The organism is Xanthobacter lutulentifluminis, from assembly GCF_043194675.2.
GTDB lineage: Bacteria > Pseudomonadota > Alphaproteobacteria > Rhizobiales > Xanthobacteraceae > Xanthobacter.
In genome coordinates this window covers 1918578-2143899 of sequence record NZ_CM195525.1, presented here as the reverse complement: position 1 = coordinate 2143899, position 225322 = coordinate 1918578, and the positions used below count along the sequence as shown (strand labels likewise).

General features: G+C 69.7%; 212 protein-coding genes, 2 tRNA genes and 3 pseudogenes (2 of these 217 only partly in view). 113 read left to right on the top strand and 104 right to left on the bottom strand.

Annotated elements, in window-relative coordinates:
- The 3 genes from V5F49_RS09760 to V5F49_RS09750 form a co-directional block, all read right to left on the bottom strand.
- Positions 1 to 3044 carry the 5' portion of a hybrid sensor histidine kinase/response regulator gene (locus V5F49_RS09760; protein WP_394117504.1) on the bottom strand. Its footprint begins 454 nt before the window's first position, so 3044 of the gene's 3498 nt are visible here — the first part of the coding sequence; it begins with the start codon at positions 3042 to 3044; its stop codon lies off the left edge, out of view.
- A gap of 96 nt (positions 3045 to 3140) precedes the next feature.
- The gene (locus V5F49_RS09755; protein ID WP_394117505.1) at positions 3141 to 3842 is read right to left on the bottom strand and encodes an alpha/beta hydrolase; all 702 of its coding nucleotides are present in this window, start codon (positions 3840 to 3842) and stop codon (positions 3141 to 3143) included.
- 68 nt (positions 3843 to 3910) lie between these two features.
- Positions 3911 to 4399, bottom strand: coding sequence for a MarR family winged helix-turn-helix transcriptional regulator (locus V5F49_RS09750; RefSeq protein ID WP_394117506.1), 489 nt, complete (start codon positions 4397 to 4399; stop codon positions 3911 to 3913).
- 146 nt (positions 4400 to 4545) lie between these two features.
- Here V5F49_RS09750 and V5F49_RS09745 point away from each other — a divergent pair, with 146 nt between their 5' ends.
- Positions 4546 to 4974, top strand: a complete 429-nt coding sequence (locus tag V5F49_RS09745; RefSeq protein WP_394117507.1) for an organic hydroperoxide resistance protein — start codon at positions 4546 to 4548, stop codon at positions 4972 to 4974.
- Positions 4975 to 5070: 96 nt separating this feature from the next.
- On the opposite strand, the gene rpoN is transcribed toward V5F49_RS09745, so the two are convergent.
- The 5 genes from rpoN to V5F49_RS09720 form a co-directional block, all read right to left on the bottom strand.
- A complete protein-coding gene (gene rpoN / locus V5F49_RS09740) occupies positions 5071 to 6627 on the bottom strand; it encodes an RNA polymerase factor sigma-54 (RefSeq protein ID WP_394117508.1) in 1557 nt (518 codons plus the stop codon).
- 37 nt (positions 6628 to 6664) lie between these two features.
- Positions 6665 to 7609 (bottom strand): LPS export ABC transporter ATP-binding protein, encoded by a 945-nt coding sequence (gene lptB / locus V5F49_RS09735; RefSeq protein ID WP_394117509.1) that lies wholly within the window; start codon positions 7607 to 7609, stop codon positions 6665 to 6667.
- Positions 7610 to 7836: 227 nt separating this feature from the next.
- Complete coding sequence (locus tag V5F49_RS09730; RefSeq protein WP_394117510.1) at positions 7837 to 8469, bottom strand: LptA/OstA family protein; 633 nt, start codon at positions 8467 to 8469, stop codon at positions 7837 to 7839.
- Positions 8466 to 9299: a hypothetical protein gene (locus V5F49_RS09725; RefSeq protein WP_394117511.1), complete on the bottom strand. Its 834-nt coding sequence runs from the start codon at positions 9297 to 9299 to the stop codon at positions 8466 to 8468. Before V5F49_RS09725 ends, V5F49_RS09730 begins: the two co-directional genes overlap by 4 nt.
- 167 nt (positions 9300 to 9466) lie before the next feature.
- Positions 9467 to 10087 (bottom strand): ribonuclease D, encoded by a 621-nt coding sequence (locus tag V5F49_RS09720; protein WP_394117512.1) that lies wholly within the window; start codon positions 10085 to 10087, stop codon positions 9467 to 9469.
- Positions 10088 to 10211: 124 nt separating this feature from the next.
- Here V5F49_RS09720 and V5F49_RS09715 point away from each other — a divergent pair, with 124 nt between their 5' ends.
- Positions 10212 to 10667, top strand: coding sequence for a CVNH domain-containing protein (locus tag V5F49_RS09715; protein ID WP_394117513.1), 456 nt, complete (start codon positions 10212 to 10214; stop codon positions 10665 to 10667).
- A 72-nt stretch (positions 10668 to 10739) separates the two neighbouring features.
- Here V5F49_RS09715 and ilvD read toward each other — a convergent pair whose 3' ends face one another.
- On the bottom strand, positions 10740 to 12593 hold the full coding sequence (gene ilvD / locus V5F49_RS09710) for a dihydroxy-acid dehydratase (protein ID WP_394117514.1): 1854 nt from the start codon (positions 12591 to 12593) through the stop codon (positions 10740 to 10742).
- A 311-nt stretch (positions 12594 to 12904) separates the two neighbouring features.
- Here ilvD and V5F49_RS09705 point away from each other — a divergent pair, with 311 nt between their 5' ends.
- The gene (locus V5F49_RS09705; protein ID WP_394117591.1) at positions 12905 to 14317 is read left to right on the top strand and encodes a pyridoxal phosphate-dependent decarboxylase family protein; all 1413 of its coding nucleotides are present in this window, start codon (positions 12905 to 12907) and stop codon (positions 14315 to 14317) included.
- Positions 14318 to 14523: 206 nt separating this feature from the next.
- On the opposite strand, the gene V5F49_RS09700 is transcribed toward V5F49_RS09705, so the two are convergent.
- The 6 genes from V5F49_RS09700 to coaBC all read right to left on the bottom strand — a co-directional run bounded on the left by V5F49_RS09700 (position 14524) and on the right by coaBC (position 19548).
- On the bottom strand, positions 14524 to 15105 hold the full coding sequence (locus tag V5F49_RS09700; protein ID WP_394117592.1) for a DUF6456 domain-containing protein: 582 nt from the start codon (positions 15103 to 15105) through the stop codon (positions 14524 to 14526).
- Between the two features lie 269 nt (positions 15106 to 15374).
- Positions 15375 to 15641, bottom strand: a complete 267-nt coding sequence (locus V5F49_RS09695) for a helix-turn-helix domain-containing protein (protein ID WP_394117515.1) — start codon at positions 15639 to 15641, stop codon at positions 15375 to 15377.
- 689 nt (positions 15642 to 16330) lie between these two features.
- A complete protein-coding gene (gene cysK, locus V5F49_RS09690) occupies positions 16331 to 17314 on the bottom strand; it encodes a cysteine synthase A (RefSeq protein ID WP_394117516.1) in 984 nt (327 codons plus the stop codon).
- 93 nt (positions 17315 to 17407) lie between these two features.
- Positions 17408 to 17848 carry an RrF2 family transcriptional regulator gene (locus V5F49_RS09685; RefSeq protein WP_394117517.1) on the bottom strand — a complete coding sequence of 147 codons (441 nt, stop codon included), beginning with the start codon at positions 17846 to 17848 and terminating at the stop codon, positions 17408 to 17410.
- A 9-nt stretch (positions 17849 to 17857) separates the two neighbouring features.
- Positions 17858 to 18334 carry a dUTP diphosphatase gene (gene dut / locus V5F49_RS09680; protein ID WP_394117518.1) on the bottom strand — a complete coding sequence of 159 codons (477 nt, stop codon included), beginning with the start codon at positions 18332 to 18334 and terminating at the stop codon, positions 17858 to 17860.
- A complete protein-coding gene (coaBC, locus tag V5F49_RS09675) occupies positions 18331 to 19548 on the bottom strand; it encodes a bifunctional phosphopantothenoylcysteine decarboxylase/phosphopantothenate--cysteine ligase CoaBC (RefSeq protein WP_394117519.1) in 1218 nt (405 codons plus the stop codon). Before coaBC ends, dut begins: the two co-directional genes overlap by 4 nt.
- A 184-nt stretch (positions 19549 to 19732) precedes the next feature.
- On the opposite strand from coaBC, the gene V5F49_RS09670 reads away from it, so the two are divergent.
- The 17 genes and pseudogenes from V5F49_RS09670 (at position 19733) to V5F49_RS09590 (ending at position 40032) form a co-directional block, all read left to right on the top strand.
- Positions 19733 to 22099, top strand: a complete 2367-nt coding sequence (locus tag V5F49_RS09670; RefSeq protein ID WP_394117520.1) for a putative bifunctional diguanylate cyclase/phosphodiesterase — start codon at positions 19733 to 19735, stop codon at positions 22097 to 22099.
- A 326-nt stretch (positions 22100 to 22425) separates the two neighbouring features.
- Entirely contained in the window at positions 22426 to 24189 is a 1764-nt protein-coding gene (gene nifA / locus V5F49_RS09665; protein ID WP_394117521.1) for a nif-specific transcriptional activator NifA, read from the top strand.
- A gap of 360 nt (positions 24190 to 24549) precedes the next feature.
- A complete protein-coding gene (locus V5F49_RS09660; RefSeq protein ID WP_394117522.1) occupies positions 24550 to 24744 on the top strand; it encodes a 4Fe-4S binding protein in 195 nt (64 codons plus the stop codon).
- A 191-nt stretch (positions 24745 to 24935) separates the two neighbouring features.
- Complete coding sequence (gene sufB, locus V5F49_RS09655) at positions 24936 to 26420, top strand: Fe-S cluster assembly protein SufB (protein ID WP_394117523.1); 1485 nt, start codon at positions 24936 to 24938, stop codon at positions 26418 to 26420.
- Positions 26421 to 26525: 105 nt separating this feature from the next.
- A pseudogene (sufC, locus tag V5F49_RS09650) lies at positions 26526 to 27239 on the top strand (Fe-S cluster assembly ATPase SufC); the annotation flags it as partial.
- Between the two features lie 4 nt (positions 27240 to 27243).
- Complete coding sequence (gene sufD, locus V5F49_RS09645; RefSeq protein WP_394117525.1) at positions 27244 to 28602, top strand: Fe-S cluster assembly protein SufD; 1359 nt, start codon at positions 27244 to 27246, stop codon at positions 28600 to 28602.
- 5 nt (positions 28603 to 28607) lie between these two features.
- Positions 28608 to 29867, top strand: coding sequence for a cysteine desulfurase (locus V5F49_RS09640; RefSeq protein ID WP_394117526.1), 1260 nt, complete (start codon positions 28608 to 28610; stop codon positions 29865 to 29867).
- Between the two features lie 471 nt (positions 29868 to 30338).
- On the top strand, positions 30339 to 31223 hold the full coding sequence (gene nifH / locus V5F49_RS09635; RefSeq protein WP_394117527.1) for a nitrogenase iron protein: 885 nt from the start codon (positions 30339 to 30341) through the stop codon (positions 31221 to 31223).
- Between the two features lie 76 nt (positions 31224 to 31299).
- Positions 31300 to 32805: a nitrogenase molybdenum-iron protein alpha chain gene (gene nifD / locus V5F49_RS09630; RefSeq protein WP_394117528.1), complete on the top strand. Its 1506-nt coding sequence runs from the start codon at positions 31300 to 31302 to the stop codon at positions 32803 to 32805.
- Positions 32806 to 32890: 85 nt separating this feature from the next.
- Positions 32891 to 34450 carry a nitrogenase molybdenum-iron protein subunit beta gene (nifK, locus tag V5F49_RS09625; protein WP_394117529.1) on the top strand — a complete coding sequence of 520 codons (1560 nt, stop codon included), beginning with the start codon at positions 32891 to 32893 and terminating at the stop codon, positions 34448 to 34450.
- Between the two features lie 118 nt (positions 34451 to 34568).
- Positions 34569 to 36464 (top strand): nitrogenase iron-molybdenum cofactor biosynthesis protein NifE, encoded by a 1896-nt coding sequence (gene nifE, locus V5F49_RS09620; protein WP_394117530.1) that lies wholly within the window; start codon positions 34569 to 34571, stop codon positions 36462 to 36464.
- Positions 36465 to 36473: 9 nt separating this feature from the next.
- Positions 36474 to 37880, top strand: coding sequence for a nitrogenase iron-molybdenum cofactor biosynthesis protein NifN (nifN, locus tag V5F49_RS09615; protein WP_394117531.1), 1407 nt, complete (start codon positions 36474 to 36476; stop codon positions 37878 to 37880).
- An 18-nt stretch (positions 37881 to 37898) separates the two neighbouring features.
- On the top strand, positions 37899 to 38297 hold the full coding sequence (gene nifX / locus V5F49_RS09610; protein WP_394117532.1) for a nitrogen fixation protein NifX: 399 nt from the start codon (positions 37899 to 37901) through the stop codon (positions 38295 to 38297).
- A gap of 9 nt (positions 38298 to 38306) precedes the next feature.
- Positions 38307 to 38774 (top strand): NifX-associated nitrogen fixation protein, encoded by a 468-nt coding sequence (locus tag V5F49_RS09605; RefSeq protein ID WP_394117533.1) that lies wholly within the window; start codon positions 38307 to 38309, stop codon positions 38772 to 38774.
- A gap of 15 nt (positions 38775 to 38789) precedes the next feature.
- The gene (locus V5F49_RS09600; RefSeq protein WP_394117534.1) at positions 38790 to 38990 is read left to right on the top strand and encodes a CCE_0567 family metalloprotein; all 201 of its coding nucleotides are present in this window, start codon (positions 38790 to 38792) and stop codon (positions 38988 to 38990) included.
- Positions 38991 to 39038: 48 nt separating this feature from the next.
- The gene (gene fdxB, locus V5F49_RS09595; RefSeq protein ID WP_394117535.1) at positions 39039 to 39332 is read left to right on the top strand and encodes a ferredoxin III, nif-specific; all 294 of its coding nucleotides are present in this window, start codon (positions 39039 to 39041) and stop codon (positions 39330 to 39332) included.
- A 40-nt stretch (positions 39333 to 39372) separates the two neighbouring features.
- Positions 39373 to 40032 (top strand): nitrogen fixation protein NifQ, encoded by a 660-nt coding sequence (locus V5F49_RS09590; RefSeq protein WP_394117536.1) that lies wholly within the window; start codon positions 39373 to 39375, stop codon positions 40030 to 40032.
- 571 nt (positions 40033 to 40603) lie between these two features.
- On the opposite strand, the gene V5F49_RS09585 is transcribed toward V5F49_RS09590, so the two are convergent.
- From V5F49_RS09585 to V5F49_RS09570, 4 genes are all read right to left on the bottom strand, one after another.
- Positions 40604 to 40921 carry a hypothetical protein gene (locus V5F49_RS09585; protein WP_394117537.1) on the bottom strand — a complete coding sequence of 106 codons (318 nt, stop codon included), beginning with the start codon at positions 40919 to 40921 and terminating at the stop codon, positions 40604 to 40606.
- A gap of 5 nt (positions 40922 to 40926) precedes the next feature.
- Positions 40927 to 41178: a hypothetical protein gene (locus tag V5F49_RS09580; RefSeq protein ID WP_394117538.1), complete on the bottom strand. Its 252-nt coding sequence runs from the start codon at positions 41176 to 41178 to the stop codon at positions 40927 to 40929.
- A 17-nt stretch (positions 41179 to 41195) separates the two neighbouring features.
- Complete coding sequence (locus V5F49_RS09575) at positions 41196 to 42053, bottom strand: sulfurtransferase (protein ID WP_394117539.1); 858 nt, start codon at positions 42051 to 42053, stop codon at positions 41196 to 41198.
- A gap of 92 nt (positions 42054 to 42145) precedes the next feature.
- Positions 42146 to 42607, bottom strand: coding sequence for a hypothetical protein (locus V5F49_RS09570; protein WP_394117540.1), 462 nt, complete (start codon positions 42605 to 42607; stop codon positions 42146 to 42148).
- A 322-nt stretch (positions 42608 to 42929) separates the two neighbouring features.
- Here V5F49_RS09570 and V5F49_RS09565 point away from each other — a divergent pair, with 322 nt between their 5' ends.
- Both V5F49_RS09565 and V5F49_RS09560 read left to right on the top strand, forming a co-directional pair.
- Complete coding sequence (locus tag V5F49_RS09565) at positions 42930 to 44546, top strand: flavin monoamine oxidase family protein (protein WP_394117541.1); 1617 nt, start codon at positions 42930 to 42932, stop codon at positions 44544 to 44546.
- A gap of 11 nt (positions 44547 to 44557) precedes the next feature.
- The gene (locus V5F49_RS09560; RefSeq protein WP_394117593.1) at positions 44558 to 45028 is read left to right on the top strand and encodes a Rieske (2Fe-2S) protein; all 471 of its coding nucleotides are present in this window, start codon (positions 44558 to 44560) and stop codon (positions 45026 to 45028) included.
- Between the two features lie 508 nt (positions 45029 to 45536).
- Here V5F49_RS09560 and V5F49_RS09555 read toward each other — a convergent pair.
- A complete protein-coding gene (locus tag V5F49_RS09555; protein WP_394117542.1) occupies positions 45537 to 46124 on the bottom strand; it encodes a hypothetical protein in 588 nt (195 codons plus the stop codon).
- A gap of 469 nt (positions 46125 to 46593) precedes the next feature.
- On the opposite strand from V5F49_RS09555, the gene V5F49_RS09550 reads away from it, so the two are divergent.
- The 5 genes and pseudogenes from V5F49_RS09550 (at position 46594) to V5F49_RS09530 (ending at position 49893) form a co-directional block, all read left to right on the top strand.
- A complete protein-coding gene (locus V5F49_RS09550) occupies positions 46594 to 46914 on the top strand; it encodes a HesB/IscA family protein (protein ID WP_394117543.1) in 321 nt (106 codons plus the stop codon).
- A gap of 45 nt (positions 46915 to 46959) precedes the next feature.
- Positions 46960 to 47226: pseudogene (locus V5F49_RS09545) on the top strand (NifU family protein); the annotation flags it as partial.
- A gap of 142 nt (positions 47227 to 47368) precedes the next feature.
- Complete coding sequence (gene nifS, locus V5F49_RS09540; protein ID WP_394117544.1) at positions 47369 to 48580, top strand: cysteine desulfurase NifS; 1212 nt, start codon at positions 47369 to 47371, stop codon at positions 48578 to 48580.
- Between the two features lie 216 nt (positions 48581 to 48796).
- Entirely contained in the window at positions 48797 to 49012 is a 216-nt protein-coding gene (nifT, locus tag V5F49_RS09535) for a putative nitrogen fixation protein NifT (RefSeq protein ID WP_394117545.1), read from the top strand.
- A gap of 5 nt (positions 49013 to 49017) precedes the next feature.
- Complete coding sequence (locus V5F49_RS09530) at positions 49018 to 49893, top strand: SIR2 family NAD-dependent protein deacylase (protein WP_394117546.1); 876 nt, start codon at positions 49018 to 49020, stop codon at positions 49891 to 49893.
- Between the two features lie 68 nt (positions 49894 to 49961).
- On the opposite strand, the gene V5F49_RS09525 is transcribed toward V5F49_RS09530, so the two are convergent.
- Positions 49962 to 50216 carry a hypothetical protein gene (locus tag V5F49_RS09525; protein ID WP_394117547.1) on the bottom strand — a complete coding sequence of 85 codons (255 nt, stop codon included), beginning with the start codon at positions 50214 to 50216 and terminating at the stop codon, positions 49962 to 49964.
- Between V5F49_RS09525 and nifB the strand changes: the two genes are divergently transcribed.
- The 12 genes from nifB (at position 50215) to V5F49_RS09465 (ending at position 57159) form a co-directional block, all read left to right on the top strand.
- The gene (nifB, locus tag V5F49_RS09520; RefSeq protein WP_394117548.1) at positions 50215 to 51786 is read left to right on the top strand and encodes a nitrogenase cofactor biosynthesis protein NifB; all 1572 of its coding nucleotides are present in this window, start codon (positions 50215 to 50217) and stop codon (positions 51784 to 51786) included. The two genes, V5F49_RS09525 and nifB, sit on opposite strands and share 2 nt — an antisense overlap.
- A 30-nt stretch (positions 51787 to 51816) precedes the next feature.
- Positions 51817 to 52041 (top strand): 4Fe-4S binding protein, encoded by a 225-nt coding sequence (locus V5F49_RS09515; protein WP_203194502.1) that lies wholly within the window; start codon positions 51817 to 51819, stop codon positions 52039 to 52041.
- Positions 52042 to 52052: 11 nt separating this feature from the next.
- Positions 52053 to 52367: a HesB/IscA family protein gene (locus V5F49_RS09510; RefSeq protein ID WP_394117549.1), complete on the top strand. Its 315-nt coding sequence runs from the start codon at positions 52053 to 52055 to the stop codon at positions 52365 to 52367.
- 87 nt (positions 52368 to 52454) lie between these two features.
- On the top strand, positions 52455 to 52994 hold the full coding sequence (locus V5F49_RS09505) for a hypothetical protein (protein WP_394117550.1): 540 nt from the start codon (positions 52455 to 52457) through the stop codon (positions 52992 to 52994).
- On the top strand, positions 52984 to 53766 hold the full coding sequence (locus tag V5F49_RS09500) for a 4Fe4S-binding leucine-rich repeat protein (protein ID WP_394117551.1): 783 nt from the start codon (positions 52984 to 52986) through the stop codon (positions 53764 to 53766). Before V5F49_RS09505 ends, V5F49_RS09500 begins: the two co-directional genes overlap by 11 nt.
- Entirely contained in the window at positions 53763 to 54080 is a 318-nt protein-coding gene (locus tag V5F49_RS09495) for a nitrogen fixation protein NifZ (RefSeq protein WP_394117552.1), read from the top strand. The genes V5F49_RS09500 and V5F49_RS09495 overlap by 4 nt, the downstream gene beginning before the upstream one ends.
- A gap of 5 nt (positions 54081 to 54085) precedes the next feature.
- On the top strand, positions 54086 to 54325 hold the full coding sequence (locus V5F49_RS09490; RefSeq protein ID WP_394117553.1) for a nitrogen fixation protein NifZ: 240 nt from the start codon (positions 54086 to 54088) through the stop codon (positions 54323 to 54325).
- Between the two features lie 54 nt (positions 54326 to 54379).
- A complete protein-coding gene (locus V5F49_RS09485) occupies positions 54380 to 54709 on the top strand; it encodes a DUF3024 domain-containing protein (protein WP_394117554.1) in 330 nt (109 codons plus the stop codon).
- 72 nt (positions 54710 to 54781) lie between these two features.
- Positions 54782 to 55045, top strand: a complete 264-nt coding sequence (locus V5F49_RS09480; protein ID WP_394117555.1) for a DUF6129 family protein — start codon at positions 54782 to 54784, stop codon at positions 55043 to 55045.
- Positions 55045 to 56250 carry a DegT/DnrJ/EryC1/StrS family aminotransferase gene (locus V5F49_RS09475; RefSeq protein ID WP_394117556.1) on the top strand — a complete coding sequence of 402 codons (1206 nt, stop codon included), beginning with the start codon at positions 55045 to 55047 and terminating at the stop codon, positions 56248 to 56250. The genes V5F49_RS09480 and V5F49_RS09475 overlap by 1 nt, the downstream gene beginning before the upstream one ends.
- Before the next feature lie 53 nt (positions 56251 to 56303).
- The gene (locus V5F49_RS09470; RefSeq protein ID WP_394117557.1) at positions 56304 to 56618 is read left to right on the top strand and encodes a ferredoxin; all 315 of its coding nucleotides are present in this window, start codon (positions 56304 to 56306) and stop codon (positions 56616 to 56618) included.
- A gap of 319 nt (positions 56619 to 56937) precedes the next feature.
- A complete protein-coding gene (locus tag V5F49_RS09465) occupies positions 56938 to 57159 on the top strand; it encodes a hypothetical protein (RefSeq protein WP_394117558.1) in 222 nt (73 codons plus the stop codon).
- A 191-nt stretch (positions 57160 to 57350) separates the two neighbouring features.
- Here V5F49_RS09465 and grxD read toward each other — a convergent pair whose 3' ends face one another.
- Both grxD and V5F49_RS09455 read right to left on the bottom strand, forming a co-directional pair.
- Entirely contained in the window at positions 57351 to 57683 is a 333-nt protein-coding gene (gene grxD / locus V5F49_RS09460) for a Grx4 family monothiol glutaredoxin (RefSeq protein ID WP_394117559.1), read from the bottom strand.
- A 51-nt stretch (positions 57684 to 57734) separates the two neighbouring features.
- A complete protein-coding gene (locus tag V5F49_RS09455) occupies positions 57735 to 57968 on the bottom strand; it encodes a BolA/IbaG family iron-sulfur metabolism protein (RefSeq protein WP_394117560.1) in 234 nt (77 codons plus the stop codon).
- Between the two features lie 267 nt (positions 57969 to 58235).
- On the opposite strand from V5F49_RS09455, the gene V5F49_RS09450 reads away from it, so the two are divergent.
- The 3 genes from V5F49_RS09450 to V5F49_RS09440 all read left to right on the top strand — a co-directional run bounded on the left by V5F49_RS09450 (position 58236) and on the right by V5F49_RS09440 (position 60099).
- Positions 58236 to 59087 (top strand): xanthine dehydrogenase, encoded by an 852-nt coding sequence (locus tag V5F49_RS09450; RefSeq protein ID WP_394117561.1) that lies wholly within the window; start codon positions 58236 to 58238, stop codon positions 59085 to 59087.
- A 45-nt stretch (positions 59088 to 59132) separates the two neighbouring features.
- Positions 59133 to 59612 (top strand): hypothetical protein, encoded by a 480-nt coding sequence (locus V5F49_RS09445; protein ID WP_394117562.1) that lies wholly within the window; start codon positions 59133 to 59135, stop codon positions 59610 to 59612.
- Between the two features lie 91 nt (positions 59613 to 59703).
- Positions 59704 to 60099 (top strand): DUF59 domain-containing protein, encoded by a 396-nt coding sequence (locus V5F49_RS09440; protein ID WP_394117563.1) that lies wholly within the window; start codon positions 59704 to 59706, stop codon positions 60097 to 60099.
- A 54-nt stretch (positions 60100 to 60153) separates the two neighbouring features.
- Here the strand turns inward: V5F49_RS09440 and V5F49_RS09435 are convergent, their stop codons facing one another.
- On the bottom strand, positions 60154 to 60804 hold the full coding sequence (locus tag V5F49_RS09435) for a glutathione S-transferase family protein (protein WP_394117594.1): 651 nt from the start codon (positions 60802 to 60804) through the stop codon (positions 60154 to 60156).
- 220 nt (positions 60805 to 61024) lie between these two features.
- Here V5F49_RS09435 and V5F49_RS09430 point away from each other — a divergent pair, with 220 nt between their 5' ends.
- From V5F49_RS09430 to V5F49_RS09415, 4 genes are read left to right on the top strand one after another with little or no spacing between them, the layout of a single operon-like run.
- On the top strand, positions 61025 to 61474 hold the full coding sequence (locus tag V5F49_RS09430; RefSeq protein WP_394117564.1) for a Rieske (2Fe-2S) protein: 450 nt from the start codon (positions 61025 to 61027) through the stop codon (positions 61472 to 61474).
- Positions 61475 to 61516: 42 nt separating this feature from the next.
- Entirely contained in the window at positions 61517 to 61849 is a 333-nt protein-coding gene (locus V5F49_RS09425) for a DUF6156 family protein (protein WP_394117565.1), read from the top strand.
- A gap of 36 nt (positions 61850 to 61885) precedes the next feature.
- Entirely contained in the window at positions 61886 to 62053 is a 168-nt protein-coding gene (locus tag V5F49_RS09420) for a hypothetical protein (RefSeq protein WP_394117566.1), read from the top strand.
- A 49-nt stretch (positions 62054 to 62102) separates the two neighbouring features.
- Positions 62103 to 62537 (top strand): group II truncated hemoglobin, encoded by a 435-nt coding sequence (locus V5F49_RS09415; protein ID WP_394117567.1) that lies wholly within the window; start codon positions 62103 to 62105, stop codon positions 62535 to 62537.
- A gap of 31 nt (positions 62538 to 62568) precedes the next feature.
- Here the strand turns inward: V5F49_RS09415 and V5F49_RS09410 are convergent, their stop codons facing one another.
- From V5F49_RS09410 to nifH (V5F49_RS09365), 10 genes are all read right to left on the bottom strand, one after another.
- On the bottom strand, positions 62569 to 62808 hold the full coding sequence (locus tag V5F49_RS09410) for a hypothetical protein (protein WP_394117568.1): 240 nt from the start codon (positions 62806 to 62808) through the stop codon (positions 62569 to 62571).
- Between the two features lie 98 nt (positions 62809 to 62906).
- Positions 62907 to 63152: a hypothetical protein gene (locus V5F49_RS09405; protein ID WP_394117569.1), complete on the bottom strand. Its 246-nt coding sequence runs from the start codon at positions 63150 to 63152 to the stop codon at positions 62907 to 62909.
- A gap of 243 nt (positions 63153 to 63395) precedes the next feature.
- The gene (locus V5F49_RS09400; protein WP_394117570.1) at positions 63396 to 63722 is read right to left on the bottom strand and encodes a hypothetical protein; all 327 of its coding nucleotides are present in this window, start codon (positions 63720 to 63722) and stop codon (positions 63396 to 63398) included.
- Between the two features lie 74 nt (positions 63723 to 63796).
- A complete protein-coding gene (locus V5F49_RS09395) occupies positions 63797 to 64558 on the bottom strand; it encodes a dienelactone hydrolase family protein (RefSeq protein ID WP_394117571.1) in 762 nt (253 codons plus the stop codon).
- A 163-nt stretch (positions 64559 to 64721) separates the two neighbouring features.
- The gene (locus V5F49_RS09390) at positions 64722 to 65489 is read right to left on the bottom strand and encodes a 4Fe4S-binding leucine-rich repeat protein (protein ID WP_394117572.1); all 768 of its coding nucleotides are present in this window, start codon (positions 65487 to 65489) and stop codon (positions 64722 to 64724) included.
- A 120-nt stretch (positions 65490 to 65609) separates the two neighbouring features.
- Entirely contained in the window at positions 65610 to 65909 is a 300-nt protein-coding gene (locus tag V5F49_RS09385; protein WP_394117573.1) for a ferredoxin family protein, read from the bottom strand.
- Positions 65910 to 66016: 107 nt separating this feature from the next.
- A complete protein-coding gene (locus tag V5F49_RS09380; RefSeq protein ID WP_394117574.1) occupies positions 66017 to 67324 on the bottom strand; it encodes an FAD-dependent oxidoreductase in 1308 nt (435 codons plus the stop codon).
- Positions 67325 to 67337: 13 nt separating this feature from the next.
- On the bottom strand, positions 67338 to 68447 hold the full coding sequence (locus V5F49_RS09375) for an electron transfer flavoprotein subunit alpha/FixB family protein (protein ID WP_394117575.1): 1110 nt from the start codon (positions 68445 to 68447) through the stop codon (positions 67338 to 67340).
- Positions 68448 to 68482: 35 nt separating this feature from the next.
- Complete coding sequence (locus V5F49_RS09370) at positions 68483 to 69331, bottom strand: electron transfer flavoprotein subunit beta/FixA family protein (protein WP_394117576.1); 849 nt, start codon at positions 69329 to 69331, stop codon at positions 68483 to 68485.
- Positions 69332 to 69846: 515 nt separating this feature from the next.
- The gene (gene nifH, locus V5F49_RS09365) at positions 69847 to 70731 is read right to left on the bottom strand and encodes a nitrogenase iron protein (RefSeq protein WP_394117577.1); all 885 of its coding nucleotides are present in this window, start codon (positions 70729 to 70731) and stop codon (positions 69847 to 69849) included.
- Positions 70732 to 71166: 435 nt separating this feature from the next.
- Between nifH (V5F49_RS09365) and V5F49_RS09360 the strand changes: the two genes are divergently transcribed.
- The 16 genes from V5F49_RS09360 (at position 71167) to lpdA (ending at position 89352) form a co-directional block, all read left to right on the top strand.
- Positions 71167 to 71601, top strand: a complete 435-nt coding sequence (locus V5F49_RS09360; protein WP_394117578.1) for a response regulator — start codon at positions 71167 to 71169, stop codon at positions 71599 to 71601.
- Positions 71602 to 71608: 7 nt separating this feature from the next.
- Positions 71609 to 72046, top strand: coding sequence for an ArsC/Spx/MgsR family protein (locus tag V5F49_RS09355; protein ID WP_394117579.1), 438 nt, complete (start codon positions 71609 to 71611; stop codon positions 72044 to 72046).
- 18 nt (positions 72047 to 72064) lie between these two features.
- Positions 72065 to 73723 carry a SagB/ThcOx family dehydrogenase gene (locus V5F49_RS09350; RefSeq protein WP_394117580.1) on the top strand — a complete coding sequence of 553 codons (1659 nt, stop codon included), beginning with the start codon at positions 72065 to 72067 and terminating at the stop codon, positions 73721 to 73723.
- 16 nt (positions 73724 to 73739) lie between these two features.
- Entirely contained in the window at positions 73740 to 74540 is an 801-nt protein-coding gene (locus V5F49_RS09345; protein WP_394117581.1) for an ankyrin repeat domain-containing protein, read from the top strand.
- Positions 74541 to 74646: 106 nt separating this feature from the next.
- On the top strand, positions 74647 to 75492 hold the full coding sequence (gene modD / locus V5F49_RS09340; protein WP_394117582.1) for a ModD protein: 846 nt from the start codon (positions 74647 to 74649) through the stop codon (positions 75490 to 75492).
- Positions 75493 to 75849: 357 nt separating this feature from the next.
- Positions 75850 to 77016: a homocitrate synthase gene (gene nifV / locus V5F49_RS09335; RefSeq protein ID WP_394117583.1), complete on the top strand. Its 1167-nt coding sequence runs from the start codon at positions 75850 to 75852 to the stop codon at positions 77014 to 77016.
- Positions 77017 to 77019: 3 nt separating this feature from the next.
- Entirely contained in the window at positions 77020 to 77802 is a 783-nt protein-coding gene (gene cysE / locus V5F49_RS09330) for a serine O-acetyltransferase (RefSeq protein ID WP_394117584.1), read from the top strand.
- A gap of 32 nt (positions 77803 to 77834) precedes the next feature.
- A complete protein-coding gene (nifW, locus tag V5F49_RS09325) occupies positions 77835 to 78176 on the top strand; it encodes a nitrogenase stabilizing/protective protein NifW (RefSeq protein WP_394117585.1) in 342 nt (113 codons plus the stop codon).
- A gap of 439 nt (positions 78177 to 78615) precedes the next feature.
- Entirely contained in the window at positions 78616 to 79383 is a 768-nt protein-coding gene (locus V5F49_RS09320) for a DUF1003 domain-containing protein (protein ID WP_394117586.1), read from the top strand.
- A 222-nt stretch (positions 79384 to 79605) separates the two neighbouring features.
- Positions 79606 to 80571 carry a malate dehydrogenase gene (gene mdh, locus V5F49_RS09315; protein WP_394117587.1) on the top strand — a complete coding sequence of 322 codons (966 nt, stop codon included), beginning with the start codon at positions 79606 to 79608 and terminating at the stop codon, positions 80569 to 80571.
- A 244-nt stretch (positions 80572 to 80815) separates the two neighbouring features.
- On the top strand, positions 80816 to 82018 hold the full coding sequence (gene sucC / locus V5F49_RS09310) for an ADP-forming succinate--CoA ligase subunit beta (RefSeq protein WP_509210767.1): 1203 nt from the start codon (positions 80816 to 80818) through the stop codon (positions 82016 to 82018).
- On the top strand, positions 82018 to 82902 hold the full coding sequence (sucD, locus tag V5F49_RS09305; protein ID WP_509210766.1) for a succinate--CoA ligase subunit alpha: 885 nt from the start codon (positions 82018 to 82020) through the stop codon (positions 82900 to 82902). Before sucC ends, sucD begins: the two co-directional genes overlap by 1 nt.
- Before the next feature lie 324 nt (positions 82903 to 83226).
- Positions 83227 to 86181: a 2-oxoglutarate dehydrogenase E1 component gene (locus V5F49_RS09300; protein WP_394118156.1), complete on the top strand. Its 2955-nt coding sequence runs from the start codon at positions 83227 to 83229 to the stop codon at positions 86179 to 86181.
- Between the two features lie 18 nt (positions 86182 to 86199).
- On the top strand, positions 86200 to 86526 hold the full coding sequence (locus V5F49_RS09295) for a YciI family protein (protein ID WP_394118155.1): 327 nt from the start codon (positions 86200 to 86202) through the stop codon (positions 86524 to 86526).
- A 27-nt stretch (positions 86527 to 86553) separates the two neighbouring features.
- Positions 86554 to 87771, top strand: coding sequence for a 2-oxoglutarate dehydrogenase complex dihydrolipoyllysine-residue succinyltransferase (gene odhB, locus V5F49_RS09290; RefSeq protein ID WP_394118154.1), 1218 nt, complete (start codon positions 86554 to 86556; stop codon positions 87769 to 87771).
- A 177-nt stretch (positions 87772 to 87948) separates the two neighbouring features.
- Positions 87949 to 89352 carry a dihydrolipoyl dehydrogenase gene (gene lpdA / locus V5F49_RS09285; RefSeq protein ID WP_394118153.1) on the top strand — a complete coding sequence of 468 codons (1404 nt, stop codon included), beginning with the start codon at positions 87949 to 87951 and terminating at the stop codon, positions 89350 to 89352.
- A 577-nt stretch (positions 89353 to 89929) separates the two neighbouring features.
- On the opposite strand, the gene V5F49_RS09280 is transcribed toward lpdA, so the two are convergent.
- A complete protein-coding gene (locus V5F49_RS09280) occupies positions 89930 to 90370 on the bottom strand; it encodes a VOC family protein (RefSeq protein WP_394118152.1) in 441 nt (146 codons plus the stop codon).
- Positions 90371 to 90495: 125 nt separating this feature from the next.
- Complete coding sequence (locus tag V5F49_RS09275; protein ID WP_394118151.1) at positions 90496 to 91509, bottom strand: tyrosine recombinase XerC; 1014 nt, start codon at positions 91507 to 91509, stop codon at positions 90496 to 90498.
- A 172-nt stretch (positions 91510 to 91681) separates the two neighbouring features.
- Here V5F49_RS09275 and V5F49_RS09270 point away from each other — a divergent pair, with 172 nt between their 5' ends.
- The 8 genes from V5F49_RS09270 to V5F49_RS09235 all read left to right on the top strand — a co-directional run bounded on the left by V5F49_RS09270 (position 91682) and on the right by V5F49_RS09235 (position 100489).
- Positions 91682 to 92278 (top strand): PadR family transcriptional regulator, encoded by a 597-nt coding sequence (locus tag V5F49_RS09270; protein WP_394118158.1) that lies wholly within the window; start codon positions 91682 to 91684, stop codon positions 92276 to 92278.
- A 741-nt stretch (positions 92279 to 93019) separates the two neighbouring features.
- Complete coding sequence (locus V5F49_RS09265; protein ID WP_394118150.1) at positions 93020 to 93292, top strand: helix-turn-helix domain-containing protein; 273 nt, start codon at positions 93020 to 93022, stop codon at positions 93290 to 93292.
- A 3-nt stretch (positions 93293 to 93295) separates the two neighbouring features.
- Complete coding sequence (hyfB, locus tag V5F49_RS09260) at positions 93296 to 95341, top strand: hydrogenase 4 subunit B (RefSeq protein WP_394118149.1); 2046 nt, start codon at positions 93296 to 93298, stop codon at positions 95339 to 95341.
- On the top strand, positions 95332 to 96285 hold the full coding sequence (locus tag V5F49_RS09255; protein WP_394118148.1) for a respiratory chain complex I subunit 1 family protein: 954 nt from the start codon (positions 95332 to 95334) through the stop codon (positions 96283 to 96285). Before hyfB ends, V5F49_RS09255 begins: the two co-directional genes overlap by 10 nt.
- 2 nt (positions 96286 to 96287) lie before the next feature.
- The gene (locus V5F49_RS09250) at positions 96288 to 96965 is read left to right on the top strand and encodes a hydrogenase-4 component E (protein ID WP_394118147.1); all 678 of its coding nucleotides are present in this window, start codon (positions 96288 to 96290) and stop codon (positions 96963 to 96965) included.
- Entirely contained in the window at positions 96962 to 98428 is a 1467-nt protein-coding gene (locus V5F49_RS09245; RefSeq protein WP_394118146.1) for a hydrogenase 4 subunit F, read from the top strand. The genes V5F49_RS09250 and V5F49_RS09245 overlap by 4 nt, the downstream gene beginning before the upstream one ends.
- A 9-nt stretch (positions 98429 to 98437) precedes the next feature.
- On the top strand, positions 98438 to 99970 hold the full coding sequence (locus tag V5F49_RS09240) for a hydrogenase large subunit (RefSeq protein ID WP_394118145.1): 1533 nt from the start codon (positions 98438 to 98440) through the stop codon (positions 99968 to 99970).
- 9 nt (positions 99971 to 99979) lie between these two features.
- On the top strand, positions 99980 to 100489 hold the full coding sequence (locus V5F49_RS09235; protein ID WP_394118144.1) for an NADH-quinone oxidoreductase subunit B family protein: 510 nt from the start codon (positions 99980 to 99982) through the stop codon (positions 100487 to 100489).
- A gap of 305 nt (positions 100490 to 100794) precedes the next feature.
- Here V5F49_RS09235 and adh read toward each other — a convergent pair whose 3' ends face one another.
- Positions 100795 to 102315, bottom strand: a complete 1521-nt coding sequence (gene adh / locus V5F49_RS09230) for an aldehyde dehydrogenase (protein ID WP_394118143.1) — start codon at positions 102313 to 102315, stop codon at positions 100795 to 100797.
- Positions 102316 to 102573: 258 nt separating this feature from the next.
- Between adh and V5F49_RS09225 the strand changes: the two genes are divergently transcribed.
- A complete protein-coding gene (locus V5F49_RS09225; RefSeq protein WP_394118142.1) occupies positions 102574 to 104505 on the top strand; it encodes a sigma-54-dependent Fis family transcriptional regulator in 1932 nt (643 codons plus the stop codon).
- A 982-nt stretch (positions 104506 to 105487) separates the two neighbouring features.
- Here the strand turns inward: V5F49_RS09225 and V5F49_RS09220 are convergent.
- The 5 genes from V5F49_RS09220 to V5F49_RS09200 form a co-directional block, all read right to left on the bottom strand.
- On the bottom strand, positions 105488 to 106618 hold the full coding sequence (locus V5F49_RS09220) for a hypothetical protein (protein WP_394118141.1): 1131 nt from the start codon (positions 106616 to 106618) through the stop codon (positions 105488 to 105490).
- 127 nt (positions 106619 to 106745) lie between these two features.
- Entirely contained in the window at positions 106746 to 107315 is a 570-nt protein-coding gene (locus V5F49_RS09215; protein WP_394118140.1) for a winged helix DNA-binding protein, read from the bottom strand.
- A gap of 81 nt (positions 107316 to 107396) precedes the next feature.
- A complete protein-coding gene (locus tag V5F49_RS09210) occupies positions 107397 to 108383 on the bottom strand; it encodes a TRAP transporter substrate-binding protein (RefSeq protein ID WP_394118139.1) in 987 nt (328 codons plus the stop codon).
- Between the two features lie 51 nt (positions 108384 to 108434).
- Positions 108435 to 109751, bottom strand: a complete 1317-nt coding sequence (locus tag V5F49_RS09205; protein WP_394118138.1) for a TRAP transporter large permease — start codon at positions 109749 to 109751, stop codon at positions 108435 to 108437.
- Positions 109751 to 110299 (bottom strand): TRAP transporter small permease, encoded by a 549-nt coding sequence (locus tag V5F49_RS09200; protein ID WP_394118137.1) that lies wholly within the window; start codon positions 110297 to 110299, stop codon positions 109751 to 109753. Before V5F49_RS09200 ends, V5F49_RS09205 begins: the two co-directional genes overlap by 1 nt.
- Positions 110300 to 110683: 384 nt before the next feature.
- Between V5F49_RS09200 and V5F49_RS09195 the strand changes: the two genes are divergently transcribed.
- Positions 110684 to 114343, top strand: a complete 3660-nt coding sequence (locus tag V5F49_RS09195) for a hydantoinase B/oxoprolinase family protein (protein ID WP_394118136.1) — start codon at positions 110684 to 110686, stop codon at positions 114341 to 114343.
- A gap of 88 nt (positions 114344 to 114431) precedes the next feature.
- On the opposite strand, the gene V5F49_RS09190 is transcribed toward V5F49_RS09195, so the two are convergent.
- The 9 genes from V5F49_RS09190 to hisB form a co-directional block, all read right to left on the bottom strand.
- A complete protein-coding gene (locus V5F49_RS09190; protein WP_394118135.1) occupies positions 114432 to 114806 on the bottom strand; it encodes a hypothetical protein in 375 nt (124 codons plus the stop codon).
- 135 nt (positions 114807 to 114941) lie between these two features.
- The gene (locus tag V5F49_RS09185) at positions 114942 to 116072 is read right to left on the bottom strand and encodes an aldose epimerase family protein (RefSeq protein ID WP_394118134.1); all 1131 of its coding nucleotides are present in this window, start codon (positions 116070 to 116072) and stop codon (positions 114942 to 114944) included.
- Between the two features lie 110 nt (positions 116073 to 116182).
- Complete coding sequence (coaA, locus tag V5F49_RS09180) at positions 116183 to 117151, bottom strand: type I pantothenate kinase (RefSeq protein ID WP_394118133.1); 969 nt, start codon at positions 117149 to 117151, stop codon at positions 116183 to 116185.
- Between the two features lie 12 nt (positions 117152 to 117163).
- Positions 117164 to 117490, bottom strand: a complete 327-nt coding sequence (locus V5F49_RS09175) for a phosphoribosyl-ATP diphosphatase (RefSeq protein WP_394118132.1) — start codon at positions 117488 to 117490, stop codon at positions 117164 to 117166.
- A gap of 63 nt (positions 117491 to 117553) precedes the next feature.
- A complete protein-coding gene (hisF, locus tag V5F49_RS09170) occupies positions 117554 to 118330 on the bottom strand; it encodes an imidazole glycerol phosphate synthase subunit HisF (protein WP_394118131.1) in 777 nt (258 codons plus the stop codon).
- 7 nt (positions 118331 to 118337) lie between these two features.
- A complete protein-coding gene (gene hisA, locus V5F49_RS09165; protein WP_394118130.1) occupies positions 118338 to 119075 on the bottom strand; it encodes a 1-(5-phosphoribosyl)-5-[(5-phosphoribosylamino)methylideneamino]imidazole-4-carboxamide isomerase in 738 nt (245 codons plus the stop codon).
- A complete protein-coding gene (hisH, locus tag V5F49_RS09160) occupies positions 119063 to 119665 on the bottom strand; it encodes an imidazole glycerol phosphate synthase subunit HisH (protein WP_394118157.1) in 603 nt (200 codons plus the stop codon). The genes hisA and hisH overlap by 13 nt, the downstream gene beginning before the upstream one ends.
- Before the next feature lie 61 nt (positions 119666 to 119726).
- Complete coding sequence (locus V5F49_RS09155) at positions 119727 to 120212, bottom strand: DUF2628 domain-containing protein (protein WP_394118129.1); 486 nt, start codon at positions 120210 to 120212, stop codon at positions 119727 to 119729.
- 11 nt (positions 120213 to 120223) lie between these two features.
- Entirely contained in the window at positions 120224 to 120817 is a 594-nt protein-coding gene (gene hisB / locus V5F49_RS09150) for an imidazoleglycerol-phosphate dehydratase HisB (protein ID WP_394118128.1), read from the bottom strand.
- A 233-nt stretch (positions 120818 to 121050) separates the two neighbouring features.
- On the opposite strand from hisB, the gene V5F49_RS09145 reads away from it, so the two are divergent.
- From V5F49_RS09145 to hslU, 3 genes are all read left to right on the top strand, one after another.
- Positions 121051 to 121842 (top strand): alpha/beta fold hydrolase, encoded by a 792-nt coding sequence (locus V5F49_RS09145; RefSeq protein WP_394118127.1) that lies wholly within the window; start codon positions 121051 to 121053, stop codon positions 121840 to 121842.
- 73 nt (positions 121843 to 121915) lie between these two features.
- Complete coding sequence (gene hslV, locus V5F49_RS09140) at positions 121916 to 122467, top strand: ATP-dependent protease subunit HslV (protein ID WP_394118126.1); 552 nt, start codon at positions 121916 to 121918, stop codon at positions 122465 to 122467.
- 67 nt (positions 122468 to 122534) lie between these two features.
- Positions 122535 to 123842 (top strand): ATP-dependent protease ATPase subunit HslU, encoded by a 1308-nt coding sequence (gene hslU, locus V5F49_RS09135; RefSeq protein ID WP_394118125.1) that lies wholly within the window; start codon positions 122535 to 122537, stop codon positions 123840 to 123842.
- A gap of 21 nt (positions 123843 to 123863) precedes the next feature.
- Here the strand turns inward: hslU and V5F49_RS09130 are convergent, their stop codons facing one another.
- Both V5F49_RS09130 and V5F49_RS09125 read right to left on the bottom strand, forming a co-directional pair.
- Positions 123864 to 125255 (bottom strand): sigma-54-dependent transcriptional regulator, encoded by a 1392-nt coding sequence (locus tag V5F49_RS09130; protein WP_394118124.1) that lies wholly within the window; start codon positions 125253 to 125255, stop codon positions 123864 to 123866.
- Positions 125256 to 125345: 90 nt separating this feature from the next.
- Positions 125346 to 127244 carry a tetratricopeptide repeat protein gene (locus tag V5F49_RS09125; protein WP_509210765.1) on the bottom strand — a complete coding sequence of 633 codons (1899 nt, stop codon included), beginning with the start codon at positions 127242 to 127244 and terminating at the stop codon, positions 125346 to 125348.
- A 151-nt stretch (positions 127245 to 127395) separates the two neighbouring features.
- Here V5F49_RS09125 and aptA point away from each other — a divergent pair, with 151 nt between their 5' ends.
- The gene (gene aptA / locus V5F49_RS09120; protein ID WP_394118122.1) at positions 127396 to 128745 is read left to right on the top strand and encodes an omega-aminotransferase AptA; all 1350 of its coding nucleotides are present in this window, start codon (positions 127396 to 127398) and stop codon (positions 128743 to 128745) included.
- 166 nt (positions 128746 to 128911) lie between these two features.
- On the opposite strand, the gene V5F49_RS09115 is transcribed toward aptA, so the two are convergent.
- Positions 128912 to 129064 (bottom strand): DUF3309 family protein, encoded by a 153-nt coding sequence (locus V5F49_RS09115; protein ID WP_394118121.1) that lies wholly within the window; start codon positions 129062 to 129064, stop codon positions 128912 to 128914.
- A 120-nt stretch (positions 129065 to 129184) separates the two neighbouring features.
- Complete coding sequence (locus V5F49_RS09110) at positions 129185 to 131032, bottom strand: aminopeptidase P family protein (RefSeq protein WP_394118120.1); 1848 nt, start codon at positions 131030 to 131032, stop codon at positions 129185 to 129187.
- 176 nt (positions 131033 to 131208) lie between these two features.
- Here V5F49_RS09110 and V5F49_RS09105 point away from each other — a divergent pair.
- Both V5F49_RS09105 and V5F49_RS09100 read left to right on the top strand, forming a co-directional pair.
- Positions 131209 to 131283: transfer RNA gene (locus V5F49_RS09105), tRNA-Gly, on the top strand.
- 795 nt (positions 131284 to 132078) lie between these two features.
- Complete coding sequence (locus V5F49_RS09100; protein ID WP_394118119.1) at positions 132079 to 133344, top strand: D-amino acid dehydrogenase; 1266 nt, start codon at positions 132079 to 132081, stop codon at positions 133342 to 133344.
- A 74-nt stretch (positions 133345 to 133418) separates the two neighbouring features.
- On the opposite strand, the gene V5F49_RS09095 is transcribed toward V5F49_RS09100, so the two are convergent.
- On the bottom strand, positions 133419 to 133562 hold the full coding sequence (locus V5F49_RS09095; RefSeq protein WP_394118118.1) for a hypothetical protein: 144 nt from the start codon (positions 133560 to 133562) through the stop codon (positions 133419 to 133421).
- A 393-nt stretch (positions 133563 to 133955) separates the two neighbouring features.
- Complete coding sequence (locus V5F49_RS09090) at positions 133956 to 135551, bottom strand: exonuclease domain-containing protein (RefSeq protein ID WP_394118117.1); 1596 nt, start codon at positions 135549 to 135551, stop codon at positions 133956 to 133958.
- A gap of 515 nt (positions 135552 to 136066) precedes the next feature.
- On the opposite strand from V5F49_RS09090, the gene V5F49_RS09085 reads away from it, so the two are divergent.
- A complete protein-coding gene (locus V5F49_RS09085) occupies positions 136067 to 137368 on the top strand; it encodes a tyrosine-type recombinase/integrase (protein WP_394118116.1) in 1302 nt (433 codons plus the stop codon).
- A 36-nt stretch (positions 137369 to 137404) separates the two neighbouring features.
- On the opposite strand, the gene V5F49_RS09080 is transcribed toward V5F49_RS09085, so the two are convergent.
- The gene (locus V5F49_RS09080; RefSeq protein ID WP_394118115.1) at positions 137405 to 137650 is read right to left on the bottom strand and encodes a helix-turn-helix domain-containing protein; all 246 of its coding nucleotides are present in this window, start codon (positions 137648 to 137650) and stop codon (positions 137405 to 137407) included.
- A gap of 166 nt (positions 137651 to 137816) precedes the next feature.
- Here V5F49_RS09080 and V5F49_RS09075 point away from each other — a divergent pair, with 166 nt between their 5' ends.
- Genes V5F49_RS09075 through V5F49_RS09065 form a run of 3 tightly spaced genes read left to right on the top strand, consistent with a single transcriptional unit; the run spans position 137817 to position 139751 of the window.
- Positions 137817 to 138794 (top strand): helix-turn-helix transcriptional regulator, encoded by a 978-nt coding sequence (locus tag V5F49_RS09075; RefSeq protein ID WP_394106461.1) that lies wholly within the window; start codon positions 137817 to 137819, stop codon positions 138792 to 138794.
- Positions 138795 to 138849: 55 nt separating this feature from the next.
- Positions 138850 to 139296, top strand: coding sequence for a hypothetical protein (locus tag V5F49_RS09070; protein ID WP_394118114.1), 447 nt, complete (start codon positions 138850 to 138852; stop codon positions 139294 to 139296).
- Between the two features lie 17 nt (positions 139297 to 139313).
- A complete protein-coding gene (locus V5F49_RS09065; protein WP_394118113.1) occupies positions 139314 to 139751 on the top strand; it encodes a hypothetical protein in 438 nt (145 codons plus the stop codon).
- A 252-nt stretch (positions 139752 to 140003) separates the two neighbouring features.
- Here V5F49_RS09065 and V5F49_RS09060 read toward each other — a convergent pair whose 3' ends face one another.
- Together V5F49_RS09060 and V5F49_RS09055 are read right to left on the bottom strand one after the other, a co-directional pair.
- On the bottom strand, positions 140004 to 140897 hold the full coding sequence (locus V5F49_RS09060) for a hypothetical protein (RefSeq protein ID WP_394118112.1): 894 nt from the start codon (positions 140895 to 140897) through the stop codon (positions 140004 to 140006).
- A complete protein-coding gene (locus tag V5F49_RS09055; protein WP_394118111.1) occupies positions 140898 to 142142 on the bottom strand; it encodes an MBL fold metallo-hydrolase in 1245 nt (414 codons plus the stop codon).
- Positions 142143 to 142609: 467 nt separating this feature from the next.
- On the opposite strand from V5F49_RS09055, the gene V5F49_RS09050 reads away from it, so the two are divergent.
- From V5F49_RS09050 to V5F49_RS09040, 3 genes are all read left to right on the top strand, one after another.
- On the top strand, positions 142610 to 142801 hold the full coding sequence (locus tag V5F49_RS09050; RefSeq protein ID WP_229646290.1) for a DNA-binding protein: 192 nt from the start codon (positions 142610 to 142612) through the stop codon (positions 142799 to 142801).
- A gap of 52 nt (positions 142802 to 142853) precedes the next feature.
- Positions 142854 to 143168, top strand: coding sequence for a hypothetical protein (locus V5F49_RS09045; protein ID WP_394118110.1), 315 nt, complete (start codon positions 142854 to 142856; stop codon positions 143166 to 143168).
- Positions 143169 to 143479: 311 nt separating this feature from the next.
- Entirely contained in the window at positions 143480 to 143767 is a 288-nt protein-coding gene (locus tag V5F49_RS09040; protein WP_394118109.1) for a hypothetical protein, read from the top strand.
- 109 nt (positions 143768 to 143876) lie between these two features.
- Here V5F49_RS09040 and V5F49_RS09035 read toward each other — a convergent pair whose 3' ends face one another.
- On the bottom strand, positions 143877 to 144728 hold the full coding sequence (locus V5F49_RS09035; RefSeq protein WP_394118108.1) for a hypothetical protein: 852 nt from the start codon (positions 144726 to 144728) through the stop codon (positions 143877 to 143879).
- Positions 144729 to 144878: 150 nt separating this feature from the next.
- Between V5F49_RS09035 and V5F49_RS09030 the strand changes: the two genes are divergently transcribed.
- From V5F49_RS09030 to V5F49_RS09015, 4 genes are all read left to right on the top strand, one after another.
- On the top strand, positions 144879 to 145889 hold the full coding sequence (locus V5F49_RS09030) for a PGN_0703 family putative restriction endonuclease (protein WP_394118107.1): 1011 nt from the start codon (positions 144879 to 144881) through the stop codon (positions 145887 to 145889).
- 99 nt (positions 145890 to 145988) lie between these two features.
- A complete protein-coding gene (locus V5F49_RS09025) occupies positions 145989 to 146213 on the top strand; it encodes an AbrB/MazE/SpoVT family DNA-binding domain-containing protein (protein ID WP_229646284.1) in 225 nt (74 codons plus the stop codon).
- On the top strand, positions 146210 to 146647 hold the full coding sequence (locus V5F49_RS09020) for a type II toxin-antitoxin system death-on-curing family toxin (RefSeq protein WP_394118106.1): 438 nt from the start codon (positions 146210 to 146212) through the stop codon (positions 146645 to 146647). The genes V5F49_RS09025 and V5F49_RS09020 overlap by 4 nt, the downstream gene beginning before the upstream one ends.
- Before the next feature lie 268 nt (positions 146648 to 146915).
- A complete protein-coding gene (locus tag V5F49_RS09015; protein ID WP_394118105.1) occupies positions 146916 to 147428 on the top strand; it encodes a hypothetical protein in 513 nt (170 codons plus the stop codon).
- Positions 147429 to 147543: 115 nt separating this feature from the next.
- Here the strand turns inward: V5F49_RS09015 and V5F49_RS09010 are convergent, their stop codons facing one another.
- The 8 genes from V5F49_RS09010 to V5F49_RS08975 all read right to left on the bottom strand — a co-directional run bounded on the left by V5F49_RS09010 (position 147544) and on the right by V5F49_RS08975 (position 157262).
- Positions 147544 to 150687: a type I restriction endonuclease subunit R gene (locus V5F49_RS09010; protein WP_394118104.1), complete on the bottom strand. Its 3144-nt coding sequence runs from the start codon at positions 150685 to 150687 to the stop codon at positions 147544 to 147546.
- Positions 150684 to 151184: a DUF4411 family protein gene (locus tag V5F49_RS09005; protein WP_394118103.1), complete on the bottom strand. Its 501-nt coding sequence runs from the start codon at positions 151182 to 151184 to the stop codon at positions 150684 to 150686. The genes V5F49_RS09010 and V5F49_RS09005 overlap by 4 nt, the downstream gene beginning before the upstream one ends.
- On the bottom strand, positions 151184 to 152344 hold the full coding sequence (locus tag V5F49_RS09000) for an ImmA/IrrE family metallo-endopeptidase (protein ID WP_394118102.1): 1161 nt from the start codon (positions 152342 to 152344) through the stop codon (positions 151184 to 151186). Before V5F49_RS09000 ends, V5F49_RS09005 begins: the two co-directional genes overlap by 1 nt.
- On the bottom strand, positions 152341 to 153036 hold the full coding sequence (locus V5F49_RS08995) for an abortive infection family protein (RefSeq protein ID WP_394118101.1): 696 nt from the start codon (positions 153034 to 153036) through the stop codon (positions 152341 to 152343). Before V5F49_RS08995 ends, V5F49_RS09000 begins: the two co-directional genes overlap by 4 nt.
- Before the next feature lie 3 nt (positions 153037 to 153039).
- Positions 153040 to 154365 carry a restriction endonuclease subunit S gene (locus V5F49_RS08990; protein ID WP_394118100.1) on the bottom strand — a complete coding sequence of 442 codons (1326 nt, stop codon included), beginning with the start codon at positions 154363 to 154365 and terminating at the stop codon, positions 153040 to 153042.
- Complete coding sequence (locus V5F49_RS08985) at positions 154355 to 156079, bottom strand: type I restriction-modification system subunit M (RefSeq protein ID WP_394118099.1); 1725 nt, start codon at positions 156077 to 156079, stop codon at positions 154355 to 154357. The genes V5F49_RS08990 and V5F49_RS08985 overlap by 11 nt, the downstream gene beginning before the upstream one ends.
- 331 nt (positions 156080 to 156410) lie before the next feature.
- A tRNA-Glu gene (locus V5F49_RS08980) sits at positions 156411 to 156486 on the bottom strand.
- A gap of 59 nt (positions 156487 to 156545) precedes the next feature.
- On the bottom strand, positions 156546 to 157262 hold the full coding sequence (locus tag V5F49_RS08975) for a YggS family pyridoxal phosphate-dependent enzyme (RefSeq protein WP_394118098.1): 717 nt from the start codon (positions 157260 to 157262) through the stop codon (positions 156546 to 156548).
- A gap of 139 nt (positions 157263 to 157401) precedes the next feature.
- On the opposite strand from V5F49_RS08975, the gene V5F49_RS08970 reads away from it, so the two are divergent.
- Entirely contained in the window at positions 157402 to 159060 is a 1659-nt protein-coding gene (locus V5F49_RS08970) for a sensor domain-containing diguanylate cyclase (RefSeq protein WP_394118097.1), read from the top strand.
- Positions 159061 to 159423: 363 nt separating this feature from the next.
- On the opposite strand, the gene V5F49_RS08965 is transcribed toward V5F49_RS08970, so the two are convergent.
- The 4 genes from V5F49_RS08965 to V5F49_RS08950 form a co-directional block, all read right to left on the bottom strand.
- Positions 159424 to 160275, bottom strand: a complete 852-nt coding sequence (locus V5F49_RS08965) for a C40 family peptidase (RefSeq protein ID WP_394118096.1) — start codon at positions 160273 to 160275, stop codon at positions 159424 to 159426.
- A 13-nt stretch (positions 160276 to 160288) separates the two neighbouring features.
- Complete coding sequence (locus V5F49_RS08960; RefSeq protein WP_394118095.1) at positions 160289 to 161656, bottom strand: leucyl aminopeptidase family protein; 1368 nt, start codon at positions 161654 to 161656, stop codon at positions 160289 to 160291.
- Between the two features lie 278 nt (positions 161657 to 161934).
- Positions 161935 to 162387, bottom strand: a complete 453-nt coding sequence (locus V5F49_RS08955) for an A24 family peptidase (RefSeq protein ID WP_394118094.1) — start codon at positions 162385 to 162387, stop codon at positions 161935 to 161937.
- Between the two features lie 17 nt (positions 162388 to 162404).
- Positions 162405 to 162569: a Flp family type IVb pilin gene (locus V5F49_RS08950; protein ID WP_394118093.1), complete on the bottom strand. Its 165-nt coding sequence runs from the start codon at positions 162567 to 162569 to the stop codon at positions 162405 to 162407.
- A 201-nt stretch (positions 162570 to 162770) separates the two neighbouring features.
- Here V5F49_RS08950 and V5F49_RS08945 point away from each other — a divergent pair, with 201 nt between their 5' ends.
- Complete coding sequence (locus tag V5F49_RS08945; protein WP_394118092.1) at positions 162771 to 163724, top strand: pirin family protein; 954 nt, start codon at positions 162771 to 162773, stop codon at positions 163722 to 163724.
- Between the two features lie 66 nt (positions 163725 to 163790).
- Here V5F49_RS08945 and V5F49_RS08940 read toward each other — a convergent pair whose 3' ends face one another.
- Positions 163791 to 164258 carry a hypothetical protein gene (locus tag V5F49_RS08940; protein WP_394118091.1) on the bottom strand — a complete coding sequence of 156 codons (468 nt, stop codon included), beginning with the start codon at positions 164256 to 164258 and terminating at the stop codon, positions 163791 to 163793.
- 74 nt (positions 164259 to 164332) lie between these two features.
- Positions 164333 to 167572, bottom strand: coding sequence for a maltose alpha-D-glucosyltransferase (treS, locus tag V5F49_RS08935; protein WP_394118090.1), 3240 nt, complete (start codon positions 167570 to 167572; stop codon positions 164333 to 164335).
- Positions 167573 to 168205: 633 nt separating this feature from the next.
- Between treS and V5F49_RS08930 the strand changes: the two genes are divergently transcribed.
- Both V5F49_RS08930 and V5F49_RS08925 read left to right on the top strand, forming a co-directional pair.
- Positions 168206 to 168448: a hypothetical protein gene (locus V5F49_RS08930; protein WP_394118089.1), complete on the top strand. Its 243-nt coding sequence runs from the start codon at positions 168206 to 168208 to the stop codon at positions 168446 to 168448.
- Between the two features lie 242 nt (positions 168449 to 168690).
- Positions 168691 to 169920, top strand: a complete 1230-nt coding sequence (locus V5F49_RS08925) for an MFS transporter (RefSeq protein ID WP_394118088.1) — start codon at positions 168691 to 168693, stop codon at positions 169918 to 169920.
- 38 nt (positions 169921 to 169958) lie between these two features.
- On the opposite strand, the gene ppk2 is transcribed toward V5F49_RS08925, so the two are convergent.
- From ppk2 to V5F49_RS08905, 4 genes are all read right to left on the bottom strand, one after another.
- On the bottom strand, positions 169959 to 170762 hold the full coding sequence (gene ppk2 / locus V5F49_RS08920; protein ID WP_394118087.1) for a polyphosphate kinase 2: 804 nt from the start codon (positions 170760 to 170762) through the stop codon (positions 169959 to 169961).
- Positions 170763 to 170967: 205 nt separating this feature from the next.
- The gene (locus V5F49_RS08915; protein ID WP_394118086.1) at positions 170968 to 171459 is read right to left on the bottom strand and encodes a hypothetical protein; all 492 of its coding nucleotides are present in this window, start codon (positions 171457 to 171459) and stop codon (positions 170968 to 170970) included.
- 26 nt (positions 171460 to 171485) lie between these two features.
- A protein-coding gene (locus V5F49_RS08910; RefSeq protein WP_394118573.1) for an IS5 family transposase occupies positions 171486 to 172252 on the bottom strand; the annotation gives its coding sequence in 2 pieces (ribosomal slippage) (positions 171486 to 171943 and positions 171943 to 172252; 768 coding nt in all).
- Between the two features lie 268 nt (positions 172253 to 172520).
- Complete coding sequence (locus V5F49_RS08905) at positions 172521 to 172742, bottom strand: hypothetical protein (protein ID WP_394118228.1); 222 nt, start codon at positions 172740 to 172742, stop codon at positions 172521 to 172523.
- 296 nt (positions 172743 to 173038) lie between these two features.
- Here V5F49_RS08905 and V5F49_RS08900 point away from each other — a divergent pair, with 296 nt between their 5' ends.
- The 3 genes from V5F49_RS08900 (at position 173039) to V5F49_RS08890 (ending at position 175478) form a co-directional block, all read left to right on the top strand.
- The gene (locus V5F49_RS08900; protein ID WP_394118227.1) at positions 173039 to 173905 is read left to right on the top strand and encodes a flavin reductase family protein; all 867 of its coding nucleotides are present in this window, start codon (positions 173039 to 173041) and stop codon (positions 173903 to 173905) included.
- A gap of 69 nt (positions 173906 to 173974) precedes the next feature.
- Positions 173975 to 174247: a hypothetical protein gene (locus tag V5F49_RS08895; protein WP_394118226.1), complete on the top strand. Its 273-nt coding sequence runs from the start codon at positions 173975 to 173977 to the stop codon at positions 174245 to 174247.
- A gap of 19 nt (positions 174248 to 174266) precedes the next feature.
- Complete coding sequence (locus V5F49_RS08890) at positions 174267 to 175478, top strand: lipase family protein (RefSeq protein WP_394118225.1); 1212 nt, start codon at positions 174267 to 174269, stop codon at positions 175476 to 175478.
- A 287-nt stretch (positions 175479 to 175765) separates the two neighbouring features.
- On the opposite strand, the gene V5F49_RS08885 is transcribed toward V5F49_RS08890, so the two are convergent.
- Complete coding sequence (locus V5F49_RS08885; RefSeq protein ID WP_394118224.1) at positions 175766 to 177169, bottom strand: sigma-54 interaction domain-containing protein; 1404 nt, start codon at positions 177167 to 177169, stop codon at positions 175766 to 175768.
- Positions 177170 to 177495: 326 nt separating this feature from the next.
- Here V5F49_RS08885 and V5F49_RS08880 point away from each other — a divergent pair, with 326 nt between their 5' ends.
- Genes V5F49_RS08880 through V5F49_RS08865 form a run of 4 tightly spaced genes read left to right on the top strand, consistent with a single transcriptional unit; the run spans position 177496 to position 181474 of the window.
- Positions 177496 to 178401 (top strand): 3-hydroxyacyl-CoA dehydrogenase family protein, encoded by a 906-nt coding sequence (locus tag V5F49_RS08880; protein ID WP_394118223.1) that lies wholly within the window; start codon positions 177496 to 177498, stop codon positions 178399 to 178401.
- A 50-nt stretch (positions 178402 to 178451) separates the two neighbouring features.
- The gene (gene kce / locus V5F49_RS08875) at positions 178452 to 179390 is read left to right on the top strand and encodes a 3,5-dioxohexanoate:acetyl-CoA acetone transferase (RefSeq protein ID WP_394118222.1); all 939 of its coding nucleotides are present in this window, start codon (positions 178452 to 178454) and stop codon (positions 179388 to 179390) included.
- Between the two features lie 24 nt (positions 179391 to 179414).
- Positions 179415 to 180194, top strand: coding sequence for a 3-hydroxybutyrate dehydrogenase (locus V5F49_RS08870; protein ID WP_394118221.1), 780 nt, complete (start codon positions 179415 to 179417; stop codon positions 180192 to 180194).
- Positions 180195 to 180253: 59 nt separating this feature from the next.
- Positions 180254 to 181474 carry an ABC transporter substrate-binding protein gene (locus V5F49_RS08865; protein ID WP_394118220.1) on the top strand — a complete coding sequence of 407 codons (1221 nt, stop codon included), beginning with the start codon at positions 180254 to 180256 and terminating at the stop codon, positions 181472 to 181474.
- 107 nt (positions 181475 to 181581) lie between these two features.
- Here the strand turns inward: V5F49_RS08865 and V5F49_RS08860 are convergent, their stop codons facing one another.
- The 6 genes from V5F49_RS08860 to V5F49_RS08835 are packed head-to-tail and all read right to left on the bottom strand — an operon-like array spanning position 181582 to position 188620.
- The gene (locus V5F49_RS08860; protein WP_394118219.1) at positions 181582 to 182454 is read right to left on the bottom strand and encodes an HpcH/HpaI aldolase/citrate lyase family protein; all 873 of its coding nucleotides are present in this window, start codon (positions 182452 to 182454) and stop codon (positions 181582 to 181584) included.
- Complete coding sequence (locus tag V5F49_RS08855) at positions 182451 to 182915, bottom strand: MaoC family dehydratase (RefSeq protein ID WP_394118229.1); 465 nt, start codon at positions 182913 to 182915, stop codon at positions 182451 to 182453. Before V5F49_RS08855 ends, V5F49_RS08860 begins: the two co-directional genes overlap by 4 nt.
- Before the next feature lie 32 nt (positions 182916 to 182947).
- Positions 182948 to 183757, bottom strand: a complete 810-nt coding sequence (locus tag V5F49_RS08850; protein ID WP_394118218.1) for an SDR family NAD(P)-dependent oxidoreductase — start codon at positions 183755 to 183757, stop codon at positions 182948 to 182950.
- Positions 183754 to 185754, bottom strand: a complete 2001-nt coding sequence (locus tag V5F49_RS08845) for an acetyl/propionyl/methylcrotonyl-CoA carboxylase subunit alpha (RefSeq protein ID WP_394118217.1) — start codon at positions 185752 to 185754, stop codon at positions 183754 to 183756. Before V5F49_RS08845 ends, V5F49_RS08850 begins: the two co-directional genes overlap by 4 nt.
- 4 nt (positions 185755 to 185758) lie before the next feature.
- Entirely contained in the window at positions 185759 to 187357 is a 1599-nt protein-coding gene (locus V5F49_RS08840; RefSeq protein ID WP_394118216.1) for an acyl-CoA carboxylase subunit beta, read from the bottom strand.
- A 57-nt stretch (positions 187358 to 187414) separates the two neighbouring features.
- Positions 187415 to 188620, bottom strand: a complete 1206-nt coding sequence (locus V5F49_RS08835) for an ABC transporter substrate-binding protein (RefSeq protein WP_394118215.1) — start codon at positions 188618 to 188620, stop codon at positions 187415 to 187417.
- Between the two features lie 106 nt (positions 188621 to 188726).
- Between V5F49_RS08835 and V5F49_RS08830 the strand changes: the two genes are divergently transcribed.
- The 4 genes from V5F49_RS08830 to V5F49_RS08815 are packed head-to-tail and all read left to right on the top strand — an operon-like array spanning position 188727 to position 192341.
- Positions 188727 to 190349, top strand: coding sequence for an acyl-CoA synthetase (locus V5F49_RS08830; RefSeq protein ID WP_394118214.1), 1623 nt, complete (start codon positions 188727 to 188729; stop codon positions 190347 to 190349).
- On the top strand, positions 190346 to 191173 hold the full coding sequence (locus tag V5F49_RS08825; protein WP_394118213.1) for an enoyl-CoA hydratase/isomerase family protein: 828 nt from the start codon (positions 190346 to 190348) through the stop codon (positions 191171 to 191173). The genes V5F49_RS08830 and V5F49_RS08825 overlap by 4 nt, the downstream gene beginning before the upstream one ends.
- Positions 191173 to 191673 carry a MaoC/PaaZ C-terminal domain-containing protein gene (locus tag V5F49_RS08820; RefSeq protein ID WP_394118212.1) on the top strand — a complete coding sequence of 167 codons (501 nt, stop codon included), beginning with the start codon at positions 191173 to 191175 and terminating at the stop codon, positions 191671 to 191673. The genes V5F49_RS08825 and V5F49_RS08820 overlap by 1 nt, the downstream gene beginning before the upstream one ends.
- 44 nt (positions 191674 to 191717) lie before the next feature.
- A complete protein-coding gene (locus tag V5F49_RS08815) occupies positions 191718 to 192341 on the top strand; it encodes a TetR/AcrR family transcriptional regulator (RefSeq protein WP_394118211.1) in 624 nt (207 codons plus the stop codon).
- A gap of 1446 nt (positions 192342 to 193787) precedes the next feature.
- Here the strand turns inward: V5F49_RS08815 and V5F49_RS08810 are convergent.
- The 10 genes from V5F49_RS08810 to V5F49_RS08765 all read right to left on the bottom strand — a co-directional run bounded on the left by V5F49_RS08810 (position 193788) and on the right by V5F49_RS08765 (position 205065).
- The gene (locus tag V5F49_RS08810; protein ID WP_394118210.1) at positions 193788 to 194471 is read right to left on the bottom strand and encodes a hypothetical protein; all 684 of its coding nucleotides are present in this window, start codon (positions 194469 to 194471) and stop codon (positions 193788 to 193790) included.
- Positions 194468 to 195019 (bottom strand): type II secretion system protein GspM, encoded by a 552-nt coding sequence (gspM, locus tag V5F49_RS08805; protein ID WP_394118209.1) that lies wholly within the window; start codon positions 195017 to 195019, stop codon positions 194468 to 194470. Before gspM ends, V5F49_RS08810 begins: the two co-directional genes overlap by 4 nt.
- A 700-nt stretch (positions 195020 to 195719) precedes the next feature.
- Positions 195720 to 196790 carry a PilN domain-containing protein gene (locus V5F49_RS08800; RefSeq protein WP_394118208.1) on the bottom strand — a complete coding sequence of 357 codons (1071 nt, stop codon included), beginning with the start codon at positions 196788 to 196790 and terminating at the stop codon, positions 195720 to 195722.
- Positions 196787 to 197623: a type II secretion system minor pseudopilin gene (locus V5F49_RS08795; RefSeq protein ID WP_394118207.1), complete on the bottom strand. Its 837-nt coding sequence runs from the start codon at positions 197621 to 197623 to the stop codon at positions 196787 to 196789. The genes V5F49_RS08800 and V5F49_RS08795 overlap by 4 nt, the downstream gene beginning before the upstream one ends.
- Before the next feature lie 1235 nt (positions 197624 to 198858).
- Positions 198859 to 199986 (bottom strand): PulJ/GspJ family protein, encoded by a 1128-nt coding sequence (locus tag V5F49_RS08790; protein WP_394118206.1) that lies wholly within the window; start codon positions 199984 to 199986, stop codon positions 198859 to 198861.
- A gap of 812 nt (positions 199987 to 200798) precedes the next feature.
- Positions 200799 to 201239 (bottom strand): prepilin-type N-terminal cleavage/methylation domain-containing protein, encoded by a 441-nt coding sequence (locus V5F49_RS08785; RefSeq protein WP_394118205.1) that lies wholly within the window; start codon positions 201237 to 201239, stop codon positions 200799 to 200801.
- Positions 201217 to 201636, bottom strand: a complete 420-nt coding sequence (locus tag V5F49_RS08780; RefSeq protein WP_509210782.1) for a type II secretion system protein GspH — start codon at positions 201634 to 201636, stop codon at positions 201217 to 201219. The genes V5F49_RS08785 and V5F49_RS08780 overlap by 23 nt, the downstream gene beginning before the upstream one ends.
- A gap of 53 nt (positions 201637 to 201689) precedes the next feature.
- A complete protein-coding gene (gene gspG, locus V5F49_RS08775; RefSeq protein ID WP_394118203.1) occupies positions 201690 to 202166 on the bottom strand; it encodes a type II secretion system major pseudopilin GspG in 477 nt (158 codons plus the stop codon).
- Between the two features lie 5 nt (positions 202167 to 202171).
- On the bottom strand, positions 202172 to 203386 hold the full coding sequence (locus tag V5F49_RS08770) for a type II secretion system F family protein (protein WP_394118202.1): 1215 nt from the start codon (positions 203384 to 203386) through the stop codon (positions 202172 to 202174).
- 5 nt (positions 203387 to 203391) lie between these two features.
- Positions 203392 to 205065, bottom strand: a complete 1674-nt coding sequence (locus tag V5F49_RS08765; protein ID WP_394118201.1) for a GspE/PulE family protein — start codon at positions 205063 to 205065, stop codon at positions 203392 to 203394.
- A 470-nt stretch (positions 205066 to 205535) separates the two neighbouring features.
- Here V5F49_RS08765 and gspD point away from each other — a divergent pair, with 470 nt between their 5' ends.
- The 3 genes from gspD (at position 205536) to V5F49_RS08750 (ending at position 209403) form a co-directional block, all read left to right on the top strand.
- Positions 205536 to 207794, top strand: a complete 2259-nt coding sequence (gspD, locus tag V5F49_RS08760; protein ID WP_394118200.1) for a type II secretion system secretin GspD — start codon at positions 205536 to 205538, stop codon at positions 207792 to 207794.
- 275 nt (positions 207795 to 208069) lie between these two features.
- On the top strand, positions 208070 to 208846 hold the full coding sequence (locus V5F49_RS08755; protein WP_394118199.1) for a prepilin peptidase: 777 nt from the start codon (positions 208070 to 208072) through the stop codon (positions 208844 to 208846).
- Positions 208843 to 209403: a tetratricopeptide repeat protein gene (locus V5F49_RS08750; RefSeq protein WP_394118198.1), complete on the top strand. Its 561-nt coding sequence runs from the start codon at positions 208843 to 208845 to the stop codon at positions 209401 to 209403. The genes V5F49_RS08755 and V5F49_RS08750 overlap by 4 nt, the downstream gene beginning before the upstream one ends.
- Positions 209404 to 209406: 3 nt before the next feature.
- On the opposite strand, the gene V5F49_RS08745 is transcribed toward V5F49_RS08750, so the two are convergent.
- On the bottom strand, positions 209407 to 210267 hold the full coding sequence (locus tag V5F49_RS08745) for an alpha/beta fold hydrolase (RefSeq protein WP_394118197.1): 861 nt from the start codon (positions 210265 to 210267) through the stop codon (positions 209407 to 209409).
- A gap of 8 nt (positions 210268 to 210275) precedes the next feature.
- Positions 210276 to 212792 (bottom strand): alpha/beta hydrolase, encoded by a 2517-nt coding sequence (locus tag V5F49_RS08740; RefSeq protein WP_394118196.1) that lies wholly within the window; start codon positions 212790 to 212792, stop codon positions 210276 to 210278.
- Between the two features lie 322 nt (positions 212793 to 213114).
- On the opposite strand from V5F49_RS08740, the gene V5F49_RS08735 reads away from it, so the two are divergent.
- Together V5F49_RS08735 and V5F49_RS08730 are read left to right on the top strand one after the other, a co-directional pair.
- Complete coding sequence (locus V5F49_RS08735; RefSeq protein WP_394118195.1) at positions 213115 to 213735, top strand: TIGR02466 family protein; 621 nt, start codon at positions 213115 to 213117, stop codon at positions 213733 to 213735.
- 8 nt (positions 213736 to 213743) lie between these two features.
- Positions 213744 to 214040: pseudogene (locus V5F49_RS08730) on the top strand (copper resistance protein CopC); the annotation flags it as partial.
- A gap of 52 nt (positions 214041 to 214092) precedes the next feature.
- Here the strand turns inward: V5F49_RS08730 and V5F49_RS08725 are convergent.
- Together V5F49_RS08725 and V5F49_RS08720 are read right to left on the bottom strand one after the other, a co-directional pair.
- The gene (locus V5F49_RS08725; protein ID WP_394118194.1) at positions 214093 to 216738 is read right to left on the bottom strand and encodes a fused MFS/spermidine synthase; all 2646 of its coding nucleotides are present in this window, start codon (positions 216736 to 216738) and stop codon (positions 214093 to 214095) included.
- Between the two features lie 193 nt (positions 216739 to 216931).
- Complete coding sequence (locus V5F49_RS08720) at positions 216932 to 218830, bottom strand: hypothetical protein (RefSeq protein WP_394118193.1); 1899 nt, start codon at positions 218828 to 218830, stop codon at positions 216932 to 216934.
- Positions 218831 to 219112: 282 nt separating this feature from the next.
- On the opposite strand from V5F49_RS08720, the gene V5F49_RS08715 reads away from it, so the two are divergent.
- The 4 genes from V5F49_RS08715 to V5F49_RS08700 are packed head-to-tail and all read left to right on the top strand — an operon-like array spanning position 219113 to position 222355.
- Positions 219113 to 219994, top strand: coding sequence for a peptidylprolyl isomerase (locus tag V5F49_RS08715; protein ID WP_394118192.1), 882 nt, complete (start codon positions 219113 to 219115; stop codon positions 219992 to 219994).
- Positions 219991 to 221073 (top strand): HupE/UreJ family protein, encoded by a 1083-nt coding sequence (locus tag V5F49_RS08710; RefSeq protein WP_394118191.1) that lies wholly within the window; start codon positions 219991 to 219993, stop codon positions 221071 to 221073. The genes V5F49_RS08715 and V5F49_RS08710 overlap by 4 nt, the downstream gene beginning before the upstream one ends.
- A gap of 32 nt (positions 221074 to 221105) precedes the next feature.
- Positions 221106 to 221717 (top strand): HupE/UreJ family protein, encoded by a 612-nt coding sequence (locus V5F49_RS08705; RefSeq protein WP_394118190.1) that lies wholly within the window; start codon positions 221106 to 221108, stop codon positions 221715 to 221717.
- Entirely contained in the window at positions 221714 to 222355 is a 642-nt protein-coding gene (locus tag V5F49_RS08700) for a HupE/UreJ family protein (RefSeq protein WP_394118189.1), read from the top strand. Before V5F49_RS08705 ends, V5F49_RS08700 begins: the two co-directional genes overlap by 4 nt.
- Before the next feature lie 408 nt (positions 222356 to 222763).
- Here the strand turns inward: V5F49_RS08700 and V5F49_RS08695 are convergent, their stop codons facing one another.
- The 4 genes from V5F49_RS08695 to rpmA form a co-directional block, all read right to left on the bottom strand.
- Complete coding sequence (locus V5F49_RS08695; protein ID WP_394118188.1) at positions 222764 to 223531, bottom strand: outer membrane protein; 768 nt, start codon at positions 223529 to 223531, stop codon at positions 222764 to 222766.
- 232 nt (positions 223532 to 223763) lie between these two features.
- On the bottom strand, positions 223764 to 224270 hold the full coding sequence (locus V5F49_RS08690; RefSeq protein ID WP_394118187.1) for an RNA pyrophosphohydrolase: 507 nt from the start codon (positions 224268 to 224270) through the stop codon (positions 223764 to 223766).
- 102 nt (positions 224271 to 224372) lie between these two features.
- Positions 224373 to 225002: a GNAT family N-acetyltransferase gene (locus V5F49_RS08685; protein WP_394118186.1), complete on the bottom strand. Its 630-nt coding sequence runs from the start codon at positions 225000 to 225002 to the stop codon at positions 224373 to 224375.
- 148 nt (positions 225003 to 225150) lie between these two features.
- Positions 225151 to 225322, bottom strand: partial view of a 50S ribosomal protein L27 gene (gene rpmA / locus V5F49_RS08680; protein ID WP_394118185.1) — the 3' portion only. It continues 101 nt past the right edge of the window; 172 of the gene's 273 nt are visible here — the last part of the coding sequence; its start codon lies off the right edge, out of view; the stop codon is at positions 225151 to 225153.

Here is a 225322-nt window from a genome sequence, read left to right as displayed (position 1 = left end):
TCCACCGTGAACACCGTGCCCTTGCCGAGCTTGGACCGGAGGCTCACGCGGTGCTCCAGCACACGGGCGATGCGCTCCACGATCGACAGGCCGAGCCCGAGGCCGCGCGCCACCTTCGCTCCCTGGTCGAGCCGCTGGAACTCCTGGAACACCAGCTTGTGCTTCGAGCGCGGGATGCCGACGCCGGTGTCGTGGACCTCGATGCGCAGCCGCCCGCCCGCCCGCCGGCACCCCACCAGGATGCGCCCGCGCGGGGTGTATTTCACCGCGTTGGAGACGAGGTTCTGCAGCAGCCGGCGCAGCAACCGGCGGTCTGACCGGACCGCCAGCGTGGTAGGCACGAAGGTGAGGCGCAGGGCCTTCTCCTGCGCCAGGGGGGCGAATTCCATCTCCAGCTGGCGGAACACGTCGGCGATGCGGAACGGGGCGAACTCCGGCCGCATCACCCCGCTGTCGAGCCGGGAGATGTCGAGCAGGGCGGAGAGGATCTCCTCCACCGATTCCAGCGAGGCATCCACATTGCCGGCGAGGCGCTCCTCCTCCGGCCCCCGGGCGCGCTCCACCATGGCGGTGACGTAGAGGCGGGCGGCGTTCAGCGGCTGGAGAATGTCGTGGCTGGCGGCTGCGAGGAAGCGCGTTTTCGAGACGTTGGCTTCCTCGGCGTCGCCCTTGGCCAGCTGCAGCGCCTCGTTCAGCCGTTCGAGCTCCTCGGTGCGCTCGCGCACCCGGCGCTCCAGCGTCTCGTTGGAGCGCTCCAGCGCCAGGGCGGCCTCCACGCTGGCGGTGATGTCGGTGAAGGTGACGGCGATGCCGCCGTCCGGCATGGGGTCGGAGCGCGCCTCGATCACCGCGCCGCGCTGGTGCAGGCGCTCGGAGAAGTCGGGGCGGGGGCGGGCATAGCGGATGATGCGCTCGCCGATCTCGCCGTCGTCCTCGCCCGGCGCGGCGGAGAGGATGTCGGCCAAAGGCGCGCCCACGGCGTAGCAGTCGGCCGGCAGGTCGAGCATCTGGCCGAACTGGCGGTTCCAGCAGACGAGGTGCAGGTCGCGGTCGAACACGGCGATGCCCTGCCGCACATGGTCGATGGCGCTCTGCAGCAGCTCGCGATTGTACTGGATGGCGGCGGAGGCATCGTCGAGCAGCTTCAGCGCCGCCTTGGTGGAGACCGTGCGCTTGCGCAGCAGCAGCGACAGCACGATACGGGCGGAGGCCGCGCCGACCGCCGACGCCAGCAGATGCTCGGCATGGCGCACGAGGCCGGCGTCGGCCTCACGGCGGGGATCGAGCGCGAAGCCCTGCTGGCGGGCGTAGCTTTCGAATGCGGCGCGCGCCCGCTCGGGGCCGAGATAGCGCTCCACAGTCGTGATCAGCTCGCCGAGGGTGATGGAGGAGCGCCAGCGCAAAAACGCCTGCCGCGCCTGCGTCCGCTCCCCGCTGCCGGCGAACAGCCGCGCCTGCACCGCCTCGATCTGGCTCGGCTTGGTGAAGAACGACACGAGGATGAGCACCACCGTGTTGACCACCAGGCTCCAGGTGACGCCGTGGGCGAGCGGGCTCGCTGAGAGGCCCAGCAGGGCGGTGGGCTTCAGAACGGCGAGCCCGAACGGGCCGTTCTCCACGATCGAGCTGGAGATGAAGCCGGCGTCCGCGAGGCTCGGCACCAGCATGGTGTAGGCCCACAGGACGGTGCCCGAGAGGATGCCGGCGATGGCGCCCTTGGCGGTGGCGCGCTGCCACATGAGCCCGGCGGCGAACGCCGGCCCCACCTGGGCGATGGCGGCGAAGGAGAACAGGCCGATCTGCGCCAGCTGGATGTCGCCGATGGTGCGGTAATAAAGGTAGGCCAGCAGCACGATGGCGAAGATGGACACCCGCCGGATCATCAGCAGCAGGTTCATCATGTCGTCGCGTGGCCCGCCCTCGGCGGCGGCGGCGCGCCGGCGCAGCAGCAGCGGCATGACCAGATCGTTGGAGAACATGATGGCGATGGCCACGCACTCCACGATCACCATGGCGGTGGCGGCCGACAGACCGCCCACGAACGCCAGCAGCGCAAGGGTGTCGAACCCCGCCGCCAGCGGTACCGCCAGCACGTAGACGTCGCTGTCCACGAGGTGCAGCGGGAACAGCGTCATCCCCGCGAGCGCCAGCGGCACCACGAACAGGTTGATGAGCACGAGGTAGAGCGGGAACAGCCAGCGGGCGCGGCGGATCTCGCTCTCGCCCTTGTTCTCCACCACCGCCACATGGAACTGGCGCGGCAGCAGCATGAAGGCGCCGCCGGACAGGATCGTCATGGCGAGCCAGTTCTCCAGCGAGAAGCCGTGCTCGAACGGCTCCGTCACCCCCGCCTCGCGCGCCGCGTGCCAGAGCTGGCCGGGCCCGTCGAAGATGATGAAGGTGACGAGCAGGCCCACCGCCAGGAAGGCCGCCAGCTTCACCAGCGATTCCGTGGCGATGGCGAGCATCAGCCCGTCCTGGTGCTCGGTGGCGTCGGTGTGGCGGGTGCCGAACAGGATGGCGAAGGCGGCCATGGCGCAGGCGACGAACAGGGCGAGGTCGCCCACCACGGTCGAGCCCTCGCCGCCGCCGGTGAGATGTCCGAGCATGGCCACCAGCGAGGCCGAGACCGCCTTCAGCTGCAGGGCGATGTACGGCACGGCGGCGACGATGGCGACCACCGTCACCAGCGCGGCGATGCCCTGGTTCTTGCCGTAGCGCGCCGCGATGAAGTCGGCGATGGAGGTGATGTTGTTGGCCTTGGCGAGCCGCACCACCCGCAGGAAGAAGGGCGCGCCCACCGTCATCAGGATGATCGGGCCGAGGTAGATGGTGAGGAAGTCGAAGCCTTGGGTGGTGGCAAGGCCGACCGAGCCGAAGAAGGTCCAGGAGGTGCAGTAGACCGCCAGCGACAGGGAATAGATCATCGGCCGCGGCGAGCGGCGGTCCTGCGCCGGGCGCAGCCGGTCGCCGTAGCTCGCGATGGCGAACAGGAAGCCGATATAGGCCAGCGCTGAGAAGATGACGACCGAGGCCTGAAGCATGTCTCCCGTCCGGCGGCGCGGGCCGTCCCGCCGCACGTTCTTCTTGTGCTTGGCGCGACCTCACCACTTCGCCGGCGCATTGTCCAGCGGGGGAAATCAGCCGCCCGCAGGTTCGCCGGCGGGCCCGAGGAAGAAGTCCACGGCCAGCCCCACCACCGGCGGCTGCCAGGCGTGGGGGCCGTTGTATTCCATGTAGGTCACGTCGTAGCCGGCCTCCTTCAGCAGGGCGGAATGCGCCCGCCCGCTGCGGGCGACGGGGATCTGCTCGTCATTCACCCCGTGGGAGATGAACACCCGCGGCGCCCCCTCCTGCCGGTGCACCGACATGAAGCCGGCCGAGGAGACGATGAGGTGGGTGACGAAGTGCCCGTTGGTGAGGCCGAGGGAGAGGGCATAGCTCCCCCCGTCCGAGTGGCCCGCGAAGCAGATGCGCGCGGGGTCTATGGCAAAGCGCGCCGCCACCGCCGCAAGCCCCGCCTCCAGCCGCTCCCGGTCCGGCCCGTTGCCGGCGATCACGATGTCCCAGGTGGGGAAGGTGGATTGCGGCACCATCAGCAGGAAGCCGCGCCGCGCCGCGTGGGTGGACATCATGGGCAGGATCCTGTCGGCGCTGCCGCCGCCGCCATGGAACAGCACCATCAGCGGGGTCGGGCTGCCGGGGTCGATGCCGTCCGGCACCACCAGCACCGTGTCGCGCGTCTCGGCGAGGCCAAGGTCGTGCCGGCCCGGCGGCAGGGGCGGCAGGGTGGGCGCGGCCGGCGCGAAGGTGACATGGCCGGCGAGATGGGGATCGAGCATGACCTTGGCCCGTGTGCGTCAGGGGCTCTGGTGTACCGTATTCCGAATGCGCTCGGAAAGGGCCGAGGTCACCCGCGCGCGCCGGTCTCGATCGCCTCGCGCAGGCGCACTACCTCGCGCATGAGCCGCACCGCCTCGGCCGGCTCCAGCCCGGTGGCGCCAAGGATGCAGCCGGGGATGCGCCGCGCCTTCTCCTTCAGGGCGGAGCCGGCCGCGGTCAGGCGCACCCGCACCACCCGCTCGTCGGCGGCGTCGCGGCTGCGGGTGACGAGGCCGAGGCCCTCCAGGCGCTTGATGAGCGGCGTCAGCGTGCTGGATTCCAGGCCGAGCTTCTGGCCGATGCCACCCACCGCCTGGCCGTCCTCCTCCCACAGGGCGACCATGACCAGATATTGCGGATAGGTCAGGCCGAGCTCGTCCAGCAGCGGCTTGTAGAGGCGCGTGAAGGCGTGGCTGGCCGAATAGAAGGCGAAGCACAGCAGGTCCGCGACGGGCGGAAGCTCGGGCAGGCCGGCGGCGGGGTCGCCAGCGGCAGGGGGGTGGGGCTGATCGGTCATGATGACGCTCGTGAGTTGGCTTTAGAATAAATCGCACACGATTGAATCGCAACCGCTTGACGGCCGCGGCCGGCTGGGCTAATTAAAGATCGTACACGATTTAATCGCGTCGACTAAATCAGATCGGCGCATGAGGAGCAGGTCCCATGTCCGTGAATGTTCTCTACAGCACCACTGCCCGCGCCACCGGCGGCCGCGACGGCCGCTCCGGCACCCTTGACGGCGCCGTGGACGTGAAGCTCGTCACGCCCAAGGAGCTGGGCGGCGGTGGCGGCGAGGGTGTGAACCCCGAGCAGCTGTTCGCCACCGGCTATGCCGCGTGCTTCCTCGGCGCCATGAAGTTCGTGGCTTCGCAGGGCGGCAGCGCGAAGGTGCCGGCGGATGCCACCGTCAGCGCCACCGTGGGCATCGGCCCGCGCTCGGAAGGCGGTTTCGGCCTGGAGATCGCCCTTGAGATCGCCCTGCCCGGCGTGGAGCGCGCAGCGGCCGAGGAGCTGGTGGCCAAGGCCCACCAGGTGTGCCCCTACTCCAACGCCACCCGCAACAACATCGACGTGAAGCTCACGGTCGTCTGAGCGACGCAGCCTTTCCCTGCCCCGAAGGGACCGGACGGGCCGCCCCGGCTTCTTGCAGCCGGGGCGGCCCTTCTGCGTTCGGGGAGCCGGCGCGCCTCAGTTAGCGGCGCTGCGCAGGGCCATCTTCTCGCGGCGGCGCTGGACCGAGGAGGGGATGTTCATGCCCTCCCGGTACTTGGCGACAGTGCGGCGGGCGATGTCGATGCCGTCGTCCTTCAGCTTCTGCACCAGCGTGTCGTCGGACAGCACGTCGTCGGCGCTCTCCGCCTCGATCAGCGTCTTGATGCGGTGGCGCACCGATTCCGCGGAGTGCGCCTCGCCGCCGCCGGAGGCGGAGATGGCGGAGGAGAAGAAGAACTTCATCTCCACCACGCCGCGTGGGGTCGAGATGTACTTGTTGGACGTGACGCGCGAGACGGTGGATTCGTGCATGCCGATGGCGTCCGCCACCGTGCGCAGGTTCAGGGGCCTGAGGTAGCGCACGCCGTGCAGCAGGAAGGCGTCCTGCTGGCGCACGATCTCGCTCGCCACCTTCAGGATGGTGCGCGCCCGCTGGTCCAGCGAGCGGGTCAGCCAGCTGGCGCTCTGCAGGCAGTCGGCGAGGAAGCTCTTCTCCTCCTGCGAGCGGGCGTGCTTGACCACCGTGGCGTGGTAGGTCTGGTTCACCAGCACCCGCGGCAGGGTCTCGGAATTCAGCTCCACCAGCCAGGTGCCGTCGGCGCCGGGGCGCACATAGACGTCCGGCACCAGCGGGTGGACCACGCCGGACCCGAAGGCGAGGCCGGGCTTGGGATCGAGCCGGCGGATCTCGCCGATCATGTCGGCAAGGTCCTCGTTGTCCACGCCGCAGATGCGCTTGAGCGCGTTGCGGTCATGCCGGGCCAGCAGCTCCAGGTTCGCCACCAGCGCCTGCATGGCGGGGTCGAACCGGTCGCGCTCGCGCAGCTGGATGGCGAGGCACTCGGCGAGATTGCGCGCGCCGACGCCCGAGGGCTCGAAGGTCTGGATCAGCTTCAGCACGTCCTCGACCTCGGCGCGCGGCACGCCGAGCTGCTCGGCCAGAAGGTCGAGGTCGCCGGTGAAATAGCCGGTCTCGTCGATGAGGCCGATGAGATTGACGCCGATGAGCCGCCGCGCGGCATCGCTCACCGCCACCGAGAGCTGCGCCTCCAGATGGTCGGCAAGGGTCGTCTCGGCGGTCAGGAAGGCTTCGGGGTTGTAGTCCTCGCCGCGCTCGCCGCCGCCCCATTCGCCCGAGCTGGGGGAGGGGCTGGTGCTGCCGGCGCCCGCCGCGCCGCGGTCGGAGGGGGCATCATCGGGAAAGACGTTGCCGAGATCGGTGTCGAGCCGGCTCTCCATGGCTGCCCGGCTCGGCTCCATGTCGCCTTCCATCCAGTCGCCGGAAGGGGCCGGTTCGTGGCTCGCAGCCTCGGCCGCGCCGCGCTCGGCCGCCTCGGAGGGGGTCTCCCCCGTGCCCTCGGCGCCATCGCCCTCGCTGATCCGCTCCAGCAGCGGATTGCGTTCCAGCTCGGCCTCCACGTAGGCCACCAGCTCCATGTTGGAGAGCTGCAGCAGCTTGATGGCCTGCATCAGCTGCGGCGTCATCACCAGCGACTGGCTCTGCCGGAACTCCAGCTTGGGGCTCATCGCCATGGCGGAAGCCTCCGCCGGCGGGGGAGGAGGCGCGCCGTCACAGCCGGAACTCCTCGCCGAGGTAGAGGCGCCGCACGTCGGGGCTGGAGACGATGGATTCGGGATCGCCCTCCATCAGCACCGAGCCGGAATGGATGATGTAGGCCCGGTCGATCAGGCCCAGAGTCTCGCGCACGTTGTGGTCGGTGATGAGCACGCCGATGCCGCGCGAGGTGAGGTGGCGCACCAGCGCCTGGATGTCGCCCACCGCGATGGGGTCGATGCCGGCGAACGGCTCGTCCAGCAGCATGAAGGAGGGCCGGCTCGCCAGCGCGCGGGCGATCTCGAGCCGCCGCCGCTCGCCGCCCGACAGCGCGATGGACGGCGACTTGCGCACGTGGGTGATCTTGAACTCCTCGAGCAGCGCCTCGCATTCCTCGCGGCGGCGGGCGCGGTTCTTCTCCGTCACCTCCAGCACGCCGAGGATGTTGTCCTCCACCGAGAGGCCGCGGAAGATCGAGGCTTCCTGCGGCAGGTAGCCGACGCCGAGGCGGGCGCGGCGGTACATGGGCATGGGGGTGATGTCGTGGCTGTCGAGCTCGATGCGCCCGGCATCGGCCTTCACGAGGCCGGTCACCATGTAGAAGCAGGTGGTCTTGCCGGCGCCGTTGGGGCCGAGCAGGCCCACCGCCTCGCCGCGCCGCACATTCAGGCTCACGTCGCGCACCACCTGCCGGCCGCCATAGCTCTTGGCGAGGCCGAAGGCGGCGAGGGCGCTGGTGGAATCAAAGGGCGCGGGACCGCCGTCGTCGAACAGGCCGTGACCGGCCTCCGCGAAGGCCTCGTCCATGTCCCAGCGGTCGTCGTAGCCGGCGTCGGCCCGCCCGTCCCACTCCGGCCCGCCCGCCGTGCCGCTGCCGTTCGCGCGGGACCGACCCGTCCCGGATGCCCCGGGCCTGGACTTCGCAGGCTTCGACTTGCCGAAGATGGACAGGACGTTCAACGCGACCTCCGGAAACCGGCCCCCCAACTTGCGAAAATCTAGAACGTCCGCGCGGGCGATGCAACGCATCCATGCAAGATGCGGGCCGCAACCGGAGCGGGTAGTGCCCCGGCTGTCACGGGATTGAATTCACGGGGCTTTCGATCCGGCGGCGGCAACGGCGCGCGGCCCGGTTGTCTCCCGTGGGGGAAGCGCGACGTTGTCGCGTCGGCTTTCGCCGGCGCGCGTCAGCGCTTGGGGGCCTGCCCGCCGCCGGGCGGGGCCTGGTCCTTGAGGCTGCCCGGAACGATCAGGCTTTCCACCCGGCCGCCCTCGAAGCGCGACACGCCGGAGATCAGGTCCACCACCAGCTTCTGGCCGCGGATGACGTTGGGGCCCTGCGTCAGCACCACCGGCTTGCCCACGAGGGTCACGGTGTTGCTCTTCATCTCGAAGGTGCCGCTGTCGCCGGTGGCGGTCTGCTCCTTGGTCTTCACCAGCACGCCGCCGGTGGCTTCGAGCTTTTTGATCTGGCCCTTCTGCGCCGGCTCGACGCCCTTCTGCTCGCCGCCGGACTGCTGGCCCACCGAGCCCTCGTAGAACACGGCGAGATCCTTGGAGCGCAGGGTGGTGTCGCCCTGGGTCACCAGCACGTTGCCGGAGAAGACGGCCACCTTGTCCTTGTCGCGCACCTCGAGGGAATCGGCGTTGATCCGGACCGGCTGGTCGCGGTTGCGGGCGAAGCCCTGCAGCGCGTTCGGCACGTTGTTCGCCGTCTGCGCCGCGGCGGGGACGCCGCAGGCGAGCAGGCCGAGCGCCGCGACGGCGATCAGCTGCGCGGCGCGCGCGCGGGCGGGGCGGTGGTCGGGAACGCGGATCATGGGGCCACCGGGCGTCGCGGGGGGAGGGGAGCGGGCGTCGCGGTCGCCACCGGGGCGGCGGGCGCCGCAACCGGCGCGGCAGGCGCCGAGGCATCGGCCAGCGGCCGCGGGGCGGCCTCGCCGGCGCCCTTCTGGCCCGGCAGGTTGGTCAGGCGGAAGTCCAGCTGCACGTTGCCCTTGAACACGGCGCGCGAGCCGCGGTCCAGCACCTGCAGGCGGTCCGCGACCAGCTTGCCGTCGAGATAGGTGAAGGTCACCGGGTGGTCGCTGACGATGGTGCCGGCCCTCACATCCACGTCGGCATCCTGCAGATGCCCGCCATAGCCGCCGTTCATGGCGAGATCCACCCCGTCGCCGAGGGTGATGAACTGCTTCTTCGTGTCGAAGCTGCCGACCTTGGCCAGCACGCTGGCCCAGCCCTTGTCGGCGAGCTCCAGCCGCGCCTCGATGTCGGTCAGGTCGATCACGTCCGGCCGGGTCAGGTCCTGGCTGGCGGTGCGGGCGGTGACCTTGTAGCCGCGGTTGTCGTCGGTGAAGCCCGAGAGCTTGGGCAGCTCCATGGTCAGGCGCGAGCCGGACAGGGAGAGATGGCCGATGTCGAACGGCAGCTCGATGGACAGCTTCAGCCGGGACAGGATGGACACGGCGCCGATGGCCACCACCGCCAGCACGATGGAGAGCGGCAAGAGGCGCTTGATCCAGCGCACGCGCGCGCTGTGCCGGCGGGCGCTGGAGAAGTCCGGCGCCGACGGCGGGCTGAAGGCTGCGGCCTCGCGCCGGTCGAGGGCGTCCCCCTGATCGAAGTCGTGTGGCGGCACGTGTCGGTTCATGACCCTGTTCCGGCGGCGGGCCAACCCCGCTTGCGCCCTGCTGCGTCCGCGCCTGCGGACCGCGAGCGCGTCGCCCCACGCGCCCGGCCAAAGTGTCCGAAATGCTGCCGCGGTGCAAGAGCCGCACCTAAAGCCTTGCGGCAGCAGGGTTCCTTGCGTCGCCCGGCTCAGGAGTGGGCGAAGATGTCTTCCTCGGCCCAGCCCGACAGGTCGAGCGCGGCGCGGGCCGGCAGGAAGGCGAAGCAGGCCGCGGCGAGCCCGGTGCGGCCTTCCCGCGCCAGCATCTCCTCCAGCCGCGCCTTCAGGGCGTGGAGGTGCAGCACGTCCGAGGCGGCGTAGGCGAGCTGGGCGTCGGAGAGGTCGGCCGCCCCCCAGTCCGAGCTCTGCTGCTGCTTGGAGATGTCCACGTTGAGCAGCTCGCGCAGCAGGTCCTTCAGGCCATGGCGGTCGGTGTAGGTGCGCACCAGCCGGGAGGCGATCTTGGAGCACCACACCGGCTGCGGCATCACCTGGAAGGTGTGCTGGAGCACCGCGATGTCGAACCGGCCGAAGTGGAACAGCTTGGTGATGGCCGGGTCGGCGAGGAGGCGCGTCAGGTTGGGCGCGGTCTTGCTGCTGGCGCCCTGCGGGATCTGCACCAGGTCGGCGGTGCCGTCGCCGTTGGACAGCTGCACCAGGCACAGCCGGTCGCGGAACGGGTTGAGACCCATGGTCTCGGTGTCGATGGCCACCACGGGCGCGGCCACGAAATCGGCGGGAAGGTCGCCGCGGTGCAGGCGGATCGTCATCTGGATGTCTTCAATCTTTCAGGATTGGAGCGGCTTTTAGCCGAGCGCGCCCGGCCTGTCGATGGCCGCCGCCGCGCGCGCCGTGCTACAGCTGGGCCGTCAAGGCTGAATCAAGGGGGGAAGCATGAAGCGTAATATCGTGGTCGCGGGCGCGATGGGCCTGCTTCTCGCGCTGGGGTTGTTCGTGAGCGCGGGGGAGGCCATGGCGCGCGCGGTGCCGCCCGGCTCCTATCTCGCCAGCTGCACGCGGGTGGAGTTCCGCGACTTCATGCTGGGCGCGTACTGCCGCACCATCAACGGCGCCTGGCAGCCGACCCGGCTCAACACCCTCACCTGCGCGCCCGGCAGCGACATTTCCAACCGCAACGGCATGCTGACCTGCCCGGTGCGGCCCATCCTCCAGCCGCCGCACGGCTCCTACCTGCGCAGCTGCCGCAATGCGGTCCTCGGCGTCGCCGGTGTCCTGCGCGCCCAGTGCCAGCGCATCAACGGCAGCTGGGTGTCCGCCACGCTGAACATGCGGGCCTGCCAGAACTATCGCGACATCGCCAACGTCAACGGCCGGCTGTACTGCAACTGATCGGGCCGGCGCCGCACATGGAAAGGGGGCGCATCGCGCCCCCTTTTTTATTGGCCGTGCGTGCGAGACGCCTCAGCGCCGCAGCGCCTTCACGTCGCGCACCGCGCCGCGGGCGGCGGAGGTGGTGAGCGCCGCGTAGGCCTGGAGGGCCTGGGAGACGACGCGCTTGCGGTCCGCGGGCTTCCAGGCGGCATCGCCCTTGGCCTCCATGGCGGCGCGGCGCTCGGCCAGCACCTCGTCGGACACCGCCACGCGGATGATGCGGCCCGGGATGTCGATCTCGATGGTGTCGCCCTCTTCCACCAGGCCGATGGCCCCGCCTTCCGCCGCTTCCGGCGAGACGTGGCCGATGGACAGGCCCGAGGAGCCGCCCGAGAAGCGGCCGTCGGTGACCAGCGCGCACGCCTTCCCGAGGCCCTTCGACTTCAGGTAGGAGGTGGGGTACAGCATCTCCTGCATGCCCGGCCCGCCGCGCGGACCCTCGTAGCGGATCAGCACCACGTCGCCCGGCTGGATCCGCCCGGTGGAGAGGATGGCCTCCACCGCCGCGTCCTGGCTTTCGAAGATGCGGGCCTTGCCGGTGAACTTCAGGATGCTCTCGTCCACGCCGGCCGTCTTCACGATGCAGCCGTCGAGCGCGATGTTGCCGTAGAGCACGGCGAGGCCGCCGTCCTTGGAATAGGCGTGCGCGACATCGCGGATCACGCCGTTCTGCCGGTCGAGGTCGAGGTCGTCCCAGCGGCGGGACTGGCTGAAGGCCACCTGGGTGGGCACCCCGCCGGGGGCGGCGCGGAAGAAGGTGCGCACGGTTTCGCTGTTGGTGCGCGTCACGTCCCAGCGGTCGAGGGCATCGCCCAGCGTGGCGGAATGCACCGTCGGCAGGTCGGTGTGGATGAGGCCGCCGCGCTCCAGCTGGCCGAGGATGGCCATGATGCCACCGGCGCGGTGGACGTCCTCCATATGGATGTTGGCGACCGCGGGCGCGACCTTGCACAGCACCGGCACCTTGCGGGAGAGGCGGTCGATGTCGGCCATGGTGAAGGGCACCTCGCCCTCGTTGGCGGCGGCGAGCAGGTGCAGCACCGTGTTGGTGGAGCCGCCCATGGAGATGTCCAGCGTCATGGCGTTCTCGAACGCCTTGAACGAGGCGATGGTGCGCGGCAGCACGCTCGCGTCGTCCTGCTCATAGTAGCGGCGGGCGAGATCCACGATCAGGTGGCCGGCCTCCACGAACAGGCGCTCGCGGTCGGCATGGGTGGCGAGGGTGGAACCATTGCCCGGCAGCGCGAGGCCCAGCGCCTCGGTCAGGCAGTTCATGGAGTTGGCCGTGAACATGCCCGAGCACGAGCCGCAGGTGGGGCAGGCGGAGCGCTCCATCACCGTCACGTCGGCGTCGGAGACCTTGTCGTCGGCCGCCGCGATCATGGCGTCGATCAGGTCCACCTTCTTCTCGCCGGTGGAGAGCAGCACCTTGCCGGCCTCCATGGGCCCGCCCGAGACGAACACCGCCGGGATGTTGAGGCGCATGGCGGCCATCAGCATGCCGGGGGTGATCTTGTCGCAGTTGGAGATGCACACCATGGCATCCGCGCAATGCGCGTTGACCATGTATTCCACGCTGTCGGCGATGATCTCGCGCGAGGGCAGCGAATAGAGCATGCCGTCATGGCCCATGGCGATGCCGTCATCCACCGCGATGGTATTGAACTCCTTGGCGACGCCGCCGGCCTTCTCGATCTCGCGGGCCACCAGCTGGCCGAGGTCCTTCAGGTGCACGTGCCCCGGCACGAACTGGGTGAAGGAATTCACCACCGCGATGATCGGCTTGCCGAAGTCCCCGTCCTTCATGCCGGTGGCGCGCCACAGGCCGCGGGCGCCGGCCATGTTGCGGCCGTGGGTGGAGGTGCGGGAGCGGTACTGGGGCATGTCCTCTCTTGCCTCTTGTCTTGTCGCTTGCGGTTTTTCTCGCTTGCGTCTTCTGGCGCGTGAACGCGGCGCGGCCATGGCGGCGGCGGGCGAAATCCGCCGGTCGTCTTAGAGCGCCGCGCGGCTTCGCGAAAGCCTTTTCCGGCAAAAGCCTATCACGGCTCGGGGCGCGGCGGTCCGCACACGTGCGCGACGGGGGCGCCGGCCCCCGCATTTGCCGGCGCGGCGAACTCGGCTATGTCCGGCTCCCGGCCGCGCCGCGCGGAAGGGCAGGACGGCCGCGCACGGCGGCGAGCATGAGGAACCAGGGCATGGACGGCGAGGCGTTCCGCCACTTCGCGCACACGGCGGCGGACTGGGCGGCCGATTACCGCGCCGGGCTCAGGGAGCGGCCGGTGCGGGCCTCCGGCGATCCGGGCGACATCCGCGCGCAATTGCCAACCGCCGCGCCCGAGGCGGCCGAGCCCTTGGCCGACATCTTCGCCGATTTCGAGCGCATCCTGGTGCCGGGCATGACCCATTGGCAGCACCCGCGCTTCTTCGCCTATTTCCCGGCCAATGCCAGCCCGGCGAGCGTATTGGCTGAATTCCTCTCCTCCGCCATCGGCGCCCAGTGCCTGCTGTGGCAGACCTCGCCCGCCGCCACCGAGCTGGAGCAGGTGGCGCTGGACTGGCTGCGCCAGGCGGTGGGCCTGCCGGAGGGCTTTGCCGCCGTCATCCAGGATTCCGCCTCCTCCGCCACGCTGTGCGCCTTCCTGACCATGCGCGAGCGGGCGCTGGGCTTCACCGGCAACCGCACCGGGCTTTCCGGCCGCCCGCAGCTGCGGGTCTACGCCTCGGGGGAGGTGCACAGCTCCATCGACCGGGCGGCGTGGTTCAGCGGCATCGGCGAGGACAATCTCGTGCGCATCCCGGTGGCAGGTCCGCTCCGCGCCATGGTGCCGGAGGCGCTGGATGCCGCCATCCGCGCCGATCTGGCCGCCGGCCTCGTGCCCGCCGGCGTGGTCGCCTGCGTGGGCGGCACCAGCACCGGCGCCATGGACGACGTGGGCGCGGTGGTGGATGTGGCCCACCGGCACGGCCTGTTCGTGCATGTGGATGCCGCCTGGGCCGGCGCGGCCATGATCTGCCCCGAGTTCCGGCCCTTGTGGGCGGGAGCGGAGCGGGCGGACAGCATCGTGCTGAACCCGCACAAGTGGCTCGGCGTGCAGTTCGACTGCTCGGCCCATTTCATCCGCAACGTGGACGACCACCTGCGCACGCTCGCGCTCCAGCCGGAATATCTGAAGACCCACGGCAAGGATGACATCGTCAATTTCAACGAGTGGACCATCCAGCTCGGCCGGCGGTTCCGGGCGCTGAAGCTGTGGTTCGTGCTGCGCGCCCACGGGCTGGAGGGGTTGCGCGGCATGATCCGCGATCACGTGCGCTGGGCCGGGGCGCTCGCTGCGCGCCTTGCCGCCGAGCCCGGCTTCAGCCTGGCGAGCGGGCCGGTGCTCTCGCTCTTCTCCTTCCGCCACGATCCCGGCGACGGGCGGGATCTGGACGCGCACATGCTGGCGCTGCTGCAATCCATCAACGACGGCGGGCAGATCTACCTGACGCCGACACGGGTGGACGGCGGCCTCGCCATCCGTTTCCAGGCCGGGGCCATGGACACCACCGAGGCGGACGTGATGGCCGCCTTCGACATCATCCGCGACGCGGCCCGCGCGCTGGGCTGACCGGGGCGGCAGGGAGCGCCTGCGTCTGCTGACGGGCGGATGCCGGCACAGGCCCCGGTCGTCGCATCAGCCCCCGGCGACGCGGGACAGGGCGACAGTCGCGGCTGCCGCCGCATCGCTCGGCCGCAGCCGGACCGGCACCTCCGCGTGACGGGCGCGCCGCGCCGCTGCCTGCCGCGAAGTGCCGTCCGACCGGGGCGGGGCGTTCACGTCTCCGGCGGCCTCGAAGGCCCCGGTGGCGCGTGCCAGGCGCGCAGGGGCGCGCGGGCGCGGCCCTCGGCCGATCGGGCCAGCCCGTAGTGGGTGGCGAGGCGGTCGAGGGCGAGGCCGAGCACCACCTTGGCGGTGCGCGCGGGCCAGCCGCGCTCGCGCTCCACCGTCTCCAGCCCCTTCAGGAAGCAGCACACGTCCAGCAGGACGCCCGACAATTCCGGCCCCACCGCCGCCAGCGCGCGCGAGACCCGCAGCTTGGCGGCCAGCACCATGTCCGAGAACCCCTCCGGAGACCCGCCGCCCGAGACCTCGCTCCAGCGGCTGGTGACGCGGGGGGTGAGGGCGGCGCGGGTGAAATCCGCCCTGAGCCGCTCGCCGGCGGTCAGCTGGGTCGCGTCCACCATTGGCCGGCCATCCCGGCCGGCGCGGCGGGCGAGCCAGACGAGGGGGCTCTCGGCCGGGTCGAAGCCGGGCGCCTCGGCGGTGGCGGGCGTCGGGCGGACGGAGGCCGGGTCCGCCGCTGCGGCGCTGCCTTGCGGACGGGTCCGTGACGGCCGCCGGATACTGCCCTCCAGCCCCTGCCGAGGCCGCTCGCGCCTCTCCGCTCCGGTGCGCACGGGGCGGCCGCGAGCGGATCGGGCGGATCTGGTGGCGCCCGTCGCGCCTCCATCCACGGCGGCCGCCGGGTCAACCTGTCCGTCCGCCGGCCGGGTGGAACCGCGTTCGGGCAGGCGGGGAGTGGCCGCCGCGCTGCCATCTCCCGCCCGCGGCGGAGCATCGGAGCCGGCGGGCGGGGCGGTGACGGGGAGGGCCGGCGCCATGGCGGGATCGTGGGGGGTCGCGCTCATTGCCCGGACGCCCAGCGCAGGCTGGCCTCCATCTGCGCCACCTGCCGGTCGAAGGCGGGATCGTCCCGCAGGTCCTCGATGCGCCGGCAGGCGTGGGCGACGGTGGAGCGATCGCGCCCGAACGCCTCGGCGACGCCGGACTGGGGCAGGCCGAGCCCCACATGCGCAAGATACATGGCGAGCTGGCGCGCCAGAGCCACCCGGGCGGTGGACCGCTGGCGCCCCACGATCCGCTCCACCCCGAGCCCCGCTCCGGCGGCCACGATGGCGGCCGCGAGCCGGCACGCGCCGCTCTCAGGCCCCGGGGATCGCCTGCGCGCTGCGGGGGCAGGGCCGGAAGCCGGCAGCAGGGGATCGCGACAATCGGGCAGCGGATGAGACATTGCACCCTCACGTTGTAGGTAAAAATTCCTACAACGATCTTGCGCATGTGCAAGGCGGGGTGAATAGATCATCCCCGACGCCGGTGCGGGCATCAGGTTGCCAATGCTTTGCCATACAGGATTCCGCGCCGGTTCCGTCCGATGGCGCGCCGGGTCAATCTAGGAATTTATCCACGATGCGCGAGCCTCCCCCAGCATGGTCGCGATCGGGGAGGCGCGGACATGCAGGGTGCGGGGCGGGTAGGGGGGCGGATGCGGGCCTTCACCAGCGAGGATGCCGAGGCGCGGGTGGCGCGGCATGTGAAGGGGCTGGGGGTGGTCCTGTCGCGGCCGGAGGCGCTGGCACGGGCGCTTCGGGCCGTGCGGAAGGCGGCGGTCCGGGGCGGGCCGGGCTATGATCCGGCCTATCACGCCGCGCTGCTGCGTCTGGAGCGCGCGGGGCGGACACGGAATGGCTCCATGGCCGCGCGAGCGGACCCGTTCCCTGCCGGGACCCGCCCGTTCCGGGCGCCCGGGAAGGTGCAGGACGATGGCGCCCCGCGGCTTTCGCCGTCAGGGCGCCCTTCGGGTCACAGGCCCTCGAACAGGGCCGTGGAGAGGTAGCGCTCGGCAAACGAGGGCACGATGACGACGATGGTCTTGCCGGCCATGTCGTCGCGCACCGCCACCTCCAGCGCCGCCGCCACGGCCGCGCCCGAGGAGATGCCGCCGGGAATGCCCTCGTAGCGCGCGAGCGCGCGGGCGGTGTCGAAGGCGGTCTGGTTGCCCACCGTCACCACCTCGTCGATGATGGCGCGGTCCAGCACCTCCGGCACGAAGCCGGCGCCGATGCCCTGGATCTTGTGCGGGCCGGGAGGGCCGCCGGACAGCACCGGGGAATCCTCCGGCTCCACCGCGATCATCTTCAGCGAGGCCTTGCGCGGCTTCAGCACCTGGCCGATGCCGGTGATGGTGCCGCCGGTGCCGACGCCGGACACCACCGCGTCCACCTTGCCGTCGGTGTCGTTCCAGATCTCCTCCGCCGTGGTGCGGCGGTGGACTTCCGGGTTCGCCTTGTTCTTGAACTGCTGCGGCATCACCGCCTTGGGCAGCTCGGCGATGAGCTGCTCGGCCTTGGCCACCGCGCCCTTCATGCCGAGGTTGGCGGGGGTGAGCACCAGCTCGGCGCCGAGCAGCGCCAGCATCTTGCGGCGCTCCACCGACATGCTCTCCGGCATCACCAGAATGAGCCTGAGGCCGCGGGCGGCGGCGACGAAGGCCAGCGCGATGCCGGTGTTGCCGGAGGTGGGCTCCACCAGAACCGTGTCCTGGTCCAGCACGCCGGCCTTCTCCATGGCGTCGATCATGGCGACGCCGATGCGGTCCTTGACGCTGGCGATGGGGTTGAAGAACTCCAGCTTGGCGAGGATCTCGGCCTTGGCGCCACGCAGCTCGGCGAGCCGGTTCAGCCGCACCAGCGGGGTGTTGCCGATGGTCTCGGTGATCGAATCATACACGCGGCCGCGTCCCGGCCGCGGCAGGGCGGCGGGCACGATCTTGGCGGGTTCTGCCATGAGCTGTCTCCTCGGGTGTCGGTGGGCGAGCCGCGCGCGGGCGCGGGGCCGTCAGAGTGTGAAATTCAGAGCGCGAAATTCAGACGGCAAAATTCAGATGGCGAAATCGATGCGCTCGTGTTCCGAGCCGTGGCCCTTGGTGTCGGCGCTGCGGCAGAGGTCCTCGAGGGTCACGGCGTCGAGCGCGGTGTCGAACGTGGTCTCGGCGGCGGCCACGGCGGGCTGCACCACCTCGATCACCAGCGGAGGCAGGATGATCTCCTTCTCCTCCTCGGCTCCCTCCACCACCCGCACGATCTCGGCGACGGAGACGCGCCGGCGCTCGCGCGCCAGCTCGTAGCCGCCGCGCGGGCCGCGCACGCCCTTCAGCACGCCGGCATGGACCAGCGCCTGGAGCACCGGCTCCAGCCGGCGGGGCGGCAGGCCATGGCGGGCGGCGAGCGCCTTGGCGGCAACGGGCGCGCCGCGCGCGTGAACGGCGACGTCCACCACTGCGGCGATGGCGAGAAGGCTCTTGTCGGATAAACGCGGCATGAGGCTGGACTACTTCTTAAAAACCGGAGCTCCGAGGCCTGTGGAACCAAAACCACCGGAACCGCGTGCAGTTTCGCCTAAATCTCCGATTTCTTCCAGCATTATCTGGGAGACGGGCGCAACCACCAACTGGGCGATGCGCATTCCCCGGCTGGCCACGAACGGCTCCGAGCCGTGATTGATGAGCAATACCAACACTTCGCCGCGATAATCCCAATCCACCGTGCCGGGCGAATTCAGCACCGTGACGCCGTGGTTGCGGGCCAGTCCCGAGCGCGGGCGCACCTGCCCCTCGAAGCCGGGGGGCAGGCCGAGGGCGAAGCCGGTGGGAATGGCGGCCCGCCCGCCCGGGGGCAGGGTGAGGGGGGCGTCGGCGGGCAGCGCGCAGACGAGGTCGAGGCCGGCGGCCCCTTCGGTGGCGTAGGCCGGCAGCGGCAGGTCGGCGGCGTGGGGCAGGCGGCGGATCGCGACCACGGGGCGGCTCATCGCGCATCCCCCGCGAGCTCGGCGGCGATGCGGGCGACAAGGCGGCGCGCCACCTCGGCCTTGGAGGCGGATGGCCAGTCCTCCACGCCGGCGGCGCTGACCAGATGCACCGCATTGGTGTCGCCGCCCATGATGCCGGTCTGCGGCGACACGTCGTTGGCGACGATGAAGTCGCAGCCCTTGCGCAGGCGCTTGTCGCGGGCGTGGGCCACCACGTCCTGCGTCTCGGCGGCGAACCCCACCACGAGGCGCGGCCGCAGGGTGCCGTGGCGCGAGACGGTGGCGAGGATGTCCGGATTCTCCACCAGATGCAGCTCCGGCGTGCCGTCGGCGCCCTTCTTGATCTTCTGGTCGGAGGCGTCGGCCACCCGCCAGTCGGCCACCGCGGCGGCGAACACGCCCACGTCGGCGGGCAGGTTCTCTTCCACCGCCGCCAGCATCTCGCGCGCGGTCTCCACGTGGACCACCTTCACGCCCTTGGGGTCCGGCGCCTCGGCCGGGCCGGAGATGAGCACGACGTCGGCCCCGGCGGCGCGGGCGGCGGCGGCGATGGCGTGGCCCTGCTTGCCGGAGGAGCGGTTGGCGATGTAGCGCACCGGGTCGATGGGCTCGTGGGTGGGGCCGGAGGTGACCAGCACCCGGCGCCCGCGCAGCAGCGCCGCGTCGGCGGTGGCGAAATGGGCCTCGATGGCGGCGAGGATCTCCATGGGCTCGGCCATGCGCCCTGCGCCGAACTCGTCCCGCTCGGCCATGGCGCCGGAATTGGGACCGACCGTCATGATGCCGTCGGCCCTGAGCTGGGCGACATTGCGCCGGGTGGCGGGATGCGACCACATGCGCGGGTTCATGGCCGGGGCCACCAGCACCGGCTTGTCGGTGGCGATGAGGGCCGTGGTGGCGAGATCGTCGGCGAAGCCGTGCGCCATCTTCGCCAGCAGGTCGGCGGTGGCCGGCGCCACCACCAGCAGGTCCGCCTCCCGAGAGAGGCGGATATGGCCGATGTCGTGCTCGGCGGTGAGGTCGAACAGGTCGCAGAACACCCGCTCGCCGGTAATGGCGCCCACCGACAAAGGCGTGACGAACTCGCGCGCGGCCGGCGTCATCACCACGCGCACGCGCACGCCCCGCTCTTTCAGCCGCCGGATCAGCTCCAGGCACTTGTAGGCGGCGATGCCGCCGCCGATGAGGAGGAGGATGCGCTTGTCGTTCAGCATCGGCGGTTCCCGCGCGGTCTGGTCCCGCCGTCGCGGCGCCGGCCGCCGCGCCCGGCCGGGGCCGTCATGAACGCCATATAGCCCGCCCCGGCGAAGGTGGCGAGGCGCATCGGCCGGAGCCCTTTCCCGGCGCGCGGCGGCGCGACATATGGCGCAAGCGCCGCCGTCGCTCTAGAATCGCCTCATGAGCGGCACGTATCGCGAAAGCGGACCGGCAGATCCGGCGGATGGCACGGACGGGGTACGGCTGACCGCCATCGGCGGGGAATTCGTAGACCCCGCCGAGGAAGCGCTGTTCCGCACGAGCCGCCTCGCCGAGTCGCGCCGGCACGCGCGCATCGTGTTCGCCGCGTCGGTGATCCTGAATTCCCTGTTCCTGCTCAGCGACTGGCGGTTCGCCGGCACGCCGCATTTCGTCGTCGCCGTGGCCGCCCGGTTCGTGGTGATCGCCCTGTCGCTGGCCTGCCTCGTGGCGGTCCAGTTCGCCCACACCCCCCGGCGGGCCGACGCGGTCTACATGGTGTGGCAGTGGGGCACGGCGGCGGCCGTCTCGGTGCTCGTGACCTCGCAGAGCGACCTCGCCCTGTTCGTGGTCATGCTGCTGCCCACCATTCTCTATCTGGCGGTGCCGCTGCCGTTCGCGTTTCTGGTGGCCGGCGGCATCGGCGCCAGCGTGATGCTGTGCGCCGCCTATCTCGGCGAGGGCGCCCCCCTGCAGTTCATGGCCGGCCTGGGGCTCGCGGTGGCGACGCTGAACGTCACGCTGATGGTGGTGGTGGGCCGGGCCAACCGCATGGAGCGGCATTTCTGGAGCGCCGCCCGCGCCGCGCAGGACGTGAGCGACCGGCTGAAAGCCAGCGAGGACACGCTGGAGAAGACCTTCGAGGCGGTGCCGCTGCCTCTCGTGGTGGCGCGGCTGGATGACGGCCGGCACGTGAAGTCCAACGCCGCCGCCCGCCGCTTCTACGGGGCGCGGCTGGAGGATGTGCCGCGGAACCTGTGTGAGGTGTGCCTTTCCCCCGAGGCGGCGGCCACCTTCCTCGGCCGGCTGCGGACGGAAGGCTCGGTGACGGATTTTGAGACCTCGGTGATCCTCGGCGACGGCAGCGAGCGGCAGGTGGTTGCCGCTGCGGCAGCCATCCCGCTGCCGCCTGCGCCGCATTTCGTTGCCGCCCTGGTGGACGTGACCGAGCGGCGCGCCGCCGAGCAGCGGGCGCGCTACGCCGCCGCCCACGATGCCCTCACCGGCCTGCCCAACCGCGCCGCCTTCCACGAACGGCTCAGCGAGGCGCTGGCGACGCGGCGGCCGGGGCAGGGCATCTGCCTGATGCTGATCGATCTCGACGGGCTGAAGGATATCAACGACACCCTCGGCCACGACGCCGGCGACGCCGCGCTGATGGAGACCGCGCACCGGCTCGACGCGCTGCTGGACCGGCAGGGCATCCTCGCCCGGCTCGGCGGCGACGAGTTCGTGGCCGTGGTGCAGGGGGAGGACCCTTTGGCGGTGGGCCGGCGCCTCGCCCAGAACATCCTCGCCGAGCTGCGCCGGCCGATCCTGCATGCCGGCCGCCATTTCGCGACGCGCGCCAGCATCGGCCTCGCCTCCTGCCCGGAGCACGACTGCGCCTATGGCGAGCTGATGAAGGACGCCGACCTCGCGCTCTATGCCGCCAAGCAGCAGGGGCGCAACCGCATGGTGGTCTACGCTCCGGCCATGCGGCAGGCGGTGCTGGAGCGGGTGGCGCTCAACCGCGCCATCCGCGCCGCGCTGGTGGAAGACCAGATCGTGCCCTACTACCAGCCCAAGGTGTCGTTCGCGACCGGGCGGATCGAGGGCGTCGAGGCGCTGGTGCGCTGGCGCCGGACGCCGCACAGCGTGCTGTCACCGTCCTCGTTCGAAGGCGCTCTGACCGACCCGGAACTGGCCGTGCTCATCGGCGAGCGCATGGTGCGGCGGGTGGCCACAGACGTGCGCGGCTGGATCGAGGCCGGGCACCCGTGCGGGCGCATCGCCATCAACCTGGCGCCGGCCCAGTTCACCCACCGCGACCTCGCGGCCACCCTGCTGCGCCAGTTCCACGCCGCCGGGGTGGACCCCTCCCGCTTCGACGTGGAGATCACCGAGACGGTGTTCCTCGGCCGCAGCTCGGATCACGTGGCGCCGATCCTCGACGAGCTCTACCAGGCCGGCGTGCGCATCGCCCTCGACGACTTCGGCACCGGCTATGCCGGCCTCATTCATCTGAAGCAGCTGCCCATCGACACCATCAAGATCGACCAGAGCTTCGTGAAGGACATCGAGCGCGATGCGTTCGACACCGCCATCGTGTGCGCGGTGATCGAGCTCGGCAGCAAGCTCGGCATGCATGTGGTGGCGGAGGGGCTGGAGACCGCCGGGCAGGCGCGCTTCCTGAAGGAGCAGGGCTGCGATCTCGCGCAGGGGTTCTTCTTCTTCCGCCCGCTCGACGCGACCGAGATGGCGCAGGTGCTGCGCGGCGAGACCGACGATGTCGCTGCCGCCCGTCTCGCCCGCCTCCACGAGGCCTGAACCGGCCCGCGAACCGGCCAGCGGCAGGGGCGCCGCGCGTTCATGTGCGAAAAGATGCGGCAGTGCAGCGTCGATAGATTTCGCAGCGCGAAACGTTTTTGCCGGCGCAGCACTGTTTTCGTTCATAAACCGACAGCGGGGGCGTGTCTGACCCGTCAACCATGACAACATTTGGCGTTAAAACGGACATTGTTCGAAAACTGCCCAAGGGTGAAGCAAGTTTTGCCCGCAGCTTAGGCACGACATCGGAATCAAACTAAATCAAAGTGTCGCTAATCATACAAAATGGCAGGGGACGGAGAGCCTGGGGTGACGGAGACAGCACCATGGTTCAGAACGAAGCGTTGCAAGTCGAACGGGAGCAGCCCCGAGCTCATGTTCCCCTCGTTTCCCTGAGCGATGTCGCGCTGACCGGGATCTACGAAATCTCGAAGATCCTGACCGCGCCGAACCGCCTTGAGACCACCCTGTCGAGCGTGGTCAACCTGCTGTCGTCTTTCATGCAGATGCGCCATGGCGTGATCTCGCTGCTCGAGGACGACGGAATTCCCGACATCACTGTCGGCGCCGGCTGGAACGAGGGCACGGATGCGCGTTATCGCGCCCGCCTGCCGGAGAAGGCCATCGGCCAGGTCATCGCCACGGCGGTGCCGCTGATCGCCGAGAACGTTGCCTCCCATCCCGCCTTCAGCGCCGCAGACGCCGCCGCGCTGGGCGCCTCGGAAGAATCGCGCGTGTCCTTCATCGGCGTGCCGATCCGCGTGGCCTCGCGCGTCATCGGCACCCTCACCATCGACCGCGTGTGGGACGGGCGCTCCGTCTTCCGGCTCGATTCGGACGTGCGCTTCCTCACCATGGTCGCCAACCTCATCGGCCAGACGGTGCAGCTGCACCGCGTCGTCTCGCGGGATCGCGAGCGGCTGATGGCCGAGAGCGGGCGCCTGCAGAAGGAGCTGCTGGAGCTCAAGCCGCATGGTCGCGAGCGCAAGCGCGTCTATGTGGACGGCATCGTCGGCGAGAGCCGCGAGATCCGCGCGCTGCTCGAGAAGATCATGATCGTCGCCAAGTCCCATTCGCCGGTGCTGCTGCGCGGCGAATCGGGCACCGGCAAGGAGCTGATCGCCAAGGCGATCCACGAGCTCTCGCCGCGCGCGAAGGGCCCCTTCATCAAGCTCAACTGCGCCGCGCTGCCCGAATCGGTGCTGGAGAGCGAGCTGTTCGGCCACGAGAAGGGCGCCTTCACCGGTGCCGTGGGCGCGCGCAAGGGCCGCTTCGAGCTGGCCGACAAGGGCACGCTGTTCCTCGACGAGATCGGCGAGATCTCCCCCGCCTTCCAGGCCAAGCTGCTGCGCGTGCTGCAGGAGCAGGAGTTCGAGCGCGTCGGCGGCTCCCACACCCTCAAGGTGAACGTGCGCGTCGTGGCCGCCACCAACCGGAACCTGGAAGAGGCGGTGGCCAAGAACGAGTTCCGCGCCGACCTCTACTACCGCATCAGCGTCATTCCGGTGATCGTGCCCTCCCTGCGTGACCGCCGCGGCGACATTCCGCTCCTCGCCAACGAGTTCCTCGAGCGCTTCAACCGCGAGAACGGGCGCGACCTCGCGTTCGATCCCGACGCCATGGAAGTGCTGATGGGCTGCGGCTTCCCCGGCAACGTGCGAGAGTTGGAGAACTGCGTCCAGCGCACCGCTACCCTCGCCCAGGGCGGCGCCATCGTCGGCGACGACTTCGCCTGCCGCCACAACGAGTGCCTCTCGGCCTTGCTGTGGCGCAACCCGGCGGAGGGCGCCACGCGCCGGCCCATGGACATTCCCCTGCCGGTGGTGAGCGGCGGCGGACCGGTGGCGGCCGAGCCTGCCAACTCCAACGTGGTCACCCGCCTGCCGCTGCCGGCGTTGCCGGCCTCCACCCCGCCGGCGCCGGTGCGCCCCAGCGCGGCGGAGGAAGAGCTGTCCGAGCGGGAGCGGCTGGTGGACGCCATGGAGCGCGCCGGCTGGGTGCAGGCCAAGGCCGCCCGCCTGCTCGGCCTCACCCCGCGCCAGATCGGCTATGCCCTGAAGAAGCACGACGTGGAGATCAAGCGCTTCTGATCGCCTCCCCGTCCTCCGTCCGACCTTCCTGCGACTGCCCGGCCCATGTGCCGGGCAGTTTGCGTTCCGGCCCCGCGCGCACCCGCCCTGCGCGCATCTGCCCCTCGCTCCCATGCCCGCCGCGGCCTCCGTCGCCGGCCGTGCGGACGCGCCCGCGCCCGAAGCCGGTCCTCGCGGCCCCCGGTGTTGGCCGCCGGTCGCGACACGATACCTGTCGCACTTGTGACACTCTGTCGGGGGCGCGACAGCGGACATCCCGCGAGCCGTGAATAATAAACATTCAAAATCAAATAGTTAAAAGGTGGCACGCGGCTTGAAAGGGCAGTCTGCCTGCCAATCTGCACAGCGCGGAGCTAGCCCATGGCCTACAAGATCGTTGCGTCCCAGTGCACCGTTTGCGGCGCTTGCGAGTTCGAGTGCCCGAACGCCGCCATCAGCCTCAAGCGGGACATGTATGTGATCGACCCCAACAAGTGCACCGAGTGCGAGGGGAGCTTCGACACCCCCCAGTGCGCCGTCGTGTGCCCGGTGGAAAAGACCTGCATTCCCGCCTGATGGCGTGAGGCAGGCCGCGCGCCGGCCGCCGCGACGGGCGGCCGGGCGGGCGGATCAGGCGGGCGGGGTGACGGCGGCAGGCTCTGCCTCCCTCCCCGCGCCTGAGGACCGGCAGGGGGCGGCTTTCGCCCGTGTCGGAAGCAGAAGGTGGCGGCGCCGGAAGGCCGCGCGAATGTTGATTGGAGGGACAAATGGCGGCCGTACAGGACACAGTCGATCAGGTTCGCTCCATCGACGTCGATCAGTACAAATACGGCTTCGAGACCCAGATCGAATCCGAGAAGGCGCCGAAGGGCCTTTCGGAGGAGGTCATCCGCTACATCTCCGCCAAGAAGGAGGAGCCGGAGTGGATGCTGCAGTGGCGGCTTGAGGCCTACAGCCGCTGGCTCACCATGCCGGAGCCGGAGTGGGCGCGGGTCAACTACCCGCCCATCGACTACCAGGACCTCTACTATTATTCCCAGCCGAAGAAGTTCAAGGCTCCGAAGTCCCTCGACGAGGTGGATCCGGAGATCTTGAAGACCTACGAGAAGCTGGGCATTCCGCTGCGCGAGCAGGAGATCCTGGCCGGCGTCGAGATCCCCGAGGGCGAGCGGCCGAAGATCGCGGTGGACGCGGTGTTCGACAGCGTCTCGGTGGCCACCACCTTCAAGGAGGAGCTGAAGGCGGCCGGCGTCATCTTCATGCCCATCTCCGAGGCGCTGCGCGAGCACCCCGACCTCGTGAAGCAGTATCTCGGCACGGTGGTGCCGGCGACGGACAATTATTTCGCCACGCTCAACCAGGCGGTGTTCTCGGACGGATCGTTCGTCTACATCCCGCCGGGCGTGCGCTGCCCGATGGAGCTGTCCACCTACTTCCGCATCAATGAGAAGAACACGGGCCAGTTCGAGCGCACCCTCATCATCGCCGACAAGGGCTCCTACGTCTCCTATCTCGAAGGCTGCACCGCGCCCATGCGCGACGAGAACCAGCTGCACGCTGCCGTGGTGGAGCTGGTCGCCCTCGACGATGCCGAGATCAAGTATTCGACGGTGCAGAACTGGTACCCCGGCGACGCCGAGGGCAAGGGCGGCATCTACAATTTCGTCACCAAGCGCGGCGACTGCCGGGGCCGGAACTCCAAGATTTCCTGGACCCAGGTGGAGACCGGCTCCGCCATCACCTGGAAGTATCCGAGCTGCGTGCTGCGCGGCGAGGGCTCTTCCGGAGAGTTCTATTCCATCGCCATCTCCAATGGCCGCCAGCAGGTGGACTCTGGCACCAAGATGATCCACCTCGGCAAGAACACCACGAGCCGGATCATCTCCAAGGGCATCTCCGCCGGCAAGTCCAACAATACCTATCGCGGCCTCGTCTCCGCCCATCGCAAGGCCGATGGCGCGCGCAATTTCACCAACTGCGACTCTCTCCTCATCGGCGACCAGTGCGGCGCGCATACCGTGCCCTACATCGAGGCGAAGAACCCCACCGCGCAGTTCGAGCACGAGGCCACCACCTCGAAGATCTCAGAGGACATGCTGTTCTACTGCATGCAGCGCGGCCTCTCGCAGGAAGATGCCGTCGCCCTCGTGGTGAACGGCTTCGTGCGCGACGTGCTCCAGCAGCTTCCCATGGAGTTCGCCGTGGAGGCGCAGAAGCTCATTTCCATCAGCCTGGAGGGCAGCGTCGGCTGACGCGCCCCCTTCGATATCGCCCCCATCGCCCGGCAACACGGACCAGAGGACCTCAACATGGCTCCCCTTCTCGAAATCAAGGACCTCCATGCCGAGATCGCCGGGGGTCGCAAGATCATCGACGGCATGAACCTCACCATCAATCCGGGCGAGGTGCACGCGATCATGGGGCCGAACGGCGCCGGCAAGTCGACGCTGTCCTACGTGCTCTCGGGCAAGCCGGGCTACGAGATCACCGGCGGCGAGGTGATCTTCCGCGGCGTGGACCTGCTCTCCCTCTCGCCCGACCAGCGGGCGGCGCAGGGCCTGTTCCTGTGCTTCCAGTATCCGCTGGAGATCCCCGGCGTCTCCAACATGGCGTTCCTGCACACGGCGGTGAACAGCCAGCGCAAGGCGCGCGGCGAGCCCGAGCTCACCTCGCCGGAGCTGGTGCGCAAGGTGCGCGAGCTGGGCAAGACCCTCGGCATCACTCCCGAGATGCTGAAGCGCCCGGTGAACGTGGGCTTCTCCGGCGGTGAGAAGAAGCGCAACGAGACCCTGCAGATGGCCCTTCTGGAGCCCTATCTCGCGGTGCTGGACGAGGCGGATTCCGGCCTCGACATCGACGCGCTGAAGGTGGTCTCGCAGGGCGTGAACGCGCTGCGCTCGCCGGAACGCTCCATGCTGGTCATCACCCACTACCAGCGCCTGCTCGATTACATCGTGCCGGACGTGGTGCACGTGTTCAACGCCGGCCGCATCGTCCACACCGGCGGCAAGGAGCTGGCGCTGGAGCTGGAAGCCACCGGCTACGCGCAGTACCAGAACGAGGCCGCGTGATCTGATGGCCGCCTCCGCCCCGACCCCCCTGCGCCCCGCTCCGGTGCGTCCCCAGAAGACCGGCGCCGAGATCGCGCTTGCCGACACGTTCTCCGCCGTCCGCGCCGCGCTGCCGGGCGGGCCGGAGGTGGCGGCCCGCCGCTCGGCCGCATTCGACACCTTCGCCGATGCGGGCCTGCCGCATCGCCGGGTGGAGTCCTGGCGCTATACCGACCTGCGCGCGCTGATGCGCGATGCGAAGCCCCTCGCCGCGCCGCCGGACGCGGAAGCGAAGGCTGCCGCCGCCGGTGCCGGCGCGCTGCTGGCGGGTGTTGGCGCCCGCCGCCTCGTGATCGTCAACGGCGCCTTCGTGCCGGAGCTTTCGGACCTCGCGGCGCTCGAGCCGGGCCTGTCCATCCGCGCCATGGCGGAGGCGCTCGCCACCGGCGATGCGCTGGTGGCCAGCCAGCTCGGCCAGACCATCGCCTCCGACGATGCCGTGCTGGCCCTCAACTCCGCGCTCATGGGCGACGGGGTGGTGATCCATGTGGCGCCGGGCGCCACCATCGCGCGTCCGGTGGAGCTGGTGTTCGTCACCACCGGCGCCGAGGCCGTGGCCACCTTCACCCGCTCGCTGGTGGTGGTGGAGGACGGCGCCAGCGCGACCTTCATCGAGACCCACGAAGGCCCCGCCGGGGTTGCCTACCAGGTCAACACGGCGCTGGAGATGGTGGTGGGCGCGGATGCGCAGGTCGAGCGCATCAAGGTCACCGCCGAGGGCGCGGACGCGGTGCATCTCGCCACCCTGCTGGCGCGCGTGGATGCGCGGGCGCGCTTCTCCAACACCTTCTTCACCACCGGCGGCGCCGTGGTGCGCAACCAGCTGCTGATCCACCTCGCCGGCGAGGGCATCAACGCGCACATGGGCGGCGTCAGCCTGCTCGGCGGCAAGCAGCATGCCGACACCATGCTCTCCGTCGACCACGCAGGGCCGGCATGCGAAAGCCGCGAGTCCTTCCGCGCGGTGCTGGACGGGTCCTCGCAGGATATCTTCCAGGGCAAGATCGCCGTGCGCCAGGCGGCGCAGAAGACCGATGCGCGGATGCTGAGCCGCGCGCTCCTGCTGACCCCGACGGCCGAGGCCTGCAACAAGCCGGAGCTGGAGATCTTCGCCGACGACGTGCAATGCGGCCACGGCTGCACCACCGGCACCCTCGACCAGCAGCTGAAGTTCTACCTGATGGCCCGCGGCATTCCCGCCAAGACGGCGGAGGCGTTGCTGATCCAGGCCTTCGTCGGCGAGGTGGTGGACGCCATCGGCAACGAGGCGGTGCGCGAGGCGCTCACGCAGGCCACCCAGTCCTGGCTGATGGGCCGGGAGTGAACGGGATGCTGCCTCTTCCCCCGCTCCATCCCGCCGTCTCCAACGGCAGCTACGATGTCCTGAAGGTGCGCGAGGATTTCCCGATCCTCGACCTGAAGGTGAACGGCAAGCCGCTGGTCTATCTCGACAACGGCGCCTCGGCCCAGAAGCCGAAGGCGGTGCTGGACCGCATCCAGCAGGTCTACACCTCCGAATATGCCAACGTGCATCGTGGCCTGCATTATCTGGCCAACGCCGCGACCGAGGCCTATGAGGGCGGCCGCGCGCGGGTGCAGCGCTTCCTGAACGCGGCGCGGCCGGAAGAGATCATCTTCACCCGCAGCGCCACCGAGGCCATCAACCTCGTCGCCGCCACCTTCGGCAAGAGCCGGATCAAGGAAGGCGACGAGATCGTCCTCTCCATCATGGAGCACCACGCCAACATCGTGCCGTGGCACTTCCTGCGCGAGAGCCAGGGCGCGGTGCTCAAGTGGGCGCCGGTGGACGACGAGGGCAACTTCCTGATGGAGGAGTTCGAGAAGCTCCTCACCGATCGCACCAAGCTGGTCGCCATCACCCAGATGTCCAACGTTCTGGGCACCACCGTTCCGGTGAAGGAGGTGGCGAAGATCGCGCATGCGCGTGGCATCCCGGTGCTGGTGGATGGCTCGCAGGGCGCGGTGCATCTCGACGTGGACGTGCAGGATCTCGACTGCGACTTCTACATCATCACCGGTCACAAGCTCTATGGGCCCACCGGCATCGGCGCGCTCTATGGCAAATATGAGCTGCTGGAGACCATGCCGCCCTTCAACGGCGGCGGGGAGATGATCCGCGAGGTGCGTCAGGACAGCGTCACCTATGGCGACCCGCCCCACCGCTTCGAGGCCGGCACGCCGGCCATCGTGCAGGCGGCGGGCCTCGGCGCCGCGCTGGACTACATCGAGTCCATCGGCAAGGCCCGCATCCGCGCCCATGAGGCGGAGCTGACGCGCTATGCCCAGGAGCGGCTCGGGGAATTGAATTCCGTGCGCATCATCGGCACGGCGAAGGACAAGGGCGCCATCATCTCGTTCGAGATCAAGGGCGCCCACGCCCATGACTTCGCGACGCTGATCGACAATGACGGCATCGCCGTGCGGGCCGGCACCCATTGCGCCATGCCGCTGATGGAGCGCTTCGGCGTCTCCGCCACCTGCCGGGCCTCGTTCGGCCTCTACAACACGCGCGAGGAGGTGGACCGCTTCGTCGCGGCGCTGGGCAAGGCGCAGGAGCTGATCGGCTGAGCGAGAGAGCCTCCGCGGGTGTGATGTGAAGGCCGGCCCCCCGTGGCCGGCCTTTGTCGTTTCGGGGTGCGGCCGGCGGCCGGAAGGCGTTGCGTCGGGCATGCGACAGGCGCCCGGGCTGTCCGCGATTGTCGGCTTTTCACCAGCACCCGGGCCCCACTCCCAGTGTCCTGTTTCAAACAGCCCTAAACTGGCATGTCGCGGCGCAGAACCGAATGTCGGGTTCGGAACACGCCTCCGGACTATTACTTAGTCTCCACAAGCCATTATAAAATAACAATAAATCGACGGCCTGGCCGCTGGCACACTCGTTGCAAAACTGGTTTCGGGCGAGAGGTTGCTGGCTGTGTGGGCCCTTTGAAAGGCCACGTCCGCATCCGCGCCGGATTGCAATGTCCAGCGAGTGCCCGGGCCGGGGCACGCCGCACCCGGACAGGACGAAAGTCGGCCGAAGGTTCTAAGGAGAGCAAGATGGCTTCGCTGCGACAGATCGCGTTTTACGGCAAGGGTGGCATCGGCAAGTCGACGACGTCGCAGAACACGCTGGCGGCCCTGACCGAGCTTGGTCAGCGCATCCTGATCGTGGGCTGCGATCCCAAGGCGGATTCGACCCGCCTGATCCTGCACGCCAAGGCGCAGGACACCATCCTGTCGCTGGCCGCGAACGCGGGCTCGGTGGAAGACCTCGAGCTCGAGGACGTGATGAAGGTCGGCTACAACGACATCCGTTGCGTTGAGTCCGGTGGTCCGGAGCCGGGCGTGGGCTGCGCCGGCCGCGGCGTGATCACCTCGATCAACTTCCTCGAGGAGAACGGCGCGTACGAGGACATCGACTATGTGTCCTACGACGTGCTGGGCGACGTGGTGTGCGGCGGGTTCGCCATGCCGATCCGCGAGAACAAGGCGCAGGAGATCTACATCGTCATGTCCGGCGAGATGATGGCCATGTATGCGGCCAACAACATCTCGAAGGGCATCCTGAAGTATGCGAACTCCGGCGGCGTGCGCCTGGGCGGGCTGGTGTGCAACGAGCGCCAGACCGACAAGGAGTACGAGCTGGCGGAGTCGCTGGCGAAGAAGCTGGGCACCCAGCTGATCTACTTCGTGCCGCGCGACAACATCGTGCAGCACGCCGAGCTGCGCCGCATGACGGTGATCGAGTATGCGCCCGATTCGGCGCAGGCCCAGCATTACCGGAACCTGGCGTCCAAGGTGCACAACAACTCGGGCAACGGCATCATCCCGACCCCGATCACCATGGACGAGCTGGAAGACCTGCTAATGGAGCACGGCATCATGAAGGCCGTGGACGAGAGCATCGTCGGCAAGACCGCCGCCGAACTCGCCGCCGGCTGACGCCAGCGCCCCGGCCGGTCCGAATTGCCGGGCCGGCCGGCTACACGGCACATTTCAACGAGAGCGAGATTTCAAAATGAGCTTGGCCCAACCGCAAAGCGTTGCTGAAATCAAGGCGCGCAACAAGGAGCTCATCGCCGAGGTCCTCAAGGTCTATCCCGAGAAGACCGCGAAGCGCCGCGCGAAGCACCTCAACGTCCACGAAGCCGGCAAGTCCGACTGCGGCGTGAAGTCCAACATCAAGTCCATCCCGGGCGTGATGACCATCCGTGGCTGCGCCTACGCCGGCTCCAAGGGCGTGGTGTGGGGTCCGATCAAGGACATGATCCACATCTCCCACGGCCCGGTGGGCTGCGGCCAGTATTCCTGGGCCGCCCGCCGCAACTACTACATCGGCACGACTGGCATCGACACCTTCGTGACGATGCAGTTCACGTCGGACTTCCAGGAGAAGGACATCGTCTTCGGCGGCGACAAGAAGCTCGCCAAGATCATGGACGAGATCCAGGAACTGTTCCCGCTGAACAACGGCATCACCGTCCAGTCCGAGTGCCCGATCGGCCTCATCGGCGACGACATCGAGGCCGTGTCCAAGGTCAAGTCGAAGGAATACGACGGCAAGACCATCGTGCCGGTGCGCTGCGAAGGCTTCCGTGGCGTGTCCCAGTCGCTGGGCCACCACATCGCCAACGACGCCATCCGGGACTGGGTCTTCGACAAGCTCGACCCGAACAAGGCCCCCCTGTTCGAGCCGTCGCCGTATGACGTCGCCATCATCGGCGACTACAACATCGGCGGCGACGCCTGGTCCTCCCGTATCCTCCTCGAGGAGATGGGCCTGCGCGTGATCGCCCAGTGGTCGGGCGACGGCTCGCTCGCCGAGCTGGAGAACACCCCCAAGGCGAAGCTGAACGTTCTCCACTGCTACCGCTCCATGAACTACATCTCCCGCCACATGGAAGAGAAGTTCGGGATCCCGTGGTGCGAGTACAACTTCTTCGGCCCCTCGAAGATCGCCGAGTCGCTGCGCAAGATCGCCGGCTACTTCGACGACAAGATCAAGGAAGGCGCCGAGCGCGTCATCGCCAAGTACCAGCCGCTCATGGACGCGGTGATCGCCAAGTATCGTCCGCGCCTCGAGGGCAAGACCGTCATGCTGTACGTGGGCGGCCTGCGTCCCCGTCACGTGATCGGCGCGTACGAAGACCTGGGCATGGAAGTGGTGGGCACCGGTTACGAGTTCGCCCACAACGACGATTACCAGCGCACCGCCCAGCACTACGTCAAGGATGGCACGATCATCTATGACGACGTGACCGGCTACGAGTTCGAGAAGTTCGTCGAGAAGATCCAGCCGGATCTGGTCGGCTCGGGCATCAAGGAAAAGTACGTCTTCCAGAAGATGGGCGTGCCGTTCCGCCAGATGCACTCCTGGGACTACTCGGGCCCGTATCACGGCTACGACGGCTTCGCCATCTTCGCCCGCGACATGGACATGGCCATCAACTCCCCCATCTGGAAGATGACCAGGGCTCCGTGGAAGAAGGCTCCCGAGCAGCCCAACCTGCTCGCGGCCGAGTGAGCGCCTGAGCGTGATGCCCCTCCCCGTTTCGGGGAGGGGCGATCGGCCGGCATGATTTTTTGACCCACATTTTCAGGGGTTCGAGATGCCACAGAATGCAGACAACGTGCTCGATCACTTCGAGCTGTTCCGCGGTCCCGAGTACCAGCAGATGCTGGCCAACAAGAAGAAGCTGTTCGAGAACCCCCGCGATCCCGCCGAAGTCGAGCGTATTCGCGAGTGGGCCAAGACTCCTGAGTACAAGGAGCTGAACTTCGCCCGCGAAGCCCTCACCGTGAACCCCGCCAAGGCCTGCCAGCCGCTCGGCGCGGTGTTCGCCGCCGTGGGCTTCGAGGAGACCATCCCGTTCGTGCACGGCTCGCAGGGCTGCGTGGCGTACTACCGCTCGCACTTCTCGCGCCACTTCAAGGAGCCCAGCTCCTGCGTGTCCTCCTCCATGACGGAAGACGCGGCGGTGTTCGGCGGCCTCAACAACATGATTGACGGCCTCGCCAACACCTACAACATGTACAAGCCGAAGATGATCGCCGTCTCCACCACCTGCATGGCGGAAGTCATCGGCGACGACCTGAACGCCTTCATCAAGACGGCGAAGGAAAAGGGCTCGGTTCCGCAGGAATACGACGTTCCCTTCGCCCACACCCCGGCCTTCGTCGGCAGCCACATCACCGGCTACGACAACGCCGTGAAGGGCATCCTCGAGCACTTCTGGGACGGCAAGGCCGGCACTGCCCCGAAGATCGAGCGCGTGCCCAACGAGAAGATCAACTTCCTCGGCGGCTTCGACGGCTACACCGTCGGCAACCTGCGCGAGATCAAGCGCATCTTCGGCCTGATGGGCGTCGACTACACCATCCTCGGCGACAATTCCGACGTGTGGGACACCCCCACCGACGGCGAGTTCCGCATGTATGACGGCGGCACCACGCTGGAAGAGGCGGCCAACGCCGTCCACGCCAAGGCCACCATTTCCATGCAGGAATACTGCACCGAGAAGACGCTCCCCTTCATCGCCAACCACGGCCATGAAGTCGTCGCCTTCAACCATCCGGTCGGCGTGACGTCCACCGACGCGTTCCTGATGGCCGTCTCCCGCATCACCGGCAAGGAGATCCCCGAGGAGCTCTCCCGCGAGCGCGGCCGCCTGGTGGACGCCATCGCCGATAGCAACGCCCACATCCACGGCAAGAAGTTCGCCATCTACGGCGATCCGGACCTGTGCCTCGGCCTCGCCGCGTTCCTGCTGGAGCTGGGCGCCGAGCCGACCCACATCCTCGCCACCAACGGCGGCCCGAAGTGGGCGGCCAAGGTGCAGGCGCTGCTGGACTCCTCGCCGTTCGGCCAGAACTGCAAGGTCTACCCGAACCGCGACCTGTGGCACATGCGCTCCCTGCTCTTCACGGAGCCGGTGGACTTCCTGATCGGCAACACCTACGGCAAGTATCTCGAGCGCGACACGGGCACCCCGCTGATCCGCATCGGCTTCCCGGTGTTCGACCGCCACCACCACCACCGCCGTCCGGTGTGGGGCTATCAGGGCGCCATGAACGTCCTGATCACCATCCTCGACAAGATCTTCGACACCATCGACCAGAACACCATCGTTCCGGCCAAGACCGACTACTCCTTCGACATCATCCGTTGATCGACTAGCTCCCACGCGATCCGGCCCGGGGCCCCACCCGGGCCGGACGCTCACAAGGAGCTGCCCCGCTCCCCAGCCGACGCGATCCCTGCACAGCCCGCATGCCGAGGAGAGATCCATGAGCTCGCTTTCCAGCACGATCCAGCAAGTGTTCAACGAGCCCGGCTGCACGAAGAACCAGAACAAGTCCGAGGCGGAGAAGAAGAAGGGGTGCACCAAGCAGCTCCAGCCCGGCGGCGCCGCCGGCGGCTGCGCGTTCGACGGCGCGAAGATCGCGCTGCAGCCGCTGACCGACGTCGCGCACCTGGTGCATGGCCCCATTGCCTGCGAGGGCAACAGCTGGGACAACCGTGGCGCGCGCTCGTCCGGCTCGCAGATCTGGCGCACCGGCTTCACCACCGACATCAACGAGACCGACGTGGTGTTCGGCGGCGAGAAGCGCCTGTTCAAGTCCATCAAGGAAATCATCGAGAAGTACGACCCGCCGGCCGTCTTCGTCTATCAGACCTGCGTGCCCGCCATGATCGGCGACGACATCGACGCGGTCTGCAAGGCGGCGAAGGCGAAGTTCGGCAAGCCGGTGATTCCGATCAACTCGCCCGGCTTCGTGGGTCCGAAGAACCTCGGCAACAAGCTCGCCGGCGAGGCCATCCTCGAGCATGTCATCGGCACCGAGGAGCCGGAATATACGACGCCTTACGACATCAACATCATCGGCGAATACAATCTCTCCGGCGAGCTGTGGCAGGTGAAGCCGCTGCTGGACGAGCTGGGCATCCGCGTCCTCGCCTGCATCTCCGGCGACGGGCGCTACAAGGACGTCGCCTCCTCCCATCGCGCCAAGGCGGCGATGATGGTGTGCTCCAAGGCCATGATCAACGTGGCCCGCAAGATGGAGGAGCGCTACGACATCCCCTTCTTCGAGGGCTCCTTCTACGGCATCCAGGATTCGTCCGACTCCCTGCGCGAGATCGCCCGCATGCTCATCGAGCGCGGCGCGGATCCGGAGCTGATGGAGCGCACCGAGGCGCTCATCGCCCGCGAGGAGGCGAAGGCCTGGGAAGCCATCGCCAAGTACAAGGACAGGTTCAAGGGCAAGAAGGTCCTGCTCATCACCGGCGGCGTGAAGTCGTGGTCGGTGGTTGCGGCGCTTCAGGAGGCAGGCCTCGATCTGGTGGGTACCTCGGTGAAGAAGTCCACCAAGGAAGACAAGGACCGCATCAAGGAGCTCATGGGGCAGGACGCCCACATGATCGAGGACATGACGCCGCGCGAAATGTACAAGATGCTGAAGGACGCGAAGGCGGACATCATGCTCTCCGGCGGCCGCTCGCAGTTCATCGCGCTGAAGGCCTCCATGCCCTGGCTCGACATCAACCAGGAGCGCCACCACGCCTACATGGGCTACATCGGCATGGTGAAGCTGGTGGAGGAGATCGACAAGGCGCTCTACAACCCCATCTGGGAGCAGGTGCGCAGGCCCGCGCCGTGGGACAACCCCGCCAACTCCTGGCAGAACCGCGCCATCGCGGAGATGGAGGCCGAGGCCGCCGCGCTGGCGGCCGATCCGGTCGCAGCGGAGAAGGCACGCCGGGCCAAGAAGATCTGCAATTGCAAGAGCGTGGACCTTGGCACCATCGAGGACGCCATCGCCGCGCACGCGCTCACGACGGTCGGGGGTGTGAAGACCCATACGGGCGCATCGGGGGGCTGCGGCGCCTGCTCGGGTCGTATCGAGGAGATCTTCGAGGCGCTGGGCGTGGCAGAGCCGGCGCCCGCCGATCCCGTGCTGGCGGAGGCCGCGCGCCGGGCCCGGAAGGTCTGCAACTGCAAGAGCGTCACCGTCGGCGCCATCGAGGATGCCGTCGCCGCCGGCGCGTCCAACCTCGCCGAGGTGAAGGCGCGCACCGAGGCCGCCACGGGCTGCGGCAAGTGCGGTGAGCGCATCGAGGACATGCTGGACGAGCTTGTCGCCCCGCTCGGCACCCCCGCCACCCTCGCGGCCGCGGAATAGGAGGCGGACATGGCGAAGGTCGTCCAGGGCAAGAAGAGCTGCGCGGTCAATCCGCTGAAGATGAGCCAGCCCATCGGCGGCGCGCTCGCCTTCATGGGCCTGCGCGGCTGCATGCCGCTGCTGCACGGCTCGCAGGGGTGCACCTCGTTCGGCCTGGTGCTGTTCGTGCGGCACTTCAAGGAAGCGATCCCGCTCCAGACCACCGCCATGAGCGAGGTCGCCACCGTGCTCGGCGGGCTGGAGAATGTCGAGCAGGCGGTGCTGAACATCTACAACCGCACCAAGCCCGAGATCATCGGCATCTGCTCCACCGGCGTCACCGAGACCAAGGGCGACGACGTGGAAGGCTACATCAAGCTGATCCGCGCCAAGTATCCGCAGCTCGCCGACTTCCCCATGGTCTATGTGTCCACGCCGGACTTCAAGGACGCCTTCCAGGACGGCTGGGAGAAGACGGTCGCGCGCATCGTCGAGGTGCTGGTGAAGACGCCGCCGGCGGACGTGGTGCGCGATGCCCGGCGCGTGAACGTGCTGCCGGGCTCGCACCTCACCCCGGGCGATCTCGATGAGCTGCGCACCATCATGGAGGATTTCGGGCTCGAGGCCTCCTTCCTGCCCGACCTCGCCGGCTCCCTCGACGGCCACATCCCGGACGACTTCACCCCCACCACCATCGGTGGCATCGGCGTGGACGAGGTGGCCAGGATGGGCGAGGCGGCCTGGACCATCGCCATCGGCGCGCAGATGAAGACCGCCGCCGAGGCCATGCAGAAGAAGGCCGGTGTGCCCTACCGCCTGTTCGAGCGGCTGTGCGGGCTGGCGCCGAACGACGAATTCTTCATGTTCCTGTCGGAAATCTCCGGCCGCGAAGTGCCGCGCAAGTATCGCCGCCAGCGCGGCCAGCTGGTGGATGCCATGCTGGATGCGCACTTCCACCTGGGTGGCCGCCGCCTCGCCATCGGCGCGGAGCCGGACCTGCTCTTCGACGTCGGCTCTGCCCTGCACGAGATGGGGACGAAGATCGTCGCGGCCGTCACCACCACCCAGTCCCCCGTGTTCGAGGCGCTTCCGGCGGACGAGGTGCTGATCGGCGATCTGGAAGACCTGGAGACGCTGGCGAAGGAGCGCGGCTGCGACCTGCTGCTGACCCACTCCCACGGCCGTCAGGCGGCGGCGCGGCTCAACATCCCGTTCCACCGCATCGGCATTCCCATGTTCGACCGCATCGGCGCCGCGCATCGCATGTCGGTGGGCTATCGCGGCACCCGCGAGCTCATCTTCACCCTCGCGAACCTGTGCATCGCCGACCATGAGGCGAACCACGAGGTCACCCCCGACACCTGGGCGAACCCGTGGGACGGCGACGGCCACGCGCACCCCGGCTCCCACGGCGCTTCCAGCGCGGCCCACCACTAGCAGGAGGCGAGACTTGCCATGAAAGTCGCATTCGCAACCCAGGACCTCAAAAGGGTCGATGCCCATTTCGGCTGGGCCAAGAACATCGCCATCTACGAGGTGGGCCCGCAGGGCAGCCACTTCCTCGAGGCGGTCGAGTTCGACGGCGACCTGAAGGAAGACGGCAACGAGGACAAGCTCGCCCCCAAGATCGAGGCGATCAAGGATTGCGCCATCCTCTATGTGGCGGCCATCGGCGGCTCCGGCGCGGCGCGCGTGGTGGCCAACAACATCCACCCCATGAAGGTGAACCAGCCCGAGGAGATTTCCGATCTCATCGGCAAGCTGGAAGTGGTGCTCAAGGGCAATCCGCCGCCGTGGCTGCGCAAGGTCATGGCCAAGGGCCAGGAGCGCTCCTTCGATTTCGACGACGAGTGAGGAACCACCATGGCTGAAGCTGAAGTCATCGAACCGGCGGCGGCGGCTGATGCCCCGTTCGTCAAGGAACTCATCAAGGTCTGGCGCGCCCAGGACACCCACGGCGCGTGGGAGGGCAAGAAGGACCTCGACCTGATCGAGCCCTACATCGTCGACAAGGAGGCGCGCCGCGCGCTGCCGATCATCGGCGATCCCGACCCGGAGACCATCTGGCGCCTGGAACTGTTCTTCAACGCTGTCTGCCTGCTCGTGGAGAAGGAGACGCGGGTGATGATCACCCCCATGCTCAAGATGAGCCACGAGGGCTTTGGCCGCATGGTGCTCATCGGCGGGCGGCTGATCGTCGTCAACAAGCAGCTGCGCGACGTCCATCGCTTCGGCTTCGACAATCTCGGCAAGCTCGCCGAGGAAGGCGCCAAGTTCGTCTCCCAGGGCGTGGAGATGATCCGCAAGTTCCCCGAAGTGGCCAATTACTGAAGGAGCGGGTCAATCATGAGCGACGTGGAAGCACTGAAGGCCGAGCTCAAGAAGCTCTCCGCCAAGGCCACACAGGCGAAGATGGACCTCCACGATCTGTCCGAGGAGCTTCCCATCAACTGGGAGCAGATCATGGATGTCGCCAAGAAGGCGCACAACGCCTTCGCCGAGCTGGAAAAGAAGCGCGCGGACCTGAAGGCGCTCGAGACGGCCTGATTGCGGCCGTCCGCCCCTGTCCGCCTGAACCTGGAAGGCATTTTTGAGATGTCGAACGAAACGCGAGATGGTCGAGCCTGGCAGCCAGACTACTTGCTCGATATTGACAAGGGCAAGTGCATCGGCTGCGGCCGCTGCTTCAAGGTGTGCGGCCGCGACGTGATGACCTTGAAGGGCATCAACGAGGACGGCGACATCGTCGCTCTCGACGACGACGAGGACGATGAGGTCGAGAAGAAGGTGATGGTCATGAACGACCAGGGCGCCTGCATCGGTTGCGGTGCGTGCGCCCGGGTCTGCCCGGCCAATTGCCAGATTCACAGCCTGAAGGCGGCGGCCTGATCGGGGCAGCCGCAGCCGAAACCTGTCCGGGGAGGGAGCGATGATCGCGGAAGAAGTCTATGACTGGCTGATCGCGTCATCCACCTCCTCGGCCGGCGATCCGTTCGACGTGCATGTGGCGGCCTCGATCGTCGCCGTCGCGTTCGCCGAGGCGGAGGAGGACGGGCGCGACCGGCTGGACGGTCTCGGCCTCGATCGCGACGCCTTCCTCGATCTAGCCGCCATCCTGTTCCCCGCCGCGGCGCCGATCCTCGCCCACCAGGTGGACGCGCGCGCCATCGCCATCGAGCCGGAAGAGCAGTCGGTGCGCGACATTCTCGGCATCTATTCGTCCGACGCCGGGCGGCTGCAGACCCATTTCATCGCCATGGTGGCCCGGCGCTGCCAGTCGCCCCACCATCTGTGGCAGGACCTCGGCCTGCGCAGCCGGGCGGAGCTGCGCACGCTGATGACGCGCCGGTTCGCGCCGCTGGCCCGCAAGAACAGCCAGGACATGAAGTGGAAGAAGTTCCTCTACCGCATGATCTGCGGTGCCGAGGGCTTCAGCTTGTGCGCGGCGCCGGTGTGCTCGGACTGTGACGAGTTCCACGTCTGCTTCGGCGCCGAGGACGGGGAATCCCGCCTCGCCCGCGCCCGCAGCTTCGGCGCCGCCAACGGAAACATGCCGGGCGACACGGATCTGCCGGCGGCGGCGGAATAGGCGGCCGGGGCCGGTCTCTTGCTGCGGGCTTGCGTCACCCCGTGCGGGGTGATGTGCGAAGTCTGCCTGAGGGGGGCGGAGGTGGGCGCGCGCCGCTTATCTCCGTCAGCAACGAGACCCTGAGGCGCTCCGGACGGATCGTACGCCGCAGACAAGCGCAGACCAGGCACGGTGCCGGGTGGAACCACGCGCTGTCCGCCGCACGACCGCTGTGGCGCGCGCGGTGACCTTTATCGATGCTGCAAGAAGGTAAAGGCCGCCATGAGGCCTGTTGGCCGGGGCGCGCGACGAACGGGGAGGGCCCCCGAGTTCCCGTCTTGAATTCGAGCCGCCAGATCGCGCCGACCAAACCCGATCGCCTTTACAAGACGGATCAAACGGCCCGCTCATGCCGCCGGGCTGGGACCCGGAGGCGGTACCCGGGCCAAGTGCGTGTGCGGAAAAGGGGGAGGGTCGGGCCCCCGGCGCCCCTTCCGCCGATGCCGAGGCCCGGCGCAGGGCGGTCATGCGCCGGCCCCCGCCGACCGGCATGGGCCGCGCCGGGGAGCGCCCCTGCGCAGGCCTCGCCTGCTTATTCGATGCCTTCCGAGCGCGCCCGCCACATCATGGCGATGCGGAACCGCTCGTTGATGGCGGCCGGGCTGGCGAGGATCTCGGCCTCGGCCATCTTGAAGGCCTCTTCCACCTTGTCCGCCTCGACCTGCGTGAGGGTGACGCGGCCGGCGATGTGGGATGCCTCGGGATGAAGCTCCCAGATCTTGCGGCGGTTCGGGTGCAGCTTCACCTCGGTGAGGTCGAACGCCTCCAGCTGCCCGTCCAGCAGGATGGCGAGGCCGGAAACCTCGAGCTTGCGCCCGTCCCCAGTGGTCTTGATGAGCGTGGTTGCCATTGGTTTCACCCGTCTTGAGCTGCGAGCCAACTGTAGCCGCCCTGGTCCCAGAGCTGCGCCAGCACCTGATCCGAACCCCAGTCCGGAAACTGCGCCTTCACCGTCTCGTAATCATCGCGGAACCGGTCCGCGTCCTCCCCGCCCATGTCCGCCACCAGCCCGTCGGGCTTGAAGCGGAGCACGAAGCGCGTGCCGTCCGAGGCGGCGTGGAGGACGTAGTCGGTGCCGTCGCTGACGAGGGGCAGTTCGTCCGCCATGGCCGTCTCCGTTCCGCTCAGGCCGCCACGGCCGGGGTATCGTCGGCGAGGCCCCATTCGGCCCAGGAGCCGTCGTAGAGCGCCGCCGTGCGGTTGCCGAGGATGAACAGCGCCAGCAGCACCACCGCCGAGATGGTGCCGGAGGCGCAGGTGGCCACCACCGGTTTCGCGATGTCGATGCCGGCGGCGGAAAAGCGCGCGGCCAGCGCCTCGGGCGCGATCATCTCGCCCGTCTCCTCGACGATGAGGTCGCCCCACGGCAGGTTGATCGAACCGGGGATGTGGCCCTTCTTCTTCACCGGGAAGACATCATCCTGGCTGCCGGCGAACTTCGCCGGGCCGCGCGCGTCGATCACCTGCTCGGCCTTGGTGCCGATATTGGCGATCATCTGCGACAGGTCGCGCACCAGCGCCGGAACGGGCGCGGCGGAGAAGGTCGCGGGCTCGGGGCGCACCGGCGCCATCTCGGCTTCCCGCTTCTCCTTGGTCCACTTGCCGTAGCCGCCGTCCAGCACGGCCACGTCCTCATATCCGAAGGCGCGGAACATCCACCACACCCGTGCCGCGGCCGAGCCGCCGCACAGGCGGTCGTAGACCACCACCTTGTCGCCCGTGGCGACGCCCAGCAGCCCGACCTTCTTGGCGAATTCCGCCGCGGAGGGGAGCATGTGGGGCAGGGGGCTGGTCTTGTCCGCCACGTTGTCGATGTCGAAATGCACCGAGCCTGGCAAATGCCGGCCGCGATACTGGGTGCGGCCATCCATGTTGGTGCTCGCGTGCAGCCAGGTGCAGTCCAGCACCTTCAGGTCCGCCGCGCCGAGATGCTCGGCCAGCCACTCGGTGCTCACGAGAGGTCCGGGCAAGGTGGTGGACATGGCGCTCAGGTCTCCTGTCACGGTTCGCACAACGGTCTGAAGGACGAAGCGGCGGGCGGCGATGGCTGCCCGCCGGGGCTTGCCGGGCGGGCTCAGCGCACCTTGGGCAGGGCGTAGCCGGGGCGGGGGTGGGCGTCGTAATAGTCCACGCGCTCCGGCCAGCCGCCCTCGGGGTTGAAGCTGAACTTGGTCACGCGCACCGGCGCGCCGTTGGAGCAGGACACCTCGGCGAGCTTGATCTCGCGCGGGCCCGGGCCCACGGAGAAATCAGCCACCACCTTGCCGTCGGCCGCAACGGCGCGGGCGAAGCCGGGGGTGCCCACATCGGTGGCGTTGACGGAGGCGGCGACGAAGTTCGGCACCTCGGAGCCGTCCTCGGACGGGGTGTTGAAGGCGGGCGTCGCGAAGGTGAAGGCGACGAGCTTGCCGCTGCGGTCGACCGCATGGTCGGCGCTCACGGGCCGGGCCACCGAATAGATGGTCAGGGTGCCGCCAGCCAGCAGCTCCTTGATCTCATCCAGGGTGCGGGAGGCGAATTCCGACGCGACGATCATGTCAATCTCCAGGGGGCAATCGGGAAGGGATGAACGATGCCCCTGGCGGAACAAGTTTCGTGCCAGTTGATCCGGTTTCCGGCCCCGCGATCGCAAAGCCTTGCGGGACAAGGAAAGGCCTGCGCGCCGGCCGGCGCTCGCGCCCGGGGGAAGGCCGACCAAGGCGTGTCGCAAACATGCCCCGGCGCGCTGCAAACCCGACGCGGGGTGGGTGGGCGTGCGGCGCAAACCCCAGCAAATGCGCGGGAGAGGCCGCGCCCTCCGCGCTGTGCCCGAATCTTGCAAGGGCTCCAAAGAACGCGACAGGCGGGGGAGTTCTGCCATGCTGGACACGGCGATCATCGGCGGCGGGCTATGTGGCCTCGCCCTCGCGCGCCAGCTGAAATCGGAGGGGCGGGACATTGCCCTGTTCGAGGCGCGGGCGCGGCTCGGCGGGCGCATCCTGTCGGCGGTGTCATCGACCACCGGTGATGCGGTGGACCTCGGGCCCACCTGGTTCTGGCCCGACACCCAGCCGCTGATGACGGCCTTCCTGCCGGCCCTCGGCCTCGCGAGCTTCGCCCAGCATGACGAGGGCGCGGTGCTGATCCTCGATCAGGCGGACAAGACGCCCGGCGGCGCGGAGCGGCAGGTGCATGGCGGGGCGCGACGGGTCGCCGGCGGCATGGCGCGGCTGGTGTCCGCATTGGCCGACACCCTCGCGGAAGATGAAATCCGCCTGCGCCACGTGCTCCACAAGGTGGAGGACAAGGGCGACCATGTGGTGCTCACCTTCCGCGTGGATGACGCGCTGGTCGCGCTGGAGGCGCGCCATGCGGTGATCGCCCTGCCGCCGCGGCTCGTGGTCGAGACCGTGCGCTTCGTGCCCGAGCTTTCCGCGCCGGTGCGCGACGCCATGGCTGCCGCGCCCACCTGGATGGCGGCGCAGGCGAAGGTGACGGTGGCCTATGCGACACCGTTCTGGCGGCTCGCCGGCCAGTCCGGCAATGCCTTCGCCACCCATGAGCAGGCGGTGGTCGGCGAGATCTTCGACGCCTGCGACGCCACCGGCACGCGCGCGGCGCTGGGCGGCTTCCTCGCCTTCCCGCCCGAGCTCAGGGAAGATTTCGCCGTGGGCCTGCCCATGCTCATCGACAGCCAGATGGTGCAGCTGTTCGGCAGCGCGGCCGACGGCGGCGAGCAGCTCTACCAGGACTGGGCGCAGGAGCCCTTCACCTGCTCCGCGCTCGACCGCGCCGAGCCCGTGCGTGAGCATGTGGCCTTCGCCAATCCGCTGCTGCGCCGCGCCCTGTGGGACGGGCGGCTGCATCTGGGCGGATCGGAGACTGCGGCGCAGGGCGCCGGCTATCTGGAGGGCGCGCTGGAGGCGGCGCGGCGCATCTCCCGCGATCTCGCCCGCGCCCGCGGCGCGGACGATGCGCCGGCGGACGACCTGCCGGTGAACGCGGCGAGCCTCGCGCGCTTCGGCGCCTGGGTGTCTGCGCAGGGCGATGCGGCGTTCGAATCCTATCGCGTGCGCCTCAACCGCGCGCTCGCAAGCCAGCAGCGCGAGCAATTGACCCAGATCGCCATGCTCGGCGCCATCGAGGACGTGTACGATCGCGCGGTGGATCTTCTCGACACGCTGCCCTTCGAGATGGAGGGCGTGCCGGTTGAGAAGGGTCGCTCGGCGCTGATGGGCGATGTGCAGGCGCCGTTCCGCGACTTCATCCAGACGCTTCTGGACGACGTGCTGGCCTTCAACCGCACCTCCTGCGCGCTGTCGAATTTCCCGGGCGAGCACCGCCCGTCCCGCGACTATGTGCAGACCATGCTGCGCGACGTCGCGGCCGCCTGGCGCGAGTTCTGCCTCGCCGCCAACCGCCGCCTCCTGGCCAAGGCCGAGGCCGGCTCCTCTCCCCGTGGCCCGGGTGGCCCGCTCCTGACGAGTGCATCGTGAACGAGGACAAGATGGAACCGAGCATCGCCGACGACGAAGCCGCGCCGCAGGGCGGGATCGCCTACGTCATCTGTTCCATGAGCGACATTCCGAGCCAGCGGGCGCGGGGCTTCCAGCTCATGCAGGTGGCGGAGGACGGCACCGAGCAGCCGTTCAACATCGTGGTGGTGCGGTGGGGGCGGCAGGTGTTCGGCTATCTGAACGTCTGCCCCCACGACAAGGTGAACCTCGACTGGGAGCGCAACCAGTTCCTGGACCCCAACGGCATCCGCCTCATGTGCGGCAAGCACGGCGCCCTGTTCGAGCTCGGCACCGGCGTCTGCCTCGACGGGCCCTGCAAGGGCAAGAGCCTGACGCCGGTGGCGCTTTCCGTCATCGACAACGACATCTGCGTCACCGGCGTCACCCTCGCCGAGGAAGAGGATGACGACGAGGACGAGGCGGAAATCACCTCCTGCTCCGACGAGGGCGGCGGCGTCTGATCCGGCTGCGTGGCGGGGGTGCGCGGCGGGTTGGCGGGGAGCCCCCGCCAGCGGCCGGCGCGCCCGGACGGACCTGCCAGGCGGAACAGCCAACGGCGTCACGTGGGGCATTACGTGGCGCATTCCGGCGAGCCTATGCGGGCGCCGGCTCGGCGCCAGGCCTTCTCCTGCCGCGAGGCCTCTCGCGAAGCGGTCTTGCACGGACCCGCCATCCCTCTCGGGGTGCGCGCATGCCGGTCCTGAAGCGGCCGTGCGGGCATATTCGGCGTGGCAATGCCGCCCGATCCCGGCCACTCGGCGGCGTATGGAGAAGCCCGGCGGCGCTGGCCTCCGCGCGCAAACCCCTCCGCGCGCCGACCTCGGCCATGAAGCATCGAGGTTCTGCCGGCGGCGCCGGCCGGCGCCGCCATTTCCTGCCCCATATACCCTGACGACGCGACCGGTGCCCGCCCCTGCCGGTCCCCGCCTGGGAGACCGGCAGACACGGCGCAACGGCGGAGCGAAGGTGTCAGACCGGACGGTTGGCGTTGCGGTTCTTCACCGGCTCCATCAGGGAGACGCCCTTCTCGTAGGTGATGACCTCGAAGTCCTCGTGCCAGCCGAGAGCGGCATCGAGCACCACGTCGGTCTTGCCGCCGGTGTCCATCTTCTTGATGTCGTTCTTGTCGATGCTCAGGAGGTCGGTCATTTCCTTCCACACGGTCGATTCATCGCAGGGCAGGACATAGAAGGTCTTGCCGCCGTGGGTGACGCGATACTTCGCCAGCAGGTCGATGTTGTTGCAGAACAGGAAGTACTTGCCGTCCGGCGCCAGCGCGTCGCCGAGCACGTCCACCACATCGGAGAGGAAGGCGAAGTTCTGCAGGTAGCCGGCCATCACCGGGATGGTGGCCTTGCCGTCCTCGGCGCAGGTGATCACCTGCTCCATGGTGTACTCCGGAGGACGCTTCTCGTCGGCCACCTGTTGCTGGAACTTCAGCGCGATGTCGCCACGGAAATCGAAGCGGCCGGGCTTGGTGGGCTGCTTGAGCACGGCATTCAGCAGGCGCCCCTCTTTGTCCAGCCGGCCCAGGGGGGTGTTGTCGATCGTGGTCATCAAAGGTCTCCGGTTCAGCTCTTGACGTGTCAGGACGGTATTCGACGGGCGCGCGCGAACGACCGCGGGGCGCCAACGGGCCGTGCGCCGCCGGGCGTCCGTCCGCCGCGCCACCCGCGCCAGGGGCAGGCGAGGCGCCTCATGCAAGCCCTTTGCCGGTTGGCGCAAAGAAACGTGCGCCGGCGGTGGACGCGACAATCGGCCTCTCCCGGCCGCGCCGGACAGACGCGGCGAGCGGCCGCAAAGCCGCGCAAACCCGGCCGCCCCGCGTCCCTCGTCCAAGCGCCGGCGGCACGCCCACGGGCGCCCACACCCGCCGCGGCGGCGCATTGCGCCTTGTCCGGAATCGGACACGCGTCGCAAAGGCAACAGCTGGATTTCGGAAAATGGAGCGAAATCAGTTCGTTGCTGTCTGGCACGCGGTTTGCGAGGTCGCCGGCAGAGCAGTCTTTCGAGCGAAGGTCGAGCGATGATCAATTTGACCGACAGCGCACTGAGTGCGGTCCGCGACGCCATCCTTGGCGCCGACCAGCCTGTCAGCGGGCTGCGCATCATGGTCGAGACCGGCGGCTGCGCGGGCTACCAGTACAAGATGGGCCTCGTGAGCGATTGCGAGCCCGACGACACGGTGGTCGAGCGCGAGGGCGTGAAGGTGTTCGTGGACAACAAGAGCCACGAGCTGCTCGCCGGCACGGTGATCGACTTCGTGGTCGCCATCGAGGGCTCGGGCTTCACCTTCGAGAACCCGAACGCAACCTCCAGCTGCTCCTGCGGCAAGTCCTTCGGCTGACGGCCGGACGCATCCTGAACCCCCATTCGAGACGAGGACAGAGCGATGTTGGCCGAGACCGAAGCTGAGGCCCCGCTGAGCCGCGAAGCCCGCCGCGAGGCGATCATCCGCGAGGTGATCGAGGAGATCCGCCCCAACCTGAAGCGCGACGGCGGCGATTGCGAGCTGGTGGAGATCGACGGCACCAAGGTGATGGTGAAGATGACCGGCGCCTGCGTGTTCTGCAAGCTGGCGAGCGAGACCATCGAGGGCATCCAGTCCAAGATCGTCGAGCGCCTGGGCGAGCTGATCCGCCTCGTGCCGGTGGCCGGCGCGCAGAACAAGCCGCTGGTGAGCCTGAAGGGCGCCGGCGCGCCGTCCGCGCCCAAGCCCATGATGTCCAAGCCGATCCTGCCCGTGGCCCCGACCCCCGCCGAGTGACGGCGGGGGAACGTTCGACCTGGAGGGCTGCCCCGTGCCGCCGGTCTATCTCGACAACAACGCCACCACGCGGACCGACCCGGCCGTGGTCGAGGCCATGCTGCCGTTCTTCAGCGAGCACTTCGGCAACGCCTCGTCCACCCACGCCTTCGGCGAGCATGTGGGCGAGGCGGTGAAGGCCGCGCGCAAGCAGCTCCAGGCGCTGCTGGGGGCGGCGTTCGACCACGAGATCGTCTTCACTTCCGGCGGGACGGAGGCGGACAATGCCGCCATCCTCTCCGCGCTGGAGACGCAGGAGGGGCGCGACGAGATCGTCACCACCGCGGTGGAGCACCAGGCGATCCTCGCCCTCGTGGGGCATCTGGAGAAGACGCGCGGCATCACCGTCCATCGCATCGGCGTCGACCGGCAGGGCCGGCTGGACATGGACGCGTATGTCCGCGCCCTGTCGCCCAAGACCGCCATCGCCTCCGTGATGTGGGCGAACAACGAGACCGGCACGCTGTTTCCCGTCGCCGAGCTCGCCGAGATGGCGCATGGCGTCGGCGCGCTGTTCCACACCGATGCGGTGCAGGCGGTGGGCAAGGTGCCCATGGACCTGAAGGCCACCGCCATCGACATGCTCTCGCTCTCCGGCCACAAGCTGCACGGGCCCAAGGGCATCGGCGCGCTCTATGTGCGCAAGGGCGTGAAGTTCCGCCCGTTCGTGCGCGGCGGTCACCAGGAGCGCGGCCGGCGCGGCGGCACGGAGAATGTGCCGGCCATCGTCGGCCTCGGCGCCGCAGCCGATCTGGCGCGCATCCACATGGAGGACGAGCAGACCCGCGTGCGCGCCCTGCGCGACCGGCTGGAGCAGGGCATCCTGCAGCGGGTCAGCCATGTGCTGCTGAACGGGGACGGGCCCAACCGCCTGCCCAACACCGCCAACGTGGCGTTCGAGTATCTCGACGGCGAGGCGGTGCTGCACAATCTGAACAAGGCGGGCATCGCCGCTTCCACCGGCTCGGCCTGCACCTCCGGCTCCACCGAGCCGTCGCACGTGCTGCGCGCCATGGACCTGCCGGCGAGCGCCCTGCACGGCGCCCTGCGCCTGTCGCTCTCGCGCGAGAACACGGGCGCGGACGTGGATCGCGTGCTGGAGGCGCTGCCCGACATCGTCGCCCGCCTGCGCGCCATGTCCCCGGCCTGGCTGGGACGCCCCGGTGCCGGCGAGGCTGCAGGGATGCCGGCGGCAAGCCATGCGTGAGGCCGGGATCGGCGACAGCGGCATGTTCGGGATCCGCCATGCCTGAAGGCGCGTGTCGCAGACCGGACGGCCGCTGCTTCCGGTCGCGCTCCCGTTCCTGCCCGACGCCGGCCCGCGCGGCCGCCGGGCATCCATCAACGCCCCCGGGGCGGTGGCCAGGCCGGCGCCGATACGGGTCACAGCGGCGCGTTCGGCCTGACCTGAGGAGTTGATCTTATGAAAGTCATGATCCGCCGTTCCCCGGAGATAGGCCTGTCTATCTACGTCCCCAAGAAGGACCTGGAGGAACCCATCGTCGAGTCCGAGCACGAGACCCTGTGGGGCGGCTGGATCAAGATCGCCAACGGCTGGGTGCTCGAGCTGCCGCAGATGGCGGAGGGCACGACCCTCCCCATCACCGTGAACGCGAAGAAGCGCGGCGAGGAGGAGTAGACCAAATGAACATTTCCGTCGCCAATACCGAGACGCTGAAGCTCGCCGACGCCGAGGCCGTCCTGAAGGACGTGGCGACGGAACTCGTCGCGGGGAAGGCCGTGCCCTATCTGGGGCCCGGCCTCCTCAGCCTCGGGGCGCCCGCCATCCCGGTCACGCCGGAGGATCTCTCGGCCTTCTTCGGCACCAAGGTTGCGCTGCCCAAGCGCGCCAAGGGCAATGTGTGGGCTGCCGCCCAGCACATCGAAAGCATGAAGCACCGCTCCACCGTCTCGGCGCTGATGGCCGAGGCGTTCGCGCCGGCGGTGGCGCCGTTGCCGCTGCACACCTACCTCGCCGGTCTGAAGCTGCCGATGATCGTCGACACCTGGTATGACGGCGCCATGCGCACCGCGCTCGCCGGCACCACCGGCTGGGGCGAGGTGCAGGGCATCACCCGCGCCGGCATCGGCGAGGACCGCTGGTACCGCTTCTACGACGCCAACGGCGCCGAGAGTGACAAGGCCACCGCCGAAGGGTGGGCCACGGTGCTCTACAAGCCGCATGGCTCGGTCGCCCCGGCGAAGAACTGGCTGATCTCCGACGCGGACTATGTGGAGGTCCTGACCGAGATCGACATCCAGACGCCGATCCCGGACGTGGTGAAGAACCGCCGCACCGAGCGCTCGTTCCTGTTCCTCGGCTGCCGGTTCCATGACCAGCTGCTGCGCACCTACGCGCGGCAGGTCATCAAGCGCTCGCGCACGCCGCACTTCGCCATCGTCGACGAGACGGCGCTGACGCGGAACGAGCTGCGGTTCCTGCTGGGCCACGGCATCACGCCCATCGCCATGCCGCTGCAGAAGGCCATCGACATCGTCATGTCGGCCGGCGCCGCCTGACGCCGACCATCACCCCGCGTGGAATTGGGAGAGCATGCCCCGTGGCATGCTCTCTTCTTTTTTGCCCTTCAGGCTGTTGGGCGCGCGCATTGATCGAGATCAACATTCGCGCGGTATTTCAGCCAAAGCGGCCGGACAGCATGTAACTTTTCCAACATGTCTGGCCGGGCGTTCCTGGATGTTGGCAAGCCGACAGCTTTGCGACAGTCCTTAGTAGATTGAAAAACAATCAAAAAATCGGCGTCTTCACGCTGGCACGCCAGTTGCTCCTGATCTTGCCAAGGATTTTTGGGGATCCTGCTGGAAGCGAGGAGCAGTTCCATGCACGCGTCTACACAGCACGAAGCAACCGCCGAAGCCGCCGTCGGGCTGACCGACAAGCTCTCCGACATCATGCAGGCCAAGGCCGAGCACCAGGGCTGCGGCACCTCGGGCGGCTCCGGCAAGGCGAGCTGCGGCTCGTCCGCCGGCCAGGGCGACCTGCCCACCGAGATCTGGGAGAAGGTGAAGAACCATCCCTGCTATTCCGAAGAAGCGCACCACCACTATGCGCGCATGCACGTTGCCGTCGCCCCGGCGTGCAACATCCAGTGCAACTACTGCAATCGCAAGTATGACTGCGCCAACGAGAGCCGCCCCGGCGTGGTCTCGGAGAAGCTGACGCCCGAGCAGGCGGCGAAGAAGGTGCTGGCGGTGGCCTCCACCATCCCGCAGATGACCGTGCTCGGCATCGCCGGCCCGGGCGACCCGCTCGCCAACCCCGAGAAGACCTTCAAGACTTTCGAGCTGATCTCCAAGACTGCCCCGGACATCAAGCTCTGCCTGTCCACCAACGGCCTTGCCCTGCCGGATCACGTGGACACCATCGCCGGCTACAACGTTGACCACGTGACCATCACCATCAACATGGTGGACCCCGAGGTGGGCGCGAAGATCTATCCCTGGGTGTTCTGGAAGCACAAGCGCTACACCGGCTACGAGGCGGCCAAGCTGCTCACCGACCGGCAGCTGCTCGGCCTCGAGATGCTCACCGAGCGCGGCATCCTGTGCAAGGTGAACTCGGTGATGATCCCCGGCGTCAACGACAAGCACCTTGTCGAGGTGAACCGGGCGGTGAAGTCGCGCGGCGCCTTCCTGCACAACATCATGCCCCTCATCTCCGCGCCCGAGCACGGCACGGTGTTCGGCCTCAACGGCCAGCGCGGCCCGACCGCCCAGGAGCTCAAGGCGCTCCAGGACGAGTGCGAGGGCGAGATGAACATGATGCGCCACTGCCGCCAGTGCCGCGCCGACGCGGTGGGCCTGCTGGGCGAGGACCGCTCCGCCGAGTTCACCACCGACAAGATCATGGCCATGGAGGTCAATTACGACCTCGACAGCCGCAAGGCCTACCAGGCCCTCGTCGAGGAGGAGCGCGTGGCCAAGGTGGCGGCCAAGCAGGAGGAGATGGAGGCTCTCGCCGGCGAGCAGAGCGACATCAAGCTGCTGGTCGCCGTCGCCACCAAGGGCTCGGGCCTCATCAACGAGCACTTCGGCCACGCCAAGGAGTTCCAGGTCTACGAGTTGTCCACCGCGGGCGCCAAGTTCGTCGGCCATCGCCGCGTCGACCTGTACTGCCAGGGCGGCTACGGCGACGAGGACAGCCTGGAGACCGTGATCCGCGCCATCAACGACTGCCATGCGGTGTTCGTGGCCAAGATCGGCGGCTGCCCGAAGTCGGACCTGCAGAAGGCCGGCATCGATCCCGTGGACCAGTACGCCCACGAGTTCATCGAGAAGTCCGCCATCACCTGGTTCAAGGACTATCTCGGCAAGGTGAAGAGCGGCGAGCTCGTCCACGCCGAGCGTGGCGACGCCGAGATCCGCCAGGGCGCGCTCATCAGCGCGGCCTGAGCGGCAGACAGGATCGAGGGGGAGCATCCCATGACTTTGAAAATCGTCGCGTCCCAGTGCACGAGCTGCTCGGCCTGCGAGCCGGAATGTCCCAACGTGGCCATCTTCGAGAAGAACGGAACGTTCGTGATCGACCCGAAGAAGTGCACCGAGTGCATCGGCCACTTCGACGTGCCGCAGTGCGCCGCCGTCTGCCCGGTGGACGACACCTGCGTCATCGACACGTCCTATCCCCGCTATCAGCCCACCGCCTGAGGAGAGCTGCGATGAACTTCACCATGACCCGCTCCGCCGCGCGCTTCATGCGGATGATGATCATGGCGGACGGTGGTCCGGGCGCCGGTTTCCGGATGCACCTGACCCCCGGCGGATGCTCCGGCCTCAATGCCGACATCTCCGTGCTGCCGGAGCCCCAGCCCGGCGACGCGGTGGTGGAGAAGGACGGCGTGAAGCTGTTCCTCCCGGCCGAAAGCCGCCTGCTGCTCGATGGCGTGACCATCGACTTCACCGACACCGCCGCCAAGACCGGGCTCGTGTTCCACGATCCCAAGGCGACGACCTGCTCGTCGCACGCGCACTGAGCCCTGGCGCCGGGGCCTCGTGCCCCGGCGCTGCGGCGTCCGGCCCGCGTCCGGGGCGCCGTTCGATGGAAGACAAGGGGATGGGACATGACGGGATCGCACGCCACGGGCGAGCCGGATTTCCTCACCCCCGAGGCGCTCCTGGCGAGCGCCGTGATGGGGGGAGGCCTGCCGGAGGATGCGCAGCATCACCTCTGGGAAGCCGGCCTTTCCTATCAGCAGGACGAGGTGGCGGAAGCGCATTTGCGGCAGGCGGAGGCCATCGCCCCCGGCCATGCGGCGGTGCTCATCGGTCTCTACCGCTTCTACTTCTACAAGGGCCGCCTGCGGGAATGCCTGGAGGTGGCCTGCCAGTGCCTGGCGAAGGCGCAGCGCGAGACCAACCTGCCGGCCGACTGGCGCGACGTGAGACGCGAGGATGCGGACTTCTCGCGCTACGACCGCCTGATGCCGCGCTTCTTCCTGTTCACGCTGAAAGGCTACGCCTACCTCAACATGCGCCTCGGCGCGCTGGAGGAGGGGCGGGCCGCGGTACTGAAGCTGCTGGAGCTGGACCCCGCCGACAAGATCGGCGCGCGGCTCCTGCTCGATGTGCTCAACAGGGCAGGGCAGGACGATGATGACTGATGACGACATCGACGAGGCCAAGAACTGGCTCGGTGAAGACATCGACTGCTCCACCTGCGCCCACAGCGCGGATTTGCTGCCGGCCGGCAAGTGCCAGCTGCGCCGCGCCTGCGTGAACGACCGCTACGCCCGGCGCATCGACCGCTTCTTCAACTGGAATCCCGCGCTCGCCAATTCCTACGTGGGGCACGAGCATTTCGAGGTGCGGGCGATCGCGGCCAAGCACGCCGACGTCTTCTTCCTGCGCCCGCTGCTGACGGACCCGGAGGAGACGGTGCGCTGGAACGCGGCGCGGCGGCTGCCCAAGCGCATGATCCTGCCGCTGCGCACCGATCCCCACCGCGAGGTGCGCATCCGCATCGTCTCGCTGCTGGAGGATGCCGACCTCACGCCCATGATGGCGGACGAGGATTATTACGTCCGCCTCGTGGTGGCGCGCCGTATCGCCCCGCCGCTGCTCGGGCGGCTGATGGACGACCCGGAGGCGGAGGTGCGCCGCGTGGTGGCCCAGCGCCTGCCGGCGGAATGGCTGCTGCGCATGGCCTCCGACCCGAGCGCCTCGGTGCGCCTGGAGGTGGCCCAGCGCCTCGCGCCGGATCTGCTCTCAGCGCTGGTGTCCGATCCCGACTGGCGGGTGCGCTACGAGGTGGCGAGCCGCATCGCCCCCGCCCAGGTGGCGCGGCTGGCCGATGACGACGACGACTTCGTGCGCGAGGTGGCCCAGGCCCGGCTGAAGGCCGGCGGGGAACTCTTGAGGGAGATGCCGCTATGAGCAACATCGTCCGCGACAGTGATGTGGTGGAAATCTCCGAGCCGCCGTACTTCAACTTCGGTGAGAAGGTGAAGGCCAAGCGCGTCATCCGCAATGACGGCACCTATGCCGGCAAGGAGATCGGCGAGATCCTCGCGAAGAAGGGCGAGATTGGCTACGTGGTCTCCATCGGCACCTTCCTGCAGCAGTTCTACATCTACGGCGTCGAGTTCACCGAGAGCGGAAACCGCGTGGGCATGAAGCGCAAGGAGCTGGAGCCCGCCACCCCGCGCGAGGAAGAAGACATTCCCCTGCCCCCTGTTCCCGGAGCGTAGTCATCATGTTCGATCCGCGTCTTCCCAAGTATCAGTGGGGCCAGAAGGTCGTCACTCTCATCGACCTCTACAACGACGGCTCCTATCCGGACGTGCCCGCCGAGGCGCTGCTGGTGGGCACCGGGGCCACCGGCGAGATCGTGCAGGTGGGCACCCACACCGACACCAACACGCCCATCTATCTGATCGAATTCTCGGAGCGGCTGGTGGTCGGCTGCCTCGAGGAGGAAATCTCCCCGGCGTGATGCGCGCCGCGGCGCTCCCGCGGCCCTTCGGCGTGCCATCCCGCGAGAGAGACGATGAGGCTGCCCGCTCATCCGAACGACCTCGACAAGAAGCGCATCGAGCGCGCCATCGCGGCGCGCAAGCGCTATCGCTATGTCACGCCCCGGGTGCTGAAGACCGAGGGCGGCTACCTGATCGAAAGCGCGTGCTGCTCGCGCAACGTCGACAAGGACGGGGGCGTGGTGGACATCGCGCTCGTGCTGTTCGATCCCTCCGACGGGCGCTGGCTGGTCCACCGCAAGGATCACCGCGCCGGTACCTGGGAGCTGGACAGCACCCACGGCCGGCTGGCCGACGCGCTCGCGCTCATCAACGACGATGAGGACCGCCGGTTTTGGCAATGATCCTGCATGGCATCCGTCAAGGCGCGCCGCGAGGGCCGTCTTGTCAGATCTTCGGCAAGGGAGAGTAAGGTTATGGCCCTGAGCGACAGCGATCTCGCCGCCATCGAGAAGGTGCTCACCGCCGAAGACGCGACCACGCCCGTCTTCGCCGAGCTGCGCCGGCTCTTTCCGACGCTCTCCTGGACCCAGTGCGACGCCACCGACGTGACCGAGGAGCCGTTCCGCGTCGTCTCGCGCTACGACATCCACCTGCTCGACGCCGCCGACCATTGCGCGCACATCACCACCGATCCCGCGCGCGCCACCGGCGTCATTCTCGCCCGGCGGAGCGCATGATGGACGAGCTCGACCTCGTGGACGACATGGGTGTGGAGGGCGGCCCCGCGGGCGCGCCCGGCGGCACCGAGATCCTCCTGTCGGATCCCGACATCACCGTCGCCGAGCTGGAGGCGGTCAACCTCGCCCTGCAGGCGCCGCGCCTGTCGAGCGGCCCGGTGGTCGAGACCTTCGAGGCCGAGTTCGCGGCCTATGTGGGTCGCAAATATGCGGTGGCGGTGCCGAGCGGCACCATGGGCCTGCTCTACGTGCTCAAGGCCTACGGCATCGGCCACGGCGACGAGGTGATCGCCTCGCCCTATTCGTTCCGCGAGACGGTGCATGCCATCTCGCTCGCCGGCGCGCGGCCGGTGTTCGCGGACATCGACTACTGGGCCGGGACGCTCGTGCCGGCCAAGGCGGAGGCCAAGATCACCGACCGCACCCGCGCCATCGTCGCGGGCAACACCAACGGCCATCCGGCCCCCTGGACCGCGTTCCGCGACATCGCCCGCGCCCGCCGGCTGATCCTGATCGAGGATTCCACCGAGGCCATCGGCTCGCGCTACAAGGACCAGCTGGTGGGTTCGTTCGGCGACACGTCGGTGTTCGATTTCTCACAGCCCGGCCCGCTGGTGTGCGGCGAGGGCGGCATGGTGGTGACCGACGACATCAATGTCGCGGTGGCGCTGCGCCGGTTCCGCGCGCACCGGCCGGACGAGCGCTCCTCCGTCGTGGTCTCCATGAGCGCGCCCTACCAGGGCGCCATGAGCGACGTCACCGCCGCGCTCGGCCTCGCCCAGCTGCGGCGCGTGGAGGAGATCCTTGAGCGCCGGCGGCTGGTGGAGCAGATCTACCGCATGTACGTGCAGTCGTTCGAGGGCATCAAGGATCCCTTCATCGCGCCGGACGTGACGGAGGTGAACTGGTTCCTCTACGTGGTGCATCTCGGCACGCGCTTCTCCAAGTCGAGCCGCGATTCCATCGTCGAGGACCTGAAGGTGGAGAAGGTGGAGGGGGCGGCCTACAGCAATCCGCTCCACCTGCAGCGCCACTACTTCGACCTCGGCTATCGCCGGGGCGACTTCCTGGTGACGGAGAAGGTGGCGGACCGCGCGGTGGCCCTGCCGTTCCACACCCATCTCTCGGAAGACCAGATCGAGTTCATCGTCGCAACGATGAAGGATGCCTCGATCAACGTGGGGGCGGGTGCCGCCATCTACTGAAGGCAAACAAGATTGCAGCCCAAACAAGACGTTTGAAACGACAGGAGCATTTGATGTCCACGGTTACCCTCAAGGTCCTCCCCTTCGACAAGTCCATCGAGGTGTCGGAGGGCACGAACCTCCTCGACGCCCTGATCCAGGTGGCGCCGGTCCTCGCCGACAAGCAGAAGTCGGACAAGGACGGCAGCGCCTCGCACGTGTTCATCCAGGAAGGGCGCAAGGGCCTTTCGAAGACCTCGCGCGAGGAGAACGAGCTGCTGGACGCCATCGTCGGCGTCGGCTCCAAGTCCCGTCTCGCCAAGCTGGTCACCGTGCTGGGCACCGAGAACGTGACCGTGGAAGTGCTGGGCGAGTTCTCCGGCGTCTGAGCGCGGGTCAAGGTTCCGGCCGGCGCTGTCCGGCCGGATGCCGCGGATCGGGACGATGCCCGGCCCTGTCCGTTCGAGCTTTTCGAGAGCCGCCGCCTGCGGGCCACCGCTGACCTGAGCGTCAGCTGACCTGAGCGTCACATGCGGGCCGATCCGATCCGGGCGGCAAAGACAGAACCATCCCGCCGCCTGAGGCAACGGGATGGGAGGGGGCCCCTCTCGGGAGGGAGGGAGGCATCTTTTGGTTTTTCAACGCCCGCCGCGAGAAGGGGGATGGGGATCTGCCGGCTCGCGACGGGGTCAAACTGGAGAGAGCACCATGGACAACAAGGTCGTGATTCACGCGCGTTTCGCGCCCAACGGCACGGTCGTCGAGATCAGCGAGCGTCCCGAGGGCATGGACCCGCAGGTCTGGTTCAACTTCCTCGCCTACCGCGCGGCGGATGCCTATCAGACTCTCGCCGGCGGTCGTGGCGTCTTCCGTCTCGATCGCGCCTCCGTGGACGCGCTGCGTTCGGAATCGGCCTCGGCTGCTGCCTGATCGGCATGGGTGGATTGAAGCCGGGCGATTGGCCGGGCGCAATCCGGTCAACTACGTAAAACCTCCGTCCCATGCGGCCCGGCCGCTGCCGGGCGTCAGCGCCAGACGGTGGTGACAAGAATGAAAATGGCCCGCGCCGAAACGGCCGGGCCATTTTTGCTGGCGCGCATCCGCGCTGGCGCGTGGTCGCCTCAGGCCACGGGCAGCGCGATGCCCTTCGTCTCGAGCATCGCGGTGAGCTCGCCAGCCTGGAACATCTCGCGGACGATGTCGCAACCGCCGACGAATTCGCCCTTGATGTAGAGCTGCGGGATGGTCGGCCAGTTGGAATAGGCCTTCACGCCCTCGCGCACCGCATCGTCCTGCAGCACATCCACCGCGCGGTAGGGCACGCCGAGCTGCCCCAGCACCTGCACCACCGAGGCGGAAAACCCGCAGCGCGGCGCGGCCGGCACGCCCTTCATGAACAGGACCACGTCGCTGGATTCGATGATGTCTTCGATACGTTCCGCCGAGCCGGCCATGAATCAACTCCACACTGAAAGAACAGATGAAAGAAAAACGGTGTCGGAAGGTCAGGCCGGAACGATGGTTTCCAGCTTCAGGGCGTGCAGCACGCCGCCCATGTTCCCCTTCAGCGCGGCATAGACCATCTGGTGCTGCTGCACCCGGCTCTTGCCGCGGAAGGCGGGGGATGTGATCCGTGCGGCGTAGTGGTCGCCGTCGCCGGCGAGGTCGATGATGACGACCTGAGAATCGGGAAGCGCCTCTTTCACGAGGCGCTCGATTTCCTCTGCGGACATGGCCATGGCGCTGTCTCCTTCTGCGGCGCGCTCCATGCAAGGTCGAAACCAGATGGCGCGGGGCCGGGCCCGGACCGCAGCGCCCGGGGAGGCGGGGGCGATCCTGTCGCAAACGCGACAGCGGTGTGCGGGTGTTGCACCGAACCGTTCACGCCCGGCGCGCCCGGCGGGCGTGCAGCGGTCAAACCACCGCAAATCCGGTCGCAGCCTGCATCGGTTCCAATCGGCCCGCCTCTTGCTTGCATCAGGAGCGAACGAAGCGAGACCGGGACAATGAGCGATTTTGAGCAGCAGGGCCGGGGCGGCGGCTTCGCCACCATACTCGGCACCAACGAGATCGCCTCGGCCGTCGCCGTCGAGCTCCACCGCAAGGGATACGGCGTCGTGCTCTCGCACGATCCGATGCCGCCGGTCATCCGCCGCAAGATGGCGTTCCACGACGCCCTCTACGAGGACGATGTCCAGGTGGACGGGATCCGGGCGATCCGGGCCGATACCGGCATCGCCATCCGCGCCGGCCTCGCGCGCGGGGAGGTGCTGGTGACGCACCTCGGCCTGCTCGATCTCATCGTGCTCGGCGCCATCGACCTGCTGGTGGACGCGCGCATGAACAAGTACCAGGCGACGCCCGACCTGCGGCGCCTCGGCCGGATCACCATCGGCCTCGGGCCGGGCTTCAGCGGCGGCGACAATTGCGATCTCGCCATCGAGACGCGCCCCGGCAAGGAAGGGCAGATTCTCCAGCACGGTCCCACCGATCCCGCGGACGGCGTCGCCCGCCAGCTGGGCAGCGCGGCGGCCGAGCGCTTCGTGCATTCCGAGGTGCCGGGCCGCTGGCATACCGCCATCGAGATCGGCACCCGCGTCTTCAAGGACTTCCACATCGGCTACCTCGGCAACGATTCCATCCGCGCGCCGTTCGACGGTGTCGTGCGCGGCGTGGTCCGCGACGGCACCGAGGTGCCTGCGGGCGTGAAGCTGCTGGAGATCGATCCACGTGGCCGCGGCGCCGACTGGACCGGGCTCGACGCCCGCGCCCATGTCATCGCCAAGGCGGTGAGCCGGGCGCTGACCTTCCGCAGCGCCCGGCCCGCCGAGACGCCCTCCATCACGCCCACCTGGTGAAGCGCCGCGCCTGCGCCTTTCGCCGCCCCACGACTGGCCGATGCGATGATCAATCTTCTGCCCGACGCCGACGTCATCAATTTCGGCGAGGTCTCCGATGCCGTGAACGCGCTGCTGCAGCAGGGCGTCATCGCCTATCGCCGCGATCGCGGACAGGCCGATGCGCTGTTCCGCAAGGCGCTCGCCATCTCGCCCGGCGAGCTGCCGGTCTATTTCTGCCTGTACAAGATCCACACCTACCAGGGAAACCTGGACGAGGCGCAGGCCGCCGCCGAGAGCGGGCTGCACGAGGCCGCGACGCAGGCCGGGTGGGACACCGACTGGCGGCGCTGGGAGCCGCAGGACATCCTGCCCGAGGGGCCCGGCCGGTTCGCGCTCTACACCCTGAAGGCGCTCGCCTTCATCCACCTGCGGCAGGACCGGCCGGAGGCCGCGGCGGAGAAGCTGGCGGCGCTGCGCGTGCTCGATCCGTCCGGCGCCGTCGGCTGGCCGGTGGTGGCGGCGCTGGCGGAAGGGCTCGCGTGAGGCGGGCGATGGGTCGCATCCCCGATGGCGTGCCGCTTGGCATCGCGCTTGCTATCTGGAAGGGGACGAGGGGGCAGGAGGCATTGGGCACATGACACAGCCGACAGACCACGGCCTTGCCGCTGCGACCACGATGATCTTCCATGGTGAAGTGCGGAACCTGGAGGAATTCGCGGACGACGAGGCGACCTTGATGGAGGCGATCATCACGGCGCTGCGCACCGTGACCGATCCCGAAATTCCCGTGAACATCTATGATCTTGGCCTCATCTACCGCATCGAGGTGAAGGATGAGGGCGTGGTGGAGATCGACATGACTCTCACCGCCCCCGGATGCCCGGTCGCCGGGCAGATGCTGGGCTGGGTGCAGGAGGCGGTGGGCGTGGTGCCCGGTGTCGCCACCGTGCAGATGAAGCTGGTGTTCGACCCGCCATGGGACAAGTCGCGCATGAGCGACGAGGTTCAGCTGGAGCTGGGCCTGTTGTGAGAAACGCGCGCCGGGGCGGTTGCCCGGCGCGTTCCTCTTGGCCCCCCGCCGGCGTCACGCCGGCACGGCCTGCGCCGCGCCAAGGGTGGCGGGATTGTAGCCTTCCTCCCGCAGCACCCGCACCACCGCCGGCCGGGCGAGCATGCGCCGGTAGTGCGCGGCGAGATTGGGCGGCAGCGTCATGCCGGTCTTGTCGGCCCAGAATTCCACGTAGAACAGCACCGGATCGGCCACGCTGAACGCGCCGGCCACATGTTCGCGGCCTTCCAGGGCCTTGTCGATGATGGCGAATCCGCGCTCGACGATGTCGCGCCCCAGGGTTTCCACGCGCGGCCGGTCCTGCGGCGCGGCGGCGAAGGTGGGCGTGGTGAAGATGCGCGCGAAGCCCTGCCCGTGGATGGTGGCCGTCACGTGCACCATGGTCTCCAGCGCACGCGTCTCGGCCTCCGCCTCGGCCGGCCAGAGCCGCCCCCGTCCGCGATGGCGCCCCAGCCAGTGGGCGATGGAGACCACCTCGGTCAGCGCGGTGCCGTCCGGCCGCACCAGGGCGGGAATGGTGGACTTGGGATTGATGGCCACATAATCCGGCTTGAACTGGTCGCCCGCCGGCAGGTTGACGATGTGGGCCTCGAAGATCTCGTCCAGCTCTTCCAGGATGATGTGGATCCCGGTGGAGCAGGAACCGGGGGTCATGTACAATTTCATCGCGGCCATGGTCGTCCTCGGTGCCGTGTCGGGCGGGGCGCCGGACACGCTTGGTCCGGCACGCTTGGTCCGGCACGCTTCATGCAAATATCGGGGCAGTCGGGCCGAGCGCCGGGCCGCAGCCGCCATCCCGCGGCTGTGGTGCGGCGGGTTCCGACAGTCTGTTCCATTTGCGACAGGAACCGGCGGCCATGGCGCGCCGGCGGGGAGCGGGTCCGGAATGTCTGGCGACGAAATGCACGTGTATGCCATCTGCGAGGCGGACGACATCGATCCGGGCGAGGCGAAGGCGTTCGACCTCTCCCGCCTCACGCCGGAGGGCGAGGCGCGCCCGTTCCGCATCGTCGTGGTGCGCACCGGGGCGCGCGAGTTCACCGGCTACGTCAACGCCTGTCCGCACCAGGGCACCTGGCTGAACATCGGCGGCGGCGAGTTCTTCAACAAGGACGGCACCCGCCTGCGCTGCGGCCGCCACGGCGCGCAGTTCGACGTGGACACCGGCGCCTGCGTCGAGGGCCCGTGCGAGGGTGAGCATCTGGAGCCGGTGGCGATCGCGCTGGTGGGCGACGACGTGTGCCTGTGCGGGGTCCAGCTGCAGGAAGAGGAGGAGCGCCCGTTCCCCTATGACGATCTCGACGAGACCATGGAGATCATGATCTCCCCCGATTGAGGGCGGGTCGCCACGCGGATCGGTACGGGAGGAGACAAGCTGATGACCGGAGAGGCCGCGCAGGCGGTGGAACGTGCGGACGCGGATGCGCAGGTCCGCTTCTATGTGACCTACACGGGCGTGCGCATGCCGTTCCGGCTGGTGGAGCTCATCCCCGGCGAGCAGCTCACCCACCGCAATACCTTCATCCGCGCCTATTTCGACGCGGCGGGGCTGCTGACGGGCTTTGACAAGATGGTCTATGGAGAGATCGAGCTCGCCCATCGCTACGCCTATCACGGCAACGGCGCCCTGTGCCGGGCCGAGGTGACCATGGACGAGGAGACGGTGGTGCTGGCCTTTGACGAGGCGGGCGCCCCCCTGGGCCCGGCGTGACCGGCGGCGCGGCAAGGCAAGCGGAGGATCGCGGCGATGACGGTGGCGCAGCTTCTGGAGGCGCTCGGCGCGATGCCGCCGGACGCCGTGGTGCTGATGGAGGCGGACGGAGGCCTCTCGCTGGTCTCGGCGCTGGATTTTGTGGAGGCCTCGGGCGCCGGGGCGCCGGCGGAGGTCATCCTCCTGCCCAACATGGACGAATAGGCGCGCGTCGCCTGCGCCGCGCCGGCGGCAACATTGCGCGAGGTGGGACATGTCTGAGGAAACCGCGACGGTGACGATGTTCGAGCGGCTGGGCGGCGCGGTGGTGATCGACCGGCTGGTGGAGGCGTTCTACGCCCGCATGGACACGCTGCCGGAAGCCGAAGGCATCCGCGACATGCATGCCCCCGACCTCGGCTCCACCAAGGCGGTGCTGAAGCGCTACCTGACCGAATGGACCGGCGGGCCGAAGCTCTATTCGGTGGAGCGCGGTCATCCGCGCCTGCGCCAGCGCCACATGGGCTTTCCCATCGGCAACGCCGAGCGCGACGCCTGGCTGCTGTGCATGCGCGGCGCGCTGGACGAGACGGTGGCGGACGTCGCCGCGCGGGACGAGATCTATGGCGCCATGGCCAAGCTCGCCGACTGGATGCGCAACACCGCCGGCAATCCCCACGACACGATGGGCCACGCCGCCCGGCCGTGAGATGGGGCAATGGCCGCGGCCGGCGTCGTCGCTACAGCGGTATTCCGAAGAAATGCTCGTCCTCCCCGCCCCAGGCCTGGTGCAGGGCGAGGGCGCTGCGCCAGCGGGCGAGCTCTTCCTCGGAGGCGGTGCGGTGGGTGATCTTGCCGTCCGGCTGGTCCCCCAGCAGGTAGCTGCGGGCGTTGCGCAGGAAGCGGTTGAGGTCCTTGGTGTCGTTCGGCCGAACGACACAGCGGGGGGCCTCGTCGATGAGAATCGTCGTCGGGACCATCGCCGAATCTCCATATAAAGGCTGTGTGATGCGGCGCCGGCCGCCCTGAAAGCACCGGCGCCCGAGACCGGGCCGCGGCGGGCCCGGTCAGCAGCGGCTCAGAAGCCGTCCGCCTTCCTGCCCCAGGGATGGGAGCCGGGCACGAGCTCGGCCTTGATGCCGGCCTTCGCCACATCGGCCATGGTCTTGTAGTAGGTGCCCTCGTGCACCAGCGTCCCGGTCTTGGTGGTCACGGCCACGTATTTGGCAACCCGGTCGGTCTCGCACAGATAGCCGCCGCCGGGATCCGCCACGCTGCGGGCGTTGCCGTCCCAGTCGATGAAGACCCCTTCGCTGCTCGACATGTCCTGCTCCAGCTGCTTGCGCGGCGCCGGGCATCCCGGCCGGCCGCCGGAGGTCCGGTCGGGCCGATGCGCGGGGGCGCCGCTTCCGCCGGGATCACGCAAGGTTCTTGCCACGGCGCCGAGGCCGCGCAGCCGCGCAGCCGCGCGGGACGGCCCGAGGCCCGCAGCTGTCCCGGTGTCGGGCATCGCACAGGCGCGGGCGGCGCGCGTGGGCTTCGCGACAGCCGTGTCGGGTGTGGACGGTCAGTCGGCCGCGTCGTCGGGCCGGGCCTGGATCTCGGCGAGCGCCGCATCGACGATGGCGCGGCAGGCGCGCAGCCGCAGGTATTCGGCCTCGCTGATGCTCACGGTGCTGGTGTCCGGCGCGTCGTCCGCCGGCGGGCGGGCGGCGAGGGCTGCCTCGAAGATGGTGCGCTCCAGCTGGTAGATGCGCTCGCTGGCGCGCTCGAGATAGGGCAGGGGATTGGCGCGGACGTTCTGCTCGTGCAGGGCGTCGAGGCTGAGGAGGTCGCGGAAGCGCTTCTCCTTGCGCTTGCGGCCAGCGCCGAAATCGTGCTCGATCACGCTCATCCGGTGTCTCCTGCGCAAGGGCGTGCCGCCTCCCGCGGGATGCGCCACGCCCTCCGGTCCTGTCGTCAGGCCCGTCAGTTCATGGGCGGGCCCAAGTCGTCGCCTTCCGGCTTCTTCTTGCCCTTCTTCTCGGTCTTGGCCTGGGCATAGGCCCCGGCATTCTTCATCTGCGCCGGAGGCGCGCCAACCACATATTGCGCCATCCAGCCGAGGGTGCGCGAGCGGGCGGTCTCGGCGACGGTCGCATCGAAGGCCGGGCTGGCGGGGAAATCGAAGCCGCGCGCGGCGCCGGGATAGGAGAAGGCCGAGACGTCCGGCCGGCGGGCGCGGAACTGGATGCGCTCCTCGTCGGGCACGGCGGCGTCGGCCTCGGCGAAATGGATGAGCGTGGGGATGCGGCGCTTCTCGCTTGCCGCGTCGCCAAGGCCCTCGGCGTGATAGCCGACCGCGCAGGCGAGGCCCTTCACGCGGTTTCCGGCGAGATAGGCGAGAAAGCCGCCCCACGAATAGCCCACCAGCGCCACCTTGCCTGCGGGGCGGAGCGTCTCCACCGTCGCCGCGATGGCTTCCAGCGGCCAGTCGGTTCCCACCTCGGCGGAGAGGGCGCGGCCCTCCTCGGCGGCGGCGGGCGCGAGCTCGACGCCCGGCCGGACCTTGTCGAACAGGGCCGGGGCAACCGCCACATAGCCGGCCGCGGCATAGCCATCGGCGATGGCACGGATGTCGGCGGTGACGCCGAAGATGTCCTGCAGGATGACGACGGCGCCCTTGGGCGCGCCGTCCGGGTCGGCCCGGTAGGCGGAAAAGGTCACGTCGCTTGCTGTGATTTCGATCATGGCATCCTCGGGGTTCCCGAGCGTCTCAGGGGGGCAGCGACGCTCGTCTTGCCAATGCTCAACGCACTGGCCATGCAGGAGCGATGCCATGGACCGGCATCGCCCCGGAACCTTCGGGGACGGGGCAGACGGAACCGCGCCCCGGACTGCGCGGATCGTGCCGTCAGGCGCTGGCGAGGCGGGCGCGGGCGAGCTCGGCGATGGGCTCCACCGCATCCTCGGCCAGTCGCGCGAGGAAGCGCGGGGCGATGCGCTCGGCGACGGCGAAGCGCACGCGCATGTCCTCGTCGGCGGCCATGGAGGCGAGCCGTTCCGGGTCCAGATGCTCTGCCACGGTGAGGCGCACCAGCGGGTCGGGATCACGCGCCATGCGCGCCAGCGGCAGCTGGGGCAGGCGGCGGGCCACCGCGCGGCGCACCTCCGGCTCGGCATCGTGCATCAGATAGACCAGCGCATCCGGCGGGGCGCGGCGGGCGGCGGCGATGCGCACCTCATAGGCCTCGTCGGACAGGAACGGGATGAGGTCCGCCCCCTCCAGCCGCTGGGCGACGGCGATGCGCACGCGCGGATCGGGATCGAGCCGCATGTCCCGCACGCGGGCCAGCGGCAGGCGCTGGGCCACCGCCATGCGCACGTCCGGCTCCGGATCGTCCTTCAGCCGGCCGATGAGGAAGACGCTGGCATGGCGGGCGGCGAGGGTGCGCACCTCGAAATAGGGATGGTCGAGATAGCGCTCGGCCAGCGCCGCATTGCCGGAGAAGAAGCGATCGATGCGCTTGCGGCGGCGGTCGGCGACGCAGACCTTGCCAAGATCGCAGCGCCCCTCGGCCTTGATGTCCTCGTGCGGACAATCCTGGCAGCGCAGGGGGCGGCCCTGCCAGTCGAGGGCCTCGATGGGGAATTCCGGCTCTTCGGCCTGTTGTGCGGACATGCGCAATCCTCCTGGCCCGAATGTAGGGCCGAAGGCGTGGCAGTTCCAGATGGAGCGGCGACGGCGGTCGCGCCGACGGCCGGCCGGGGTGCGGAGGTATCCACGCCCCGGCCTGTCGCGTCAGCCGAACTTGAACAGCACGCCGTAGCCACCGCGCGGATAGTTCCACTCGATGTCGCCGGAGGGCTCGCCGATGATGCGGCAGGTGCCGCACTCCACGCAGCCGTCGGCGGTGATCTCCACCTGCCCCTTGTCGTTCAGCTCGTAGCAGCGGGCGGGGCAGGCCGTCAGCAGCGCCTTGAGCGGAGCGGAGGGGGTGGAGTGGGGGCGGACCTTGATATGGGCGCGGCCGGCGTCCACCAGGTAGCGGTTCTGGAAGAGCTTGTCCTCGACGCGAACGGCGGGATCGGTGCTGGCCATGGGGAACTCCCGTGGGATGAAGGGGCGGCGGGCGGGCCCTGCCGCGAGGTTGAGGGCAATGCGGACCGGGGCACGCCCGGTCCAGTCCGGTGCCGGCGCGGGCCGGCTCAGCGCCACGCGCGAGCGAGGCGGAAGGCGTCGCCGAACAGGCCGGCCCAGGAGCGGGCGGAGGTGAAGGACTTCACCGTCAGCTTCTCCTTGTCCTTCTTGGGCGTGCCATCCACGCGCAGGAAGTTCTCCATGGCCTTGTTCACGAGCTGCGGGTAGGTGAGGAAGAAGTTCTGCGACTGGACATGCAGCAGCTTCGGCATGTCCTTGTACTTCTTCAGGTCCTTGATGACGAAGCTCTCGTCCAGCATCTTCTTGTAGAGCGAGAGGTTGGACGCCGTCATCGGCTCCTTGCGGGACTTCACCTGGAAGATGGCCTCGCCGGCGATGCGCCCGGAGGTCATCGCAAGGTTGGAGCCCTCGCGGTGGATGGCGTTGTTGAGCTGGGCGGCATCGCCCACCACCACCCAGCCGTCGCCGAACAGCTGCGGAATGGACTTGAAGCCGCCCTCGGGAATGAGGTGGGCGGCGTATTCCTTGACCTCGGAGCCCTCGATGAGCGGGGCGACCGAGGGGTGGCGCTTGAACTTCTCGAGCAGCTGGTACGGCGACTCGCCGGAGTTCTGGAAGTCCGACACCAGGCAGCCGAGGCCGAGCGAGATGCACTCGCGGTTGGTGTAGATGAAGCCCATGCCGGTCATCCCCTTGGAGATGGTCCCGGCGGCCTCGATCACCACGCCCTCATTGCCCTTGAGGTTGAAGCGCTGCTCGATCACCTCCTGCGGCAGGAAGTGCATTTCCTTCACCGCCAGCGCCACCTCGGTGGGCTTGGGGATCTTGCGCAGGCCGGCGCGGGTGCCGAGCAGGCCGGTGACGCCTTCCGCCAGCACCACCACGTCCGCATGGATCTGGCCGCCGCCGCGATCGGTCTTCACGCCGATCACCTTGCCGTAGGCGTCCTGCACCAGCTCGGTCACCGTGGTCTCGCAGACGGTGAGGGCGCCGGCCTCCTGCACCTTCTTGTTGAACCACTTGTCGAACTGGGCGCGGATGATGGTGTAGCGGTTCGGCTTCTCCTCGTTGAAGTCGTCGGACCGATACTGCAGGCCGGTGTGCGAGTTCTCGCTCATCATCCAGAAGCGCTGCTCGATGAGATGGCGCTCGAGGGGGGCGTCCTCGCGGAAATCGGGGACGATCTTCTCCAGCATCTCGGCATAGAGAATAGCGCCCTGCACGTTCTTGGAGCCGGAATATTCACCGCGCTCCAGCTGCAGCACCTTCAGGCCGCGCGTGGCCATGGTATAGGCCGCCGCGTTGCCGGCCATGCCGGCGCCGACCACGATCGCGTCGAACTTTTCGTCGATCATCGGACTGGATCCTTCAGCTGGCGAGCTTGTCGCGCGAGTGGGCGGAAAGGCGCTTGTCGAACGCCTCGGTGAGGGCCGGCAGGAAGCGGATGGCGTCGGTGACGATGCCGACGTGGGCGAAGTCGAAGATGGGCGCGTTCTTGTCGGTGTTGATGGCGACGATCAGGTCCGCCCCCTCGACACCGACACGATGCTGGATCGCGCCGGAGATGCCGGCGGCGATGTAGAGCTTGGGACGGATGGTCTTGCCGGTCTGGCCGATCTGGCGGTCGGAGGTGACCCAGCCCTTCTGCACCAGCGGGCGCGAGCAGCCGTATTCGGCGCCCATGACGGCGGCGAGATTCTTCACCAGCTGGAAGTTCTCCGGCGAGCCGAGGCCCATGCCGCCCGCCACCACCACGTCCGCATAGGCGAGGTTCGACTTGTTGGAATCACGATCCGGAATGAAGTTCAGGATCTTGGTGATGATGTCGACCTCGCCGAGGCCGAGCTTGTGCTCCACCACCCGGCCGATGGGCTTGGCGACGCGCTCGGGCATGGACATCACGCGCGGACGGACGGTCGCCATCTGCGGGCGGTAGTTCAGCGTGTAGATGGTGCACAGGAGAGAGCCTCCGAAGGTCGGGCGGGTCGCGGCGAGCGAGCCGTCGGCGTCCACGTCGAGCTCGGTGGAGTCGGCGGTGAGGCCGGTGAGCAGCGTCGTCGCAACGGCGCCGGCGAGGTCGCGGCCGAGGGTGGTGGCGCCCAGCAGCAGGATTTCCGGCTTGTAGGTGTTGACGAGGTCCGTCATCGCGGCCGTGTAGGCCTCGTTGCGGTAGTCGGCGAGCACCGGATCGGCCGCCACATAGGCGAGGTCCGCGCCGTAGCAGAAGGATTCAGCCACCGCCTCGCGCACCGTCTCGCCCTCGGCGCCGAGCACCACGGCGGCGAGCTCCACGCCGAGCTTGTCGGCGAGCTTGCGCCCTTCGCCCATGAGCTCCCACGAGACGGGATGGACCTGGCCGCGCTCCTGCTCGACGAACACCCAGACGTGCTTGTACGCCTTGAAGTGTTCCGGGAGCTCCTTCTTGGTCGCAGCGCGTCCGCTTGCGGCGGGGGCTGGAGTGTTCTTCGGCTCGCTCATGATGGTCGGCTCTCTTTGACTTGCGGTGGAGGCCGTCAGTAGCCGCGCGCGAGCGCGGTCAGGTCGGCTTCAAGGCTGGGCTGGCGGGCAAAGACTTCCGCGATCAGGCTCTCGGCGAGGTTTCCGCCTTCGGACGCCTCGAGGAACTTGGCCTTCTCGGCGCGGGCGCTGGGCGCGAACACGCGCTTGACGATGGTGGGCGAGCCCTTCAGGCCGCACTTGCTCATGTCCTGCACGCCGGCGTCCTTGGCGTTCCACTTGACGATCTCCGCGCGGGCGGCGCGCAGGGCGTCCACCATGGTGCCGCGACGGATCTCGTTGGTGGCCTCGAGCATGGCGACGAGGCACGGCAGCTGGGTCTTCAGCACCTGCGTGCCGCCCTCGGCCCGGCGCTCGAGCGTGATGGTCTTGCCGGCGGGATCGAGCTCCGCCACCTTCGCCACATAGGTGATCTGCAGCAGGCCGAGGCGCTTGGCGATGCCGGGGCCGACCTGGGCGGTGTCGCCGTCGATGGTCTGCTTGCCGGTGAAGACGATGTCCGGCGCGCCATAGGTCTCGCCGATCTTGCTGATGGCGGTGGCCAGCGCGAACGAGGTGGCGAGCGTGTCGGAGCCGGCGAAGAAGCGGTCCGTCAGCAGGATGGCGCGGTCGGCGCCGTAGGTCAGCGCCTTGCGCAGGGAGTCCTCGGCGGACGGCGGGCCCATGGTGAGCACCGTCACCTCGCCGCCGAACTGGTCGCGCAGCCTCATGGCTTCTTCGAGCGCGAACAGGTCGTACGGGTTGATGATGGTCGGCACGCCCTGCCGCATGATGGTGTTCGTCACCGGGTGGACGCGGATCTGCGCCGAATCCGGGACCTGTTTGATGCAGACGACGATATGCATTGATGTGCTCCGAGCCCTTCAAGGCGCTCCCGAAGACTATCTAGCAAGCGCCGTACCAAGCCTGCGCGGCTTGAAAATCATTCGCGTCTGCAAAGGTTTGCGATGAATTGTCGGGAATCGGCGAATGGGGGTGGACGAGACGTTGGCGCAGGGCTGCGAATTCTTGTCAGGAACGCGACAGCTATCGCGTGGCCCCATTCGCGGGATCTATCGCAGCGCTGCGGGACGTCGCGATCCCGACGCATCCGCGCGCGCCGGCAGACGCGTGGCCACCGGCGGCGTCGCGGGTGCGACACGCCCCGCAGGCGCGTCGCGGGCGAGGGCGGGCAGTCCTGCAAAAGCAAAAGGTCCCCCGCCCGGAGGCGGAGGACCTGATCGCTTGAGAAGTCTCAAGATAAGGTGTGTGAAAAGGCGTATCGAAAAGATAACGCCGGGCCGCTCTGAAATATCCGCGGCAAGCCGCGTGGCCTGGCGTCCGTGCGGCGGACCGGCCGGAGCCGGTCCGCCCTGAGGCGTCAGCCGGCGGCGAGCTCGGCGGCGGTCTTGCCGACCTGGGTCTCGTCGATGGTCTTCATGATGCCGTGCTCCATCAGCAGATCCTCGAGCTCGTCCATCGTGATGGGGGTCGGGATGATGCCGTTGCCGGAGTTGTTGTGAACCTTCGTCGCAAGGTTCCGGTAGTGCTGGGCCTGCGCCGAATCCGGCGCATACTCGATCACCGTCATGCGGCGCAGCTCCGCGTGCTGCACGATGTTGTCGCGCGGCACGAAGTAGATCAGCTGGGTGCCCAGCTTCTTCGCCAGCGACTCCGCCAGCTCATACTCCTTGTCGGTCTGGCGCTCGTTGCACACCAGCCCGCCCAGGCGCACGCCGCCGGAGTTCGCATACTTCAGGATTCCCTTGGAGATGTTGTTGGCCGCATACATGGCCATCATCTCGCCGGACATGACGATGTAGATCTCCTGCGCCTTGTTCTCGCGGATCGGCATGGCGAACCCGCCGCACACCACGTCGCCCAGCACGTCGTAGGACACGTAGTCGATGTCCTCGTACGCGCCGTTCTCCTCAAGGAAGTTGATCGAGGTGATCACGCCGCGGCCGGCGCAGCCCACGCCCGGCTCCGGACCGCCGGACTCAACGCAGCGGATGTCGTTGTAGCCGACCTTCATCACGTCCTCGAGCTCCAGGTCTTCCACGGAGCCCGCGTTCGCGGCCAGCGACAGGATGGTGTCCTGCGCCTTGGCGTGCAGGATCAGGCGGGTCGAATCCGCCTTGGGATCGCAGCCCACGATCAGGATGCGCTGACCAAGCTCGGTCAGGGCCGCCAGCGTGTTCTGCGACGTCGTCGACTTGCCGATGCCACCCTTGCCGTAAAACGCGATCTGTCGCAGCGAAGCCATCTTGCTCTCCTTCAAACTGTTCAGAAGACCACCGCGCAAATGGCGCGAGGCCGTTTCTCTCGTCGCAATATTCGTCGGAAACGCCCCGCGGGTTACGGGAAGGAGCGCATCGCTGGCAGTCGGCCTAGGCGTGCACTCAGCCCTCACTCGCTGTTGCGCCATGACAGGAGCAACCGCCGTGCCAGTCGCGTGGATCGCCCGCAAACCGTTGATCTGCATCAAGTCGGGCCGGCGGAGGTCCGCTCCTGCCAGCTGTGTCGAACCCGACAGCGCGTCGCGCCATGTCGCAATCGCAACAAAGCCGGGCGCCGCCGCACGGCCGTCGCGGCGCCATCGCTGGTGCGGATGCGACAGGAACGGAACTTGCTTGAAGCCAAACAGGTGCGGCGCGCGCGGGCGCCGTCACGTGCCGCGGGCAGATGGAGCGAGGGCAAGATGCAGATCGGCGTTGAGACTTCCAAGGCGGTGGACGAGCGGCGCGTGTTCGTTGTGGACGAGGACGAGATCACCCGCGCCGCGCTCCAGTTCATGCTCCATGACGAGATCGAGACCCACGAGCTCGCCACCCCCGAGGAAGCCTACGAGAAGGGTGTCGGCTGGCTGGCGCCGCACGTGGTGCTGCTTGGCGTCTCCTGGCTGAAGACGCGGGGCGATGCCCTGATCGGCGAGATCAAGGCCCGTTTCCCGGGCGTGCGCATCCTCATCGTCTGCGACAAGGCCGACGAGGCCATCGCGGTGGGCGGCATGAAGGCCGGCGCCCATGGCGCGGTGGTGAAGCCGCTGACGCTGGAGGGCGTGCGCAAGAAGGTGGATACGGTGCTCGGCCGCGGCGGCGCGGTGCCGCTCGTCCAGCTCTCCGTGCTGAAGTAGGTCGGCCGTGGCCACCGTCACCTTCTACGAGAAGCCGGGCTGCGGCACCAATGCCCGGCAGAAGCTCGCTTTGGCCAATGCCGGCCACACCCTGGTGGTGAAGAGCCTGCTGACCGAGCCCTGGACCGCCGAGCGCCTCATCGGCTTCTTCGGCGCGACGCCGGTGGCGAGCTGGTTCAACCCGGCCGCGCCGAAGGTGAAATCGGGCGAGGTGAAGCCGGAGGCCGCCACGGCGGATGAGGCCATCGCGCTCATGCTGGCCGAGCCGCTGCTGATCCGCCGCCCGCTGGTGGAGGTGGACGGCGCGCGCTGCGCCGGTTTCGACCGTGAGCCGGTGACCTCGCTGCTGGGGCCGGCGCCCGCCGGCGCCGCGCCGCTGGAGGGCTGCTCCCATCCCGGCGAGGCCAATCCCTGTCCGGCGCCCGCTGCGGCGCAGGCGTCCTGATCGCAGGTGTCCTGAGCCATGAACGCGCCGCTGCCCCCCGCGCATCCGTCGGATCTGGCCATCGCCTACCACGAGCGCACCAAGCACAGCCTGAAGGGCTATGCCGCCGGGCCGGAAACCCTCGACTGGGACGACCAGCCGAATCCGTTCCGCGTGTTCGCCGGCGCGCCGCGGCTTGCCCTGCCGCTCGCGGCGGAGGGGCTCGCGGTGTCCTGGCGGGACGCGATGACCCCCGGCGCCGTGCCGCCGGCGCCGCTCGATCTGGCGGGCGTGGCGCTGCTGCTGGAGCTTTCGTTCGGCCTCGCCGCGTGGAAGCAGTACGGGCCGGATCGCTGGGCGCTGCGCTGCGCCCCCTCCAGCGGCAACCTGCACCCCACCGAAGCCTATGTGCTGGCTCAGGGCGTCGCCGGCGTGCCGGACGGGGTGCATCACTATCTCAGCCGCGACCATGCGCTGGAGCAGCGGCAGGCGCCGCCCCGCGCGACGGTGGCGGTGGCCTCCGCGTCCGGCTTCGCGATCGAGGCGCAGTTCCCGCGCTCCGCGGGGCCGGCGCAGCTTTATCTCGCCCTCTCCTCCATCCATTGGCGCGAGGCGTGGAAATACGGCGAGCGGGCGTTCCGCTACTGCCAGCTCGATCTCGGCCACGCGCTGGGCGCGGTGCGCACCGCCGCCGCCTGCCTCGGATGGACGGCGCAGCTCGTGCCGAACGTCACCGGCGCGGCGATCGCCGCATTGTGCGGCCTCGACCGGCCGCAGGACTTCGGCGCGGCCGAGCCTGAAGACCCCGACATGCTGATCGCCATCGCGGGCGCGCCCCTTGCTGCGCCTGCCCCGGCGCGCGACGGCTGGAGGGGTGTCGCCAATGTGCTGGACCGCCGGCCGCTCTACCGCTGGCCGGTGATCGGGCAGGTCGGGGCGGCGACCCGCGCGACCGGCACCGCTGCCCCCGCGCCTGAGCCCGAGCCGGCAGCGCCGCTTCCGCCCCGCGCCTCGGGCGCCGAGGCGCCTGCGGCGGGCCTCATCCTCGGCCGGCGCAGCGCCCAGCGCTTCACGGCGAAGGACAGCGCCATGCCGCGCGCGGTCTTCCTCGACATGATGGACGCGCTCCTGCCGCGCCCCGCGCCGCCGTTCGACGCATCCGGGCTCGTCCCGCGCATCCACCCGCTGGTGTTCGTCCACCGGGTGGAAGGGCTTGCGCCCGGTCTTTATGCCCTGCCGCGCCGGGAGGGCATCGTGCCGGCCCTGAAGGCCGCGCTGCGCTCCGATTTCACCTGGGAGCGGCCGGAAGGCTGCCCCGACCACATCCCCCTCGCGCGGCTGGCGGAGACCGATTGCCGCGGCATCGCCCGCACCCTGTGCTGCCACCAGGCCATCGCCAGCGACGGCAGCTTCGCCCTCGCGCTGCTGGCGGAGTTCGAGAGCGAGGTGGCGGCTGATCCCTGGCGCTACCGGCGGCTCCACTGGGAGGCCGGTCTCTTGGGGCAGGTGCTCTATCTGGAAGCCGAGGCGGCTGGCTTCCGCGGCACCGGCATCGGCTGCTTCTTCGACGACGACCTGCACCGGCTGGTGGGGCTCGAGGGGCGGGCGTTCCAGTCCATCTACCATTTCACCGTGGGGCGTCCCGTTCCCGACACCCGCATCGTGACCGAGCCGGCCTATCCCGGCCGCTCCGCCTGACCGTCCGGAGGATCTGATGAGACAGCGCATCCCCTATCGCTGCATCGGGGTGGAGGAGGCGGGCGCCATGGTGGCGGCGGGCGCGGCCCTGCTGCTCGACGTGCGCGACGCCGCGACCTTCGCCGCCGGCCACGTGGCGGGCGCGCGCAACATCGCCTTCACCAACCTCGGCGACATCATCGGCACCACGCCAAAGACGCAGCCGGTGCTGATCTATTGCTACCACGGCCACGCCAGTCGCGAGTATGCGCAGGCCCTCTCCGATTTCGGCTTCGCCGATGTGGTGAGCCTCGACGGGGGCTATGAGGCGTGGCGCAGCTTCGAGAGCGCGCGGGCGCCGGCGGGAAGCGCGGACGAGGCGCTCTCGCGCTGGCTGGTCAGCCTCGGCTTTCCGGCGGACGGGGTGAATGCCACCGTGGAGAACGGCATGACGCCGCTGATGAAGGCGTGCCGGGAGGGCCTCGCCGACATAGTGGCGCGCCTGATCGCCGCCGGGGCCGTGCTCGACGCGCGCAACGCGGATGGCAACACCGCCCTGTGGCTCGCCTGCGTCGGCAATCATCTCGGCATCATCGACGCGCTGGTGGACGCGGGCATCGATATCGACAACCGCAACGACAATGGCGCCTCCTCGCTGATGTACGCGGCCTCCGCCGGCAAGGCGGACGTGGTGGAGCGCCTTCTGGCGCGCGGGGCCGATCCCCGCCCGGAAACGCTGGACGGCTTCTCCGCCCTCGACCTCGCCTCCACCGTGGAGTGCCTGCGGCTGCTGCGCGCGGCGACCAAGGGACCCGCGCGGCAGACGGCGCCGGCGTGAGGACGCCGGCTTGAGGGCGCCGGCGTGAGGACGCTTTGTCCCGTGGACGCTTCCGCCCGGCACCTCTAAGCCTCCAGCTGTATCCGGACCGGAACAGGGGCGCGGCATGACCTACAGATGGTGGACGCAGGCGAGCGTGGATGCCCTCCTCGCCGAGGACGCGCCCTATGGCGATCTGACCACTGAAAGCCTCGGCCTGACGGCGCGACGGGCGCGGCTTTCCATGTCCATGCGCGCGGACGCCACCCTGTGTGGCGTCGAGCTGGCGCAGGAGCTGTTCCGCACCGCCGGTGCGCCCGCCGACATCACCGCCGCCAGCGGTGCGCGCGTGCCCGCGGGCGAGACCTTCCTGATGGCCGAGGGTGAGGCCGGGCCGATCTTCCGCGCCTGGAAGGTGGCGCAGACGCTGGTGGAGTACCTCACCGGCATTTCCACCCTCACCGCCGGCATCGTCGCGGCCGCCCGCGCGGTCAATCCGGACGTGGCGGTGGTGACCACCCGCAAGACGCTGCCGGGCGCGAAGGCGCAGATGATCGCCGCCATCCGCGCCGGCGGTGCCTTTCCGCACCGGCTCGGCCTGTCGGAAACGCTGCTGCTGTTTCCCGAGCACCAGGCGTTCTTGTCCGGCGGCGCCGCCGCCGGGGTGGAGGCGCTGCGCCGCGCCGCTCCGGAAAAGAAGGTGGTCGTGGAGGTGAAGACGCTGGAGGAGGTGGCGCACGTGCTCGCGGCGCGGCCGGACGTGCTCCAGTGCGAGAAGATGACGCCGGAGGAGATCGCCGCCGCCGCCCGCCTGGTGGCGGAGCGCGCGCCGCAGACCAAGGTGGCCGCGGCCGGTGGCGTCAACCTGTCCAACGCGGCCGCCTATGCCGCCGCCGGAGCGCACGTGCTGGTGACCTCCGCGCCCTACTGGGCCAAGCCCGCCGACGTGAAGGTGGTGATCACCCCTGCCTGACCCCGTGGCGAGGGGAGGCTCGCCACGCCGGGCCTACGTAGTTTTACGTAACAACATCAGCGTCTTTTCTGTCGCAAACCTGTCGAAGCCGGCACGCCATCTGCCCCTGTCGCGTTCGCGACATGTCGTGCCGTGAAAATATTCGATCTGCACCAATAGTTTAGGCGAGTGGCACGCGGCTTGCGAAGTCCTTGGCGAAGGCGCGCGGCCCGCCGCCTGATCGCAAGGCGGGTCCGGGCGCGGCGGTGGCGCTCATTCGTCTCCCGTCTCCGGGCGGGGGCAGATCGGAAGGGACCCATGCTCGCGAAGTCACCATCGGCCATTCCGGGGCGCGCCGGTCGCGGTACCGCAGGCGCGATGCCGGCCCGCACGGTCTTCCTCAATGACACCACCCTGCGGGATGGAGAGCAGGCGCCCGGCGTCGCCTTCACCCGCAAGGAGAAGATCGAGATCGCCGAGGCGCTGGCCGCCGCCGGCGTGCCGGAGATCGAGGCCGGCACCCCTGCCATGGGCGACGAGGAGATCGAGACGCTGCGCTCCATCGTCTCGCTCAAGCTGCCGCTGCGCGTCGCCGCCTGGTGCCGCATGGGCGAGGAGGACCTGTTCGCCGCGGTGTCCGCCGGGGTGAGCTACGTCAATCTCTCCATCCCCACCTCCGACCGTCAGCTGAAGGGCAAGCTGAACCGCGACCGGGACTGGGCGCTCGGCAACGTACGCCACGTGGTGACGCTGGCGACCAAGCTCGGCTTCACCGTCGCGGTCGGCTGCGAGGACGCGTCCCGCGCCGATCCCGACTTCCTGTGCGCCGTCGCCGAGGCGGCCAGGGAGTCCGGCGCGTTCCGCCTGCGCCTCGCCGACACGCTGGGCGTGCTCGATCCCTTCTCCGCCTATGCGCTGGTGCGCCGGGTGGCGAGCGCGACCGATCTCGAACTCGAGTTCCATGCCCATGACGACCTGGGCCTCGCCACCGCCAACACCATCGCCGCGGTGGCCGGCGGCGCGCGCCATGCCAGCGTCACCGTGGCCGGGCTCGGCGAGCGCGCGGGCAATGCGCCGCTGGAGGAAGTGGCGATCGCCCTGCGCCAGACCGCGCGGGCGGAGACCGGCCTCGATCCCCAAGCCCTGCGTCCGCTCGCGCAGCGGGTGATGGAGGCGGCCGGCCGCGCCATGCCGCGCAACAAGGCCATCGTCGGCGAGGACGTCTTCACCCACGAATCCGGCATCCATGTCTCCGGCCTGCTGAAGGATCGCGGCACCTACGAGGCGCTGGCGCCCGAGGTGCTGGGCCGGGCGCACCGGGTGGTGCTGGGCAAGCATTCGGGCCTCGCCGCCATCCTGAAGGCGCTGGCCGAGGAGGGGCTCGCGGTGGACGAGATGCGCGGCCGCGCCATCCTCGCCCGCGTGCGGGACTTCGCCACGCGCACCAAGCAATCGGTCTCGCCGGAGGTGCTGCGGCGCTTCTACGAGGACAGCTTCACCGAGGACGCGCTGAAGCGGCGCCATGCGGCAGTGATGGGAGCCTGATCCATGATCATGGGAAGCCCGAAGTGGCACGGCAGCGACGTTCCCCTGGCCTCCGCGGCTCCGGCCGAGGCCGCCGGCCCGGCGCCGGCCTCGGTGTGGGCGCTGATCCGCGAGGACATCGCCTGCGTGAAGTCGCGCGATCCCGCCGCGCGCAACACGGTGGAGATCGTGCTCACCTATCCCGGCGTGCACGCGGTGATCTGGCACCGGCTGGCGAGCCGGCTGTGGCGGCGGGGCGTCAAGTTCCCGGCCCGCTTCCTGTCCTGGCTCGGCCGGTTCCTGACCAACGTGGACATCCATCCCGGCGCCACCATCGGCCGGCGCTTCTTCATCGATCACGGCGCCTGCGTGGTGATCGGCGAGACCGCCGAGGTGGGCGATGACGTGACGCTCTATCACGGCGTCACCCTGGGCGGCACCTCGTGGACCGCCGGCAAGCGCCATCCCACCCTGCGCGACGGCGTGCTGGTGGGGGCGGGCGCCAAGATCCTCGGGCCCATCACGGTCGGCGCGGGCTGCCGCATCGGCGCCAATTCCGTGGTGATCGAGGACGTGCCCCCGGCCATGACGGTGGTCGGCATTCCCGGCCGGGTGGTGAAGCCCATGGCCGATCGCCGCCGCCTCGGCGACGGACGCATCGACCTCGAGCACCACCTGATGCCGGACCCGGTGGGCGAGGCCATCGTCTCGCTGCTGGACCGCATCGAGTTCCTGGAGGCCCGCCTCGCCCACCTGCAGAGCGAGCGCCCGCGCAGCCGCGGCGCCACCGCCGACGAGGCGGCCTGAAGGCCGCGCAACCCGAGGCAATGGAGACAACCATGTCCATCATCGAGAAGCTGAAATCCCTGCACAGCGCCGAGGAATTCTTCGATGTGCTCGGCGTGGAGTACCAGCCCGAGGTGCTGCAGGTGCTGCGCCTGCACATCCTGCGGCGCATGGGCCAGTACCTCGTCTCGGCCGAGTTCGAGGGCAAGAGCGAAGAGGAAATCTTCGAGGCCACCCGCTCCATGCTGGCGCAGGCCTATGCCGATTTCATCAAGTCCAATCCCATGGCGGAGCGCGTGTTCAAGGTGCTGAAGGAGCACGATCCGAACCGTCCGCCGGCGCCCGGTCCCAAGCCCGCGTTCGTCTCCCTCACGTCCCTGACGACGGGAAGCTGACGCCGCTTGCCCCCTGTCGCCCGGTTCCGCCGCCCGCCCGCGGCAGAGCCCTGCGGCCCGACTTTCCTGCCGGAGGAGATTTCATCCCCCGGCGGCTGCCCTCTCCCCGCTGATTGTTTGTTGAACTGATCGACATTTCATTCATTGCTTCATCCGGCTGGTCGCTCGGCCGCATGCGGGGAGAGGGCAGATTTCTTTCGGGGGCGGCCGGCGCCCCGCGGGCCCGGCATCGCCCGGCGTGGACCCCGCCTTTCGCCCGCGCCGCCGGCCCTGCCCGGCACCACCCCACCACACGCCCTGCTTCCGTTGCGACATGCCGCATCCGGCACCCCTGATGCGCAGCGTGCCGCACCCGCCTGTCTTGAAGCCGTGATCCTTTGCCGGTGAGATACCATCGCCGCGCCACAGGAAGGCCGGCGGTTGCAGCCAGGAGGCGACCATGGCCCAGATGGAACACAGCGCGTCCGGGGCAGGCGCCATCGGCGTGTATCCGCCGGAGGACGCCACGCATCCGGGGCATCGCCATACCTGCGTGGTGTGTGGACGCGCCTTCGCCCGCAGCCAGCTGGTGCCGCTGGCGCTCCTGCGCGCGCCGCTGGCCGAGTTCATCCGCGAGACCCGGCCCGACCTTCCCGCCGACAGCTTCGTCTGCCATGGCGACCTCGCCGACCTCAGGGCCGAGTTCGTCGCCCACCTGCTGGAGAAGGAGCGGGGCGAGCTGTCGAGCCTCGAGATGGAGGTGGTGGAGAGCCTCGCCGCCCACGAGACCCTCGCCGAGGATGTGGAGCGTTCGTTCGAGGCCCGCCGCACCTTCGGCGACCGGATGGCGGACGGCCTCGCCAGCTTCGGTGGCAGCTGGGGCTTCATCGGCCTGTTTGCCGGCTTCCTGCTGGCCTGGATCGTGTTCAACCTCGCCGTGATGGGGCGCGCCCAGTTCGATCCCTACCCCTTCATCCTGCTCAACCTGGTATTGTCCTGCCTCGCGGCGATACAGGCGCCGGTCATCATGATGAGCCAGAAGCGGCTGGAGGCGCGCGACCGCCTGCGGGCGGAGAACGACTTCAAGATCAACCTGAAGGCCGAGCTGGAGATCCGCCACCTGCACGAGAAGCTGGACCATCTGCTGACCCAGCAATGGGAGCGTCTCGCCCAGATCCAGGAGATCCAGATCGACCTGCTGGAGGCGATCGGCGAGCGAAGACGGTAATATGATATGTCCATTCTGCGGGATGGTTTTCCGCAGGGTGCAAATGATCGTCGGGCTGCGGTCGGCCGAACCGTTTTACCTGCCAAAATGCGGCCATCTCACACTATTTGTGCAGCGCGGCCGGCTTGAACCCCCGGGCGGATGGGAGTAGTCAAGCGCCGCTCGTAGTCCTGCGACGGCCCTCCCGCGGGTCCGGACGCCGGCCGGTTTCGGGGACAAGGTATGGCCCGCAGCAAGATCGCCCTCATCGGGGCCGGCCAGATCGGCGGCACGCTCGCCCTTCTCGCCGGGCTGAAGGAGCTGGGCGACATCGTGCTGTTCGACGTGGCCGACGGCGTGCCCGAGGGCAAGGCGCTGGACCTGGCGCAGCTCTCCCCGGTCGCCGGCTTCGACGCCGCCATCTTCGGCGCCTCCAGCTATGACGCCATTGCCGGCGCCGACGTGGTGATCGTCACCGCCGGCGTTCCGCGCAAGCCGGGCATGAGCCGCGACGACCTCCTCGCCATCAACCTCAAGGTGATGGAGCAGGTGGGCGCCGGCATCCGCAAGTATGCGCCTGACGCTTTCGTCATCTGCATCACCAATCCGCTCGATGCCATGGTCTGGGCGCTCCAGCGCTCCAGCGGCCTGCCGCCCGAGAAGGTGGTGGGCATGGCCGGCGTGCTGGATTCGGCGCGCTTCCGCTATTTCCTCGCCGAGGAGTTCGGCGTCTCGGTGGAGGACGTGACCGCCTTCGTCATGGGCGGGCACGGCGACACCATGGTGCCGCTGGTGCGGTACTCCACGGTGGGCGGCATCCCGGTGCCGGACCTCATCCGCATGGGCTGGACCACCGAGGAGCGCATCGCCGACATCGTCCAGCGCACCCGCGACGGCGGCGCGGAGATCGTCAACCTGCTGAAGACCGGCTCGGCCTTCTATGCGCCGGCCGCCTCGGCCATCGCCATGGCCGAGAGCTACCTGAGGGACAAGCGCCGCATCCTGCCCGTCGCCGCACGGCTCGACGGGGAATACGGCCTGCGGGACATCTACCTGGGCGTGCCGGCCGTGATCGGCGCGCGCGGCGTGGAGCGGATCGTCGAGGTCGACCTCGACCGGTCCGAGCGCGCCATGTTTGAAAGATCGGTCGCCGCCGTCGAAGGACTGGTGGAGGCCTGCGTGAAGATCGCACCCGGCCTCGGGAAGTGATCTCGATAGCGACGGCGCGCCGGCTGGTGCGCCGTTTTCATGCCGGCACGTACCGGCGAGGTGAAGGAGACGAGTGCTCCCCTTCCGGGGGCTGCAGGGCGCGGCGCAGGTTCTGAACCGGCGCGATGTCAGGCAGGTCCCCTCTGCGGTGGATGCGGTTCGGGTGCAGGGGTCGCGCGGCTTCGCGGGGCCCGGTCCGGCCGGGGCGGGGGAGGGGCGTTTCGCAACCCTGAGGGACGCAGAGATGAATATTCACGAGTACCAGGCCAAGGCGCTCCTGAAGAAATACGGTGCGCCGGTCTCGCGCGGCGTGCCCGTGCTCAAGGTCGAGGAAGCCGAGGCTGCCGCCAAGGAGCTGGGCGGTCCGCTCTGGGTCGTGAAGTCCCAGATCCATGCCGGCGGTCGCGGCAAGGGCAAGTTCAAGGAAGCCGCTGCCGGCGAGAAGGGCGGCGTGCGCCTCGCCAAGTCCATCGAGGAGGTGAAGGAATTCGTCTCCCAGATGCTCGGCAACACCCTCGTGACCGTGCAGACCGGCCCCGCCGGCAAGCAGGTGAACCGCCTGTACCTCGAGGACGGCTCCGACATCGAGAAGGAATTCTACCTCTCGCTGCTGGTGGACCGCGAGACCTCGCGCGTCGCCTTCGTCGTGTCCACCGAGGGTGGCATGGACATCGAGGAAGTGGCTCACAAGACCCCTGAGAAGATCATCACCTTCTCGGTGGATCCGGTGTCCGGCGTGGAAGGCTTCCACGGCCGCAAGGTGGCCAAGGCCCTCGGCCTCACCGGCGACCTCGCCAAGCAGGCGGGCAAGCTGACCGAGGTGCTCTACACCGCCTTCACCGCCACCGACATGGCCATGCTCGAGATCAACCCGCTGATCGTCACCAAGGACGGCCAGCTGCGCGTGCTCGACGCCAAGGTGTCGTTCGATTCCAACTCCCTGTTCCGCCACCCCGAGCTCTCCGAGCTGCGCGACCTGACGGAAGAGGACGAGAAGGAGATCGAGGCGTCCAAGTACGACCTCGCCTACATCGCCCTCGACGGCACCATCGGCTGCATGGTCAACGGCGCCGGCCTTGCCATGGCGACCCTCGACATCATCCAGCTGTACGGCGAGAGCCCGGCCAACTTCCTCGACGTGGGCGGCGGCGCCAACGAGGAGAAGGTGACCGCGGCGTTCAAGATCATCACCGCGGATCCCAACGTGAAGGGCATCCTCGTGAACATCTTCGGCGGCATCATGAAGTGCGACGTCATCGCCAACGGCGTGCTGGCGGCGGTGAAGGCGGTGGGGCTCCAGGTGCCCCTCGTGGTGCGCCTCGAGGGCACCAATGTGGAAGAAGGCAAGAAGATCATCCGCGAGAGCGGTCTGAACGTGATCCCTGCCGACGATCTGGACGATGCGGCGCAGAAGATCGTGGCCGCCGTGAAGAAGGATGCCGCGTGATGTCCGTGCTCATCGACGTCAACACCAAGGTCATCACCCAGGGCTTCACCGGCAAGAACGGCACGTTCCACGCCCAGCAGGCAATCGCCTACGGCACCAAGATGGTCGGCGGCACCTCCCCCGGCAAGGGCGGCACCACCCACCTCGGCCTGCCGGTGTTCGACACCGTGCTGGAAGCCAAGGAGGCCACCGGCGCCGACGCCTCGGTGATCTACGTGCCGCCTCCGGGCGCGGCGGACGCCATCCTGGAAGCCATCGACGCGGAGATCCCGCTCATCGTCTGCATCACCGAGGGCATCCCGGTGCTGGACATGGTGAAGGTGAAGCGGGCGCTGTCGGGCTCCAAGTCGCGGCTCGTCGGCCCCAACTGCCCCGGCATCGTCACCGCCGGCCAGTCGAAGATCGGCATCATGCCGGCGAACATCTTCAAGACCGGCTCGGTGGGCGTGGTCTCGCGCTCCGGCACGCTGACCTATGAGGCGGTGTTCCAGACCACCCAGGAAGGCCTCGGCCAGACCTCGGCGGTGGGCATCGGCGGCGACCCGGTGAAGGGCACCGAGTTCATCGACGTGCTGGAGCTGTTCCTGGCCGACCCGAAGACCGAATCGATCATCATGATCGGCGAGATCGGCGGCTCGGCGGAGGAGGACGCGGCGCAGTTCATCGCCGACGAGGCGAAGAAGGGCCGCAAGAAGCCGATGGTGGGCTTCATCGCCGGCCGCACGGCGCCTCCCGGCCGCCGCATGGGCCATGCGGGCGCCATCATCTCCGGCGGCAAGGGCGGCGCCGAGGACAAGATCGCGGCCATGGAGGCGGCGGGCATCCGCGTGTCTCCCTCCCCCGCGCGCCTCGGCAAGACCCTCGTCGAAGTGCTCAAGGGCTGAGCGGACGGCGCCCCTCTCCTTTCGTAGGGGGAGGGGCGGCCGCCAAATCGGCACATTCCGCGCAATTTCGCCATGAAATTCGGCGACTGGCGAGCGCGGTTCGGGTATGCGCCGCCACGCCCTACCGGACGTGGGCGGCGCATCCCATCTCATGGTTGTCGAGCACCGTTGCCGAAGGCCGCCACGAGCCTCGCAGCGGTGAAAGGGCGCCCGGCACCGCCGGACGCCGGATTTGTGGCAGACGAGCGGTCTTCGGGGCTTCAATTTCCTCGCGAAATGCGCTGAAGGAAAGAGAGGCGCCATCGACCATCCGGGAAGAAGCCCATGTCGCGCGCGGAACAGAACGACCTTTTCCTGAATACCTCCTTCCTCTATGGCGCCAATGCCGCCTGGATCGAGGATCTCTACGCCCGCTACGAGGCCGACCCGAGCGCGGTGACGCCCGAGTGGCAGAATTTCTTCGCCGCGCTGAAGGATGATCCCAATCAGGTCGTCCAGAACGCCCGCGGCGCCTCCTGGAAGAAGCCGAACTGGCCGGTGCACGCCAATGGCGAGCTGGTCTCGGCCATGGACGGCCAGTGGATCGAGGTCGAGAAGGCCATCGGCGAGAAGGTGAAGGCCAAGGCGCAGAAGGCCGGCGTCGAGTTCTCCGCCACCGAGGTGCAGCAGGCCACGCGCGACAGCGTCAAGGCGCTGATGATGATCCGCGCCTACCGCATGCGTGGCCATCTGCATGCCAACCTCGACCCGCTCGGTCTGACGCCCCCCCGCGAGGCGCCCGAGCTTGATCCGGCCTCCTACGGCTTCTACGAGGCCGACCTCGACCGCAAGATCTTCATCGACCACGTGCTGGGCATGGAGTTCGCCACCGTCCGCCAGATGGTGACGATCCTGCGCCGCACCTACTGCTCGTCGGTGGGCGTCGAGTTCATGCACATCTCCTCGCCCGAGGAGAAGGCCTGGATCCAGGAGCGCATCGAGGGTCCCGACAAGGAGGTGACCTTCACCCGCGAGGGCAAGCGCGCCATCCTCAACAAGCTGGTGGAGGCCGAGGGCTTCGAGAAGTTCCTCGACGTCAAGTACACCGGCACCAAGCGCTTCGGCCTCGACGGCGGCGAGAGCCTGATCCCGGCGCTGGAGCAGATCATCAAGCGCGGCGGCAACCTCGGTCTGAAGGAGATCGTGCTGGGCATGGCCCACCGCGGCCGCCTCAACGTGCTGACCCAGGTGATGGGCAAGCCGCACCGCGCGCTGTTCCACGAGTTCAAGGGCGGCTCCTGGGCCCCCGACGACGTGGAAGGCTCGGGCGACGTGAAGTACCACCTCGGCGCCTCGTCCGACCGCGAGTTCGACCACAACAAGGTCCACCTCTCGCTGACCGCCAACCCGTCCCACCTCGAGATCGTCGATCCCGTGGTGCTCGGCAAGGTGCGCGCCAAGCAGGACCAGTGGGGCGACACCGAGCGCGTGAAGGTGCTCCCGCTGATCCTCCACGGCGACGCCGCCTTCGCCGGCCAGGGCGTGGTGGCCGAGTGCCTCGGCCTCTCCGGCCTGAAGGGCCACCGCACCGGCGGCTCGGTGCACTTCATCATCAACAACCAGATCGGCTTCACTACCAATCCGCGCTACTCGCGCTCCTCGCCGTATCCGTCGGACGTGGCGAAGATGATCGAGGCGCCGATCTTCCACTGCAACGGCGACGACCCGGAATCGGTGGTGTTCTGCGCCAAGGTGGCGATCGAGTTCCGCCAGCGCTTCCACAAGCCGGTGGTCATCGACATGTTCTGCTACCGTCGCTTCGGCCACAACGAGGGCGACGAGCCGGCGTTCACCCAGCCGAAGATGTACAAGGTGATCCGCCAGCACCCGAGCGTGCTCGAGCTCTACACCAAGAAGCTCGAGAGCGAGAACGTGGTGACCGCCGGCGAGGTGGACACCATGCGCAACGCCTGGCGCGAGCGCCTGGAGGCCGAGCACGAGGCCGGCCAGGCCTACAAGCCCAACAAGGCGGACTGGCTGGACGGCCGCTGGGCCGGCTTCAAGGCGGCGCAGGAGGATGACGATCCGCGCCGCGGCAACACCGGCGTCGCGGTCGACACCCTGAAGGCCATCGGCGAGAAGATCACCGCCGTGCCGGAGGGCTTCAAGGTCCACCGCACCATCCAGCGCTTCCTCGACAACCGCAAGAAGGCGATCGAGGACGGCGTCGGCATCGACTGGGCGACCGGCGAGGCGCTGGCCTTCTGCTCGCTGATGCTGGAAGGCCACCCGGTCCGCCTGTCGGGCCAGGACGTGGAGCGCGGCACCTTCTCGCAGCGCCATTCGGTGCTGCTCGACCAGGATACCGAGGCCCGCTACAAGCCCTACAACCACCTCTCCGAGACCCAGGCCAAGTACGAGGTCATCAACTCGATGCTCTCGGAGGAGGCGGTGCTCGGCTTCGAGTATGGCTACACCCTCTCCGAGCCCAACACGCTGGTGCTCTGGGAGGCGCAGTTCGGCGATTTCGCCAACGGCGCGCAGGTGGTGTTCGACCAGTTCATCTCCTCGGGCGAGCGCAAGTGGCTGCGCATGTCCGGCCTCGTCTGCCTGCTGCCGCACGGCTATGAGGGCCAGGGTCCGGAGCACTCCTCCGCCCGCCTCGAGCGCTACCTGCAGCTCTGCGCCGAGGACAACATGCAGGTGGCCAACGTCACCACCCCGGCCAACTACTTCCACATCCTGCGCCGGCAGATGAACCGGGAGTTCCGCAAGCCGCTTGTGCTGATGACGCCCAAGTCGCTGCTGCGTCACAAGCGGGCGGTGTCCAGCCTGTCGGAGCTGGTGGCCGGCACCTCGTTCCATCGCGTGCTGTGGGACGATGCCCAGTCGCATCCCGACCAGAACGCCATCAAGCTGGTGGCGGACGACAAGGTGCGGCGCGTCGTGCTGTGCTCGGGCAAGGTCTATTACGACCTGCTGGAGGAGCGCGAGAAGCGCGGCGTCAACGACGTCTACCTGATGCGCGTGGAGCAGCTCTATCCGTTCCCGCTCAAGACGCTGGTGCAGGAGATCGGCCGCTTCAAGAACGCCGAGGTGGTCTGGTGCCAGGAAGAGCCGAAGAACCAGGGGTCCTGGTCGTTCGTGCAGCCCTACCTGGAGTGGGTGCTGGAGCAGGCCGGCGGCGCCGCCCGGCGGCCGCGTTACGCGGGCCGTCCGGCCTCCGCGGCCACGGCCACCGGGCTCATGTCGAAGCACCTGGCCCAGCTCAAGGCCTTCCTCGACGAAGCCCTCGGCTGATCCAGGAGAGACACGGCCGTGGCCCACTTCCTCCTGCGCCTCGAACCGCCGCGCGCCAGCTTCCCGCAGGATGCGACCGCGGCGGAGATGGACGCGATGGCCGCCCACGGCGCCTACTGGCAGGGCCAGGCCGATCTCGGCCTCGCCCTCGCGGTAGGCCCGGTGGCGGACCCGTCGGGCATCTGGGGCATGGCGCTGGTGGAGGTGGCGGACGAGGCTGAAGCGACCAGCCTCACCGCGGACGATCCCGTCATCCGGGCGGACCTGGGCTTCGCCTATCGTGTGATGCCCATTCTGTCGCTCATCCAGGCCCGGGCGCACCGTCCGGGCCGAGCCCAAAATTAAGGGAGGCCCCTGAAGGGGGCGAACGCAATGACGACCGAGATCCGCGTGCCCACCCTGGGCGAGTCCGTTACCGAGGCCACCATCGGCAAGTGGTTCAAGAAGCCCGGCGAGGCCGTGAAGGCCGACGAGCCCATCGTGGAGCTCGAGACCGACAAGGTCACGGTCGAGGTGCCCGCCCCGGCGTCCGGCGTCCTGTCGGAGATCATCGCCAAGGACGGTGACACCGTGGGTGTCGGCGCGCTCCTCGGCGCCATCGCCGCCGGCGAGGGTGCCGCCGCGGCCCCGGCCGCCGCTGCCGCGCCTGCTCCCGCCGCCGCTCCGGCGCCCGCGCCTGCCGCTGCTCCCGCCGCCCCCGTGGCCGGTGGCGCCAACGGCCCGGCCGTGGCCCGCCTCGCCGCCGAGAGCGGTGTCAGCCCCGCCGGTGTCGCCGGCTCCGGCAAGGACGGCCGCGTCACCAAGGGGGACATGCTGGCCGCCATCGCCGCCGGCGCCTCCGCCGCTCCGGCCCCGGTCGCCGTCCGCGCGCCCTCCGCGCCGGTGGACGCCGCCCGCGAGGAGCGGGTGAAGATGACCAAGCTGCGCCAGACCATCGCGCGCCGCCTGAAGGACGCCCAGAACACCGCCGCCATGCTCACCACGTTCAACGACGTGGACATGACCGCGGTGATGAGCCTGCGTAGCCAGTTCAAGGATGCGTTCGAGAAGAAGCACGGCACCAAGCTCGGCTTCATGGGCTTCTTCACCAAGGCGGTGATCGCGGCGCTGAAGGATCTTCCGGCGGTCAACGCCGAGATCGACGGCCAGGACATCGTCTACAAGAACTACTACAACATCGGCATCGCGGTGGGCACCGAGAAGGGCCTCGTGGTCCCGGTGGTGCGTGACGCCGACCAGCTCTCCGTCTCCGACATCGAGAAGCAGATCGCCGGCTTCGGCAAGAAGGCGCGCGACGGCAAGCTCGGCATCGATGAGATGCAGGGCGGCACCTTCACCATCACCAACGGCGGCATCTACGGCTCGCTGATGTCCACCCCCATCCTCAACGCGCCGCAGTCGGGCATCCTCGGCATGCACCGCATCGAGGAGCGCCCGGTGGTGGTCAAGGGTCAGATCGTGATCCGCCCGATGATGTACCTCGCCCTCTCCTACGACCACCGCATCGTCGATGGCCGCGAGGCCGTGACCTTCCTGGTGCGCGTGAAGGAAACCCTGGAAGATCCCGCGCGCCTCGTGCTGGATCTGTGAGGATCTGAGGGGGAGCCCGAAGGCTCCCCCTTTGCCTGTCTGCCGGTTCCCGCCGGCACCTCTTTCCGGGCTGAAGGCAGCCCACATCACCTCGATTGGAGCCGGTCGGCCGGTATCGTGACGGATGCGGTCCGGGTTGCGGACAGCGGCTTTGGTTGAGGTCTGGAGACTTTATCGATGTCCTACGATCTCATCGTCATCGGCACCGGCCCCGGCGGCTATGTGTGCGCCATCCGCGCGGCCCAGCTCGGCCTCAAGGTCGCGGTGGTGGAGAAGCGCGGCACCCATGGCGGCACCTGCCTGAACGTGGGCTGCATCCCGTCCAAGGCGCTGCTCTACGCCTCCGAGCTGTTCGAGGAGGCGGGCCACAAGTTCGCCGAGATGGGCATCGGCGTGCCTGCGCCCAAGCTCGACCTGCCCGCCATGCTCGCCTTCAAGGACAAGGGCGTGGACGGCAACGTCAAGGGCGTCGAGTTCCTGCTGAAGAAGAACAAGATCGACGTCTACATGGGCGCCGGCAAGATCCTCGGCACCGGCAAGGTGGAAGTCACCCTGAACGCCGACGGCAAGGTCGAGGTGCTGGAGACGAAGAACATCGTCATCGCCACCGGCTCGGACGTCGCTCCGCTGCCGGGCGTCGCCATCGACGAGGAGCGCATCGTCTCCTCCACCGGCGCGCTGAAGCTGCCCAAGGTTCCGGGCAAGCTGGTGGTGGTCGGCGCGGGCGTCATCGGCCTCGAGCTCGGCTCGGTGTGGCGGCGCCTCGGCGCCCAGGTCACCGTGGTGGAATTCCTCGACCGCATCCTGCCCGGCATGGACGGCGAGGTGGCCAAGAGCTTCCAGCGCATCCTCGACAAGCAGGGCTTCGCCTTCAAGCTGGGCACCAAGGTCACCGGCGTCGACACCAAGGGCAAGACCCTGAAGGTGTCGGTGGAGCCGGCCGCCGGCGGCGCCGCTGAGGTGATCGAGGCCGACGTGGTGCTGGTCGCCATCGGCCGCATTCCCTACACCGCCGGCCTCGGGCTGGAGGAGGCGGGCGTCGCCAAGGACGCGCGCGGCCGCGTGGTCACCGACCACCACTTCGCCACCAACGTGCCGGGCATCTACGCCATCGGCGACGTGATCGTGGGCCCGATGCTCGCCCACAAGGCCGAGGACGAGGGCGTGGCGCTGGCGGAGCTGCTGGCTGGCAAGGCCGGGCACGTGAACTACGACGTGATCCCGGGCGTGGTCTACACCTTCCCGGAGGTCGCCTCGGTGGGCAAGACCGAGGAAGAGCTGAAGGCCGCGGGCATCGCCTACAAGGTCGGCAAGTTCCCCTTCACCGCCAACGGCCGCACCAAGGTGAACAACACCACGGACGGCTTCGTGAAGATCCTCGCCGACGCCGCCACCGACAAGGTGCTGGGCGCCCACATCATCGGCCCCGAGGCCGGCGAGATGATCCACGAGGCGGCGGTGCTGATGGAGTTCGGCGGCTCGTCCGAGGACCTCGCCCGCACCTGCCACGCCCACCCCACCCGCTCCGAGGCGGTAAAGGAGGCGGCCATGGCCGTGGAGAAGCGCGCCATCCACATGTGATGGCCGGTCCGGCCCGCGCGGCCGGACGCCTTCGGGAGATCACTTCGGGACACGCGCCGGCCGTGCAGGCCGGCGTGGGGCCTTCTGGGGCCTTCATGTGAGCTTGGCGCAACGCGCCGATCTGGCAAAAAAGAAGCCCCCGACCACGGGTCGGGGGCGTCGGAGGTCCCGATGTCCACGCGGGGGATGCGCCGGCTTGCCGCCACACTCCGCGCCCGGATGTCCGGAACACCGGCATTGAGCCACGCCGCCGCGCCGGCGGGAAGCGGCTCCATCGCTTCCTCTCATCACGATCGCGCGCACCCTTGAGCGGGGCCGCAGCGCCGCGCCGTATCGGCGGCATCTTGGTGCCGTGACGGGCGCGGGGCTTTGCCGGACTGTTCCGCGCGGCGGCGGGTCATCGCAGCGGCCGCGCCCGTGCGTGCGCCCCCGGAGGCGGCGTGCGTTCTGTGATGCCCGCACGGGCCGCGGCGGGCCAATGCGCTCCGCCACGCCACCGGGCCTGGAAATCCTCCCATCCCGTCGGGGTCTCCCGGCTGAGCCTCGGCTCGCCGGGCGTGGATGCTCCGCCTCGCCCTCAGAGGTAGGTCACGGCCTCGATCCGCCAGCCGTCCGGGTCCATCAGGAAGGCGGCGAAATAGCCGGGGCCATACTGCGGCCGCAGGCCGGGCGCGCCATGGTCGCTGCCGCCTGTCGCGAGCCCTGCCGCGTGGAAGGCCGCCACCGCCGCGGCGTCCGGCGCGCAGAAGGCGATATGGGTGCCCGCGGGCGGCGCCACCGGCCCCTCGCGAAGCTGCACCCAGAACGGGGCCGCACCTGGCGCCCCCTCCGGCGCCGGCAGCGTGCCGGGCGGTCCCCAGCAGGCGGAGGCGCCTTCCGGCTCGTCATAATCGGCCACGCGCACCAGGCCGAGCGGCGCCAGCACCGCATCATAGAAGCGGACGGCGCGGGCGAGGTCCACGGTGGTCACCGACAGGTGCTCGATCACGGGGCGGACCGGCGTTGGTGGCGGGGTCATGGGCGCACCTCGGGTTGGAAAACGGGGGCGCGCTCGACCTGTTGGGATCGCTCGCCCGTGGCGTGGCGCAGGATACGTGATCCCGGCCGGCGATGCCGCTCCCTGCCGCGAGGGCTCGGGCCGGCTCAGCCCGGCTCCCGTGTCCCGGCAGGGCGCGGCAGGCTGGCGCGCGGGTGGGCGGCGCGATAGGCCGCCATGAGGGCGGCAGCGTCCACCTGCGTGTAGATCTGCGTGGTGGAGAGGGAGGCGTGCCCCAGCAGTTCCTGGATGGCGCGGATCTCGCCGCCGCGCGAGAGCAGGTGGGTGGCGAAGGAATGGCGCAGCGCATGGGGCGTGGCGCTGTCCGGCAGGCCGAGCGCGCCGCGCATCCGCTCGACCGCCAGCTGCACGATGCGCGGGGAGAGCGGCCCGCCCTTCGCCCCGCGGAACAGCGGGCCCTCCGCCGGCAGGGCGTGCGGGCACAGGGCACGATACTCGGCGATGGCGGCGCGCACCGGGGCGATCAGCGGCACCATGCGCGTCTTGCGGCCCTTGCCGGTGACGGTGATCTGCTCCGCATCGGCCGGAACGTCGCGGGGAGAGAGGCCAAGGGCCTCCGAGATGCGCAGGCCGGCGCCGTACAGCAGGGAGATGACCGCGGCGTCGCGCGCCAGCACCCACGGCTCGCGCGCCTCGCCGGCCCGGCTGGCGGGGTCGGTCATGGCGCGCGCGGCGGCGATGGGCAGCGGCTTGGGCAGGCCGGCGGGCACCTTGGGCGCCCGCACGGCGGCGAGCGCGCCCATCCTGCCGAGGCCCTCGCGCTCCAGATGGCGGCCGAACGAACGCGCCGCCGCCAGCAGCCGGACCAGCGTGCGCGGGGCGACGCCTTCGGCCCGGCGGGAGGCGAGAACCGCGCGCACGTCCGCCGGGGTGAGCGCCGCGAGGTCGGCAAGATCGGGCCGGCGGCCGAGATGGTCGGTGAGGCGCAGGTTCACCACCGCCAGATCGCGGGCATAGGCCTCCAGCGTCTTGGCCGAGAGCCGCCGCTCATGGGCGAGCCGCGCCAGCCAGGCGTCGGCGGCAGCCGCCACCTGTGGCGCGGTGGCTGCGCGCAGGGCGTGGGCGGCGCGGGCCGCCCGGTCGTCATCGCTCATGGCCATGGTCGCGCTCCCATCGGCAATGCCCCGCTCCATATGGGGCAGGGCGCCTTCAGGAATCCTGAACGCCGCCTCTTGAACGGCAGATATATCGAACGATATAGTGTTCGTAACATATCGTACGACATATCGCAGGAGGCGATCCATGTTCGGATGCTGGAAAGACCGGAACGAGATGCATCACGCGGCCGGCGCCGGCCGGGGCGATTGGGGCGGCGCGCGGGGCGGTGGCGGTGGCGGACGCGGCGGGCGCGGCGGCGGCGACATGTTCCGCATGGGCCGCATGTGGGCGCAGGGCGACCTAAAGCTGCTCGCCCTCGCGCTCATCGCCGAGCAGCCGCGCCACGGCTACGAGATCATCAAGCTGATCGAGGAGAAGACCGCCGGCTGGTATTCCCCCAGCCCCGGGGTGGTCTATCCCACCCTCACCTTCCTGGAGGAGGCGGGCTATGTGACCGCCGAGGCCGAGGGGTCCAAGAAGCGCTACGCCATCACCGAGGACGGCCGCGTCTATCTGTCGGAAAACCGCGATCTGGCGGATGCCATCCTCGGCCGTCTCGCGCAGGTGGGCGAGAAGATGGGCCGGGTGCGCCGCTGGATGGGGTGGGGCGAGGCCGGCTCCGAGGCCGGGAACGATCTGCCGCGCCTCGTTGAGGCCGCGCTCGAGAACCTGCGCGAGACCAGCCAGCAGAAGCTGGAGGCGAACCGCGGGGCCGAGACGCGCATCGTCGAGATCCTCGCCCGCGCCGCCGCGGATATCCGCGAGGCCTGATCGCGCACCCCCGCCCGGCGCCCCTTGGCGGCCCGGGCGGGGCGCCCGCCGTGCGCGCCCCTGCCGGTCTCGACGCATGTCGGCTTCGTCACAGCGTCGGCGGCGCCCTGCCGGCTCCGTCTGGCGGATGGCCGGGGACAGGTGCTCGCGGTCCCCCGGGCCCTGCCGTCCTTCCGGAACGCCTATCGCACCTCGCGCGGCACAGGCGCCTCCCTCCGCATCGCGCGGCGATCGTGCCGCCTGCCGTGCGCCGTCCATTCACGCGCGCTGACCCCGCGCGCGTTCCGCCGGGGTCGGGCGCTCCGGTCCGGGCGAAGCGTCCGGTCCGCATCCATGCGCCGCCGCTCCCTCGTCGCCGCTCGTTCTCCGGTGCCCTGCGGGCAACCTCCCGGCCACCGGCGATGCGCGCTGCCTGCCCGGTCGACGATCGTGCGACCGCGCGCTCGCGCTCTCCTCCCTCTCTGCCTCCCTTCGGAGCGGGCCGCGTCCGAGACCTGCAAGCGGCAGACGCCACCGATCCGGCCAGACATGGCGCGCGGGCGGCCCTCGCACGGGGCACGATCGGGCAGCCCCGAGCTGCCCGATCGGCGGGCGGTCTGCCCCTCGCCGAACGCGCCCGCCGCCCGAAGGATGAGACCAATGATGTATAAAACATCATAAATAATGCTTCAAATCTGACTTAGCATGTGCTACATAGGAGAAATCACGCTCAGGATACCTTCGCTTGGTGCCGTCCGCGTCATGATCACCGCCGCCCAGCTGCGCGCCGCGCGCGCCCTTCTCGGCCTCGACCAGCGAGGGCTCGCGGCCTTGTCCGGCCTGTCGCTGCCCACCATCCAGCGGATGGAGGCGAGCGACGGCGTCATTCGCGGCAATGTGGATTCGCTCGTGAAGCTCGTGGGCGCGCTGGAGGCGTCGGGCATCGAGCTGATCGCCGAGGGTGCCGTCAGCGATGGCGGCGGTCGCGGCGTCCGGCTGCGCGAGATCCCGCGGCCCCCGGTGCCGGAGGACTGAGCCGTGCCCGAGGCGCCGCTGTCCTCCCAGCTTCCCCTTGGCCTGGCCCTGGTCCTGCTCGCCGGGGCCATCGTCGCGCAGCTCATCGTGGCGGCGCTGGGAGCGGTGACGGCCCGCGGTCGTCTCGGACGGCCGCTGGTCTATGGCGCGAGCGGGGTGATCGCGCTCGCCGCCGGCCTCGTTGCGCTCGCCGCCATCCCCGGCGAGCCGCAGGGGCTGGTGCTGCCGCTCGGCGTGCCGTGGATCGGCCTGCGGCTGCGGCTCGATGCGCTTTCCGCCGTGTTCCTCGCCGTCATCAATCTCGGCGGCGCGGCGGCCTGCCTCTACGGCCTCGGCTACGGCCGGCACGAGCACGCGCCCGGCCGCGTGCTGCCCTTCTTCCCCGCGTTCCTCGCCGGCATGAACGCGGTGCCTCTGGCGGACGATGCGTTCGGCTTTCTCTTCGGCTGGGAATTCATGTCCCTCGCCTCGTTCGCGCTTGTGGTGGCGCACGATCGCGAGCCGCAGAACGTGCGGGCGGGCTATGTCTATCTCGTCATGGCGGCGTTCGGCACGCTGGCGCTGATGCTGGTGTTCACCCTGCTCGCGTCCGGCTCCGGCGGGGGTCTCGCCTTCGATGCCATGCGCGCCAGCCCGCCGGAAGGCGCGGCCGCCGCGCTGGTGCTGGCGCTGGCGCTGATGGGCGCCGGGTCCAAGGCCGGCCTCGTGCCGCTGCACGTGTGGCTGCCGCTCGCCCATCCCGCCGCGCCGAGCCACGTCTCCGCGCTCATGAGCGCGGTGATGACCAAGGTGGCGGTCTACGGCTTCGTGCGCATCGTGTTCGACCTGCTCGGCGCACCCGACTGGTGGTGGGGCATCCCGGTGCTGGCCGCGGGGGCCATCGCGGCGGTCATGGGCGTGCTGCAGGCGCTGCTGCAGGACGACATCAAGCGCGTGCTCGCCTACAGCACCATCGAGAACATCGGCCTCATCTTCGTCGGCCTCGGCCTCGCGCTCGCCTTCTCCGCCAACGGGTTTCCGGGCGCGGCGGCGCTGGCGCTCACCGCCGCGCTGTTCCATGTGTTCAATCATGCGGCCATGAAGAGCCTGCTGTTCTTCGGCGCCGGCGCGGTGCTCACCGCCACCGGCACGCGGCGGATGGATGCGCTCGGCGGGCTGTTGAAGCGGATGCCGGTGACCGGCCTTGCCATGCTGGTGGGCGCGGCCGCCATCTCGGCCCTGCCGCCGCTGAACGGCTTTGCCTCCGAATGGCTGGTGTTCCAGGCCATCCTGCTCAGCCCGGACCTGCCGGTGTGGGGCCTGAAGCTGCTGGTGCCGGCGGCGGGAGCGCTGCTCGCCCTGGCGGCGGCGCTGGCGGCCGCCTGCTTCGTGCGGCTCTACGGCATCGTGTTCCTCGGCCGGCCGCGCACCGCAGCCGCCGCCAGCGCGCAGGAGGTGGACGGCGCCTCCCGCGCCGCCATGGTGCTTCTGGTCGGCGTGTGCGTGCTGGCCGGGGTGCTGCCCGGCTTCGTCATCGACACGCTCCAGCCGGCGGTGGCCTCCCTCGTCGGCGCGCGGATGCCGCCGCAGAGCGGGGTGGCCTGGCTCTCCATCATCCCGGTGGCGGAGAGCCGCAGCTCCTACAACGGCCTGCTGGTGCTGGCGTTCATCGCCCTGTCGGCGCTGCTGGCTGCCGCCGCCATCCACCGCCTCGCCTCCCGCGCGGTGCGCCGCGCCCCGGCCTGGGACTGCGGCTTTCCGGACCCGAGCCCGGCGACGCAATATTCCGCCTCGTCCTTCGCCCAGCCCATCCGCCGGGTGTTCGCCCGACGCCTGTTCGCCGCGCGCGAGCAGGTGGAGATGCCGCCTCCCGGCGATCTCTCCCCCGCGCGGCTCACGCTCACAGAGCGTGATCCGGCCTGGGCCTTCCTGTTCACGCCGCTGGCCCGCGCGGTGGAAGCCGTCGCCGAGCGGGCGAACCGGGTGCAATATCTCACCATCCGCCAGTATCTCGCGCTGGTCTTCGGCGCGCTGGTGCTGCTGCTCGCGGTGCTCGCCCTATGGACCTGACGGTGGATCTCCTCGTCCAGGGCGGGCAGATGCTCCTCGTCCTGGCCCTCGCCCCGCTGCTCACCGGCGTGGTGCGCAAGGCGAAGGCGCGCCTTCTGCGCCGGCGCGGGGCGAGCGTGCTCCAGCCCTATCGCGATCTCGCCCGCCTCCTGCGCAAGGAGGCGGTGGTGGGGGCGGACACCTCGCCCTTGTTCCGCGCGGTGCCCTATCTCGTGTTCGCGGCCACCTGGGTGGCGGCGGCGCTGGTGCCCACCTTCGCCACCGGCCTCGTCTTCTCCTGGACCGCCGACCTCATCGCCATCACCGCCTTGCTGGGCAGCGCGCGCTTCTTCCTGGCGCTGGCCGGCATGGACAGCGGGACCAGCTTCGGCGGCATCGGATCGAGCCGGGAGATGATGATCTCCACCCTCGCCGAGCCGGCCATGATCATGATCGTGTTCACGCTGGCGCTGGTGGCGCGCTCCACCCAGCTCTCCACGGTCGCGGCCGTGTTCCAGTCCGGCGTGGGGCTGCGCGTGTCGCTGGCGCTGGCACTGGTGTCTCTGCTGATGGTGGCGGTGGCCGAGAACGGGCGCATCCCGGTGGACAATCCCGCCACCCATCTGGAGCTGACCATGGTGCACGAGGCCATGGTGCTGGAATATTCCGGCCGCCACCTCGCGCTCATCGAGCTGTCCGCCCACCTGCGGCTGCTGCTGTTCCTGTCGCTGGTGGCCTGCGTGTTCACGCCCTGGGGCATCGCTCCGCCCGGCGCCGGGGTGGCCGGCTTCGCGGTGGGGGCGGCGAGCTATCTCGCCAAGCTCGGGGCCGGCGCGCTGCTGCTCGCGGTGTTCGAGACCTCGATTGCCAAGATGCGCGTGTTCCGCGTGCCGGATTTCCTCGGCGCCGCGCTGATGCTCGGGCTGCTGGCGACGCTCCTCCTCTTCGTGTCGCGGATCCTTTAGCCATGGAGCGCGCCCTCTCCCCCGCCCTGCTGTTCGATGTGGCGCACCTGCTCGCCGGGGCGCTGGTGCTGGTGAGCTTCCTGCTGCTCTACCAGGACCGGCTCTACGCGCTCTTGAACGTGTTCGCCCTGCACGCGGTGGTGCTCGCCGCCTCGGTGGCGTGGCAGGCGTTCGCGCAGGATGCGCCGCACCTCTACGTCACGGCGCTGATCGCGCTGGTGTTCAAGGCGCTGGTGATCCCGGTGGCGCTGCACCGGATGGTGGCCCGGCTCGGCATCCACCGGCAGGTGGAGACGGTGGTCTCCATCGGCCCCACCATGCTGGCCGGCATCGCGCTGGTGGCGTTGTCCATGGTGGTGATGCTCAAGGCCACCGCCGCCGCCGATGCCCTTGCCCGCGAGGATCTCGCCTTCGCCCTCTCGGTGGTGCTGCTCGGCCTGCTGATGATGGTGACGCGGCGCAATGCGGTGAGCCAGGTGGTGGGCTTCATGTCGCTGGAGAACGGGCTCATCCTCGCCGCCGCCGGGGCGCGTGGCATGCCGCTGGTGGTGGAGATATCCGTCGCCTTCTCGGTGCTCATCGCCTTCATCGTCATCGGCATCTTCCTGTTCCGCATCCGTGAGCGGTTCGACACCGTGGACGTGGACACCCTCGACCGCTTCCGGGGAGGGCAGGCATGACCGGCGCGCCGCTCCTCGCCGGGCTGGTGCCGGCGCTCTCCGCCGCCGCGGCGGTGGTGCTGGTGCTGCTGCCGGCATGGCGCCTCGCCGCCACGCTGAACGTTGCGGCCTCGGCCGGCGTCTTCGGCTGCGCGCTCGCCCTTGCCGCCGCGCCGCGCGGGGCCGGGCCGCTCTTGATCGCCGACGACCTCAACGTGCTGTTCGTGGTGCTGAACAGCTTCGTCGCTCTCACCACCAGCCTGTTCAGCGCCCGCTACGTGGCCCATGAGCTGACCACCGGGCGGCTCACGGCGGCCAACCTGCGCTTCTACCACGCCGGCTTCCAGGTGCTGCTGGGGGCGATGAACCTCGCGCTCGTCTCCAACAATCTCGGGGTGATGTGGGTGGCCATCGAGGTGGCGACGCTCTCCAGCGTGGTCATGGTGGGGCTCTACCGCACCGAGGCGGCCATGGAGGCGGCGTGGAAGTATTTCATGCTGGGCAGCGTCGGCATCGCGCTCGCCCTGTTCGGCACCATCCTCGTCTACATGGCCGCCCAGCCGGTGGTGGGCGAGGGGCCGGACGGCATGATCTGGTCCGTGCTGATGACGCACGCGGGCGATCTCGACCCGGCGCTGCTCAACGTCGCCTTCGTGTTCCTGCTGCTGGGCTACGGCACCAAGGTGGGCCTCGTGCCGCTGCAGGCGTGGCTGCCCGATGCCCATGCCGAGGGGCCGACGCCGGTCTCCGCCATCCTCTCCGGCCTGCTGCTGAACGTGGCGCTCTTGGCGGTGCTGCGGTTCAAGCTGCTGCTGGTGGCCCATCCCGGCGCCATCGCCCCGGGGCCGCTGATGATGGCCATGGGCCTTGCCTCGCTGCTGCTGGCCGGCGTGGTGCTCTACCGGCGGCGGGACATCAAGCGCCTGTTCGCCTATTCCTCCATCGAGCACATGGGCCTCATCGCCTTCGCCTTCGGGCTGGGCGGGCCGCTCGCCAGTTTCGCCGGCCTGCTGCACGTGGCCATGCACAGCCTCGGCAAGTCCGCCGTGTTCTTCGCGGTGGGCAGCGCCTGCCAGGCGAAGGGCACGCAGCGCCTCGCCGACATCCGCGGCCTCACCACCTCCGATCCGGCGCTGGGCTGGGGGCTGGTGGCGGCGGTTCTGGCCGTGGCCGGCCTGCCGCCGGGCGGCATGTTCCTGAGCGAGTTCCTGCTGGTGGGCGCCACCTTCGGCCGGATGCCGCTGCTCGCCGTGCCTCTGGTGGCGGGGCTGCTGCTGGCGTTCGGCGGCCTGCTGCTGAAGTTGTCGGGCATCGCCTTCGGGGCGCCGCCGGACCCGGTGCCGGGTGCCACCCCGGCGCGGGGAAGCGCGCTGGCCCTGTGGCTGCCGCTCGGGCTCCATCTGGCGCTGGTGCTGGTGGCCGGCCTCTATCTGCCCCCGCCGCTGGTGGACTGGCTCCGCCAGGTGGCGGCGTTTCTCGGCTAGGAGCAGGCCATGGAGCGCTTCCGACAGCTCGTCGCCCGCGGCCGGACCGGCCACTGCCGCCCCTGGCCGCGCGCCGAAGTCAGCGCGGCGGAATGGGAGGGTCTCATCGCCCTGCTCGCCGCCGGCGATCTCTCCCTCGCCGGCCTGTGGGGCGTGGGTGGGTCCCAAGGCGCGCGGGTGGATCTGGCGCTGCTCGATCCCTCGGGTGGCGGGCTGGCCGTTGCGAGCCTTGCCGCGCCCGACGGCACCTTTCCCTCGGTGGCGCGGCACCATGCGCCGGCCGCCCGGCCGGAGCGCGCGGCCTGCGACCTGTTCGGCCTCGTGGCCGAGGGCGCGCCTGATCCGCGCCCCTGGCTCGACCACGGCCGCTGGGGCGTCAACCATCCGCTCGGCGCCGCCGCCCCCGCGCCGGCGGACGGCGTCAGCTATCCCTTCCTCCCGGCGGAGGGGGACGGACTGCACCAGATCCCGGTCGGTCCGGTCCATGCCGGCATCATCGAGCCCGGCCATTTCCGCTTTTCCTGCCACGGCGAGACGGTGGTGCGGCTGGAGGAGCGGCTCGGATATGTCCACAAGGGCGTCGAGGGGCTGATGGCCGGCGCCGACCTTGCCCGCGCGGCCCGGCTCGCCGGGCGCATCTGTGGCGACAGCACGGTGGCCTATGCGCTCGCCTTCGCCCGCGCGACCGAGGCGGCGCTGGGCGTTGCCGTGCCCGAGCGCGCCCATGCGCTGCGCGGCGTGATGGCAGAGCTGGAGCGCCTCGCCAACCACCTCGGCGACATCGGCGCCATCTGCAACGACGCCGCCTTCGCATTGATGCTGGCCCATTGCGGCGTGTTGCGCGAGCGGGTGCTCCGCGTCGCCGCCCACGCCTTCGGCCACCGCCTGATGATGGACAAGGTGGTGCCGGGCGGTGTCGCGGCCGATCTCGCGCCCGAGGGCGCAACGGCCATCCGCGCGCTGGTGGCGCAGGTGCGCGCCGCCTTCCCGGCGCTGGTGGAGCTCTACGACAACACCGCCTCCCTGCAGGATCGCACGGTGGGCACGGGCATGGTGGCTGCCGGGCATGTCTGCCGCTTCGCCGCCGGCGGCTTCGTCGGCCGGGCCTCGGGCCGCGCCTTCGATGCCCGGCGGAGTCTGCCCTATCCGCCCTACGACCGGCTGCCGTTCGAGGTGGCGCTGCGCACCGAGGGCGATGTGAACGCCCGCATCTGGGTGCGCATCCGCGAGGTGGAGGAGAGCCTCGGCCTCATCGTCCGCCTGCTCGACACGCTGCCGGTCGGTCCGGTGGCGGCGGAGGTGCCCGGGGGGACCGGCGAGGGGCAACCCGGCGAAGGACTTGCGGTGGTGGAGGGCTTCCGCGGCGACGTGCTCGCCTTCGTGGCGCTGGGGCCGGACGGGCGGGTGACGCGCGCCCACCTGCGCGATCCCTCCTGGTTCCAGTGGCCGCTGCTGGAGGTCGCCATCGAGGGCAACATCGTCGCCGATTTTCCCTTGTGCAACAAATCCTTCAACTGCTCCTACTCGGGCGTGGATCTCTAGGGGCCGGCCATGCGCAAGCTGCTGCTGAAGGGGCTCTTGCCCCCGCTCACCGAAGCCGGCCCGGATGCGGGCAAGGTGGAGGCGCTGGCGCGCGAGCTGGACGCGGCCTCCCGCGCCCGGCTCGGCCGCAGCCTTTCCATCCGCGCGGTGGATGCGGGCTCGTGCAACGGCTGCGAGCTGGAGATGCACGCGCTGGGCAATGCCTTCTACGACCTGGAGCGCTTCGGGCTCAGGTTCGTCGCCTCGCCGCGCCATGCGGACGTGCTGATGGTGACCGGGCCGGTGGCGAAGAACATGGCGGAGGCGCTGAAGCGCACCTACGACGCCACCCCCGCCCCGAAATGGGTGGTGGCGGTGGGTGATTGCGCCATCAGCGGCGGCGTCTTCGCCGGCAGCTATGCCGTCGCGGGCGGCGCCGAGGCCATCGTGCCGGTGGACCTGAAGATCCCCGGCTGTCCGCCGACGCCGCTGGACCTCCTCACGGGGCTGCTCGCGCTGGTGAGCGCCCCGTCGCGCTGACGCTTCCGACGCCGGCAGAGGCCGGCCGACGCGGCCGACGCCGCAGGCCCGGGGGAAGCGGGCCTGCGGGCACGCGCATGGCTGTCGGACCTCCGTTGCTGACCAGATGGGAGAACAAAAAGGCCGGGGACGGCCATGACAGGCTCCGGGCGAGGCGACCGCCCGGGTTGGCAGCCCGTCCGCGCCCCGCGCGCGAACGCCGTCCCCGGCTCACTGCCCCCGGGAGGGCAAGGAGCACGCCCCTGCGGGCGAAAGTCCCGCCGGCCGGGTTGGGCCGGCGGTGATGCGGTGCCCGGAGGCTGGCCTCAGAAGAAGCCGAGCTTCTTCGGCGAGTAGCTCACCAGCAGGTTCTTGGTCTGCTGGTAGTGGTCGAGCATCATCTTGTGGGTCTCGCGGCCGATGCCGGACTGCTTGTAGCCGCCGAAGGCCGCGTGGGCGGGATAGGCGTGGTAGCAGTTGGTCCACACCCGGCCCGCCTCGATGGCGCGGCCCATGCGGTAGGCGCGCGAGCCGTCGCGGGTCCACACGCCGGCGCCGAGGCCGAACAGCGTGTCATTGGCGATGGAGAGGGCCTCGTCCTCGTCCTTGAAGGTGGTCACGGACACCACAGGGCCGAAGATCTCCTCCTGGAAGATGCGCATGTTGTTCTTGCCGAGGAACACGGTGGGCTTCACGTAGAAGCCTTCCGAGAGATCGCCCTCCAGCACGTTGCGCTCGCCGCCGGCGAGCACCTGCGCGCCCTCGGCCCGGCCGATGTCGATGTAGCTGAGGATCTTGTGCAGCTGCTCCGAGGAGGCCTGCGCGCCGATCATGGTGGAGGGATCGAGCGGCGAGCCCTGCTTGATGGCGGCGACGCGGGCCAGCGCCTTCTCCATGAACTTGTCGAAGATGTTCTCCTGCACCAGAGCGCGGCTGGGACAGGTGCACACCTCGCCCTGGTTGAGGGCGAACATGACGAAGCCCTCCACCGCCTTGTCGAGGAAGTCGTCGTCCTCGGCGGCCACGTCGCCGAAGAAGATGTTCGGCGACTTGCCGCCCAGCTCCAGCGTGACCGGAATGAGGTTCTGCGAGGCATAGCCCATGATGAGCCGGCCGGTGCCGGTCTCGCCGGTGAAGGCGATCTTGGCGATGCGGGTGGAGGAAGCGAGCGGCTTGCCGGCCTCCAGGCCGAAGCCGTTGACGATGTTCAGCACGCCGGGGGGCAGCAGGTCGGCGATCAGCTCGGCGAACACGAGGATGCCGGCCGGGGTCTGCTCGGCGGGCTTCAGCACCACGCAATTGCCCGCCGCCAGCGCCGGCGCCAGCTTCCACGCCGCCATCAGGATCGGGAAGTTCCACGGGATGATCTGGCCGACCACGCCGAGGGGCTCGTGGTAGTGGTAGGCGATGGTGTCGTGGTCGATCTCGGAGAGCGCGCCTTCCTGCGAGCGCACGCAGGCGGCGAAATAGCGGAAGTGGTCGATGGCGAGCGGGATGTCGGCGGCGGTGGTCTCGCGGATGGGCTTGCCGTTGTCCCAGGTCTCGGCGCGGGCGAGCAGGTCGAGGTTCGCCTCCATGCGGTCGGCGATCTTCAGCAGCACGCCGGAGCGCTCGGCGGCCGAGGTGCGGCCCCAGGCCTTGCGGGCGGCGTGGGCGGCGTCGAGCGCGCGCTCGATGTCATGCTCGTCGGAGCGGGCGACCTCGCAGATCACCTTGCCGGTGATGGGGGAGATGTTCTCGAAATAGCGGCCGTTCACCGGCTCGACGAAGGTGCCGTTGATGAAGTTGCCGTAGCGCGCCTTGAAGGGCGACACGTGCTGGCCGGGCATGAAGGCGGGAATGTTCATTGTTTCCTCCCGTTGCGGGTGACAGGGAGGTTTGCAGAGGTCGTGCCAGCTCTTGCGGTGCGCCGCCACAAGTTTATTTGCAGCGCGGCAAGATGCTGGTAGCCAAGAGCTTTGAAGGATCGCCGGAAGCCTCGATCCGGAGCCGGCTGGACGCCGGTCGAATATTCGTGCGAGACTGACGCGATAAAGAACAAGAGCTGCGACACCTGTCGCAGGACGCGACAGCGTCGCAGGGAGAGAGCCAGGCGAGGGAGGAAGATGCCCGTCGAGCCGTCGCGCGCCCCGCCGGAGGCGATCCTTTCCGCCCGGCGCCGTTTCTTCTCGGGTGCCCCCGTGGCCGAGGACGCGCTGGCGCAGCCGATCCTGCGCTCGTGGACGCGCTGCGCCGCGCGCGGGCTGCCGTTCGCGGGCGTGCCGCGGGCCGAGCCGCTGACCGAGCGTGAGCTTGCCGCCCAGCGCGAGCGCCATGAGGCGCTGCGCCGGCTGTGCCGCCCTGCTTTGGAGCCGCTGCATGCCGCCGCCCGCGCCGCCGACAGCATCGTCATCCTCACCGATCCCGACGGCCTCGTGCTCGATACCGTCGGCAGCGTGGATTTCGCCGACCGCGCGGCAAAGGTGGCGCTGCGCCCCGGCGTCAGCTGGAGCGAGGCCGCCACCGGCACCAACGCCATCGGCACCGCGCTGGTGGAGCGGCGGGCGGTGGAGGTGCGCGGCGCCGAGCATTATGCGGAGGCCCACGGCATCCTCACCTGCGCCGCCGCGCCCATCCATGATCCGTTCGGCGCGCTGGTGGGGCTGATCGACCTGTCCGGGCCGGCGGCGGCGGAGCAACTGCACGCGCTGGCGCTGGTGGAACTGGCGGTGGAGCAGGTGGAGCACCGCATGTTCGAGGGCGCCTTTCCCGGCGGCAACCTGGTGCGGTTCCACGCCGACCCGAGCTTCCTCGGCACAGTGCGCGAGGGCATCCTCGTATTCGACGAATATCGCCTCGTCGCCGCCAACCGGCCCGGCCTCGCTTTGCTGGGCCTCGGCTGGGACGCGCTGACGGCGCGCCGCTTCGGCGACCTGTTCGAGGGCAGCCTCGGCCGGCCGGGGGAGGCGCGCCGGGTGCGCACCAGCCGTGGCGACATGGTGATGCGCCTTGAGCGGCAGGGCGCGCCTGCGGTTCCCGCCCGGAGCCCCGCACGCGCCGTCATCCCCGCCGCCCCCGTGCGGGAGGAGGCTGCCGCGCCGCGCCCGGTGGTGGCGGACGGGCCGTGCTTCGATCCCGCCAGCGAGAAGGACCTCGGCCGCGCCATCCGCCTGATGACGGCGGGGGTGCCGGTGCTGATCCAGGGCGAGACCGGGGTCGGCAAGGAGGTGTTCGCGCGGCAGATGCACCGGCGCGGCCCGCGCGCCGGTCAGCCGTTCGCCGCCGTGAACTGCGCCGCCCTGCCGGAGGGGCTCATCGAATCCGAGCTGTTCGGCTACGAGGAAGGCGCCTTCACCGGGGCGCGCCGGGCCGGCTTCAAGGGCGTGCTGCGCGAGGCGGACGGGGGCGTGCTGTTCCTCGATGAGATCGGCGACATGCCGCTGTCGCTCCAGAGCCGACTGCTGCGCGTGCTGCAGGAGCGGGAGGTGACGCCGCTGGGCGGCGGGCGCGCGGTGCCGGTGGACTTCGCCCTCGTCTGCGCCTCCCACCGCGATCTCAAGGGGCTGGTGGAGCAGGGGGCATTCCGCGCCGACCTGTATTTCCGCATCGCCCAGTACACCGTTGCGTTGCCCACCGTCCGCAGCCTCGCCGACCGGGAGGCGCTGGTGGACCGGCTGTGGGTCCAGACCGGTGCCGGCACGGCCGAGGTTCCGGTGCTGTCGACCGAATGTCGTGCGGCCCTCGCGGCCCATGACTGGCCGGGCAATTTCCGCCAACTGGTGGGCGTGCTGCGGGTGCTGCAGGCGCTGGCCGAGCCGGGCGAGCGGGTCGACGTGGATGCCCTTCCCGCCGACATCCGCCCCGCCGTGCCCCTGCCGGCGCGCGCCGTCGCCGCGCTGCCGATGACGGGAGGCGACCTCGGCACGGTCACGCGCGCGGCCATGGATGCCGCGCTCGCCGCCTGCGGCGGCAATGTCTCCGAGGCTGCCCGCCGCCTCGGCATCCACCGCTCGACGCTCCACCGCCACCTCGCCGCCCGCGCGCCGCGGGGGCATTGACGGACGGACATGCCGCGTCCCGGCGGCAGCGCGCTCCGCCCGCGGCGCCGGTGCGGTGGTGGCCGCCCTCCGCCTGGCCGCAGGCCCCTGTGGCCGCTCACCTGAAGGGTCGGCCGCCTTGCTGCTCACCCAGGGGCACGGGTGCGCAGGCCCAGGACGACCAGCCGGATGACGTCCAAGGCGGCAGCGCGTTCCGCCCGCGGCTCCGGTGAGGTGGAGGCCGCCCGCCGCCTCGCCGCAGGCCCCTGTGGCCGCTCACCTGGAGGGTCGGCCGCCTTGCTGCTTACGCTGGGGCACAGGTGCCCAGGCCCCGGGCGACCAACCGGATGACGTCGAAGGCGGCAGCGCGCTCCGCCCGCGGCGCCGGTGTGGTGGAGGCCACCTGCCGCCTGGCCGCAGGCCCCTGTGGCCGCTCACCTGAAGGGTCGGCCGCCTTGCTGCTCACCCAGGGGCACGGGTCCGCAGGCCCAGGACGACCAGCCGGATGACGTCCAAGGCGGCAGCGCGTTCCGCCCGCGGCGCCGATGTGGTGGAGGCCGCCTGTCGCATCGGCATCCGCTGCCGTCCGCTTTCACCGTCATCGTGCTGCACGCGGCTTGCGCGGACTTTCAAAGCGACGGTCCCGGCAGGCGAAGCGCCGTCCGGGGGCGGTGCGGCAGTGGCGGCGTTCGACCTGCCGGCGCACGTTGCGCTTGACCGCCGATGCGTGCCGGCTCCGGGCGTGTCGCCTGCCGACATGACGCCGTATGTGCGGCCGAGGGCGCCATTCCCCGACCCAGGCTCGGCACGCAACCTGCGCGCCCGGAACCGCCCGCTGCGGGCGTTGCGTGGCCTGCGCGGGGCTGAGCAGGCGCCGCGGCCCGTCGTTCCGGCCGCGAGGGCGCGGCGCCAGTCCGTTGGCCGGGCGCTTTGCAGCCGCGCGCAGCGCTCCCGCAGCGCCGCTCGTGCGCCCGAGCTCTTGCTGAGGCGGAAAGCCGCCCGCCTAGCCGGCCCGGCGGGCGACCTCGGCGGCGGTCATCATCTCCTGCAGCGCCGGCAGCACGATCTCCCGCATCCGGCGGCCGTAGAACAGGCTGAAATGGCCGGCGTTCTCCAGCACCAGATGGCGGCGCAGGTTGGCCGGCACATTGGGGCACAGGTCGTGGGCGGCCTCGGTCTGGGTGGGGGCGGCGATGTCGTCGTCGGCGCCTTCCACGGTCAGCAGCGCGGTCTCGGCGAGGGCCGCCCCCCGCACCGGATGCCCGCCCACCGCCAGCGTGCCGTGCGCAAGGGCGTTCTCGCGGAACACGGTGGCGACGTTCTCCATGAAGAACTCGGCCGCCACGTCCATCATGCTCCAGCACAGCCGGGCGAGGGGGAAGCGCAGCGGGTCGGCGCCCTCGTCGAAGGCGAGGCGGAACGGCAGCTCGCCGCCGGAGATGGACTGGCGCCACAGGTAGAGGGCGAACGCATCGATCTGCCGCCACGCCGGGAACACGCGGCGGCCGGCGCCGGCATAGGCCGAAGGCACGGTTTCGATCACCTGCTGCTCCAGCGCCGCCAGCGAGCGCTGCTGCAGCACGGTCCACAGGCGGGTGGGATTGCGGGAGGGATCGATGGGGCCGCCCATGAGGCTGAGGCTCGCCACCGGCATGCCCGCATCCGCCAGCAGGCAGGCGGCGGCAAAGGCGGGCAACGCCCCCTGGCAGACGCCGACCACATGCACGGCGCCCCCCTCCGCGCCCAGCGCCCGCGCCATCTGCGCCGTTTCCATGCAGTTCTCGGCGAAGCCGAAACGGCCGGCGGCGAGCGGCACGTAGCGGGCGTTCGGCCAATCGGTGACGCCCACGGTGCCGGCGGTGCCGAGCAGGGCCAGCACCAGGTCGCGCATCAGCGCCGGATAGGCGCCGGCGATGGGCGCCACCACCAGCACCCGGCGCCCGGGGGCGCCGCCGCCGGAGAAGGTGCGCAGGCGGGCGAAGGGCAGGCGCGCGGCGATCTGGTCCGCCACCGCCGGGCCGCCGCCCGGAAGGCGCCGGCCGGCGAGGCCGAAATCCTGGAAGGCACCCTCGTCCGGGCGCTCGCTGTCGGCGGGCACCCCTGAAACGAAGGGGCGCAGGTCGTCGAGCCACATGGAACGAGGCCGCCCTCCGCGCGTCGCGGCACCGGCCATCGGGGCGAACGCCTTGGCATCATACCCGAACCGGGCCGGCGCACCATGCCTCCGGATGTCGCCCCAGGGGGAAGAAAAACAAACGGTATCAGAGGGATGCGGCGGCGCGGGCGGCCTGGTCGTAATGGCCGGAAAGGGTGCGCAGCAGGGCGGCGATCTCCGACAGCTTGGCCGGCGCGATGCCGGTGGCCACCACCGCATTGGTGAGCAGGGCCTCGCGCACCTCCCGGTAGCGCGTGCAGGCGGCGCGCCCGGTCTCGGTGGCCGAGAGCGTCTTCTCCTTGCCCCGCCGGCCGGAGGTGACGAGGCCGAGCCCCTCCAGCTTCTTGGCGGCGTAGGTGACGAGGTGGGTGTCCTCCACGTCGAGCACGAGGCACAGGTCGGCGATGGTCTTGGGCCGGTCGCGATGCACCACGTGGTGCAGGATCAGCACGTCGAGGGCCGAGAGGTCCGGCACGCCGGCCGCCGCCATGCAGCGGACCATCCAGCGGCCGTAGGCGTGGGTGAGCATGTTCAGCCCGAACTCGAGCTCGGAAAGCGCCGGCAGCGCCCCGTCGGCGAGGTGGGCGGAGGAGACGATGGCGGGCGCGCGGGTCGGCGCCGTCTCGGAAGCCGGCGCCGCGTGCGGGGGCCTGGTCCTGGAATCGCGGGCGGTCACGGCGTCCTCGCGGGCGGTGGGTGGCGGACGGGCGGGGCAGGCAGGGCGCGGGCGGCGCGCAGGGCGTCGCCCGGCCGGATCTCACTTCTTGTAGGCGTCGACGATGGCCTTGCCGTCCGCGCCGGCCTTGGCGAGCCAGGCGTCGGTGAGGGTGGCGCCGATCTTCTCGAAGCCGGCCTTCAGCTCGGGGCTCGGCGGGGCGACGTTGGTGCCCTTGGCCGCAAGCTGCTCGTAATACCACTTGGTCTTTTCCTCGGAGGCCTTCCAGCCGCGCGCCTCGGCGGCCGCGGCGGCCTTCAGCACCGCCTCCTGGGTGGGCTTGTCGAGGGCGTCGAAGGCAGCCTTGTTCACGAACACCGCATTCTTCGGCAGCCAGGCCTGGATGTCGTAGAAATAGGGAATGCTCTCCCAGATCTTCACGTCATAGCCGGTGGCGCCGGAGGTGATGAGCGCGGTGACGACGCCGGTCGCCAGCGCCTGCGCCAGCTCGGCCTGCTGCACGGTGACGGACTGGGCGCCCACCGCCTCGCCGATGCGCGAGGTGCCGGCATTGTAGGCCCGCCACTTGGCGCCCTTCAGGTCGTCCACCTTGGCTACCGGCGTCTTGGAGAACAGGCCCTGCGGCGGCCACGGCACCGCATAGAGCAGCATCAGGCCCTGGGCGGCGAGCTTCTTCTCCACCGCGGGGCGCGACGCCTTCCACAGCTTCTCGGCCTCGGCATAGGAGGTGGCGAGGAAGGGCACCACGTCGATGCCGAACACCGGGTCCTCGTTCTCGTGCAGCGACAGCAGCACCTCGCCGGCCTGCACCTGGCCGGTGGCGACGGCGCGCTTGATCTCCGGCGCCTTGAACAGCACCGCGTTGGGCTGGAGCGTGATGGCGAGCTTGCCGCCGGACAGGGCGTCCGCGTCCTTGGCGAACTGGGCGAGGTTCTCGGTGTGGAAATTGTCCGGCGGATAGGCCGAGGCGAGGTTCCACTTGGTCTGCGCCGCGGCCGGCGCGGCCGCCGCCAGGGCGGCGATGCCGGCGGCCAGAAGGGCCGGGGCGAGGGTGCGGAAGGGGGCCATTTGGGGTCTCTCTCTGGTTGGAGGTGGACGTCTCGACCGTCGCAGGTCCGCTCAGCCCGCCGGGAACACCCAGCGCGGCAGCACCAGGGCGATCTCGGGGAAGGTGGTGATGATGATGACCGCGATGTTCAGGAGAATGAAGAAGGGAAAGGCCGCCTTGGCCACGGAGAACGTGTCGCGCCCGCTCATGTTCTGCAGCACGAACAGGTTGAAGCCCACCGGCGGGGTGATCTGCGCCATCTCCACGTGGATGACGAGATAGACGCCGAACCACACGAGGTCGAAGCCCGCCTGCTTCACCATGGGCAGCACGATGACCGCGGTGAGCACGATCATGGAGATGCCGTCCACGAGGCAGCCGAGGATGATGTACATCACCGTCAGGGCGAGGGCGAGCTTGCCGGGGGTGAGGTTCAGCCCCTGCACCCACTCCGCCAGCGCCATGGGGATGCCGGTGTAGGCCATGGCGGCGGTGGTGAAGGCGGCGCCGGCCACGATCAGCATGATCATGCAGCTCAGCCGGGTGGCGCTCATCAGGCTTTCGATCAGCGTCTTCCAGGTGAGCGTGCCGCTCCACCACGCCAGCGCCAGCGCGCCGGTGACGCCCCAGGCGGCGCATTCGGTGGCGGTGGCGATGCCCAGCACCAGCGACAGGAACACCGCCGCGATGAGGAGCAGGCACGGCAGCAGCTTCGCCGACTGGCGCAGCTTCTCCGCGAACGGCATGGGCGGGTCACGCGGCGGCGTGCGGCCGGGATTGAGCAGCGACCACAGGATGATGTAGCCGCTGTAGAGGCCCATCACCAGCAGCCCCGGCAGGAAGCCCGCGAGGAATACCTGCAGCACGGAGACGTTGGCGGTCACCGCATAGACCACCATGGGAATGGACGGCGGAATGAGCAGGCCGAGCGTGCCCGAGCCCGCCAGCGAGCCGAGGCTCATGCCCTTGTCGTAGCCGCGCTTGTCCAGCTCCGGCAAAGCGATCTTGCCGATGGTGGCGCAGGTGGCGGCCGAGGAGCCGGACACCGCCGCGAAGATGCCGCAGCCCACCACGTTCACATGCAGCAGCCGCCCCGGCAGCCATTGCAGCCATGGGGCGAGGCCGCGGAACATCTCTTCCGACAATCGGGTGCGGAACAGGATCTCGCCCATCCAGATGAACAGCGGCAAGGCGGCGAGCGTCCAGGAGGCGCTGGCGCTCCATACCGTGGTGGCCAGCACCTGGCCGATGGGCACCGGCGTGGTGAGCACCATGGCGAGCAGGCCCACGAGGCCGAGGCCGAGCGCGATCCACACGCCCGAGGCGAGGATGCCGATGAGGAAGAGGAGGAGGATCAGCGACAGCTGGATCAGGTCGAGGTGCGGCATCACACGCCTCCCCCGGACGCGATGCGCTCCACCAGCTCGTCGGGCGAGGTCACCGGCTCCTTCTCGTAGCGGGGGCGGTGGCCCTGCGCCACGTGGACGAATTCGTCCACCATGGCGATCAGCAGGATGGCGAGGCCGGCGGCATAGCCGGTCTGGGGGATCCACAGCGGCACCGCCACCACGCCCTGCGAGATGTCGTTGAAGCGCCAGGAATCATAGGTGAGCTGCACCGCGTTCCAGGTGAAATAGCCGAGGAAGGCGATGGCCACCGTGAGCGCGAACAGCTCCGCGGCCTGCCGCCTGCGCCCGTGGAGCCGCTCCAGCAGCAGGCCGACGCGGATCATCTCGCCGTACTTGAACGTGTGGGCGAGGCCCAGGAACGACATGGCGACCATGGACCAGGCGGCGAAGTCGTCGCCGGAGGGGATGTTGACGCCCAGCTGCCGCCCGACGGACAGGCCCATCATCAGGGCGAAGATGAGCACCAGGAAGCCGGCGGCCGCGATGCCGGACAACAGATAGAGGCCATCGAGGAGGCGGCGGATCATCGCGGCGCTCCCGGCCGCCGCCGGCCGTCCGGCCCGGCAAACCCGGTCGTCTCCGCTCGATGGCGGAATTCTTCGCTGGTCATCGTAATCCCTCTGGAACCGGGCGCCCCGTTTCCGGCCGCCGAAACTCAGGCCGGCTTAGGGTGCTCTCTGGAGGGATGTTCCCTCGGTCGCAACACTTCGTCAACAAATTGTTGACGTTTTATCGCCTGCATGACTTCACTATCCGCGGACGGGATTCCGGGGCCCGCGCATCCGGCGCGGGGCTGCCGGCCGCCGGTCACGGGACGCTGGTCCAGGATGCCGGTCCTGCCCTCGGGCAGGTACCAAAGCAGGAACCCTGCCAGCCCAGCCGGCCTTACATTCAGACGGGGATTGGTTCCGATGTCGAGCGACCAGGTGACGACGAGCGCGAACGCTGCCGGAAGGGGCGCCTGGGAGTTCTGGATCGACCGCGGCGGCACCTTCACCGACATTGTGGGGCAGGGGCCGGACGGCCGCCTCGTCGCCCACAAGGTGCTGTCCGAGAACCCCGAGGCCTATCGCGACGCGGCGGTGCACGGCATCCGCGAGATCCTCGGCCTCAAGACCGGCGCGCCGATCCCTCCGGGGCTGGTGTCTGCCGTCAAGATGGGCACAACGGTCGCCACCAATGCCCTTCTGGAGCGCAAGGGCGAGCGCACCCTGCTCGTCACCACCCGCGGCTTCAAGGATGCGCTGCGCATCGGCTACCAGGCGCGGCCCAAGATCTTCGCCAAGAAGATCGTCCTGCCGGACATGCTGTTCGAGCAGGTGCTGGAAGTGGACGAGCGCGTGCGCGCCGACGGCACGGTGGAACAGGCGCCCGACCCTGCCGCCGTCCGTGCCTCCCTCGAGCAGGCGAAGGCCGAGGGCATCGCCGCCGTCGCCATCGCCTTCATGCACGGCTACCGCTATCCCGCGCACGAGCAGCAGGTGGCGGCGCTGGCGCGCCAGATCGGCTTTCCGCAGGTCTCCGTCTCCCACGAGGTGTCCCCGCTGATCAAGCTGGTGGGGCGCGGCGACACCACGGTGGCGGACGCCTATCTCTCCCCCATCCTGCGCCGCTACGTGCAGCAGGTCTCCGGCGAGCTGTCGGCCGGCGCAGATCCGGACGCCGCCGGCGCGGATGCCGCGCGGCTCATGTTCATGATGTCCTCGGGCGGGCTCACCGCCGCCGACCTGTTCCAGGGCAAGGACGCGCTGCTGTCCGGGCCCGCCGGCGGCGTGGTGGGCGCGGCCGAGACGGGCGCGCTCGCCGGCTTCGACCGCATCATCGGCTTCGACATGGGCGGCACCTCCACCGATGTCTGCCATTACGACGGCGAGCTGGAGACGGCGTTCGACACCGAGGTGGCCGGCGTGCGCATCCGCGCGCCCATGATGCGCATCCACACGGTGGCGGCGGGCGGCGGCTCCATCCTGCATTATGACGGCGCGCGCTTCCGCGTCGGCCCCGACAGCGCCGGCGCCAACCCCGGCCCCGCCTGCTACCGGCGCGGCGGCCCGCTGGCGGTGACCGACGCCAATGTGATGCTGGGCAAGCTGATCCCCGACTTCTTCCCGAAGATCTTCGGCCCGGCGCAGGACCAGCCGCTCGATGCCGAGGTGGTGCGCGCCCGTTTTGCGGAACTGGCGGCCGAGATCGGCGGCGGGCGCACCCCCGAGGAGGTGGCGGACGGCTTCGTCACCATCGCGGTGGAGAACATGGCCAACGCCATCAAGAAGATCTCGGTGGAGCGCGGCTATGACGTGACGCGCTATGCCCTCAACTGCTTTGGCGGCGCCGGTGGCCAGCATGCCTGCCTCGTGGCCGATGCGCTGGGCATGACCAAGGTGCTGCTGCATCCCTTCTCGGGCCTCCTCTCCGCCTACGGCATGGGCCTCGCGTCCGTGCGGGCCCAGCGCACGCGGGCGGTGGGGGAGGAACTGACGGCGGATCTCCTCGCCCCGCTCGGGGCCCAGCGTGACGGGCTGGCGGAGGAAGCCCGCGCGGAGCTGTCGGGCCAGGGGGTGGAGGCGGCCACAGTCGAGGCGCGCGTGCACCTGCGCTACGCCGGCACCGACACCGCCTTGCCGGTGACGCTGGCCGACCTTCCCGCCATGACCGCCGAGTTCGAGGCGCGGCACCGCGCCCAGTTCGGCTTCGTCTCCCCCGGCAAGCCGGTGGTGGCGGAGGCCATCGAGGTCACCGCCTCGGGCGGCGGCGCCGGCATCGTCGAGGCCGAGGAGGCGTGCATCGCGGGCACCCCCGCCGAGACCCGCCGCGCCCGCTTCTTCGCCCGCGGCGAATGGAATGACGCCCCGGTGGTGCTGCGGGCCGATTTCCGCCCCGGCATGACCCTGCAGGGCCCGGCCATCGTCATCGAGCCCAACCAGACGGTGGTGGTCGAGATGGGCTGGCGGGCCGAGGTCTCCGCGCGCAACCATCTGGTGCTCGCCCGCACCGAGGTCCTTGCCCGCGCCGGAGCGGTGGGCACCAAGGCCGATCCGGTGATGCTGGAGGTGTTCAACAACCTGTTCATGTCCATCGCCGAGCAGATGGGCGTGACGCTGCAGAACACCGCCTATTCCGTGAACATCAAGGAGCGGCTGGACTTCTCCTGCGCCGTCTTCTCGGCCGAGGGCGATCTCGTCGCCAACGCCCCGCACATGCCGGTGCACCTCGGCTCCATGGACCGCTCGGTGGAGACGGTGATCCGCGAGAATGCCGGCGCCATCCGCCCCGGCGACGTGTTCGCGCTGAACGCCCCCTATAATGGCGGCACCCATCTGCCGGACATCACCGTGGTGACGCCGGTGTTCGACGCCTCGGGCGGGCGCATCCTGTTCTGGGTGGCCTCGCGCGGGCACCATGCGGACGTGGGCGGCGTTGCTCCCGGCTCCATGAGCCCGCTCGCCACCCACATCGAGGAGGAAGGCGTCTACATCGACAACTTCAAGCTGGTGGATCAGGGGCGCTTCCGCGAGGAAGAGCTGGTGGAGCTCCTCACCTCCGCCCGCTATCCGGCACGCAACCCGGTGCAGAACGTCGCCGACCTGAAGGCCCAGATCGCCGCCAACGAGAAGGGCGTGCGCGAGCTGATGAAGATGATCGACGCGTTCGGGCTCGACGTGGTCGAGGCCTATATGGGCCACGTGCAGGACAATGCCGCCGAGAGCGTGCGCCGCGTGCTCGACCGCCTCGATGATTGCGCCTTCGCCTATGAGATGGACCAGGGCACGGTGATCCGCGTGCGCATTTCCGTGGACAAGGAGAAGCGCGAGGCGACCGTGGACTTCACCGGCACCTCGCCGCAGCAGCCCAACAACTTCAATGCCCCCGCCCCGGTGACGCGGGCCGCCGTGCTCTATGTGTTCCGGGTGATGGTGGAGGACGAGATCCCCATGAACGCGGGGTGCCTGAGGCCCATCCGCATCGTGGTGCCGGAAGGCTCCATGCTGGCGCCGGTCTATCCGGCGGCGGTGGTGGCGGGCAATGTAGAGACCTCGCAGGCGGTCACCAACGCCCTGTTCGGCGCGCTCAAGGCCATGTCCGCCTCGCAGGGCACCATGAACAACCTGACCTTCGGCAACGACACCTACCAGTATTACGAGACCATCTGCTCCGGCTCGCCGGCCGGTCCCGGCTTCGACGGCACCGACGGCGTGCACGTGCACATGACCAACTCCCGCCTCACCGATCCGGAAGTGCTGGAGACGCGCTTTCCCGTGCTGCTGGAGGATTTCCACATCCGCCCCGGCTCGGGCGGGCGGGGGCGCTGGCATGCGGGGGCGGGCACCTACCGCCGCATCCGCTTCCTGGAGCGGATGGAGTGCGCGCTGCTCTCCTCCCACCGGCGGGTGCATCCCTTCGGCCTCGAGGGGGGCGAGCCCGGGGCGCTGGGCGAGGGCTTCGTGCGGCGCGCGGACGGCACCACCGAGGTGCTGCTCGGCTGCGACCAGAAGGTGATGGAGGCCGGCGAGGCGGTGATCATCGTCACCCCCACCGGCGGCGGCTTCGGCAATCCGGCCGAGCGGGACTGAGGCCACCCGTAAACGAAAACGCCCCGCCAGAGCGGGGCGTGTGTCGTGGCCGGCACCCCGCGGAGGGGCCGGCCGTCCGGGCAGGTGATCAGTAGGACGGCGCGCCGCTCTTCTCGACGCGGATGGTGTCGGCCACGCGCACGATGCGCAGGGTCGCCGCCTCGCGGCCGGCGGCGGCGGGAACCGAAACCACCTGCTGCTGGCCGGGCTGGAGGCTGGACGACACCCGCAGGATGGCGGGGGTGGCGCTCTCCGCGCCTGCGGCGTCGACGGTGGTCACCACCTCGTAGCCCTGGGCGCCGCGCACCCAGTAGGTGACAGCGGAGGCGTTTCCGCCGAGCTTGGTGACGATGGCCTGCTTCTCGGCGACGCCGGCATCGCCGGCGCTGGCGGAAACGGTGAGCGCCGCGGCGCCGGCGGTGATGAGGCCGGCGGTGGCGGCCAGGGCAAGAACGGTCTTCATGTGAGCCTCGCGGGGATGCGCGCGGCGTCCGCCGAGCGGGCGCGCGCCTTTGGCTCCAACTTAATGCTAATGTTGCGCTGCACAAGGGGAGAATGGTGCGGCGCGGTATCCTGCCGCAAGGACACGGTATTCGGGTCAGGTGGCGGTGAACATAAACACCGAGCGGTGGCGGTATGTCCCCCCCGGGTCGAGCCGGACGGAGGGAAAATCCGGCCGGTTGGGGCTGTCCGGCCAGGCCTGCGGCTCGAGGCAGAATGCGTCCGACTGGCGCGGCGCGAGGCCGCCCTTGCCCGGCACGCGGCCGTCCAGCGAGTTGCCGGAATAGAACTGCACGCCCGGCTGGTCGGTGAGCAGCGCCATCACCCGGCCGGATGCGGGATGGACAACCCGCGCGGCAAGGCGCGGCTCGGCGGCGGTGCCGGTGCCGAGGCAGTAGGTGTGGTCGTAGCCGCGCGCCCGCAGCAGCTGGGGATGATCGGCGCGGATGCGCGCGCCGATGGTCCGGGGAGCGGTGAAGTCGAACGGCGTGCCGGCCACCGGCGCCGGCCCGCCCTCCGGCACCAGCGCGTCCGACACCGGCAGGTAGCTGGCGGCGGCGATGGTCAGCTCGTGGTCCAGCACGTCGCGGCCGGAGGTGGCGCCGGCGAGGTTGAAATAGCCGTGGTGGGTGAGGCAGGTGACCGTGGGCGCGTCGGTCTCGGCCTCGAAGGTGACGGAGAACCCCACCGCCCCGTCTTCGCCCGTCTCGATCGCATAGGTGACACGGGCGTGGAGCGTGCCGGGAAAGCCGGCGTCGCCGTCCGGGCTGACGAGGGCGAGGGTCACGGCCGGCGCTGGGTGCTCGGTCACCGTTTCGATGGACCACAGCCGCCGGTCGAAGCCGTCCGGGCCGCCGTGCAGGCAGTTCGTGCCGTCGTTGGCGGGCACGGCGATGCGGCGGCCGTCGAGCATGAAGCCGCCGCCGCCGATGCGGTTGGCATAGCGCCCCACGGTGGCGCCGAAGCAGGCGCGGTGGGCAAGATAGGGGGCGAGCGTGTCGTGCCCCAGCACCACGTCGGCGAGGGCGCCAGACCGGTCGGGCACATGCAGCGCCTGCACCGCCGCGCCGAAGCCGATCACCGCCAGCGCGAAGCCGTGCGGACCGGTGAGGCGCACCAGCGGCACCGGTGTGCCGTCCGGCAGGGCACCGAAGGTCTCAACCGTTACGGCGCCGGGCGTCGTGCGAGCCGCCGTCGCGCGCGCCGCTGCCTCGTCTCCCGTGGCCATGGCCTCCGCCTCCCCCGGCCGTCGTCGCGCGGTTGCCTCTGCGTGGTTGTCTCCGCGTGGTTGTCTCCGCGCGGTTGTCGTCGCGCCTGCGCGCCTGCGCCTGCCGAGCCTTACAGCCGGCGCAGGCTGACCTCCACCACCTCGTGCGCGCCCGCCTTGCGCAGGATGAGGTCGGCGCGCTGCCGGGTGGGCAGCACGTTGTCCTGCAGGTTCGGCAGGTTGATGCGCCGCCAGATGGAGAGCGCGGTCTGCCGCGCCTCCTCCTCGGTGAGGCGCGAGTAGCGGTGGAAGTAGGACAGCGGGTCCAGGAACGCGGTGGAGCGCAGGCGCATGAAGCGCTCCACGTACCAGCGTTCGATCACGTCCTCGTCGCCATCGATGTAGACGGAGAAGTCGAAGAAGTCGGAGACGAACGGAATGGCCTTGCCGTCCTTGGGGGGACGGGTGGTCTGCAGCACGTTCAGCCCCTCGACGATGAGGATGTCCGGCCGGTCGATCTCCACATACTGGTCGGGCATCACGTCGTAGAAGAAGTGCGAGTAGAGCGGCGCCCGCACCGGCCGGCGCCCGGCCTTGATGTCGGTGAGGAAGCGCAGCAGCAGCGCGACGTCGTAGCTTTCCGGGAAGCCCTTCTTCTCCATCAGCCCCTCGCGCTCGAGGATGGCGTTGGGCAGAAGGAAGCCGTCGGTGGTCACGAGGTCCACCTTGGGGGTGTTGGGCCAGCGGGCGAGCAGCGCCTGAAGCACGCGCGCGGTGGTGGACTTGCCCACCGCCACCGAGCCCGCGACCCCGATGATGTAGGGCATCTTGCCCTCGCCGGGCTCGATCTCGCGCGTGTCGAGGAAGTGGCTCATGGCGCGGAACAGCTTCTGCGTTGCCGCCACGTAGAGCGAGAGCAGGCGCGAGAGCGGGAGGTAGATCTCCTCCACCTCCTTCATGGAGAGGTGGACGCCGAGGCCCTCCAGCCGCGTGATCTCGTCCGGACGCAGCGTCATGGGCGTGTCGCGCCGCAGCTGCGCCCATTCGGTGCGCGAGAAGGTGCGGTAGGGCGAGAGGCCGGGGTCGACGGGCCGATCCATGGATGCCCTCCCTCAGCCGTGCTGCCGCGACGCCTTTTCCGCCAGACCGGACTGGCCGGTGCGGCGGGCGAGCTCGGCATGGATGTCCTTCAGCTCGATGCCGCGCGCCCTGAGCACGACGAGGAGATGATAGAGCAGGTCGCTGGCTTCCGAGACCACGGCCTCGCGGTCGCCGGAGACGGCGGCGATCACCGTCTCCACCGCCTCCTCGCCCAGCTTCTGCGCGCATTTGCCCACGCCCTTTTCGAGCAGCGAGCGGGTGTAGGAAGAGCCCGCGTCGGCCGTGGCGCGCTGCGCCACGATGGCTTCGAGGTCGGCGAGGGTGAAGCTGTCGCTCATGCGGTCGGCCCCGGATCCGAGGGCTGGAGGAGAGGGAAGGGGAGGCCGCGCCGCGCCATGGCGCTAGACGTCGAGGCGCACCGGCAGGCCCGCCGCCGCGAGGCAGTCCTTGGCCTCGCGGATGGTGTAGGTGCCGAAGTGGAAGATGGACGCCGCCAGCACCGCCGAGGCGCCGCCCTCGCGCACGCCGTCCACCATGTGGTCGAGGGTGCCGACCCCGCCGGAGGCGATCACCGGCACGTGCACCGCGTCGGACACCGCGCGGGTCAGGGCGCAGTCGAAGCCCTCGCCGGTGCCGTCGCGGTCCATGGAGGTGAGCAGGATCTCGCCGGCGCCGAGGTCCACCACCTCGCGGGCGTAGTCGATGGCGTCGATGCCGGTGGGCTTGCGCCCGCCGTGGGTGAAGATCTCCCAGCGGTCGGCCTCGCCCGGCAGGTTCACGCGCTTGGCGTCGATGGCCACCACGATGCACTGCTCGCCGAACTTCTCGGCCGCCTCGCCCACGAAGGCGCGGCGGTTCACGGCGGCGGTGTTGATGGAGACCTTGTCGGCGCCGGCATGCAGCAGGGTGCGCACGTCGTCCACGGTGCGCACGCCGCCGCCGACGGTGAGCGGCATGAAGCACTGCTCGGCGGTGCGGCGCACCACGTCGAGGATGGTGCCGCGGTTCTCGTGGCTGGCGGTGATGTCGAGGAAGGTGAGCTCGTCGGCCCCGGCGGCGTCATAGGCGCGCGCGGCCTCCACCGGATCACCGGCGTCGCGCAGGTCCACGAACTGGACGCCTTTCACCACGCGGCCGTCCTTCACGTCGAGACAGGGGATGACGCGGACCTTGAGCATGGCACACCTATCGTCCGGCCACCAGCGCCAGCGCCTCGCGCGGATCTAGCCTTCCGTCGTAGAGGGCGCGGCCGGTGATGGCGCCCTCCAGCTTGGCCGCGCGCGGCGCGAGCAGGCCCTCGATGTCGGCGATGGAGGCAAGGCCGCCGGAGGCGATCACCGGCAGGGAGACCGCCTCGGCCAGCGCCACGGTGGCGTCGAGGTTGAGCCCCTTCAGCAGGCCGTCGCGGGCGATGTCGGTGTAGATGATGGCGGAGACGCCGGCATCCTCGAAGCGCCTGGCGATGTCCTCGGCCGCAAGGTCGGAGGTCTCGGCCCAGCCTTCCACGGCCACCCGGCCGTCGCGGGCGTCGAGGCCCACGGCGACGCGGCCGGGATGGGCCTTCGCCGCCTCCTTCACGAACGCCGGGTCGCGCACCGCGGCAGTGCCGAGGATGACGCGGGTCACGCCCTTCTCCAGCCAGCCTTCCACGGTGCGCATGTCGCGGATGCCGCCGCCGAGCTGCACCGGGATGGAGACGGTTTCCAGGATGCGCTCCACCGCCGCCGCGTTGACCGGCTTGCCGGCGAAGGCGCCGTCCAGGTCCACGAGGTGCAGGTAGCGGAAGCCGAGGGTTTCGAACTCGGCCGCCTGGGCGGCGGGGTCGCGGTTGAACACGGTGGCCCGCGCCATGTCGCCCTGTTCGAGGCGCACGGCGAGGCCGTCCTTGAGATCGATGGCCGGAAAGAGGATCACGGATGCCACTTCAAGAAATTGCCGAGGAGCGCGAGGCCGAGGGTCTGGCTCTTCTCGGGGTGGAACTGGGTGCCGGCCACGTTGTCGCGCGCCACCATGGCGGTGATGGTGCCGCCATAGTCGGTGGTGGCCACGAGGTCGAGCCCGTCGGCCGGCTTGAGGTGATAGGAGTGGACGAAATAGGCGTGGAGCCCGCCTTCCCCGGTGGGGATGCCGGCGAGGAGCGGGTGCTCGCGCGCCGTCTGCAGCGTGTTCCAGCCCATGTGGGGGATCTTGAGGGTGGGGTCCGCGGGGGTGATGCGGTCCACCTCGCCGCGGATCCAGCCGAGGCCGTCCGTCACGCCGTGCTCGAGCCCGCGCTCGGCGAGCAGCTGCAGGCCGACGCAGATGCCGAGGAAGGGGCGCCCGCGCGCCTTCACCGCCTCGGTCATGGCCTCCACCATGCCGGGCACGGCATCGAGGCCGGCGCGGCAGTCGGCGAAGGCGCCGACGCCGGGCAGCACCACGCGGTCGGCGGTGCGCACCACCTCCGGGTCGCTGGTGACGACCACGGTCTGCGCGCCGGCATCGCGGGCGATGGCCGCGGCGGCGCGCTCCATGGCCTTGGCGGCCGAGTGCAGGTTGCCGGAATTATAGTCGATGATCGCGACCGTCACGCCGTCACACTCCCGGAAAGGCGCCGATGACGCCCGGCTGTCCGCCGGGCAGCGCGGCCGCGGAGAGGCCCGCGCGACGGATCGGCGGCAAGGCGGCGGGCACGCGCGGGCCGCTCCAGCCGGAGAAGAAGCGGATCTCCGCCTCGTCCCGGTCGCGGCCGGCCACCACCGCCGCCTCGGCGAAGCCCTTGCGCGCCAGCTTGCGCAGGCGCAGGGCCGGCAGCTCGAAGGCGAGCAGGATGTGGAAGCCGATCATCACCACGTCGGTGACGGCCGGCGAAAGCCCGGCGAAGGCCTCGGCCAGCTGCAGCAGCACCGCCACGGCCACATAGGCGGCGAGCGGCAGCCACAGGCGGAACCGCGCCAGCACCAGCGGCGCGAGGAACAGCGTCGCCCAGGAGAACTTCTCCCGCACGAACGCCACGCGGCCGGCGGCGGCCTCGATGGTGTCGCCCGGCTCCTCGCGGGTCAGGACCGTCCAGATGCCCATGGTCCGGCTCCTCAGCTTCCCAGCGCGCCCTTGGTGGAGGGGATCTCCCCCGCCGCCGCGGCGTCCACGGCGACCGCCTGGCGCAGCACCCGCGCGAGGCCCTTGAAGCAGCTTTCGGCGATATGGTGCGCGTTGATGCCGTACAGCGTCTCCACGTGCAGGGTCACGCCGGCGCTGGAAGCGAACGCCTGGAAGAACTCGCGCACCAGCTCGGTGTCGAATTCGCCGATCTTGGGCACGGCGAACTCGGTGCGGAACACCAGGAACGGCCGGCCGGAAATGTCGAGGGCGACGCGGGTCAGCGTCTCGTCCATGGGCAGATGCACGTCGGCGTAGCGGGTGATGCCGCGCATGTCGCCCAGCGCCTTCCGCACCGCCTGGCCGAGCACGATGCCGACGTCCTCGGTGGTGTGGTGGAAATCCACATGGAGGTCGCCGTCCGCCTTCACCTCGAGGTCGAAGCGGGCGTGCCGGGCGAGCAGGTCCAGCATGTGGTCCAGGAAGCCGATGCCGGTGGAGATGGCAGCCTTGCCCGTGCCGTCGAGATCGACGGTGAGGGCAATCTTCGTCTCCTTGGTCTCGCGGACGATGTGGGCCTTGCGCATGGAACTCCTCCAAGGCCGCGGGTTCTATCAGCAACCTCGCTGCGACGCCATATGGCGATGAGATGACACGGCACAATCCCCGCGCGCCATCCCCCCCGCGCCATAGCCCCGCGCGCGATGCGCGAGGTAGGGAGCGGGATGGCGCGCGGGGCTATGGCGCGGGGGGGCGGTCGCGCCTCTCGCGGCGCCGCGGCAAGTGTGGCATAGCTCACGCTGCAATACGGGGAGCGCCGATGCCCACGACGCACAACGACGGTCTGGAACTCGCCTACAACGTGAGCGGGGAGGGGCCGCCGCTGCTCATCATCTCCGGGCTGTCGGCCGAGCGCTCCTTCTGGGCGCTGGCCCGGCCGCTGCTGGCCGGCTTCACCCTGATCGAGTTCGACAACCGCGACATCGGCAAGAGCGCGCGGGCGAAGGGGCCCTACACCACCGCCGACATGGCGCGCGACGCGCTGGCGGTGCTGGACGCGGCGGGCTTTCCGAAGGCCCATGTGCTCGGCCATTCGCTCGGCGGCGCCATCGCCCAGGAGCTGACCCTCATGGCGCCGCAGCGGGTGGACCGGCTGGTGCTCTCCAACACCTTCGCCCGCAACGACCTCTACACCAGCGAGATCTACCGCCTGCTGCGCGAGCTGAGGCTCCAGCTGGACAATGAGCTGACCTTCGGCGCCGCGCTCACCACCTTCGTGCTGGGCATGCGCACGCTGAAGAAGGTGCCGCTGTTTGCTGCGGTGCAGCAATCCCTCGATGCCGGCCTCTACCAGGAGAAGGACGCCTTCCTGCGCCAGCTCGACGCCTGCGGGGCGGCGGACACGCTGGCGCGGCTCGGCCGCATTTCCGCGCCCACGCTGGTGATCTATTGCGACGACGACCGGCTGTTCTCGCCCGCCATGGTGCGCGAGGTGGCGGACGGCATCTCCGGCGCGGTGCTGGACGAGATCATCGACAGCGGGCACTGCCCCATGGTGGAGGCGCCGGAGAATTTCGCCACCTCCGTGCGCGGCTTCCTGAAGGGGGCCTGACAAGGCCCCCGATCTCGCGGCGAGTTGCGTTGGCGCCGGAACGGCCTAAGTAAGGTCGGAATCGGAGCCATCCATGCAGCAGCATTCCCCGGATACCATCTACGGCACCACCATCGTCACCGTCCGCAAGGGCAACCGCGTCGCCATCGCCGGCGATGGGCAGGTGACGCTGGGTCAGACCGTGCTGAAGGCCAATGCCCGCAAGGTGCGCCGGCTCGGCCGCGGGGATGTGATCGGCGGATTTGCCGGCGCCACCGCCGACGCCTTCACCCTGTTCGAACGGCTGGAGGCGAAGCTGGAGCAGTATCCCGGCCAGCTGCAGCGCGCCGCCGTGGAGCTCGCCAAGGACTGGCGCACCGACCGTTACCTGCGCCGGCTGGAGGCCATGATGATCGTGGCCGACGCCTCGGTCTCCCTGGTGCTCACCGGCACCGGCGACGTGCTGGAGCCGGAGGCGGGCGTCGCCGGCATCGGCTCGGGCGGCATGTTCGCGCTGGCCGCGGCCCGCGCCCTGCTCGACCGCGAGGAGGACCCGGAGGCCATCGTCCGCCGCTCGCTGGAGATCGCCGCCGACATCTGCGTCTACACCAACCGCAACATCGTCGTGGAGACCATCGGCGCCTGAGCGCCGCCCCGGCGCCCGTCACGGACGCCCGCCGCCGCGCAGCCCCGTTCCCGAAAGATCTTCTTCCATGAGCGACTTTTCCCCCCGCGAGATCGTCTCCGAGCTCGATCGCCACATCGTCGGCCAGGCCAAGGCCAAGCGCGCGGTGGCCATCGCCCTGCGCAACCGCTGGCGCCGCCAGCAGCTGGACGACAAGCTGCGCGAGGAGGTGCTGCCCAAGAACATCCTGATGATCGGCCCCACCGGCGTCGGCAAGACCGAGATTTCCCGCCGCCTCGCGCGGCTGGCCGGCGCGCCGTTCCTGAAGGTGGAGGCCACCAAGTTCACCGAGGTGGGCTACGTGGGCCGCGACGTGGAGCAGATCGTCCGCGATCTCGTGGAGGTGGGCATCGGCCTCGTGCGCGAGGCCAAGCGCCGCGACGTTCAGGCGAAGGCCCATCTCGCCGCCGAGGGCCGGGTGCTCGACGCGCTCGTCGGCGCCACCGCCTCGCCCGCCACCCGCGACGCGTTCAGGAAGCGCCTGCGCGCGGGCGAGCTGGACGACAAGGAAGTGGAGATCGAGCTGCAGGGCGGCACCCAGGGCATGCCCATGTTCGAGATCCCCGGCATGCCGGGCGCGCAGATGGGCGCGGTCTCGCTGGGCGACATGCTGGGCAAGGCGTTCGGCGGCCGCTCCAAGCCGCGCCGGGTGACGGTGAAGGAAGCGCACCCCCTCCTCCTCACCGAGGAGGCGGACAAGCTGATCGACCAGGACGTCATCACCCAGGAAGCCATCCACGCGGTGGAGAACAACGGCATCGTCTTCCTCGACGAGATCGACAAGATCGCCGGGCGCGAGGGCCGCTCCGGTGCCGACGTCTCCCGCGAGGGCGTGCAGCGCGACCTGCTGCCGCTCATCGAGGGCACCACCGTCTCCACCAAGCACGGGCCGGTGAAGACGGACCATATCCTCTTCATCGCCTCCGGCGCGTTCCACGTCTCCAAGCCCTCGGACCTGCTGCCGGAGCTGCAGGGCCGCCTGCCCATCCGGGTCGAGCTGGAGGCGCTGACCCGCGCCGATTTCGTGCGCATCCTCACCGAGACCGAGGCGAGCCTCGTCAAGCAGTCGGTGGCGCTGATGGCGACCGAGGGAGTGACGCTGGAGGTGACGCCGGACGCGGTGGAGGCCATCGCCGATGCCGCGGTGGAGGTGAACTCCAACGTGGAGAACATCGGCGCCCGCCGGCTTCAGACCGTGATCGAGCGGGTGCTGGACGACCTGTCCTTCTCCGCGCCCGACCGCTCGGGCGAGAACGTGGTGGTGGACCGGGAGTATGTGCGCTCGCGCGTCGCCGACCTCGCCGCCAACGCCGACCTCAGCCGCTTCATCCTGTGACGGGGCGGCGGGCGCGCGCCGTCAGGAGAGGCGGCGCATGTCCTGCCAGGCGAGCTTCTTGCGGTAGAGGGTGGAGGGGCTGAGATCCAGCGCCGCCGCGGCGAGGGCGATATTGCCGTCGAAGGCGGAGATGGCGGCCTCGATGATGCGCCGCTCCACCACCGCGAACGGTTCCACCCGGCCGACGAAGCCGGCCAGAAGATCCGCGCCGGCGAGGAGCTGGGGCGCGGGAACGGCGGCCTCCACCTGGGCCGGGGGCTCGGGCTCGGCGAGCAGCGCGGGGTCGAGCACCCCGCCGTCGGCGAGGATCACGGCCCGCCGCATCAGGTTCTGCAATTCCCGCACATTGCCCGGAAACGGCCGCGCCGCGAGCGCGCGGGCGGACTCGGCGCCGAGCCGGGGAACCGGGCGTCCCTCCTCCCCGGCGAACCGGGCGAGGAAGGCCTCCGAGAGGAGGTAGAGGTCGTCGCCGCGATCGCGCAGCGGCGGAACCGTGAGGTTGAGCACGTTGAGCCGGTAGAAAAGGTCCTCGCGCAGGCGGCCGGCGCGCACGTCCTCGGCGGGATCGCGGCTGGTGGCGCAGACGATCCGCACGTCGCTGCGCCGCTCATCGCTCTCGCCGGCCCGCCGGAACCGGCCGGCCTCCAGGAAATGCAGCAGCTTGGCCTGGGTGCCGAGATCGAGCTCGGCCACCTCGTCCAGCACCAGCGTGCCGCCGTGGGCGCGTTCGACGGCGCCGGGGCCGGTCTGGCCGAATACCGCCTGCTCCATCAGCTCGGCCGGGATGGCGGCGCAATTGAGGGTGTTGAACGGCCCCTCGTGGCGGGGCGAGGCGGCATGGAGCGCCGCCGCCGCCAGGTTCTTGCCGGTGCCGCCCTCGCCGGTGATGAAGACCGGCACATGGGAGGCGGCCAGCCGCTCGATCTGGCTGTAGAGGCCGCGCATGGGCGCCGAGCGTCCGAGGAAGCCGCAGAAATCTCCGTTGCGGGGCAGCTGGGGCCGGCCGCCGCGCCGCCGCCGCTCCGGCCGCCGGGCCGGGGTAGAGGCGAGCAGGCGATCGACGATGTCCTCGGGACGCAGCGGCTTGAGCACCACGTCGTCCGCGCCGGCCCGCATGGCGGTAACCGCATCGGCCACCGAGGCATCGGCGGCCAGCGCGATCACCAGCGTGCCGGTGAAGCCCGAGGCGCGCAGACGTTGCGTCTCCTCCTCCGGCTGGTCGGTGGACAGGAGGATGGCGGCGCAGCGCGCGCCGGCCTCCACCGCCGCGTTCAGATGGTCGGCCTCCATCACCTGGAGCGCCTCGCGACGCGCCAGTGCCGCGCGCATGAGGCGGCGCACGTCCGCGTCTGGGTCGCAGATCAGGACGCTGGTGCGCCGGTCGGTCGGGGAGGGCGAGGGGTATACCGTCATCGCCTGCGTCGGAAGGAGGGAAACACGCCGGGAGCGAATCTCGCGCACCCGGGTAAACGAAACCCTTATGGCTGCACACGGATTTGTATTTTACCCGCGCGGCGGCTTGGCCGCTACCGCCTCACGCGAGAGTCCGGCGGATTCTAGCGCGGCGAGGGCCTTGGCCGCCAGCGGGTCGGCCGGAAGCAGGGCGTGCACCAGCCGGCGCACGCCCTGCTCGCCGTCCGGCATGCGGCGCACGAGGCCGGCCACCACCTCGCGCTCCTCGCTGGTGCGGCCGAGGGCGTGGAGCGACAGGGCGAGGGCGAGCTTGCCCTCGATGGCGGAATGGAGCGTCAGCTGCGGCACCAGCGCCTGGGCCGAGGGCAGGTCGTCGCGCATGAAGGCGGCGACGGCCAGGAAGGCATCCTGCCGGCCGGTGCGCACCGCGCCCTCGCGGCGGGCCCGGTGCAGCAGGGCCTCGCCCTCCTCCACCCGTCCCGCGCCGATCAGCACGGTCGCGATCGATGCGGCGACGTCGTAATCGAGCGGGTTGAGCCGGAGCGCCTTCTCGGCGGTGACGAGAGCATCCTCGGTCTCGCCGGCATAGAGCTGCACCAGCGCCAGCGTGCGGGCGGCATAGGCGCTGGCCGGCGCGAGCTCGGCCGAGCGCTCGGCCCCGTCCAGCACCTCCTCCAGCTCGGCGAGGGTGGGCAGCGGCGTGTCGTCGTGGATGGTGGCGTACAGCTGCGTGGAGGCGCGCACCGCATGGCCGAGCGCGAAGTCCGGGTCGCGCCGGGTCAGCTCGGCGAGGCAGGCCAGCACCTGGGGCAGGCGCGGCCCGGCATTGTCGCGCAGGTAGCTGTGGGCCTGGGCCATGCAGCCGAAGCCGGATTCCGGCGCCTTGGCCAGCGCCCGGGCCCGCGCCCGCACCGGGATGATGCCGTAGGGCTCCATCACCGCCACTGCGGTGTCGTGCACCACGCGCCGCTCGCTCTCCGCAAGGGCGCTGCCCTGGGCGAGGCCGTCGAGGGTGGCGGACCAGACGATGGAGCTGTCGCAGCGGTCGGTCAGGCGGGCCACCAGCGAGAAGGTGCCGTCCGGCCTGCCCTCCGCCAGCCCCGACAGGGAGAAGACCGAGCGCGACTGCGGCCCGCTGCAGGCGTCGGCCACGGCCGATTCGGGCGCGCGGGAGCCGGCCGCCTTCACCTCGACGAAGTCGAAGCGGGCGAAGGCATCGCGCATCTGCTCCTCGATGGCGCGCAGCTCGGCGGCGGGCGGGGCGCCATCGCCGGAGGCCTCGAACGGGCGCACCTCCACGATCGGCAGGCGGATGGCGTCGGACGCGGCCCCCTCGCCGCCCGGGCGCAGCGCGCCGATGCGCGGGGCGACGAGAGCCGTGCCGGCGACGAGGATCAGCGCCAGGGCTGCGCCGGCCATGCCGGCCCGGCTGCGCCAGCCCCCGCCGCGCGGGCGAGGCGCCGCGGGCGTGGTCGCGGGCGGTGCCGCCGGCTCGGGCGGCTCGGCGCCGGGCGCCGCCTCCGGCCCGGCTTCGGCCCGGCGCAGGAAGCGGGGCACGTAGCCGCCCTTGGGAATGTCGATGAGCAGGGGATCGTCGGTGCCGGTGGTGGCGTAATAGCGCTCCAGCGCCCGGCGCAGGCGCGTCGCCTCCACCCGCACGATGGGATCGGACTGGGGATCGAAGGACGGCGGGCGGCCCAGCGCCTCCACGGCGATGGTGTAGCCCTTGATCTCCTCGGCACGGCCGTCGAGCGTGGCCTCCACCACATAGCGCAGGAAGGCGGCGAGGCGCAGGGAAGTAGTGAAGTCCGGCGCGGCGAGCACGCGATCCAGCGCCGCGCGGATCTCGTCCTCGGCTGGCGCACGCGCGTCCGCATCCCCCGGCGGAGCGGCCTCCGCTGGGGCCGGCGCGACGAGGTCGGTGAGCACGTCCTCGTCGCTCGCGCCTGCGGTCTTCTCTACCAAAATACCATCCTTACGCTCAGTCACGATCTTTGTGGTTCAGAAGCCATGCGCGCGCAAGGGAGGAGCCTCCCGGAGGCGGTGTTCCCAGCGCTCGCACACGCTGCTAGCTTCCCCACCGACGCGGCCGAAGAATGGCAGCCGGAAGGCGCCGGCGGCCCGTGGGAGAGGTTCCATCATGGCTCTGGATGATTTGGTTACCGAAGGCGCTGGCGTTGTCCCGAACGATCTGGACGCCTTCTGGATGCCGTTCACCTCCAACCGTTCGTTCAAGAAGCGGCCGCGGCTCGTCTCCCGCGCCAAGGACATGTATTATTACACGCCGGAAGGCCGCGCGATCCTCGATGGCTGCGCCGGCCTGTGGTGCGTGAACCCCGGTCACAATCGCGAGCCCATCGTCGAGGCGATCCGCACCGCCGCCACCGAGCTCGATTTCGGCCCCACCTTCCAGTACGGCCACCCGCAGGCGTTCCGCCTCGCCAGCCGCATCGCCGACCTTGCCCCCGGCGATCTCGATCATGTGTTCTTCTGCAACTCGGGATCGGAGGCGGTGGATACCGCGCTCAAGATCGCGCTCGCCTACCAGCAGACCATCGGTTCCGGCACCCGTACCCGTCTGATCGGTCGCGAGCGTGGTTATCACGGCGTCGGCTTCGGCGGCATCTCGGTGGGCGGCATGGTCGCCAACCGCCGCAACTTCGGCACCCTGCTGACCGGCGTCGACCACCTGCCGGCCACCTACGACCGCAAGGAGCAGGCGTTCACCAAGGGCGAGCCGGAATATGGCGCGCACTTCGCCGACGAGCTGGAGCGCATCGTCGGCCTGCACGACGCCTCCACCATCGCCGCGGTGATCGTGGAGCCCATGGGCGGCTCCACCGGCGTGCTGCCGGCGCCGAAGGGCTATCTCAAGCGCCTGCGCGAGATCTGCGACAAGTACGGCATCCTGCTGATCTTCGACGAGGTCATCACCGGCTTCGGCCGTCTCGGCCACGCCTTCGCCGCCGAGCGCTACGGCGTGGTGCCGGACATGATCACCTTCGCCAAGGGCGTCACCGCCGGCGCCGTGCCCATGGGCGGCGTGCTGGTGCGCAAGCACATCCACGACGCCTTCATGAAGGGGCCGGACCACGTGGTGGAGCTGTTCCACGGCTACACCTACTCGGCCCATCCGCTGGCCTGCGCCGCCGGCCTCGCGACCCTCGACCTCTACGCCCGGGAATACATCTTCACCCATGCCAAGGCGCTCGAGCCCTTCTTTGCCGACGCCATCATGAGCCTGAAGGACAAGCCCAACGTGCTCGACATCCGCACCGTGGGCATCACCGGCGCGGTGGACCTCGCGCCGAAGGACGGAACCCCGGGCCTGCGCGGCTACCAGGCGCTGGAGCGGGCGTTCCACGAGGAGGGGCTGATGATGCGCACCTCCGGCGACACGCTGGTGGTGACGCCGCCGCTCATCATCTCCAAGGACCAGGTGGGCGAGCTGGTGGACAAGCTCGGCCGCGTCATCGAGAAGGTGGCCTGAGGGCCAGCGCGCCCGGCGACCTGCGCCGGGCGCGCGCTGTTTCCCCCGCTTCCGGTGTCGCCGGACGCTGAAGCCCGGCCGGTCAGCGCAACGGGACCGCGTTCACAACCGTCCCGTCAGCGCCAGGATGGCCTTCACAGCCGTCCTGTCAGCGCCAGGACGGCCCTCACAATCGTCCTGTCAGCGCCAGGACGATGACGACGATGAGCAGCACGCCCACGATGCCGCCGGGCCCGTAGCCCCATCCCGAGCTGTAGCCCCACGTCGGCAGCGCGCCGACCAGCAGCAGCACCAGGATGATGATGAGGATCGTGGACATGGGCGGCCTCCCGTTCGGTGAGGCGGCGCCTCCGCCTCTCGCTCCGGTCAACGCGCCGCCCTGCGGCCGGTTCCTGCCGCAGGGCTTGCGCTGCCGGCCCCCGCGCCGCGCCCAGCCGCCTCAGAGCGGAGCCGTGGCCGCGGCGAGCCAGTCCCGCGCGTCCGCTTCCAGCTCGGCGCCGACGGTGGCCGCCACCTGCCGGTGATAGGCATCCACCTGCTCCCGCTCGGTGGAGTCGAGCAGGTCGAGATCGATCAGCCGCCGGTCATAGGGCACGAGGGTCAGCGTCTCGAAGCCGAGGCAGGGCTTGAGCGCCTCCTCCACCGCGCGCGGCTCCACCAGGATCAGGTTCTCGATGCGGATGCCGTAGGCCCCGGTGCGGTAGAAGCCGGGCTCGTTGGAGAGGATCATCCCCGCGCCGAGCGCCAGATGCCCCAGCTGGGAGATGCGCGCCGGCCCCTCGTGGACCGAGAGGCCCGCGCCCACGCCGTGGCCGGTGCCGTGGTCGAAATCGAGCCCCGCCGCCCACAGGAACTGCCGTGCCAAAGGATCGAGCTGGGCGCCGGTGATGCCCTGCGGGAACACGGCGCGGGTGAGGGCCAGATGCCCCTTCAGCACCAGCGTGTAGTGCCGGCGCATCTGCAGCGTGGGCACGCCCACGGCCAGCGTGCGGGTGATGTCGGTGGTGCCGTCCGGATACTGGGCGCCGGAATCGATCAGGAACAACTCGCCGGGCCGGATCGCCCGATTGGTCCGGCGCGTCACGCGGTAATGCACGATGGCGCCGTTCTCCCCCGCTCCGGCGATGGTGGGGAAGGAGATGTCCGTGAGGTTGCCGGACCGGCGGCGGAAGGTCTCCAGCGCCTCCACCGCCTCGATCTCCGTGAGGTGGCCGCGCGGTGCCTCCCGGTCGAACCAGGCGAGGAAGCGGCACAGCGCCACCCCGTCCCGCACATGGGCGGCGCGCATGCCGGCGATCTCCGCCGGGTTCTTCGACGCCTTGAGCAGGGCGATGGCGTCCGCGCCCTTGTCCACGGTGCCGCCTGCCGCCTCGATCAGCCCGGCGAGCCGTACCGGCGCAGTTGCCTGATCGATGCGCACGCGCCGCCCCTTGGCGAAGGCGGAGAGCATGCGGTCGAGGTCGCCGGTGCCGTGCAGCCGGGCGTGGCCGGCGAGCGCGGCGCGCACCTCGTGCGACAGCTTCATGGGCTCGAGGAAGAGGTCCGGCTCGCCCTCGCGCGGCACGATGCACCAGGCGAGCGGCAGCGGCGTGTGCGCCACGTCGCCACCGCGCATGTTGAACAGCCACGCGGCGCCGTGCGGATCGGAGATCAGTGCCCCGTCGAGCTTCGCCTCGGCGAGCTTCTCCTGTACCCGCCGCAGCTTGGCGGCGGTGTCCTCGCCGGCGACGGAGAGGTCCAGCAGCCGCACCGGCGCGCGGGGCGGGGCGGGCCGATCGGGCCAGATGGCATCGAACGGGTCCGCCTCCAGCGGCGCAAGGATGCCGCCGGCCGCCCCCACCGCCTTGGCGAGGCGGTCGCGCGCGTCGAGCGTGGTGCGCCAGGGGTCGTAGGCGAGGCGCGCCCCGCGCGGCAGGTTGGCCTCGATCCACTGCTCCGGCCGCATCTGCGACAGGGGCACGACGGTGAAGGCCGCTTCATCCACCTGCGCGGGCGCCTGCAGGGTGTAGCGCCCGTCCACGAACAGCGCGGCCGCGCCCGGCAGCACCACGCAGGTGCCGGCCGAGCCGGTGAAGCCGGTGAGGAACGCGAGCCGCTCCTCGCGGGGGGGCACGTATTCGTTCTGGTGGGCGTCGGCGCGCGGCACCACGTAGCCATCGAAGCCATGCCGCGCCAGCTCCGCCCGCAGCGCGCCCAGCCGGGCGGGGCCGGCGGCGCCGTCGGCGAGGTCGTCGAAGCTCTGGAACACGGCCTTGAAGGCGCCGGGAGACGTGTGGTGCACGGACATGACGGGGCGGGTCCTGCGGGCGGGTCCTTGCGGCGCGAGCCCCGTGCGGGGCGGCCGGTCGCGGAGAATGAAGCTCACCCGACCATAGGAGCCTCGCCGGGACGTCGCAACGCGGTGGGTATTTCCGCCATGGCCCTTGATGCCGGCCGGCCCGTGCGATTATGGTCGCCCGGCGCGCGGGCGTAGTTCAGTGGTAGAACGACAGCTTCCCAAGCTGTATGTCGTGGGTTCGATTCCCATCGCCCGCTCCAATTTCGCGAGCCGTGACGAGAGCTTGCCGGTCTGCCGCGGAGCCGTGCGTTCCCCGCGTCGCCGATCACATTTCCCATGGTTGCTTTGCGCGTGTTGCGACGAGCCTACCGAGGCTCGGCACCCTTCCGGCTTGTCCCGATGGTCCCCCCGCACGGATCGCACCGTCGTGGAACTCCGCGAATGACCGGCGGCGAACCGGATCGCCTCCATGTCGGCGCCCGCCTCGGCGGCGTCGGAGATGCCGCCCGCGCATCCATGGTCCAGGGTCTGTCCGGCACCGAGCCGCACGGGCGATGATCCGCCACGCGCGCACCGGTGTGTTCAGCGTCAGGCAGGCCGGCGATTCCGTCCACGATGACGGGGCCGCCTTTGCGGTCAGGTGAATCCGGCGCAGGCGTCCGCTCGCGAGCGGGGTCGGCTTGAGATCGCGACTGCCCGTATTGGTGGTCGCCGGTCGCACGCTTTGCCGCAGGAATGGTCACTCCGCGTCGATTGTTCCATCGCTGAGCCCAACGCGGATCACGCGGGCCGCGGGCGCCGCGAAGATCCGGAGTTCGGGTCCGCGCCCGCGCACCGGCGCATGCGCCATCCCCGGCCGCACGCCGCCTGACCCGGTCCGGACTGCGACCAAGGAAGGGGGGCATGAAATTTGCTGTGAAGCTCGGCAATACGTCCGCAAGCGGCGTAGAATGCGTGCGAGCCGACCCGCCGGGGGACCGTCCTCGGGCGGAAACGGGGGGCGCGCCGGGGGGAATCGGTCGCCGGAGGGTCGTCGCCTCAGAGGATCGTCAATCATGCGCATTCTCGTACTCGGCAGCGGCGTTGTTGGAACCGCTTCCGCCTATTACCTGTCGAAGGCCGGACACGAGGTCACGGTGATCGACCGCCAGCCGGCGGCCGGGATGGAGACCTCGTTCGCCAACGCGGGACAGGTGTCCCCGGGCTATTCGGCGCCCTGGGCCGGCCCCGGCATCCCGGTGAAGGCGGTGAAATGGCTGCTGATGCACCACCGTCCGCTGGTGGTGTGGCCGAGCCTTGATTCGCGCCTTTACTTCTGGCTGGCGCGCATGCTCGCCAACTGCACCGAGGAGGCCTACCGCCGCAACAAGGCGCGCATGGTGCGCCTCGCCGAATACAGCCGTGACGCGCTCGACGCCCTGCGCACCGAGACCGGTATCACCTATGACGAGCGCACGCTCGGCACGCTGCAATTGTTTCGCACCCAGAAGCAGCTGGACCATGTCCACGCCGATACCGAGGTGCTCGACCAGTACAAGGTGCGCTACGAGCTGCTCGACCCGGCCGGCTGCATCCGCGCCGAGCCGGCGCTGGCGCGGGTGCGGAGCAAGTTCGTGGGCGGCCTGCGCCTGCCCGGCGACGAGACCGGCGACGCCCATCTCTTCACCCAGCGCCTCGCCGCCATCTGCGCCGGCATGGGCGTCACCTTCCGCCATGGCGTGAGCGTGGAGAGCCTGCGCCACGAGGGCGGACGTGTCACCGGCGTCGCTCTGGCGGGGGGCGAGGTGCTGGAGGCCGACGTCTATGTGGCGGCCATGGGCAGCTACACGCCGGCCCTCGTGGCGCCGCTCGGCATCCGCCTGCCGGTGTATCCGGTGAAGGGCTATTCCCTCACCTTGCCCATCGTCGATCCGGACGCCGCGCCCCGCTCCACGGTGATGGACGAGACCTACAAGGTGGCCATCACGCGCCTCGGCGAGCGCATCCGCGTGGGCGGAACGGCGGAGCTGGCGGGCTTCGACCTCACCCTGCGCGCGCCGCGCCGGGAGACGCTGGCCCATTCCGTCGGCGACCTGTTCCCCGCCGGCGGCGACCTCTCCCAGGCGACCTTCTGGACCGGCCTGCGCCCCATGACGCCGGACGGCACGCCCATCGTCGGCCCGACCCGCTTCGCCAACCTCTACACCAACACCGGCCACGGCACGCTGGGATGGACCATGGCCTGCGGCTCCGGCCGCGTGCTCGCCGACATCATCGGCGGCCGCACGCCGGAGATTGACAGCGAGGACCTCTCCCTCGCCCGCTACGCCGAGGCGGCCTGATCCCGCCTGCGGGCCCGGCGCCTAAGCTCAGGCGCGGAAGTTCAGGCGCGAAGGGGACGGCACGGGCCGTCCCCTCACTCCGGCCAGGGCGCGCGCGCCGGCCAGCCGAAACGGGCGGCGAGGGCGTCGAGCAGCGCATCGACGATGGCCTCGCCGTCGGCGCCATTGGTCATCACCACCGCGCCCTGCCCGGTATCGGGCACGGCGAGAAGCGCCAAGCGGAAGCCGGCAAGGCTGCTACGCCTGATCCGTCATCTCAAGCCAGTCGAATGCCCTCGAGCCATGGCGGCAGGCGAAGCTGGTGTTGATCAGCCAGAAGACCAAGCTCGCTGAGGCGATCCGCTACGCCCTCTCGCGCTGGGAGGGCCTTAATCGAAGCAGGCGAGAGGTATGCTGTGGCGATCTCGATCGCGCGCAATTGGTTGGTGGAGAGAGGCATTGAGGTCGGGCTGCAAACCGTCCGCGATGCCTAACACAGAAGGGTGCAGAAAGCGCCAAGGTAGATAAAATCTGATTTATTTACCCTTCAAGTTCAATGAAATATACGACGCAAAGAAGCATCGCGTCTCCAGCTTCCATTGATGGGGACAAGCCCCCCATTTGCCGACCTATCACAGGGAACGCCTCCGAGGTGCAACGCGATAGCTGTATGGAGCTATCTCCTCAACCGTCACCGTATCCCCCGCACGAACGCCATGTCGTTCGAAGAATTCGCGGATCCACCCGCGCTTGCGGAAGAACCTTTTGGTGCCATCGAGATCGGTCATCACAGCCGTGCCTCCACCCCAGTCGACGGCAATTTCACGCGATGCTGCCGATGCGCGGTTCGACCCACCGATTGCGTCGGCCGGGAACTTCTCGAAGAATCCCCGAAGATAGATGTGGCTGTTGTCGATGTTGCCTTGAGTGATTTCAGTTGTACCAATGTGGTAACCAGTTCGCCCATGCGAGATCGGGGCCAATGGCATCGCAGCAGCTGCGGGCTCAGGCACTCCCGCCAAATCGTCGGTGGCGTCGATCAGTTTGCAGGTCTCATCGCTCACGCTTTCGACCAGGCTATGACTAGCCGGATCTTGCGCGCGAACGGGTTGAGCGCCCTCGGCGTGGAGGACGACTTCAGCTGCTGCACGAGCATCCTCGCCGGCATCGTGATGATCGAACATTAGGCCAAGATACTGCTTGAGCCTGGCCAGGCCGTGGCCGCCGTTACTCCGCAATTCGGGCCAAGCGGTGCGTGCGACGTGAACGCTGTCGCGCCAATCCCACGGCGGGATAGGCAAGCCGTTGTTTCCACAAGCGGCGGCAACCGCACTGCGATCAAAACCCGAGTGCTGATAGACGGTCGCCCCTGACAGCGCATCGCGAAGGACAGCCAGCGCCTCGGCAAAAGTTGGGGCACCCAGAACAGTGCGGGCGTTGATCCCGTGCAGGTAGGTGAAGACCCAGCGATCCACCTGCGGATCGACATAAGTCACCCAGGTCTCGATGGAATTGTCAGGACGCACACAAGCAACGCCGATCTGGCAAATACTGCCGCGGTCGTTGTTCGCCGTCTCGACGTCCAGCGCGAAGAAACGGAACGGGCCCTTGGGAAAGGGTGTGACACGGGTCTGCCGGATGGGTGCGGTCTTCGGTGCCGTTGCCGCTACGGGACAGGCCTTCGAGGTTAGGAAGCGAAGGCGTTGCCGTTCGATGGCGTCCAGTTCGTGGGCGCCCCACCCAAGGCGGTACAACGTGGCTTCGACTAGATCGGCGGGTTCTTCGTAAGACTGCATTCGGCGCCGGTTCCAGGCAATCGCGTGATCGGGCGCGAGGGCAAGCACCTCTGCCTCCAGCCGTCCGATATCCGCAAGGTCAGGCAGGGGGAGCCAGACAGCACGGCAGTGATCGACGACGAATTCGTTGCGCAGTGCCTTTGCGATGTCACCATCGGCCTTGGTCAGCGCATCCTTGCGATCTCGCCACATCCGGCCGGCATTGTACATCTGCGAAAAGTAATGGCTCATGCCTTCCGAACCGGTCCGGTGGCGCTGGTGGATGCGCTCGTAAAACGTTTGATCGGGCGAGCTGGTCGAGCCGATGTAACGGAGCTCGCCAAGGTGATCGACGAGGCCATAAAGACCGCGCGCATCACGCGGCGCCTGAATGGTCGGGCGAGGTACCGCTTCGAGAAGGGCGGACAGCAGGTCTTCGGCCGCGAAACGCATAGTCAGAATCCGGACGAGTTGAAACTGAGCGGTCGGCAATAAGCTGCTTTGGCCACGCAGCCAGCGCCAACCGACCGGATGGGACGGTAAAAGGGGAAAGTGCGTTTGTCATCAGCAACTTCGCGCAACACCCCGAAGCCATACGAACCATCACGCCGCCCGTGTCGTGTCTCCATCTGTATCGGACGAGCTGGAACCGGCGGAACCCGGGTACAGCGTGATCTCGTCAGTTCGCGAACGCCTCCGGACGCACCGGGACATTGACGGCTTTTCCGTATTTTTTCCGTACGGAACGTCAATCAGGGAGAAGTTTCGCGCTAGGCCATTGAAAAGAATGGCGCTCCCAAGGGGACTCGAACCCCTGTTTTCGCCGTGAGAGGGAGAAATCATGGGCATCTGCGGACTAAGGTGGATCCCGATGGATTGCTTAATCACAATATGTTAAGCCGTATCCGTTCGCGGGAATCCGCTGACGTTCGTCTCCGCTTACTCCCCAAAATCTTCCCATTCTTCCCATGGCCCGCACCGTCCGAGATACAGCCCTCGAAACCCGCACCGCGCGAGCACGACTTGCCGTCCGGGGCGAGCCCTATTGGAAGCAGCTTGATGGCGGGCTCGCTCTCGGCTACCGGCGAAAGAAGAGCGGCGGCAGCTGGCTGGCCCGGCGATGGGACGGTGAGCGCAAGCGCTACACGGAGCATGCGCTCGGCTCGACGGACGACGTGCAGGATGCGGATGGCGCGGCGCATCTGTCCTTCAGCCAGGCCCAGGCAGTGGCCCGCACCTGGTACCAGGAAGAGGAGCGCCGTGCGCTTGGGCTCTCCGCCAGCGCGGGTCCCTACACCGTGGGCGACGCCTGCGACGACTACATCGCCCATTATGTGGGCAAGGGCGGCCGATCGGAATATGCCACCCGCCGGGTCATCGAGATCCACATCCGTCCATCGCTCGGCGGTGTGGAACTGGCGAAGCTGACCACGCGCCGCATCCGGGATTGGCATCGGAGCATCGCCACCGCCCCCAGGATGGTCCGCACCAAAAACACCGCCAAGGAACGGGCCACACGGGAGGTGGATCATAACGACACGGATGCGGTGCGCTCGCGACGCGCCACCGCCAATCGCATTCTCACAGTGTTGAAGGCTGCCCTGAACCACGCTTGGCACGAACGGCACATCAGCAGTGACGAAGCGTGGCGCGCAGTGAAGCCCTTCGCGGCGGTGGACGCGCCGGTGATCCGCTATCTGAAGCCCGCCGAATGCACGCGGCTGGTGAACGCCTGCGCGGAGCCACTTCGTTCGTTGGTGCGCGGGGCACTGCTGACTGGTGCGCGGTACAGCGAGCTGGCCCGCCTGAAGGTTGTGGACATTGATCTTGATGCTCGCACGGTCGCAGTGCGGGAGGCGAAAGGGGGCAAGCCCCGTCACATCGTCCTGACCGACGAAGCCACGGCGCTGTTCCGCAGCCTGATCCATGGCCTGGACGGGAGTGCGCTGGTTTTCGCGCGCAACGACGGCGGGCCCTGGAAGCCGGCGCAGCAGACACGGCCGCTGGCGGAGGCCTGCGCTGCGGCGAAGATCGTGCCGGCCATCGGCTTTCATGTGCTCCGCCACACCCATGCCAGCACTTTGGCCATGGCCGGGGTACCCATGGGTGTGATCGCCGCGCAACTCGGGCATGCGGACACGCGCATCACCGAGAAGCACTACGCCCACCTCGCGCCGTCCTATGTGGCTGACACCATCCGAGCCGCCTTTCCGAAGCTGGGCATCGTGCCGGAGAGCAATGTGAAGGAGTTGGCAGCGAAGAAGGGGTGACGCTTGGTGGCCGGAACGAAGGACCACCTCTCTTCGTCACTCGCCCGGCTCTGCGCGAACTTGCTCCAGAATGCCGATTGCGTCGAACCCAATGGCCTCGGAGAGTGCTAGATACTCGATGACGTCGATGCGCCGTTCGTTGCGTTCGATGTCTGCGATGTAGGACTGCGGCCGGCCGAGTTTTGCCGCGACCGCCGCCTGTGACAGCCCAGCCGCCTTGCGCGCCTCAATCATGAGTTCGCGCAGTTTGGCGTAACGGGGCTGACGAAGGTCGCGCGGCAATTCCGGCATCCGCAGGAGGAAGCGGACGCCGAAATAATCGGCTTTTCAGATAATCGAGATTTCAGATAGAATCTCGCATTGCCGGGCTCATGCTTCGCCAATAGGTTGCATCGCTGGGTGGTGCCTTGCTCCTGTGGCGGTCACCGGATAATTGCGGGCTTACGTCATGCGTTTCGACAAGGTACGGGCGTCGCTTGAACTCGCATTGGATCTGGCCGCTTCATCCACCGGCCTCAGTCTGGAAGAGATCAGCGCTCGGCACGGCGTATCCCGAAGCACGGCGGAGCGCATGCGCAATCTCGTCGCCGATATGTTCGGCCCTTTGGAGCGCGTCCACGACGGCAAGATCGTCCGCTTCCGGCTTTCAAATCTGCCCAAGGGGGTTCAGTTCATCGCCACGCCCACGGCCGAGGAATTGGCGGAGTTGCGGAACCTCGCCCAAGCCATGCAGGCGCGGGACCCGGCGCGGGCGAGCTTGTTGGACAGCCTCTCCCGGAAGATCAGCGCCGGCCTGCGCGCGGCAGACCGCCGTCGCCTTGAGGCGGACGTCGAACTGCATCTGGAAACCGAGGTCTGGGCTCATACACCGGGGCCGGCACAGCTCTGCAAGCCCGAGGTCCTGAAGGCGATCCGGCATGCCATCCTGGCCGCCGGGTTGCTCGAAATCCGGTATCGAAAGGTCGGGGACGAAACATCGCGGAGCTATCGGGCTGTCCCCTATGGGCTGATCTTCGGGCGGTCCCACTATCTGGTGGTGGGCTTTCCCGATAACGACCAGCCCCACCAGCTCCGGCTGGACCGCATCGACGCCGTTGCTGAACTGGAGGAGCGGGCGAGCCGCCCTGAGGGCTTCAGCCTGCGCGCCTATGCGGAACGCTCATTCGGCTTCTTTCAGGAAGAGCCGGAGCCCATCGAACTGGTGTTTGACCCGTCGATTGCACCGGAGTTCAGGGACCAGTCCCTGCATCCCGATCAGCGGATGGAAATGCTGGCGGACGGCAGCCTGCGCGTCACCTTCGAGGCTGGAGGTTTCACGGAGCTCGCACAATTCCTGACCCCTTACGTGAATATGGTGAAGGTGATGAAGCCGGAGCGGCTGAGGGGGCTGATGGGCGCGGCGCCAATGGAGCCGGGCCAACCCTGATCGGCTCTGGTCCGGTCTCCGATCCAGCTGAGTTCACGATCAAGGGGAGCGCGTCATGCGCCGTATGGTCTTTCTAATGGGGCTTCTGGCCTCGATATTGCTCACGAACGCGGCCTTCTTTTTGTGGCCGAGCCCGGGCTACGCCCTGAACCGACAGCTGGAGCCGATCCAGCCGGGGCTCTATTCATCGGGGCAGGACGGTGGCTGCGATGACCCGGACAGCAAGGACCGGATGCTCATCACCAAGTCCGAGATCCATCTCTACGAGACCCACTGCCGCTTCCGCCGCATCTCCGCGCAGGGCTATTTCTACGAGATAGACACCGATTGCGAAGCCGAGGGAGAACGGGGAAGCATCAAGTTCGAGATTGCCCCGCTTTATCTCGGCACCCTCGCTGTCCAGCTGAGAAAGGGCGGCCTGATATCGGCGACCGGCGACCCCATCCTCTACCGCCTGTGCGCCGTGCCTCAGCACAGCCCGAAGGCCGACAACTACCGCTGAAGCAAGGAGGCCAGACCATGACGGCACATGTGACCGAGCCCGCCCAAGCCCCGGATGAGGTGCGGGAGAACGGGGCTGAGCCTTCAGCGGCGTGCGTGGGCATCTTCTGGTTCGTCATGCGTGGCGGCCGGCCGGAACTCGCCTCCTGCAAGACGCCGTGGCAGGAGGCGGAGGACTACGGAGACTTCAAGACCGAGCCCACGGCCCACTATGAGTTCTGGCCGACCCTGCAACGCCGACTCAAGGTTATCGGAGAATACGAGGATTGGCCGCGTGGTCGCGTGGTCTACAACGTGCGAGACGACCGCTTTACGGTCTATATCGACCGGCAGCTTGCCGGCGCCCCCTTCAAGGCCCATCTACTGGCCCACTTCGCCCTGCCTGCGGACAAGACCACGTTCGCCTTCGACGCCCATTACAGCGGCGCGAAGTTCAAGGTGAAGGGGCGTCCCTGACGTCCCGCCCGCCCCGGCACATCTCACTGTTCCAGCCGGTTGAGCGCTCTCCATCACATTGGAAAGAGGGCGCTTTCACCGGCCGGTTCTGTCAACAGACGGCCTCGCGTGAGGGCCATGGGGTGTAGCTCACGGGAGCCCTGTAGCAGGGGACGCGTGAGCCATCGTGTTCGGTTAGGCCGAGCTTGTCGGCAGGGTAGCAGCCGGCGTCCTTGCGAATTTTGCAGCAGGGGCGAAAGCTGCCGAGGCAGACTACAACCTGATGTCTCCTGGATTGCCGCGGGCCAGGATCTCGATGTCTTTGAAATGCTCGGCATTATCCGTCAGCAATTTCTTCCATGCACCATCGCGCTGGTCCTTGTCGAACCCGTAGACGATCAGGCGCACGTCGGGCGGCGACGACAGCGTTAGTGCCGCCCCATCAACCACCCTGCGGACGGCCGGCGCGATAGAACGCACGCCGCCGCTCATCGTTTCAATAGCAGCGAGGTTGCGGGCGATCACGCCGTAGGAGTCGATCACGTTCGGGGCCTGGGCGGTCAGGACGGTCCTGTAATTCTCGATCTGCCGAACCACATTCTTTTCGCCCGACGCGCGCAGCTCCGTATTGCCCAGGACTTTGGCCTCCCAGAACACCAGTTTCACGCCATCGCCCGTTTCGTTGAACGTCGCGATGTCGATACGTGGCACGCTGTGGCTGCCGGCCTCGGCGGGGAAGGCGATCTCCACATCCACCACATGAGGGTTGGCATTGACGATGGCCTGCACGCCTTCCTTCTCGTCCCCTGCGAACAGGCTCGCAGCCCGCTTGAGCTTGCCCAGTGTCTCCCCCGGCACATAGGTGCGGGTGTGGGCATCGAGGTCATCCACAGCGAAAGCGCCGGTCTCGCCGTCCAGCGCGATCTGGCCGGAAAGGTCAGGATCGAGAAGGTACTTCGGATGGGTCGTGGCGACGATGCGGTCGTGCTTCATCTCCACCTTGAAGATGGACTGGCCGCGCCAGTAGACGTTGAGATAGTCGTCCCGCACGCCGATGACGAGGCTCTTGTCGTGGAGGACATCCCGCCACCAGCTATCCTTGGTCGCAAGCTCCGCAAGGGCCTCGATCATGCCGCTCTTGCGGATGCCACGCTTGAACCCAGCCATTCAGACCTCCCACCATTCACCGTCGTGCCGCACGACGACGTTCTCGAACAAGGATGGAAACCGGTCCGCCTCGAAGGTGTGGATCGGCACGAGGGCGCGCGGCGAGATGGCCGCGGCGAGCCGCTTCAGATCGGGGATGGAGGCGTGGCCCGACGTATGGATGACCTCGAAGCCGACGCCGTGCGCCTTCAGCATCGCGAGAAGCGCGGCGGTCTTCTCATCCTTCAGATAGCCGGCCCATTGCGACCAGATGGCATGGGCGCCCGAAAGGCATCCGGCTTTCACCAGATCGTCGAGCAGGCTTGCCCGGAACAGCAGCACGTATCGCTCAGGATGCGCAGCAAGGTCTTCCGGATAAAGGCGACCGCTCTTGTGCCGCTCGATCAGGTCGAAGCGCTCGGCCTTCTTCACCTTGACCCGCTGGTGCCACGGGGTGAACAAGGCCACCTCCGGCCAGGACGTCTGGGGAATGCTGTCCCTGCCCGTCGCGTGCAGCATCTCGGCGGCATAGAGATCGACCACCAGCGTGCGCCCGCTGCGCTTCGCCGCGCGGAAGATGGAGACCACCCGGTCGATGTTCTGGGCCGATGCGGCTATCAATGCCATGCCGGGCGTGCGGCGGATAACGTCCGTCAGAGCGGCCTCGATCTCGGTCTCGGTGGGAAAGCGCGCATCTTCATCCAGCCGTCCGAGGCTCGATCCCTCCATCAGCATCACGTCGATGCCCCCGGGCGGCCGGCTCACCAGCCGCTCGAATAGCGCGCCCTTGCGGCCGTGGCTGCGGATGTCGCCCGAATAGAAGAGGCGCCGCCCACCCGCTTCTACTGTCAGCGCATAGGCATCGAACGCTGAGTGGTCGACCAGATGCGGCGTGAGTGTGAACGGGCCGATACACAGCGGCTGGCCATCCGCGAGGTGTCCGGCCGCCGCGATGGCCGGCAGGTCGCGAATGAAGAAGGCGGAGGCGTTCAGAACACGTTCGGTAGCGGCGCCCAGGAAGATAGGCAACCCTGCATGAGCCCGCCCGAGCAATCCCCAATGGTCGCGATGACCATGGGAGATCACGACGCCGAGCAGCGACGGGTCCGGCTCCGAGAAGCCGGGTACAGGCGGAAGCATGGCTTCATCATTGGCATCGCCATCCAGAGGCAAGCCGCAGTCGAGCAGGAGGCGTTGCCCCTGCGCTTCCAGCTCGATCACGGAGCCGCCGATCTGCTTCGTCCCGCGATGGATACGCGCCCGCATGCTTCCCCCCATCCACCGGACACGAACCTCGGCAAATCGCCGCCGTCCGCTCCAGGCAGATCGCGGTCGAGCGCTACCACGCCGCTACGTCAAATCCGGATGCAGGAGGCGACGGGCGCCAAGCGGAGCCGTGGACGGCGATCTTGTCGATGTTCGTCCGGCCCTTGCCGAGCGGTCGAGGGATGGCGAATGCGAGCACCCGCACTCAGCCTTGGCGGACGCGCTGTGTTCCCAGCGCCTATCCAGGACCCTACGAGATGATTGTCTGGATGCCGTTATCGGGTGACGGCCAATGCTGCCGCAGCTCCGGCCGGCCCCCGACGGCCTGCTTTAGCCCGACGGCCAAGCCTCCGCGTAGAGGCTCCGCCCAGTTGCTTCGAAGCCCCAGCAAAAAAATCGCGACCGCGATGAGTCATGCGCGAAGCCGCCTCTATATCGCCAGAGCAAACTTCAAATGGAGGCTGAATATGGCAGAAGAAAACGGGCATGGCGCCTTCTCAATTCTGCAGTTTTGTAAGTGGGCCGGGATTGGCCGGTCACTAGCCTACAAGGAAATCGAATCCGGACAGCTGAAGATCAAGAAGGTCGGCCGCCGCACTCTGGTCACCATGGATGCAGCTCGGGACTGGCTTAGTGGGCTGTCGGATGGGGCGGGCTGATGGAGCGGCGATCGAATATTGGACACAGTTCAAGAGCGGAGATGGATAAATAATGACCAAACCACCAAAAGAATACTATGAGTATGTCGGTTCTCCAACGGACCATCTGACATCGCCCGGATACGAATTTGATCAATACATGAGGGGTTTAAAAATTGAATACACTTTCGTCAATCTCGAATGGGCCAAGATCGGTAACATAACCTATTATTTTCGCGCCGGATTGATTGTGGTCGGTGATGGCGAGCCTGAACCCGAGAGGGGACTCGACGCCTTGCTTGCGCTGCTGGGGCGCAGTCGGTCTGAGGTCAAGTTCCCACTCAATCCTTATATACCGCCGGCGCTCGCGGGCGTTATCAAACCCTGAACGGAAAAACGCGAGGGTCCGCTTGATAGAGCCGCTGCCGACTACGTTCGGTAGCGGCTCTTTTCGTTCGCGCTCGACGAATGGGTCCGGAAAATCAAACGCGACGCAGGTCATTGGTGTTCAGGCTGCACCTCGCGCACAATATCGCGATACCCCCCTTCGATCACCGATCGATCCACCCACCATCCACCCACCATCCACCCACCATCCACCCACCAACATCTGCATGACCACCAGCACTCCCTCTAGCCCCCAGCACCAATGCCCCCCTAGGCCCAATGCTGAGCAGGAGCGGGCTAAAGGAGAAAACCATGCCTAAGACCACCATCCAAACTGATGCCCCACTCCCCGATGACCCGCCCAAAATGGTGCAGGCCATCGACCGCCTCAACAGCCTCGGGATCACGTTCGAGCGCAAGACCCTGTACCAGCTCAAGATTGACCAGTGGAATTTCTACCCCGGCCGGGGGACCATTGTTCGTGATGGCGGCTTGCCCGAGCAGGACCGTGGCCTGGAGGCCCTCCTGAGCCGTCTGTTTCCTTCCCAGTCGGTAGGGGCGGGCTCAAAAAATCGCGCACAGCCAAAATGTGCCATTTAACTCATTGTTTTCATACAATTCTTTGTCGCGCGCCTCTGTTGCTCGGGAAATGGAGCACTCCATTATCCAACGCCGGAAAATGGAGTGCTCCCAGACGTGTGCTCACCCCTCAGTCGTCGCTCAGTTGGACGATAACTTCCCCCCTATCCACTCGGCCCCTCTCAAACTCCCAGTCGCTATAGCGGTTTGGCTCGCTAATGTTGGTAATAGAATGCTTTGGCGTGTAGCTCGCGTCCCTGCGGGCCTTATGTCCGAGTGATCGCGCGATCCGGACACGTTGAAGCTCAACGTATCCGGTTTCCCGTCGCCAAACGCCAGCGAGCGAATTGGCGTCTGGCTTACCGAATTGCTTATCGCGCTTCGTCAGCGATGGATCTAGCCCCTTCACACAATACTTGAACCATTGCCACTGGCTCTTGACGTTGCTTTGCTTGTGGAGCCTGATGTGAAACAGCCGACCTGTAGTCGTGCCCTGCACGATTTCTAGCTCGATGTTCTTAATCCAGCGCCGGAAGGCAGCTTGGAGGCTGTCTGGAACATGAAGCCCGATATGATTGTGATAGCCAATCTTACGGTCGTTCTCAAAAACAGCATAATAGTAAGCTGGATAACGTCTCTGGACCATGAATTTCCGAAATCGGTCCATAAGCACGTTGTAAGCCCGATTCACGTCTGTAGGCGATGATATGCCAGCCAACTTCCAGGAAATAGTCAGCTCTATATTAAGAATGGAGCCCTTATAGTTTGCGAAGCAGATCGCATCATACAGATCAAATACCTGATAGCGCCGAATGTAGCGGCTACCTTCGCGCGATCGGGCAGGGGGGTCATTGGCTTCGGCGAGCTGGGCCACAGGCATCAACGGAATGGCCGGCTGTTCACACAACCATTGCCAGTCGAAGCCAGGCGGCAGAGTTATCGTCCTGACGGATAGAAGGGAGCGGGGAAGATAGGTCGTCATCAAGCGCCTCAGAGGTAACTAGAGAAGGCGCCGGAAAAAGCCGGCCTCTAATATAGCGTTTTGCACCCCGAAACACGTTGAATTGGAGGTGTGTTAAATCGCCGCACTCTCGCGGGAATTTATGTCACCGGACGTGAAAATGGTGACAAAATGGGCGATATATCAGATAGTTATGGGCAAGTTAACGCGACCTTGCCCGTGGTTCCTAGAGATATTTTACGTCGGTTTCATGTGGACGAGCCTGGCGACACACGATTTGCATGCTGCGCGCGCTTGCTCCAGTCGACTTGGCGTGAAATGCGCGGAATGAAGCCGGGGCTGCATCGATCCCGGAGTGGCAGTCAGCGTGTTCTCGGAAGTCGTCTCAGCGAAGTGGATGCCAAACAGGGCCGTAATTTCCTGACGCCGGACATCGCCCGGCTGGCGCGCCGTGCCGTAGCCTATCGAGAATACGGCGCCCTCATCGATGAGCCGCGCCTGTGGGAGAATCTCCTGTCGAGCCAGCCGCTCACCTTCAACCTGTTCGCACTGTGCCTGGTGGATGAGGAACGCCGCCATCGCCTCTTCGAGCGCCTCTTCCCCGGCTTCTTCGCGAAGGTGGAGAAGCTGGCCTTCGAGCACTCGCCGGGGCGTGGTGACCCGCGCTATCTCGGTGACTACACCGCCTTCGACCTCTTCGTGAGCGGTACCGGCCCGGACGGTCGGCCCGCCTTCATCGCCATCGAGGTCAAGTATTCCGAGGATATGCGACAGCCGGGACGGAGCGGGTCTGCCCGGTATCGGGAACTCACCCGTGCCTGCGCTCTTCATCTCGATCCTGAGGCGCCGAGCCTTTTTACCGGTCACCTCGCCCAACTCACCGCCGAGCATCTTCTGGCCGCTCTGATCCGGGAGCAGTGGGGGCAGGGTGCCCATGGCCTGTTCGTCACGATCGCACCTGCCGCCAACCGGGAAGCTTGGTATGCCGTGGAACTTTACCGCTCCATGCTCGACCGTCGGCCTGACGGGGTATCCTTCATGGCGATTGCCCTGGAGGATGTGATCGCGGCCGTTAGTGAAGCGGGTGACCCCGACCTCTCCGCGCGCCTGCATGCGCGGTACACGGACTTCTCGCCGGTTCATCGTCTCATTGACGACTGGCAGCCCTTCACCGAGGACTGATTGGGCTGACGCAGGTCCGCTCTGTTGGGCGCGGAAGCGGACCTGCCTTGACGATCCACGTTCGTTCATACATCTGTACATACGAAAGGAGCCGTCGCCATGGTCGCACTCAAGCTTGGAAGGATCGGCAATTCGGTCGGCGCCGTGCTGCCCAAGGAGGTCCTGGCGCGCCTCAAGGTGGAGCAGGGCGACACGCTCTATCTGACCGAGACGCCGGACGGCTATCACCTCACCCCGTACGAGCCCGAGTTCGAGGCGCAGATGGAGGAAGCCCGCAAGATCATGAAGAAGCGCCGCAATGTGCTCCGTGAGCTGGCGAAGTGAGCGAGCCGAACGTGCGGCAGGAACCGCGCTGGGTGACAAAGGCCGTGGTGCTCGCCGTTCATGACGCCCAGCTCGCGGAGCATGGCGGCGGCCGGGGCGTGCGCGACGGGGGGTTACTGGAAACGGCCCTTGATCGCCCGAAGAACCACTACCACTACCTGCAACAGGACGAAGCCGGCCAAGAGCGGATTTCCGCCTCCGACGCGGCGGCCCTGGCTGCTGCCTACGCCTACGGGATCGCTAAGAACCATCCCTTCGTGGACGGCAATAAGCGAACCTCTTTCGTGGTGTGCGAGTTGTTCCTCGCCCTCAACGGGTACGATCTGACCATGGACGATGCCGCAGCGGTGACGACATGGTTGGCGCTGGCGGCGAGCGAGTTGACCGAAGACGAACTCGCAAGAAGAATAGAGACGGCGCTGAACATAGCGTGACATCCTGTTCAGCTAACGCGACGGTTACCCTGAACAGGTGTCCAGTGTTTTGACGCAGACGATATTTCTATATGAGTTGAGCCGACGCGCTTCTGCCCGGCAGTGTCTCATGCCCGGCCTGGGTCGCTCCGTCTCAAGACCAACAACAGTCCTCTCTCTTCCCTTCTATCCTCGTCCAGCGAATATCATCGTTGGGTCTTCTCTCGACCTTCTGCATAAAGCCACCCAGGCCGGGGTGAGGCGCTCTTCTCATGCGAGAGGTCGCCTCATGTTCCCGCACGTTTCCTCAGCCCACCCGCGTCCGCTGCTCGTCCGGCACCGCCGTCTTATCAAGGCACCGTCGGAAGCAATCATCGGAGCGTGGTGCGATCCGGCTCTCTTCACCTCGCTCGACACGACCGAGCCCCACATGGACGTCACGTTCAGCATCGACCCGGCGGCCACGCACCGGGCCAGCATCACGCTCGGCACCCCCCACGGCGATACCCAGGAACGCCTGCCCCTCTGCGTCAGCTATCAACCTGCGGACTCGGGCAGCGAACAATATGTCGCCGGTCCCGTTGACGACCCGGACGCAATACGCCTCAGCCTGACGCTGTCACCGACCCTTCATCTCGTTGCAGGCGCCGACAACGGGCTGTCCACCCCGAGGACCTTCTGCAGTCTTTCGTTCGGCGCCGTGGAGAGCGTCATCTCTCCGCGATGGGCGGCGATGCGGTTCCTGGTGGACGCGCTACCGTTGTTGGCCGAAGGATTGACGGGCCGAAGCCGTGTCGGGTGACGGCGATGAGCGCTACGTTTTCGCTCTAACGATCCGATGAAAAAGCTGCACTTGAAGCACTGTTCACAACAGAAAGTCCTTTGGGTGAAGGCAATCTATATGCTGGCGCACAGCTTTAGCCCCAGTCAATAGCGATTGCCTCGGCTTGGCGAACAACCAAGTCGACCGCAGCCTTTTGAAGGTCTGGTGGATAGCCATAACGAGCGAGCAGCTTCCGCACCTCAATTCGCATCTTGGCGCGAACACCTTCTTTCCGGGTCCAGTCTATGGTCGCCGATGCACGGATAGTCTCCACTAAGAGCTTTGCCAGCGTGCGCAACGTATCATGAGCCATCAATTCTCGCGCTGATCCATTTTCAGCCAGCGCCTCATAGAAAGCGACTTCTTCTTGAGACAAGCCTAATTGAGTCGCCCGCACTACATGGGCCCTTATATCATTTGCGAGCGCGATCAACTCCTCAATGACCTGCACACTATCAACAGCACGGTTATGGTATTTGCGGAGCGCCTCGTCCAAGCGCTCGCTCAACTTCTGAGACTGGACGATGTTGGTCCGAGCGTTGGCCTTGATCTCATCGGCGAGCAGGCGGCGCAGAGTCTCAACAGCGAGGTTCTTCTGCTTGGTGCCGCGCACCTCGGCAAGAAATTCGTCTGAGAAGATGGAGAGGTCCGGTTGCTCCAGCCCTGCGGACTTGAACACGTCAAGGATACCGTCCGCCATCACTGCCCTCGACAGCAGCTGTCGGATGTCGCGCTCCACCGTAGCGCGACTCCGTCCCGCGCCCGTTGTGTACTTCGCCAAATTTGCCCGCAGCGCCACGACCATTGCAATCTCGTGCGCGCGCTCCTTGACCCGGTCGTCGCCCGCGCTGATCGCATAGGCCACTTCCAGCTTGAACCCCGTCTCGATAAACCCGTCACGCCTGCCAGTTGCCAGCAAGTGTTCGAGGCATTGCTTGAGGATCGTCAGGCGTATGGTTGGTGGTGCAGAGAAAAAATTCTTCCATTCAACGCCATCCAGCAGAGCCAAGGCACTTTCAAGCAATGTGAGTGTTTGACGCGCAGCTTCATCGGGGTCCATGCGCACTTGGTCACGGTCGCCTTGGGTATATTTTTCAAGAGCCGCCTTCAATTCGGCGCCGATCCCGAGATAGTCGACCACTAACCCACCAGGCTTGTCACCCCAAACCCTGTTGACACGCGCAATCGCCTGCATAAGGCCGTGCCCACGCATCGGCTTGTCAATGTACAATGTGTGAAGGGATGGCGCGTCGAACCCGGTCAGCCACATGTCACGAACGATCACGAGATTGAAGCCGGACGACGGGTCCTTGAACCGGGTCGCCATTGCCTCCAGCCGGGTCTTGGTGCGCAAGTGGGGCTGCAGCGGTTGGGGATCGTCCGCACGGTTGCCTGTAATTACCACCTTCATGAGGCCCGACTTGTCGTCGCTGGTGTCGGCTGAAACCCAAGCGGGTCGGAGCTTGGCGATCTCGTCATAGAGCATCACAGCGACACGGCGGCTGATCGTCACGATCATTCCCTTGCCACCTGCCATGGCATCGCGCCGCGTGTCGAAGTGCTCCACCACATCAGCGGCGATCTGGGCGACGCGCTCAGGTGCGCCCACCACCTCCTCGAAACGTGCCAGCTTGCCCTTGATGCGCTCCACGGCAGCATCATCACCTTCAGCCAATTCCTCAGCCAGCGCATCAAGCTGCGCGCGTTCGTCGTCATCTAGGGCTAGGTGCAGACGGGCAAGTCGAGCTGTGTAATGGATCGGGACCGTTGCGTTGTCCTGGACGGCACGGGTCATGTCGTAGGTATCGATGACGTCCCCGAACGTACCGTATGTATCGCGGTCCCGCTCCTCGATTGGCGTGCCTGTGAAGCCTACGACTGTGGCTTGAGGGAGTGCTTGCCTGAGATAGTCAGCAAATCCCACAGCCTCTCGCACGCCGCCGTCTAGCTCCACGTAGCGCTTCTTGAAGCCGTATTGTGTGCGGTGCGCCTCGTCGGCGATGACAATTACATTGCTGCGGTCGGTGAGGAGGGGGTGCGAGCCGTCCTCGCCCCTGAAGCGCTGAATGGTCGTGAAGACCAGACCGCCGATATCGACTGCAAGCAAGCGGCGCATCTCTTCCGAAGTCTCTGCCTGCATTGGCGTCATGCGAAGGGCTGCGCCATGATCTGCGAACGTGCCGAAGAGTTGGTCGTCGAGGTCGTTGCGGTCGGTGACGAGTACGATGGTGGGATTCTTCAGCGCCTTAGCAAGCTGGAGCTGCCGCACGAAGAACAGCATGGTCAACGACTTCCCCGAGCCCTGCGTATGCCAGACGACGCCGCCCTTACGGCTGCCGGACTGGGTCGCGGCTAGTGTCGAAGCGAGTGCCTTCCGCACCGCATGGAATTGGTGATAGGCGGCGAGCTTCTTGGACTTGACCGTCCCGTCCTTGATCTCAAAAGCGATGAAGTCGCAAATCAGCTCGATAAAGCGCTCGGGCGCGAACACGCCACGAATCAGAACTTCAAGTTCAGAGCGCCCAGTGTCATCAATGTCCACACCGTCAATCGTCCTCCATGGAACGAAGCGGTCCAGTTGAGCTGTCAGTGACCCGATGCGAGCGTTGCTGCCGTCGCTGATGACAAGCACCTGGTTGGTGCGCATCAGCTCCGGTGCCCTCGTCTTGTAAGTCGTCAACTGGCTGTGAGCCTTCTCCAGTGTTGCGGAGGCGTCCGATGGGCTCTTTAACTCCAGAACCGCTACCGGCAGGCCGTTGATGAACGCAGTGACGTCCGCGCGAACCGTGCCCTTCTCGCCCTTCACGATGAATTGGTTGGCAACCAGCAGCCGGTTGGCCCCTGGGCTTTCCTGATCGATGATCTTGATACCAATGGTGCGCGTCGTCCCCTTCTCGTTCACCTCGACCGGCACGCCGCTGACGAGGAACGGGTGGAACAGGCGGTTGTTCTCGATAAGGTCCTGACTCTGTGACGCCTTGATCTTGAGCACTGCCGAATTGACCATGTCGGCGGTTGCCTCGGGATTAAGGGAGGCAATGGCGCTGCGCAGTTCAGGTTCGAGGATCGCTTCGCGGTAGTCCGCTCGCGCACCCATAGAGCCATCCGGTGCGAGATAGTCACCTGGTACGCTCCGCCAACCAAGCAATTCGAACCACGAGAGCGCCGCCAACTCGACGGCTTCCTCGGCCAGTTCCATGCGTGGGCTGTCTGGGGGGGTAGGGTAGGTGTCGCTCATGTGCCCTCCGGTCGACCGAGCACGAAGCGGGCGCGCTCGCGCCGGAGCATTTCGTAGGGGCTGATGCAGGACACAGTCAGCCCAATGCAGGCGTTGGGTATCTTGATCTTGCGCACTGTGTCCGCTGGCACCTCATGCGTAACCACAGTGCAGCGGTGCGCGAGAGCGTGGGAGACCAGCCAGTAATCAGCAACCTGTAGAAAGGTTGCGATGGCTGCGCGCTCGTAGGCCTGCGCTGTTGCCCAAGCACTCACGCGCCCGAGCGCAGGGACAACCGAATCGTCAGGTGGCAGGAAGAAGGCGTCGCCCCGTGCCCTCGCCCAGTCGGCAAGGTCATCGCTACCTGCAACCAATTCGTCGGAGACCTTGTCGATACTGCCGACCAACCCCGCCGCGTTCTGGGCAATGAGCCATTCCCAGAAGGCTGGGCAGAAGTCGAAGCCATAGTGCAGGTTGCGTGCTTGGATGAAAATGTTGGTGTCCAGCAGGTAGCGCATCAAAGCATCGCCCCCAGCTCACGACCGATCGTGTTGAAGGTCTCGGTTTTAGCGACACCCAACATGCGGAAGGCGTCACGATAGAGGGTCTGGCCCTCCAGCGTGCTCTCGACCAGCGCACGAGCGAAGCGTTTGCCGACGCGGGACAGGGTTGTTCGGTAGAAGTCGCCGCCACCGGACCCTGCGGCTTCGGCCAATGCGCGGAGACGTTCACGCTCCATGGCCCATACCTGCCCGAAGGCATCACGCGTGATGACGCCTGCATCAAGAAGCCGCCGCAAAATCACTAGCGTGCTGACCTTGAACTGTCGCGCAAGACGCTGCATTGCGGCATCGATGGCTTCGCCGGGCTGCACGGCCAACCGGAAGGCAGCCAGCGGCACCAGGAGTTCGGCTGCCACCGCGTTGCACCAGACCTCTTCCCGGCGATGTCCATTCAGGGTGGCGGCAGTCGCATCGGACAGCGCAGACGCCCCAAGCCAGAGGTGGGCCAGTTCGTGCGCGAGGGTGAACATCTGGCCCGACTTGCTGTCCGCCCCATTGATGAAGATAAGTGGCGCGTGACGGTCAGCCAGCGCGAACCCCCGGAACTCCTGCGGGTCAAGCGCACGGTGGGTGTTGGACAGAACGATGCCGCTGACCATCACCAGCACGCCGAGTTTCTCAGCCTGCCCGATGAAGAGGCGCAGTGCCTCCTCCCATGTCCGACAAGCAGCCCGGGCGGAAAGGTCGAAGCCGAGACGTTGCGCCATCGCCGCCGCGACCTCCTCGGGGCGCTGGTCAAGCGTGGCGCTGGCCACGAAGTCGGCCTCCGGCATCCGGCTGGTAAGGGAGAACTCGCGATACCATCCCTGCCGCTCCTGACAGGCATAAAGCATGTCGATCAGGTTCGGGCTGGCGCGGCGCACGCCTCGCCCGTCATGGGTTCGGAAGTCTGGGATCGGCAGCGGCTCGTCCGGGGGGCTGGGGAGAAACAGGTAGCCCACCGGCACATGCACGGCGCGGGCGAAGTCCTCCAGCTGCTTCAGCGTGGGCCTGATGTCTCCCGCTTCCCAGTCCGGGAGCTTGGGGAAGCGCCCCGTCAATTCGTCAGCCGCCATCACTCCGGCGCGCTCACGCGCCCAGCGCAACAATTCTGGTCTGACGGCGACACGCGTCATGCAGCGGCCTCCTCATCCGCATCTTTGCCTTCGTCTCGTTCAGCCTCCCAGTCGAGACGCGCCGCATCGTAGGTGGTCTCGTCGAGGCGGAACAGCACATAGCTAGCGTCGAAGGTCGCGCCTGCGATCTCGATCGCGTCGTACTCGTCATCGAGATAGGCGTTGAAGGCGCCGTGCTCGTTGTAGCTGGGCTTGTCCCCAGCTGCTCCGTCCGGGGCGGTACGGCTCCAGGCGACATCAAATAGGAACGCAACGAGGCTGTCGCAAAGGCCGCCAAGCATAAGCGCGTGCTGGCGTTGGAGGGTGCCCCAGTCAAGCGATCCACCATGGCGCATGTTGGGGATGTTGCTTAGTTCCGCGAGGGCATGAGCTGCGCCGTTGATGCTACCCAGCAGCCGGGTGATGGTCTCGTTGATCTTCACAGCCTCGGGGTGATCCGCGACCGAGAAGTCCATGGTGTTCAACAGCGTGCGCGTGCGCTGATGGAACTGTTCGTCCTTGCCGAAGGTGATGCCAAGATGCAGGCCGATGGTGGCGTGCGCGGCCTCGAACAGGGTGCGGACGCTCTGGAGGCAGAAGGCGGGTTGGCTCTCGATGCTGCGCTCCAGCGCCTCGATATGGATGCGCAGGGGCTCGGCCCGGTCAGGGTGGGCGTCGATGAGCGCGCGCAGCATCTGGAGCGTGTAGGGCATGCCTCAGGCCGCCTCCACGTCCTTGTCGGCGTCCTTGATGCGGAGTTCGCCGGAGATGAGCTTCGGCAGCAGGGTGTCGCGGAGGGCGCGCAATGCCGCTGCTTCTTCCACAAGGCTGAGAATGCGCTCGTAGATGGGCTGAACGAAACGCTCGAAGGCAGAAATGACCTCGTCGCTACCGTGGACGATCTTTGCTGTTTGAAGTGTCGTGGTGGTGATGGTGTCGAACACAGAGCCATGGGCGCCATGCACCAACTCTGCGACCAGCGCCGAGAATGTGCAGGCAAGCCAAAACGGCCTTCCCGCCTCCGAGTGAAGCGCATAGCAGGTTTGGTTCATGGCCATCTCGCGCCCGAACAGACAGTGCCGTCCCGTCGTTGCACCGCGCGCCACAACAACTGTTGACAGGGCAGGCACCATGCGAGTGGCGCTTTCTTCTACCCCGCGACGCGTAATCGTGCGTTCGGTGACTGTAAGAAACCGGTCAGCGCACTGGCTGACGTCCTTCGCACTGGCCCACAGAATAGGCCCGCCCCAGTATGTCGGCTCATCGGTCTTCGGAGTGCCGCCAGATATGAGACGCGCATGGTCGAGAAGCGATGCCTTGCTCCACCCCTCCGGTAGGCCGTCCTCGCCGAAGCTGTCGGGAAACAGGTCGGCGGTGGCGGCGGGGAGGCCGGGGTCTCGGCCCTCGGCCTTGGCGCGGACAGGGTCGAAATCCACGAACCAGCTCTTGAACAGAGCCCGCGCCATCTCCTCCAGCGTCGCCGCCATGCGCCGGTTCAGCTCGATCTTGTCGTCGAGGGTCCACAGAAGGTCTGCGATCGCCCTTTGTATCCCAAGCGAAGGACAAGGGACCAAGAACTGCCGCAGCGAGGTCAAGGGTTGACCAATACCCGGTGTTCCCACCTGTGACGCAAAGCGCATGATTTCTGCGCGTCCAGCATCGGATTTAAGGTAGTACATCAAAAATCGAGGGTCTGCTTTCGAAGCGTCAATCGTCGCCTTCATGAAGCTGGTTGACATGAAGTAGCGATCACGATCTCCTGGCACGAGTGCGACCTCGCCGATTGCACCTCGGTGCGGGAATACAAGGTCACCTTGGCGCACCACGCATCGCGGCATCGCGTCGGCAAAGGCGTCAGGGATAAACACCCAATCGCCTTTGAGTTCGCGACTGCCTCCAAGGTTCGCGCCCCTGATCACTGGCACGCCGAAGCTGGCGTACTCGTCTGCCTTCATCGCAGAACCAAAAGGGCCGATGGCCACTGCACCTTCGTGGTCAGCGGTCAGTGTTCCTAAAGGAACGGCCTGCCACTCACCAGCCATGGCCGACCCCCGCAAGCGCCTTGCGTATGCACTCGTCCAGCTTCGCACCCTCGGCCATCTGTTCCTGCAGAGCCTTAGTGAGCCGCGTCATCTTGACGTCGAAGCCCTCCTCGTCCTCCTCCGTTGCTTCAGTGCCGACATAACGCCCGGGCGTGAGCACGTAGCCCTGCGCCGCCACCTCCTGAAGCGTGGCGGACTTGGCGAAGCCGGGCACGTCCTGATAGTGCCCGCCGTCCTCTCGCCACGCATGATAGGTGTCGGCGATCTTGTCGATATCGTTGCCTTCGCCCTCGCTGGTCAGTTCCTTCAATGTGCGCGAGACCATGGTGCCGAGGCCCCGCGCATCGATAAACAGGATTTCGTTCGTCCGGTCGCGCAATTTCTTGTCGCGCGAGAGGCCGTTCGACTTGTCGCGGGTGAGGAACCAGAGGCAGACAGGTATCTGAGTGGTTGAGAAGAGCTGGCCCGGCAGCGCCACGATGCAATCGACGAGGCCGGGGTAATGGATTTGCCGCCCGCCCTCGCCAACCGTGATGCCCTCGATCAGTGCGCGGCGTATCTCACCCTCGCCGGACTGCTGGCTGGAGAGCGAGCCGTTTGCCAGCACCACGCCGGCGTAGCCATCCGGCGCGAGGTGGTAGATGATGTGCTGGAGCCATGCGAAGTTGGCGTTGCCCGCCGGCGGCACGCCATAGCGCCAGCGCGCGTCACCCTTCAGCTTGTCGCCGCCCCAGTCGCTGTCGTTGAAGGGCGGATTGGCAAGGACATACTTCGCCATCAGGCCCTTGTGCAGGTCCTCGTGGAAGGTGTCGGCCCACTTGGAGCCAAGGTTCGCCTCGATGCCTCGAATGGCGAGGTTCATCTTGGCGAGCCTCCAAGTGGTGGCGTTGCTCTCCTGCCCATAGACGGCGATCTGGTCTCGCGCCTTTTTGGGGTCGACGTGCTTTCCGGCGTGCTCCTCCACGAAGCGCTCCGACTGCACGAACATTCCGCCCGACCCGCAGCAGGGATCGTAAACGCGGCCCTTGAACGGCTCTAGCATGGCGACCAGCAGCTTCACCACGCAGCCCGCCGTGTAATACTGCCCTCCGCGCTTGCCTTCCAACTTGGCGAACTCGCCGAGGAAGTATTCATAGACGCGGCCCAGCATGTCCTGTCCGTGATGCGCATCCTCGAACTTGATGTCCGAAAATAGTTTCAGCACCTCGCCTAGCTTGGTCTGATCCAGCTCCTGCCGAGCGTAGTTCTTGGTGAGTACGCCCTTGAGCGTGGGATTCTCATCCTCGATGGCGATCATGGCCTGATCGACCAATTCGCCGATGGTCGGCTTGGTGCTGGTGGCGTTCTCCTTCAGGAAGGTCCAGCGCGCCCGCTCCGGCACGAAGAAGATCCCTTCACTGATGATAAGGTCGCGGGCGGCGTCCGGATCGTCGAGCAGTGACGCCTCTTCCGGGTTCGCCTTGACCTCAGCGATACGGGCATCGAAGCGGTCGGAAATATACTTCAGGAAGATCAGGCCGAGTGCGACGTGTTTATATTCGGCGGCATCCATGTTGCCGCGCAGCTTGTCGGCCGATGCGAACAGCGTTGCACCTATCGAAGGGCCGGGCTTTATGGCCTTTGCTGCACCATTCTTGCTCCCCGGCTTTCTCCCTCGTGGCACGACGCACTCCCCCCGATCTTGAATTTCCCATCCATCGGACTTTTCCGTCATGGATGGTTAATGTCGTCTTGTGAGGCAAGGAGAAAGTAGCCCGATCGACCAATTTCCAAGGCACTGGCAGCCGCAACATCGCCACACGATGGCAGGCGGCGAAAGCGCTCAGCACCCCGCAATCTTCCGCTTCCAGGTCGGATAGCAAAATGGGCTACGCATACCGAGGAGCGGAGGGCTCCCACTGAGAATCCCATGGGGCGACGTTCGCCCCATCGCCGACTCGCCAAATCCCGCCAAAATCCGCCTGCGTCCGCCGACGCATACTCCCCAAATTCTTCCCAGAAACACAAAAGCCCCGCATCGGGCGGGGCTAAGCCATTGAAAAGAATGGCGCTCCCAAGGGGACTCGAACCCCTGTTTTCGCCGTGAGAGGGCGACGTCCTAGACCGCTAGACGATGGGAGCATCTCGCGGAGAGGCGCCTCTATAGCGGCGAATTCGGCGGAGTTCAAGCGGGTTCGACATCAACGCGCGCCAAAGATGGCACTGCCCACACGAACGTGGGTCGCGCCCTGGCGGATGGCGGTGGGAAAGTCCGCGCTCATGCCCATGGAAAGGGCGTAAAGCCCGTTGCGCGCAGCGATTTTCGCCAGCAGGGCGAAATGCGGGTCGGGCACGTCGCCGGCCGGGGGAATGCACATCAGGCCGGCCAGCTCGAGCCCGTGCACGTTCCGACATTCGGCGATGAAGTCGTCCGCCGATTCGGGAAGCACCCCGGCCTTCTGCGGCTCGGCGCCGGTGTTGACCTGGACGAACAGGCGCGGCCGGCGCCCCTGCCGGGCCATCTCCTCGGCGAGGGCGGCGGCGATGCGCGGACGGTCGACGGTGTGGATCACGTCGAACAGGGCCACCGCCTCCTTCGCCTTGTTGGACTGGAGCGGGCCGATCAGGTGCAGTTCCAGGTCGAGGCCGGGATGGGCGGCACGCAGGCCGGGCCACTTGTCGCGGGCCTCCTGCACCCGGTTCTCGCCGAACACCCGCTGGCCGGCGGCGATGGCGGGGGCGATCTCGGCGGCGGGAAAGGTCTTGGAGACGGCCACCAGCGTGACCGCGGCGGGATCGCGCCCGCTGTCGCGGCAGGCGGTGGCGATCTCGGCCCGCACCTCGGCCAGCCGGCGGGCGACGGCCTGCGCGGGGGCGTCCGTGCCGGCAGTGTCCGTGCCGGGGGTGTGCGCGCTCATGTCCTCTCCCCTTCGCTGCTGCGGCGGCCGCTGCCGCCGGGACCAGCACATGGACCGATCTCCCCTTCCGATCAAGAAGGGGCTAAAACACAAAAAAGCACCTCCCCTGCGGAGGAGGTCGCGGGGGGGACGACCGGCCATGGCGGAGGGGACGGGCGCAGACGCGGCAGTCGCGACGCGACGTCGCGCGAGCCTGCGCCTGCGTATCATGTTCCTGATCTGCGTGGTGGCGGTGCCGCTCTCCGCCGAGCGGCTGCTGGCGCTGATGGCGCACCGCCACGAGCAGGTGCTCGCCGTGGAGGACGATGTGCGCGATCTCGCCCGGCGCGCCACCCTCGCCCAGGCGGAGGGGCTGACGCGGGCGCGCACGGTGCTGGACGTGGTGGCCCGCCAGTCGGCGCACCTTTTGGCCGACCGCGGGAACTGCAACCTGTTCCTCGGCCGGCTGGCAGACGAGGTGGCGGGCATCCAGGGCGTGTTCATCGCCACCGCCGGGGGCGAGGTGGCCTGTGCCCACGCGCCGCTCGCCATCGGCATGAACATCGCGGACAAGCCCTATTTCCACGAGGCGCTCGCCAGCAACGAGCCGGTGCTGACGGCGCTGCAGATGTCCCGCGTCAGCGGCCGCAATGCCATCTACCTGCTGCGCGGCGAGCACGCGGGGCCGGGCCCGGGCGCCGCCGTGACGGGGGTGGTGCTGGACCTGCAATGGCTGTCGCGCATCGCGGCCGGCAGCGCGGTGGAGGCCGGCGGCGTGCTGGACGTGGTGGGCGAGGGCGGCGCGGTGCTGGTGCGCTATCCCTACGCCGCCGACATCGTGGAGCATCGCTTTCCCGATCATCCCCTCACGCTGGCCATGTCCGCCGCACCGGAAGGCGTGGCGACCACCATCGGCTTCGACGGCAAGGAGCGCATCTTCGCCTTCAGCCGGTTCGAGGGCGCCGACATGCGGCTGGCCGTGGGCGTGGATGCGGCGCGCGTGCTCGATCCCATCGACCGCAAGATCCAGACCACCGCGCTGGCCCATCTGGTCGCGTTCGCCTTCTTCCTGCTGCTGGCCTGGCTGCTGTCGGAGCGGATCGTGATCGCGCCGCTCACACGGCTCACGCGGGCGGTGACGGCGGTGGGCCGGGGCGAGGCCGACCATGTGCGCGACGACGGCGTGCGCGAGCTCTCGCCGCTGGTGCATGCCTTCAACGAGATGGCCCGCCGGCTCTCCCTGCGCAATTCCGAGCTGCGCACCATGAACGGGCGGCTCGCCTCCCTCGCCCGCACCGACGGCCTCACCGGGCTCGCCAACCGGCGTACCTTCGACGTGCAGTTCTCGCAGGACTGGGTGCGCGCCCGCGGCGAGGCGGCGCCGCTGACGCTGGTGATGCTCGACGTGGACCATTTCAAGGCGTTCAACGATACCCGCGGCCACCTGTCCGGCGACGATGCGCTGCGCTCGGTGGCGCGCATGCTCTCCGCCGCCGCCGCGGGCACGACCCATCTCGTCGCGCGCTACGGCGGCGAGGAATTCATCGTGCTGCTGACCGGGGTGGGCCTGGAGCAGGGCGTGGCGTTCGCCGAGGACGTGCGGCGCCTGCTCGCCGATCTGGCCATCCCGCATCCGGCGGCGCCGAGCCGGCGCATCTCGGCCAGCTTCGGCGTCGCCAGCATGGTGCCGACCCAGGAAGGCAGCCCCGACGCGCTGGTGGCGGTGGCCGATGCGGCGCTGTACGAGGCCAAGCGCTCCGGCCGCGACCGGGTGGTCGCCCACGGCGAGCGCGCCCCGACCTCCGCCGGCCCGCGCTGAGATCCGCGCGGTGGCGCCCGGCCTGCGCTCCTTGGTCCCGGCGGTACAGCGCCCTTGGGGAAGCCCCCGAGCCGGCGCGGAGCGGTCCGCTGGCCGGCAGGCATGGGCGGGAACGGGCATTGCAGGAAAGTGCCGCCACAAGGCCGCGGCACCGGCCTCCGGCTTGGCGGGACCGCCCGGGGGGCCGGGGCGGGCCGCTGCGGCCTGCTGGCGGCTGCCTCCGCAGCCATGCCGGACCGGAGGCCGATCGAGGCAGAGGCCGGCGCGCCGACGCCAGCGCGCCGCTCAGCCAGAACCTCGCACAGCCCGCGCCCCGCCTAACTCAGCCCCGCCTAGCTCAGGCGCAGCTCAACCCGTGCCCGCTCAACCCATGCGGCGGATGGAGCGCAGCGCGCTGCCGGCGGCGGCGATGCGGGCGATGGCTCCGGCGCGGGGCTCGCGCGCCACCGCCATGTGGAAGGCGTTGGCGTGCAGGATGGTGTCCGCATCCTCGGCGATGGCCACGTGGCCCGGCCAGAACAGCAGATCGCCCCGGCGCAGCGGCGCATCGAGGGGAACCGGCGTGCCGAGCCCCGCTTCCTGCATGTCGCTGTCGCGCGGGGCCGCGACGCCGGTGGCGGCGAGCGCCGTCTGCACCAGCCCGGAGCAGTCGAGCCCGAGGCTGGAGCGCCCGCCCCACAGGTAGGGCACGCCGAGGAAGCGCCCCGCCTCGGCGACGAAATCCGTCGCCCGCTCGCCCGCCTCGGCCAGATGCACCGCCGGCACGAAACCGTCCGGCGTCACCGCGAAGGCGCCGGTGAGCTCCCGCACCACCACCGCCGAGCCGAGCACCAGCGCCTCGCGCGGCGGCAGCTTGATGTCGGGGCCGGGGAAGACGAACGTGCGCAGCGCGCGCACCCGGTGGGTGGGGGCCGGGCCCGGCGGCACCAGCGCGTCGGTGGGCATGTAGCCCACATAGCGGTCGCCCGCGAGCTGGACCCAGGACCAGCCCTCCGGATCATCCTCGAACACGCGCACCTGCTCGCCGAACAGGGCCTCGGTATCGAGCGGGGCATCGCCCGCCGGGCGACGGCGCAGCGGCGCGACCGGCACGGCGACGCGGCGCTGCGTGCCCGCCACGAAGCGGGCGGCCTCCACCTGCCCGCGCAGGCTTTCCGCGGCAAGGTCGGGACGCGCCGGGGTCAGGCGCGGATCGAGGGAGGTGGGATCGGGCATGGGGGTGTCCGGGTCAGCCGAGGCGCTCGGCGATGAGCGCGTCGAGGGCGCGGATGGTCTGCGCCTCGCCGCCCTCGGGGCGGCCGGGCCGGGCGCTGGGGTTCCAGGCGAACAGGTCGAGATGCAGCCAGGAACGGGCCGCGCTCACGAACTTGTCGAGGAACAGCGCCGCCGTGATGGCCCCGGCGAAGGCGCCGGAGGAGACGTTGTTGGTGTCGGCGATCTTCGAATCGAGCATCCCCGCATAGGGCGCCCACAAGGGCAGGCGCCACAGCGGGTCCGCCTCCACCATGGCATGGCGGGCGAGGTCGGCGGCCAGCTCCTCGTCGTGGGTGAAGGCGGCCGGCAATTGCGGCCCCAGCGCCACCCGCGCGGCGCCGGTGAGGGTGGCGAAATCGATCACGAGGTCCGGCTTGTCCTCGTCCGCCAGCGCCAGCGCGTCGGCCAGCACGAGCCGGCCCTCGGCGTCGGTGTTGCCGATCTCCACCGAGAGGCCCTTGCGGCTGGCGAGGATGTCGCCGGGGCGGAAGGCGTCGCCGGAGACGGAGTTCTCCACCGCCGGGATCAGCACGCGCAGGTCGATCTTCGCCCCGCGCGCCAGCAGCAGGTGGGCGAGGCCCAGCGCATTGGCCGCCCCGCCCATGTCCTTCTTCATCAGGAGCATGGCGGCGGACGGCTTGAGGTCCAGACCGCCGGTGTCGAAGCACACGCCCTTGCCCACCAGCGTCACCTTGGGGTGCGACGGATCGCCGGCGCGGATCTCGATGAGGCGCGGCGCGCGGGCGGCGGCGCGGCCCACCGCATGGATCATCGGGAAATTGCCGGCGAGCAGCGCATCGCCCACCACCGAGCGGAAGCGCGCGCCATGGCGGGCGGCAAGGGTGCGGGCGGCATCCTCCAGCTCGGCCGGGCCGAGGTCGCTGGTGGGGGTGTTGACGAGGTCGCGGGTGAGGGTGACGGCCTCCACCGTACGGATCAGCGCCGCGGCGTCCACGCCTTCCGGCGGCACCAGCTTCACGTCGCGGGCGGGGGCGGACTTGTAGCGGGTGAAGCGATAGGCGCCGAGCGCGAAGGCGAGCGCGGCGAGGCGCGGGCTCGCCACCTCCCCCTCCAGCCGCCAGGTGCCCGCGGGCAGCAGCCCCGGCAGCGCGCCGGTGGCGAACGCATCCGCCCGCGCCCCGGCGGCGACGCCGAACAGCGCGCCCAAGAGCCCGCCGTCCGGCCCCGGCACCAGCAGCAGCTTGCCCGCCTCTCCCTTGAAGCTGGCGGCCTCGGCGAATCGCCGCGCGCCCTCGGGCAGGGGGGCGGCGGCGAAGGTGTCGCGGCTGACGCACCACACCGGCAGGCTGAGGGAGGAGGCGGGGGCGAGGCAATCGGACATGCACACTCTCCTTGCGCCGGCCGGCGGCCTTGCTGCGGCGGCGCATGCAACGGAACGCGGAGCACGCACCGGCCGCATCGCAGGCGGAGGGCAGGGCGTTCTCCCGACTTCGGGCGCAGGCCGCGTCATCAAGCGGGATCGCGGCGGCCCGATCGGAAATGGTCTTGCCCAGCTATAGCGCTTTCCCGCGCGGCGGGCACGGCCGCAGGTCAACTCTGCGCGACCGGACGGAGCGGCAGGGCGGCAGAGCGGCAGAGTGAAGCGGCGGGCGCCGCCGCTCAGCCGCCGCCGATGAGGCTGGAGAAGGGGTGCAGCGCCAGACCCGCGCCGGCGAGGGCGACGCCGTAGGGCAGGCTCGGCGCGGCGCCGCGCCGGCGCGCCAGCAGCGCGAGGCCGAGCGCCAGCGCGCCACCCAGCAGCCCGCACACCAGCACGAACAGCGGCACCTGCGTCGGGTCCACCCACAGCATGAGCGCTCCGGCGAGCTTGGCATCGCCGGCGCCCACGAGGTTTTCCGCGAACAGGGAGAAGCCGGCCGCCGTGACCGCGCCGGAGACCACCAGCCGCGCCGCGAGGTCCGGCAGCGGCGTCATCACCGCCAGAACGGCGAAGCCGGCGACGAGGCACACGATGACGGCGTTGGGAATGATGCGGCGGCCGAGATCCGTGCCGATGCACGCGCACAATGCGGTCGGGTAGAGGCCCAGGAGAAGGAAGTCGGCCACCGGCATGGAACGCGCGCGCCCGCTCAGTTGCCCGCGGCCGCCGAGGAGGCCTGCAGGCGCGCGAAGGTGGCGGCGATCTGCACCAGCACGGTCACGATGGCGATGGAGAGGCCGGCGGCGATGAGGCCGTATTCGAGGGCGGTGGAGCCCTCCTCCTCCCTGATGAAGCGCGCGAGCAAAAGCTTCATGGCTGACGATCCGATGGGCGGCGGCACACGCGCCGCAGTGGGGCCGACGCTAGGGTCCGCCCCTTGCGGGGAAGTAAAGAACCGCCCGCCGCGCCCCCGCCGTCCGGTCCGCGCTGCGCTGAAGGTTAACGCTCCGCTCCTTCGGCCGGCCTTTGACCCGGCGCGCCGATGGCGGCACTCTGCCGGCAGGAGGTGGCCCCCATGACCTTCACGCCCGGCCCCGATCCCGTTCCCGGACATGCCCAGAGCTGCGACGCCGTCGAGACGGTGATCGTCCCCCGCGCCCGCGACATCGGCGGCATGGAGGTCGGCCGCGTGCTGCCCTCCGAGCACGGGCAGATGATCGGCCCCTTCATCTTCTTCGACCGCATGGGCCCGGTGCGCTTCTCCGCCCATCAGGCCGAGGACGTGCGCCCGCACCCCCACATCGGCCTCGCCACGGTGACCTACCTGTTCGAGGGCAGCATGATCCACCGCGACAGCCTCGGCAGCGAGCGGGTGATCGAGCCCGGCGCGGTGAACCTGATGACGGCGGGGCGCGGCATCGTCCATTCCGAGCGGCACGACGCCACCGTGAAGGCGCGCGGCGGCCCGCTCAACGGCATCCAGAGCTGGATCGCCCTGCCGAAATCCCATGAGGAGACCGCCCCCGCCTTCGTCCACGCCGGCACCGATGAGCTGCCGGAGGTGCGCGACGGCGGCATCGGCGCCCGCGTCATCCTCGGCAGCGCCTTCGGGGCGACGGCGCCGGTGGCGCTCGCCTCTCCCGCCACCTATGCGGAGGTGACGCTTTCCGCCGGCGCCTCATTCCCGGTGGACCCGACCCACGAGGACCGGGCGCTGTTTCCCGTCGAGGGGACGGTGGAGGTGGAAGGCGTCGCGTTCGAGCCGGGGCGCATGCTGGTGCTGCGGCGGGGCATCACCGCCACGGTCAAGGCGCTCACCCCGGCGCGGGTGATGCTGCTGGGCGGCGAGCCGCTGGAAGGCCCGCGCTACATCTGGTGGAACTTCGTCTCCTCCGAGCTCGACCGGCTGGAGGCGGCCAAGGCGGCCTGGCGGGCGGGACGGTTCGACCTGATCCCCATGGATCACGACGAGTTCATCCCGCTGCCCGCCGACGGTCCCGGCCGGCCCCGCCCGCAGATGCCGCGCTAGCAGCTCTCCGGCGCAAGGCGCCGCACGCGCGAGGCTGCGACGGCCCGGAGCGCTCGGCCCGTTGGCTCAGCCCGGCTTGCGCTCGCAATCGGGCCGGTGGCGGGTGACGGCGGGCGGGTCGCTGGCGGGGAAGGTTTCCTCCAGCGCCTCGTCCAGACGGTCGGAGGCATCGAGGCGGCAGGACACATCTCCGGAGGACGCGTCTCCGGCGGCCTGCGCCGGCTCCCGCGCGCAGTCCGGCTGGAGGCCGGGCGTGAGGGATGGCGGATCGCTGGCCGGAAAGGAGTCCTCCAGCGCCTCGTCGAGCCGGTCCGACTGGGCGATGCGGCAGACGGTGTCGGCGGGCGCCTCCGCAGACGCCGCCGCTGGGGCCGCCGGCGCGGCCGCCCGGGGACTGCGGCTCACGGCCGGCGGATCGCTCGCGGGGAAGGATTCTTCCAGCGCCTCGTCGAGGCGCGCCTCCAGGGCGGGCTCGGGTGCGGCGGGCGCGCCACCGGTCCTGGAGCGGGTGGTCGAGATGGTCGAGGCGGTCACGGCATCCTCCCTGTCCGGCGCGAAACATCCGATGCGTCGGACAATAACGCTGGCATGGCGGCCTGCGTTCCCGCTCAGCCCGCGTCATCCTCGCCGGCGAGGCGCCGCGCCTGCCGGTGGAGGCCGGACACCAGCGCCGCCAGCGCCTCCGGCCGGGCGGAGGGAATGGCGGCGGCCAGCGCCTCCAGCAGGAACACGTCCACCAGCGGCCGGCCGGGAACGGCCGGTGCCCGCTCGGCATAGGCGCTCACGAGGGAGCGCTCGGCGCGGGCGCGGAAGGCGTCGGCGAGCTCGCTCCTGAGCGCCGGCGCCTCCGGGGCGGCGGCGGTCTCCCCGCCGCCAAGGCCGGCGAGGGCGATCTCCACCGACGCGGCCAGCGCCGCCACGTCGCGCCACACGCTGTTGCGGGCGGCGCCATCCTCCCCCGGCAGGCCGCCGAGGGCGCCGACGAACACCGCGTCGCCGGCCGTGACCAGCACATGGCCGAGATCGCACCGCCCATGGATGCGCGCGAGCGGAACCGCATCGGCGAGCCGCGCGGCGAGGGCGGCCTTCAGGCTGCCGTCCGGCTGGGCGAGCGCGGCGATGTCGGCGAGGCGGGCGGCGGTGGCGGCGTCGGTCTCGCGCGCGCCGGCCGCCTCGAGCGCGCGGGCCAGCGCCGCCTCCACCCGCGCCCGCCAGCGCCCGGCCGCTGCGGCGGGCGTCTCGGGCGCCGGCATCTGCGGATCGGCGAGGGCGCCATGCAGCTCGGCGAGGCGCCGGCCCACGTTGCGCAGCAGCGGCATGACGCCGGCCACCTCCTCCTCGAACCGCTGGTGCGCGCCCTCCATGGTGCCGGCGGCGGCGTCCAGCGCGCGCTGCACCTGCGCCATCACCCATTCGGCGGCGCTCCCCTGGTTGCGCACATAGCCATAGACCAGCGCCACCGCCGCGCGCCGGCCGGCGGCATCGGTGCGGGCGACGGCGCCGAGCAGCGGCGGGGCATGGGGAAAGCCGAGCGCGGTGAGCCGGCGCGCCGTGCGCTCCTCGCACATGGGGCCGAACGCCATGTGGCGGAACAGCTTCACCGCCACCTGCTCGGTCACCACGAGGCTGCCGGCGGGCTCGTCCGCCTGCACCAGATCGGCCGGGGTGCCACGCTCCACGCTCACCCCCTCGAGCCGCGCGGTAGGCGCGAACACGATGGCGCCGCCGTCGGGCAGGGGCACCTGCGCCCCTTCGCGCAGCGCCCGCACCACGCCGGCGGCGAGCCCGTCCAGCACCGCCGCATCGGTGAGGAAGCCGACGCGCCGGCCCTGCCGCACCCGCGTCAGCGCCAACTGCTCGGCCACCGCCGGCGGGTGCTGGTCCTCGAAGGCGATGCACAGGGGCATGAGATAGCGCTCGGTCGTGCCGCCGATATCCGCCTCGATCTCGGCGAGCGCCACCTCCCGCTCGGTGCCCGGCAGGCGCATGTCCCAGCCGAGGCGGACGGCGCGGATCTCGTCCGCCTGCCCCTCGAACCACCGGCGGCGGGCGAGATAGGCGGGCAGCACCTCCTGCTCCAGCGTGGCGCGGTAGGGCTCGGCGAGGGCGGCCATCACCCCGTCGCGCACCACCAGCGTCATGAATTCCGGCAGCGCCTCCGGCGGCGGATTGCGCCACGCCGGTTCCTGCGCCGAGGCGGACAGGCGGAAGGCGTAGAAGCCGTAGGGCGGCAGGGTCAGCACCAGCGGCGCGCGGGAGAGCGCGGCGAGCGCGGTGCCGCTCACCAGGTCCACCGGCACGCGCCGCTCGAAGCCGGCAAGGTCCAGCTCCACCGACTGGAGGGTGTGGGCGAGATTGGCGACGCACAGCACCGCCTCCTCCTCATGCTCGCGCAGATAGGCGAGCACCCGCCGGTTCTGCGGGAACAGCAGGCGGAACGTGCCGCGCCCGAACGCCGCCGTCTGCCGCCGCACGGCGAGGAAGCGGCGGGTCCAGTTGAGCAGGGAATAGGCGTCGCGCTGCTGCGCCTCCACGTTGACGGCGGCGAACCCGTAGAGCGGGTCCTGGATCGCCGGCAGCACCAGCTTTTCCGGATCGGCGCGGGAGAAGCCGCCGTTGCGGTCCGGCGACCACTGCATGGGGGTGCGCACGCCGTCGCGGTCGCCGAGGTGGATGTTGTCGCCCATGCCGAGCTCGTCGCCGTAATAGATGACGGGCGTGCCGGGCAGGGTCAGCAGCAGCGAGCTCATCAGCTCCATGCGCCGGCGGTCGCGCTCCAGCAGCGGGGCGAGGCGGCGGCGGATGCCGAGATTGATGCGCGCCCGCCGGTCGGCGGCATAGACGCTCCACAGATAGTCGCGCTCGGCGTCGGTGACGGTCTCCAGCGTCAGCTCGTCGTGATTGCGCAGGAAGATGGCCCACTGGCAGGTGGCCGGGATCTCCGGCGTCTGGCGCAGGATGTCGGTGATGGGAAAGCGGTCCTCCCGCGCGATCGCCATGTACATGCGCGGCATGAGCGGGAAGTGGAACGCCATGTGGCATTCGTCCGCCGCCTGCCCGAAATACTGCTGGGTATCCTCGGGCCAGAGGTTGGCCTCGGCCAGCAGCATGCGGCCGGAATAGTGGGCGTCGAGATGGGCGCGGATGCGCTTCAGGATGGCGTGGGTCTCCGGCAGGTTGGCGCAATCGGTGCCCTCGCGCTCGACGAGGTAGGGCACCGCGTCGAGCCTCAGCCCGTCGACCCCGAGGTCGAGCCAGAAGCGCATGACGGAGAGCACGCGCTCCAGCACCTCGGGATTGTCGAAGTTGAGGTCCGGCTGGTGGGCGTAGAAGCGGTGCCAGTAGAACTGGCCGGCCACCTCGTCGAAGGTCCAGTTGGACTTCTCCACGTCGCAGAACACGATCGGGACGCCGGGATAGCCCCTGTCGTCGTCGGCCCACACGTAGAGATCCCGCTCCGGGCTGCCCTTGGGCGCGCGGCGGGCGGCCTGGAACCACGGGTGCTGGTCGGAGGTGTGGTTGATGACCAGCTCGGTGATGACGCGCAGGCCCCGCGCGTGCGCCTCGGCGATGAAGCGCCGCGCCTCGTCCATGGTGCCGTAGTCCGGCGACACGCCCTCGTAGAGCGCGATGTCGTAGCCGTCGTCGCGGCGGGGCGAGGGATAGAAGGGCAGGAGCCAGACCGCGGTGGCGCCGAGATCGGCGATGTAGTCGAGCTTCGAGATGAGGCCGCGGAAATCGCCGATGCCGTCGTCATTGGCATCGAAGAACGATTTCACGTGCAGCTGGTAGATGATCGCGTCCTTGTACCAGAGCGGGTCATCGCCGGCGGTGACGGGCTCAGGCATCGCGGCGCCTCCCCGCCGGGAAACGGGCGCGGATGACCTCGTGCGGAATGACCTCGTGCGGAATGACCTCGGGCGGGAGGGCGTCGAGGCGCGGATGCGGCAGGCGTCCGGAAGGCGATTGGTGGGGCACGGGCATCCCTGGTCCGTTGCGGGGCAGGCGCTAAGGCCACGCTGCTGCAACGCCGCACCGCCGGGCAGGTTCCTCCGGCGCCGTTTCCCGCAGGACAGCTTCCCGGCGCGCCCGAGGGGCGGACGGGGCTTAGGGCAGCCGGACGGCGCGCGGGGGAACGCCGTCCGGCTGGCGCTTCCGGCGGGATCCGGCCGGCGGGGCGCGGGACAGTGATGGCCCGCCCGGCACCCCCGCCGCATCCCGAAAATGGAGGAGGCGGACGCGGGAAGCTTTTTCTCGCGGATTTTTTTCGCGTGGGCCGGAACCGGACGCGTCGCCGCGCGTTTTCACGGTTGAGCGGACTTCGGGAGCCTCCGGCCCGCTCGTTCCTGTCATGCGTCCGCGGCGCACCGAGCGCAGCCAGTCGTGCCGTCCCCCATATGCGGGGCGCGCCGATCCTCCTGCGCTGACAGAACACCAACAAGCAGCCCCCCGCGCTGCATCACACCCATGGAGGACCGAACATGTTCGAAGCTGCCCGTCGTCCCCTCAAGGTCTGCGTTGATGGCTCCTGCATCGTGGTGCGCTCGCTCGACGACGCCATCGGCTTCGTGCGCGCGCTGCCGGTCCGCGAACATGCCGGAATGCTGCTCGACCAGATGGAGGCGGCCCGCCTGCCCGAACTGCAGCGTCGCGCCTGGGTGGCCTTCGAGACGTTCGCCGATGCCATGAAGCTGATGCCGGAAGCCCAGCGCCGGCTGATGTGACACCTCGCCCCGCCCTTGGGGGCGGGGCTTACCCCTGCTTCCGGCCGGCGTTCCGCCGGCCCGTGCCGCCCTTGGGGCGGGGCTTTCCCCTGCTTTCGGGCGGCGGTCCGCCGGCCGGACCTGCCGCTCCCGCCGGCGCGGCGCCCATGCAGCTTCGGAATGGGGGGCGGGCGCTGGGCGCAGTTGGCTCATGCTGCAATGCAGCATATCGTGGCGCATCGGAACCTGCCCCCGGTGCCCCCATGACCGCCGATGTTTCGCCCGCGCCGGTGCCCCCGGCCTCGGGCAATCCCCGCCTGCCCCTGCTCGCCCTCGGCGCCGCCGCCTTCGGCATCGGCACCACCGAATTCGTCATCATGGGCCTCCTGCCGCAGGTGGCCGGAGACCTTCGCGTCAGCATCCCGGACGCCGGCCTGCTGGTGACGGCCTATGCCCTGTCCGTCACCTTCGGATCGCCCTTCCTCGCCATCGCCACGGCGCGGATGGACCGCCGCCGCGCGCTGATGCTGCTCATGGGCGTGTTCATCCTCGGCAACCTCCTGTGCGCGCTCGCCCCCTCCTACTGGCTGCTGATGGGCGCGCGGGTGCTGACCGCGCTGTGCCACGGCGCCTTCTTCGGCCTCGGCGCGGTGGTGGCGGCCTCCATCGTGCTGCCCGGGCGCAAGGCGCAGGCCATCTCCATGATGTTCGCCGGCCTCACCCTCGCCAACGTGCTGGGCGTGCCCGCGGGCACCGCGCTGGGCGAGGCCATGGGCTGGCGCAGCACCTTCTACGTGGTGGTGCTGATCGGCATCGCCGCCGCCGCCGCGCTCGCCCTGTTCCTGCCGCGCCGGCTGCCGCTTCCCCGCGTCAGCCTCGCCCAGGAGGCGCGCTCGCTGGTCAGCCGGCAGGTGGTGCTGGCCATGCTCATCTCGATCCTGTCGTCGGCCAGCCTGTTCAGCGTCTTCACCTACATCGCCCCGCTGCTGGGCGAGGTGACGGGCATGACCACCCACGGCGTGACGGGGATGCTGCTGTTGTTCGGCGTCGGCCTCACGCTCGGCAACGTGCTGGGCGGACGGCTGGCCGACTGGCGGCTGATGCCCTCGGTGATCGCGGTGATCGCCTTCATCATCCCGCTCTTGTGCCTGTTCGCCTTCGCCAGCCGGGCGGTGGTGCCGGCGGCCGTCACCCTGTTCGTGTGGGGCGTGGCGGCGTTCGCGCTGATCGCGCCGCTGCAGCTGCGGGTGGTGAACGAGGCGGCGCAGGCGCCGAGCCTCGCCTCGACGCTCAATCAGGGCGCCTTCAATTTCGGCAACGCCATCGGCGCCTGGGCGGGCGGCCTCGCGCTGACGGCGGGCGTCGCCTACGACCGCCTGCCCTTCATGGGCGCGGCCATCGCGGCGGCGGCGCTGGCGCTGGCCGTTGCCTCCCATCTCATGGACCTCGCGGCGCGGCGCACCGCTGCCACGCCGGAGCCGGCCCGCCCCTGAGGCCGGCCGTTCGCCGCTCAGGCTCAGAACGCTCGGGCTCAGAAGCGTTCCGGCACCCGGTGGCGGGCGTAGTCCGCCTCCTGGTAGCCGTGCGGCTTCTGGCGCTTGGGCAGCACGATCTTCTCGCGCGGCACCGCCTCGTAGGGAATGCGCGAGAGCAGGTGGGAGATGATGTTCAGCCGCGCCCGCTTCTTGTCGTCCGAATGGGCGACGAACCACGGCGCCCACTGGGTGTCGGTGGCCTCGAACATCTCGTCCCGCGCCCGCGCGTAGTCGTACCAGCGGGAGTAGGATTCCAGATCCATGGGCGAGAGCTTCCAGACCTTGCGCGGATCGTCGATGCGGCTCTCCATGCGCCGCGTCTGCTCCTCCTCGGAGACCTCCAGCCAGTATTTCAGCAGGATGACCCCCGATTCGACGATCGCCTTCTCGACGAACGGGGTGGTGGAGAGGAACTTCCGCGCCTGCTCGTCGGAGCAGAAGCCCATCACCCGCTCCACGCCCGCCCGGTTGTACCAGGAGCGGTCGAAGATGATGATCTCCCCCGCTGCCGGCAGGTGCGGCACGTAGCGCTGGATGAACATCTGCGACTTCTCGCGCTCGGTGGGCGGCGGCAGCGCCACCACGCGGAAGATGCGCGGGCTCACGCGCTCCATGATGGCCTTGATGACGCCGCCCTTTCCGGCGCCGTCGCGGCCCTCGAAGATCACGCAGACCTTCGCGCCGGTGGCCTTGGTCCAGAGCTGGAGCTTGACCAGCTCGGCATGCAGCTCCTTGAGCGCGCGCTCGTAGGCCTTGCGCTTCAGCGGCTCGGCTGCGTCGTCGGTGTCGTCGTGCGCCATGGCGTCCTCCCTCGGTCGCGACCGCGCGCCGCCTCGTTCGGGGCGGCTTGGCGTCCGGACGGCGCCGGCTGGCGCGGCCCGGTTGCGCGGTCCTGCTGCGCGATCCCGGTGTGTGGTTCCGGTGCGCTGTCCTGCTGCGGCGTCGTCTTCCACTCCCCCACGCGGGACCAGGCCCGCGCGGTCTCGGGGCCGGGCGGCGGCCCTGTCAGGCCCAGCTCAGGAAAAAGCCCACGTCGCCCGGCATGCCGTTCGGCCAGTCCACGATCAGCGCCTTGAGCTTGTAGTGGGCCTGCCGCAGGTGGTCGCGCCACAGCTCGAACGCCTGGCGCGGACGCCCGGTGAGGGTGTCGGGCCAGCCGTCCTCGGCATTGTTGATGGCGCGGCCCTTGTCGGTGCACAGCGTGTTGGGAAAGCGCATGACCATGATCTCGGTCTCCCCGCGCTGGGCAGCGAGGCGGATCTTGGTCTGCAGGTTCTGGATCAGCTCGTGCAGCCGCTCGGGCGTGAGGTCCATGGGCTGCGACAGGGTCTTCACCAGCTCGGCGCGGGCCTGGTCGGCGCGGTCCATGGCGGCGATCTCCTTGGAGAGCTTCGCCTTCTCGATCTCCTGCATGTAGGCGCGCAGGTCCTCCGCGCTCATGAACGCCTCGTCGCCGAGAGTCGCATGCTTGTCGTTGGAAGCAGTCGTTTCCGACATGGGTGTCTCCTTGCCTCGCAGCCCATCTAGGGCGTGGACTCATAAGCTCTGAGCCATATGCGGGTTGAGGCGATGAGGACGGCTGCGAGGAAGTTTCGCGCGAGCTTGTCGAAGCGCGTGGCGATGCGTCGGAAGTGTTTGAGCTTGCAGAAGAAGCGCTCGATCTGGTTGCGCTGGCGGTAGATCGCCGGGTCGACGGAGCGCTGGACCTTGCGGTCCTTCTGGGTCGGGATGTGGGCGCACCCGCCGTGGTCGGCGACCAGGTCGACGATGGCTTTGGCGTCATAGCCGCGGTCGGCGACGAGCGCCGGGGCCGGCGGAACACCTTCCAGCAGCGCGGCGACCGCCGCCTTGTCGGAGGCCTGGCCGGCGGAGAGCACGATCCTCAGCGGCAGGCCGTCCTGGTTCACCAGGGCGTTGATCTTGGTGCTCAGTCCTCCACGAGACCGGCCGATGGCGTGATCCGGGCCCCCTTTTTTCCGCCGGCAGCGTGCTGGTGGGCGCGGATGATGGAGCTGTCGATCAGGTGCAGGGATTGGGGCGAGGCGGCCGCCAGCGCCTCGAAGACCTTCAGCCACACGCCCGCCTTCGCCCAACGGTTGTAGCGGTTGTAGACCGTGGTGTGCGGGCCGTAGCGCGCGGGCAGGTCGCGCCAGGGCGAGCCGGTCCGCAGCACGTAGAAGATCCCGTTGATCACCCGTCGATCGTCCACGCGGGCGACCCCGCGCGGCTTGTTCGGCAACAGCGGCGCGACCAACCGCCATTCCCCTTCGCTCAAATCGTAACGCGCCATCCAAAGGCTCCTCCCGGGAACCTTGAATCAGCGACGCCAGCATTCCGCAACCTTTATGGGTTCAGAACCTAACGCGAGCGACACGGACAGTTGCAACGCCTCGCCCCGCCCGGCCTTGTCCAATATCAACACCTTCCTGATCCGCGGGGAAAGCGGAAGCCGTACCGAAACGGAACGGGGCGGGCTCGGGGCAATCCGCCGCACGCAAAAAAAAGCCGGCGCGGCCAAGGCCGGCGCCGGCTTTCACTACCTGCGGGAAGCGGACGGCTCAGAGGCCCGCGAACACCGGCGCGGGAATGCGGAAGAAGCCGCGGCCGTTAGCCAGGGTGCGGTAATAGGGCGAGGCCGCCGTGTAGAGGCGCTCGAACCAGGCCTTCGCGCTCACGCCCTCGGGCTGGCGGTCGATGGTGAAGACCTCGGCGTTGGGATTGAACCGGACGTGGATGAGCACATCGGCGGGGGCTTCGGCGGTCTGGGCAACGTCACTCATCGCATGTCTCCTCTGGAAGGCATCAAGAAATCACGGGCGGCTCCCTCTCCCGGCCCCGGCCATCCGGCCGGCGCGACAGCCGCCCCGAAACGCGGCGGCTGCGATGCACGCCCCGCCCCGCACACGGGCAGAGGGCGCACCAGGGTGGAAACCCGTCACCGGCTAAAGGCTAGGGAAGGCTGAACGCCCATTCCTTGATCGCGATCAAAAAATGAGCTTTCAACGGGCAAATGCTTGCGCGGCAAGCTTTCGCGCCGGTGAGGAGGGCGACAGAACCGTTCTTCTGGCGCGCGGCGGTGTTTCGATCCACGTCCCGGCGCAGCCGGCGCGCCATCGCCACCCTGGTCGCCTCGGCCCGTGCGGCCGGGTGGCGGAAGCATCTGGACCGTCCCGCCAGCTCGCTGAGCGACCTCTGCCTGCCGCCGGCCGGACAGCAGCTGAGGACGCCGGACCTTGCGGAATTGCCGCCGGGTCCGGCCGCCCACGGCAGGATCGCCGCCCGCGCCGCCATCCAGTGCCTGCCCAGCAAGGGGCGCGCGCTGATGAGCTTAGGAACCCGTTTCACAGTGTCGCAGGCGGACCCGGCCCGCAGGCGCGCGGCGCAGGATGCGCCCGAACGCCATGTGCCGGCCGCGCGCAGTCCCGGCCGGCGCCGGATCACCGTCTGTTCGCTCCCCGATGCCGCCGACCGCGCCGGACGCCGGTTCGAGGTGGAGGGCCGCCTCGATCTCGATGCCCTGCGCGCCGGCGGGCTGCTGCCCCCCGCCCCCACGGGGCGGCCGCTGGCCTGCATCTGCGGTACGCCAGACTTCATCACCGCCAGGCGGGACGGGCTGGCGCGATGGGGCCTGCCGCGGTTCGACATCTTCACCGAGGCCTTCTCCGTCGCCACCGAGATGCCGCCGCAGCTGGAGCCGCGCCGCGTGAGCATCGCCGGCAGCGGCCGGTCGTTCGTGTGGACGCCGCAGTCCGGATCGCTGCTCGATGCGGCCGAGGCGGCGGGCATCGCCTTGCGCAGCGGGTGCCGCGTGGGGCAATGCGAAAGCTGCGCCGTCACGCTGCTCGATGGGCAGGTCGCCCGTCTCGTGCCGGTGGAGGCGCAAGCCGGCGCCTGCCTCGCCCGCCAGGCGGTGCCGCTCACCGATCTGACGTTCGCGCCATGATGCCGCCGGCGTCGCGGATTACCCCCCGGGCATTCACCGGCGTGCCCGCCCCATGACAGGAGACCGACCATGACCAACGAGACCTCTTCCCGCCGCGCCGTGCTGCGCCTCGCCACCCTCGCCGCCGGGATCACCGCGGTGGCGGCTTCCGCCGGCGGCGCGCAGGCCTATCAGGGCAACATGGAGCGGGCCATCGGCGAGCTCGAGACCGCCCTGCGCTCGCTGCGCGAAGCCACCCCGGACAAGGGCGGCCACCGCGAGCGGGCCATGGAGCTGATCCGCCAGGCCATGAACGAGGTGCAGGCCGGCATCGACTATGCCGCCCGCAAGTTCGGCGACTGAGCGCGAAAGCCGCCGCGCGATGCCCATTCCGCCCGCTTCGCTGATCCGGCGCATCACGGCGCCAGCGCTGGCCTGCCTGCTTGCGCTGGCGGCCCTCGGGCCGGGACTGCCGGCTCGCGCGCAGGACGCCTTCTACGTCGCCGGGCCGGATCAGCTGCCCGGCCCGCCCGGCAGCATCATCCGCGACGCGCCCATGGCGGTGGTCCCGTTCGGGGCCACCGCCCGGCGCGTGCTCTACCGCTCCACCGGGCCGGACGGGGCGTCCATCGCGGTGTCCGGCGTGGTCATCATCCCGGATCAGGTGCAGGCCGGCGCGGGGCGTCCGGTCATCGCCTGGGCCCATCCGACCACCGGCATCGTGCCGCGCTGCGCGCCCTCGCTGGCGCATTTCCTCTACCAGCAGATCGCCGGCCTGCGGACCTTCATCGACCGCGGCTACATCGTTGCCGCCACCGATTATCCGGGGCTCGGCACGGCCGGCCCCCATCCCTTCCTGGTGGGGGAGAGCGAGGGGCGGGCGGTGCTCGACATGGCCCGCGCCGCGCAGGCGCTGGCCGGCACGGCGGCCGGGCGGCAGGTGGCGCTGTGGGGCCATTCTCAGGGCGGGCAGGCGGTGCTGTTCGCGGCGGCGGCCGCCCCCAGATACGCGCCGGAGCTGGACATCGCGGGGGTTGCCGCGGCCGCTCCCGCTACCGATCTCGCCCAGCTGCTGCGCGACGACCTCGGCACGCCGGGCGGCGACAATCTTGCCGCCATGACCCTGTGGTCGTGGGCGCAGGTCTACGGCGCGCCGGTCGCGGACGTCATCGATCCGCCCGCTCTGGGCGTGATGGACGCGCTGGCCCGCATCTGCCTTGAATCGCCCATCGACATCTGGCCGCGCCAACGCCTCGGCGCGGCGCTCACGCGCGGTTTCCTGCGCGATCCGGGCTTCATCGCGCGGGAGCCGTGGCGTGGCCTGCTTGCGCGCAACACGCCCGGGCTGCTGCCGCGCACCCTGCCGGTGTTCCTCGCGCAGGGAACGGCCGACGCGACGGTTCGCCCGCCGGTGACCCTCGCCTATGCCCGCCGGCTGTGCGCGGCCGGCAGCCGCCTTGCCTTCCTGCCCCTGCCGGGCGTCGGCCACGGCCTCGCCGCCAACGACGCGGTGCCCGCCCTCGACGCCTGGCTCGCCGGGCGCTTCGCCGGCCGGCCCGCGCCCGACGACTGCGACGCCCTCGGCCCGCGGTAGCTGTTCAGCCCCCGGGGTCAAGGGGTCTGGCCGGCGGGTGCAGCGCCCATCCCCTGCGGATGGCTGCATATGGCGTGAGGCCGCGTGGGATCCTCGGGGGCTTGGCGCAGGTGTCGGCGTCGAGGAGCGCGGCGAGGTGATCGTGAAGCTGCCGGTCGATCTCGTAGCGATCGCGCCGCCCGGACGGCGTGCGTGGCCGTCGCGCTGCCATGGCGCATCTGGCCCATGGTGCCACCGGGAAGGCGGGACCCGCTTCGCTGCCTCCTCCACACTGCGGGAGTGAGCATCTAAGCCTGCAGCGGGAGGCCGAGGCTGCGCATCTTCGCATAGAGGTTGCTGCGGGAGAGGCCGAGACGCAGCGCGGCTTCGCGCTTGTTGCCCCGGGCCTCGCGGAGGGCGTCGGCGATCATGGATTGCTCGAGGCGCGCCACCGCGGTGGCGAGATCCCCGGTGGCGCGGGCCGGCTGGGGGCCGCTCGCGTCCGGGACCGGATCGAGCGCCTCGGCCACGTGCGCCGCCTCGATCCGCGGGCCCTCCGTGCGCGCGTAGATCTGCTCGATGACGTTGGCGAGCTCGCGCACGTTGCCGGGCCAGTTGTGGCCGGCGAGCCGGGCGAGGGCGGCCGCGGCCAGCGGGCGCGGCGCCACGCCGAATGCGGCCGCGGTCTGCTCCGAGAACTGCGCGGCGAGCAGCTCCAGGTCGCCGGCCCGCTCGCGCAGCGGCGGCAGCCGGATGGAGAGCACGTTGAGCCGGTAGTACAGGTCCTGCCGGAAGCTGCCGGCGCGCACCATGTCGGCGAGCGGCCGGCTGGTGGCGGCGATGATGCGCACGTCCACCCGGGCGAGCTGGTTGGAGCCGATCGGCTCCACCTCGCCATCCTGCAGGGCGCGCAGCAGCTTGGACTGCAGGGCGAGGGGCATGTCGCCGATCTCGTCGAGGAACAGGGTGCCGCCGTGGGCGATCTGGAACTTGCCCGGCCGCGCCTGTCGCGCCGCGCCGGTGAAGGCGCCGGGCGCGACGCCGAAGAATTCGGCCTCCAGCAGGTTTTCCGGCACGGCCGCCACGTTGATGGCGACGAACGGGCGGCTGACCCGGCTCGAGGCCCAGTGGACGGCGTGGGCCGCCATCTCCTTGCCGGTGCCCGTCTCGCCCAGCAGCAGCACCGGGGATTTCACCTCTCCGGCCCGGCGCAGCAGCCGGCCGACCTCCCGCATGGCCGGGCTCGCGCCGATGATCTGCTCGGCGGTGTAGCGGGCGGCGCGCCGTGCGCCGAGCGCCTGCTCCATGTGCGCGAGCCGGCTCTGCAGCTGCTGGATGCGCTCGGCGATGGGCCGCAGGTAGGGAATGCTGTTCTTGAGGGCGAAGGCGATGGCGCCGATCACCTCGCCGGTCTCGTCGCGCATGGGCAGGCGGGTGACGAGCAGCCAGCGCTCGCCGTACTGGATGATGTCGAGCGGGTGGGGCCGGCCCGTCTCCACCACCTCGCGCATGCGGCTGTGGGGGATGACGCGCTCGATGTCCTGGCCCACCACGCTCGCGAGCTCCGGATTGCCGAGCAGGGCGAGCTGGCCCTCGCTGAACCACACGATCCGGGAGTCGCGATCCACCAGGGTCGCGCCCTCGATCATCTCCTCCACCATGGCCAGCAGGGCGCGGGCCGCGGCGAAGCGGTCGTCGGCGAACGTGTGCATGGTCTCCATCCCGGTCTGGTGTCACTTTTTCGGACACCTGCTGTCAGCCTAGAGGACACGGCCCCGGGTGGCGAGGGGCATTGGCGTTGCGGGCATTCCGCCGGGCCGGGACCATCGCGCCGGTGCCGCGGGTGTCCCGAAAGCTGGAGGCGGCTGCGGAGCGCAAAACCGGACGCAGATATTAAGCCTTTGGAGAAAAACGGATTTGTTCCCATGGCGGGGGCTGGCACAGGGCTTGCGATGCTTCGCGCACAATCAGCCCGCGCTCCCCCGCCGCCCGGCGCGGGCGGGGAGGCGATGCGCAGGGCCATAAGCAGTGAGGGGAAATGCCGCCGCGCAGGATCGCCGTCATCGGTGCCGGCCTGATGGGCCATGGGATTGCACAGGCCTTCGCAGCCGCCGGTCACCCGGTTTCCATATTCGAGGCGGACGCGGCACGCCGGTCAGGCATCGTCGAGCGCATCCGGGCCAACCTGCGCCTCGTGGGCGGCGAGGAGGCGGCGGCCGACCTGGTGCGCCCGCACGATGCGCTCGCCGCGTGCGTGGGCGATGCCGACGTGGTCATCGAGGCGGTGCCGGAAGACCTCGGCCTCAAGCAGCGGGTGTTCGCCGAGATCGAGGCGGCGGCGCCGGCGCATGCGCTGCTGGGCAGCAACACCTCGGTCATTCCCATCACCCGCATCATGTCCGGCCTGCGCCTGCGCCACCGCGCCATGGGCACCCACTGGTGGAACCCGCCGTACCAGATCCCGCTGGTGGAGGTGGTCCAGGCCGACGACAGCGGCTCCGCCGAGATCGCCGACATGATGGGCCTGCTCGAAGCCATCGGGAAGAAGCCGGTCCACGTGCGCCGGGACGTGCCGGGCTTCATCGGCAACCGCCTGCAGCACGCCATGTGGCGCGAGGCCATCGCCCTGGTGGCCGGCGGCGTCTGCGATGCGGCCACGGTGGACACGGTGGTGAAGGAGAGCTTCGGGCGCCGCCTCGCCGTGCTCGGGCCGCTGGAGAATGCCGATCTGGTCGGCACCGATCTGGTGCTGCAGGTGCACGGCTATGTCCTGCCCGATCTCGACCGGACGCCGGGGCCCCAGCCGCTGCTCGCGGAGCTGGTGGCCGCCGGACGCCTCGGCATGAAGACCGGCCACGGCTTCCGCGACTGGACCGAGGCGCAGGCGGAGGCGGTGCGCACCGCCCTCGCGCGCCACCTCGGCAGCCTCGACGCCGACCGCTGAGCGCCGCCCCCATTTCCCTTGCCGGACACAAGAAAAGAGGAGACTGCCCCATGGCGTTGGCGCCGAAGAAGGTCATCATCAGCTGCGCGCTGACCGGTTCCATCCACACGCCGACCATGTCGGACGCGCTGCCCATCACCCCCGACGAGATGGTGGCGCAGGGCCTCGCCGCGGCGGAAGCCGGCGCCGCCATCCTGCACCTGCACGCCCGCGACCCGCGGGACGGCCGGCCGACGCCGGACGCGGCGGTCTATCGCCAGTTCCTGCCGCGGCTGAAGCAGGGCACCGACGCGGTGCTGAACATCACCACCGGCGGCTCGCTCAACATGAGCGTGGAGGAGCGCCTCTCCGCCCCGCTCTCCTTCGCGCCCGAGATGTGCTCCCTCAACATGGGCTCCATGAATTTCGGCATCTTCCCCGCCGCCGACCGCTTCAAGGAATGGAAGCACGACTGGGAAGAGCCCTATCTGCGCGCCACGGACGATTTCATCTTCCGCAATACGTTCCGGGATATCGCCTACATCCTGGAAAAGCTGGGCGAGGGGTGCGGCACGCGGTTCGAGTTCGAGTGCTATGACGTGGGCCACCTCTACAACCTCGCCCACTTCCTCGACCGCGGGCTGGTGAAGCCGCCGCTGTTCATCCAGACCATCTTCGGCATTCTCGGCGGCATCGGCGCCGAGCCGCGCAATCTCGCCTTCATGCGCGAGACGGCGGATCACCTGTTCGGCGATGCCTACCAATGGTCCGTGCTTGCCGCCGGGCGCCACCAGATGCCGTTCGTCACCATGGCCGGCCTGATGGGCGGCAACGTGCGCGTGGGGCTGGAGGACAGCCTCTACATCGCCAAGGGCAAGCTCGCCTCCAGCAATGCGGAGCAGGTGGCGAAGATCCGCCGCGTGCTCGAGGACATGTCGCTGGAGATCGCCACCCCGGCGGAAGCGCGGGCCATGCTCGGCCTCAAGGGCGCGGACCTCGTCGCCTTCTGATCATCTCCAGCGAGGAACCGCCAAATGCAAGGACGCAACGCCATCGTCACCGGCTCGACCTCGGGCATCGGGCTTGCCATCGCCCGGGCGCTCGCCGGGGCCGGCTGCAACGTGATGCTCAACGGCTTCGGCGATCCGGCCGCGATCGAGGACATCCGCGCCGGCATCGCCGCCGATGCCGGCACCACCATCGGCTATCTCGCCGCCGACATGAGCCGGCCGGAAGAGGTGCGGGCCCTGGTGGCCGGCGCCACCGCGCGGCTCGGACCCGTCGACATCCTCGTGAACAATGCCGGGATCCAGCACGTATCGGCGCTGGCGGCGTTTCCGGACGAGCAGTGGGACCTGCTGCTGGCCGTCAACCTCTCGGCGGCCTTCCATGCCAGCAAGGCGGTGATCGGCGGCATGACGGCGCGCGGCTTCGGCCGCATTGTCAACGTCGCCTCGGTGCTGGGCCTCGTGGGCGCCCCGCACAAGGCCGCCTACGTGGCCAGCAAGCACGGCCTCGTCGGCCTCACCAAGTCCATCGCCATCGAGGTGGCGGCGAGCGGGGTGACCTGCAACGCCGTGTGCCCCGGCTTCGTCATGACGCCCATCATCGAGATGCAGATCGCCGGCCAGGCGAAGGCCACCGGCCTGCCGCCAGAGGAGGTCGTGCGCCGGGTGTTCCTCGACAACCAGCCGCTGGGGCGGGCGGTGACGCCGGAGGAGATCGCCGGCGCCGTCACCTTCCTGTGCTCGCCGGCCGGGGCCGGCCTCACCGGCACCGCGCTCGCCGTGGACGGCGGCTACGTCGCGCACTGACGCATTTGCGCCGGGCTTCGGGCCCGGCGCCAGCCAGACAGAACAATCGGGAGAGAAGCATGAAGGGATTCGTCCTCGCCGCGATGCAGGCCGTCCTGCTGGGCGCCACCGCCGCCGGGCTTGCGGCGCCCGCCGCGGCGCAGATGTCCGACAACAGGATCCGGATCGGCGTCCTCTCGGACCTTGCCGGCGTCTATTCGGACATCAACGGCGAGGGCTCCGCCATGGCGGCGCGCCTCGCCGCCGCGGAGTTCGGCAACGCCATCCGCGGCGTGCCCGTGGAGATCATCGTCGGCGACCACCAGAACAAGGCCGACATCGCCGCCAGCCTCGCCCGCAAGTGGATCGACACCGAGCAGGTGGACGTGATCGCGGACGTGCCCAACTCGGCGGCGGCGCTGGCGGTGCAGGACATCACCCGCGAGCGCCGGCGCATCTTCCTCATGTCCGGGCCGGGCTCGGTGGATCTCACCGGCAAGGCGTGCAGCCCCTACGGCTTCATGTGGACCTGGGACACCCACGCGGTGGCCGCCTCCACCGCCCGCGCGCTGGTGAAGAAGGGCGACACCAGCTGGTTCTTCATCACCGCCGACTACACCTTCGGCCATTCCCTGCAGGAGGAGGCCAGCAAGACGGTGCAGGCGCTGGGCGGCGCCGTGAAGGGCGACGTGCGGGTGCCGCTCGGCACCTCGGACTTCTCCTCGTTCCTGCTGCGGGCGCAGGCCTCGGGCGCGAAGGTGGTGGCGCTCGCCAACGCGGGCGGCGACACCATCAACTCGGTGAAGCAGGCCAACGAGTTCGGCCTGCCGCAGGGCGGCCAGACGCTGGCGGGCCTGCTGCTGAACATCAACGACATCCACGCCTTGACGCTGCCGGTGGCGCAGGGCCTCACCCTGTCCAACTCCTTCTACTGGGACATGGACGAGGGCACCCGCGCCTGGTCGAGGAAGTTCGAGGAGAAGACCGGCCGCAAGCCGTCCATGAACCAGGCCGGGGTCTATTCGGCCGTGCGGCACTATCTGCAGGCGGTGAACGACCTCGGCACCGACGATGCCGACAAGGTGGCCGCCCGGATGCGCGCGACGCCCGTCAACGACATGATGATGAAGAACGTCGCCATCGGCGCCAACGGCCGCGTGTTCAACAACATGTACCTGTTCAAGGTGAAGACGCCGGCCGAATCCAAGGGGCCGTGGGACTACCTGACCCTGCTGGAGACCATCCCCGGCGCGCAGGCCTATATCGCCGAGAAGGAGAGCGGCTGCCCGCTGGTGAAGTAGACGCCGCGCCGCGGGCGGGCCGCGGCCTGCGCGCCCCCCCCTGCCTCCCCTCCGCAGGTGCGGGGCGGCGCGCCGGGAGTGGCCGCAGGCCGCCTTCGCCTCGCTCTCTAGGCCGGCCGGGCGCGGGCGAGCAGGCGGCGGGCGGCCTCGATGTGGGGGCGGTCGATCATCCGCCCGTCGAGGCGGAAGGCGGACGCGCCGCTGTCCTGCGCCAGCGCCAGCACCCGGCGGGCCCAGGCGAGGCTGTCCGCATCGGGCGTGAATGCCGCCTGCAGCGGCGCGATCTGGGCCGGATGGATGGCGAGCTTGCCGCGAAAGCCGAGATCGGCGGCGAGCCGCGCATCCGCCGCGATCGCGTCGACGGCCTCGATGCGGGTGTCCACGCCGTCGATGGCGTCGATGCCGGCGGCGGTGGCGACCATGAGGCAGAACTCCTGCGCGAGGCGGGAGAGCCGCTCCGCCGCCTGCGGCGCCTGCCCGTGCTGGGCGCGGCCGATGTCGGCGGAGAGATCCTCGATGCCCCAGCAATAGCCGCGCAGGCGGGGATGACCGCGCCCGAGGTCCGCTCCGGTGAGCAGCGCGGCGGCGGTCTCGGTGACGATGCCGATCAGGCCGACGGCGCCGGCCGGCAGGCCGTCCCGCGCCTCCAGCGCGTCGAGGGCGTGGGCGAGCGGCGCCAGGCGGTCGAGCGAGGACAGCTTGGGCACCACCAGCCCGGCGATCCGGCCGAGCGGAAGCGCCACCAGCTCGCGCAGCGCCCGGGCGGGCTCGGTGGCGTTGAGGCGCACCCAGTAGCGGGCCGACGCGGTCTCGCCTGCCGCCCTCAGGAAGGCGCAGGTGAGGTCGAGCGCCGCGTCCTTGGCGTCCGGAGACACCGAGTCCTCGAGATCGAGGATGATGGCGTCGGCGGGGCCCTGGGCCGCCTTCTCCATCTTGCGCGGCGCGTCGCCGGGAACGAACAGGTAGGCGCGCGCGCTCATGCCGCCTGGCCCTGCGGACGGCGGTGCATGAGCGCGTGGCGCCGGCAGGAGGCCACTTCCACCCCGTCCTGGTTGAAGGCCGCGTGGCGGAATTCCACGATGCCGGCGCCGGGGCGCGACTGGCTCTCGCGCACGGAGAGCACCGTGGTCTCGACGCGGATGGTGTCGCCCTGGAACAGCGGCCTGGGGAAGCGCACGTCGTTCATGCCGAGGTTGGCCACCGTGGTGCCGAGGGTGGTGTCCGCCACCGAGATGCCGATCATCACCCCGAGCGTGAACAGGCTGTTCACCAGCGGCTGGCCGAACTCCGTGCCGGCGGCGAAGTGGCGGTCGATGTGCAGCGGCTGCGGGTTCATGGTGAGGCAGCTGAAGCTGATGTTGTCGTATTCGGTCACCGTGCGGGTGATGGCGTGCGCGAAGACATCGCCGACGCTGAATTCCTCGAAGTATCGCCCGGCCACATTGTCCTCCTGGAGCTTGCGTTTGTTGCCCGTCATCCCGCCGAGATGCCGCCGTTCACGCTCACCACCTGAGCGGTGATGCGCGCCGCCTCCGGTCCGGCGAGGAAGGCGATCAGCGCGGCCACGTCGTCCGGCTCCGGCAGGCCGAGGTGCGCCATGGCGGTGGCCTTCTCGAACAGGCGGGCGCTGAAGCCGTCGGCCGTCACCCGGGCGTGGGTCTGCGTGTCCACCACGAGGGAGGGCGTCACCACGTTGACGCGGATGCCGTTGCGCTTCGCCTCCATGGCGAGGGTGCGCGAGAACATGGCGATGCCGGCCATGGCGCCGCCGATCACCGCCTCGCCGGGGGTGGGGACCTTACCGGCGTCGGAGGCGACGTTGACGATGGCGCCGCCCGTGCCCATCAGGGGCAGGGCGAGCCGGCAGCAATAGAGCGTCGACAGCATCCAGTGCCGCACGACGCCGTCGATCTGGGCGAGGTCCGTGTCCTTGAGCAGCCGGGGCACGAAGTCCCCGCCGGCCGCATTCACAAGAACGGCGAGCCGGCCGTCGCCGAGCCCGGCGGCCGCCTCCAGCGCCGCCTGCGCGCCCTCGGGCTGCGAGACGTCGGCCGCCACGAGGCGCACCTCGGCGCCGGGGCAGGCATCCCGCACCCGTGCCAGGGCGGCGGCGCCGCGCTCGGGGTTGCGGCCGTTGATCACCACGGCGTGCCCGCGCGCGGCGAGGCGGATGGCGGTGGCAAGGCCGATGCCGGAGGTGCCGCCGGTGACGAGGGCCGCACCGGGACGGGCGGGGGCTTCCATGGGCGGCTCCGTGCGGGCCTGGGCGTTCGGCATCGTCATGCGGGCTCGGGCTCCGGCTCGATCACCAGCAGCAGCTGGCCGTTCTGCACCGCCTCGCCGGGCCGGCAGCCGATCTCGGCGACCGTGCCGGCCGCGCCGGCTGCGAGCGACATGAATAGCTTCATGGATTCCAGCACCACCAGCTCGGCGCCGGCCTCCACCCGGTCGCCCACCGCGACCTTCACCTCGCTCACGACCCCGGGCATGGGCGAGCGCAGCGCGCCGGAGCCGCCGGACGCCGCGCCCGCGCCGGACGCCGCCTCCGCTACCGAGCGCACGTCGAGCACGTGCATGACGCCCTCAAGCAGGAGGTGGATGCGCGATCCCTCCCGGTGAAGGACCGCGCGCGTGACCGTGCCGCCGCTCTCGATCTCCAGCGCGGCGCCGTGATCGCGGACGGCGAGCGTCAGGACGCCCTCCGCATCGCGCACGCTGCGGGCGCCGGTGGCGTCCTGCACGACGCTCACCTGTTCCGGCGCGCCGCCGGCTGGCGTCGCCTCCAGATGGGTCTCGGCGGCAAGGCCGGCCGGACCGAGCAGGCGGAAGCCGGACAGCTCCGTCCAGGCATCGGCGAGACGCGGCGCGGGAGGGGCGGTCGCGACCAGCACCGCCGCAACGGCGCGGGCGAGGCGCAGGTTCCCCTGCGCCGGCTGCCAGCCGTCCGGAAACGTCTCCTCGATGAAGCGCGTCGTCGCACGCCCCTCGGCGAAGGCCGGGGCGTCGAGGCAGTCGGCGAGGAAGGGCAGGGTGGTGGCCGGACCCATGATGGCGTAACGGCGCAGCGCTCCGGCAAGGCGGGCGCGCGCCGCCTCGCGGTCCGGGCCCGACGCGATCACCTTGGCCACCATGGAATCGTAGAACTGGGTCACCGCGCTGCCGGCGGCGATGCCGCTGTCCACCCGCACGCCGGCGGGCTCGCGATAGGCGAGGATGGGCCCGATGTCCGGGCGGAACCCCGCCTCGGCCCGCTCGGTGGTCACCCGCGCCTCGATGGCGTGGCCGCGCGCGATGATCTCGTCCTGGCGGAGCGGCAGCGGCTCGCCGGCGGCGATGCGCAGCTGCCATTCCACGAGGTCGAGGCCGGTGATGAACTCGGTCACCGGATGCTCCACCTGCAGGCGGGTGTTCATCTCCAGGAACCAGGGCTCGTCCTGCCCGTCCTCCAGGATGAACTCCACCGTGCCGAGATTGTCGTAGCCGATGGCGCGGGCGAGGGCGACGCCGCGCTCCAGCAGCTTCGCCCGCACCTGCGGATCGAGGTTCGGCGCGGGCGCCTCCTCGACGAGCTTCTGGTTGTTGCGCTGGATGGAGCAGTCGCGTTCGAACAGGTGGACCACGTGGCCGTGCCGGTCGCCGGCCACCTGCACCTCGAGGTGGCGCGGGCGCAGCACCAGCTTCTCGATCAGGAGGGAGGGGTCGCCGAAGGCGGCCTCCGCCTCGCGCCGGGCGAGCTGGATGGCGGGCAGCAGTTCGGCCTCGGCGGTGACGCGGCGCATGCCCTTGCCGCCGCCGCCGGCGGAGGCCTTCACCATCACCGGCAGGCCGATGGCCAGCGCCTCGGCGGCGAGCCGCGCGTCCGACTGGTCGTCGCCCATGTAGCCGGGCACGCTCGGCACTCCCGCCTCGGCGGCGATGCGCTTGGAGCCGATCTTCGGCCCCATGGCGGCGATGGCGGCGGCGGACGGCCCCACGAAGGCGATGCCGGCGGCCGCGCAGGCCGCGGCCAGCTCGGGCTTCTCCGACAGGAAGCCGTAGCCGGGGTGGATCGCCGCCGCCCCCGTGCGGGCCGCCGCCGCCATGAGGGCGTCGAGGCTCAGGTAGCTGTCGCGGGCCGGCGCCGGGCCGATCCGCACCGCCTCGTCCGCCGCCCGGACGTGGCAGGCGTCGCGGTCGGCATCCGAATAGACCGCGATCGTGCGGATGCCGAGGGCGCGGCAGCTGCGCATGATGCGGACGGCGATCTCGCCGCGATTGGCGATCAGGACACTCTCGAACATCGGGTCACATCCGGTAGACGGGGCTTTGCGCCGGCAGCGCGGTCTCGCGGGCGGCGAGGGCGAGGCAGAGGCCGATGACGTCCCGCGTCTGGGCGGGCTCGATGATGCCGTCGTCCCACAGGCGGGCGGTGGCGTAATAGGGCGTGCTCTGCTCCTCGAACTGGGCGCGGGTGGCCCGGTCGAGCGCGGCGATCTCCGCCTCCCCGGCGCCGCCGCGCGTCAGGCTCGCCCGGCGCAGCTCGGTGACCACCGTGGCGGCCACGTCCGGGCTCATGGTGGCGATGCGCGCGTTGGGCCAGGAGAACAGGAAGCGGGGCTGGAAGCCGCGCCCGCACATGCCGTAGTTGCCGGCGCCGTACGAGCCGCCGATGATGACGGTGTAGCGTGGCACCCGCGCGTTGCAGACCGCGTAGACGAGCTTGGCCGAATGCTTGGCGATGCCGCCGCGCTCGGCGTCGGTGCCCACCATGAAGCCGGTGATGTTCTGCAGGAACAGGAGCGGGATGCCGCGCTGGTCGCACAGCTCGATGAAGTGGGCGCCCTTCAGCGCGGATTCGGAGAACAGCACGCCGTTGTTGGCGATGATGCCCACCGGCTCGCCGTGGATCCAGGCGAACCCGCACACCAGCGTGGAGCCGTAGGCCGGCTTGAACTCCTGGAACTCGCTGTCGTCCACCATGCGGGCGATGACCTCGCGCACGTCGAACGGGCGCTTCAGGTCCACGCCGACGATGCCGGGGATCTCCGCCGGGTCGAGGCGTGGCGGCCGCGGCGGGCGGCGCCGTCCGGTTTCGGGCACGGGCCGGCCGAGGGCGCCGACGATGTCGCGCACCTTGGCCAGCGCCTCCAGTTCGCTGCCGGCGAGATAGTCGCTGACGCCGGACACCTGGGTGTGCATCTCGGCGCCGCCGAGGGTTTCCCCGTCCACGATCTCGTTGATGGCGGCCTTCACGATGGGCGGCCCGCCGAGATGGATGCGCCCGGTGCCGCGCACCATCACCACCTCGTCGGACAGGGCGGGAATATAGGCGCCGCCGGCGGTGCAGCCGCCGAACACGGCGGAGATCTGCGGCAGGCCGGCCGCCGACATCCGGCACTGCTGGTAGAAGGCGCCGCCGAAATGGTCCTTGTCCGGGAACACCCGGTCCTGCTCGGGCAGGAAGGCGCCGCCGCAATCCACCAGATAGATGCACGGCAGGTGGTTCTCGAAGGCGATCTCCTGCGCCCGCAGGTGCTTCTTCACGGTCTCGTGGAAGAAGGAGCCGCCTTTTACCGTGGCGTCGTTGGCGATGATCATGCACGGCACGCCCGCCACCATGCCGACGCCGGTGACGATGCCCGCGCCCGGCACCTCGCCGCCATAGAGCCCCCACGCGGCAAGCGGGGAGAGCTCCAGGAACGGCGAGAGCGGGTCCACCAGATGATCGATGCGCCGGCGCACCGGGATCTTGCCCCGCTCCTCGTGGCGAAGGCGCAGCCGCTCGCCGCCGCCTTCCGCCACCAGCCGGTGCCGCTCCCGCAAGGTGGCGAGGAGATCGCCGTAGAGGATCGCGTTCTCGTCGAACGCGGCTCCCCGTTGCACCGAACTTTCGATCACCGGCATGTCGTCAGGCTCCAGGATACCGAGGGGGCGGGCGCCCGGCCGGAGCCGGGCGGACGCTCACTTCACCAGCGGGCAGGGGCTTTCGCTGAGGGGGCGCGCGGCGTCCGCGGCGGGGATCTCGCGCACCAGCCTGTAGTAGTCGTAGGGCTTCTTCGATTCGGCCGGGCTCTTCACCTCGAACAGGTAGTAAGGCCGCAGCACCCGGCCATCCGCGCGCACCTCGGCCGAGGGCAGGATGGGGTCGGACACCTTCAGCTCGCGCATCTTGGCGGCCACCTTGTCGGCATCGTCGGTGCCGGCGGCCTGGATCGCCTTCAGGTAATGGGTGACGGCGCTGTAGACGCCGGCATGGACCATGGTGGGCATCCGCCCGCCCATGCGCTCGCCGAACCGCTTCGACCAGGCGCGGGTGCCGTCGTTGAGGTCCCAGTAGAAGCTCTCGGTGAGGTTCAGGCCCTGGGAGACATCGAGGCCGAGGGAGTGGATGTCGGACAGGAAGATCAGCATGGCCGCGAGCTTCTGCCCGCCGCGGGTGATGCCGAATTCCGACGCGCCCTTGATGGCGTTGATGGTGTCGTTGCCGGCGTTGGCGAGGCCGACCACCCTGGCTTTCGAGGCCTGCGCCTGAAGCAGGAACGAGGAGAAGTCCGTGGTGCCCTGCGGATGGCGCACGCTGCCCAGCACCTTGCCGCCGCTCTCGCCGATATAGCGCTTGGCGTCGGCCTCCATGGCGGTGCCGAAGGCGTAGTCGGCGGTGATGAAGAACCAGGTGTTGCCGCCCGACTTGGTGACCGCCGAGGCGGTGCCTTTGGCGAGCGCGACGCTGTCGAAGGTCCATTGCGTGCCATAGGGCGAGCAGGCCTTGCCGGTGAGGTCCGAGGTGCCGGCCGAGGAGAACAGGACGATGCGCTTGCGCTGGCGCGCCACGTCCTGCACCGCCAGCGCCACCGAGGAGACCGGCACGTCGACGATGGCGTCCACGTTCTCCACGTCGTACCAGCGGGCGGCGGTGGTGGAACCGACGTCCGGCTTGTTCTGGTGATCGGCGAAGATCACCTCGATCGGCTTGCCCAGTACCTTGCCGCCGAAATCCTCCACCGCCATGCGCGCGGCCACGACCGACCCCTGGCCGGACAGATCCGAATAGATTCCGGACTGGTCGTTGAGGACGCCAAGCTTGACCACATCACCGGAAACCTGCGCCGACGCGGCTGCAGGCATGCAAAGCGCGCCCAACAGGGCGACGAGATGCCGTCTGGACATGAAAACTTCCTCCCGCGTGGATTGCGTCGTCGTTGTCGGCTTGCCGCCGCTCTGCGAACGCGATATGCCTAACAAGCGTTAGGAAGACAATCAAGGAAAAATGCTCATGACGCTTGTCGGGCGCAGTTACGGGGAGGTCTGCGCGAATTTCCGCTGGGAGATTCCGCCTGCCTACAACATCGCGGAGGCGGTCTGCGACCGCCATGTGGGCGCCGGCAAGGTGGCGCTGGTGTTCGAGACCGAGAGCGGCATCGGCGAGATGACGTTCGAGCAGCTGCAGGAGCGCTCCTGCCGGCTCGCCAACGCCCTGACGGCGCTGGGGCTCGGGCGCGGCGACCGCATGGGCATCCTGCTGCCGCAGTGCCCGGAGACGGTGATCGCGCACCTCGCGGCCTACCGCATCGGCGCCGTCGCGCTGCCGCTCTTCACCCTGTTCGGCCCGGAAGCCATCGAGTACCGGCTGAATGATTCGGGGGCGAAGGTGGTGGTCTCCAACGCCGCCGGCATCGAGAAGCTGCTCGGCATCGCCGACAAGCTGACCGCCGGCCCGCGTCTCGTCTCCATCGATCCGCCGCCGGCGGGCGGCGTCGCGGCGTGGGACGATCTGCTCGCCCGCGCCTCCGACCGGCACGCGCGCGTCGCCACCGCGGCGGAGGACCCGGCGATCATCGTCTACACGTCGGGCACCACCGGGAACCCCAAGGGCGTGCTCTACGCCCACCGCACCCTGCTCGGCCACATGCCGGGGGTGGAGCTGCCGCACGATTTCTTCCCCCAGCCCGGCGACCGCATGTGGACCCCGGCGGACTGGGCCTGGGCCGGAGGGCTCATGGACGTGCTGCTGCCCTCCCTGTTCCACGGCGTGCCGGTGCTGGCCAAGCGCCTGCAGAAGTTCGACCCGGAGGAGGCGTTCGCGCTCATCGGCCGGCACGGCATCCGCAACGCCTTCATGCCGCCCACCGCGCTCAAGATGATGCGGCAGGTGGCGCGACCGAACGAGCGGTTCGCCTATTCCATGCGCAGCATCGCCAGCGGCGGCGAGCGCCTCGGGGAGGAGATGCTGGAGTGGGGCCGCGCCACCTTCGGCTTCACCATGAACGAGTTCTACGGCCAGACCGAAGCCAACCTGACGGTGGCCAACTGCGCCTCCATCATGCCCATGAAGGACGGCTCCATGGGCCGTCCCGTCCCCGGCCACGTGCTGGAGGTGATCGACGACGACGGCAATCCCGTCCCGCCCGGCGAGACCGGCACCATCGCGGTGAAGGCGCCGGACCCGGTGTTCTTCCTGCGCTACTGGAACCGCCCCGAGGCGACGCAGGAGAAGTTCCGCAACGGCTGGCTGCTGACCGGCGACACCGGCCACCGCGACGAGGAGGGCTATTTCTGGTTCCACGCCAGAAATGACGACGTGATCATCTCCGGCGGCTACCGCATCGGTCCCACCGAGATCGAGGATTGCCTGATGAAGCATCCCGCCGTGGCCATGGTCGCGGTCATCGGGGTGCCGGACACCGTGCGCGGCGAGGTGGTGAAGGCCTTCATCGTCCCGCGCGACGACATCGCCGTGGACGCGGCGCTGGAGGAGGACGTGAAGGGCTATGTGAAGGCCCGCCTGTCCGCCCACGAATATCCGCGGCAGATCGAGTTCCGCCGGTCGCTGCCCATGACCATCACCGGCAAGATCCGCCGCAAGGACCTGCGCGACGAGACGGAGGCGGCGCAATGACCGCTCCCGCCCTGAGCCTCTCCGCCCTGGAGCTTTCCTGGCCGCGTCGGGGTGTCGCGCTGGTGCGCCTCACCCGCGAGCGGGAGATGAACACGCTCAGCCTGCCGCTGATCGCCGAGCTGGGGCAGGCCATCGACGCCGCGCTCGACGGGCGCGCCCGGGTGCTGGTCATCACCGGCACCGGCCGCGCCTTCTGCTGCGGCGCGCACCTGAAGTACTTCGCCGGGCCGGACGCCATCTTCCGCGAGCGCTTCGAGACCCGCGACCGCTACTTCGAGCCCATCGCCCGCCTGTTCGACCGCATCGAGGCCATCGGCATCCCGGTCATCGCCGCGGTCAACGGCTTCGCCATGGGCGGCGGCTTCGAGCTGGCGCTCGCGTGCGACTTCCGCATCCTCGCGGACACCGCGCGCGTGGGCCTGCCGGAAGCCCGGCTCGGCGCCACGCCCGGCGCCGGCGGGGTGCAGAAGCTCGCCCGCCACATCGGCCGCGGCAAGGCGCTGGAGTGGATCCTCCTCGCCCGCCACGTGGAGGCGGCGGAAGCGGCGGCGCTGGGCCTCGCCTACCGGGTCGTCCCGGCCGGGCAGGTGGAGGCGGAGAGCCTCGCCCTCGCCGCCACGCTGATGGACCTCAGCCCGCTGGCGCTCGCCCAGTGCAAGGCCTCGGTCCATCTCGCGGGCGACGTCGACCTGCGCAGCGCACGCCGCTACGGCGTGGAGGCGCTGTCGGCCCTCGTGGACAGCGCCGACTGGCGCGAGGGCATGGCGGCATTCGTGGAGAAGCGGGCGCCGGCTTTCGCGCCCCGGAGCGGGGAGCAGGACTGATGGGGCGCGTGTTCGGGGAATTCCATGTGGGCCAGCGTTTCGTGACGCCCGGCCGCACCATCACCGAGGCCGACATCGTCGCCTATGCGGGCCTGACCGGCGACTACAATCCGGTCCACTGCAACGAGGAGTTCGCGCGCGAAACGCCGTTCGGCAGCCGCGTCGCCCATGGCCCCATGGGGGTGGGGCTGGCGTTCGGCCTCGCCGCGCGGATCGACCTCATCGACGGCACGGTGGTGGCGCTGCTGGGCGTCACCTGGGACTTCAAGGCCCCCATGCGGCCCGGCTCCACCATCCGCGCCGAGATCACCGTGACCGAGACCCGCGACGTGCGCGAGCCCTCCCAGGGGCTGGTGGCGCTCGCCTTCAGTCTGCTTGATCAGGACGACAGACTTGTGCAAACCGGATCGGCGCGTCTGCTGATGCGCCGCAGCCGGCCCGTCCATGCCAGATGGGGCGAGCTGCCACCCGATGGGCAGGACCTGAAGAGCGGCGGATGAGCGAGACACCCGGAGACGCAGGTCGGCGCAAGGCCCGGAGATCCGTGCGGAAGCCGGATCTGCCCGCGCCCGAGCCGGCCCCCTCTCCGGTTGTCGGGGCGGCGCGCCAGATCCTCGACGCCACCGCCCGCCTGCTGCGCGAGAAGGGCTACGAGGCCACCACCGTGCGGGCCATCGCCCAGGCGGTGGGCATCAAGGCGGGCAGCATCTACCACCATTACCCCTCGAAGGAGGTCATCGTTCAGCAGGTGGTGAACGAGGGCGTCCGCGTGGTGCACGAGGCGGTGGAGCTGGAGCTGGCCGCCCTGCCGGCCGGCGCCGGCCCGGGCGCGCGGCTGGAGGCGGCGATCCGCGGGCACCTGCTCTCCTCGCTGCAATATTCCGATTACACCTCGGCCAGCATCCGCGCCTTCTCCTTCCTGCCGGAAGGCGTGCGCGAGGCCTGCCGCAAGGCCCGGCGTGACTATGAGGAGGTCTGGCGCACCATCGTCGCCGATGCCGCCCGCGCCGGCCTGTTGCCGCACGACGCCTCGGAGGACGCGGTGCGGCTGCTGCTGCTCGGAGCGGTGAACTGGGCCGGGGAGTGGTACCGCCCCGGCGGCCGGCTCGACATCGGCAAGATCGCTGCGGATTTCGCCGCCACCGTCTTCCACCCGCGGGCCCGCTGACGGGGCGCGCCTCGTGCGCCTCGTAGCGCTGGCGGCGAGGCCGTGGCCCCGGACCCGCCCTGATCGCGCCCGCAGTACCGTCGCGGGTGGCGCTGTCGCGGCGGTGCGGCGAGCTGCGGCCGGTAAGCCGTCGTGGTCGGCGGTGGCGCCCGGCGGGGGGCCGCCCGGCCCCGACCACTTCCGGTTCGAGTTCCTCTGCCCGGCCCAGCCTGGCCGGCACCGCCGCGCTCCTGCCGGCCGCGTCCGGCGGCGGGGGCCGCAGCTGCCCGTCCGAGGCGTGCCGGACATCGGCCTTCCGCTGCCCGTCCGATCCGCGCCGGATCTTGCCGGCTGTAGTCGCACCGCCCGCTCGGCCGAGGCAAGCGTGCCGGCCCTGTTCGGCGCCGCCACCGGCGGCCTGCCCGCCTCCTCCGCATCGACACTTGGGTCCATCTCCCGACGCGAGCGTGGAGCCGTGAGACGCAGCGGCCGATGCACTGCGGTGGTCAGTGGGGGTGTCTGGGGGCTGGCCCCCGCCCCTTCGGGTCCGAGGCTCCAAGCCCGGTCGCGCCGGCCGTTTCCGTGCCGCGCGCCTGTCGGTCGCACGAAGCGCCCCGGGGGCCGCAGCTCTGCCCGTCCGATCCGCGCCGGATCTTGCCGGCTGCAGTCGCACCGCCCGCTCGGCCGAGGCGAGCGTGCCGGCCCTGTCCGGCGCCGCCATCGGCCTGCCACCACCTCCTCCGCATCGGCGCTTGGGCCCATCTCCCGGCGTGAGCCTGGAGCCGTGAGACGCATCGGCCGATGCAGCACGGCGGTCAGTGGGGGTGTCTGGGGGCTGGCCCCCGCCCCTTCGGGTCCGAGGCTCCAAGCCCGGTCGCGCCGGCCGTCTCCGTGCCGCGCGCCTGTCGGTCGCACGAAGCGCCCGGGGGGGGGGCGCAGCTGCTGCCCGTCCGATCCGCGCCGGATATTGCCGGACCCAGTCGCGCCGCCCGCTCGGCCGAGGCGAGCGTGCCGGCGCTGTCCGGGACCGCCACCGGCCTGCCACCGCCTCCTCTGCATCGGCGCTTGGGCCCATCTCCCGACGCGAGCCTGGAGCCGTGAGACGCAGCGGCCGATGCAGCACGGCGGGGGGTGTCTGGGGGCTGGCCCCCGCCCGTTCGGGTCCGAGGTCCCAAGCCCGGTCGCGCCGGCGGCAACGCGCCTCTGGATCTTCCGGGCCTCGGGCCGCCGCTTCGCGGGTTCATGAAGCTCCACCCGACGCCGGCCTGTCGGAGGTCGGCTGGGCAGGTCGAGGCCGGCACCGCCGGAAGTCCTGCGCGGCGGCGCGGTGGTGCGGTTTCGGGAGACGGGGGAGCGGCATCGACCGGCATGGGCCGGGCGCGCGGATGCGGCCCGGGCGGACGGCCGGCCGGTGCCGTGGCGTTCCGGAGGCACAGCCAGCAGCCGGTTCCGGCGCCGCCCGCGTCCTCAGTGGCTCGAATCGAGGTCTGCCGGGGCCGGCTGGGGGCGGCGGGGGGCGACGATGCTGCCGGCGGCGGGGCGGGCTGTCGGGGGCAGGTCGGCGCGGGAGCGCCCGTCCGGCCCGCGGGTGGCGATGGCGCCGGCGCTGCCCTCGCGCGCCGGCAGGGCCAGCACGGCCGAGGCGCGCCCGTTCTGCAGCAGCACGTCGCGCATCCCCACCGAGCGCAGCACCCAGCCCTCATGCGCCTCGCCGGGCCGCAGCCGCACCACCGAGCCGCTCGCGGGATCGAGGAAGATGCCGTAGCGGTCAGCGGTGCCCACCACCGTGCCCACCAGCGAGAAGCGCGGCTGCGCCGGCGCCGCCACGGCCACGGGCGCGGGCGGCGGGGGCGGCGCCTCGGGCGCTGCGGACGGACGCCGCGACGGGGAGAACAGCGGACGATCCCGGGTGGCGGAGAGGGTCTCGATCGCGATCGCCCAAAGCGGGTTCGCGGGCCGGCGCGTGTCGCTGCGCGCCGGCTCCGGGGCGGCGCCGTCGCCCGGTCCGGTCGCACGGATCTCAACGGCCGGTGGCGGCGGATCGGCCTCGCCGGCACGGGCGGCCGGCGCAGCCCAGGGCGCCGCCAGCTGGAGCGCCAGGGCCAGCGCAACGCACCGGGTGGTGCCCCGGCGGAGGTATGGATGCCTCATCGTGCCCCCTGCCATTGGCCGTACACCGTCAGCGTCGCCTGCACCCGATCGCCGCCGGCGGGGGCGACGCCGCTTCCCGGCGCCTGCACCACCAATTGGTCCACGAACAGGAAGGGCAGGCCCGCCTCCAGATCGTACAGCAGCTTCTGCAGGTCCGTCTGGGCCATGTCGAGGCTCACCCCCACGGCGATGAAGCCGGGGCCGTAGGGCGTGTTCTGCACCTCCAGCCGCGAGGAGGTGATCTGCCCGCCGAACCGCGCCACCGCGGCGGAGACGCGCTGCATCAGCGCGGCGCCGGCCACCGTCACGCTCGGCCCTTCGAGAAGCGGCGATCCGGTCCAGCCGGCGCCGGCGGCCTCCCCCGGGCGTGGCGGCGCCCGGCCTTCCAGCCGGTCCAGCAGCGCCTGCGCCTCCGCCACGGCAGCTCCGCGCGCCATGAGATCGCCTACCGTCCCGGCCGCGATCGCCAGCAGGAGCACGACGAGCCCCGCATAGGCGAGCCCCGCCAGCATCGGCCCGCGCGGGGGGAAGGATACAGCCGGTCTCATGGCCTCGCTCCGCGCATGACCGCTCCGGGCGTGACCGCTCCGGACATCGCCCGGGACGCTCGGCAGCTGCCGGAGGGCGCGGGAACCGCCCGGCGCCGATGGCGCACCGGACCCGACAGCGGGGCCGCGTTCCGCCCGGTGCCCCGGTTCTGCCAGCCCCGGGCAGAGGCCGCCGCCGCGCCGCTGCAGGGCCCGGCGGCCGCACACCGTTGCGCGCCGGCCGTGCCCCTTCCGGCGCCGCCTCGGGGAACCGCGTCATCCCGCGCGCGACCGCGCCGGCATAATGCGGGCCCCTTCCCGGCATCAGGACTGCGATGGGGCGCCCGAGGTGGAGCCGCTCCCGCCGTCGCCCGCAGTCTCTGCTCCCCACGCTCGCCACCACGCGCCGGCGGGCGCGTCGCTTGTCCCGATGCGTGCCCCGGCACCGGGCAGCCGCAAACGGGGCGGAAGCCGGCCCCCGGTGCGACGCTGGAGGCGGGGGAGGGGCTGAGGTGCCCCGGCGCCCGGCGGATTCGGCGACCGGGACGAGCCGGCCGGATATCGAGGGCGTGTCGGCGGCCAAGCCGGCGCCGCGCCAGTGTCCGCGGCGCCGACGTGCCGTCCTGCCGTCGGCAAGGGGCTGGGGCTCCGCGCCCGAGCACCCGCGCCGGACCCGACCGGACAGGCCGCGGCGAAGCGCGCCGGGAGAGGAAGGGCGCCATCACGGCAGGACCTCCATGGGCAGCGCGATGCGAGCCTCGATGTGGAATCGCTCGCCGCTTTCCCCCGGCTGGCGGGTGGTCGGCGCGACGAAGGTCGCCTCGCTGAAGGCCCGCGAGCGTTCCAGCAGGCCGATGAGGGCAGGCGCATCCGCCGAGACGCCGGTGATCTGCACCCGGTCGGCGTCCATCTGCATCTCGCTCAGGAAGGTATCGTCCGGCAGGACGCGGGAAAGCGCCTCCAGCACCAGAACCCCGGAGGGCACCTCGCGCTTGCGCTGCTCCAGCGCCCGCACGGCGGCGCCCTCCCGCCCCTGGCCCTCGCGACCGGCGGCGAGCACCCGGCGGCGGGCGGCGATCTGCGCCTCGATCTCCTCCCGCCCGGCGTCGAGCCGGGCGCCGGCGATCTCCCCCGCGAACAGGGCGAGAGTGGCAAGCACCGCAGCGCCGGCGAGCCCGCCGAGCAGCCCCTGCCGGATGCGGGCCGTGCCGGCGGGCGCCGCTGCCGCGTCGTCGAGCACGCGGATACGCCCGGCGCCTTCCTCCGGCCCCGGCGGCAGGGTCGAGACGCGCACCGAACGCGCGCCCAGCGCGCGCAGCGCCGCGACCGGCCCGGCAAGTCGGGCGCGGGCGGTGGCGGCAACCAGAAGGGCGATGCGCTCCTCCGCCGCCGGCTCCGGCGCGGCCCAGCCGAAGGCGGCATCCTGCGCGCTCCACGGCGTGAGGCGGTCGATCTGCGCCCGCACGATGCCGTCGAGAAAGGCGGTGGCGCCGCGTGGCAGCTCCAGCGTGCGGAACACGAAGCGGCCGGGATCGAGCACCAGCTCCACCGTGCGCCCGGCGATGGCGGACGCCACGTCCGGCGGCGGGCCCCCCGCATCGAGCCGGAACGGCGGCATCCCCGCCATGGCGAGGCGGCCGTCGGCGCCTTCGCGGATCTCCAGCATCGGCGCGCGGGACAGGCGGCCCATGGTCTCGGCAACGAGGGTCGCCACCGTGTCCATGAACACCGAGAAGGCGTCGAGCGCGCGGGTCGGCAGGGAGGCCCCGGCGCCGTGCTGTGCCGCGCTCATGGCCGGCCTCCCCGCGTCGGGGCCTCGGATGGCGGGGGCAAGGCGAAGTCCGCTCCCTCGCGCCAGGACAGCACCCGGTAGGGCGCGTCGCCGAAATCCCGCAGCAGGATCACCGCCTCTGCCGCCTGGCTGCGGCCGCTGTCGAAGCGGATGCGCACGGCGATCCTCTGGGCATCGCCCGCCGGCACGGCGAGCCGCGGCGGCGGCGCCCCGCCCTCGACGGTGGGGGCGGCGGCGCGCGCGGCGGCCTGAACCACGGGGTCGGCCTCGTCCACGTTCACCTCGGCGCGGCCGGAGAAGACGGTGAGATGTGGCAGCGCGCGCGCCACCAGCGCCGGCGGCAGGCCGGTGACGCGCCAGATCTCCTCCACATGCACGAAGGCGCCGCCGCGCGGGGTGTAGCCGAGCCCGCTTTGCCGGTAGAGATCGGCCTCCCGCGCCTCCGCCGGCCCGCTCGCCGGGGACCGGAAGGCGAGGATGCGCTCGGCCTGCTCGCGCGCCGCCTGCTCGCTGGCGCCCAGCGCGCCGAACAGGCCCGCCAGCAGCTCGCCCGGGGCGGCGTTGAGGTCGATGCGCGCCGCCTCGTCGCGGAACGTGGCGGTCACCTCGGCGCGGCCCATGCGGAAGGCGAGCGCGCCGTGGGTCGGACGCCGCTCGCGCGGCTCGGAGACGAGGCGCAGGGCGGCGAGCTCCACGGCCGCCGTCGCAAGTCCGCGCGCGGCCAGCGTTTCCTCCCGCACCGCCGCCCCCGCCGCCGTGGACGAGAGCCAGCCGGAGAACACCCCCGCGAATGCCGCCAGCGCCCCGAGGATCCACAACACCGCCACCAGCACGAAGCCCGCTTCCGCCCCGCGTCGCGCCTGGATGCGTGCAGGGCGTCGCGCCGGCCCGTGCCCCGGCCCCCGGCCCGGGCCAGGGGCCGCGCGTCCCGCAAGGTGCGGGGCGTTGGCGTGCGATGGGTCGGCGAGCGCTGGCGGGGCCGTCATGGCGCGCTGTGTCGGCGCGCTGTCGGGGATGAAAGCCGCGCACGCCAGCGCGCTCGGCGCGGCGACGCGTGCGGAGGCTCGGCCGGAGCGGTCGGCCAAGGCGCCGGCGCGTCGGGGCTTTGATGTCGCATGACGGGCCGTTGAGGCGCGATGCGTCGGCTCTTCGCCTGGGCGGGCTGGGGTGTGACGGACGGCCGGCGGTGAGACCGGGCGGCCGGGGCGGCGCGCCGGCGCGCCGAACGGGCAGGCGGGAGGGCAGCTTGCGGGTGGTCGGGTCACCGGAGGGGCAGGGAGCATTGGCTGGGCCATCGAACCGTACTGTCCCGGCGCGCCTTCCGGGTGGTCCGCGGCGTGAAGGGCGAGCGGTCGTGCGAACGGCGCGACGGGGCGGGGGGAGGCGGAGCCGGGGTGGAGGTGCCGGGCGTCGGCGCGCCAGATGGCGGGGAGCGCAGGCGCGGTGGCGGTGTGCATTGTCCGGAGGTGGCGCGTTGCGCGAGCCCGGGGAGCGGATGGTGCGGCCGCCGGGGCACGCGATGGGGTGCCGGCAGGACAGGGGCGCCAAGCCGGGACGCCGGCAGGCGGCTTCGGCTCGCTGAACGGGCGGGCTGGGCAGCACATTGCGAACGGCGCGACGGGGCGCAGGGGGGTGGAGCCGGGGCGGCGGTGCCGGGCGTCGGCGCGCCAGATGGCGGGGAGCGCTGGCGCAGTGGCTGTGTGCATTGTCCGGAGGTGGTGCGTTGCCCGAGCCCGGAGGCCGGATGGTGCGGCCGCCGGGGCACGCGATGGCGTGCCGGATAGTGCTGCCGCCGGGGCTCGCCGGGGCCTGCCGCCGGGATGCGGGCAGCGGGGCGGATCGCGGTCGGAGGCGTGTCGTGCGTCCTGGGACCGGGTGACGCCGGCCGGGTGCCGGTGGCGCGGGTTTGTCGGGGCAGCGGGGATGGCGGGGCGCGGTGCGCAATCCGGCGTGCCGACGCGGCAGCGTGCGGCCGGGCGGGCGGCGGCCATGGCCGGGCGGCGAAGCAACGAGCGCGGGAAGGTCCGGCGCGGGAACATCCGGACAGGGCTGGTCAGGGCCGGTTCCCTCATTGCGGGGCCTCCGGCGCGGCGGGTTCGGCGGCGGCGCTGGCGGCGCCGGTGGCGGGGCGGCCGCACAGCGGGCGGGTTTCATCGCCGACGCAGGGGGCGGGCAGCTCGGCGCGGATGGCGACGGCGGTCGAAGCCCCGAGCGTCCGCCCGGTCCGGGCATCGCGGACGACGATGCGCACCGCGCGGGGCAAGGCCTCGGCGTTGGTCCAGCTGTCGCGCCACACGCCGTCGCGGCCGGCGAACGAGAAGGTGGCGCCATAGGCGGCGTCCAGCACAGGCACGGGCGCGCCGAACGTCGGCAGCCCGTCGCGGGCGTCGCGCGGGACGAAAGGCGCCGCGGCGCGTGCGAGGCCGGTGCCGGCGAGGGGGGCAAGGCGCACCACCTCCAGACCCGGCCGGGCGGTGGGGCCGAGCGCGGTGCGCACGAAAATGATGGCCTCCGCCGTGCCGGTGAAGAGGGGGCGGCGCGTCTCGCGGCCAGCGGGCACGAACTCGGCGGCGGCGATGTCGGCGGTCGCGCGGTCCAGCGCCAGCCCCAGCAGGTCGGCATTCTGCACGCGTGACAGCCCGCGCTGCCAGCCCGGCAGCCAGCGGGCCGTCACCATGGCGATGGCCGAGAGGACGAGCCCGGTGAGCGTCAGCGCCACCAGCACCTCCACCAGGCTGAAGCCGGCGATGGCTCGCCGCCGCCTGCCCGCGCGGCCGGGCCCGTGCGGCCGGCGGGAGAGCCCCGGGGATGGGCGCCGGGCGAGGGTGGGGCGCACGAGGCGGGGGAGCGCCGGCGCCGGGACGAGGCATGAGCGCCCCACGCATGGAGGCGTCAGGCCGCTCTCGGCCACCGCGCACCACCCGTCGGCGAGGCTGCGGGGTGGGGGCAATGACATGATGGAGCCCACTTCCGAGGAGCTTGAGCGGCTCTCCCCAAATGGGCCTTCCGCCGGCGACGTGCCTTCGGCCGCCAATGGTCGCTTGCGGTCCATGGCCGAACCGATGGGGAAGCGCACGAGGCGGGGGAGCGCCGGTGCCGCGACGAGGCATGAACGCTCCACGAATGGAGGCGTCAGGACGTTCTCGGCCACCGCGCGCCGCCCATCGGCGAGGCTGCGGGGTGGGGCCACGGACATGGTGGAGCCCACTTCCGAGGAGCTTGAGCGGCTCTCCCCAAATGGGCCTTCCGCCGGCGAGGTGCCTTCGGCCGCCAATGGTCGCTTGCGGTCCATGACCGAACCGATGGGGAAGCGGACGAGGCGGGGGAGCGCCGGCGCCGGGACGAGGCATGAACCCTCCACACATGGAGGCGTCAGGACGTTCTCGGCTACCGCGCACCACCCGTCGGCGAGGCTGCGGGGTGGGGCCACGGACATGGTGGCGCGCGCACCTGAGGAGTTTGGGCCTCGCGCCGCGAGCGCGCCCGCGGCCGGCGATCCGCCTTCGACCGCCAATGGGCGCATGCGTTCGGCGGCCGAACCGAGGGCGGACAGGGAGAGGCGGAGGAGTGTCGGCACCTCGACGAGGTTCGATGTGCCGGCGAATGGCAGCGTCCGTCCGTCGGGAGATGCCACGCACCGCCCGTCGGCGAGACCGGGCGCCGGGGCCGGTGACATGGCGGTGCGCGCATCTGAGGAGCTTGAGCGGCTTTCCCCGAGCGCTCTCTCCGCCAATGGGCGCTTGCTTCCGGCGGCCGAACCGAGGGTGGACAGGGCGAGGCGGGGGAGGCTCACCACGCCCCTCGCATCGAACACGCCGCGGCCGGTACGCCTCCGGGCGAGGCTCCATGCCGCGCGCCACCGGAGCCAGCGCGGCCAAAGCCCGCACGACCCAGCCGGCAGGCGGGCCATGCCGGCGCGGCGGGCGAGCGCCGGTGTCTCCGCCGGCACGATGTGCGGCGGCATCGGGCGGGCCGGGAGGTGGCCGGGGGAGGCCGTCCGCGCCGGGGTCATTGCGCCACCACCGGCACGAGGCGCACGGTCTCCAGCAGCACCAGCGCTCCGGAGGGCGCGCGCACGCGGATCAGCACGTCGCGTGCGGCCCACTTTCCGCCCTCGGGCACGCCCGCCACCTCCATCGGGCGCACATCCATGCGCCAGCGCAGCTCGCCGATGGCGCCGTCGGTGCGGCCGGGGCGCAGCTCGGCGCGGGGCGGGATGCCGGTCTCCACCGCGGCCGCGGTCTGCAGGAGGCCGGTGCGCTCCTCCAGCGCCCGGGCCGCGCGCACGTTGGCCCCCGTCAGCCTTGCGACGGCGGCAAGGATGATGGCGGCGACGGCGAGCGCCACCAGCACCTCGATCAGGGTGAAGCCGGCGCGCCCGCGCCGTCGGAGCGCATGGCGCGGAGCGACCGGCCGGAAGGCAGGCTCAGGAGGCGCGGCGCGGGACAATCTCCACCCCTCCCGTCAGCCAGTTCACCCGCACCTCGTAGCCGGTGCCGCCGCGCGTCAGCCGAACCACCCCGCCGCACGACATGCCGGAGGGCAGGAAGGCGATGCGTCCCCCGGCGGGTGCGCCGTTGCAGAGCTGCGGCAGGACCGTCTCCATCCGCACGTCGGACGGCATCCGCAGCGCCCGCCCGCCGGCGCCGGAACGGATGCGGCCGGACGGGGCGTCGAGCTCGGTCGCCACCGGCACGGCCCGGCGCAGGGCGGCGGCGCGATCGGCCTTCAGCAGCGCGGCGAGCTCCACCGCGCGGGCCTCCAGTTGCGAGCGGGATGTGGCGAGCGGCAGGCGCGGCAGCGCCAGCGCCGCCAGCGCCGCCACGATGGCGAGCGCGCACACCATCTCCAGCAGGCTGAAGCCCGCCGCCCGTGCGCGGAGCGTGCCGCGCTCGCGCCTCACCGCGCCCAGCTCGTGATGTCGGCGGCGGTGCCGGTGCCGCCTTCCTGCCCGTCCGACCCGCGCGAGACGATGTCGTAGGGCCCGTGCTCGCCGGGGGCGCGATAGATGTAGGCCTTGCCCCAGGGGTCGAGCGGCAGGGTGCCGCCCTTCAGGTAGGGGCCGTTCCAGGTGCCCGCGCCGGCGGTGCGCTGGACCAGCGCGTTCAGCCCCTCGGCGGTGGAGGGATAGCGCCCGGTGTCGAGGTAGAACAGGTCGAGGGCGCTGGAGAAGCCCTGGATCTGGATGCGCGCCGTCTTCACCTTCGAGTCGCCGAGATAGTTGAGCACGCGCGGGCCCACCAGCGCGACGATGAGGCCGATGATGGTGATGACCACCAGCAGCTCCACCAGCGTGTAGCCGGCTTGCGCGCGACGGCGGTTGCGGCGGCGGAGGGCGGCGGAGCGGGCGGGGCCCGCGGCGAGACCAGTGTTCACGCTGTTCACCCGATGCTTTGGCTGACCGACAAAAGCGCGGTCATGACGGAAACGATCAGCCCGCCGACGACGACGCTGATGGTGACGATGGCGAGCGGCCCGATGATCGCGACCACGCGGGCGAGGGCGCGCTGCAGCTTCTCCTCGTAGAAATCGGCGATGCGGCCGGAGAGCATGGCGAGCTGGCCGGTCTCCTCGCCGAGGCGCAGCATGCGCACCGCCATGGGCGGCAGCGCCTCGCCGGCGGCGAAGGCCTCGGAGAGGCGCCCGCCTTGGCGCACCTTGTCCGAGGCGACGGCCCACACCGAGGCATCGTCGCCGGAGGCCATCACCTCGACGATGATGCGCAGCGCCGCGCTGAGCGTGACGCCGTTGCCGAGCAGGATGGAGAGGTTGCGGCAGAACACCGCCGAGCGGCGGAACTGCAGCACCGTGCGCACCAGCGGCAGGCGGGCGAGGGTGGCGAGGAGGCCGGCGCGCGCCGCCGGCCGCCGCAGCACCGCATAGCCCAGCACCGGCACCAGCGCGGCGCCCGCAGCCACCATGCCGGCGTGGGCCTGAAGCAGGTCGGAGAGGTCGAGCAGCAGCTCCACGGCCGGGTCGAGCTTGGCCCCCATGTCGCGCAGCACGCCGGAGAATTGCGGCAGCACGAACAGCAGGAAGAACACCAGAACACCGCCCGCGCCGATCAGGATGAAGGCGGGATATTGCAGCGCCTCCAGCAGCTTGCGGCGCAGCTGCTCGGCCCGCATTCGCTCCTCGGCGAGCAGCTCGAGGATGCGGTCCACCGTGCCGGAGGCCTCGCCCACCCGCACCAGCGCCACATAGACCGGGGGAAACAGCTTCGGCTGCGCCGCCAGCGCCTCGGCGAGGCTGTGGCCGGAGAGGATGTCGGCGCGGATGCGCGCGACGGCGGGCCGCATCCGCCCGAGATCGGCGTCGCCGGCGAGCAGCTCCAGCGCCTCGTCGAGCCGCGCGCCGGCGCGCAGCAGCAAGGCGAGGTCGCGGGTGAAGAGGGTGACGTCCGCCGCGCGCGGCCCGCGCCCCGGCAGCAGGCCGAAGCGGCCCCCCGGGGCGGCCTCGCGCGCCCGCATGGTCTCCACCGGCACGAGGCCGAGGAACTCGATGCGCTGGCGCACCTCCGCCTCGCTCGGCGCGGCGATCTGCCCGCTCACCATCTGGCCGGCCTGGGTGAGGGCCTTGTAGGTGAAGGTGGCCATGGCGGTCAGCGCACCGTCGTCACGCGCAGCACCTCGGCCGGGGAGGTGATGCCAGCCCGGCACTTGGCGATGCCGTCGTCCAGCATGGTGGTCATGCCGCCGGCGATGGCGGCGCGGTCCACCGCCGCCGCGCCGGCGTGGCGGTCGATCATCTCGCGGATCTCGTCGGTGAGGGTGAGGATCTCGAACACCCCCACCCGCCCGCGATAGCCCACCCCGCCGCAGCGCTCGCAGCCGCCGGGCTCGTGCACCGTCTCGCCCGGCGCGAGGCCGAGGGCAGAAAAGCGCGGGTCGTCGGTAATGTCGCGGGCGGAGAGCGTGCGCGGGCGCCGGCAGCGCTCGCACAGCTGGCGCACGAGGCGCTGGGCCACCACCGCCCGCAGGGTGGACTTGAGCAGGAAGCCCTCCACCCCGAGGTCGAGCAGGCGCGGCACCGAGGCGGCGGCCGTGTCGGTGTGGAGGGTGGTGAGCACCAGATGGCCGGTGAGGGCGGCGTGGACGGCGATGTGCGCCGTCTCGGGATCGCGCACCTCGCCCACCATGATGACGTCCGGGTCGTGGCGCAGGAAGGCGCGCAGGGCGGTGGCGAAGGTGAGCCCGATGGCCGGCTTCACCTGCGACTGGTAGATGCCGCGGATCTCGTACTCCACCGGGTCCTCGATGGTGAGGATCTTGCGGGTGGGCTCGTTCAGCGCCGAGAGGATGGTGGCGAGGGTGGTGGTCTTGCCGCTGCCGGTGGGGCCGGTCACCACCACCATGCCGTGAGGCAGGGCCATCAGCCGCGTCAGCGTCTCCCGGTCGTGGGCGGCGAGGCCGAGGCGGTCCATGGACAGCAGGCCCCGGTCGCGCGGCAGCAGGCGGATCACCGCCGCCTCGCCGTGCTGCATGGGCATGATGGCGACGCGCACGTCGATCTCGCCGCGCCCGAGCTTGAGGCGGGCGGCGCCGTCCTGCGGCAGGCGGCGCTCGGCGATGTCGAGGCCGGCGAGGATCTTGATGCGCGAGATGATGGCCTGCGGCAGCACGTCCGCCGGCGGGGTGACCGGGCGCAGCAGGCCGTCCACCCGCATGCGCACCTCGATGCCGGAGCGGAACGGGCCCACATGGATGTCGCTGGCGCGCAGCTCCATGGCCTTCTCGATCAGGTCGTTCACCGCCCGCACCACGGGCGCTCCGCTGGCGAGGTCGCGCAGGCTGTCGATGTCGTCCTCGGCGCGGGCGGGCGTGCCGGCCGAGGGCTCGCCGGGCGGCGCCTCGTCGCGGCCGAGGCGGTCGGCGAGGGCGGTGGCGATGTCCTCGAACGAGGCGACGGCGAGGCCCACGGGCTCGCCCAGCGTGATCTCCGCAGCCCGCAGCACGGAAGCGTCGGTGGGGTCCGCCACCGCGAGGCGCGCCGCGCCGTCGCCGCCGCGATAGGGCAGGACCGTGACCTCGCGCAGGAAGCGGGGGGAGAAGTGCCGCGCCAGGGAAGGCGCCGCCATCAGCTCCGGCAGAGCGATGCGCGGCAGGCGGAAGAAGGTGGCCACCGCGTCGGCGAAATCGCCGGCGGGGAGCTCGCTCTGCTCCCACAGGCGGCGCAGGGAGGGCGATGTCCCGGCCAAGGGGGTGGCGTCCGCCGGGAGCGCGTGGCCGCCGCGCGCCAGAAAGCTGATGAAGTCGCCGGCGGCGTCGGCCGTCATGCCCCGTGTCCCTGCATTCCCCGAAAGCACGGTCGGCTTCACACCCGATCCGCCCGCGCGGCCGCCGCCGAGCCCGGCCCCATCGAGCCCGGCCCCATCGAGCCCGGCCCTGTCGAGCCCGGCTCAACGCCACGGGACGCGCCGCGACACGCTGCTCGTGGTCGTGAAAATACGCACCGCGCCCGCATGGCGGGCCGGGAGGGCCGCATCATCGGCTTCGGCGATGAAAGTTTCACGGCAGCTTCATGACAGTCCTGCTACACCCTGCGGGAAGCTATTGATTGCAAAAGTGATGCGCCGGAAGCACAGGTGACCCTAATATTTCTGTCATATGCGCTCGATACTAGAGATTTACCGTCGTCATATCGGGGCGTCCACCTCGAACGGCTGTAGGTTGCAGAGGCATCGGGTGGATTGTGCGCATTGATCGGCCAAACCGGTTCGGCCCCCGACCGGGCAATCGTGCTTTGATGCGCGTCCTGCTGCCGGGCGCGCTGGCGCTCGTTCTGGCCATTCTGGCGTCGGCCTGCTCGTTCGTGCCGGACGACACGCGCCCGCCCACCGTGCTCGACCAGGTGCGCTCGCTCGATCTCCTGCCGCGCCAGAACAAGCCCGGCGGCGGCCCGCAGGACCTGCCGGATGATCGCCGCGCGGTGGAATATTTCGGCTCCAGCTCCGCCAGCGCGGTCTCGGATCGCACCGAGGTGGGCGTGGCCGGCCGCGTCTCCACCAGCGGCGGGGCGGACGGCTACGACCTGAATTTCGAGAACACGCCGGTCACCACCGTCGCCAAGGTGGTGCTGGGGGACATTCTGGGCATCGGCTATGTGATCGATCCGCGCCTGCAGGGCACGATCAGCCTCGCCTCCGCCCGTCCGGTGCCGAAGACCGAGCTGCTCTACGTGCTGGAATCGGCGCTCAAGGCCAACAACATCGCGATGATGCGCGATCCGGCCGGCTATCGGCTGGTGCCCCTCTCGGAAGCCGCCGGCGGCGGCACCGATGTGGGCACCTCGCGGCCCGAGCCCGGGTACGGCCTCTCGGTGGTGCCGCTGCGCTACGTCTCGGCCGAGGCGCTGATGCCGCTGCTCGACAGCTTCGCCACCAAGCCCGGCGTGGTGCGCGCCGACCCCGGCCGCAACCTGCTGCTGATCCAGGGCACCGCCGCCGAGCGGCAGGCGGCCATCTCCACCGCGCTGTCCTTCGACGCCGACTGGATGCGCGGCCAGTCCGTGGGCATCTATCCGGTGCGCAACAGCGCGCCGGAGCCGCTGGTCTCCGAGCTGGAGAGCCTGATGGATTCGGGCGAGGGCGGGCTCAGCCACAAGCTGGTCAAGTTCCAGGCCATCAACCGGCTCAACTCCATCCTCGTGGTGGCGAAGAAGCCCGAGCTGCTGCAGACCGCCTCCACCTGGATCAGCCGGCTCGACCGCGCCGACACCACGGTGGGCGTCAGGGTCTACCGCCTGCGCTACGGCGAGGCGCGGCAGACGGCGAAGGTGCTGAACGAGCTGTTCGTGGGCGGCAGCGCATCCGGTCTCGACCAGGCGGCGAGCCAGATCGCGCCGGGGGCCGGCGCCTCGGTCTCGGCCGGCGGGGGTGAGGGGGCGCCGTCCGGCGGCGGCGGGCTCTCGGTGCAGCAGCGGCTCGGCATCCAGCCGCAGAGCCAGAAGGACGGCTCCGGGCCGAAGCCGGCGGCAGGGGAAGAGGGCGCGGCCACAGCGGGCGGCGGCGGGGGTGGCGGTTCGGGCGCGCTCCCCGGCGTGCGCATCACCGCCGATGCCGTGAACAACTCCCTGCTCATCTTCGCCAGCCAGGAGAACTACCGCATCATCGAGCGCACCCTGCTCCAGCTCGACCAGCCGCAGATGCAGGTGGCCATCGAGGCCACGGTGGCCGAGGTGACGCTGAACGACGCGCTCGCCTATGGCGTGCAGTTCTATCTCACCTCCAAGGACCTCGGCCTCGGCCGCAACAACGGCTCGGCGCTGAACACGCTCTCGGGCGAGATCACCAACCAGGCCATCAACCGCGTGCTGCCCGGCTTCAACCTGCTGGTGGGCCGGGAGAACCAGCCCCGCGCCATCCTCGATGCCCTGCACACGGTGACCGACGTGAAGGTCCTGTCCAACCCCTCCGTCGTCGTTGTGGACAACCAGCGCGCCACCCTCCAGGTGGGCGACGAGGTGCCGGTCTCCACCGGCAGCGCCACTGTGCTCACCTCCTCCAACACGGTCGTGAACACCATCGAATACAAGAACACCGGCATCATCCTGCACGTGGTGCCGCGGGTGAACGTGAACGGGCAGGTGCGGCTCGACATCGAGCAGGAGATCAGCAACGTCGCCCCCTCCGAGACCACGGGCGGCGCGGCGGGGGCCTCCGGCGGCGCCACCACCACGCTCACGCCCACCGTCTCCCAGCGCAAGGTGAAGAGCACCATCGCCGTCACCAGCGGCCAGACGGTGCTGCTCGCCGGCCTCATCAGCGAGCGCCACAGCGGCGTGCGGCAGGGCGTGCCGGTGCTGGACCAGATCCCGGGCCTCGGCGATGCCTTCGCCCACACCAACGGCTCGGTGAAGCGCACCGAGCTCATCATCTTCATCCGTCCGCAGATCATCCGTGACAACGTGGACGCCCACGCGGTGGCCGAGGAGCTGCGCGCCAAGCTGCGCGGCACCGTCGGCACGCTGCCCGGCGGCCCGCAGGCGCCGGTGCTGAACCGATGAACGCGGCACGCGAGCGACGCCCTGCCGCGCCCCGAGCGGTGGACGGGCGCGCCGGGTGGTCCCCCTTGGAACAGCCGTGCCCCGGCGGCCGCGGGATCGCCGGTCCCGATGCCGCACTGCCGGTGCTGGCCCGGGACGCGGCGCCGGGGTGCGCAGGCTCCGCCGTCTCGTGTGCGCCGGAGGCGCCGGGCGCCGGAGTGCGTGGGGTGGAGGGATCCGCTGCCGCGTTGCCGGCATCCGAAGGGGGCTCCGGCCGCAATGGCCGGGTGGCCCGCGTGCCGTGGGAAACCATTCCGGCGGCGGCCGATGAGCCGGACGATCCTGCCGCCGTCCCGCTCCGGTCGCGTCCGCAGCCCGGCTCCCTGCTGTCGCGGCCGGGCCTGCCGCGCGGCGTCTCCGCTTCCGGCACGGCCGTGGCCCGGGCATGGGGCGTCGCAGGCACTGTCGAAGGTGCGGCGCTCGGCGCCCTCTGCCTCGCGGCCATGGGGGCGAGCCTTGCGGCAGCGCCGGGACTGGACGGAATGCTGGCGGCGGCGCTCGTCCCCGTCCTTGCCGCCATCGCCGTCATCGATGCGCGGCGCTTCCTGATCCCCGACGGGCTGAATGCTGCCGGGCTCGTGCTCGGGCTCGCCCATGCGGCGCTGGCGCCCGCCGCCCTCGACCTCGCCGCGCTCACCCTGCCGGGCGCTCTCGCCGGCATGGGCGGAGCGGCGGTGCGGGGCATGGCGCTCGCCGCCGTGTTCCTCGCCCTGCGCGCCGGCTTCGCGGCGGTGCGCGGGCGCGAGGGGCTGGGGCTCGGCGACGTCAAGCTCGCCGCCGTCGCCGGGGTGTGGCTGGAGGTGGAGACGATCCCGATCGCGGTGGAGATCGCCGCCGTCTCGGCGCTGGTCGCCCATGGCCTCGCGCTGCTGCTGCCGGGGCGGGCGCGGCGCCGGCTCCCGGCGTGGGGCGGGCGCCGCCCGTCGGCGCGCCTGCCGTTCGGCCTCTTCCTCGCGCCGGCCATCTGGATCGGCTGGCTGCTCGACCGCTGGCTCTCGGGAGGGCTGGGATGAAGGGGACGCGCATGACCTGTCCGGGCGGCATGAAGGCGCCGCGCGCCGGCCGGAGGGCGATGGCGGCGGCCGGCCTTGCCCTCGCGCTCGCTTTCGGGCCGCTCCCCGGCCATGCCGGGCAGCGCGACGCCACCGGCGCCTATGCTCTCTATGCGCGGGGCGACTATCAGGCCGCCGCCGCGCTGCTGGAGCCCCTCGCCTTCGCCGGCGATGCCAAGGCGCAGGGGCTGCTGGGCTTCCTCTATGAATACGGGCGCGGCGTGCCGCAGAGCTATGTGGCCGCCGCCAACTGGTACGCCAGCGCCGCCGACCAGGGCGAGGCGACGGCGCAATACCTGCTCGGCCTCGCCTACGACAAGGGCCACGGTGTGCCGAAGGACGTCATCTATTCGCAGAAATGGCTGATCCTCGCCGCCGCCCGCGCCGCCCGCCACGAGCGCGACGTCTACACCCGCGTGCGCGATGCGGTGGCGTCCAAGATGAGCCCGGCGCAGCTGGCGGTGGCGCAGCGGCTGGCGCTGGAATGGGTGCCGGCGCCGCCCCTGCCGGTGCGCTGAGGCTCAGAAGGAGAGGCCGCCGAACCAGGCGCCGAAATAGCCGGCGTAGAGCTCCGGCGCCTCGATGTTCATGCAATGGCCGACCCCCGGCACCGCCACGAAGCGGCAGTCCGGCATCACCGCCGCCATCTCCGTGAGGGTCGGCTCCTTGATGATGGTGTCCAGCATGCCCCAGACCACGAGGTGGGGATGGCGGATGTGCTCCATCTGCGCCTTCAGCGCGCCGCTCTGCGCCTCCTTCGTCAGCGTGTCCGGAGTGCCGAACCAGATGCCGTCGGAGACGGAGCACACCTGCTCGACGATGCGGTCGAACAGGCCGGCGCCGGCCCCCACGTCCGGGCGGAAGCGGGGCGGGCCGGAGGCGAGGCTTTCCGGCTCGAACAGCGTGGGGGCGGTAAGCGCCATGACGTAGCGGGTGAAGTCCCGGCTCGCCTTCATCTTGCCGAACAGGGCGATGTTCTCCGCCGTGAAGGCGAGGCCCTGCGGCCCCACCGGCGAGAGCGAGAACACCCGGCCGAACCGTTCCGGCTGCTTCAGCAGCATGCGGGTGGAGATGATGCCGCCGGTGGAATGGGTGGCGAGATGGCAGAACGAGACGCCGAGGGCGTCCAGCGCCGCCAGCATGTCGTCGGCGTGCTGGGCGATGGAATAATTGGAGAAGTCCGGCAGGGGGGCCGGCTTCTCGCTGTCGCCGCAGCCGCGCCAGTCCACGGCGATGGTGCGCACCCCGCGCGGGAAGTGCGGGGCGGCGCGCTCGATCCAGTCCTTGGAGGCGAGGTTGCCGTGGATGAAGAGGACGACGGTGTCGCCCTCTCCCCATTCGCGCCAGGCGAGGTTGACCTCGCCCACCTTCAGCAAGGGCATGGCCGCTCCTATTTGTTGAGCCCGGTGGGCGCGGCGGCGGTCGTGGCCTCGGCGGCGCCGGCGGCGGCCGGAGCGCCGTGGATCAGACGGTCCACCGTGGCCGGCGATCCCGTGGGCACGCGGCCGGTCTCCACGAAGTCCACCACATCCTCGGCGAACGCCACCGGCTCGTCGGTGTGGATGAAGTGGGCGGTGCCGGGATAGACCTTCAGCTGCACGTCGCGTCCGGCCGCGTTCATGCGGCGCATGAAGGGCAGGATGAGCTCCCGCGAGAGGTCGTTCAGTCCGTTGAAGGCATAGCCGGGGATGAACGGCTCCTTGTCGCCGAAGGCGAGGAAGATCGGGATCTTGATGTCCGTGAGCCGCTTGTAGAGGCTGTTCGGGTCCTTCTCCTGCAGCTCCGCCACCATGGCGTAGATGTCGAAGATGAACACGTCCACCCACTGCTGCAGCTCGCGCGGGTCACCCTTGATCATGCCGATGCGCTGGTCGGTGTGCAGGCGCGCATACTCGCTGTCGCGCAGGAAGTAGCCGTTACGCTGCGGCGAGGTCTTGCCGGTCACCGGATCGCGGGCGCGGAAGTGGAAGAAATCGTCGATCTGCTGGGCGGTCAGGTTCTTTTCCCGCTCGCGCAGTCCGGTCTGGTCCCAGGTCTTCTTCCAGGCGTCGAAATCGTGGGCATAGGCGGGGTCGAACAGGTCGAGCTTCTTGCCGGGGGCAACCGTGACCTCGCGCGGATATTCCTCGAGCCCGGCGGGCGCCTCCAGGATCAGCTTCGACACGGCATCGGGCCAGGTGAGGGCATAGCCCAGCACGATCTGGCCGCCCATGGAATGGCCGAGATAGGCCGCCTTCGGCACCTTGAGCTGGTTCACCACCACCTCGTGCACCACGTCGCGCATCTCCTGCATGGTGCGGGCGGGGCTCTTGTCGAGGTTGCCGGGGCCCGACATGCCGTAGTGCGGCAGGTCCACCGCGATCACCCGCAATCCGCGCTCCAGCGCGATGCGCATGATGTTGCCGTAGTGGCCACCGAACGCGCCCTTGCCGTGGATGATGACCAGCACGTCCGGGTCCTTCGCCGTGCCGGCGTATTCATCCATGTAGCCGATGTCCCACTCCACCCCGCGTGAGTCCTTGGCCTTGGTCTTCTTCACCGGGAACGGATAGGTGACGAAGCTGTTCCAGAACGACTTGTCCGGCGTGATGCTGGCCGCGACCGAAGGCGTGCGGTAGGTCTTGGCCACCAGCTCCTGGCTGCGGGTGCGGCGGGAGACGTCCGAGAGGAAGGCCGCCACGGTCGGGTCGAACTCGCGGTTCTTCAGGATGGAGAACACGCCATAGTGCGCCACCGGGCTCTTCTCGTGCACGAAGTCGGCGCCAGGCACCTTCTCCACCGTGCGCTTGGCGCGGTCGAAGGTGAGCCACTGGTCGTTCTCGATGTGCATCACCAGCGTGCGCGCCTTGATGCGGCCGAGCTGGTCGTTGATGTTGTAGGTCTCGCCGGCGCGGTTGCGCCACAAGAGGTCCACCGCGTCGAACAGCAGCGCGCGCTTGTTGACCGCGGCGCCGGCCTGCGGGGTGGGCGGGTTCCAGTAGAAGATGTCCGGCTGCACCTTGGCCCAGTCCTGCTGCGAGCGGAACTGGAAGTCGAAGCCGGTCATCAGCAGCACCGACCAGCCGAAGGCGACGCCCTGGTTGGGGTGCTTGTCCTTGGGCAGGTTGTAGTAGTTGCCGCCGGTGGCGCGCCACTGCGGATCGCTCTCGATGGCGGCGGACATGAGCTGGAAGGTCCAGTTGCCCACCGGGTCGCCGCCGTCCGACTGGCTGGTGCCCCCCACCGGCATCAGGCCGTTCATGAAATCCGGGTGCATCACGCCCCAGACATAGGTCTGGGTGGCGCCCATGGAGGCGCCGGTGATGAGCGCGGCGCGCGACACCTTCAGATGGTCGCGCAGCAGGCGATAGTTGGCCTGCACCATGTCCTGGTAGCTGTATTGCGGGAACTTCTGCCCCAGCCCGTCCGAGGGCTTGGAGGTGCCCCACAGGCCGAGCGCATCCACCAGCACCACGTAATATTGGTTGGTGTCGATGGCCTTGCCCGGGCCGATCACCGAGCCGCCGGACAGGGCCGTGCCCTCCACCCATTGGGCGTACATGTCGGTGGCGTCGCCGGAATAGAAGGAATTCACGATCACCGCATTAGTGATCTCCCCGGCGGCGTTGCGCACCGGGGTGCCGAGCTCGATGTAGGCGGTCTTCAGCGGGGCGGCGCCGAGGGATTCCAGCGTGGTGCCGCCCTCGCCGCCGAAGGCCCACTTGTCGGGGGCGGCGAGGTCATACGTGCCACCGATACGGAAGTTCTTGATGTCGTAGAACTTCTTGAGGTTGCAGAGCCGCTCCTGGGAGCATGAGGCGGTGATCGGCGCGGAGGCGGCGGTCTTGGCGGGCGCGGTCTGGGCCCCCGCCGCAAGCGGCAGGGCGAGGAGCGCGAGCCCGGTGGCGAGCGCGAGGGCGTGTCTCATGTTTCCTCCTGGGCGCCGATCTTCGGCCGGAGCGCCGGTGGCGGAAGAACATCACGGACCGGGCGCGATGGGAAGCTGGAACCCGGCCTTGGGCCGGGTTTGCCACTGCGTAAAATTCACGGCCGGGTTGAACGACCGGCGCCGGCCGGCTGATGAGCCGGCTTCGCAGGGCGGCATAATGGCGCGTCCTGCCAGCATGTTGCGCTGCGGTATCATGCGGCGGCGGCATTCCGGCCCCCGCAGCCCGTTCCGGCGTCATGCGCCGGTCACCAGCGGCGGGGAAAAAGCCGGCAGTGCATTCCTGCGACCCGGCGACCCGTTCATGAGCCAGATCATCGGCCTGTTTCCCACCCCCGTGATGCGCGTCGAGGGGGTGCTCTCCCCCGAGGCGGCGGCGCCGCTGGCGCAGGAGGCCGAGGCCGCGACCTCCCTCGCCAACGCCTATTCCGACCGCCTCGCCCACACCCCCGTCGGCGGCGCCGGGCAGGACCCGCTCCACGCTCGCATCGCCCCGCTCGTCGCCCCCCACGTGGCGGCGTTCGGGGAGGTGCTGTTCGGCGAGGCGCTGGCGTGGCAGGTCAAGGAGATCTGGATCAACGTGCTCGATCCCGGCGGGCACCAGGCCATCCACACCCATGCCAACAGCTTCATCTCCGGCGTGCTCTACCTGACCGCCGCGCACCCCTCCGCCAACATCGTGTTCCACAAGGCGCTGGGCGGAAACGGCTTCATCTTCGGCAACAGCAATCCGAACGCCCGCATCAACGCCTTCAACGGCGGCAAGTGGGCCATGCCGCAGACGCAGGCGGGCGATCTGGTGCTGTTTCCCAGCTACCTGCTGCACGAGGTGCCGGTGAACCGGGGCGAGCGGCGTGTTTCCATCGCCTTCAACGCCGTGCCCGACCGGCTCGACAATTTCGGCTACGCCATCCGCTTCGCGTGAGGGAAAACATGACGATGTACCAGATGCTTCCGGCCATCGCCCTTGTCGCCGGCCTGCTCACGACAGTCCCTGCCGCCGCGCAGTGCGCGTTCGACCAGTCCGTGCCCAACGCCAATGCCGTGCTGACCGAGGCGGAACCCTCGGTGAGCATCGATTTCACCGACGAGTTCGATCTGCGCGACGTGCGCGTGGTCAGCCTCGCCGACAGCTCGGTCTGGACCACGGACTGGGCCCCGGCCGGCGAGGTGCGCAGCACCCGGTTCCGCATCACCCGCCCGCTGCCGCCCGGCCGCTATCTCATTGAATGGAATGGCTATCTGCGCCGGCATTTCCATGCGGACGGCGGCTCCATCCCGTTCACCGTTGCGGCGGAGGGGGCGCCGCCGATGCCGGCGGAAGCGCCGCAAGAAGGCGCCGCGCCTCGGGTCGGGCCGGGTTCGCCCTATCGAGCGCTTCTAGGAGCCGGCGCGCCCCAGCCGGGTCGCTGACCGCCATCTGCCGCGCCATGGCGATCACCGGCAGGTAGGCCGGCTCGAAATCCGGGCTGGTGCGCACCAGCTCCACCAGCCTCGGCGCCAGGTCCGCAGCCACATTGCGCGGCCCCTGCATCCGCAGCGCGCGGGCGCCGAGCGCGAGATAGCCGTCGCGCGCGGCCCAGTAGGCGGCAAGGCGCTGGCCGGCCCGGACATCGGCGTCGGCATCGCCGGAGGCGGCGAGCAGGTCGGAGGGGCGGGGCGCGAGCGCCGCGAGCAGCGCCATAAGCCGCTCTGCGGGCGCCTGCGTGCCCGCATAGGCGAGGCGGGGGGCGAGCGCGGTGACGATCGGCCGGTCCTCGGTGTTGATCGGCCCGGCCCCGGCGAAGGCGGCGAGCGCGTCGGTGCCGCCGAGGAAGAGACCCGGCAGCGCCATGTCCCCGGCCAGATCGAGCGTGGCGAGACGCGCGGCGGCCGGGCTCGTCGCGACGCGGCGGCGCGCCCAGTCGGCCGGGTAGCGCGCGGGCGCGGCCCGGCCCACCAGCGCGATGAGTGGCGTCTCCACGCTGAACTGCGCGAGATAGGCGCTGGCATCCGGGAAGGTGGCGAGGAACGTGCGCACGATCACCTTCAGGGTGTCCATGTCCAGCTGGTGCAGCGGCAGCCACTGGCAGAACAGCCCGTCCGGCGCCAGCCGGTCGCGGATCGCCTCGAAATGCTCCAGCGCGTAGAGCGCGCCCGAGCCGTCCACGGACGGGTGGTAGAGGTCGGCGACGATCACGTCGTAGCGCCGGTCCGCCGCGCGCACGAAGCGCCGGGCGTCGGCCGCATGCACCGTGATGTCGGCGTTGCGCCCGAGCTGCGGCGCCGAGCGGGCGAACAGGGGGAAGGTCTCCACCACTTCCGGCACCAGCTCCACGCCTTCCGCCGCGAGGCCGGGATGATCGCCTGCCGCTGACAGGGTCGCTCCGGTGCCGAGGCCGAGGAACAGCGCGCTGTGGGGCCCAGGATGCAGCAGCAGCGGAATGTGCGCCTGCCGGTGGTCCGATCGCTCGGACGCGGTGCCGCCCATGCGGAAATGGTTGTTCACCTGCAGGTACTGGTCGCCGGCGGCGTTGCGCACCACGCTCACCGCCGCCATCACGCCGTCGCGGTGCCACACCATCTCGCCGCCGGGCGGGATGCGGACGAAGCGCAGCGAGACCGGGGCCAGCACCAGCCCCAGCGCGGCGGCGCCGACGATGGCGGCTCCGGCAAGCGCGCGGCGGCGCAGGTCCGGCAGCACCAGCAGGTAGCCGAGGCCGACGACGATGAAGGCCAGCTTCGCCCCCACCAGCGGCAGCAGCACCGGGCCGAACAGGATGGGTGCCAGCGCCGCGCCCAGCGTGTTGGCGGCCAGTGCGGGCCCGACCCCGCCGGCGCGGTCGCTCGCCTCCTGCGCCAGCTCGGTGAACAGCGCGCCCATGGCGATGGTGGGTGGCAGGAAGGCGGCGGCGGCGACGCCGAGCTCTGCGGCAAGCCGGCCTTCGAGCGTCGCCGGCAGCAGATTGCGCAAGCCTGCGAGGAGAGCGTCGGAAAGCCCCAGCAGCGTCGCGCCGGCAAGGCAGGCGAGCGCGGTGGCGATTGCCAGCGGCGTCGCCAGCCGGGCGCCCGGCACGCGCGCCGCGATGCGATTGCGCAGCATGGCACCCGCGGCGGTGCCGGCGAGATAGGCCGCCAGCAGCAAGGCGAAGGTGTAGATGGTGTTCTCGAGGATCTGCCCCAGCACCCGCACGGTCAGCACCTCGTAGCCGATGCCGAGCAGGCCGGTGAGGAACAGCACGGCCAGCAGGCGCGCGCCGGCGCGGCCGGTGGTCGAACGCGCGGCGACGACGGCCCGGCCGGGGGCCGGCCTTGCGGCCAGCATCAGCGCCGCGCAGGCGAAGTTGAGCGCGGCGCAGGCGGCGAGCGTCAGCGACAGGCCGAGCGCCGGCACCAGCAGGAAGGCGGTGGCAAGCGTGCCGGCGACAGCGCCCGCCGTGTTGGCGGCATAGACCCGCCCCACGGCCGCGCGGTCCGCCATGGCCGGCGCCAGAACCGCTTCCAGCGCCGGCAGGGTCGCGCCCATGGCCAGCGTCGCCGGCAGCAGCAGGATGAACGGCAGCGCGAATGCCACCATCCATTGCCGGCCGGCATCCGCATCCACCGGGACGAGGGCCGGCACCAGCTGGGCCGCAAGCGGCGCCAGCGGAATGAGGGCGAGCGCCCACAGGCCGATCACACCCTCCAGCGCCGCATACCAGACGGCTGGCCGGGCGCTGGCGGCGATGCGCCGGCCGAAGAGAAGGCTGCCGAGGGCGAGGCCGGCGAACAGGGCGCAGATGACCCCGAGCACGGCGACGATCTCGTGGCCCAGCGCCACCGCCAGCATGCGGGTCCAGACGATCTCGTAGCCGAGGCCGGCGAAACCGGAGAGGGCGGCGATGGCGGTGATGGCGCCGACGGCACCGCGCAGGGGCGTGACGGCCGGGGCCGCGCTGGCGTGGGACATGGTGGAACCCTGGAGGAGCCCTGGGACAGGCCCGGGCGGCCCGCCCGGCGGCGAACCCCTGAAACGGAAAGAGCCGGAGGCCGCACGGGCCCCCGGCGTGGTTGGTGCGAAGACGGGGATGGCCCGATAGGCCGCCCCGTTTCGAGCGCGGGCGGGGACGGGGCCGTTCAGGCCGGCCGCCCCGCCGCGGGCCTCACTTCTTCAGCGACACCGCGAGGGCGCCGTTGGTCTCCACCAGCAGCTTCGGCTGGTCGGAGACGCGGATGAAGATGGGGTTGGTGTAGAACCACAGGTCCGACCACGCAGCCACGTCGTAGCTGGAGATCTTGGCGCCGTCGCGCACCACCATGTGGGCGGGGCAGGCGGCGTCGGTGCACGGCACGTAGGGGCCCTGCGACACGTTCTCGGGATCCCAGTCGTTGAGCGGGTTGCCCTGGGCGTCGGTCTCGGCCGGGACGGACGGCGGCAGGTTGCTGCCGCGGGCCCGGACGTACATGTTGTGCTGCACGTTCGGGATGGTCACCACCATGGTCCGCTTCTGGCCGCTGGCGCTCCAGTTGGACGGGCTGAAGGTGGCGACGACGCCGGCCGAGGGGTTGGTGCCGCTGGTGTAGTTGGCACCGGTGGGCGCCACCACGCCGGAGACGTCACCCTTGATGAACTGCACCTGACGCAGGGTCGGGCGGTTCAGGGGCTCCTTGACGCCGATCTGCGCCAGGGAGGGGTTGTTGAAGCTGTAGGGCGAGTGGTTCGGCGCGGCGGACTGGTTCACCTCGAGGGTGAGCACCACCGAGCGGCCACGCGGCACCACCAGCGTCTGGCCCATCTTGGCCGTGCCGGCGGCGGCATAGCCGACCACCTGGGCCTTGTAGCTCAGCTCGCCGGTGATGAGGTCGCCCTGCACCGAGTAGGCGTTGCCGGAGCGCACGCCGTCCACCACCACCTGCGGGCGCAGCACGGTGCCGGCGGTCGCGCGCGGCAGGTACAGCTTCTGGTATTCGCCCGGGTAGAAGTCGTTGGTGGTGCTCGCCTCGTAGATGCTGAAGGCGCCGCGGTTGTGCCAGTCGGACGAGGCGTAGAAGAACCAGTTGCGGCCCTCGCCGAGCAGCGCGTCCCATACGCCGCCGATCTTGGCGGCGTAGATGCCGGTGCCGCCGAAGGTGGTCACGCCCACCGAATCACAGCCCGCGCCGCAGAAGCCGGCCCGGTATTCGCCGCGATTGTTGGAGGCCTGGTGGCCGGGCTGGCTCTCGAAGCCGACGGCGACGGTCGGGCCCGCGTTGTTGAAATCGCGGAAGTGCTCGATGTTGAAGCCGTTGTTGCCGTTCGGGTTGAACACGCCGGCGCGCTCCACGTGCGCGGGCACGTAATAGCTGTCGAGCGGATAGTTCTTCTGCAGCCACTGGACGCTGGGAACCGCCTTGTTCTTGTGGTTCGCGGTGCCGGAGCCGGACCCGGAGGCGTTGGCGACCTTGCCTTCCCAGGTGTGGGTGGGCGCGCCCTTGCTGAAGTCGGTGTCCGAGCGGTCGAACCGGTACTCGAACTCGGCCACCGCGCTGGCGTCACCGGTGTTGCCGGTGAAGTTCTGCGGCTTCTGGTTGCCGATGACGGTCATCGAGGTGTGCTCGTGGCCGGGCACGTTGGTCTCGATGCCGGCGTAGAGCATCGGCTTGTTGAGATCCTTCGCGAGGCGCGTGATCTCGGGATAGATGATGTCCTCGGCGCTCTGCCAGCGCCACATGGCGCGGTGGCCCTGCGAGGTGGCGGTGTCGCCCTTGATGACGAGGCCCTGCACCTGGTCGAAGAAGCGGCCCGAGCCGGTGGTGGAGCCGTCGCCCTCCGGATCGTCCACGCGGCAGTCGCGCGGGCTGGAGCCGCCGTGGTCGGCCGCGCCGAGCCACTCGAGGCCGTAGCTCTGCACGGCCTTCTTCACCATGGTCTCGACGGAGGAGCGTCCGTCGGAGCACGGCGTGTGGTTGTGGAAGTCGCCCGCCATGTAGCTGTCGGCGAACGCCGGCGTCACGTCCACGGTCGTCATCGCGCCCGCCACCGCCAGGACCGACGCCCCGGCGATCAGCTGATGCGTCAGCATTCCGCTCTTCATATCCCAACCCCTCAAGCTGATAAACGGATGTCCACAATCCGCTGGCGCTCTACTATCGGTGTTCTGTGACCACCTCCTGAAGCTTTGATGACGGCGGGGAAAGCTAGCCGAATAACAGTATTGGGTGTCCCGGCGTCAGCCTGCACGCGAGGGTTCCGTCCGGGCGGGCGCGGCTGTCATCAGCCCGACACCGGTGGCCGGCTAGGGGATGCGCCGCACCATGCAAGAGGCAGAACCCGGCTCCGTGGCGGGCCGGGCGGGGGACAGGTCGTGACGTCATCGGGCAATGAGCCGGCCGCCACCGCGGCCACCGCGGAGCAGGCCGGCGCAGCGCGCACGGCCGTCGGCTGGCTGCTGCGGCTGCTGCGGGAGCCGCTGATCCAGTTCATGCTGATGGGCGCCGCCATCTTCGCCGCCCACGCCGCGGTCACCCCGTCGGTCAGCAAGGAGAAGCTGATCGAGGTGTCGCCCGAGGTCCGCAAGTCCATCGTCGACGCCTTCCGCGGCGCCCACGAGGGCCGCGCGCCGGGGCCGGACGAGTATGCCAAGCTCGAGGACCTGTGGATCCTCAACGAGATCACCTTCCGCGAGGCGCTCGCGCAGGGCCTCGACAAGGGCGACGAGATGATTCGCGACCGCATCACCCACAAGATGCGCCTGCTCATCTTCGGCGGCGTCGAGGTGAAGGAGCCGACCCGGGCCGAGCTTTCCGCGTGGTACGAGAAGCGCCGCGCCGGCTACGACATTCCCGACCTCGTCAGCTTCATCGACGTGCCCTTCACCGGGCCGGATGCAGAGATGCAGAGCCGGCGGGTTCTGGAGCAGATCCTCGCCGGCGAGGAGCCGGAGGACGTGCGCCAGCGCGCCTACATCTTCGCCCAGCGCCCGCGCGCCTCGCTGGAGCCGTCTCTCGGCAAGCCGTTCGTCGACGCGCTGGTGGCGCTGCCCGCGGGCGAATGGCGGGTGGTGCAGGCCGCCGACGGCTGGCACGTGGTCCGGCTCGACACCTTCACCGCGGGCCGCGCCGTGGACCTCGACGAGGTGGGCTCGCAGGTCGCCCAGGCGTGGAAGGACGAGCGCCGCCGCGTGCTCGCCATCGCCGCCACGCGCGACCTCGGCAAGGCCTATGTGATCCGGCGGGACGAGCCATGAGCGAGCCGGTGCTGTCCGGCGCGGGGCTGGCCGGCCGCGTCGTGCTTCTCGTCGCCGCGTATTCGATCGCGGCGTGGTCTGCCGTGCGGACGAGACTGCCCGGTCGCTCGCGGCTGACCCGCGCGGTCGTCCGTGCGTTGACGGCGGCGACGCTGCTGGTTCCGCTCGCCGGCCTGCTGCCCGCGTCGCCGGCCGGCGCGCACGAGGCCACCATGGCGGTCATCACCCTGCGCGAGGTCGGGCCGGGCCGCTATATCGGCCAGTGGACCATGCCGCCCGTGGACCCGAGCCTGCAGCCGGTGTTCCCGCCGCACTGCCGCTGGGAGCAGCCGGAGCTCGACTGCGGCGAGCGCGGGCTCGCCGGCCGGCTGAGCTTCATGGGGCTCGGCACCCGCCAGTCGGTGGCGACCATCCGCGTGGTGCCGCGCGAGGGCCCGACCGAGACCTACACCGTCACCGCCGCCAAGCCGACCATGACCGCGGCGCGCGATCCCGGCACCGATCTCGCCGTGTGGCAGGATCTGGCGGAAACCTACGTAAACCTCGGCATCGACCATATCCTGCGGGGCATCGACCACCTGCTGTTCGTGCTCGGCCTGATCTGGCTGGTGAAGGGCGGATGGAAGCTGGTGAAGACCATCACCGCCTTCACCGTGGGCCACTCCATCTCCCTCGCGGCCGCGACGTTCGGCTGGGTGGGCGTGCCGGAGCGGCCGCTGAATGCGGCCATCGCCCTCAGCATCGTGTTCGTCGGCGTGGAGATCGTGAAGGCGCAGCGCGGCGAGCCCGGCCTGACGGTGCGCTATCCCTGGACCGTCGCCTTCGCCTTCGGCCTTTTGCATGGGCTGGGCTTCGCCACGGCGCTCACGGCGCTCGGCATCCCGCAGGCGACGCTGCCCATCGCCCTCCTGTTCTTCAACGTGGGCGTGGAGATCGGCCAGCTCCTGTTCGTGGCGGCGGTGCTCGCGCTCATGTGGGCGCACCGGCAGGCGCAGGCGCTGCTGCCGCGCTGGGGCGCGGCCATCCCCGCCTACGTCATCGGATCGGTCGCCTCCTTCTGGTTTCTCACGCGGATCTGACCCGCCGTCGCCAACAATTCAGGACGATTGAGATGAAACGCCACCTTCTTGGCAGCGCGCTGCCGCTCGGGCTCCTGCTTGCCGTCATTCCGCTCGCGCCCGCCCTCGCCCATACGGGGTCGGGGGTGGCGGTGGGCCTCGAGAGCGGCTTCCTCCACCCGCTCACCGGCCCTGATCATCTGATCGCCATGGTTGCCGTGGGCCTGTGGGGCGCGCAGCTGGGCAATCCGGCCATCTGGGTGCTGCCCATCACCTTCCCGCTGGTGATGGCGGTGGGCGGCCTTCTGGGCGTGCTGGGCGTGCCGCTGCCGTTCGTCGAGCCGGTGATCGCCATCTCCGGCATCGCGCTCGGCCTGATGGTGGCGATGGCGGCGCGGCCGCCGCTGTGGGTGGCGGCGTGCCTTGTCGGCCTGTTCGCCGTCTTTCACGGCTATGCCCACGGCCGCGAGCTGCCGGAGGCGGCCGACGCCATCGCCTTCGCGGTCGGCTTCGTGGTTGCGACCGGCCTTCTTCACCTCACCGGCATCCTCATCGGCGTGCTCGTGAAGTGGGAAGCGGGGGCGCGCGCGGTGCGCGTGTGCGGCGCCGCCATCGGCTGCCTCGGCTTCTATTTCCTCCTCGGCGCGGTGGGTGTGATCGAATGAGCGCGGGCTCCTTCCGGCGCGCGCTGGCGCGCCTGCCGGCGGCGACGGTGGCCCTCGCCGCCGCCTTCGCCTGCATCCCCGGCGTGGCCGAGGCGCATCTGGTGGAGACGCGCCTCGGGGATTTCTACGGCGGCGCGCTGCATCCCCTCACCGATCTGCAGCAGATCCTGCCGTGGATCGCTCTCGCCGCGCTCGCCGCCTTCCAGGGGCCGCAGCGCGCGCGCTGGGTCATTCTCGCCTTTCCAGTCGCGCTGGCCGTGGGCGGCGCTGCGTCGATGTCCTTCGCGGTGCCGGCGGCGGCGCAGATCGTCGGCCTCCTGCTGGTGGCGGTGACGGGGCTGGCGGTGGCGCTCGCCGCGCGCCTGCCGCTGGGTGTCTTGCTGGCGCTGACCGTTGTGACCGGCCTGCTGCACGGCGCCCAGAACGGCGCGGCCATGGGGCCCGGCACGGACAGGCTGCTGTTCCTCTCCGGCATGGCCACCTGCGGCTATGTGGTGATGACCCTCGCCACGGGGAGCGCCATCGCGTTCCTGCGCGGGGCCTCCTGGCGGCCGGTGGCGCTGCGCGCGGGCGGCAGCTGGGTGGCGGCCGTGGGCATCATGGTGCTGGGCCTGCACCTCGCGCTGCCGGGCGCCTGAGGGCGCTTCCGGCGGCGGCGCGGCCAGCGCGCCGGCGCTCGCAACCCGCCGCGCGGCTGGGCCCTGCAAGTTCGGCGGAGGCAACGCTGCCAGCGCGCTCTTGCCGCACCTGACGTGGGTCCGCCTTTGGGGCGGCTGCCCGGCGGCGCCGCGCCGCGTGCTTCATCCACCTGCCCGCTGGTCCAGAGCCGCGCCATGCCGCCTTGCGGCCGGGACCGCGCGGGTGCCCCATCAAGGCTCGTCTTCAGCCACGGCGCGACCCACGGCGGGCGGGCTGCGGACCGAGCTGCATCATGGCCCGCCCGATCGCCGCTGCCGCGTCCGTGGGCGGAGCAAAAAGAAAGCCCCGGCAGGCCGGGGCTTTTTGAGTTGCGCGCCGCGGGGCGCGATGCCCCGCGGCGGCGGCGATCAGAAGCGGTAGTTGATGCCGGCCTTCAGCACCTGCACGCTCTGCGCGAGCGTGGCGCTGTAGGGGTTGATGAAGGTGTTCGGCACGAAGTTGAAGGTCACCTGCTCGCTGCCGAAGTCCATGTAGTTGTATTCGACCTTGGCGGACCAGTTGTTCAGGAAGGCCCATTCCACGCCGGCGCCGGCGGTCCAGCCCCAGCGGGTCAGGTCGGTGGTGGCGCTGTAGTTCAGGAAGGGGAGGGCGATGTTGGTGCTGCCGGCGGTCTGGGAGGTGGTGGCCCAGGCGGCGCCGCCCTTGGCGTAGAGCAGCACGCGGTCGAACGCCACGCCGAGGCGGCCGGTGATGGTGCCGAGCGCGTCGATCTTGGACGAGCAGGGGTCGTTGCTCTGGATGCAGCTCGGCGCCACGCCGTTGAAGTAGGAGCCGGAGCCGGTGATGTTGGCCCAGGCGGCGTCCGCCTCGATGCCGAGGACGATGTTGTTGATCTGGTAGTTGTAGCCGATCTGGCCGCCGATCAGCCCGCCGTCGAGGTCATACTCGGCGTCCTGCAGGCTGAGCGTGCCCGGGTTGATCGGGTCGAAGGAATTGCTGAAGTTGTTCTGCGCCCAGCCGTAGCCGCCCTCGACGCCCACGTAGAAGCCGGTCCAGCTGAACGCGGCGGCCGCGGGGGCCTTGGTGATGGGCTTGGTGGCGAGGTCCGCCGCGTGAGCGGACGTGCCGGCGGACAGCGCGGCGAGAATGGTGGTGACAAGCAGCGACTTGCGCATTGGAGATCCCCGGCCCCGAATAAAACGGATGCCGGGTCTTACCTCACTTCCACTGTAATAAGTGTCTCCCTGCGGCAACAGGTGAGGGCGTCCGGACTGTCATACCGCAGACAAAAACGAGATATATATTGATGTCACTCGCCAGAATTTTTGCCGGAGAAGTATTCGCGTCGGCGTGTCTGGGCCCGCGTCTGTGTGCCGGATGCGTGCCGGGCGCCCGTCGCCGACCGGCTCAGCCCTCGGTGAAGCGGCGGAAGTTGCGCACCACCTCTTCATAGACGCCGCGCTTGAACGGGATGACGAGGTCGGTCACCGCGTCGAGGCTCTCCCAGCGCCAGTCCATGAACTCGGGCTTGTGGGCGCCGCCGCCGGGACGGGCGATGTCGATTTCGCCGTCCGCGCCGGTGAAGCGCAGGGCGAACCACTTCTGCGTCTGGCCGCGATACTTGCCCTTCCAGGCCTCGCCGGCGATGCGGCCGGGCAGGTCGTAGGAGAGCCAGTCCTCGATCTCGCCGAGCCGGGTCACCGAGCGGATCGACGTCTCCTCATAGAGCTCGCGCAGGGCGGCGGCGAAGGGCTCCTCGCCCTTGTCGATGCCGCCCTGGGGCAGCTGCCAGGAGTGCGTGGCGTCCACATGCTCGGGCCCGCCGATGCGGCGGCCGACGAACACCTTGCCGGCCCCGTTGAACACGCACAGGCCCACGCAGGGGCGGTAGGGGAGGTCGTGGTGCTTGCTCATGGGCGTGGTCCGCAGCTGAAGGATCTCGCCTCCTGATTGGCCTGCGCGGTGTCGCCGCGCAAGGCCCGGGAGGCGGGAATGGGGCGGGAGCGCCCGGCCGGGTCAATGCGCCGCGCGGCGGCTCGGCATGGCGGTCGAGCCCCAGGCCCGGATGGACACCCAGGTGCGCCGGTCGAGCTGGAAGCGGTCCACCGGGACCGAGGCGCCCAGCGCCCGCACCCGGGTGAGGCCGACGCCCGACCACTGGAAGCCGCACTTCTCGAGCACGCGGCGCGAGCCGGGATTGACCACGCGGGCCGAGCCGAGGAGGAGCGAGAGGTCGGTCTCGGAAAAGGCATAATCGATGACCGCGCGCACCGCCTCGGTGGCGATGCCGAGGCCCCAGAACGGCTCGCCGATCCAGTAGCCGATCTCCGGCGCCGGCTCGGGCGGGCGGCGGCCGAACGAGACCATGCCGGCGAAGGCCAGCGCGCCCTCGCGCTTGAGGAAGACGGCAAAGGTGGCGGCGTCGGGGATGGCGGCCAGCGTCTCGACGAAGGCATGGGCGTCGGACGGCCTGTAGGGAAACGGCAGGTTCGCGGTCATCTCCGCGATCTTGCGATTGTTGGCGAGCTCCGCGACGGCGGCAACGTCCTCGATTCGCGGCGCGCGGAGCACCAGCCGCTCGGTTTCGAGGACGGGGATACAGTTCTCTGCCAAGGGCGCGACGGAGGGCGTTTCACACAAGGTCATGGCGGGCTCCTCAAGGCTCAGGACAAACGAAAACCGGGGAGAGGGTTGTCCCGTCTCCCCGGCTCGTGTCTGAGCTTTGAAGGCCCGCTCAGGCGCCCACCGGGTCGACGAGACCGGCGGGATCCTGCATGTCGTCAGGTCTCGCCGTTTATTCGGCCGCCTCGGCGGCGGCGGGGGTCACGGATACGTAGGTGCGGTCGTTGGCTTTGGTCTGGAAGGACACCTTGCCTTCCACGAGCGCGAACAGGGTATGGTCCTTGCCCATGCCCACGTTGGTGCCGGGATGCCATTTGGTGCCGCGCTGGCGCACGATGATGTTG

Coding starts and splice junctions, on each gene's coding strand:
- V5F49_RS09755 (WP_394117505.1), bottom strand. CDS start 3,842: ATGCTCGATCCCCATCTCGCCGGCCATGTCACCTTCGCGCCGGCCGCG.
- V5F49_RS09750 (WP_394117506.1), bottom strand. CDS start 4,399: ATGACCGATCAGCCCCACCCCCCTGCCGCTGGCGACCCCGCCGCCGGC.
- V5F49_RS09745 (WP_394117507.1), top strand. CDS start 4,546: ATGTCCGTGAATGTTCTCTACAGCACCACTGCCCGCGCCACCGGCGGC.
- rpoN (WP_394117508.1), bottom strand. CDS start 6,627: ATGGCGATGAGCCCCAAGCTGGAGTTCCGGCAGAGCCAGTCGCTGGTG.
- V5F49_RS09730 (WP_394117510.1), bottom strand. CDS start 8,469: ATGATCCGCGTTCCCGACCACCGCCCCGCCCGCGCGCGCGCCGCGCAG.
- V5F49_RS09725 (WP_394117511.1), bottom strand. CDS start 9,299: ATGAACCGACACGTGCCGCCACACGACTTCGATCAGGGGGACGCCCTC.
- V5F49_RS09720 (WP_394117512.1), bottom strand. CDS start 10,087: ATGACGATCCGCCTGCACCGCGGCGACCTTCCCGCCGATTTCGTGGCC.
- V5F49_RS09715 (WP_394117513.1), top strand. CDS start 10,212: ATGAAGCGTAATATCGTGGTCGCGGGCGCGATGGGCCTGCTTCTCGCG.
- ilvD (WP_394117514.1), bottom strand. CDS start 12,593: ATGCCCCAGTACCGCTCCCGCACCTCCACCCACGGCCGCAACATGGCC.
- V5F49_RS09705 (WP_394117591.1), top strand. CDS start 12,905: ATGGACGGCGAGGCGTTCCGCCACTTCGCGCACACGGCGGCGGACTGG.
- cysK (WP_394117516.1), bottom strand. CDS start 17,314: ATGGCAGAACCCGCCAAGATCGTGCCCGCCGCCCTGCCGCGGCCGGGA.
- V5F49_RS09685 (WP_394117517.1), bottom strand. CDS start 17,848: ATGCCGCGTTTATCCGACAAGAGCCTTCTCGCCATCGCCGCAGTGGTG.
- dut (WP_394117518.1), bottom strand. CDS start 18,334: ATGAGCCGCCCCGTGGTCGCGATCCGCCGCCTGCCCCACGCCGCCGAC.
- coaBC (WP_394117519.1), bottom strand. CDS start 19,548: ATGCTGAACGACAAGCGCATCCTCCTCCTCATCGGCGGCGGCATCGCC.
- V5F49_RS09670 (WP_394117520.1), top strand. CDS start 19,733: ATGAGCGGCACGTATCGCGAAAGCGGACCGGCAGATCCGGCGGATGGC.
- nifA (WP_394117521.1), top strand. CDS start 22,426: ATGGTTCAGAACGAAGCGTTGCAAGTCGAACGGGAGCAGCCCCGAGCT.
- V5F49_RS09660 (WP_394117522.1), top strand. CDS start 24,550: ATGGCCTACAAGATCGTTGCGTCCCAGTGCACCGTTTGCGGCGCTTGC.
- sufB (WP_394117523.1), top strand. CDS start 24,936: ATGGCGGCCGTACAGGACACAGTCGATCAGGTTCGCTCCATCGACGTC.
- sufD (WP_394117525.1), top strand. CDS start 27,244: ATGGCCGCCTCCGCCCCGACCCCCCTGCGCCCCGCTCCGGTGCGTCCC.
- V5F49_RS09640 (WP_394117526.1), top strand. CDS start 28,608: ATGCTGCCTCTTCCCCCGCTCCATCCCGCCGTCTCCAACGGCAGCTAC.
- nifH (WP_394117527.1), top strand. CDS start 30,339: ATGGCTTCGCTGCGACAGATCGCGTTTTACGGCAAGGGTGGCATCGGC.
- nifD (WP_394117528.1), top strand. CDS start 31,300: ATGAGCTTGGCCCAACCGCAAAGCGTTGCTGAAATCAAGGCGCGCAAC.
- nifK (WP_394117529.1), top strand. CDS start 32,891: ATGCCACAGAATGCAGACAACGTGCTCGATCACTTCGAGCTGTTCCGC.
- nifE (WP_394117530.1), top strand. CDS start 34,569: ATGAGCTCGCTTTCCAGCACGATCCAGCAAGTGTTCAACGAGCCCGGC.
- nifN (WP_394117531.1), top strand. CDS start 36,474: ATGGCGAAGGTCGTCCAGGGCAAGAAGAGCTGCGCGGTCAATCCGCTG.
- nifX (WP_394117532.1), top strand. CDS start 37,899: ATGAAAGTCGCATTCGCAACCCAGGACCTCAAAAGGGTCGATGCCCAT.
- V5F49_RS09605 (WP_394117533.1), top strand. CDS start 38,307: ATGGCTGAAGCTGAAGTCATCGAACCGGCGGCGGCGGCTGATGCCCCG.
- V5F49_RS09600 (WP_394117534.1), top strand. CDS start 38,790: ATGAGCGACGTGGAAGCACTGAAGGCCGAGCTCAAGAAGCTCTCCGCC.
- fdxB (WP_394117535.1), top strand. CDS start 39,039: ATGTCGAACGAAACGCGAGATGGTCGAGCCTGGCAGCCAGACTACTTG.
- V5F49_RS09590 (WP_394117536.1), top strand. CDS start 39,373: ATGATCGCGGAAGAAGTCTATGACTGGCTGATCGCGTCATCCACCTCC.
- V5F49_RS09585 (WP_394117537.1), bottom strand. CDS start 40,921: ATGGCAACCACGCTCATCAAGACCACTGGGGACGGGCGCAAGCTCGAG.
- V5F49_RS09580 (WP_394117538.1), bottom strand. CDS start 41,178: ATGGCGGACGAACTGCCCCTCGTCAGCGACGGCACCGACTACGTCCTC.
- V5F49_RS09575 (WP_394117539.1), bottom strand. CDS start 42,053: ATGTCCACCACCTTGCCCGGACCTCTCGTGAGCACCGAGTGGCTGGCC.
- V5F49_RS09570 (WP_394117540.1), bottom strand. CDS start 42,607: ATGATCGTCGCGTCGGAATTCGCCTCCCGCACCCTGGATGAGATCAAG.
- V5F49_RS09565 (WP_394117541.1), top strand. CDS start 42,930: ATGCTGGACACGGCGATCATCGGCGGCGGGCTATGTGGCCTCGCCCTC.
- V5F49_RS09560 (WP_394117593.1), top strand. CDS start 44,558: ATGGAACCGAGCATCGCCGACGACGAAGCCGCGCCGCAGGGCGGGATC.
- V5F49_RS09555 (WP_394117542.1), bottom strand. CDS start 46,124: ATGACCACGATCGACAACACCCCCCTGGGCCGGCTGGACAAAGAGGGG.
- V5F49_RS09550 (WP_394117543.1), top strand. CDS start 46,594: ATGATCAATTTGACCGACAGCGCACTGAGTGCGGTCCGCGACGCCATC.
- nifT (WP_394117545.1), top strand. CDS start 48,797: ATGAAAGTCATGATCCGCCGTTCCCCGGAGATAGGCCTGTCTATCTAC.
- V5F49_RS09530 (WP_394117546.1), top strand. CDS start 49,018: ATGAACATTTCCGTCGCCAATACCGAGACGCTGAAGCTCGCCGACGCC.
- nifB (WP_394117548.1), top strand. CDS start 50,215: ATGCACGCGTCTACACAGCACGAAGCAACCGCCGAAGCCGCCGTCGGG.
- V5F49_RS09525 (WP_394117547.1), bottom strand. CDS start 50,216: ATGGAACTGCTCCTCGCTTCCAGCAGGATCCCCAAAAATCCTTGGCAA.
- V5F49_RS09515 (WP_203194502.1), top strand. CDS start 51,817: ATGACTTTGAAAATCGTCGCGTCCCAGTGCACGAGCTGCTCGGCCTGC.
- V5F49_RS09510 (WP_394117549.1), top strand. CDS start 52,053: ATGAACTTCACCATGACCCGCTCCGCCGCGCGCTTCATGCGGATGATG.
- V5F49_RS09505 (WP_394117550.1), top strand. CDS start 52,455: ATGACGGGATCGCACGCCACGGGCGAGCCGGATTTCCTCACCCCCGAG.
- V5F49_RS09500 (WP_394117551.1), top strand. CDS start 52,984: ATGATGACTGATGACGACATCGACGAGGCCAAGAACTGGCTCGGTGAA.
- V5F49_RS09495 (WP_394117552.1), top strand. CDS start 53,763: ATGAGCAACATCGTCCGCGACAGTGATGTGGTGGAAATCTCCGAGCCG.
- V5F49_RS09490 (WP_394117553.1), top strand. CDS start 54,086: ATGTTCGATCCGCGTCTTCCCAAGTATCAGTGGGGCCAGAAGGTCGTC.
- V5F49_RS09485 (WP_394117554.1), top strand. CDS start 54,380: ATGAGGCTGCCCGCTCATCCGAACGACCTCGACAAGAAGCGCATCGAG.
- V5F49_RS09480 (WP_394117555.1), top strand. CDS start 54,782: ATGGCCCTGAGCGACAGCGATCTCGCCGCCATCGAGAAGGTGCTCACC.
- V5F49_RS09475 (WP_394117556.1), top strand. CDS start 55,045: ATGGACGAGCTCGACCTCGTGGACGACATGGGTGTGGAGGGCGGCCCC.
- V5F49_RS09470 (WP_394117557.1), top strand. CDS start 56,304: ATGTCCACGGTTACCCTCAAGGTCCTCCCCTTCGACAAGTCCATCGAG.
- V5F49_RS09465 (WP_394117558.1), top strand. CDS start 56,938: ATGGACAACAAGGTCGTGATTCACGCGCGTTTCGCGCCCAACGGCACG.
- grxD (WP_394117559.1), bottom strand. CDS start 57,683: ATGGCCGGCTCGGCGGAACGTATCGAAGACATCATCGAATCCAGCGAC.
- V5F49_RS09455 (WP_394117560.1), bottom strand. CDS start 57,968: ATGGCCATGTCCGCAGAGGAAATCGAGCGCCTCGTGAAAGAGGCGCTT.
- V5F49_RS09450 (WP_394117561.1), top strand. CDS start 58,236: ATGAGCGATTTTGAGCAGCAGGGCCGGGGCGGCGGCTTCGCCACCATA.
- V5F49_RS09445 (WP_394117562.1), top strand. CDS start 59,133: ATGATCAATCTTCTGCCCGACGCCGACGTCATCAATTTCGGCGAGGTC.
- V5F49_RS09440 (WP_394117563.1), top strand. CDS start 59,704: ATGACACAGCCGACAGACCACGGCCTTGCCGCTGCGACCACGATGATC.
- V5F49_RS09435 (WP_394117594.1), bottom strand. CDS start 60,804: ATGAAATTGTACATGACCCCCGGTTCCTGCTCCACCGGGATCCACATC.
- V5F49_RS09430 (WP_394117564.1), top strand. CDS start 61,025: ATGTCTGGCGACGAAATGCACGTGTATGCCATCTGCGAGGCGGACGAC.
- V5F49_RS09425 (WP_394117565.1), top strand. CDS start 61,517: ATGACCGGAGAGGCCGCGCAGGCGGTGGAACGTGCGGACGCGGATGCG.
- V5F49_RS09420 (WP_394117566.1), top strand. CDS start 61,886: ATGACGGTGGCGCAGCTTCTGGAGGCGCTCGGCGCGATGCCGCCGGAC.
- V5F49_RS09415 (WP_394117567.1), top strand. CDS start 62,103: ATGTCTGAGGAAACCGCGACGGTGACGATGTTCGAGCGGCTGGGCGGC.
- V5F49_RS09410 (WP_394117568.1), bottom strand. CDS start 62,808: ATGGTCCCGACGACGATTCTCATCGACGAGGCCCCCCGCTGTGTCGTT.
- V5F49_RS09405 (WP_394117569.1), bottom strand. CDS start 63,152: ATGTCGAGCAGCGAAGGGGTCTTCATCGACTGGGACGGCAACGCCCGC.
- V5F49_RS09400 (WP_394117570.1), bottom strand. CDS start 63,722: ATGAGCGTGATCGAGCACGATTTCGGCGCTGGCCGCAAGCGCAAGGAG.
- V5F49_RS09395 (WP_394117571.1), bottom strand. CDS start 64,558: ATGATCGAAATCACAGCAAGCGACGTGACCTTTTCCGCCTACCGGGCC.
- V5F49_RS09390 (WP_394117572.1), bottom strand. CDS start 65,489: ATGTCCGCACAACAGGCCGAAGAGCCGGAATTCCCCATCGAGGCCCTC.
- V5F49_RS09385 (WP_394117573.1), bottom strand. CDS start 65,909: ATGGCCAGCACCGATCCCGCCGTTCGCGTCGAGGACAAGCTCTTCCAG.
- V5F49_RS09380 (WP_394117574.1), bottom strand. CDS start 67,324: ATGATCGACGAAAAGTTCGACGCGATCGTGGTCGGCGCCGGCATGGCC.
- V5F49_RS09375 (WP_394117575.1), bottom strand. CDS start 68,447: ATGAGCGAGCCGAAGAACACTCCAGCCCCCGCCGCAAGCGGACGCGCT.
- V5F49_RS09370 (WP_394117576.1), bottom strand. CDS start 69,331: ATGCATATCGTCGTCTGCATCAAACAGGTCCCGGATTCGGCGCAGATC.
- nifH (WP_394117577.1), bottom strand. CDS start 70,731: ATGGCTTCGCTGCGACAGATCGCGTTTTACGGCAAGGGTGGCATCGGC.
- V5F49_RS09360 (WP_394117578.1), top strand. CDS start 71,167: ATGCAGATCGGCGTTGAGACTTCCAAGGCGGTGGACGAGCGGCGCGTG.
- V5F49_RS09350 (WP_394117580.1), top strand. CDS start 72,065: ATGAACGCGCCGCTGCCCCCCGCGCATCCGTCGGATCTGGCCATCGCC.
- V5F49_RS09345 (WP_394117581.1), top strand. CDS start 73,740: ATGAGACAGCGCATCCCCTATCGCTGCATCGGGGTGGAGGAGGCGGGC.
- modD (WP_394117582.1), top strand. CDS start 74,647: ATGACCTACAGATGGTGGACGCAGGCGAGCGTGGATGCCCTCCTCGCC.
- nifV (WP_394117583.1), top strand. CDS start 75,850: ATGCCGGCCCGCACGGTCTTCCTCAATGACACCACCCTGCGGGATGGA.
- cysE (WP_394117584.1), top strand. CDS start 77,020: ATGATCATGGGAAGCCCGAAGTGGCACGGCAGCGACGTTCCCCTGGCC.
- nifW (WP_394117585.1), top strand. CDS start 77,835: ATGTCCATCATCGAGAAGCTGAAATCCCTGCACAGCGCCGAGGAATTC.
- V5F49_RS09320 (WP_394117586.1), top strand. CDS start 78,616: ATGGCCCAGATGGAACACAGCGCGTCCGGGGCAGGCGCCATCGGCGTG.
- mdh (WP_394117587.1), top strand. CDS start 79,606: ATGGCCCGCAGCAAGATCGCCCTCATCGGGGCCGGCCAGATCGGCGGC.
- sucC (WP_509210767.1), top strand. CDS start 80,816: ATGAATATTCACGAGTACCAGGCCAAGGCGCTCCTGAAGAAATACGGT.
- sucD (WP_509210766.1), top strand. CDS start 82,018: ATGTCCGTGCTCATCGACGTCAACACCAAGGTCATCACCCAGGGCTTC.
- V5F49_RS09300 (WP_394118156.1), top strand. CDS start 83,227: ATGTCGCGCGCGGAACAGAACGACCTTTTCCTGAATACCTCCTTCCTC.
- odhB (WP_394118154.1), top strand. CDS start 86,554: ATGACGACCGAGATCCGCGTGCCCACCCTGGGCGAGTCCGTTACCGAG.
- lpdA (WP_394118153.1), top strand. CDS start 87,949: ATGTCCTACGATCTCATCGTCATCGGCACCGGCCCCGGCGGCTATGTG.
- V5F49_RS09280 (WP_394118152.1), bottom strand. CDS start 90,370: ATGACCCCGCCACCAACGCCGGTCCGCCCCGTGATCGAGCACCTGTCG.
- V5F49_RS09275 (WP_394118151.1), bottom strand. CDS start 91,509: ATGGCCATGAGCGATGACGACCGGGCGGCCCGCGCCGCCCACGCCCTG.
- V5F49_RS09270 (WP_394118158.1), top strand. CDS start 91,682: ATGCATCACGCGGCCGGCGCCGGCCGGGGCGATTGGGGCGGCGCGCGG.
- V5F49_RS09265 (WP_394118150.1), top strand. CDS start 93,020: ATGATCACCGCCGCCCAGCTGCGCGCCGCGCGCGCCCTTCTCGGCCTC.
- V5F49_RS09255 (WP_394118148.1), top strand. CDS start 95,332: ATGGACCTGACGGTGGATCTCCTCGTCCAGGGCGGGCAGATGCTCCTC.
- V5F49_RS09250 (WP_394118147.1), top strand. CDS start 96,288: ATGGAGCGCGCCCTCTCCCCCGCCCTGCTGTTCGATGTGGCGCACCTG.
- V5F49_RS09245 (WP_394118146.1), top strand. CDS start 96,962: ATGACCGGCGCGCCGCTCCTCGCCGGGCTGGTGCCGGCGCTCTCCGCC.
- V5F49_RS09240 (WP_394118145.1), top strand. CDS start 98,438: ATGGAGCGCTTCCGACAGCTCGTCGCCCGCGGCCGGACCGGCCACTGC.
- V5F49_RS09235 (WP_394118144.1), top strand. CDS start 99,980: ATGCGCAAGCTGCTGCTGAAGGGGCTCTTGCCCCCGCTCACCGAAGCC.
- adh (WP_394118143.1), bottom strand. CDS start 102,315: ATGAACATTCCCGCCTTCATGCCCGGCCAGCACGTGTCGCCCTTCAAG.
- V5F49_RS09225 (WP_394118142.1), top strand. CDS start 102,574: ATGCCCGTCGAGCCGTCGCGCGCCCCGCCGGAGGCGATCCTTTCCGCC.
- V5F49_RS09220 (WP_394118141.1), bottom strand. CDS start 106,618: ATGTGGCTCGACGACCTGCGCCCCTTCGTTTCAGGGGTGCCCGCCGAC.
- V5F49_RS09210 (WP_394118139.1), bottom strand. CDS start 108,383: ATGGCCCCCTTCCGCACCCTCGCCCCGGCCCTTCTGGCCGCCGGCATC.
- V5F49_RS09205 (WP_394118138.1), bottom strand. CDS start 109,751: ATGCCGCACCTCGACCTGATCCAGCTGTCGCTGATCCTCCTCCTCTTC.
- V5F49_RS09200 (WP_394118137.1), bottom strand. CDS start 110,299: ATGATCCGCCGCCTCCTCGATGGCCTCTATCTGTTGTCCGGCATCGCG.
- V5F49_RS09195 (WP_394118136.1), top strand. CDS start 110,684: ATGTCGAGCGACCAGGTGACGACGAGCGCGAACGCTGCCGGAAGGGGC.
- V5F49_RS09190 (WP_394118135.1), bottom strand. CDS start 114,806: ATGAAGACCGTTCTTGCCCTGGCCGCCACCGCCGGCCTCATCACCGCC.
- V5F49_RS09185 (WP_394118134.1), bottom strand. CDS start 116,072: ATGGCCACGGGAGACGAGGCAGCGGCGCGCGCGACGGCGGCTCGCACG.
- coaA (WP_394118133.1), bottom strand. CDS start 117,151: ATGGATCGGCCCGTCGACCCCGGCCTCTCGCCCTACCGCACCTTCTCG.
- V5F49_RS09175 (WP_394118132.1), bottom strand. CDS start 117,490: ATGAGCGACAGCTTCACCCTCGCCGACCTCGAAGCCATCGTGGCGCAG.
- hisF (WP_394118131.1), bottom strand. CDS start 118,330: ATGCTCAAGGTCCGCGTCATCCCCTGTCTCGACGTGAAGGACGGCCGC.
- hisH (WP_394118157.1), bottom strand. CDS start 119,665: ATGGAGCGCGCCGCCGCGGCCATCGCCCGCGATGCCGGCGCGCAGACC.
- V5F49_RS09155 (WP_394118129.1), bottom strand. CDS start 120,212: ATGGGCATCTGGACGGTCCTGACCCGCGAGGAGCCGGGCGACACCATC.
- hisB (WP_394118128.1), bottom strand. CDS start 120,817: ATGCGCAAGGCCCACATCGTCCGCGAGACCAAGGAGACGAAGATTGCC.
- V5F49_RS09145 (WP_394118127.1), top strand. CDS start 121,051: ATGCCCACGACGCACAACGACGGTCTGGAACTCGCCTACAACGTGAGC.
- hslV (WP_394118126.1), top strand. CDS start 121,916: ATGCAGCAGCATTCCCCGGATACCATCTACGGCACCACCATCGTCACC.
- hslU (WP_394118125.1), top strand. CDS start 122,535: ATGAGCGACTTTTCCCCCCGCGAGATCGTCTCCGAGCTCGATCGCCAC.
- V5F49_RS09130 (WP_394118124.1), bottom strand. CDS start 125,255: ATGACGGTATACCCCTCGCCCTCCCCGACCGACCGGCGCACCAGCGTC.
- aptA (WP_394118122.1), top strand. CDS start 127,396: ATGGCTCTGGATGATTTGGTTACCGAAGGCGCTGGCGTTGTCCCGAAC.
- V5F49_RS09115 (WP_394118121.1), bottom strand. CDS start 129,064: ATGTCCACGATCCTCATCATCATCCTGGTGCTGCTGCTGGTCGGCGCG.
- V5F49_RS09110 (WP_394118120.1), bottom strand. CDS start 131,032: ATGTCCGTGCACCACACGTCTCCCGGCGCCTTCAAGGCCGTGTTCCAG.
- V5F49_RS09100 (WP_394118119.1), top strand. CDS start 132,079: ATGCGCATTCTCGTACTCGGCAGCGGCGTTGTTGGAACCGCTTCCGCC.
- V5F49_RS09090 (WP_394118117.1), bottom strand. CDS start 135,551: ATGCGTTTCGCGGCCGAAGACCTGCTGTCCGCCCTTCTCGAAGCGGTA.
- V5F49_RS09085 (WP_394118116.1), top strand. CDS start 136,067: ATGGCCCGCACCGTCCGAGATACAGCCCTCGAAACCCGCACCGCGCGA.
- V5F49_RS09075 (WP_394106461.1), top strand. CDS start 137,817: ATGCGTTTCGACAAGGTACGGGCGTCGCTTGAACTCGCATTGGATCTG.
- V5F49_RS09070 (WP_394118114.1), top strand. CDS start 138,850: ATGCGCCGTATGGTCTTTCTAATGGGGCTTCTGGCCTCGATATTGCTC.
- V5F49_RS09065 (WP_394118113.1), top strand. CDS start 139,314: ATGACGGCACATGTGACCGAGCCCGCCCAAGCCCCGGATGAGGTGCGG.
- V5F49_RS09060 (WP_394118112.1), bottom strand. CDS start 140,897: ATGGCTGGGTTCAAGCGTGGCATCCGCAAGAGCGGCATGATCGAGGCC.
- V5F49_RS09055 (WP_394118111.1), bottom strand. CDS start 142,142: ATGCGGGCGCGTATCCATCGCGGGACGAAGCAGATCGGCGGCTCCGTG.
- V5F49_RS09050 (WP_229646290.1), top strand. CDS start 142,610: ATGGCAGAAGAAAACGGGCATGGCGCCTTCTCAATTCTGCAGTTTTGT.
- V5F49_RS09045 (WP_394118110.1), top strand. CDS start 142,854: ATGACCAAACCACCAAAAGAATACTATGAGTATGTCGGTTCTCCAACG.
- V5F49_RS09040 (WP_394118109.1), top strand. CDS start 143,480: ATGCCTAAGACCACCATCCAAACTGATGCCCCACTCCCCGATGACCCG.
- V5F49_RS09035 (WP_394118108.1), bottom strand. CDS start 144,728: ATGACGACCTATCTTCCCCGCTCCCTTCTATCCGTCAGGACGATAACT.
- V5F49_RS09030 (WP_394118107.1), top strand. CDS start 144,879: ATGGGCGATATATCAGATAGTTATGGGCAAGTTAACGCGACCTTGCCC.
- V5F49_RS09025 (WP_229646284.1), top strand. CDS start 145,989: ATGGTCGCACTCAAGCTTGGAAGGATCGGCAATTCGGTCGGCGCCGTG.
- V5F49_RS09015 (WP_394118105.1), top strand. CDS start 146,916: ATGTTCCCGCACGTTTCCTCAGCCCACCCGCGTCCGCTGCTCGTCCGG.
- V5F49_RS09010 (WP_394118104.1), bottom strand. CDS start 150,687: ATGAGCGACACCTACCCTACCCCCCCAGACAGCCCACGCATGGAACTG.
- V5F49_RS09005 (WP_394118103.1), bottom strand. CDS start 151,184: ATGCGCTACCTGCTGGACACCAACATTTTCATCCAAGCACGCAACCTG.
- V5F49_RS09000 (WP_394118102.1), bottom strand. CDS start 152,344: ATGACGCGTGTCGCCGTCAGACCAGAATTGTTGCGCTGGGCGCGTGAG.
- V5F49_RS08995 (WP_394118101.1), bottom strand. CDS start 153,036: ATGCCCTACACGCTCCAGATGCTGCGCGCGCTCATCGACGCCCACCCT.
- V5F49_RS08990 (WP_394118100.1), bottom strand. CDS start 154,365: ATGGCTGGTGAGTGGCAGGCCGTTCCTTTAGGAACACTGACCGCTGAC.
- V5F49_RS08985 (WP_394118099.1), bottom strand. CDS start 156,079: ATGACGGAAAAGTCCGATGGATGGGAAATTCAAGATCGGGGGGAGTGC.
- V5F49_RS08975 (WP_394118098.1), bottom strand. CDS start 157,262: ATGAGCGCGCACACCCCCGGCACGGACACTGCCGGCACGGACGCCCCC.
- V5F49_RS08970 (WP_394118097.1), top strand. CDS start 157,402: ATGGCGGAGGGGACGGGCGCAGACGCGGCAGTCGCGACGCGACGTCGC.
- V5F49_RS08965 (WP_394118096.1), bottom strand. CDS start 160,275: ATGCCCGATCCCACCTCCCTCGATCCGCGCCTGACCCCGGCGCGTCCC.
- V5F49_RS08960 (WP_394118095.1), bottom strand. CDS start 161,656: ATGTCCGATTGCCTCGCCCCCGCCTCCTCCCTCAGCCTGCCGGTGTGG.
- V5F49_RS08955 (WP_394118094.1), bottom strand. CDS start 162,387: ATGCCGGTGGCCGACTTCCTTCTCCTGGGCCTCTACCCGACCGCATTG.
- V5F49_RS08950 (WP_394118093.1), bottom strand. CDS start 162,569: ATGAAGCTTTTGCTCGCGCGCTTCATCAGGGAGGAGGAGGGCTCCACC.
- V5F49_RS08945 (WP_394118092.1), top strand. CDS start 162,771: ATGACCTTCACGCCCGGCCCCGATCCCGTTCCCGGACATGCCCAGAGC.
- treS (WP_394118090.1), bottom strand. CDS start 167,572: ATGCCTGAGCCCGTCACCGCCGGCGATGACCCGCTCTGGTACAAGGAC.
- V5F49_RS08930 (WP_394118089.1), top strand. CDS start 168,206: ATGTTCGAAGCTGCCCGTCGTCCCCTCAAGGTCTGCGTTGATGGCTCC.
- V5F49_RS08925 (WP_394118088.1), top strand. CDS start 168,691: ATGACCGCCGATGTTTCGCCCGCGCCGGTGCCCCCGGCCTCGGGCAAT.
- ppk2 (WP_394118087.1), bottom strand. CDS start 170,762: ATGGCGCACGACGACACCGACGACGCAGCCGAGCCGCTGAAGCGCAAG.
- V5F49_RS08915 (WP_394118086.1), bottom strand. CDS start 171,459: ATGTCGGAAACGACTGCTTCCAACGACAAGCATGCGACTCTCGGCGAC.
- V5F49_RS08905 (WP_394118228.1), bottom strand. CDS start 172,742: ATGAGTGACGTTGCCCAGACCGCCGAAGCCCCCGCCGATGTGCTCATC.
- V5F49_RS08895 (WP_394118226.1), top strand. CDS start 173,975: ATGACCAACGAGACCTCTTCCCGCCGCGCCGTGCTGCGCCTCGCCACC.
- V5F49_RS08890 (WP_394118225.1), top strand. CDS start 174,267: ATGCCCATTCCGCCCGCTTCGCTGATCCGGCGCATCACGGCGCCAGCG.
- V5F49_RS08885 (WP_394118224.1), bottom strand. CDS start 177,169: ATGCACACGTTCGCCGACGACCGCTTCGCCGCGGCCCGCGCCCTGCTG.
- V5F49_RS08880 (WP_394118223.1), top strand. CDS start 177,496: ATGCCGCCGCGCAGGATCGCCGTCATCGGTGCCGGCCTGATGGGCCAT.
- kce (WP_394118222.1), top strand. CDS start 178,452: ATGGCGTTGGCGCCGAAGAAGGTCATCATCAGCTGCGCGCTGACCGGT.
- V5F49_RS08870 (WP_394118221.1), top strand. CDS start 179,415: ATGCAAGGACGCAACGCCATCGTCACCGGCTCGACCTCGGGCATCGGG.
- V5F49_RS08865 (WP_394118220.1), top strand. CDS start 180,254: ATGAAGGGATTCGTCCTCGCCGCGATGCAGGCCGTCCTGCTGGGCGCC.
- V5F49_RS08860 (WP_394118219.1), bottom strand. CDS start 182,454: ATGAGCGCGCGCGCCTACCTGTTCGTTCCCGGCGACGCGCCGCGCAAG.
- V5F49_RS08850 (WP_394118218.1), bottom strand. CDS start 183,757: ATGACGATGCCGAACGCCCAGGCCCGCACGGAGCCGCCCATGGAAGCC.
- V5F49_RS08845 (WP_394118217.1), bottom strand. CDS start 185,754: ATGTTCGAGAGTGTCCTGATCGCCAATCGCGGCGAGATCGCCGTCCGC.
- V5F49_RS08840 (WP_394118216.1), bottom strand. CDS start 187,357: ATGCCGGTGATCGAAAGTTCGGTGCAACGGGGAGCCGCGTTCGACGAG.
- V5F49_RS08835 (WP_394118215.1), bottom strand. CDS start 188,620: ATGTCCAGACGGCATCTCGTCGCCCTGTTGGGCGCGCTTTGCATGCCT.
- V5F49_RS08830 (WP_394118214.1), top strand. CDS start 188,727: ATGACGCTTGTCGGGCGCAGTTACGGGGAGGTCTGCGCGAATTTCCGC.
- V5F49_RS08825 (WP_394118213.1), top strand. CDS start 190,346: ATGACCGCTCCCGCCCTGAGCCTCTCCGCCCTGGAGCTTTCCTGGCCG.
- V5F49_RS08820 (WP_394118212.1), top strand. CDS start 191,173: ATGGGGCGCGTGTTCGGGGAATTCCATGTGGGCCAGCGTTTCGTGACG.
- V5F49_RS08810 (WP_394118210.1), bottom strand. CDS start 194,471: ATGAGGCATCCATACCTCCGCCGGGGCACCACCCGGTGCGTTGCGCTG.
- gspM (WP_394118209.1), bottom strand. CDS start 195,019: ATGAGACCGGCTGTATCCTTCCCCCCGCGCGGGCCGATGCTGGCGGGG.
- V5F49_RS08800 (WP_394118208.1), bottom strand. CDS start 196,790: ATGAGCGCGGCACAGCACGGCGCCGGGGCCTCCCTGCCGACCCGCGCG.
- V5F49_RS08790 (WP_394118206.1), bottom strand. CDS start 199,986: ATGTCCGTGGCCCCACCCCGCAGCCTCGCCGATGGGCGGCGCGCGGTG.
- V5F49_RS08780 (WP_509210782.1), bottom strand. CDS start 201,636: ATGGTGTGCGCGCTCGCCATCGTGGCGGCGCTGGCGGCGCTGGCGCTG.
- V5F49_RS08770 (WP_394118202.1), bottom strand. CDS start 203,386: ATGGCCACCTTCACCTACAAGGCCCTCACCCAGGCCGGCCAGATGGTG.
- V5F49_RS08765 (WP_394118201.1), bottom strand. CDS start 205,065: ATGACGGCCGACGCCGCCGGCGACTTCATCAGCTTTCTGGCGCGCGGC.
- gspD (WP_394118200.1), top strand. CDS start 205,536: ATGCGCGTCCTGCTGCCGGGCGCGCTGGCGCTCGTTCTGGCCATTCTG.
- V5F49_RS08750 (WP_394118198.1), top strand. CDS start 208,843: ATGAAGGGGACGCGCATGACCTGTCCGGGCGGCATGAAGGCGCCGCGC.
- V5F49_RS08745 (WP_394118197.1), bottom strand. CDS start 210,267: ATGCCCTTGCTGAAGGTGGGCGAGGTCAACCTCGCCTGGCGCGAATGG.
- V5F49_RS08740 (WP_394118196.1), bottom strand. CDS start 212,792: ATGAGACACGCCCTCGCGCTCGCCACCGGGCTCGCGCTCCTCGCCCTG.
- V5F49_RS08735 (WP_394118195.1), top strand. CDS start 213,115: ATGAGCCAGATCATCGGCCTGTTTCCCACCCCCGTGATGCGCGTCGAG.
- V5F49_RS08725 (WP_394118194.1), bottom strand. CDS start 216,738: ATGTCCCACGCCAGCGCGGCCCCGGCCGTCACGCCCCTGCGCGGTGCC.
- V5F49_RS08720 (WP_394118193.1), bottom strand. CDS start 218,830: ATGCTGACGCATCAGCTGATCGCCGGGGCGTCGGTCCTGGCGGTGGCG.
- V5F49_RS08710 (WP_394118191.1), top strand. CDS start 219,991: ATGAGCGAGCCGGTGCTGTCCGGCGCGGGGCTGGCCGGCCGCGTCGTG.
- V5F49_RS08705 (WP_394118190.1), top strand. CDS start 221,106: ATGAAACGCCACCTTCTTGGCAGCGCGCTGCCGCTCGGGCTCCTGCTT.
- V5F49_RS08700 (WP_394118189.1), top strand. CDS start 221,714: ATGAGCGCGGGCTCCTTCCGGCGCGCGCTGGCGCGCCTGCCGGCGGCG.
- V5F49_RS08695 (WP_394118188.1), bottom strand. CDS start 223,531: ATGCGCAAGTCGCTGCTTGTCACCACCATTCTCGCCGCGCTGTCCGCC.
- V5F49_RS08690 (WP_394118187.1), bottom strand. CDS start 224,270: ATGAGCAAGCACCACGACCTCCCCTACCGCCCCTGCGTGGGCCTGTGC.
- V5F49_RS08685 (WP_394118186.1), bottom strand. CDS start 225,002: ATGACCTTGTGTGAAACGCCCTCCGTCGCGCCCTTGGCAGAGAACTGT.